This window comes from Thalassococcus sp. BH17M4-6, from assembly GCF_049323015.1.
In the GTDB taxonomy this organism is placed as follows: Bacteria; Pseudomonadota; Alphaproteobacteria; order Rhodobacterales; family Rhodobacteraceae; genus Puniceibacterium.
In genome coordinates, this window is record NZ_JBMPGU010000002.1 from 301065 (window position 1) to 509400 (window position 208336).

At 65.4% G+C, this 208336-nt stretch carries 178 protein-coding genes, 1 tRNA gene and 1 pseudogene (1 of these 180 running past the window's edge); 83 read left to right on the forward strand and 97 right to left on the reverse strand.

The features are described from left to right. Positions 1-1141: the 5' portion of an AMP-binding protein gene (locus ACOXXX_RS03905; protein WP_422825239.1), read on the reverse strand. The gene continues 488 nt to the left of window position 1, outside the view; 1141 of the gene's 1629 nt are visible here — the first part of the coding sequence; the start codon lies at positions 1139-1141; the stop codon falls past the left edge of the window. A gap of 119 nt (positions 1142-1260) precedes the next feature. Here ACOXXX_RS03905 and ACOXXX_RS03910 point away from each other — a divergent pair, with 119 nt between their 5' ends. After that, positions 1261-1911 carry a sulfotransferase family 2 domain-containing protein gene (locus ACOXXX_RS03910; RefSeq protein WP_422825240.1) on the forward strand — a complete coding sequence of 217 codons (651 nt, stop codon included), beginning with the start codon at positions 1261-1263 and terminating at the stop codon, positions 1909-1911. Positions 1912-2077: 166 nt separating this feature from the next. Here ACOXXX_RS03910 and ACOXXX_RS03915 read toward each other — a convergent pair whose 3' ends face one another. From ACOXXX_RS03915 to ACOXXX_RS03960, 10 genes are all read right to left on the reverse strand, one after another. Next, the gene (locus ACOXXX_RS03915; RefSeq protein WP_422825241.1) at positions 2078-4279 is read right to left on the reverse strand and encodes a 3-hydroxyacyl-CoA dehydrogenase NAD-binding domain-containing protein; all 2202 of its coding nucleotides are present in this window, start codon (positions 4277-4279) and stop codon (positions 2078-2080) included. A gap of 136 nt (positions 4280-4415) precedes the next feature. Then, a complete protein-coding gene (locus ACOXXX_RS03920) occupies positions 4416-4892 on the reverse strand; it encodes a cupin domain-containing protein (RefSeq protein ID WP_422825242.1) in 477 nt (158 codons plus the stop codon). A gap of 36 nt (positions 4893-4928) precedes the next feature. Continuing rightward, complete coding sequence (locus ACOXXX_RS03925) at positions 4929-5408, reverse strand: hypothetical protein (RefSeq protein WP_422825243.1); 480 nt, start codon at positions 5406-5408, stop codon at positions 4929-4931. Between the two features lie 4 nt (positions 5409-5412). Further along, positions 5413-6624 (reverse strand): acetyl-CoA C-acetyltransferase, encoded by a 1212-nt coding sequence (locus tag ACOXXX_RS03930; protein WP_422825244.1) that lies wholly within the window; start codon positions 6622-6624, stop codon positions 5413-5415. A gap of 11 nt (positions 6625-6635) precedes the next feature. Next, positions 6636-7274, reverse strand: coding sequence for a glutathione S-transferase family protein (locus ACOXXX_RS03935; protein WP_422825245.1), 639 nt, complete (start codon positions 7272-7274; stop codon positions 6636-6638). A gap of 333 nt (positions 7275-7607) precedes the next feature. Further along, on the reverse strand, positions 7608-8747 hold the full coding sequence (locus ACOXXX_RS03940; RefSeq protein ID WP_422825246.1) for an acyl-CoA dehydrogenase family protein: 1140 nt from the start codon (positions 8745-8747) through the stop codon (positions 7608-7610). 24 nt (positions 8748-8771) lie between these two features. Next, on the reverse strand, positions 8772-8984 hold the full coding sequence (locus ACOXXX_RS03945; RefSeq protein WP_422825247.1) for a hypothetical protein: 213 nt from the start codon (positions 8982-8984) through the stop codon (positions 8772-8774). Positions 8985-9035: 51 nt separating this feature from the next. Beyond that, the gene (locus ACOXXX_RS03950; protein WP_422825248.1) at positions 9036-10817 is read right to left on the reverse strand and encodes an acyl-CoA dehydrogenase C-terminal domain-containing protein; all 1782 of its coding nucleotides are present in this window, start codon (positions 10815-10817) and stop codon (positions 9036-9038) included. A gap of 27 nt (positions 10818-10844) precedes the next feature. Beyond that, a complete protein-coding gene (locus ACOXXX_RS03955; protein ID WP_422825249.1) occupies positions 10845-11249 on the reverse strand; it encodes a MerR family transcriptional regulator in 405 nt (134 codons plus the stop codon). Between the two features lie 220 nt (positions 11250-11469). Next, on the reverse strand, positions 11470-11838 hold the full coding sequence (locus tag ACOXXX_RS03960) for a MerR family transcriptional regulator (RefSeq protein WP_422825250.1): 369 nt from the start codon (positions 11836-11838) through the stop codon (positions 11470-11472). Between the two features lie 123 nt (positions 11839-11961). On the opposite strand from ACOXXX_RS03960, the gene ACOXXX_RS03965 reads away from it, so the two are divergent. The 4 genes from ACOXXX_RS03965 to trpB all read left to right on the forward strand — a co-directional run bounded on the left by ACOXXX_RS03965 (position 11962) and on the right by trpB (position 15707). Further along, the gene (locus tag ACOXXX_RS03965) at positions 11962-12387 is read left to right on the forward strand and encodes a PaaI family thioesterase (protein WP_422825251.1); all 426 of its coding nucleotides are present in this window, start codon (positions 11962-11964) and stop codon (positions 12385-12387) included. Positions 12388-12390: 3 nt separating this feature from the next. Continuing rightward, positions 12391-12900, forward strand: a complete 510-nt coding sequence (locus tag ACOXXX_RS03970; protein ID WP_422825252.1) for a PaaI family thioesterase — start codon at positions 12391-12393, stop codon at positions 12898-12900. A 102-nt stretch (positions 12901-13002) separates the two neighbouring features. Then, positions 13003-14331, forward strand: a complete 1329-nt coding sequence (locus ACOXXX_RS03975; protein WP_422825253.1) for an MATE family efflux transporter — start codon at positions 13003-13005, stop codon at positions 14329-14331. A gap of 158 nt (positions 14332-14489) precedes the next feature. After that, positions 14490-15707: a tryptophan synthase subunit beta gene (trpB, locus tag ACOXXX_RS03980; protein WP_422825254.1), complete on the forward strand. Its 1218-nt coding sequence runs from the start codon at positions 14490-14492 to the stop codon at positions 15705-15707. A gap of 39 nt (positions 15708-15746) precedes the next feature. Here trpB and ACOXXX_RS03985 read toward each other — a convergent pair whose 3' ends face one another. Then, entirely contained in the window at positions 15747-16550 is an 804-nt protein-coding gene (locus ACOXXX_RS03985; protein ID WP_422825255.1) for a class I SAM-dependent methyltransferase, read from the reverse strand. 277 nt (positions 16551-16827) lie between these two features. Here ACOXXX_RS03985 and ACOXXX_RS03990 point away from each other — a divergent pair, with 277 nt between their 5' ends. The 3 genes from ACOXXX_RS03990 to ACOXXX_RS04000 are packed head-to-tail and all read left to right on the forward strand — an operon-like array spanning position 16828 to position 18506. Next, positions 16828-17421, forward strand: a complete 594-nt coding sequence (locus ACOXXX_RS03990; protein WP_422825256.1) for a PepSY domain-containing protein — start codon at positions 16828-16830, stop codon at positions 17419-17421. Positions 17422-17481: 60 nt separating this feature from the next. Then, complete coding sequence (locus tag ACOXXX_RS03995; protein WP_422825257.1) at positions 17482-17964, forward strand: hypothetical protein; 483 nt, start codon at positions 17482-17484, stop codon at positions 17962-17964. 35 nt (positions 17965-17999) lie between these two features. Beyond that, positions 18000-18506: a helix-turn-helix transcriptional regulator gene (locus ACOXXX_RS04000; RefSeq protein ID WP_422825258.1), complete on the forward strand. Its 507-nt coding sequence runs from the start codon at positions 18000-18002 to the stop codon at positions 18504-18506. An 8-nt stretch (positions 18507-18514) separates the two neighbouring features. On the opposite strand, the gene ACOXXX_RS04005 is transcribed toward ACOXXX_RS04000, so the two are convergent. The 4 genes from ACOXXX_RS04005 to ACOXXX_RS04020 form a co-directional block, all read right to left on the reverse strand. After that, positions 18515-18883 carry a DUF2237 family protein gene (locus ACOXXX_RS04005; protein ID WP_422825259.1) on the reverse strand — a complete coding sequence of 123 codons (369 nt, stop codon included), beginning with the start codon at positions 18881-18883 and terminating at the stop codon, positions 18515-18517. 1 nt (position 18884) lies between these two features. Further along, a complete protein-coding gene (locus ACOXXX_RS04010) occupies positions 18885-20057 on the reverse strand; it encodes a serine hydrolase domain-containing protein (RefSeq protein ID WP_422825260.1) in 1173 nt (390 codons plus the stop codon). 62 nt (positions 20058-20119) lie between these two features. After that, entirely contained in the window at positions 20120-20830 is a 711-nt protein-coding gene (pth, locus tag ACOXXX_RS04015) for an aminoacyl-tRNA hydrolase (RefSeq protein ID WP_422825261.1), read from the reverse strand. Between the two features lie 120 nt (positions 20831-20950). After that, on the reverse strand, positions 20951-21607 hold the full coding sequence (locus ACOXXX_RS04020) for a 50S ribosomal protein L25/general stress protein Ctc (RefSeq protein WP_422825262.1): 657 nt from the start codon (positions 21605-21607) through the stop codon (positions 20951-20953). 157 nt (positions 21608-21764) lie between these two features. Here ACOXXX_RS04020 and ACOXXX_RS04025 point away from each other — a divergent pair, with 157 nt between their 5' ends. Continuing rightward, positions 21765-22916: an MFS transporter gene (locus tag ACOXXX_RS04025; RefSeq protein ID WP_422825263.1), complete on the forward strand. Its 1152-nt coding sequence runs from the start codon at positions 21765-21767 to the stop codon at positions 22914-22916. Between the two features lie 7 nt (positions 22917-22923). Here the strand turns inward: ACOXXX_RS04025 and ACOXXX_RS04030 are convergent, their stop codons facing one another. Beyond that, positions 22924-24090, reverse strand: a complete 1167-nt coding sequence (locus ACOXXX_RS04030) for an alpha-hydroxy acid oxidase (RefSeq protein WP_422825264.1) — start codon at positions 24088-24090, stop codon at positions 22924-22926. 140 nt (positions 24091-24230) lie between these two features. Between ACOXXX_RS04030 and ACOXXX_RS04035 the strand changes: the two genes are divergently transcribed. Beyond that, positions 24231-24665 (forward strand): MaoC family dehydratase, encoded by a 435-nt coding sequence (locus ACOXXX_RS04035; protein WP_422825265.1) that lies wholly within the window; start codon positions 24231-24233, stop codon positions 24663-24665. Between the two features lie 225 nt (positions 24666-24890). On the opposite strand, the gene ACOXXX_RS04040 is transcribed toward ACOXXX_RS04035, so the two are convergent. The 3 genes from ACOXXX_RS04040 to ACOXXX_RS04050 all read right to left on the reverse strand — a co-directional run bounded on the left by ACOXXX_RS04040 (position 24891) and on the right by ACOXXX_RS04050 (position 29464). Then, entirely contained in the window at positions 24891-26924 is a 2034-nt protein-coding gene (locus ACOXXX_RS04040; protein WP_422825266.1) for a capsular polysaccharide biosynthesis protein, read from the reverse strand. 5 nt (positions 26925-26929) lie between these two features. Then, positions 26930-28075 (reverse strand): polysaccharide biosynthesis/export family protein, encoded by a 1146-nt coding sequence (locus tag ACOXXX_RS04045; protein WP_422825267.1) that lies wholly within the window; start codon positions 28073-28075, stop codon positions 26930-26932. Between the two features lie 96 nt (positions 28076-28171). After that, positions 28172-29464, reverse strand: a complete 1293-nt coding sequence (locus ACOXXX_RS04050) for a capsule biosynthesis protein (protein WP_422825268.1) — start codon at positions 29462-29464, stop codon at positions 28172-28174. A gap of 97 nt (positions 29465-29561) precedes the next feature. On the opposite strand from ACOXXX_RS04050, the gene ACOXXX_RS04055 reads away from it, so the two are divergent. After that, positions 29562-30149 carry a riboflavin synthase gene (locus ACOXXX_RS04055; protein ID WP_422825269.1) on the forward strand — a complete coding sequence of 196 codons (588 nt, stop codon included), beginning with the start codon at positions 29562-29564 and terminating at the stop codon, positions 30147-30149. Between the two features lie 23 nt (positions 30150-30172). Here ACOXXX_RS04055 and xseA read toward each other — a convergent pair whose 3' ends face one another. After that, positions 30173-31708, reverse strand: coding sequence for an exodeoxyribonuclease VII large subunit (gene xseA / locus ACOXXX_RS04060; RefSeq protein ID WP_422825270.1), 1536 nt, complete (start codon positions 31706-31708; stop codon positions 30173-30175). Positions 31709-31868: 160 nt separating this feature from the next. On the opposite strand from xseA, the gene purD reads away from it, so the two are divergent. After that, entirely contained in the window at positions 31869-33131 is a 1263-nt protein-coding gene (gene purD / locus ACOXXX_RS04065; RefSeq protein ID WP_422825271.1) for a phosphoribosylamine--glycine ligase, read from the forward strand. Between the two features lie 12 nt (positions 33132-33143). Here purD and ACOXXX_RS04070 read toward each other — a convergent pair whose 3' ends face one another. From ACOXXX_RS04070 to ihfB, 4 genes are all read right to left on the reverse strand, one after another. After that, a complete protein-coding gene (locus tag ACOXXX_RS04070) occupies positions 33144-34199 on the reverse strand; it encodes a YeeE/YedE family protein (RefSeq protein WP_422825272.1) in 1056 nt (351 codons plus the stop codon). A gap of 82 nt (positions 34200-34281) precedes the next feature. Continuing rightward, entirely contained in the window at positions 34282-34947 is a 666-nt protein-coding gene (locus ACOXXX_RS04075) for a phosphoribosylanthranilate isomerase (RefSeq protein ID WP_422825273.1), read from the reverse strand. 94 nt (positions 34948-35041) lie between these two features. Beyond that, on the reverse strand, positions 35042-35392 hold the full coding sequence (locus ACOXXX_RS04080; RefSeq protein WP_422825274.1) for a lipopolysaccharide assembly protein LapA domain-containing protein: 351 nt from the start codon (positions 35390-35392) through the stop codon (positions 35042-35044). A 4-nt stretch (positions 35393-35396) separates the two neighbouring features. After that, on the reverse strand, positions 35397-35678 hold the full coding sequence (ihfB, locus tag ACOXXX_RS04085) for an integration host factor subunit beta (protein WP_422825275.1): 282 nt from the start codon (positions 35676-35678) through the stop codon (positions 35397-35399). Between the two features lie 381 nt (positions 35679-36059). Between ihfB and ACOXXX_RS04090 the strand changes: the two genes are divergently transcribed. Beyond that, positions 36060-36548: a DUF1203 domain-containing protein gene (locus ACOXXX_RS04090; protein ID WP_422825276.1), complete on the forward strand. Its 489-nt coding sequence runs from the start codon at positions 36060-36062 to the stop codon at positions 36546-36548. Between the two features lie 105 nt (positions 36549-36653). Here the strand turns inward: ACOXXX_RS04090 and rpsA are convergent, their stop codons facing one another. The 5 genes from rpsA to ACOXXX_RS04115 form a co-directional block, all read right to left on the reverse strand. Further along, positions 36654-38336: a 30S ribosomal protein S1 gene (gene rpsA / locus ACOXXX_RS04095; RefSeq protein ID WP_422825277.1), complete on the reverse strand. Its 1683-nt coding sequence runs from the start codon at positions 38334-38336 to the stop codon at positions 36654-36656. Positions 38337-38575: 239 nt separating this feature from the next. After that, complete coding sequence (locus ACOXXX_RS04100) at positions 38576-38785, reverse strand: hypothetical protein (protein WP_422825278.1); 210 nt, start codon at positions 38783-38785, stop codon at positions 38576-38578. A gap of 398 nt (positions 38786-39183) precedes the next feature. Further along, positions 39184-39543 carry an arsenate reductase (glutaredoxin) gene (arsC, locus tag ACOXXX_RS04105; RefSeq protein ID WP_422825279.1) on the reverse strand — a complete coding sequence of 120 codons (360 nt, stop codon included), beginning with the start codon at positions 39541-39543 and terminating at the stop codon, positions 39184-39186. After that, positions 39540-40610, reverse strand: coding sequence for a quinone-dependent dihydroorotate dehydrogenase (locus tag ACOXXX_RS04110; RefSeq protein WP_422825280.1), 1071 nt, complete (start codon positions 40608-40610; stop codon positions 39540-39542). Before ACOXXX_RS04110 ends, arsC begins: the two co-directional genes overlap by 4 nt. Further along, positions 40607-40948, reverse strand: coding sequence for a DUF952 domain-containing protein (locus ACOXXX_RS04115; RefSeq protein ID WP_422825281.1), 342 nt, complete (start codon positions 40946-40948; stop codon positions 40607-40609). The genes ACOXXX_RS04110 and ACOXXX_RS04115 overlap by 4 nt, the downstream gene beginning before the upstream one ends. Positions 40949-41103: 155 nt before the next feature. Here ACOXXX_RS04115 and ACOXXX_RS04120 point away from each other — a divergent pair, with 155 nt between their 5' ends. The 3 genes from ACOXXX_RS04120 (at position 41104) to ACOXXX_RS04130 (ending at position 44733) form a co-directional block, all read left to right on the forward strand. Then, positions 41104-42660 carry a bifunctional metallophosphatase/5'-nucleotidase gene (locus ACOXXX_RS04120; RefSeq protein ID WP_422825282.1) on the forward strand — a complete coding sequence of 519 codons (1557 nt, stop codon included), beginning with the start codon at positions 41104-41106 and terminating at the stop codon, positions 42658-42660. A gap of 216 nt (positions 42661-42876) precedes the next feature. Continuing rightward, positions 42877-44070: a class I SAM-dependent methyltransferase gene (locus tag ACOXXX_RS04125; RefSeq protein ID WP_422825283.1), complete on the forward strand. Its 1194-nt coding sequence runs from the start codon at positions 42877-42879 to the stop codon at positions 44068-44070. A 3-nt stretch (positions 44071-44073) separates the two neighbouring features. Next, entirely contained in the window at positions 44074-44733 is a 660-nt protein-coding gene (locus ACOXXX_RS04130) for an SOS response-associated peptidase (RefSeq protein ID WP_422825284.1), read from the forward strand. Positions 44734-44773: 40 nt separating this feature from the next. Here ACOXXX_RS04130 and ACOXXX_RS04135 read toward each other — a convergent pair. From ACOXXX_RS04135 to ACOXXX_RS04210, 16 genes are all read right to left on the reverse strand, one after another. Then, positions 44774-44850 (reverse strand) — tRNA-Met (locus ACOXXX_RS04135). A gap of 104 nt (positions 44851-44954) precedes the next feature. Next, complete coding sequence (locus ACOXXX_RS04140; protein WP_422825285.1) at positions 44955-46262, reverse strand: ATPase; 1308 nt, start codon at positions 46260-46262, stop codon at positions 44955-44957. 166 nt (positions 46263-46428) lie between these two features. Further along, on the reverse strand, positions 46429-46923 hold the full coding sequence (locus ACOXXX_RS04145) for a prepilin peptidase (protein WP_422825286.1): 495 nt from the start codon (positions 46921-46923) through the stop codon (positions 46429-46431). 3 nt (positions 46924-46926) lie between these two features. Next, a complete protein-coding gene (locus tag ACOXXX_RS04150; protein WP_422825287.1) occupies positions 46927-47790 on the reverse strand; it encodes a tetratricopeptide repeat protein in 864 nt (287 codons plus the stop codon). A 30-nt stretch (positions 47791-47820) separates the two neighbouring features. After that, on the reverse strand, positions 47821-48381 hold the full coding sequence (locus tag ACOXXX_RS04155; protein ID WP_422825288.1) for a tetratricopeptide repeat protein: 561 nt from the start codon (positions 48379-48381) through the stop codon (positions 47821-47823). Positions 48382-48383: 2 nt separating this feature from the next. Then, entirely contained in the window at positions 48384-49361 is a 978-nt protein-coding gene (locus ACOXXX_RS04160) for a type II secretion system F family protein (RefSeq protein ID WP_422825289.1), read from the reverse strand. A 15-nt stretch (positions 49362-49376) separates the two neighbouring features. Next, the gene (locus ACOXXX_RS04165) at positions 49377-50342 is read right to left on the reverse strand and encodes a type II secretion system F family protein (RefSeq protein WP_422825290.1); all 966 of its coding nucleotides are present in this window, start codon (positions 50340-50342) and stop codon (positions 49377-49379) included. Between the two features lie 6 nt (positions 50343-50348). Beyond that, positions 50349-51782 (reverse strand): CpaF family protein, encoded by a 1434-nt coding sequence (locus ACOXXX_RS04170; protein ID WP_422825291.1) that lies wholly within the window; start codon positions 51780-51782, stop codon positions 50349-50351. A gap of 12 nt (positions 51783-51794) precedes the next feature. Next, positions 51795-53024 (reverse strand): AAA family ATPase, encoded by a 1230-nt coding sequence (locus tag ACOXXX_RS04175; protein ID WP_422825292.1) that lies wholly within the window; start codon positions 53022-53024, stop codon positions 51795-51797. Positions 53025-53342: 318 nt separating this feature from the next. Beyond that, a complete protein-coding gene (locus ACOXXX_RS04180; RefSeq protein ID WP_422825293.1) occupies positions 53343-54008 on the reverse strand; it encodes an OmpA family protein in 666 nt (221 codons plus the stop codon). A gap of 16 nt (positions 54009-54024) precedes the next feature. Next, a complete protein-coding gene (locus ACOXXX_RS04185; protein WP_422825294.1) occupies positions 54025-55455 on the reverse strand; it encodes a type II and III secretion system protein family protein in 1431 nt (476 codons plus the stop codon). 204 nt (positions 55456-55659) lie between these two features. Continuing rightward, on the reverse strand, positions 55660-56517 hold the full coding sequence (gene cpaB / locus ACOXXX_RS04190) for a Flp pilus assembly protein CpaB (RefSeq protein ID WP_422825295.1): 858 nt from the start codon (positions 56515-56517) through the stop codon (positions 55660-55662). Positions 56518-56749: 232 nt separating this feature from the next. Beyond that, entirely contained in the window at positions 56750-56929 is a 180-nt protein-coding gene (locus tag ACOXXX_RS04195; RefSeq protein WP_422825296.1) for a Flp family type IVb pilin, read from the reverse strand. Positions 56930-57018: 89 nt separating this feature from the next. Next, positions 57019-57198: a Flp family type IVb pilin gene (locus ACOXXX_RS04200; RefSeq protein ID WP_422825297.1), complete on the reverse strand. Its 180-nt coding sequence runs from the start codon at positions 57196-57198 to the stop codon at positions 57019-57021. A 114-nt stretch (positions 57199-57312) separates the two neighbouring features. Further along, a complete protein-coding gene (locus tag ACOXXX_RS04205) occupies positions 57313-57492 on the reverse strand; it encodes a Flp family type IVb pilin (RefSeq protein WP_422825298.1) in 180 nt (59 codons plus the stop codon). 116 nt (positions 57493-57608) lie between these two features. Continuing rightward, positions 57609-57788, reverse strand: a complete 180-nt coding sequence (locus ACOXXX_RS04210) for a Flp family type IVb pilin (protein WP_422825298.1) — start codon at positions 57786-57788, stop codon at positions 57609-57611. Between the two features lie 346 nt (positions 57789-58134). On the opposite strand from ACOXXX_RS04210, the gene ACOXXX_RS04215 reads away from it, so the two are divergent. Next, positions 58135-58992 (forward strand): lytic transglycosylase domain-containing protein, encoded by an 858-nt coding sequence (locus ACOXXX_RS04215; RefSeq protein WP_422825299.1) that lies wholly within the window; start codon positions 58135-58137, stop codon positions 58990-58992. Positions 58993-59056: 64 nt separating this feature from the next. Here ACOXXX_RS04215 and ACOXXX_RS04220 read toward each other — a convergent pair whose 3' ends face one another. From ACOXXX_RS04220 to ACOXXX_RS04235, 4 genes are all read right to left on the reverse strand, one after another. Beyond that, the gene (locus ACOXXX_RS04220; RefSeq protein WP_422825300.1) at positions 59057-60493 is read right to left on the reverse strand and encodes an FAD-binding oxidoreductase; all 1437 of its coding nucleotides are present in this window, start codon (positions 60491-60493) and stop codon (positions 59057-59059) included. A gap of 77 nt (positions 60494-60570) precedes the next feature. Then, positions 60571-61326 (reverse strand): SDR family NAD(P)-dependent oxidoreductase, encoded by a 756-nt coding sequence (locus tag ACOXXX_RS04225; protein ID WP_422825301.1) that lies wholly within the window; start codon positions 61324-61326, stop codon positions 60571-60573. A gap of 18 nt (positions 61327-61344) precedes the next feature. Further along, positions 61345-62406 carry a transketolase family protein gene (locus ACOXXX_RS04230; RefSeq protein WP_422825302.1) on the reverse strand — a complete coding sequence of 354 codons (1062 nt, stop codon included), beginning with the start codon at positions 62404-62406 and terminating at the stop codon, positions 61345-61347. Further along, on the reverse strand, positions 62403-63254 hold the full coding sequence (locus tag ACOXXX_RS04235; protein WP_422825303.1) for a transketolase: 852 nt from the start codon (positions 63252-63254) through the stop codon (positions 62403-62405). Before ACOXXX_RS04235 ends, ACOXXX_RS04230 begins: the two co-directional genes overlap by 4 nt. Positions 63255-63433: 179 nt before the next feature. Here ACOXXX_RS04235 and ACOXXX_RS04240 point away from each other — a divergent pair, with 179 nt between their 5' ends. The 4 genes from ACOXXX_RS04240 (at position 63434) to ACOXXX_RS04255 (ending at position 68078) form a co-directional block, all read left to right on the forward strand. Further along, positions 63434-64774 (forward strand): NAD(P)H-dependent oxidoreductase, encoded by a 1341-nt coding sequence (locus ACOXXX_RS04240; RefSeq protein ID WP_422825304.1) that lies wholly within the window; start codon positions 63434-63436, stop codon positions 64772-64774. 153 nt (positions 64775-64927) lie between these two features. Further along, a complete protein-coding gene (locus ACOXXX_RS04245; protein ID WP_422825305.1) occupies positions 64928-66427 on the forward strand; it encodes a hypothetical protein in 1500 nt (499 codons plus the stop codon). Between the two features lie 139 nt (positions 66428-66566). After that, on the forward strand, positions 66567-67514 hold the full coding sequence (locus tag ACOXXX_RS04250) for an NAD(P)-dependent oxidoreductase (protein WP_422825306.1): 948 nt from the start codon (positions 66567-66569) through the stop codon (positions 67512-67514). Positions 67515-67598: 84 nt separating this feature from the next. Continuing rightward, positions 67599-68078 carry a hypothetical protein gene (locus ACOXXX_RS04255; protein ID WP_422825307.1) on the forward strand — a complete coding sequence of 160 codons (480 nt, stop codon included), beginning with the start codon at positions 67599-67601 and terminating at the stop codon, positions 68076-68078. Between the two features lie 3 nt (positions 68079-68081). On the opposite strand, the gene ACOXXX_RS04260 is transcribed toward ACOXXX_RS04255, so the two are convergent. The 3 genes from ACOXXX_RS04260 to ACOXXX_RS04270 are packed head-to-tail and all read right to left on the reverse strand — an operon-like array spanning position 68082 to position 70652. Next, a complete protein-coding gene (locus ACOXXX_RS04260) occupies positions 68082-68780 on the reverse strand; it encodes a TadE/TadG family type IV pilus assembly protein (protein ID WP_422825308.1) in 699 nt (232 codons plus the stop codon). Between the two features lie 10 nt (positions 68781-68790). Further along, positions 68791-69270: a TadE/TadG family type IV pilus assembly protein gene (locus ACOXXX_RS04265; protein WP_422825309.1), complete on the reverse strand. Its 480-nt coding sequence runs from the start codon at positions 69268-69270 to the stop codon at positions 68791-68793. Positions 69271-69326: 56 nt separating this feature from the next. Continuing rightward, the gene (locus tag ACOXXX_RS04270; RefSeq protein ID WP_422825310.1) at positions 69327-70652 is read right to left on the reverse strand and encodes a Tad domain-containing protein; all 1326 of its coding nucleotides are present in this window, start codon (positions 70650-70652) and stop codon (positions 69327-69329) included. Positions 70653-71076: 424 nt separating this feature from the next. Between ACOXXX_RS04270 and ACOXXX_RS04275 the strand changes: the two genes are divergently transcribed. The 13 genes from ACOXXX_RS04275 to ACOXXX_RS04335 all read left to right on the forward strand — a co-directional run bounded on the left by ACOXXX_RS04275 (position 71077) and on the right by ACOXXX_RS04335 (position 86208). Beyond that, positions 71077-72513 (forward strand): Glu/Leu/Phe/Val family dehydrogenase, encoded by a 1437-nt coding sequence (locus ACOXXX_RS04275; RefSeq protein WP_422825311.1) that lies wholly within the window; start codon positions 71077-71079, stop codon positions 72511-72513. Positions 72514-72704: 191 nt separating this feature from the next. Further along, complete coding sequence (locus tag ACOXXX_RS04280) at positions 72705-73106, forward strand: TadE/TadG family type IV pilus assembly protein (protein ID WP_422825312.1); 402 nt, start codon at positions 72705-72707, stop codon at positions 73104-73106. Between the two features lie 2 nt (positions 73107-73108). Further along, positions 73109-74410 carry a pilus assembly protein TadG-related protein gene (locus tag ACOXXX_RS04285; RefSeq protein WP_422825313.1) on the forward strand — a complete coding sequence of 434 codons (1302 nt, stop codon included), beginning with the start codon at positions 73109-73111 and terminating at the stop codon, positions 74408-74410. Between the two features lie 95 nt (positions 74411-74505). Continuing rightward, positions 74506-75096 (forward strand): DUF6151 family protein, encoded by a 591-nt coding sequence (locus ACOXXX_RS04290; RefSeq protein WP_422825314.1) that lies wholly within the window; start codon positions 74506-74508, stop codon positions 75094-75096. A gap of 85 nt (positions 75097-75181) precedes the next feature. Next, positions 75182-76435 (forward strand): sarcosine oxidase subunit beta family protein, encoded by a 1254-nt coding sequence (locus tag ACOXXX_RS04295; protein WP_422825315.1) that lies wholly within the window; start codon positions 75182-75184, stop codon positions 76433-76435. A gap of 122 nt (positions 76436-76557) precedes the next feature. Then, positions 76558-76827, forward strand: coding sequence for a sarcosine oxidase subunit delta (locus tag ACOXXX_RS04300; RefSeq protein WP_422825316.1), 270 nt, complete (start codon positions 76558-76560; stop codon positions 76825-76827). Next, positions 76817-79750, forward strand: a complete 2934-nt coding sequence (locus tag ACOXXX_RS04305) for a sarcosine oxidase subunit alpha family protein (protein ID WP_422825317.1) — start codon at positions 76817-76819, stop codon at positions 79748-79750. The genes ACOXXX_RS04300 and ACOXXX_RS04305 overlap by 11 nt, the downstream gene beginning before the upstream one ends. Continuing rightward, complete coding sequence (locus tag ACOXXX_RS04310; RefSeq protein ID WP_422825318.1) at positions 79743-80294, forward strand: sarcosine oxidase subunit gamma; 552 nt, start codon at positions 79743-79745, stop codon at positions 80292-80294. Before ACOXXX_RS04305 ends, ACOXXX_RS04310 begins: the two co-directional genes overlap by 8 nt. A gap of 57 nt (positions 80295-80351) precedes the next feature. After that, complete coding sequence (locus tag ACOXXX_RS04315; protein WP_422825319.1) at positions 80352-80657, forward strand: hypothetical protein; 306 nt, start codon at positions 80352-80354, stop codon at positions 80655-80657. A 57-nt stretch (positions 80658-80714) separates the two neighbouring features. Beyond that, a complete protein-coding gene (gene dnaG, locus ACOXXX_RS04320; RefSeq protein WP_422825320.1) occupies positions 80715-82652 on the forward strand; it encodes a DNA primase in 1938 nt (645 codons plus the stop codon). A gap of 131 nt (positions 82653-82783) precedes the next feature. After that, positions 82784-84775 (forward strand): RNA polymerase sigma factor RpoD, encoded by a 1992-nt coding sequence (gene rpoD, locus ACOXXX_RS04325; RefSeq protein WP_422825321.1) that lies wholly within the window; start codon positions 82784-82786, stop codon positions 84773-84775. 8 nt (positions 84776-84783) lie between these two features. After that, positions 84784-85065, forward strand: coding sequence for an HlyU family transcriptional regulator (locus ACOXXX_RS04330; RefSeq protein ID WP_422825322.1), 282 nt, complete (start codon positions 84784-84786; stop codon positions 85063-85065). Between the two features lie 198 nt (positions 85066-85263). Continuing rightward, the gene (locus ACOXXX_RS04335; protein WP_422825323.1) at positions 85264-86208 is read left to right on the forward strand and encodes a hypothetical protein; all 945 of its coding nucleotides are present in this window, start codon (positions 85264-85266) and stop codon (positions 86206-86208) included. A 77-nt stretch (positions 86209-86285) separates the two neighbouring features. Here ACOXXX_RS04335 and gspD read toward each other — a convergent pair whose 3' ends face one another. The 5 genes from gspD to gspG are packed head-to-tail and all read right to left on the reverse strand — an operon-like array spanning position 86286 to position 90421. Further along, positions 86286-88187 carry a type II secretion system secretin GspD gene (gspD, locus tag ACOXXX_RS04340; RefSeq protein WP_422825324.1) on the reverse strand — a complete coding sequence of 634 codons (1902 nt, stop codon included), beginning with the start codon at positions 88185-88187 and terminating at the stop codon, positions 86286-86288. Positions 88188-88210: 23 nt separating this feature from the next. Continuing rightward, positions 88211-89101: a type II secretion system protein N gene (locus ACOXXX_RS04345; RefSeq protein WP_422825325.1), complete on the reverse strand. Its 891-nt coding sequence runs from the start codon at positions 89099-89101 to the stop codon at positions 88211-88213. A 1-nt stretch (position 89102) separates the two neighbouring features. Further along, the gene (gene gspI / locus ACOXXX_RS04350; protein WP_422825326.1) at positions 89103-89471 is read right to left on the reverse strand and encodes a type II secretion system minor pseudopilin GspI; all 369 of its coding nucleotides are present in this window, start codon (positions 89469-89471) and stop codon (positions 89103-89105) included. Beyond that, positions 89468-89947, reverse strand: coding sequence for a prepilin-type N-terminal cleavage/methylation domain-containing protein (locus tag ACOXXX_RS04355; RefSeq protein WP_422825327.1), 480 nt, complete (start codon positions 89945-89947; stop codon positions 89468-89470). The genes gspI and ACOXXX_RS04355 overlap by 4 nt, the downstream gene beginning before the upstream one ends. Before the next feature lie 12 nt (positions 89948-89959). Further along, on the reverse strand, positions 89960-90421 hold the full coding sequence (gene gspG / locus ACOXXX_RS04360; protein ID WP_422825328.1) for a type II secretion system major pseudopilin GspG: 462 nt from the start codon (positions 90419-90421) through the stop codon (positions 89960-89962). A 135-nt stretch (positions 90422-90556) separates the two neighbouring features. On the opposite strand from gspG, the gene gspL reads away from it, so the two are divergent. The 7 genes from gspL (at position 90557) to ACOXXX_RS04395 (ending at position 97465) form a co-directional block, all read left to right on the forward strand. After that, positions 90557-91699: a type II secretion system protein GspL gene (gspL, locus tag ACOXXX_RS04365; RefSeq protein ID WP_422825329.1), complete on the forward strand. Its 1143-nt coding sequence runs from the start codon at positions 90557-90559 to the stop codon at positions 91697-91699. Then, positions 91696-92148 carry a type II secretion system protein GspM gene (gspM, locus tag ACOXXX_RS04370; RefSeq protein ID WP_422825330.1) on the forward strand — a complete coding sequence of 151 codons (453 nt, stop codon included), beginning with the start codon at positions 91696-91698 and terminating at the stop codon, positions 92146-92148. The genes gspL and gspM overlap by 4 nt, the downstream gene beginning before the upstream one ends. Further along, positions 92145-93644 carry a type II secretion system ATPase GspE gene (gspE, locus tag ACOXXX_RS04375; protein ID WP_422825331.1) on the forward strand — a complete coding sequence of 500 codons (1500 nt, stop codon included), beginning with the start codon at positions 92145-92147 and terminating at the stop codon, positions 93642-93644. The genes gspM and gspE overlap by 4 nt, the downstream gene beginning before the upstream one ends. Positions 93645-93647: 3 nt before the next feature. Beyond that, a complete protein-coding gene (locus tag ACOXXX_RS04380; RefSeq protein ID WP_422825332.1) occupies positions 93648-94871 on the forward strand; it encodes a type II secretion system F family protein in 1224 nt (407 codons plus the stop codon). Between the two features lie 91 nt (positions 94872-94962). After that, entirely contained in the window at positions 94963-96060 is a 1098-nt protein-coding gene (locus tag ACOXXX_RS04385; protein WP_422825333.1) for a hypothetical protein, read from the forward strand. Further along, positions 96057-96611, forward strand: coding sequence for a prepilin-type N-terminal cleavage/methylation domain-containing protein (locus tag ACOXXX_RS04390; protein ID WP_422825334.1), 555 nt, complete (start codon positions 96057-96059; stop codon positions 96609-96611). Before ACOXXX_RS04385 ends, ACOXXX_RS04390 begins: the two co-directional genes overlap by 4 nt. Beyond that, positions 96608-97465: a general secretion pathway protein GspK gene (locus ACOXXX_RS04395; RefSeq protein ID WP_422825335.1), complete on the forward strand. Its 858-nt coding sequence runs from the start codon at positions 96608-96610 to the stop codon at positions 97463-97465. Before ACOXXX_RS04390 ends, ACOXXX_RS04395 begins: the two co-directional genes overlap by 4 nt. A 100-nt stretch (positions 97466-97565) precedes the next feature. Here ACOXXX_RS04395 and ACOXXX_RS04400 read toward each other — a convergent pair whose 3' ends face one another. Together ACOXXX_RS04400 and ACOXXX_RS04405 are read right to left on the reverse strand one after the other, a co-directional pair. Then, positions 97566-97793, reverse strand: coding sequence for a hypothetical protein (locus ACOXXX_RS04400; RefSeq protein ID WP_422825336.1), 228 nt, complete (start codon positions 97791-97793; stop codon positions 97566-97568). Between the two features lie 32 nt (positions 97794-97825). Further along, positions 97826-99379, reverse strand: coding sequence for a DUF4331 domain-containing protein (locus tag ACOXXX_RS04405; RefSeq protein WP_422825337.1), 1554 nt, complete (start codon positions 99377-99379; stop codon positions 97826-97828). Here ACOXXX_RS04405 and ACOXXX_RS04410 point away from each other — a divergent pair. From ACOXXX_RS04410 to gph, 4 genes are all read left to right on the forward strand, one after another. Further along, positions 99378-99572 carry a hypothetical protein gene (locus ACOXXX_RS04410; RefSeq protein ID WP_422825338.1) on the forward strand — a complete coding sequence of 65 codons (195 nt, stop codon included), beginning with the start codon at positions 99378-99380 and terminating at the stop codon, positions 99570-99572. The genes ACOXXX_RS04405 and ACOXXX_RS04410 overlap by 2 nt on opposite strands. After that, positions 99569-100018 (forward strand): prepilin peptidase, encoded by a 450-nt coding sequence (locus tag ACOXXX_RS04415; protein ID WP_422825339.1) that lies wholly within the window; start codon positions 99569-99571, stop codon positions 100016-100018. Before ACOXXX_RS04410 ends, ACOXXX_RS04415 begins: the two co-directional genes overlap by 4 nt. A gap of 83 nt (positions 100019-100101) precedes the next feature. Further along, positions 100102-100794 carry a ribulose-phosphate 3-epimerase gene (gene rpe, locus ACOXXX_RS04420; protein WP_422825340.1) on the forward strand — a complete coding sequence of 231 codons (693 nt, stop codon included), beginning with the start codon at positions 100102-100104 and terminating at the stop codon, positions 100792-100794. Further along, positions 100791-101450, forward strand: a complete 660-nt coding sequence (gene gph / locus ACOXXX_RS04425; RefSeq protein ID WP_422825341.1) for a phosphoglycolate phosphatase — start codon at positions 100791-100793, stop codon at positions 101448-101450. Before rpe ends, gph begins: the two co-directional genes overlap by 4 nt. A gap of 10 nt (positions 101451-101460) precedes the next feature. On the opposite strand, the gene ACOXXX_RS04430 is transcribed toward gph, so the two are convergent. The 4 genes from ACOXXX_RS04430 to ACOXXX_RS04445 are packed head-to-tail and all read right to left on the reverse strand — an operon-like array spanning position 101461 to position 104652. After that, entirely contained in the window at positions 101461-102351 is an 891-nt protein-coding gene (locus ACOXXX_RS04430) for a substrate-binding domain-containing protein (protein ID WP_422825342.1), read from the reverse strand. Further along, a complete protein-coding gene (locus tag ACOXXX_RS04435; protein WP_422825343.1) occupies positions 102348-103160 on the reverse strand; it encodes a substrate-binding domain-containing protein in 813 nt (270 codons plus the stop codon). Before ACOXXX_RS04435 ends, ACOXXX_RS04430 begins: the two co-directional genes overlap by 4 nt. A gap of 24 nt (positions 103161-103184) precedes the next feature. Next, on the reverse strand, positions 103185-103922 hold the full coding sequence (locus tag ACOXXX_RS04440) for an ATP-binding cassette domain-containing protein (RefSeq protein ID WP_422825344.1): 738 nt from the start codon (positions 103920-103922) through the stop codon (positions 103185-103187). Positions 103923-103944: 22 nt separating this feature from the next. Continuing rightward, positions 103945-104652: an ABC transporter permease gene (locus tag ACOXXX_RS04445; protein WP_422825345.1), complete on the reverse strand. Its 708-nt coding sequence runs from the start codon at positions 104650-104652 to the stop codon at positions 103945-103947. 138 nt (positions 104653-104790) lie between these two features. Here ACOXXX_RS04445 and tsaA point away from each other — a divergent pair, with 138 nt between their 5' ends. The 10 genes from tsaA (at position 104791) to ureG (ending at position 111466) form a co-directional block, all read left to right on the forward strand. Continuing rightward, positions 104791-106260 carry a tRNA (N6-threonylcarbamoyladenosine(37)-N6)-methyltransferase TrmO gene (tsaA, locus tag ACOXXX_RS04450; RefSeq protein WP_422825346.1) on the forward strand — a complete coding sequence of 490 codons (1470 nt, stop codon included), beginning with the start codon at positions 104791-104793 and terminating at the stop codon, positions 106258-106260. Between the two features lies 1 nt (position 106261). Continuing rightward, complete coding sequence (locus ACOXXX_RS04455) at positions 106262-106564, forward strand: urease subunit gamma (RefSeq protein ID WP_422825347.1); 303 nt, start codon at positions 106262-106264, stop codon at positions 106562-106564. A gap of 21 nt (positions 106565-106585) precedes the next feature. Then, the gene (locus ACOXXX_RS04460; RefSeq protein WP_422825348.1) at positions 106586-106765 is read left to right on the forward strand and encodes a hypothetical protein; all 180 of its coding nucleotides are present in this window, start codon (positions 106586-106588) and stop codon (positions 106763-106765) included. Further along, entirely contained in the window at positions 106762-107070 is a 309-nt protein-coding gene (locus tag ACOXXX_RS04465; protein WP_422825349.1) for an urease subunit beta, read from the forward strand. Before ACOXXX_RS04460 ends, ACOXXX_RS04465 begins: the two co-directional genes overlap by 4 nt. A gap of 68 nt (positions 107071-107138) precedes the next feature. After that, positions 107139-107459, forward strand: coding sequence for an antifreeze protein (locus ACOXXX_RS04470; protein ID WP_422825350.1), 321 nt, complete (start codon positions 107139-107141; stop codon positions 107457-107459). An 11-nt stretch (positions 107460-107470) separates the two neighbouring features. Further along, a complete protein-coding gene (gene ureC, locus ACOXXX_RS04475; RefSeq protein ID WP_422825351.1) occupies positions 107471-109219 on the forward strand; it encodes an urease subunit alpha in 1749 nt (582 codons plus the stop codon). Between the two features lie 249 nt (positions 109220-109468). After that, complete coding sequence (locus ACOXXX_RS04480; RefSeq protein ID WP_422825352.1) at positions 109469-109690, forward strand: DUF1127 domain-containing protein; 222 nt, start codon at positions 109469-109471, stop codon at positions 109688-109690. A gap of 19 nt (positions 109691-109709) precedes the next feature. Further along, entirely contained in the window at positions 109710-110198 is a 489-nt protein-coding gene (ureE, locus tag ACOXXX_RS04485; protein ID WP_422825353.1) for an urease accessory protein UreE, read from the forward strand. Then, positions 110191-110820 carry an urease accessory protein UreF gene (locus tag ACOXXX_RS04490; RefSeq protein WP_422825354.1) on the forward strand — a complete coding sequence of 210 codons (630 nt, stop codon included), beginning with the start codon at positions 110191-110193 and terminating at the stop codon, positions 110818-110820. The genes ureE and ACOXXX_RS04490 overlap by 8 nt, the downstream gene beginning before the upstream one ends. Positions 110821-110830: 10 nt before the next feature. Further along, positions 110831-111466: an urease accessory protein UreG gene (ureG, locus tag ACOXXX_RS04495; protein WP_422825355.1), complete on the forward strand. Its 636-nt coding sequence runs from the start codon at positions 110831-110833 to the stop codon at positions 111464-111466. A 274-nt stretch (positions 111467-111740) separates the two neighbouring features. Here the strand turns inward: ureG and ACOXXX_RS04500 are convergent, their stop codons facing one another. The 7 genes from ACOXXX_RS04500 to ectA all read right to left on the reverse strand — a co-directional run bounded on the left by ACOXXX_RS04500 (position 111741) and on the right by ectA (position 118552). Then, positions 111741-112478, reverse strand: a complete 738-nt coding sequence (locus tag ACOXXX_RS04500; protein ID WP_422825356.1) for a maleate cis-trans isomerase family protein — start codon at positions 112476-112478, stop codon at positions 111741-111743. Beyond that, positions 112475-113617 carry a M24 family metallopeptidase gene (locus tag ACOXXX_RS04505; RefSeq protein WP_422825357.1) on the reverse strand — a complete coding sequence of 381 codons (1143 nt, stop codon included), beginning with the start codon at positions 113615-113617 and terminating at the stop codon, positions 112475-112477. The genes ACOXXX_RS04500 and ACOXXX_RS04505 overlap by 4 nt, the downstream gene beginning before the upstream one ends. Beyond that, positions 113614-114672 (reverse strand): pyridoxal-phosphate dependent enzyme, encoded by a 1059-nt coding sequence (locus tag ACOXXX_RS04510; RefSeq protein WP_422825358.1) that lies wholly within the window; start codon positions 114670-114672, stop codon positions 113614-113616. Before ACOXXX_RS04510 ends, ACOXXX_RS04505 begins: the two co-directional genes overlap by 4 nt. A 172-nt stretch (positions 114673-114844) precedes the next feature. Next, on the reverse strand, positions 114845-116221 hold the full coding sequence (locus ACOXXX_RS04515) for an aspartate kinase (protein ID WP_422825359.1): 1377 nt from the start codon (positions 116219-116221) through the stop codon (positions 114845-114847). Positions 116222-116280: 59 nt separating this feature from the next. Then, positions 116281-116673 carry an ectoine synthase gene (locus tag ACOXXX_RS04520; protein WP_422825360.1) on the reverse strand — a complete coding sequence of 131 codons (393 nt, stop codon included), beginning with the start codon at positions 116671-116673 and terminating at the stop codon, positions 116281-116283. Positions 116674-116679: 6 nt separating this feature from the next. Next, positions 116680-117978, reverse strand: coding sequence for a diaminobutyrate--2-oxoglutarate transaminase (gene ectB, locus ACOXXX_RS04525; protein WP_422825361.1), 1299 nt, complete (start codon positions 117976-117978; stop codon positions 116680-116682). A gap of 43 nt (positions 117979-118021) precedes the next feature. Then, complete coding sequence (ectA, locus tag ACOXXX_RS04530) at positions 118022-118552, reverse strand: diaminobutyrate acetyltransferase (RefSeq protein WP_422825362.1); 531 nt, start codon at positions 118550-118552, stop codon at positions 118022-118024. A gap of 290 nt (positions 118553-118842) precedes the next feature. On the opposite strand from ectA, the gene ACOXXX_RS04535 reads away from it, so the two are divergent. After that, positions 118843-119325: a MarR family winged helix-turn-helix transcriptional regulator gene (locus ACOXXX_RS04535; protein ID WP_422825363.1), complete on the forward strand. Its 483-nt coding sequence runs from the start codon at positions 118843-118845 to the stop codon at positions 119323-119325. A 3-nt stretch (positions 119326-119328) separates the two neighbouring features. On the opposite strand, the gene ACOXXX_RS04540 is transcribed toward ACOXXX_RS04535, so the two are convergent. The 7 genes from ACOXXX_RS04540 to dctP all read right to left on the reverse strand — a co-directional run bounded on the left by ACOXXX_RS04540 (position 119329) and on the right by dctP (position 132341). Continuing rightward, complete coding sequence (locus ACOXXX_RS04540; RefSeq protein WP_422825364.1) at positions 119329-124689, reverse strand: translocation/assembly module TamB domain-containing protein; 5361 nt, start codon at positions 124687-124689, stop codon at positions 119329-119331. Continuing rightward, positions 124686-126494, reverse strand: coding sequence for an autotransporter assembly complex protein TamA (locus tag ACOXXX_RS04545; protein ID WP_422825365.1), 1809 nt, complete (start codon positions 126492-126494; stop codon positions 124686-124688). Before ACOXXX_RS04545 ends, ACOXXX_RS04540 begins: the two co-directional genes overlap by 4 nt. Before the next feature lie 136 nt (positions 126495-126630). Further along, positions 126631-128145, reverse strand: a complete 1515-nt coding sequence (locus tag ACOXXX_RS04550; protein WP_422825366.1) for a malonate--CoA ligase — start codon at positions 128143-128145, stop codon at positions 126631-126633. An 11-nt stretch (positions 128146-128156) separates the two neighbouring features. Then, on the reverse strand, positions 128157-129398 hold the full coding sequence (locus tag ACOXXX_RS04555) for a malonyl-CoA decarboxylase (RefSeq protein ID WP_422825367.1): 1242 nt from the start codon (positions 129396-129398) through the stop codon (positions 128157-128159). Next, on the reverse strand, positions 129395-130711 hold the full coding sequence (locus tag ACOXXX_RS04560; RefSeq protein WP_422825368.1) for a TRAP transporter large permease: 1317 nt from the start codon (positions 130709-130711) through the stop codon (positions 129395-129397). Before ACOXXX_RS04560 ends, ACOXXX_RS04555 begins: the two co-directional genes overlap by 4 nt. Beyond that, positions 130711-131286: a TRAP transporter small permease gene (locus ACOXXX_RS04565; protein ID WP_422825369.1), complete on the reverse strand. Its 576-nt coding sequence runs from the start codon at positions 131284-131286 to the stop codon at positions 130711-130713. The genes ACOXXX_RS04560 and ACOXXX_RS04565 overlap by 1 nt, the downstream gene beginning before the upstream one ends. Positions 131287-131354: 68 nt before the next feature. After that, complete coding sequence (gene dctP / locus ACOXXX_RS04570) at positions 131355-132341, reverse strand: TRAP transporter substrate-binding protein DctP (protein ID WP_422825370.1); 987 nt, start codon at positions 132339-132341, stop codon at positions 131355-131357. Between the two features lie 138 nt (positions 132342-132479). On the opposite strand from dctP, the gene ACOXXX_RS04575 reads away from it, so the two are divergent. From ACOXXX_RS04575 to ACOXXX_RS04590, 4 genes are all read left to right on the forward strand, one after another. Then, the gene (locus ACOXXX_RS04575; RefSeq protein ID WP_422825371.1) at positions 132480-133136 is read left to right on the forward strand and encodes a GntR family transcriptional regulator; all 657 of its coding nucleotides are present in this window, start codon (positions 132480-132482) and stop codon (positions 133134-133136) included. A gap of 210 nt (positions 133137-133346) precedes the next feature. After that, complete coding sequence (locus ACOXXX_RS04580) at positions 133347-134336, forward strand: Bug family tripartite tricarboxylate transporter substrate binding protein (protein WP_422825372.1); 990 nt, start codon at positions 133347-133349, stop codon at positions 134334-134336. 135 nt (positions 134337-134471) lie between these two features. Next, on the forward strand, positions 134472-134903 hold the full coding sequence (locus tag ACOXXX_RS04585; RefSeq protein WP_422825373.1) for a tripartite tricarboxylate transporter TctB family protein: 432 nt from the start codon (positions 134472-134474) through the stop codon (positions 134901-134903). A 12-nt stretch (positions 134904-134915) separates the two neighbouring features. Next, a complete protein-coding gene (locus tag ACOXXX_RS04590; protein ID WP_422825374.1) occupies positions 134916-136454 on the forward strand; it encodes a tripartite tricarboxylate transporter permease in 1539 nt (512 codons plus the stop codon). A 164-nt stretch (positions 136455-136618) separates the two neighbouring features. On the opposite strand, the gene ACOXXX_RS04595 is transcribed toward ACOXXX_RS04590, so the two are convergent. Then, entirely contained in the window at positions 136619-138874 is a 2256-nt protein-coding gene (locus ACOXXX_RS04595) for a calcium-binding protein (RefSeq protein WP_422825375.1), read from the reverse strand. A gap of 190 nt (positions 138875-139064) precedes the next feature. After that, positions 139065-141713: a calcium-binding protein gene (locus ACOXXX_RS04600; RefSeq protein WP_422825376.1), complete on the reverse strand. Its 2649-nt coding sequence runs from the start codon at positions 141711-141713 to the stop codon at positions 139065-139067. 417 nt (positions 141714-142130) lie between these two features. Here ACOXXX_RS04600 and ACOXXX_RS04605 point away from each other — a divergent pair, with 417 nt between their 5' ends. Then, positions 142131-143201 carry a Hint domain-containing protein gene (locus ACOXXX_RS04605; RefSeq protein ID WP_422825377.1) on the forward strand — a complete coding sequence of 357 codons (1071 nt, stop codon included), beginning with the start codon at positions 142131-142133 and terminating at the stop codon, positions 143199-143201. Between the two features lie 90 nt (positions 143202-143291). Here ACOXXX_RS04605 and ACOXXX_RS04610 read toward each other — a convergent pair whose 3' ends face one another. Further along, positions 143292-143798 carry an SH3 domain-containing protein gene (locus ACOXXX_RS04610; protein ID WP_422825378.1) on the reverse strand — a complete coding sequence of 169 codons (507 nt, stop codon included), beginning with the start codon at positions 143796-143798 and terminating at the stop codon, positions 143292-143294. A gap of 105 nt (positions 143799-143903) precedes the next feature. Between ACOXXX_RS04610 and ACOXXX_RS04615 the strand changes: the two genes are divergently transcribed. Together ACOXXX_RS04615 and ggt are read left to right on the forward strand one after the other, a co-directional pair. Next, positions 143904-144890: a 2-hydroxyacid dehydrogenase gene (locus tag ACOXXX_RS04615; protein WP_422825379.1), complete on the forward strand. Its 987-nt coding sequence runs from the start codon at positions 143904-143906 to the stop codon at positions 144888-144890. 122 nt (positions 144891-145012) lie between these two features. After that, positions 145013-146797 carry a gamma-glutamyltransferase gene (gene ggt, locus ACOXXX_RS04620; RefSeq protein ID WP_422825380.1) on the forward strand — a complete coding sequence of 595 codons (1785 nt, stop codon included), beginning with the start codon at positions 145013-145015 and terminating at the stop codon, positions 146795-146797. 200 nt (positions 146798-146997) lie between these two features. Here ggt and ACOXXX_RS04625 read toward each other — a convergent pair whose 3' ends face one another. Continuing rightward, positions 146998-148575 carry a 2-isopropylmalate synthase gene (locus ACOXXX_RS04625; protein WP_422825381.1) on the reverse strand — a complete coding sequence of 526 codons (1578 nt, stop codon included), beginning with the start codon at positions 148573-148575 and terminating at the stop codon, positions 146998-147000. Positions 148576-148910: 335 nt separating this feature from the next. On the opposite strand from ACOXXX_RS04625, the gene ACOXXX_RS04630 reads away from it, so the two are divergent. Continuing rightward, positions 148911-149576, forward strand: a complete 666-nt coding sequence (locus ACOXXX_RS04630; protein ID WP_422825382.1) for an SDR family NAD(P)-dependent oxidoreductase — start codon at positions 148911-148913, stop codon at positions 149574-149576. After that, positions 149573-151099: a cryptochrome/photolyase family protein gene (locus ACOXXX_RS04635; protein WP_422825383.1), complete on the forward strand. Its 1527-nt coding sequence runs from the start codon at positions 149573-149575 to the stop codon at positions 151097-151099. Before ACOXXX_RS04630 ends, ACOXXX_RS04635 begins: the two co-directional genes overlap by 4 nt. A gap of 28 nt (positions 151100-151127) precedes the next feature. Here the strand turns inward: ACOXXX_RS04635 and ACOXXX_RS04640 are convergent, their stop codons facing one another. Further along, a complete protein-coding gene (locus ACOXXX_RS04640; protein ID WP_422825384.1) occupies positions 151128-153641 on the reverse strand; it encodes a M10 family metallopeptidase C-terminal domain-containing protein in 2514 nt (837 codons plus the stop codon). A gap of 85 nt (positions 153642-153726) precedes the next feature. Next, positions 153727-154692: a LysR substrate-binding domain-containing protein gene (locus ACOXXX_RS04645; RefSeq protein ID WP_422825385.1), complete on the reverse strand. Its 966-nt coding sequence runs from the start codon at positions 154690-154692 to the stop codon at positions 153727-153729. Positions 154693-154974: 282 nt separating this feature from the next. On the opposite strand from ACOXXX_RS04645, the gene katG reads away from it, so the two are divergent. The 4 genes from katG (at position 154975) to ACOXXX_RS04665 (ending at position 160049) form a co-directional block, all read left to right on the forward strand. Continuing rightward, a complete protein-coding gene (katG, locus tag ACOXXX_RS04650; RefSeq protein ID WP_422825386.1) occupies positions 154975-157188 on the forward strand; it encodes a catalase/peroxidase HPI in 2214 nt (737 codons plus the stop codon). 180 nt (positions 157189-157368) lie between these two features. Next, a complete protein-coding gene (locus tag ACOXXX_RS04655) occupies positions 157369-157764 on the forward strand; it encodes a RidA family protein (RefSeq protein WP_422825387.1) in 396 nt (131 codons plus the stop codon). 159 nt (positions 157765-157923) lie between these two features. Continuing rightward, positions 157924-158610, forward strand: a complete 687-nt coding sequence (locus ACOXXX_RS04660; RefSeq protein WP_422825388.1) for a helix-turn-helix transcriptional regulator — start codon at positions 157924-157926, stop codon at positions 158608-158610. Positions 158611-158765: 155 nt separating this feature from the next. Beyond that, a complete protein-coding gene (locus ACOXXX_RS04665; RefSeq protein ID WP_422825389.1) occupies positions 158766-160049 on the forward strand; it encodes an MFS transporter in 1284 nt (427 codons plus the stop codon). 321 nt (positions 160050-160370) lie between these two features. On the opposite strand, the gene ACOXXX_RS04670 is transcribed toward ACOXXX_RS04665, so the two are convergent. The 3 genes from ACOXXX_RS04670 to gabT all read right to left on the reverse strand — a co-directional run bounded on the left by ACOXXX_RS04670 (position 160371) and on the right by gabT (position 164969). After that, on the reverse strand, positions 160371-161972 hold the full coding sequence (locus ACOXXX_RS04670; protein ID WP_422825390.1) for an FMN-binding glutamate synthase family protein: 1602 nt from the start codon (positions 161970-161972) through the stop codon (positions 160371-160373). 22 nt (positions 161973-161994) lie between these two features. Next, positions 161995-163314: an aspartate aminotransferase family protein gene (locus ACOXXX_RS04675; RefSeq protein ID WP_422825391.1), complete on the reverse strand. Its 1320-nt coding sequence runs from the start codon at positions 163312-163314 to the stop codon at positions 161995-161997. 335 nt (positions 163315-163649) lie between these two features. After that, on the reverse strand, positions 163650-164969 hold the full coding sequence (gene gabT / locus ACOXXX_RS04680; protein WP_422825420.1) for a 4-aminobutyrate--2-oxoglutarate transaminase: 1320 nt from the start codon (positions 164967-164969) through the stop codon (positions 163650-163652). A 341-nt stretch (positions 164970-165310) separates the two neighbouring features. Here gabT and ACOXXX_RS04685 point away from each other — a divergent pair, with 341 nt between their 5' ends. The 8 genes and pseudogenes from ACOXXX_RS04685 (at position 165311) to ACOXXX_RS04720 (ending at position 191726) form a co-directional block, all read left to right on the forward strand. Continuing rightward, positions 165311-165880, forward strand: a complete 570-nt coding sequence (locus ACOXXX_RS04685) for a cupin domain-containing protein (protein ID WP_422825392.1) — start codon at positions 165311-165313, stop codon at positions 165878-165880. A gap of 198 nt (positions 165881-166078) precedes the next feature. Continuing rightward, positions 166079-167041, forward strand: a complete 963-nt coding sequence (locus tag ACOXXX_RS04690; protein ID WP_422825393.1) for a TAXI family TRAP transporter solute-binding subunit — start codon at positions 166079-166081, stop codon at positions 167039-167041. A 119-nt stretch (positions 167042-167160) separates the two neighbouring features. Further along, positions 167161-169935 (forward strand): TRAP transporter permease, encoded by a 2775-nt coding sequence (locus tag ACOXXX_RS04695; RefSeq protein ID WP_422825394.1) that lies wholly within the window; start codon positions 167161-167163, stop codon positions 169933-169935. A 168-nt stretch (positions 169936-170103) separates the two neighbouring features. Next, positions 170104-171078, forward strand: coding sequence for a carbon-nitrogen hydrolase family protein (locus ACOXXX_RS04700; protein ID WP_422825395.1), 975 nt, complete (start codon positions 170104-170106; stop codon positions 171076-171078). A gap of 52 nt (positions 171079-171130) precedes the next feature. After that, entirely contained in the window at positions 171131-173875 is a 2745-nt protein-coding gene (locus ACOXXX_RS04705; RefSeq protein WP_422825396.1) for an aminotransferase class I/II-fold pyridoxal phosphate-dependent enzyme, read from the forward strand. Between the two features lie 21 nt (positions 173876-173896). Continuing rightward, a pseudogene (locus ACOXXX_RS04710) lies at positions 173897-175351 on the forward strand (biotin carboxylase); the annotation flags it as partial. Between the two features lie 4 nt (positions 175352-175355). After that, a complete protein-coding gene (locus ACOXXX_RS04715) occupies positions 175356-176348 on the forward strand; it encodes a C45 family autoproteolytic acyltransferase/hydolase (protein WP_422825397.1) in 993 nt (330 codons plus the stop codon). A 354-nt stretch (positions 176349-176702) separates the two neighbouring features. Continuing rightward, positions 176703-191726 carry an autotransporter outer membrane beta-barrel domain-containing protein gene (locus ACOXXX_RS04720; RefSeq protein WP_422825398.1) on the forward strand — a complete coding sequence of 5008 codons (15024 nt, stop codon included), beginning with the start codon at positions 176703-176705 and terminating at the stop codon, positions 191724-191726. A gap of 446 nt (positions 191727-192172) precedes the next feature. Here ACOXXX_RS04720 and ACOXXX_RS04725 read toward each other — a convergent pair whose 3' ends face one another. The 6 genes from ACOXXX_RS04725 to cobT form a co-directional block, all read right to left on the reverse strand. Continuing rightward, a complete protein-coding gene (locus ACOXXX_RS04725; protein WP_422825399.1) occupies positions 192173-193573 on the reverse strand; it encodes an exonuclease domain-containing protein in 1401 nt (466 codons plus the stop codon). Positions 193574-193576: 3 nt separating this feature from the next. Beyond that, positions 193577-194074, reverse strand: a complete 498-nt coding sequence (locus ACOXXX_RS04730; protein ID WP_422825400.1) for a hypothetical protein — start codon at positions 194072-194074, stop codon at positions 193577-193579. A 31-nt stretch (positions 194075-194105) separates the two neighbouring features. Further along, entirely contained in the window at positions 194106-195929 is a 1824-nt protein-coding gene (locus ACOXXX_RS04735) for a DUF294 nucleotidyltransferase-like domain-containing protein (RefSeq protein WP_422825401.1), read from the reverse strand. A gap of 128 nt (positions 195930-196057) precedes the next feature. Continuing rightward, the gene (locus ACOXXX_RS04740) at positions 196058-196402 is read right to left on the reverse strand and encodes a DUF427 domain-containing protein (protein ID WP_422825402.1); all 345 of its coding nucleotides are present in this window, start codon (positions 196400-196402) and stop codon (positions 196058-196060) included. A 69-nt stretch (positions 196403-196471) separates the two neighbouring features. Further along, the gene (locus ACOXXX_RS04745) at positions 196472-198256 is read right to left on the reverse strand and encodes an aminopeptidase P family protein (RefSeq protein ID WP_422825403.1); all 1785 of its coding nucleotides are present in this window, start codon (positions 198254-198256) and stop codon (positions 196472-196474) included. Positions 198257-198446: 190 nt separating this feature from the next. Next, the gene (gene cobT / locus ACOXXX_RS04750; RefSeq protein ID WP_422825404.1) at positions 198447-200324 is read right to left on the reverse strand and encodes a cobaltochelatase subunit CobT; all 1878 of its coding nucleotides are present in this window, start codon (positions 200322-200324) and stop codon (positions 198447-198449) included. A gap of 102 nt (positions 200325-200426) precedes the next feature. On the opposite strand from cobT, the gene ACOXXX_RS04755 reads away from it, so the two are divergent. Beyond that, positions 200427-201239 (forward strand): alpha/beta fold hydrolase, encoded by an 813-nt coding sequence (locus ACOXXX_RS04755; RefSeq protein ID WP_422825405.1) that lies wholly within the window; start codon positions 200427-200429, stop codon positions 201237-201239. Positions 201240-201291: 52 nt separating this feature from the next. On the opposite strand, the gene ACOXXX_RS04760 is transcribed toward ACOXXX_RS04755, so the two are convergent. The 3 genes from ACOXXX_RS04760 to cobS form a co-directional block, all read right to left on the reverse strand. Then, positions 201292-201678: a hypothetical protein gene (locus ACOXXX_RS04760; RefSeq protein ID WP_422825406.1), complete on the reverse strand. Its 387-nt coding sequence runs from the start codon at positions 201676-201678 to the stop codon at positions 201292-201294. A gap of 116 nt (positions 201679-201794) precedes the next feature. Continuing rightward, entirely contained in the window at positions 201795-202091 is a 297-nt protein-coding gene (locus ACOXXX_RS04765; protein ID WP_422825407.1) for a hypothetical protein, read from the reverse strand. A 4-nt stretch (positions 202092-202095) separates the two neighbouring features. Next, on the reverse strand, positions 202096-203082 hold the full coding sequence (gene cobS / locus ACOXXX_RS04770; protein ID WP_422825408.1) for a cobaltochelatase subunit CobS: 987 nt from the start codon (positions 203080-203082) through the stop codon (positions 202096-202098). A gap of 286 nt (positions 203083-203368) precedes the next feature. On the opposite strand from cobS, the gene ACOXXX_RS04775 reads away from it, so the two are divergent. The 4 genes from ACOXXX_RS04775 to msrB all read left to right on the forward strand — a co-directional run bounded on the left by ACOXXX_RS04775 (position 203369) and on the right by msrB (position 205531). Beyond that, on the forward strand, positions 203369-203860 hold the full coding sequence (locus tag ACOXXX_RS04775; RefSeq protein WP_422825409.1) for a sigma factor: 492 nt from the start codon (positions 203369-203371) through the stop codon (positions 203858-203860). Next, a complete protein-coding gene (locus ACOXXX_RS04780) occupies positions 203857-204270 on the forward strand; it encodes a hypothetical protein (protein ID WP_422825410.1) in 414 nt (137 codons plus the stop codon). Before ACOXXX_RS04775 ends, ACOXXX_RS04780 begins: the two co-directional genes overlap by 4 nt. A 143-nt stretch (positions 204271-204413) precedes the next feature. Continuing rightward, the gene (locus ACOXXX_RS04785; RefSeq protein WP_422825411.1) at positions 204414-204980 is read left to right on the forward strand and encodes a fasciclin domain-containing protein; all 567 of its coding nucleotides are present in this window, start codon (positions 204414-204416) and stop codon (positions 204978-204980) included. Between the two features lie 89 nt (positions 204981-205069). Further along, the gene (gene msrB / locus ACOXXX_RS04790) at positions 205070-205531 is read left to right on the forward strand and encodes a peptide-methionine (R)-S-oxide reductase MsrB (RefSeq protein ID WP_422825412.1); all 462 of its coding nucleotides are present in this window, start codon (positions 205070-205072) and stop codon (positions 205529-205531) included. 296 nt (positions 205532-205827) lie between these two features. Here msrB and ACOXXX_RS04795 read toward each other — a convergent pair whose 3' ends face one another. After that, complete coding sequence (locus ACOXXX_RS04795; protein WP_422825413.1) at positions 205828-206439, reverse strand: hypothetical protein; 612 nt, start codon at positions 206437-206439, stop codon at positions 205828-205830. A 439-nt stretch (positions 206440-206878) separates the two neighbouring features. On the opposite strand from ACOXXX_RS04795, the gene ACOXXX_RS04800 reads away from it, so the two are divergent. Beyond that, positions 206879-208264, forward strand: a complete 1386-nt coding sequence (locus ACOXXX_RS04800; protein WP_422825414.1) for an IS1182 family transposase — start codon at positions 206879-206881, stop codon at positions 208262-208264. Positions 208265-208336 lie beyond the last annotated feature (72 nt).

The window sequence follows — 208336 nt, forward strand, 5'->3', positions numbered from 1 at the left end:
CCATCGCCTCGTCCACCACGGTGATATGCTCCATCGTGGGGATCGCCACGCCCTGCCGGGCCTTCACGGCGGCGCGGTCGTCGCCAGTTAGCGCGCCCCAGTCTTCCTCGCGCCACAGGCATTCGGTCACGTGGCCATAGGTTTCGGTCAGCCCGTAGACGTGAGTGACGTGAAAACCCATCGCCTCGATCTTGGCGAGCGTTGCGGGGGCGGGGGGCGCGCCCGCGGTAAAGACCTCGACCGTCTGGTCGAAGTCGCGGCGCTGATCCTTTGGGGCGTTGACCAGGGTGTTGAGCACGATGGGCGCGCCGCCGAAATGCGTCACGCCCTCGTCGGCGATGGCGTTGTAGATCGCGGGCGCGGTGATGTCGCGGCAACAGACCAGCGTGCCGCCCACGGCGGGCATCATCCAGGTGTGGTTCCAGCCGTTGCAGTGGAAAAGCGGCACGATGGTGAGGTAGATCGGATGCAGCACCATGCGCCAGGACACGATCGTGCCCATGCACATGAGGTAGGCGCCGCGATGGTGATAGACCACGCCCTTGGGCCGCCCGGTGGTGCCTGAGGTGTAGTTGAGCGCGAGGCTTTCCCATTCATCCTCTGGCATGATCCAGTCATAGGCCGGATCGCCCCGCTCCAGCAGCGCGTCATATGTCATGTGCCGACCGCTGGCGGGGTGGCCTGCGGCGTCATCCGGCACCTCGACGACCATCGGGGCGGGCCCGTAGAGTTCCGCGATCGCCTGCTCCGCAAGCTCCAGAAACTGCGAATCGACCAGCACGACCTTGGCGCCGCCATGGCTCAGGATGTAGCTGACCGTGCCGACGTCGAGCCGGGTGTTGATGGTGTTGAGCACCGCGCCACAGGCGGGCACGCCGAAATGCGCCTCGGCCTGGGCGGGGACATTGGGGATCAGCGTCGCGACCACGTCGCCGGGTGCGACCCCCTGCTGTGCCAGACCAGAGGCGAGCCGGGTCACACGTTCGGCATATTCGGAATAGGTCTTGCGGTGGTCGCCGTACGCCACGGCCAGGCGGCGGGCAAAGACATCAGCGGCGCGCCGCAGGAACGACAGCGGCGTCAGAGGCACGTAGTTCGCAGCGTTCCTGTCCAGTCCGGTTTCATCCGCAAGCCAGCCCATCCGCGTCTCCTCCCGCATGTGTGTCCGGACCCGACTATGCGCAGCTTTGCCGCCCAAGAAAAGGCCGACTTCGGTACGGCAGGGATTCCCCGTGGCGGGGCGGCGGGTTAGGGTTGGGCATGATCATCTCGCGCGGGCGGCGCTATATCTTCGTGCACATCCCCAAGACCGGCGGCACCTCCATGGCGCGGGCGCTGGAGGCGCGGGCGATGGCCGATGACATCTTGATCGGCGACACGCCGAAAGCGCGGCGGCGGCGGGGGCGGATCAAGGAGCTGTCGGCGCGGGGGCGGCTCTGGAAGCACAGTACGCTGAGCGATATCGACGGGGTACTGAGCATGGACGAGATCGCGGGCATGTTCACCTTTGCGCTGGTGCGCAACCCCTGGGACCGGCTGGTAAGCTATTATCACTGGCTGCGGGCGCAGCGGTTCGATCATCCGGCGGTGCATCTGGCCAAGGTGACCGGGTTCGACGGATTTTTGCGCCATCCCCACACCGCCGCCAGCATCGGCGGCAGCCCGTACGGCAGCTATCTGCGCTGCGCCGACGGGGTGGAGCGGGCCAGCGCCTGGCTGCGGCTGGAGCATCTGGCCGAGGATATCGCACCGCTGGCCGCGCATCTGGGCTTTGTGCCCGACGTGCCGCATGACAACCGGTCGGATCGTGGTGCGGATTACCGAACGTACTACTCGGACGGTCTGGCCGAGGTGGTGGGGGAAATTTGCGCGGAAGATATCGCGCGGTTCGGATATCGTTTTGATCCCTGAGGCCGGGCCACGTTTTCCTTGAGGAAAACGCCCCGGAATTCTCAAGAATTCCGGGGCTGCGGGCGACCCCGGTTGGGTTGGCGTTTTTCGGGAGAAAAACGGATCCGGAAATCCTGAGATTTCCGGGCGCGGAGCCGGCCCGGTCACGTCGGCCCCGCGCTGTGCCTCAGGCGGCCTTGTCAGCCTGCTGGCCGAAGCGGCCGTAGAAACTTTGCCCCTTGTCGGCCATCTCGCGCAGCAGGTCGGGGCAGGCGAAGCGGTCGCCGAACCTTTCGGTCAGCTGATCGCAGCGTTCCGCAGCGTAAGGCGCGCCGATGATGTCGAGCCACGAGAACGGGCCGCCCGACCAGGGCGCAAAGCCCCAGCCCAGGATCGCGCCGACGTCGCCTTCGCGGATGTCCATCAGCACGCCTTCCTCGAGCGCGCGCACCGCTTCGAGCACCTGTGCAAAAAGCAGACGGTGCTGGACGAGGGTCAGGTCGGGCTGGTCGTCGAGCGGCGGGAACTTCTCGGTCAGACCGGACCACAGGCCCTGCCGCTTGCCCTTGTCGTCGTAGCTGTAAAAGCCCGCCTTCGATTTGCGGCCCAACCGTTCCTCGCCTTCCATCCAGAAGATCACCTCGTCCACCGCGGCGTCGGGATAGGCATCGCCCATCGCGGCCTTGGTGGCGCGGGCGATCTTGGCACCGAGGTCGATGGAGGTTTCATCGACCAGCTGCAGCGGCCCGAGCGGCATGCCGACCTGACGCGCGGCGTTTTCGATCAGCGCCGGCGCCACGCCTTCGGCCAGCATGCGCATGCCTTCGTTGAGGTAGGGGATGATGCAGCGGTTGGCGTAGAAGAACCGCGCGTCGTTGACCACGATCGGCGTCTTGCGGATCTGGCGCACGAAATCCAGCGCCTTGGCCACGGCCCGATCGCCGGTTTCCTTGCCCTTGATGATCTCGACCAGCATCATTTTCTCGACCGGCGAGAAGAAGTGGATGCCGATGAACTGCTCGGGTCGCTCGGACGCCTTTGCGAGGTCGGTGATCGGCAGGGTCGAGGTGTTGGTGGCAAAGATGCAATCCTCGGGGATGACCTTCTCGACGTTCTGCGTCACCTCTGCCTTGATCTTGGGGTCTTCGAACACCGCCTCGACAATGAGGTCGCAGTCCTGAAGGGCGGCATAGTCGGTGGTGGCGTGGATGCGGCCCAGCAGCGCCTCTTTCGATTCCTCGGTGGCTTTCTTGCGCTGGATGCCCTTGTCCATGTAGCTCGCCGAATAGGCCTTGCCCTTGTCGGCGGCCTCCTGCTTCTGGTCCAGAAGCACCACGTCGATGCCGGCCTGCGCGCTGACCAGCGCGATGCCCGCGCCCATCATGCCGGCCCCGAGCACGCCGACCTTGCGCACGCGCTGGTCGGGCACATCCGCGGGCCGCACGGCGCCTTTCTCAAGCGCTTCCTTGTTGATGAAGAGCGACCGGATCATCGCGCCCGAGCTGGGGTTCATCAGGACGTTGGTGAACCAGCGCGCCTCGATCCGGAGCGCGGTGTCGAAGGGCACCAGCGCGCCTTCGTATACCGCCGACAGCAGCGCCTTGGCCGCCGGATAGACGCCCTGGGTCTTGCCATGCACCATGGCCGAGGCACCGACAAAGGTCATAAAGCCCGCTGGATGGTACGGCGCGCCGCCGGGCATCTTGTAGCCCTTGGCGTCCCAGGGTTTCACCAGATCGGCGTCCTTGGCATTCAGCACCCAGTCCTTCGCTGCCTCGAGCGGATCGGCGACAACCTCATCGACGATGCCCGCCTGCTTGGCCTTCATCGGATCCGACAGCTTGCCCTCGAGCAGGAAGGGAGAGGCCGCCATCGCACCCATCTTGCGCACCATCCGCGTGGTGCCGCCGGCACCTGGAAAGATGCCGACCATGATTTCCGGCAGGCCGATCTTGGCCTTGGGATTGACCGAACAGAAGATCCGATGGCAGGCCAGCGGGATTTCCAGGCCGATGCCAAGCGCCGTGCCGGGCAGGGCGGCGGCGACGGGTTTGCCGCCCTTCTGGGTCTTGGCATCCATGCCCGCAAGCTCGATCTTGCGCAGCACGCCGTGCATCTGCATGATCCCTTCGAAGACGCCGCGCGCCGGCTCGTCACCCGCGTCATCCTTCATCTTGGCGATCACGTTCAGATCCATCCCGGCGGCAAAGGTGTCCTTGCCGGAGGTGATGACGATGCCCTTGACGGCCTCGTCGGCCAGCGCGTCATCGACCAGCGCGTCCAGGTCACGCAGGCCCTGCATCGACAGCACGTTCATGCTTTTGCCGGGCACGTCCCAGCTGATGATCGCGACGCCGTCGTCGCCCTTTTCCATGGTGAAATCGGTCATGTGTTGTCTCCGCTCAGATTGGGGTGGGGCCGGTCCGCAGGGGACCCGGCGCAGTCGGTGAAGGACGCCCGCGCAGGGGCGTCGGTGTGTCTTGGTGCCCGTGCGGACGCACGGGGGGCGGGCGCGGCAGATGCGGTCATGACCCGCCCTCGCCATCGAAAGGTGTGCCGTCGCGACGGGTATAGCGAACGCCGTCCGCATCGGCGGTCACCTTGAGGTCGTGATCGGGATACCATCCGACCTCGGTGTCGGTCCCGGTGCCGATGATCAGAAAGCTGCCGGGCGCATCCGACAGGTTGACGTTCTGATGGCCGTTGGCATCGCCCGCCGGAAAGGCCAGGCAATCGCCCACCGACAGCGGCGTCTGGCCGTGATCGTCGACCAGCGTGAGGCGGCCCGACGTCACCATCGCGAATTCGTCCTGCCGTTCGTGCCAATGCCGGATCGAGGATTTCGCCCCCGGTTCCAGATGCACAAGATTTGCGCCGAACTGGGTGATCCCGCCAGCCTCGCCCAGGCGCTGTGACGACCGGCCCGCGACCTCTTGGTCATGCGGGGGCGGATAGGCCGACCCGTCGCGCCGGGGCACTGCGGATATGTCGATCTTCGGCATGATCTCAATGCCTCCCTTTGCGAAGGTGCTTCGGCGTCATGACGGCAATCCCCTTGTATCCCGGCCGGCCTGTCCCAGCCGCTGGCGCGCCGCCATTTCGGGGCTGACCGATGGGCAGTCCGACACCAGTGTCGCGGTTTCCAGCCGCACGCCCTTCCAGCGCCCGCCGATCAGCATCAGTGTCATCTGGTTGCTGACCGGTTCGATCAGATAGGTACCGCCGCGCAGGATATAGGTCGTGTGCCAGCCCAGAATCGTCTCGCGCTCGGGGCCCAGGAATTTCGCATCCTGGCAGATGCGGTGATACGATTCTGCCCGGATGCTTTCCAGATGATCGCGGAACCGGTTCATCGCCTCGGCCATCTCGTCGCGGGTGGAGATCACCACCTGCGCATCCATCGTCAGCATCATGTTCGGCAGCGCGATGTGATCCAGCATGCCGACCACATCGCGCTGCCACAGGAACTGCGACACCGCATCCAGATTGGATTGATAGATGTCCCTGGCGGTGCGCACGGGTTCAGATCCTTTCGATGATCGTGGCAGCCCCCATGCCGCTGGCGATGCACAGCGTCGCAAGACCCGTGCCCTTGCCGGTACGCTCCATCTCGTCCAGCAGAGTGCCGATGATGATCGCGCCGGTCGCCCCCAGCGGGTGCCCCATGGCGATCGATCCGCCGTTGACGTTGACCTTGTCGGCATCCACGTCGAACGCCTGCATGAAGCGCAGCACGACGCTGGCAAAGGCTTCGTTGACCTCGAAAAGGTCGATGTCGCCGATGGCCATGCCGTTGTCGGCCAAAATCTTTTCGGTCACCGGCACCGGACCGGTCAGCATGATCGTGGGATCGGTGCCGATCTTGGCCGTGGCCCGGATGCGCGCACGCGGTTTCAGCCCGTGCTTTTCACCGAATTCCTTCGACCCGATCAGCACGCCCGCGGCGCCATCGACGATGCCGGACGAGTTGCCCGCATGGTGGATGTGATTGATCCGCTCCAGATGCGGGTACTTCATCAGCGCGATCTTGTCGAAACCGGGCATCACCTCGCCCATGGCCTGAAAGCTGGGGCTGAGGCTGCCCAGGCTTTGCATATCGGTGCCCGGGCGCATGTATTCATCCGTTTCCAGGATCGGCAGGCCGTTCTGGTCACGCACGGTGATGATGGATTTCTCGAACCGGTTGTCGTCCCAGGCGGCCTTGGCGCGGCGCTGCGATTCCACCGCCAGGCTGTCAGCCTCGTCGCGGGAAAAGCCGTATTCGGTCGCGATGATATCGGCCGAGATGCCCTGCGGCACGAAATAGCTGTCCATCGCGACGCTGGGGTCGACGGCAATGGCGGCGCCGTCGCTGCCCATGGCCACGCGGCCCATCATCTCGACCCCGCCGGCGATATAGGCCTCGCCCGCGCCGCCGCGCACCTGATTGGCGGCCAGGTTCACCGCCTCCATGCCGCTGGCGCAAAAGCGGTTGATCGCCAGACCTGGGATCGACTGGTCAAGGTCCGAGGCCAGGACCGCGGTGCGCGCAAGGCAGCCGCCCTGTTCGCCCACCTGCGTGACGTTGCCCCAGATCACGTCCTCGACCGCATGGCCCTCAAGGTCGTTGCGCTCTTTCAGGGCATTGAGCACCTGTGCGGACAGGCGCACGCTGGTCACCTCGTGCAGGGCGCCGTCCTTGCGGCCCTTGCCGCGGGGGGTGCGCACGGTATCGTAGATATAAGCGTCGGTCATTGGTCTCTCCTTCAGGCCCGGTCGGATGGGTTGCCGGGCATCAGATCGTAGGGGTGTTTCCAGCCGGGCAGGGCGCTGAGCCGCGCCAGCCAGGCGTCGATACGGGGCCAGTCCTTGCGGTCGAAACCGAAAGGTTCGGGATAGTAAAGGTAGCCGCAGCAGCTGAGATCGGCATTCGTCGGCGCATCGCCGACGATCCAGTCGCGCCCCTCCAGATGACTGTCGAGCACCTGATACGCTGCCTTGAGGCGGCCTTGCATGAAGCCGATCACCTCGGCCGGGCGTTTGTCCTCGGGCAGAAAGTTCATGAGGAACCGCGTCATCCCGGCCTGGCTGCTGAGCTTGTGATTGTCCCAGAACATCCAGCGCATGACCTCGCGGGCCTCATCGGACGTGGTGCCGCCGAACTTGCCGGACTTCTCGGTGACATACATCTGGATCACGCCCGATTGCGTCAACCGCAGGTCGCCGTCGACCATTACCGGCGCCTCGCCCATGACGTTGACGTCGCGGCGGAATTCCGGGCTGCGCGTCGCGCCCGCGAAGAAATCCACGAACACCGGTTCCCAGTCGAGCCCCGAGAGCTGCAGCGCCAGCGCCGCCTTGTAGGCGTTGCCCGATTCACCGAAGCAGTGCAGTTGGATGGTCATGTCCTCAAATCCTTGCGGTTGCGCAGCGGGGAAAGGCCGCTTTGGAGTATTTTTGCCAAGAAGAAACCGAAAGAGCGCCCCTTCGATAACCTGCCCTTAACCAAGACTCGGGTTTTCTGGCCCCGTGGTACAGGCTGGAGAGCCGATGGCCATCCAAGGAGAAGCTCCGCCGCCGCGCCTGCGTTCCGTCTGACGGTCGGGCGCGTCGGCGGGGTGAACCGACTGCAGCCCGAACGGCGTGGGGCCCGATGTGCGGTTCGCTCCTTCTTCTTGGCAGAAATATCTCCCGCCGGAGGCATCCGGCATCGGCCACCTGTGGTGTCGCCAGAGGTTTCAAAGCGCCCTCGCAATCAGTTCCTTCATGATCTCGTTGGTGCCGCCATAGATGCGCTGCACCCGTGCGTCGGTCCACATTTCCGCCACCGCGTATTCCTGCATGTAGCCATAACCGCCGTGCAGTTGCAGACAGTCATCCAGCACCTCGCCCTGGGTATCGGTCAGCCAGTACTTTGCCATTGCCGCACGTTCGACGGTCAACGCGCCCGCTAGGTGCTCCGCCATGCACTGATCCAGGAACGCCCGCGCCACCGCGGTCTTGGTCTGGCATTCGGCCAGCTTGAACCGGGTGTTCTGGAACTGCGTGAGCGGTCCGCCAAAGGCCTCGCGTTCCTTGCAATAGGCGATCGTGCGCTCCACCGCGCCTTCCATCATCCCGACCGCGCCGCAGCCGATGATCAGCCGTTCCTGCGGAAGCTGCTGCATCATCTGGTAGAACCCTTGGCCCTCCTGCTGGCCCAGGATGTTTTCCGGCGGAATCTCAACGTTGTCGAAGAACAGCTCGGACGTGTCGGCGGCATGGCAGCCGATCTTGTCGAGGTTGCGGCCGCGCGAAAATCCTTCCGCCCCATCGGTTTCGACCACCACCAGCGACACGCCCTTGGCGCCTTCGGACGGGTCGGTCTTGGCGGCGACCACGATCAGGTTGGCGTGCTGGCCGTTGGTGATGAAGGTCTTCTGCCCCGAGAGCCGGTAGGCATTGCCGTCGCGCAGGGCGCGGGTCTTGATCCGCTGCACGTCCGACCCGCCCGAGGGTTCGGTCATCGCCAGCGCGCCGACCATCTCGCCCGAGACCATCTTGGGCAGCCAGCGCTTTTTCTGCTCTTCTGTGCCGTAGGCCAGGATGTAATGCGCGACGATGCCGGAGTGGATGCCGTGGCCCCAGCTGGCCAGGTTGGCGCGCCCGGCCTCGATCAGGATCACCGCCTCGTGGCCGAAATCCCCTCCCACGCCGCCGTATTCCTCGGGCACGGACGGGCAGAGCAGGCCGAGCGCGCCCGCCTGTGTCCAGGTCTTGGGGTCCATCTGGCCCTGCTTGCGCCATTTGTCATAGAGCGGCTGCCACTCGGTCTCGATGAACCTGGCGGTCATCTCGGACAGCATGGCGTGCTCGTCGGTCATCCATGTGGATCGCATTCAGGCTCCCCTCCTGACGGGCGGTTATTTCTTGCGTGCGTCCAGTTCCGAGTTGAAGAGGCGCAGCCGGTGGCTCAGCGCCTCGTCGTCGGTGATGCTTCCGAAGTTTTCGAACAGGAACGACAGCGCCTCCCCTTCGTCCAGCCCGGCCTCTGCCGCGAATTTCCTCAGCCCGCGGTAGCCGTCCTCGGTCATGGCGACCGGAAAGCGGCGGGTCAGGCGAAAGCGTTTGGGCATGGTCTCCTCCGGCGATTGAGAGTCGGGTGGGGGTCACCCCCCACCGTTGTCTCAAAAGTTGGCGGCGTCCAGTGCCATCACCGTGTCGGCGCCGGTCTGGATACGCGCCAGGTGCATCGCGGTGGCGGGCAACTGCCGCGCCATGTAGTAGCGCCCGGTCGCCAGCTTGGTCTCGTAGAACCGGGTGTCCGAAGCACCGCCCGCAAGGGCGTCGCGCGCGGCCAGACCCATGCGCGCCCACATGTAGCCCAGGCAGACATGTCCGAACATGTGCATGAAGTCATAGGACCCCGACAGCGCGTTGTTGGGATTCTTCATGCCGTTCTGCATGAAATACATCCCCGCGGTCTGCAGATCCTTCGACGCCGCCTTGAGCGGATCGAGGAAGTCCTTGTCGAACGCCGCGTCCTGCCCTGCATTGTCCTTGATGAAGGTCTTGATCATCTCGAAGAAGGCCATGACGTGCTTGCCGCCTTCCTGCGCCAGCTTGCGCCCCACCAGGTCCAGCGCCTGGATGCCGTTGGCACCTTCGTAGATCATCGCGATCCGGGCGTCGCGGGCGAACTGCGACATGCCCCATTCCTCGATATAGCCGTGGCCGCCATAGACCTGCTGGGCGTTCACCGCCATCTCGAAGCCCTTGTCGGTCAGGAAGCCCTTGATCACGGGGGTCATCAGCGAAATCAGCCCTTCGGCCGCGGCATCGTCGGTCTTGTGCGCGCGGTCGATCAGGTAGGCGCCCCAGTAGGTGAAGGCGCGCGCGCCTTCGACGAAGGATTTCTGATCCATCAGGTTGCGGCGGATATCGGGGTGCACGATGATCGGGTCGGCCGCCTTTTCAGGGTATTTCGCACCGGTCACGTCGCGGCCCTGCAACCGGTCATTGGCATAGGCCACGGCGTTCTGATAGGCCGCTTCGGCCTGGGCATAGCCCTGCAGACCGACGCCCAGCCGGGCCTCGTTCATCATGGTGAACATCGCGCGCATGCCCTTGTGCGCCTCGCCCACCAGATAGCCCGTGGCCTCGTCATAGTTCATCACGCAGGTCGAGTTGCCGTGGATGCCCATCTTCTCTTCGATCTTGCCGACCGAGACGCCGTTGCGCTCGCCCAAGGAGCCGTCCTCGTTCACCAGGAATTTCGGCACGATGAAGAGCGATACGCCCTTGATGCCGTCGGGGCCGCCCGGGATCTTGGCCAGTACCAGATGAATGATGTTCTCGGCCATGTCGTGATCGCCGGCCGAGATAAAGATCTTCTGGCCGCTGATCTGGTAGGTGCCGTCGTCCTGCGGCACGGCCTTGGTGCGCATGAGGCCCAGATCGGTGCCGCAATGCGGCTCCGTCAGGTTCATGGTGCCCGTCCATTCGCAGGTGGTCATCTTGGGCAGGTAGGTCTGCTTTTGCTGCTCGGATCCATGGATATGGATCGCCGTATAGGCGCCGTGGGTCAGGCCCTGGTACATGTTGAAGGCCATGTTGGCCGACACAAAGGGTTCCTGCGCCGCGGTGTGCATCAGGTAGGGCAGGCCCTGGCCGCCGTAGTCGGGATCGCAGTCCAGCGCGGTCCAGCCGCCATCGCGCATCTGGTCGAAGGCTTCCTTGAACCCGGTGGGCGTGCGCACCACGCCGTTTTCCAGCACGCAGCCTTCGGTGTCGCCGACGGTGTTCAGCGGCGCCAGCACCTCGGTGGCCAGCTTGCCCGATTCCTCAAGCACCGCGGCGGTGAAGTCGCGATCAAGCTCGTCATAGCCGGGAATGTCCTGCTCGCTCGCCTTGAGCACGTCGTGCATGACGAACTGCATGTCCTTGGTGGGGGCGTGGTAGATGGGCATCTGGATCCTCCGTCGGATGTCGGTGTTTTATTCGGCGGCGCGTTTCGGCTGACTGATCGAGGCGAGCATCTTTTCGCCCCAGGCCAGCTGTTCCTCGAGTTCGGCAATGGCCTGGTTGAGGTCGTCGCGCTGGCCGATCATGTCGCGCAGGCGCTGCTGTGCGATTTCATAGGTCTTGTGGATCTGGGTCTGCTGTTGGTCACCCATGTCGTAGAGGTCCAGAAGCTGGCGGATCTCCTCAAGCGAGAATCCGAAACGCTTGCCGCGCAGGATCAGCTTGAGCCGGGCGCGGTCGCGCCGCGTGAACAGCCGTTTCTGGCCTTCGCGGATCGGGAACAGCAGCTCCTTCGCCTCGTAAAAGCGCAGCGTGCGGGGCGTCACATCGAACGCTTCGCACATCGCGCGGATTGTCATTGTCCGGTCTTCGCTCATCGGTACTAACCTTTTTCATCAAGCGGGGTGCCGGACGAAATGCGTATCTGGAGCTCTTCATACAATGGGAATTTTGGGTGACGTAACTCAGACGCTGCGTCACTTTTCCGTTGACGTAAGATAAAGTCGCGTCAATCGGTCGTTTCCGAAATTTTATTGTTTGGTCAAATTTTTTCCGCGCCGGGCCGGGTCCGGAATTCCATACCCGGCGGGTCGCCGGTCAACCCTTGAGAGAATCGGCCGTATCGTCGCGCAGCCGCTGCAATTCGTCGATCGCCTCGTCCAGCTGGCGGCGCTGCTCGGCCAGTTCGGCCAGTTGCCCGTCGGCCAGATCGATCCAGGCTTTCATCTGCGCCTCGGTGCCTTCCTTTTCGTAGATCAGCAGCCACTGGCGGATGTCCTCAAGCTGAAAGCCGAACTTGCGCCCGCGCAGGATCAGCGTCATCCGCGCGCATTCGCGGGGCCCGTACCAGCGCGATCGTCCGTCGCGTTCAGGCTGCAAAAGTTCGATATATTCGTAATAGCGCAAGGTGCGCGGCGTCACGTCGTAGCGCGCGCACATTTCCTTGAAGCTCAGCCGTTCGGTCATTGCGGTTCTCCCATGACGGGAATGATAACGAACCTGCGGGCAAGGGCAACACACCCCAGCGCGTTGCAGCGGGTTGCACGCCGGGCGCGCCCGTGCACAGTAAGCCCAGCAAGGAGCCCCGCCATGACCACCCCCGAAAAGGCCCGCATCGCGCGTCAGTTCATCGAAACCATCCCGCACGCCCGGGCGCTGGGTCTGCAGATCACCGATATCGGTGACGGATCAGCGACGATGACCATGGGCTACGACGAACGGCTGATCGGGGACCCCAAGACCGGGGTGATCCATGGCGGTGCGGTGTCGGCACTGATGGACACCTGCGGCGGCGCCGCGGTGATGAGCCACCCGTCGGCCCCTGCGGGCACGGCAACCATCGACCTGCGGATCGACTACATGCGCGCCGCGACCCCCGGTCAGGCGATCACCGCGGTGGCCACCTGCTATCACATCACCCGGTCGGTGGCCTTTGTCCGCGCCACCGCCTGCGACGACGACACCGACCGCCCCGTCGCGACCGCCACCGGCGCTTTTACGGTCGAGGGGCGCTAGTCCATGGCGCGCCGTCCCCCCGAACCCGTCCAGGTGGTCAAGCAACGCCGCGATGCCGCCCTGCGCGCGCTCGCGGGCGGGGTGCCCTATATCCAGTTTCTGGGCATCACCTTCGACCGTCGCGGCGACGAATTGACGGCGATCCTGCCCTTCGACGACATGCTGATCGGCAACCCCTTCCTGCCCGCGATCCATGGCGGTGTGACGGCAGCGTTTCTCGAGGTGACGGCGATCATCTCGCTCAGCTGGGCCTGGCTGTGGGAGGATATCGAAAGCGGGGCGCTGACGTTCGATGCGCTCGAGGCCGGCGATCTGCCGCGCCTGCCCAAGACCATCGACTTCACCGTCGACTACCTGCGCTCGGGCCTGCCGCGCGACGCCTACGCGCGGGCCAAGATCACCCGCTCGGGCCGCCGCTACGCCAGCGTCCATGTCGAGGCCTGGCAGGACAACCGCGACCGTCCCTTCGCCCAGGCCTCGGCGCATTTCCTGATGCCCCGCAGCGATGGCTGATCCGATGCGCCGCACCCCCTGCTTCTCTGGTTCAAAAATACCTCGGGGGGGGCCGCGCCCCGGCGCGGACGGGGGCAGAGCCCCCGAAAAGGGTTGCACTCCATGACCGACGCGCTGGCCGATCCGCCGCGCGAGGTGACGCACGCCCGCGTGCTCAGGATAGCGATTCCCATCGTCATCTCGAACGCCACCGTGCCGATCCTGGGCGCGGTCGACACCGGCGTCGTGGGCCAGATCGGCCTCGCCGCGCCCATCGGGGCGGTGGGCATCGGCGCGATCATCCTGTCGGGCGTCTACTGGATCTTCGGCTTCCTGCGCATGGGCACAACCGGGCTGGCGGCGCAGGCGGCGGGGCAGGGCAACCGGGCTGAGGTCGCGGCGCTGCTCACCCGGGTGCTGATGATCGGGTTGGGCGCGGGTGCGCTGATGATCGTGGGGCAGGCCGCGATCTTCTGGGCGGCCTTCCAGCTCGCGCCCGCCAGCGCCGAGGTTGAAGGCCTGGCGCGCGGATACATGCAGATACGCATCTGGTCGGCGCCCGCCGCCATCGCGATCTACGGCATCTCGGGCTGGCTCATCGCGCAGGAACGCACCCGGGCGCTGCTGGTCCTGCAAGTCTGGATGAACCTGCTCAACATCGTGCTCGACCTTTGGTTCGTGCTGGGGCTGGGCTGGGGCGTCAACGGCGTGGCCTTTGCCACTTTCCTCGCGGAATGGTCGGGGCTGGCCATGGGCCTGTGGCTGTGCCGCGCGGCGTTCCGCGTGCCCGCCTGGCGCGACTGGGCGCGGGTCTTTGACCGGGCGAAACTCATCAATATGACCCGGGTCAATTCCGACATCCTGATCCGGTCCTTGCTGCTGCAGGCGATCTTCATGTCCTTCCTTTTCCTCGCCGCCGATTTCGGCGACGTGGTGCTGGCCGCCAACCAGGTACTGCTGCAGTTTCTGCAGATCACCGCCTATGCGCTCGACGGTTTCGCCTTCGCGGCCGAGGCGCTGGTGGGGCAGGCCATGGGCGCGCGCGCTGTGCAGACTCTTCGGCGCGGGGCGCTCCTGACCTCGGTCTGGGGGCTGATCTCCTGCGCGGCGCTGTCAGCCTTCTTCTGGCTGGCGGGCCCGGCGCTCATCGACCTCATGGCCGACGTGCCCCCCGTACAGGCCGCGGCGCGGGACTATCTGCCGTGGATGATCGCGGCGCCACTGGTGGGGCTAGGGTCCTGGATGCTCGACGGCATCTTCATCGGGGCCACGCGCACGGCGGACATGCGCAACATGATGCTGATCTCCGCGCTGGTCTATCTGGCCGCGGTGCTCACGCTCGTGCCGTGGACCGGCAACCACGGGCTCTGGGCGGCGCTTCTGATCTCTTTCGTGGCGCGAGGTGTGACGCTGGGCCTGCGCTATCCCGCCCTCGAACGGGCTGCCGTCTGAGCGCCCCCGGAAAGTTCGAATTTTCCGGGCCCGTTCTCCTCAAGGAAAACGCGCGCGGCGGTGCAGGCTGCGCGGCAGAATGGCACTGGAAATCCCTATCCCACGCGCCTACAACCAGCCCCTGACCCTCCAGCCGCCGACCCCAAGGGAGATGCGCGATGAACGACCTCTTTAACAGCTTCATGACCGGCCCCGACGAAAAGGGCCGCTTTGGCGATTTCGGCGGGCGGTTTGTGTCGGAAACGCTCATGCCGCTGATCCTTGAACTGGAAGAGCAGTACGAGCATTCCAAGAACGACCAGAGCTTCTGGGACGAGATGCACGATCTCTGGACCCATTACGTCGGCCGCCCCAGCCCGCTTTATCATGCCGAACGGCTGTCAGAGCATCTGGGCGGGGCAAAGGTCTATCTCAAACGGGACGAGCTGAACCATACCGGCGCGCACAAGATCAACAACGTGCTGGGCCAGATCATCCTCGCCCGCCGCATGGGCAAGAGCCGCATCATCGCCGAAACCGGCGCGGGCCAGCACGGCGTCGCCACGGCAACCGTCTGCGCCAAGTTCGGGCTGAAGTGCGTGGTCTACATGGGCGCGCATGATGTCGAACGCCAAGCGCCCAACGTCTTTCGCATGAAACTGCTGGGCGCCGAGGTGGTGCCGGTGACATCGGGTCGCGGCACGCTCAAGGATGCCATGAACGACGCGCTGCGCGACTGGGTCACCAACGTGCGCGACACCTTCTATTGCATCGGAACGGTCGCCGGTCCGCACCCCTATCCGGCGATGGTGCGGGATTTCCAGGCGATCATCGGCAAGGAAGCCAAGGAACAGATGATGGCCGCCGAGGGCCGTCTGCCCGACACGATCATTGCCGCCATCGGTGGCGGGTCGAACGCCATGGGCCTGTTCTATCCGTTCCTCGACGACAAGGATGTCCGCATCATCGGGGTCGAGGCCGGCGGCAAAGGCGTCAACGACAAGATGGAGCATTGCGCCTCGCTCACCGGTGGTCGGCCCGGCGTGCTGCACGGCAACCGCACCTACCTGCTGCAGGACGACGATGGCCAGATCCTCGAAGGCTTCTCGATCTCGGCCGGGCTTGACTACCCCGGCATCGGTCCGGAACACGCCTGGCTGCACGACATCGGCCGCGCCGAATATGTCGCGATCACCGACAAGGAGGCGCTGGAGGCGTTCCAGCTTTGCTGTGAGATGGAAGGCATCATTCCGGCGCTGGAGCCCAGCCACGCGCTGGCGCATGTGATGAAGATCGCGCCCGAGCTGCCCAAGGACCACATCATCTGCATGAACATGTGCGGGCGCGGCGACAAGGACATCTTTACCGTGGCCAAGCACCTGGGCTTTGACATGTAGGCTTTGATCCGGGGCGGCAGACCGCCGCCCGGGTCCTTACTAGCCGGGCTTCCGGGCGATCGCGGTCGCAAAGGCCTGATAGCCGTAAAGCACACCCGCCTCGGCCCGGCGTTCATGCTCTGCGATCAGCGCCTGCGCCAGGCCCGGCCCGATCTCGCCCCGCTCCTGCATGGCGTTGGCCGTCATTTCGACCCAGGGCCGCATTTGCTGCGGCGTGGTCACGACACGGCTTTGCACATCGAAGAACTCGAGCCCGAGCCCCGCCCCGGACAACAACCCGCGCAGCTTGCCGACCAGATAGGGGTCGGTGACGAAGGAGCGGACGAATTCGCGCGCGCAGGCATCCAGCGGATCGTTGGGGAAATGCGCGAAGGTCGCCTTTGAAAAATCGGCGTCGCAGGCGATGAGGGTCCCGCCGGAGCGCAGCACGCGCACCGCTTCGGTGATCAGCGCCCTGGGGTCGACCACATGGGTGAGGACGGTGTGCATGATCACCACGTCGGTCGAGGCGTCGTCGCGCGGCAGGGCGGCGCCGTCCGCCACTTCGAACCGCAGGTTGGCGTGATCCCTGGCACGGGCCTTGGCCTCTTCGATAAATCCGGCCGAAGGGTCATAGGCCACCACCTGCGCGGGGTCGGCATGGGCGGCGATCCGGCGCGCGACCGCCCCGGCCCCGGCGCCGACCTCGATCAGTGTGCTGTCGTCGCTGAGCGACAGCTTGCCAAGGTATGTGGCGACGATCTGCTCCATCGCCGGATCGGACTGCCGCACATCCATGGAGTCGGCAAAGATCTTGATGAATTCGGGGCCGGCGGCGTCCACGTTCTGAAAAGGGTCTGCCATCGCTGTCTCCGTGAAAAGGATCAATGAATGCGCCCAGTCTGTCAGCTTGGCGCGTTCGAGGCCAGTACCAACGCGACGGCGCGGGGCCAGAGCCTGCGGACCCTCGGCACGGTACAAAGGGTCAGAAGGCGCGCCTAAACCCAGGTTTAGGCTGCTGGACCTCAGGTTTATCGACCCCGGATTAAACCGCGTGCCAATATACCTGGCGCGTCGCCCCGCTTCAGTCTGACGCCGTTCAGAAACGCGGCCCAGCCGCATGACAGAAAAGGGACTGAAGATGACACGCATTATTTTCCTTACGACCGCCTCCGCGCTCCTTGTCGGGACCGTCGCCTTTGCGCAGTCGTTCACCGACAAGATCGTGAGCGACTTGCAGGCCAACGGGTTTGACCGGATCGAGATTAAGGTCGGTCCGACGCAGACCAAGGCCGAAGCGATCGATGGCGCCCGCAAGATCGAGGTGATCTACGACAATGCCACCGGCAGCATCGTCAAGCAGGAGGTCGAAAGCGCCGCGGGCGAGAGCATCAGCCCCGGCGTCCAGATCCGCAACGAGGATCGCGATTTTGTCGACGCGCGCCGCAGCGGTTCGGCCTCGGGCCCGCGCGACGACGATGACAATGATGACGAGGACGATGACGACGATGACCATCGGTCGGGACGCGATGATGACGATGATGACGGAACGGATGACAATGACGGCCGCGGCGGCGATGATGACCGCGACGACGACCGTGGCGATGACGACGACGACGACCGTGGCGGCCACCGGGGTCATGGCGGTGACGACCATGACGATGATGATGATCGGGGCGGCAGGGGCGGCCACGGTGGTGGAGACGATGACGGTGACGACGACGACGACGATTGAGACCATCTTTCACGGCGGAGCGGGGGGCGACCTTCGTTCCGCATTTGCCGGAGGTGCGCGATGAAGCGCCGGGCCTTTCTTGGCAGCCTGACCGCGGTCGGGCTGGTTGTTGCCATTCCCACGTGGGCCCAGACCGCCCAGGATCAGATCGTCCGGCAGCTCCAGCGGCAAGGCTACGGCCGCATCCGCATCAGCCGCACCTGGCTGGGACGGACGAGGATCGTAGCCACCGGCCGACAGGGAACCCGCGAGATCATTCTAAACCCCGCGACAGGCGCGATCCTGCGGGACTACCTCGACCGGGACGACCGGTCCGGGGGCGGCTCTTCGGATGACGACAGCTCCGACTCCCGTTCGAGATTCTCGGATGATGACGACCGTGACGACCGCGACGACGGGGATGACCGGGACGATGATCGCGGGGACGATGACGACGACGACGATAATGACAACAGCGGCTCTGGCAGCAGCAACTCGGGCCACGGGTCCGATAACAGCGGCTCGGGCCACGGAGGCGGCGGCGACGACGACGACGATGACTGACGCCCCGTGAGACGCCTTGTTCCAGGACCGGATTGGTGACCGATCGCATTGCCTTTTTTCTTCTTCTGCTTCTGCAGCTCACCTGCGCGCTGTTCTTCCTTTGGGATATCGGGTCCAGCGTCCTGGGGCTGCGCAGCGCCCCGCTGTCCTGGGCGCTGATCGAGCTGATCGAGATCGGCGCCGCCCTGGGCCTTGTCCTGGGGGTGGCGGTGACGGCGATGATGTTGTCGCGCAGCCTACGCGCCCGCGCCCACGCCGAGGAAAGCCTGCGATTGGCCTCGGGCGCGTTCATGGATGTTCTGGAAGAGCGGTTCGAGACCTGGGCGCTGACCCCGGCGGAACGCGATGTGGCGCTGTTCTCCATCAAGGGCCTGTCGACCGCCGAGATTGCCGCCTTGCGCAACACGTCCGAAGGCACGGTCAAGGCACAAACCAACGCGATCTATCGCAAGGCGGGGGTGTCAGGCCGGCCGCAGCTGCTGAGCCTCTTCATCGACGCGCTGATGGGCGACGCGCTGCCGGGGATCGAAAAACCGTCCTGAGCGCGGGCTCAGACCTTGTAGCTCTCGAGCACCTCCAGCGGCACGATATCCAGCGCGCGCTGATGTGTGGCGCGCAGGTTCACGCGGGGCGCGCAGCCTTCCTCATGCGCCTGCAGGAACCGCGCGGCGCAGAGGCACCACTGGTCGCCCGGGTTCAGCCCCGGGAACCGAAACTCCGGGCGCGGGGTGCTCAGATCGTTGCCGACGTATTTCGAAAAGGCGAGAAATTCGGCCGTCATCACCGCGCAGACCGTGTGGCTGCCGGTGTCGGCGGCGCAGGTGTTGCACTGGCCATCGCGGAAGAACCCGGTCAGCGGGTCGGTCGAACACATCTCAAGCGCGCCGCCCAAGGCGTTGACTTCGGGGTCTTTTTCCATGTCACTCCTCCTGTGCGATCGCTGTGAGCGTGCGAAACATCGACAGGCTGTCGTCGAATGCTCCGTCCGCGCGAAACTGTTTGTCGGCCCCGGTGGTGGCGATCACGACGCCCGAGGGCCGGTTGATATAGACATACTGGCCATAGACGCCACGCGCCAGGAATTCCCCCGGCGTGGCGTCCGCCGGGATCCACCATTGATAGCCGTACTGGATCTTCCCGGGTGCGGTCGGGGCGGTTGGCGCGGTGCTGTCGGCGACCCAGTCGGCGGGCACGATCTGGCGGCTGTTGTAACGCCCGCGCTGCAGGAACATCTGCCCCATCCGGGCATAGTCGCGGGTGGTCAGGTTGAGACCACCGAGCACAAAGGCGACGCCGTAGCCGTCGGTCACGTAGTAAGGTTCGGCCTCCAACCCCATGGGCCCTATGATCTTTTCCGACAGAAGCTCGGGAATGTCCCGGCCTGTGGCGCCGCGCAGCACCATGCTCAGCACATGGGTGTCGATGGAGACGTATTTGTATTGCTTGCCGGGTGTCGTGAAAGTCTCGGACAGATCGGCGGCAAAGCCGTCCATCGATCCGCCAAGCGCAAGAACGCGTCCCATCTTGTTGATGTCGCTCCAGAAATCCAGGTAGTCCTCGTCAAAGGTCACGCCCGACGCCATGTTGAGCACGTTGCGGATGGTGGCCCCGTCATAAGCGCCGCCGGTCAGCGACGGGGCGTATTTGGTGATCGGATCGTCAAGGCTGTCGATGGCGCCTTCGGCCAGAATCACTCCGAAGAGGGCCGAGAGATAGGATTTCGCCACCGACCAGGAAATCCGCAGATCGACCGGGCCGGTCCCCAGGTGGTAGCTCTCGTGCACCACGGTGCCATCCTTGAGCATCACCAGCGAGGTGACGGCGCGGCGCTGCAGCCAGGCGTCGAAGTCGTCGGGCAGGGCCAGCGGCGCGCCTTGCGGCAACGGCGTCACAGGCCCATCGCCGCGCGGCACGGGGCGGTGTTCAAAAAGCCGGTCCATGTGGCTGAAATTGCTGACGATACGGTCTTCGGCGAAAAGCGTGTTGACCGCCTGCAGGCGGATCAGCGCCTCGCGTTGCCAGACCGCGAGTGCGAGCAGCACGACGGCCAGGACCAGCAGTCCCCGCAGCGTCCATTTCCATGTCTTCGACATTCGCTCCCCCTCGGGCGTCACATGATCACGCGGGCAGGGGCGAAGGCAAACGAAACGCGGCGTTAGCGGAACCGGTCCGCGAGTTTCTGCAGCGCCGATCTGGTGTCCTGCCGCGGCTCGGGGTCGGGCTCTGGCTCGGGCGGCGGGGCGGCCTTCTCGGCCCTGTCGGGCGTCGTCGGCCCAGCCTTGCCGCCCGAACTGCGCGGGGGTGCCACGCGGAGCGCCACGGCGTTCATGAACCGGCCCGCGTCGCCTGCGGCCAGATCCGCCGCGCCGTCGCTGATCCCGCGCATCAGGTCATCGAGCCAGTCCGCATCGGCCTTGGCGAAATCGTGCAGCACGTAGGCCGCCACCAGCTCCTTGCGGCCGGGATGGCCGATGCCCAAACGCACCCTCTGGTAGGCTTCGCCGATATGCGCATGCAGCGACCGCAGGCCGTTGTGGCCCGCATGCCCGCCGCCGGTCTTGACCTTGAGCCTGCCGGGCGCGAGGTCCAGTTCGTCATGAAAGACCGTGACATCCTCAGGCGCGAGCTTGAAGAACCGCATCGCCTCGCCCACCGACTGGCCAGAGAGATTCATGAAGGTGGCAGGTTTCAGCAGCAGCACCTTGTCGGAACCAAGCCGCCCTTCGCTGGCCAGACCCTGAAACCGGGATTTCCACGGGCCGAAACCGTGATCGGCGGCGATCCGGTCCATCGCCATGAAGCCGATGTTGTGCCGGTTGCCTTCGTATTTCGCGCCCGGATTGCCAAGGCCCACAAAGATCTTCATCTGGCTCGCCCGTCTGGTTGCCGCCGTTGCCGCCCATGACATAGGCCGTCGCGCGCTGCGCCGCAACGCAAACGGCCCCGCCCTTTCGGGCGAGGCCGCGGATCGGTTCGGAATAGGGTCTTATCCTTCGGTGGTCTGCTCGGTCGCTTCGACCTCGTCCGCTGCGACCTCTTCGCCTTCATCTTCCTCTTCCTCGGCGGCGCGCAGGCCGGACGGAGCCGAGATGTTGGCGATCACGAAATCGCGGTCGATGGTCGGCTTGGCACCGGCCGGCAGATCGACGCTCGAGATGGTCACGGTGTCGCCGATTTCCAGACCGGCCAGATCGATGGTGATCTTTTCGGGGATATCGCCGGCGGTCACGATCAGTTCGACCTCGGGGCGGACCATGGTCAGCACGCCGCCCTTCTTGATGCCGGGGGCGGTTTCCTCGTTCAGGACCTCGACCGGGATGAAGAGGTTGATCTTGGACGTGCGGCGCAGGCGCATGAAATCGACATGCGTCGGCAGATCCTTGACGATGTCGCGCTGCACGTCGCGGCAGATCACGCGGACGTCTTCGTGCCCGTCTACCTTCATGTTGAACAGCGTCGACTTGAAACGGCCTTTCTTGAGGCGCGCCAGCAGGTTGTTGAAGGGCAGATTGATCGGCAGCGGATCGGCGTCGCCACCGAAAACAATGCCCGGAACCATGCCATCGCGGCGTGCCTGACGAGCGGCGCCCTTGCCTGTCCCCGTCCGTTCCGTAGCGTGAAGATCAGGAATCTCTCCAGCCATGTGTATTCTCCTAGATTTGGGCGAAGCTCCTCCAAGGCTGTAGCTTCGCGTGAAGCCCGCGCGATAGACAGTTTTGGCCCCCAAGGCAAGCCGGAATCTGCCTGCCCGCGCCATGGAATGTCTGGACGTGGGGCGCGCTGCGTGCGACAGGCGCGGCATGACCCTGTTGCGCGATCTTGTCCTGTCCCGTGGCCCGGCCCCATCGTTTGCGGCGATGGGGCTGTTCTGGGGGGCGTTCGCGGCGCTGGTGCCCGAGATCAAGCCGAAAGCCGGGCTGTCCGACGGCGGCTTCGGGCTGGCGATGCTGGTCGCGGCCTGCGGTGCGGTGATGGCCATGTGGCTTGCCCCGCTGGCCGAGGCGCGGATGGGCCGCCATGCGCTGCCGGTGGCGACGTTGGCGATGGCGGCGGCGTTTCTGCTGCCGGGGCTGACCACGGTCGGGGTGGCCTTTGCGCTGTCGATGACGCTGGCGTCGATGGCGTCGGGCACGCTCGACGTGGTGATGAACGCCCGTGTCGCCGCGGTCGAGGCGGGCGCGCGGCGGTCGCTCATGAACCTCAACCACGCGGTGTTTTCGGTGGGCTATGCCTTTGCCGCCATCACCGCGGGCCTGATGCGAGAGGCGCAGATTCCGCCCGCGCTGGTGCTGGCCTGCATGTCGGCGCTGACGGTGGGGCTGGTCTGGATCGGCCTTGGCGGATGGGTGCCCGACCCCGAGGCCGAGGACAGCACATCCGGTGCGCCGCCGCTGTCCTGGGCGCTGCTGCTGCCGGGCGGGGCGATCATCCTGATCGCGTTTTTGGTGGAACAGGCGACCGAAGGCTGGTCGGCGCTGCATCTGGAGCGCAACATGGGCGCGGGGGCCGCGCAAGGCGCGCTGGGGCCCGCGCTTCTGGGCATCACCATGGCCATCGGGCGGCTGTCCGGACAGGCTATGGCGCAGCGCTTTACCGAGGCCTCGGTGATCAGTTGCGCCGCGACGCTGTCGGCGGCGGGCGCGATCACCGCGGCGCTGGCGGATGGCCTGGCACTGGCCTATTCGGGCTTTGCGGTGTTGGGGCTGGGGGTGTCGGTCGTGGCGCCCATGGCCTTTGCCTGGATTGGCCGGCTGGTGCCCGCACGCCACCGCACCCATGCCATCGCGCGCATCTCGGTCGTGGGCTACGCGGGGTTCTTCATCGGCCCGCCGATGATGGGGTTCCTGTCCGAAGGGTTCGGCCTGCAGGCGTCTTTCAGCGCGGTGTCGCTGCTGCTGTTGGTCGTGCCGCTGGCGCTGGTGCCGCTGCTGGCCCGCAGAACCATGGCGTGATTGCGCCTCAGTCCGCCCAGCGGCCTTCGAAATCCTCCGGCACCAGCAGGATATCGCGGTCGAGCGTTTTCACATCCCGCCGCCCGCAAAGCGCCATGCTGGTGTCGAGCTCCTTGTGGATGACCTCGAGCGCGCGGGTCACGCCCTGCTGGCCCATGGCCCCCAGCCCGTAGACGTAGGCGCGGCCGATGTAGGTGCCCTTGGCCCCCAGCGCCAGGGCCTTGAGCACGTCCTGACCCGAGCGGATGCCGCTGTCGAAATGCACCTCGATCTTGTCGCCGACCGCGTCGACGATGGCGGGCAGGGCGCGGATCGCGCTGAGCGCACCGTCAAGCTGCCGCCCGCCGTGGTTTGACACGATGATCGCGTCTGCGCCAACGTTCAGCGCCTCTTTCGCGTCGCGCGGATCCAGGATGCCCTTGATGATCAGCGGACCCTTCCACATCTTGCGGAATTCGCGGATACGGTCCCAGTCGAGCGAGGGATCGAACGCCTGGTTGGTCCAGGTGCTCAGCGACGACGGGTCGCTTACGCCCTTGGCATGGCCCACGATATTGCCGAAGAACCGCCGCTTGGTCGACAGCATCCCCAGCCCCCACTGCACCTTGGTCATCATGTTGGCGACGCTCGCGGGCGTGAGCTTGGGCGGGGCGGACAGGCCGTTCTTGAGGTCCTTGTGACGCTGGCCGAGAAGTTGCAGATCGACGGTGATCACCGCCGCCGAACACTTGGCGTCGCGGGCGCGGTCAAAGAGCCGCTGCATGAAATCGTCGTCCTTGAGCGTATAGACCTGCATCCAGAAGGGTTTCGAGGTGTGGCTGGCCACATCCTCGATCGAACAGATCGACATGGTGCTGAGCGTATAGGGCACGCCGAACTTTTCCGCCGCGCGGGCGGCCATGATCTCGCCATCGTAGTGCTGCATGCCGGTCAGCCCGACCGGGGCCAGTGCCACCGGCATCGACACGTCCTGACCGATCATTTGGCTGGCCGTTGACCGGCCCGCCATGTCCACGGCGACACGCTGGCGCAGGTAGATCTTGTCGAAATCGGTGGTGTTCTCGCGGAAGGTCTGTTCGCTCCAGCTGCCGGATTCGGTGTAGTCGTAGAACATCTTGGGCACGCGGCGGCGATAGATGCGCTTGAGGTCCTCGATTTCGGTGATCACGGGCATGGGCGATCCTTCGCTTCGCATTGGTCATATCCTCTTACCAATGCCGCTGTCTGCGGGCAATCTCGGATTGCGGGTCTTGGGCTTGGCACCTACGCCGGGGCGCGGCAGACTGCGGGCGGGATCATGGAAAGGGTTGTCCAATGGCTTTCGAAGACCTGCCCGTCGGGGTGACGTTCACGACAGAGGCACAGGCCATCGGCCTGCAAGAGATCCTCGACTTCGCAAGGATCTGGGACCCGCAGCCGTTCCATATCGATGCCGAGGCCGCCGCCGCGTCGCCCTTCGGCGGGATCATCGCCTCGGGCTTTCACACCATGCTGGTGGCGTTCGTGCTGACGCTGCGCGCAGGCGTGTGGACCGATGCGTCGATGGGATCACCCGGCATGGACGAGATCCGCTGGCTTCAGCCGGTGCGACCCGACGACGTGCTGCATGTCCGGGCCGAGGTGGTGTCGTCCAAGGCCTCGACCTCGAAGCCGGACCGGGGATTTACGGTGATCCGCTATGACGTCCACCGGGCGGATGGGGTCAAGGTGATGACCTATAGCGCCACGCATATTCTGCGGCGTCGATAGATCAGGGAACGAAAGGGCGGGGGTCTGCTTCCGGCTGGCTTGGCTGCGGCGTCCGTGCGCGGACTCAAGGCGGCCAAGGGCCGCCGCCGCGCAGCGCCCGTCCGCACCCCGGCCGGGCGCTTTGCCGACGTCCATGCAGGGCTGCTCCGGCTTTCGGGGACGCGGGATAAAGCACCTTGTCCCTAGGTTTCTGCGCCCACCCGCGGACGCGCGCCGCGCAGCAGTTCACCGCCGCCAGAGATGCGCCTGGCTGGCGAAAAGGCCCTGCAGCTTGGACAGCGACCGGTTGAACGGCCCCGGGCGGGGGAGCTCTCCGCGTTCCAGACGGTCGGCCACGACCTCGACGGGGCAGGGCAGGCCGGTCACGGGATCGCGGTAGCGCGGATAGTCGATCAGCGTCGCGTGCACCAACCCTTCAAGACTGGGGCGCGGTCCGGCGCGGCGGGCAGGCACCGGCCCCAGATCGCGGGTCAGACCCCAGCCCGCGTAGAAAGGCACGCCCAGTGTCACCACCCGGCAGCCGCGCAACAGCGCCTCGAACCCCATGAGCGATGTCATGGTCCAGACCTCGTCCACCGCGTTCAGCAGCGCGCCCGCGCTCACCCGGCCCAGCGTCACGTCGGCATGCGCCTCGGGTGCCGCCACGTGGCCCTTGCGCAGCCCCGCCTGCACGTCCGGGTGCGGTTTCCACAGCAGCACCGCGTCCGGGTTGGCGGCGCGGGCGCGGGCCAGCAGTTCGGCATTGCTTTGCAGATCCGGGCTGCCCCGCAGGACAGACGCATCGTCTTCGACCTGGCCCGGCACCAGCACCCGGTGGCCGGGGGGCAGGGCGGGCACCGCGCCGGCCAGATTGTATTTGCTCAGATCACCCTTCACCAACCGGCGCATCAGCGCCGCTGCACGCGTTAGCTGATCGGGGCGCAGGTCGACCGACGCGGCGATCAGCTGTTCCAGCCGCGAGGGGCGCGCGGGATCGTAGTAGATCCCCAGATCGTCACAGACCAGCGACAGCGGCGGGATCAGTTCGGCCCCAAGCCCGCGCGAGCGCAGGAATCCGTCCTCGACGCGGGTGATATCCTGATCGGGGGCGGCCTTTCCGGCCCAGATCATCTGCGGGCAGGCAAGTTCCTCTGCCTTGGCGCGGGCCTTGTTGCCATCGTCCTCGAAGACCATTCGCTTTTGCACGCCGAAAAACTGCTGCAGCGGCCTGCGCTTCCACAGCCGCATGCCGCTGGCGACCCAGCCCTGCCGGTCCTGCCGCCAGGCCCGCGCGCGTGCGTCGAGGCCTGCCAGAACCTCCTCGATCTCGCAGCGGGCATCGGCATAGGGATCGTACCAGACCGGATGCAGAATCATTGCTGCGGCGAAAAGCTGGGCGCGGCTCAGCTTGCGGGTCCGGCGTGGCACCGGGGCCTCGTCCACCGTCAGTCCCCAGCCCGCATAGAACGGCTGGCCAAAGACGCGAGGTTTATGGCCAGCCAGGATCGCCTCGAACCCCATTTGCGACGACACGGTGTAGACCCCGACAGCCCCGTCGAACAGCGCCCAGGGTGACACCGGCGCGTCCAGCAGGGTGATCCGGTCATTGGCGTCGGCGGCGGTGAAATGGCCCGGACGCTGGCCCGCGGCGGTTTCGGGATGGGTCTTGATGACGACCCGCGCGCCGGGGTGTTCCTCCTGCGCGAAGACCAGCATTTCCAGGAACCGCGCGCGGTCCGCGCCGCTTGCCACGACCGAGGCGTCGCCGCGGGTCTGGTCGATCACGAGAACATAGCCCGGATCAGGCAGGGGCAGGGCGGGATCGAAGGCGGAATACTTGGACAGATGCGCCGCCTGCATCCAGGCCATGGCGGCGCGGGCGCGGTCCATCAGCGCGCTGTCATCCAGCGGGTGGGTCGCGAGAAGGGTGTCCAGGTCCGACGGGGTCGCAGGGTCGAAATGCACGCCTTCGTGGTCGATCATCAACCCCAGCGGCGGCTCGCCCGACCGGCCCGGATGCAGCGAGCGCAGGAAGGCATCCTCGATCCGCACCAGCGGCACGCCGTGGCGCGCGGCTATCGCGGCCCCCCGGTGCGCGGTGGGCGAATTGCCCCACACCCCCACCAGATCGCCCGCGCGCGGCAGGCCAAGGGACACGCGGTACCCGGCGAGCGACAGGATACGGCGCAGGCGCGGCTGGGTCAGGAAACCGCCGTTGTACACGCAAAGACGCCGGGGGTTTTGGCCCCCGGCGTCTGTCTGCGGCCCGCTGTCGGGCATATGGCTCAGATCTCGCCCAGCGTCGTGGCGGCGGTCGTCGCGGTTCCGACGGCGGTCAGCGATCCGGTCAGGGCCGAAATGGTCTTGTCCCACTGGGTGAACGGCGCTTCGGTGACGTAGAGCGTGTCGCCATCCCGCACGACGAAGTCGCGCGCCATGAACATGCCGTTGGGCTCTGTCAGGTCGAGCACGTAGACCAGGCGCTGCGCGCCGATCAGATCGGTACGGCCCATCACCTGGTTGGCGATCTCGGCAGGTTCGTTGCGGAAGATGAAGACGCCGGTGGGGTCGGCCGACGCTGTCAGCAGGCCGCCCACCTGGGCAATCGCCTCAACGGCCGACAGGGTCTGCGTCTCGAACGGGACGCGGGCTTGTGTGCCGGTTGCGCCAAGCGCGGTGAAGGCGCGGCTGTCTTCCTCGACCAGGATGCGATCACCGCCGCGCAGTGCGATGTCCATCGACGGATTTTCGTACAGATCCTGGAACCAGATCTTGCCCGACTGGCCACCGCGCAACACGGTCACCTGCGCAATCTCGGGCTGGATCGTCACGCCGCCTGCGCGGGCCAGCATGGCTGACAGCGTCCGGGTCGGGCGTTCGATGGCATAGACGCCCTGACCACCGACAGCGCCCACAAGGCTGACGGTCGATCCGTCGCCCGCGACGCGGCGCACCTGAACCTGCGGGTCGGGGGTCTGTTCTTCGAGCTTGTTGGTGATGATCCGGCGGATCGCCTCGGGCGAATTGCCAGCAGCCCGGATGCGGCCCGCGTAGGGCACGAAAATAAAGCCCGATCCGTCCACCTGCACCTCTTCGAGGATGGTGGAATTCGATGCCTCGCCCGACAGCAGCCCGTCATCGACGTTTTCCCAGATCGTCAGGCCCAGCGTATCGCCGGGGTTGATCACGTCCGACCCGACGACGCCGGCATTCTTGAACGATTCCGAAAAGCCCAGCGACGGCACCACGCCGGTGGCGCGGGTCACCCGGTCGTTCACCGACACGATAAAGGCATCGCCCTGGCGCTGGACCGATCCGGCAAAGATTTCGCGTTTGTTGGGGCCGACACGCGGAAGGCCGCAGGATGCCAGAATCGACACCGCGGCCAGTAGGGCGACGGATCTCGCCCAACGGGAGGGGGAGTTTTTCACTGCTCGGTCTCCTCGACCTGTTATTTTTCTGCCTCAGTCTTTTTTCTTAAGTTACGGGAATCCGGGCTCAAACGCCAGTGTGGAGTTCCGGGCAGATCAGCGGACGATGCGCAACTGTTGCCGAGGGGCCGCGGTGCCCATGAGCAGCGCATCATAGGGATCGTCCGCTGCCAGCATCATGTCGACCACCTGCCGCAGCAGTTGCCTGCGTCCGCGCGCCGAATAAAAACCGCCCGGCAGTTGCGAAGTTTCCAGAAGGTAGCGGCGGTAATCCTTGTAGGCGCGGTTGTCGGGCCGGGCCGGGGTGGCAAAGAAATCGGGCAGCGGCTGGTCGGACACGAATTCAGGCTTGGCATAGACGGCATCGCCAAAGACCTTGAGCGGTATGCCCCGCCAAAGTACCTGCTGCGCGGCGGTGGAATTGACCGTGACGGCGGTGCGCGCATCGTTCAGAAGCCGCGCCAGCTTGCCGCCGCGCACGTAATGCACCCGGTCAGCGACACCGTGCGCCAAGGCCATCCGCCGGATCGCGCGGCGCACCGGAACGCGCCCGTCCTCAAGCGGATGCGCCTTGAAGACAAGATGATGATGCCCCGGCGCCCCCTTGGCAAAGCCTTCTATCACCACGTCGAGAAAATCCGTCATGGTGTCGAAGGGCGAATGCATCTGGAAAGAACTGTCGTGTTCCAGCTGCAAAAGCGCCAAGTGATAGGGAAAGCCGCCCAGCCGGATGCGCGCGGTGGCGATGATCCGGTCCAGCGCGGTCAGCGGAAGGGTCAGCAAGCGTTTGACGTACAGCCGGAATTCCTGCGCCACCCCCAGACTGCGGTGCGGGCGGAAGTTGCGGTAATCGCCGTTCCGGAACATCACGAACCAATGATAAAGCGCGCCGTAGAAGATGTGATGCCGCATGTCGCCCCAGTGGGCGGGGGGCAAAGGCGCCTCCATATCCGATTGCTTGAGCGCCTCCTGCATGTCGGCGATCGACATCTGCATCAGCCGTGAATGGCCGTTCGACCCGCCGCGTTCGTAGGTCACCCAATAGGGACGCATGTAGCCTTCCTCGAACACATGCACGGTGATGCCGCGGGCCCGCGCCTCGGCCACGGCCTGTGCGTGGATCGGGCGGGTGTCGCCGTAAAGCACGATGTCGGTGACGTTCTTGGCGGTCAGAAGCTCGGCAAACCGCGCGGGCCAGTCATCGGCGCTGCCGCGATAGGGCAGGAAGCTGGCGCTGTGGAACCAGAACGCCCGGTCGCCCGCGTTGAACCCCACGCGCCAGACCTGCGCCCCGGTCTTGCGCAGCATCTTGCCCAGACGGGAAAAGAACGGTCCGTGCGGCCCCTGCAGGAACAGAAACACCCGCTGCTGTCCGGTTGCGTTGTTCATACCAACTCGATATCCCTCACTCGCGATCATATGTACCGCCCGAAACCGGCAAAAATAAGGCCCTATCGGTGCACCAGGGGGCCAGGGGAGTTCGTCGATGTTTACAGGGATCATCACCGATATCGGCGAGGTCAGGTCGCTCGAGCAGCGCGGCGATCTGAATGCGCGCATCGCCACCGGCTATGACACCGGCGGGATCGAGATCGGCGCCTCCATCGCCTGCGACGGCGTCTGCCTGACGGTCGTGGCGCTGGGGTCCGACTGGTTCGACGTTCAGATCAGCGCCGAAACCGTGGGCAAGACCAATATCGGCGCCTGGTCGGTGGGGTATCAGATCAACCTCGAACGCGCGCTCAAGGTCGGGGACGAGCTGGGCGGGCATATCGTGTCGGGCCATGTGGATGGCCTCGCGCAGGTCGTGCGCGTCGTGGACGAAGGCGACAGCACCCGCGTGACCCTGCGCGCGCCCGAAGCGCTGGCGCGGTTCATCGCGCCCAAAGGCTCTGTCGCGCTCAACGGCACATCGCTGACGGTGAACGAGGTCGAGGGCTGCGAATTCGGCATCAACTTCATCCCGCACACCAAGGTCGCGACGACCTGGGGTGCGGTGCAGGAAGGCGACCGCGTCAATCTCGAAATCGACACGCTGGCGCGCTACGTGGCGCGGCTGGCCGAGATGTCCTGACCGCGTCGCGCATGCCTTGACCCTCAGAAAAGCGAGCCCTGTTCGGGTGGCTTTTTCGCGGCCTTCCTGGGGGCGGTGCCGCCGATCTTGAACCGGCCGTCGGCAAACTCGATCTCGAGCCCCGAGGCCGCCGCCGCCGCCGCCTTGCCCGTCACAACCTGCCCGTCACCGCGCACGACCGCATAGCCGCGCCCCAGCGTCGCCTTGTAGCTGAGCGTTTCGCGCAGCCGGTCCAGCGCATCCAGCCGTTTGCGCAGATCGTCCACGCGGCCGCGCGCCGCCTCGTCGAAACGGCGTGACACCTCGCCCAACCGGTCGCGCTTGGCGCGCAGATCGGCCTGGATCGGGCGCGGGGTCAACCGGTCGGCGCGGCGCCCAAGCGCTTCGGACTTCACCGCGATCAGTCGCGCCAGCCCGGGGGCCAGCCGTTCGGCGCGGTCGTCCAGCCTGCGCCGCGCCTCCCTGATCCGCTGCGACAGGGCCGCGGGCCGCAGCGACCCGGCGGTGTCCGACAATTGCACCCGGCGCTGCTGCACGCCGCGGATCAGCGCCTGCGGCAACCGGTCCGACAGCGTGTCGAGGCGCTGGCGCGGCTGATCCAGCAGGCTGTCGGGCCGGGGCAGGGCGCGGGACAGATCGCGCAGCCGCTGCCCGCGCTGTTCCAGCGCCCACGTCAGCGCCCGGGTCAGCCGCGCATCCTGTTCGCCGACCCATCCCAGCAGGTCCAGCCGCACCGGCACCGCCAGTTCCGCCGCCGCGGTGGGTGTGGGCGCGCGCTTGTCCGACACAAAGTCGATCAGCGTGGTGTCCGTCTCGTGCCCCACGGCGGAAATCAGCGGGATATTAGAAGCCGCCGCCGCGCGGGCCACGATCTCTTCGTTGAACCCCCACAGATCCTCGATCGACCCGCCGCCGCGCGCCACGATCAGCAAATCCGGCCGGGGCAGCGCCCCGCCGGGGGTCATCGCGTTGAAGCCTTCGATGGCGCGCGCCACCTCGGGCGCGCATTTCGCACCCTGCACGGCCACTGGCCAGATCAGCACCTTGCGCGGAAACCGTTCGCGCAGCCGGTGCAGGATGTCGCGGATGACCGCGCCCGAGGGCGAGGTGACGACGCCGATGACCTCGGGCAGATAGGGCAGCGGCTGTTTGCGCTCCGGCGCAAAGAGGCCCTCGGCCTGCAGCGCCGCCTTGCGCTTTTCCAGCATCGCCATCAGCGCGCCCATGCCCGCAGGTCGAATCTCCTCGATCACGATCTGGTACTTGGACTGGCCGGGGAAGGTGGTCAGCCGACCGATGGCGACAACCTCCATTCCTTCCTCGGGTTGGGTCTGCTGGCGGCTGGCCACGCCTTTCCACATGACGCCCGAGATCACTGCGCGGTCGTCCTTCAGGTCAAGATAGACATGACCAGACCGCGGGCGGCTGACGCGCCCGACCTCGCCCTTCACGCGGACAAAACCGAATTCGCCCTCGATCACCCGTTTGACCGCGCCCGAAAGCTCGGAGACGGTGAATTCGGGCGCATTGCCTGCTTCGCCTTCGTCGATCAAGTCCATGGCCCGCACCGTCCTCGTCGCTTGCTCTTGCCCCGATCTCACCTTAGACGAGCGCAACATCCGGCGAAAGCGCCTCCCCCCGCTTCTTCGGTTTACAAATACCTCGGGGGTCCGGGGGCAGAGCCCCCGGTTCTTGCGACACTCATCGGGGGACAACCGCATGAACATCCTTATCCTCGGCAGTGGCGGGCGCGAACACAGCCTGGCCTGGGCCGCGATGCAGAACCCCAAATGCGACAAGCTGATCGTGGCGCCGGGCAATGCGGGCATCGCGCTGATCGCCGAATGCGCCAGGCTGGATATCGAGGATGGCGGCGCGGTCGCAGAATTCGCGGGCGAGAACAACATCGATCTGGTGATCATCGGGCCAGAGGCACCGCTGGCCGCAGGCGTGGCCGACCGCCTGCGCGAGGCGGGGTTCGCGGTTTTCGGCCCCTCGGCCGCCGCCGCGCGGCTTGAGGCGTCGAAAAGCTTCACCAAGGAGATTTGCGACGCGGCGGGCGCGCCAACCGCCGCCTATGGCCACTTCAGCACCGCCGAGGACGCCAAGGATTACCTGCGCACGCAAAGCCTGCCCATCGTGGTCAAGGCTGACGGTCTGGCCGCGGGCAAGGGTGTGATCATCGCCGAAACCCTGGCCGAGGCCGATGCCGCCATCGACGACATGTTCGGCGGCGCGTTCGGCGGGGCAGGGGCCGAGGTGGTGATCGAGGAATTCATGCAAGGCGAAGAGGCGTCGTTCTTCGTGCTTTGCGACGGGACCACGGTGCTGCCGATCGGCACGGCACAGGATCACAAGCGCGTCGGCGCTGGCGACACCGGCCCCAACACCGGTGGCATGGGCGCCTATTCCCCCGCCCCGGTGCTGACCGACGCCATCGCCGAAAAGGCGCTGAACGAGATCATCCGCCCGACCATGGACGAAATGACCCGGCGCGGGACACCCTATCAGGGGGTGCTTTACGCCGGTCTGATGATCGAAAACGGCGCGCCGCGGCTGGTGGAATACAACGTCCGTTTCGGCGATCCCGAATGTCAGGTGCTGATGCTGCGGCTCGGGGCGCAGGCGCTCGACCTCATCCACGCCTGCGCCGACGGGCGGCTGAACGGGGCGCAGGTGAACTGGGCCGACGATCACGCGATGACCGTGGTCATGGCGGCCAAGGGTTATCCCGGTGGCTATCACAAGGGCGATGCGATCCACGGGCTGAACGGCCTGCCCAACGACAGTTTCAGCGTGATGTTTCACGCAGGCACGGCGTCGAAGAACGGAAAGGTCGTGGCCAACGGCGGGCGGGTGCTGAACGCGACGGCGCGGGGGGCCACCCTGCAAGAGGCGCGCGACCGCGCCTACGGGCTTCTGGACCAGATCGACTGGCCCGGCGGGTTCTGCCGCCCCGACATCGGCTGGCGCGCGCTCTGACGCGCGGTGCCTTCAGACGATCCGTCGAAAGCCCTCGACCAGTTGCCGCAGGCCAAGCGCCGCCCCGGCAAAGATCGCGGCAAAGGTCACCGGCGCCGACAGCGCCAGCAGCGAAAAGGCGCTGATCCCCTGGCCGATGGTGCAGCCAAGCGCGATCACCGCGCCGGCCCCCATGAGACCCGCGCCAAAGATCTGGCGGCGCAGTTCGCGCGGGTCCTCGCAAGCCTCCCACCGGAAATGGCCCTTGATCAGCGACCCGGCAAAGGCCCCGATCCAGACCCCGGCCACCGATCCCACCGCAAAGGTCAGCGGGCGGGCCGACCCGGTCATGAACCATAGCACCGATTCCCCGAGCGGCGCGGCAAAGCTGTGCGAGACCGGGCGCAGGGCCTCGAACCCGGTGACGGCCACATAATGCGTGCCGGCCCAGCCGGTCAGCACCGCAACCCCCACCACCGTGCCCCAGGCGATGTGCGCGGGCTTGGCCCAAAGCGCCCTTGACGCCAGTGCCCAGACCAGCAGCGCCAGACCCAGCCCCATGCCCACCAGTGGCACCGACAGGCCCAGCATCGGCGCCAGCCGGTGCGCGATGCCTGGCACGGTGTCGGTGATCGGCGTGACCGGAAACAGCGCCGCGCGCAGCGGTGCCAGCGGGCCGCTGATCACCGTCAGCGCGGTCACACCCATGACCAGCACGATGACAAAGCTGCGCAAATCGCCGCCGCCCAGCCGCGCCAGCGCGCCAAAGCCGCAATTCCCAGCGAGCGCCATTCCATAGCCGAACATCAGTCCGCCCAGGACCGACGCCAGCGGCAACCATTCAAAGCTGAGGTAGATGGATTGCCCGGGATCGAGCGCGCCCGCTGCCATCAGGGCAAAGCTGCCCAGGATCGCGATGCCGATGGCCACGCCCCACATGCGCATGCGCAGGTCCGACCCGCCGTAAAGCAGATCCTCGATCGCGCCCAGAGTACAAAAACGACCCAGCCGGGCGGCAAGCCCCAGCAACACGCCCCCCACCAGCCCGACCAGTGTCGAGGCGAGGTGCTCTCCCATCAGATCCAGCAAACGCTCCGCCTCCCATCGGCACGTCAGGTCGGGGCAGTATGAAAATGTATTCGGATTTCCGCAAGTGTTTCCTGCGGGTGGCTCAGACCAGGCGCGGCACCGCTCGGTCGGCTCGCGCCGCCGCGACAAAGCGGCGGATCAGCCCGGCATCCTTTTGCCCCGGCGCGGATTCAACGCCCGAGGATACGTCGACCTGGCGCGCCCCGGTCATGCGGATCGCCTCGCCCACGGTGTCGGGGGTCAGCCCGCCCGCGAGCATCCAGGGCACCGGCCAGCGTCGCCCGGCCACCAGGCGCCAATCAAAGGCCAGCCCGTTGCCGCCCGGCAAGGCCGCGCCTTTCGGCGGTTTCGCATCGATCAGCAGCTGGTCGGCCACCTGCGCATAGCTTTGGACCTGCACCAGATCGGCCTCTGCGGCGACGCCGACGGCCTTCATCACCGGCAGGCCGTAGCGGGCGCGCACCTGCGCCACACGCTCGGGCGCTTCGCTTCCGTGGAGTTGCAGCATGTCCAGCGGCACCGTCGCGGTGATGGCGTCCAGCAGCGCGTCATCGGCATTGACCACCAGCGCGACCTTGGCCAGACCCGGCGGCGCCTCGAGCGCCAGCGCGCGGGCCGCGTCGGGTGTCACGTTGCGGGGCGATTTGGGAAAGAACACGAAGCCCGCATAGGCGGCCCCGGCCTGCGCGACGGCGGCCAGGTCCTCGGCCCGGGTCAGCCCGCAGATCTTGACCTTGATGTCAGACATCACCCAACCGCCCTTCGCATGCGGAGTTTGCTTGTGCCGAACAAATCCGGCAGACGCCCGCGTGGACGGCACCGGGCGCCCGGAAAAAACGGCCTCAGCTTGCCTCGTCCAGCAGCGCCAGAACCTCGTCCTTGTCCTTGTCCCGCTCGCCCTTGACGCGGCGCAGCTCGCGCTGCAGCTGCTTGACCTCGGACTGGCGCCGCGCGGCTTCGGCGCGGTGCTTGTGTTCACGCAGCCATTCCCAGATGAACCCGATGAGCAGCCCCGCCACGATGCCGCCGAAAATCACGATGAAAAGCGGCAGTTGGATGGTTTCCTGAAACCCCAGCAGGGTCGACACATCGGCAGGCAGAAGTTGCAGCGTCACGAACCCGCGATTGGCCAGGGCCACGCAGATCAGGATGATGGCCAGAAGGGCCAGGAAGGCATAGCGGATATAGCGCATGGGTTTACTTTCCGTTCAGGCGGTCGCGCAGCAGCTTGCCGGTCTTGAAGAACGGCACGTGCTTTTCCTCGACCTCGACGGATTCGCCGGTCCTGGGGTTGCGCCCGGTCCGGGCGTCCCGCTTCTTGACCGAGAATGCGCCAAAGCCGCGCAGCTCGACCCGGTCGCCCCGGGCCATGGCATCGGTGATCTCGTCGAAAATGGTGTTCACGATCCGCTCGACATCCCGCTGGTAGAGATGCGGATTGTCGTCGGCAATCTTCTGAATCAATTCGGACCTGATCATGGTCTCTTATCCCCCTGGGCGCGGCAGCACCTGATCTTGTTATGTGTCTGACTATAAGGCAGGTCGTGCGAAACGGAAACCGGATCGCATGTGAAAAATCCATTAATTGCAGGGGCTTTGGCGGAAATCCCCCATCGTGGTGCGGTTTCGTGGCGCTGTCACGGTGGGAATGCGGCCTTTTGCGGCGGGGCGCCCTGGCGCCGACTTTCATGATTCGGCGGTGACATTTGCCCGCTCGCGAGCGCGGCTGAGGCGGAGCGTCGGCTCTCTCAAGGGAACCGGGATTAGGTGGGCGACCCGGCTTTGCGCAGGGTTCGGGTCGCGGTCGGGCGGGGCGCGTGGCTATCCCTGAGGCCTCGTTACCCCAAATCGGAGACCCCAATGACCTTCCAGATACATGCCCTGCCGCAAGCCCCGTTCGCGGAGCTTTTCACCCTCGACGACGAAGCATTGCGCCAGCGCAACGCGGTGCGCGTCACCGCCGATGCGGCCACGGGCTTTCCCTGCCGCGTGAGCCTGCAGGAGGCTGAGGAGGGCGACACTCTGGTGCTTTGCAACTTCCGGCACCTTGACGCGCCAAGCCCCTATGCCGCCAGCCACGCCGTCTATGTGCTCCAGAACGCGGTGCAGGCGCGGCTTGCCCCGGGTGCGGTGCCCGATGTGCTGTCGCGTCGGTTCCTGTCGGTTCGCGGCTTCGATGCCGCGCGGATGATGATCGCGGGGGATGTGGTGCCGGGCGCGGAACTGGCCCAAAGGCTGGAGCGGATGCTGGCCGATCCGCTGGTGGAGCTGGTGCAAATCCACAGCGCACAGCGGGGCTGCTATCTGGCCGCCGCCGCAAGGGAAGAGGCAGTGTGGGACGCTGTCTGACGCTGCTTCGGAAGAGAGCTCGCAGCCCACAAATCAGAACGGCCCCGCGCGGGATGCGCGGGGCCGTCAGGCCGGGGCGGAAAGCCCCGGATGTTTTCAGAACGATCAGTCGTCGTCGCGCTTGAGTGCGGCGCCGAGGATATCGCCCAGCGATGCACCGGAGTCGGAGGAGCCGAACTGTTCCACGGCCTCTTTCTCTTCGGCGATCTCGCGCGCCTTGATCGACAGGCCCAGACGGCGGGTCTTGCTGTCAACGTTGGTCACGCGGACATCGACCTTGTTGCCGACCGAGAAACGCTCGGGGCGTTGTTCGGCACGGTCACGGCTGAGGTCCGAACGGCGGATGAAGGATTTCATGCCTTCGTACTCCACCTCGATGCCGCCATCCTCGATCGCCGTCACCTCGACGGTGATGATCGATCCGCGCTTCACGCCGCCGACGGCATCAGCGAACTTGTCGCCGCCCAGGTTCTTGATCGAGAGCGAGATACGCTCTTTCTCGATATCGACCTCGGACACCACGGCCTGAACCACGTCGCCCTTGCGGTAGTTCTGGATCGCATCTTCGCCGCGCTCGTCCCAGCTGAGGTCTGACAGGTGCACCATGCCGTCGATTTCGCCATCGAGACCGATGAAGAGACCGAATTCGGTGATGTTCTTGACCTCGCCCTCGACCTGCGTGCCCTCGGGGTGGGTTTCCGCGAACACCTCCCACGGGTTGCGCATGGTCTGCTTGAGACCCAGCGACACACGACGCTTGGCCTGGTCGATTTCCAGAACCATGACTTCGACTTCCTGAGAGGTCGACACGATCTTGCCCGGATGCACGTTCTTCTTGGTCCAGGACATTTCGCTGACGTGGACCAGACCTTCGACGCCCGGCTCAAGCTCAACAAACGCACCGTAATCGGTGATGTTGGTCACGCGACCCGCATGTACGGATTCCAGCGGGTACTTGGCAGCGACCAGATCCCAGGGATCTTCCTGCAGCTGCTTCATGCCCAGGCTGATGCGGTGGGTTTCCTTGTTGATCTTGATGACCTGAACCTTGACCGTCTCGCCGATCGACAGGATCTCGGACGGGTGGTTCACCCGGCGCCATGCCATGTCGGTGACGTGCAGCAGGCCGTCAACACCACCCAGATCGACGAAGGCGCCGTATTCGGTGATGTTCTTGACCACGCCGTCCACGGCCTGACCTTCGGTGAGGTTGCCGATGACTTCGGCGCGCTGTTCGGCGCGGCTTTCTTCGAGGATCGCACGGCGCGACACCACGATGTTGCCACGACGACGGTCCATCTTGAGGATCTGGAACGGCTGCTTGAGACCCATGAGCGGGCCAGCGTCGCGCACCGGGCGCACATCGACCTGAGAGCCGGGCAGGAAGGCCACGGCACCGCCGAGATCGACGGTAAAGCCGCCCTTGACGCGGCCAAAGATCGCGCCTTCGACGCGGGCGTCGTCGGCATAGGCCTTTTCGAGACGGTCCCAAGCTTCTTCGCGGCGGGCCATTTCACGGCTGATGACAGCTTCGCCACGGGCGTTTTCGACCTGGCGCAGGAACACCTCGACCTCGTCGCCGACATGGATGTCGGGCGCTTCGCCGGGGTTCGCAAATTCCTTGAGTTCGACACGGCCTTCCATCTTGTAGCCGACGTCGATGATGGCCTGGCCCGCTTCGATCGCGATCACCTTGCCTTTGACGACAGACCCTTCATCGGGCGTGTCCATTTCGAAGCTTTCGTTCAGGAGGGCTTCGAATTCCTCCATCGATGCTTTAGCGCACATGCGGTTCTGTTTTCCTATCTACTTCAGATTTCTGGCCGTGCGGTTGTCTCCGCCGGTCTTGGGTTGGTCCTGACGTTGCAGCAAAACGAAAGAGGGCCGGTGGTATTCCGACCCTGCCTGTCCTTGGTGTTCTGCGGCGTTGATCGCCTTGTCGACGGGTGCGCTATAGCGCGTGGCGCCCATGCTGGCAAGGGCGCTGTGCTGGGCGGGCGTCCAAAGGCCCGCCGCCCCGCGACGGTTCAACCGAACAGCGGATCCTCGAATCCGGGGATCACCGGATCGACATGCATCCCCTCAAGGTCGTTGGGGTCGACGCCGATGGTCAAGGCGGTGCCGTTGGTCCCCCAGATCGCGGTGGTGTCGGTGGTGGTGGGCAGGCGCTGGCTTTCCCCGGCGATGTCGCCGATCTTGAGATAGCTTTGCGTGGAGTTGAAAATGAACGTGTCCATGGAAGGCTCCTGAAATGGGTGTGCATCGCCCTGAATGCGGCGGGCGACGGTCAGAAGAATAGCGGTTCATCCCGCCGGGCGGCAGTCAGGTATTCCCAACCCGGGCCTGTGGCGGGGGTGGGGAATTCCCGACCTTTCAGGGACAGGAGGCAGACCTTCTGGCTTTGCGCCTCTGTCTTGGAACCAAGTCGCGCAATGCGCGACACCAAGACAGAGCGGCGGGCCGTCCCGCGGCCTGCCGCTTCGCCGCCGCTTGCGCACCGTGTCCGCATCTCACAGGGCTGAGGGATAAAGCGCGAGGCACGCACGTCAGAGCGGCAGACCCCGGCCCACCGCTCTGTCTTGGTGTTTTTTTAGTTGCACCGGGCATTCCCAACTTTTTACGGAGAGAGCAGAGGTTAGCCGCCGCCGGGATCGTCCAGCAGGCCCAGCACCGCCTCGGGCGGGCGGCCGATCACGGCGCGGTCGCCCAGGATCGCGATGGGCCGTTCGATGAGCTTCGGCACCTCTGCCATCGCTCGCAACAGCGTGTCGTCGTCGCTGTCGCTGCGCAGCTCCATCGCCTTGAACGCCGCCTCCCCGGTGCGGATCATCTGAAGAGCAGGGACCCCCAGCCGCGCCTGCACCGCGCGCAGGTCACCAAGGTCGGGCGCGTCGGCAAGGTAGCGGCGCACCGTCACCTCGGCGCCGTGGTCCTGTAGCAGGGTCAGCGCCTGTCGGGACTTCGAACAGCGCGGATTGTGCCAGAACGTGATCACAACCAGTCCTCGCGCCCGGTGCCCACCGCCTCGGACACGCTGTCGAACCCGTCGCGCGCCAGCAGCCGGTCAAGGCCCTGCGCGATCTCGGGGACCAGCGACAGCCCGCCATAGACCAGCGCCGAATAAAGCTGCACGGCAGATGCGCCTGCGCGGATCTTGGCATAGGCCTGTTCTGCCGATCCCACGCCGCCCACGCCGATGAGCGGCAGGCGGCCCCCGGTCAGTAGCGACAGCCGCGCCAGCACCCGGGTGGATTTTTCGAAAAGCGGCTGGCCCGACAGCCCTCCCGCCTCGGACGCCTGCGGCGAGGCAAGGCCGGTGCGGTCGAGCGTGGTGTTGGTGGCGATTATGCCCGCAACGCCGGTGGCGAGCGCCACCTCGGCAATATCCTTGAGCGCGCCCGCATCCAGATCCGGCGCGATCTTGAGGAAGACCAGAATGGGCCGGTCCAGCCCGTCGCGGGCGGCGATCACGCCGTTCAAAAGCGCGTTCAGCGCGTCCTTGCCCTGCAAATCGCGCAGTTTTTCGGTATTAGGCGAGGACACGTTGACGGTGGCGAAATCCAGATGTCTGCCGCAATGGGCCAGCACCTTGGCGAAGTCGCCCGCGCGGTCCGCGCTGTCCTTGTTGGCGCCAAGGTTCAGCCCGATCACCGCGTCGCGGGGGCGTGTTCGCAGCCGGTCGGCGATCGCCTCCATCCCGTCGTTGTTGAAGCCAAAGCGGTTAATCACCGCGCGGTCGCGCCGCAGCCGGAAAAGGCGCGGGCGCGGGTTGCCGGGCTGCGCGCGGGGGGTCGCCGCGCCCACTTCGATTAGGCCGAACCCGGCGCGCGACAAGCCCAGCAACGCCTCGGCGTTCTTGTCGAACCCGGCGGCCAGTCCGATGGGATTGGGCAGGTGCAGCCCCGCGACGGTGCAGCGCAGGCGTGGTGAGGTGATCAGCCCCGGCGCGGGCGCGATCCCCGCGCGCAGCGCCGCCAGCGCCAGGCCATGCGCGGTTTCCGGATCGAACCGGCGCAGCAGTGCAAGCCCCGCGCGTTCGACGATCGCCGGGGCGGCAATCACAGCGTCAGCCCGTCGAACCGGTGACGGCCGTCCTCGAACGGCAGGTCATGTACCCAGACCACATCATCGTGCCGCATCGGGCGGTACAGGTGCGGGAAAAGCGCGCCGCCGCGCGACACCTCCCACTTGAGGGCGGGGCCGAGCGTGTCGGCGTCGAGCGCCAGCAGTTTCAGCCCGTCCTCACACATGAAGTACTTCGAGGCGGTGACCGCCACCTGGTCGCCGGTCGAAAGATGCACATAGCCATCGGCGAGGTCGATGGGCGCGCCCTGGGTTTCGCCGGCGGCGGCGAAGGCTGCGTATTCATCGGCGCGAAAGATTTTGTAGATCAGAACCATGGTGGCGGTGTGCCGCGCCGCTCTCGCCACGTCAAGCGCGGTCCGCGTCTTTTGGGGATGCGTAGGCTTTGACTCGCGCTCCGCTGCGATGCAACATCCCGGCAATTGACCAAAGCCGGGCCGCAAACCCGGTCAACCGACAGAGAGGACTTTCCATGAGCTTGCGTCTTTTGACCAGCGCCGCCGCCCTGGCCCTGACCGCCGGTGCCGCCAGCGCCGACTATTCCCTGACCATCCTGCACACCAACGATTTCCATTCCCGGTTCGAACCGATCAGCAAGTACGATTCGGGCTGCTCGGCCGAGGACAACGACGCCGGTGAATGCTTTGGCGGCTCTGCCCGCTTGATGACCGCCATCGAAGAGGCCAAGGCGCGCAGCAACAACTGGGTTCTGGTGGATGGCGGCGACCAGTTCCAGGGCACGCTGTTCTACACCTATTACAAGGGCAAGCTGGCCGCCGAGATGATGAACAAGATGGGCTATACCGCGATGACCGTGGGCAACCACGAATTCGACGACGGCCCCGAGGTTCTGCGCGGCTTCATGGATGCGGTGGATTTCCCGGTGCTGATGTCCAATGCCGACGTGTCGGGTGAACCGCTGCTGGCGGACGTGCTGATGAAATCCACCGTGATCGAACAGGGCGGCGAAAAGCTGGGCTTTATCGGCCTTACCCCGCAGGACACGGACGAACTGGCCTCGCCCGGGCCCAACATCGTCTTCACCGATCCGTCCGACGCCGTGCAAGGCGAGGTGGACCGGCTGACCGAAGAGGGCGTGAACAAGATCATCGTGCTGTCGCATTCGTCCTACGGCGTCGACCAGCGCGTGGCGCAGAACACCACCGGCATCGACGTCATCGTCGGCGGCCATTCCAACACGCTGTTGGGCAATATGGACGGCGCTGAGGGACCCTATCCCACGGTGGTCAACGGCGTGCAGATCGTGCAGGCCTATGCCTATGGCAAGTTCCTGGGCGAGCTCAACGTGACCTTCGATGATGAGGGCAACGTGATCGAAGCCACCGGCGCGCCGATCCTGATGGATGCCGCCGTGGCCGAGGACGAGGCCACAAAGGCCCGCATCGCCGAAGCCGCCGCACCGCTGGACGAGATCCGCAACGAAGTCGTCGCCGAAGCCGCGGAACCGATCGAGGGCAACCGCGATGTCTGCCGCGCCATGGAATGTTCCATGGGTAACCTCGTGGCCGACGCGATGCTGGCCCGGGTGGCCGATCAGGGCGTTCAGATAGCCATCGCCAATTCCGGCGGACTGCGGGCGTCGATCGACGCGGGCGAGGTCACCATGGGCGAGGTGCTGACCGTGCTGCCGTTCCAGAACACCCTGTCGACCTTTACCGTCACCGGTGCCACGATGCTCGAGGCGCTGGAAAACGGCGTCAGCCAGATCGAGGAAGGGGCCGGCCGCTTCCCGCAGGTGGCGGGGCTTACCTTTACCGTCGATCCCGCGGCAGAGCCGGGATCGCGCGTGAGCGATGTCATGGTCGGCGACGCGCCGCTGGATCCCGAAGCGGAGTACGGCGTGGTATCCAACAACTACGTCCGCAATGGCGGCGACGGCTACAAGATGTTCGTGGATGCCAAGGATGCCTATGACTTCGGCCCCGACCTGGCGGATGTGACGGCGGAATACCTGGCCGAAAATGCTCCCTACCAGCCCTATACTGATGGTCGCATCACCATGAAGTAGGCCAGGGCCTCTTTTCAGATGTGTTGAACCGCCCCCGCAGGCAACTGCGGGGGCGCTGTCGTTTCGGCTAGGGTTTTTCGTTATGTGTGATCAACCCGGGCATTGGCTGCGATCCGGCTGGCCTGGCGGCCCAAAGACAAGGTGGAACCGACCGCGCAGGCCTTGGCATTGCCGAAACGACATGACAATCATTGAGCCGGTCAAGGATTGGACGGCATGGACAGGGTTGAGGAACAATACGAGGTCTATCCCTATCCCGAGCGTGACCCGGCGGACGAGAAAAAGCGCCTGATCACCGGATCGCCCTCGCATCCGCTAGAGATCGACCACATGCTGTTCGGGGGGCGGCGCGACTGGTCCCAGCCGCTGCGCGCACTGGTGGCCGGGGGCGGAACCGGCGACGGGCTCATACAGCTTGCGCAGGTGCTTGCATCCGCGGGGAAACCTTACGCGATCACCTATCTCGACATGTCCAAGGCGGCGCGCGCGGTGGCCGAGGCGCGGGCGCAGGTGCGCGGGCTTTCGGGCATCACCTTCGTCACCGGATCGCTGCTCGATGCGGCTGAGCATGGCCCCTTCGATTACATCGACTGCTGCGGCGTGCTGCACCATCTGCCCGAACCCGAGGCTGGTTTCCGCGCGTTGCGCGGCGCATTGGCCCCGAAGGGCGGGATGGGGTTCATGGTCTACGCGCCTTACGGGCGGTCCGGTGTCTATCCGCTGCAAGAGGCGTTCGGCACCTTGCTGGACGGGCTTGCCCCGAAGGACCGGCTGCAAAAGGCCAAGGCCATTGTTGCAGCGCTGCCGGACGGGCATCCGTTCAAGGGCAATCCCAATCTTGTGGATCACCGCGCCAGCGACGCCGGATTCTATGACCTCTTGCTGCATGCGCGGGACCGCGCCTACGACGTGACGACGCTTGATGCGGTGATGCGGGCGACCGGCTGGCGGCTTTTGTCATTTGCCACGCCCGCACTTTATGATCTGGCACGCATCACCGACGTGCCCCCGGGGCTGGACCCGGTGGCGCGCATGGCGGTGGCGGAAAAGCTGCGCGGCACGATCAAGACCCATGTGGCCTATGCGGTGCCCGAGGGCGACGACCGCACTCCGGCGGGCGGGGCGGGCGGCGCGCTGGTGCCGCATCTGCGCGGGGTGCAGGCCGGGCCGCTGGCCAAGGCGGTGGCGCAGGGCCGCCCGCTGCCCATCAGGCTGGGCGAGGCGCGGGCCGATCTGACCCTGCCGCGCGGCGCGGCCAAGGCGATTGCCGCCATCGACGGCCGCCGGAGCATCGCCGATCTGCGGGCGCTGTCGGGGCTGGACCCGATCCGCTTTGGCGCCGACTGGGGCCGGGTGGAACGCGATCTGGCCGACTGGGGGCTGATGATCTATTCCGGCCTGCGGCGTTAGGTCATGTGCGGGCGCTTCGTGCATACCCTGCCGAAAGAGGCGATGGTGCAGCTTTTCGACGCGGTGCCCGCGAACGATCTGCCGGAAGGCGACAATTACAATGTCTGCCCGACCAACCAAGTGCACGCGGTCCTGCAGACCGAAGGACAGCGCCGCCTGACCGCGATGCGTTGGGGGTTCCTGCCGCATTGGTACAAGGCCCCGAATGACGGGCCTCTGCTGATCAACGCGCGGGCCGAAACGGTTGCCGAAAAGCCAGCCTTTCGTGCGGCGGTGCGCGAACGCCGCTGCCTGATCCCGGCCACGGGGTTTTACGAATGGACCAAGGATGAAGAGGGCAACCGCCTGCCGTGGTATATCCATGCCACGGCAGGCGCGCCGCTGGTCTTTGCGGGCATCTGGCAGGACTGGGAACGGGACGGCGATGCGCTGCGCACCTGCGCGATCGTGACCACCGCCGCGAACAAGACCATGTCGGAGATCCACCACCGGATGCCGGTGATCCTGGCGCCCGAGGACTGGCCGCTGTGGCTGGGCGAGGCGGGACATGGCGCGGCGACCCTGATGACGGCAGGACCCGAGGGGTCGCTGACCTTTCACCGGGTCGACCGGGCGGTGAATTCCAACCGCGCCCGCGGGCCGGAACTGATCGAGCCGATCTGAGCGGCTGTTTCGAAGCGTCCGGACCTGCGCGAGGGAGGGATGGTGGCGTGGGGGAGACTCGAACTCCCGACCTAACGATTATGAGTCGTTCGCTCTAACCAACTGAGCTACCGCGCCGTACCGTGGGCGGTGGGTAAGGCAGAGGTCCGGGATCGTCAAGCGCAAAATCGTGCGGATTCCGGGGTCGTCGGGGCACCATTCGGGTGCCCCTGCCGGTGGCTCTATTTGACGATGACCTCGTCCTTGACGAACATGTTGGCCCAGGCCTTGTCGACCAGTTCCGGGCTCATCTTGTATGGCAGGCCTTCGAAATCGCAGACTGCGATCATCTGGTCGATCAGGAAGATCGGCTGATAGTTCGCATAGACGTTGTCGATGGTCGGATACTTGGACTTGAGCAGGTGGACGAGCGCCTTTTCACACAGCTGCATCTTGCGCTTGCGCGCGACCATGGCAAAGATCTTCAGGAAATTTTCCTGGTTCGGCCCGTCGATCTTGATCTTGAAGAAGATCCGGCGCAGCGCGGCCTGGTCGAAGATTTCATTCGGATGGAAGTTGGTGGAGAAGATCACCAGCGTGTCGAAGGGCACTTCGAACTTTTCACCCGACTGCAACGCGAGGATGTCCTTGCCTTCCTCGAGCGGGACGATCCAGCGGTTGACCAGCTTTTGCGGCGGTTCGGCCTGACGGCCAAGGTCGTCGACGATGAAGATGCCGCCGGTGGATTTCAGCTGCAGCGGCGCCTGGTAGGTGCGCGCGGTGGGGTTGTAGACCAGGTCCAGCATGTCGAGCGACAATTCCCCGCCGGTGATCACGGTAGGGCGTTCGCAGACGACGTAGCGGCTGTCGAAGGCGTTGTTGCGGCGCAGCCTGCTGGGATCATCCACCAGTTCCTCGGCCTTGGAATGCACGATGGGGTCGTAGACGGTGATGACCTGGCCGGAATATTCGATCGCACGGGGAACATAGATCTTGTCGCCCATGGCGTCGCGGATGCCGTTCGAGATCGAGGATTTGCCGTTTCCGGGGGGGCCGTACATCAGGATCGACCGGCCCGAGCCGACCGCGGGGCCGAGGTTGCCCAGAAGATCGTCGGGCAGGATCAGGTGGCCCATGGCCTTGGTCAACTGATCGCGGGTGATCTGTACATTGCGAATCGACTGCCGCTTGACCTGTTCGCGGTAGACGTCGAGCGGCACCGGCATCGCGCCGAAATATTCCGACTGCGCCAGCGCATCGAGGGCGCGCGCCTTGCCCGCATCGGTGAGCTGGTAGGACATTTCGTTGCCCGCACTGGCGCTGAGCGTGCCCATCGCCTCGAGCAGGGACTGCGCGCGGGCCATGTCGATCAGTTCCTGGGTGATCGGGATCGGCAGGCAGATGGCGCGGGCCAGGTCGGTGACCACGTTGGTGTTCTTGCGAAAAAGCGTCTTGAGCATGATGTCGCGCATCATCACCGGCGGCAGGAGCATATCCTCGATCCGCTTGGGCGGGGGCGGGGCCATCACATTGGCGGTCTGCATGTTCATGGGCGGGCCTGTGGTTACTGCTTTGGCGCGATAAGACAGGCGCATTGTGGCCATCTGAGGGCTCAGGCTTGGCTTTGCCGGGGCAGGGGATCGCCCGAGCCGGGCGATACGAGAGACGCTGTCTCTCGTGCTCTCTGGAGTTTCAGCCAAGAAGAAGGGGCGCGGGTCAGGCGCCCTGGAACACGCCCAGAAGCAGGTAGATCGCCAGCGTGCCGCCAAGTGCCATACCCATCGGGAATTTCGATCCGGACTGCCAGCTTTTCCAGCCCGGCGCGATGTGGCGCAGACCCGTGTGCTTGGCGATGCGGTGCGCCACATAGGCCGCCAGAAGCGTTGCGGCGAAGAGCACCATCACCAGGCGCAGATCGCCCAGCGGAATGAACGGCGCGGCGGCGGCGGCGAATTTCGCATCGCCCGCCCCCAGCGCCCCGCCCATGTTGAGCAGGATGCCCGCCAGCAGCACCACCACCAGCGAAAGATAGCGCCAGAGGTAGACGTCAAGCGGCAGGGCGATCAGCCCCACCACCGCGAAAACGCCGAAAAGCGCCACCACCGCGTGGTTCTTGATCCGCATCTCGGCCATGTCCGTGTAGACGGTATAAAGGCAGATCGGCACCACGAAGGGCAGGAACCACAACGCCGCGGAAGCGGTGATCTGCATGGGTCACCCCTGGGTCGAAATGTTGTCTTCGAGCGCGCGCAGCGACTGCACCGCGGCCTCGAAATGCTGGGGATGGGTGTCGATCGCGTCGCGGAAGAGGCCCTTGCCGGTTTCGATGTCGCCGCGCTTGACCGCCGCGAGGCCCAGCGTGTGCAGAAGTTGCGCCCGCTCGATCTGTTTCATCGGCACGACCGGCAGGACATAGTTGCCCTGCGCGCCGCGGGCCAGCACCAGGTTGTTCTTGGCGGTGAATAGATCGCCGTCCTGGCGGATCGCCTGCCCGAAGAGCCGCTCGGCTTCGGCGAAATCGCCGCGCGTGAGCTTGGAATAGCCCCAGTTGTTCATCACCGAAGCGGGCGTCGTCGTCAGGCCAAGGGCGGTTTCGTAGAAGGCGTCGGCCTTTTTCCAATCCTTCTTGCTGTCGGCGATCATCGCCTCGAGCCGGTAGCGCTTGAAGGTCTCGTAGGTCGGGGGGATGGTGTTGAGCACCGCCTCGGCGCCGGTCCAGTCGCCGTTGCGGATTTGTGCGTCGGCCAGTTCCACCCGGTCGCCGTTGGTGGCGTCCTCGTGATCCACCACCTTGCCCCAGGCCACGGCCCCTTCGGTGACGCGCTTGGCCCGGATGAGCGAGGCGCCCAGGCCCCGCAGCAGGTCGATGCGGTCGGGATTGTCGGCCAGCGCCCGCTGGAAATACGAGACACCTTCGTTGGGGTCCGCCGAGGTCAGCATCAGGTCGTTGAGATTGCTTTCATCCACGACGTTGACGTTCTGAAACGCGCGGTCGACCTCCGGATCGGTGGTGTTCTCGCAGGCCGATACCAAAACAGCCCCCGCGACGCAGAGGGAAACAAGGATGGGGTGGCGCATGTTGTGCGTCCTTTTACTGCTCTTGCCTCATCACGATGCGCGCCGGATCAGAAAGGTGCTCGTCCCGCGGCGCATCAGCTTATATTCTTGTTCTTCTTCCGCATCATAAAGCGAATTATCCAATTTTGCGAGCGCCAAGCGCAGATTGTCGCGAATTGAGTCACTTTGGCCATTGTCGAGCGCGAAGGCCTTGCGGAAGACCTCGGCCGCCTCGGCGGTCTTGCCGCGTTCGATCAGCACGACGCCAAGGTTGTTCCAGGCCTCGGGCCAGTCGGCTTCGGCCTTGACCGCGCGGCGCAAGAGATCCTCGGACTGGTTGAGCCGCCCCAGTGCCAAGTTGGCGCTGCCGAGTGCGGTCAGAATCTCGCCGGTGAGGCCGCGGCTGGCGGCGCCGCGCTGGAACGCCTCAAGCGCCAGTTCATACTGGCCCGCCTCCATCAGCCGGTGGCCGACCAGCAGGGCGTCGACCGCTTCGCCGTCGGGGTCGATCCGCGGCGCGAAAACCGGCGCGTCAGGCGCGGAAAGGCCGCCCGGTGAACAGGCGGCCAGTCCGATAAGGATTAGGGCGCAGCCAGGAAGCCGCAGGCGCATGATCAGTTTCCGATATTGCCCATCTCGGTGATGCCCACAGCCGACGGACCCACGAGTATGATCAGCAGCGGCGGCACCGTCAGCATCATAGTCGTCAGGGTCATCTTTGTCGGCAACTTGTTTGCCTTTTCTTCCGCACGCATGACCCTTTTGTCACGCATTTCGTCTGCATAGACCCGCAGCGCGTCGGAAATCGAGGTGCCGAAGCTTTGCGACTGGTTCAGCACCGTCACGAAAGAGCTTACATCCTGCACGCCGCAGCGTTCGGACATGTCGCCCAGCACCGCGGATTTGTCCTTGCCCGCCTTCATCTCGTGACTGACGATTTCGAATTCGTCGGCGAGGTTGGGATAGGAGGCGCGCAGTTCCCGGGCCACCCGCACGATCGCCTGGTCCATCGACTGGCCCGCCTCGACGCAGACAAGCATCATGTCGAGCGCGTCGGGAAAACCTGATTCGATTTCTTCCTGACGGGCGCCGACGCGGCGGGTGATCCAGTATTTCGGGAACATGTACCCGGCCGCTCCCGGGCCAAGGCAGTACATCAGCGTCTGCTGGGTGGTGGCCTGGTCCTTGCCGATGAACACCAGGAAATAGCTGACCCCGAGGATCAGAAGGCCGATGCCCAAGGCGAACTGCGCGAAGTAGTAGTAGCGCACTGCGTCCTTGGTCCGGTATCCGGCTTGCAACAGGCGCATGCGCACCGCCGACAGTTCCTGCGCGTCCTGAGGTTCCAGAAACTGCGCGTATTTGTTCAGCTTTTCGTTGCGGCGGTTGTCGCGCAGCACCGCCTTGGTGTTTTCCTCGAGCTTTTCGCGGCCCGACTTGGCCAGCTTTTCCATCGGATCGGGCTTCTGGCTCAGAAGCATAGGGATGGTGGCCAGGATCAGCAGCATGCCAAGGCCGCCGACGACGATCAGCGGCCCGGCGGGGCCCAGCAGATCGGTGATCATGGTGCCGATATTGTTGAAGATATCCATATCTCGGGTGGCCCCTCAGACTTTGATGTTAACGAGGATGCGCATCACGATCAGGTTCAGCACAAGGAAGATGCCGACGATGAAGCAGGCCGGGATAAACCACGGGTGATCGAGCACGTCGTCGTAATAATGCGGATCGGTCACCTGGATCACGATCAGCGCGCCCACCGGAAAGCCCGACAGGAACTTGCCCGACCACTGCGCCTCGGCGGTGATCGCCTTGACCCGGCGGAACAGGCGGAACCGGGCGCGGATCACCTTGGCCAGACCTTCGAGGATTTCGGCCAGGTTGCCGCCAGACTGCTGCTGGATCGCCACCGCCACGGCCAGAAAGCGCAGATCCTGCATGTCGAGCCGTTCGGCCATATGCTTGAGCGCCTCGCCGATGTCGCGGCCATAGGTTGCCTCGTCCGCGATGATGCCGAATTCGGTGGCCAGCGGATCCTGGATTTCCTTCGACACGATCGAGATGGCGGAGGAAAACGGATGGCCGACCCGCAAGGAGCGCACCATCAGTTCGACCGCGTCGGGCAGCTGTTCCTCGATCATCGCAAGGCGCTTCTTGGCCTTGCTGTTGACCCACATGAAGACACCGCCCACACCCATCATCAGTCCCATGACGATCCGCACCGGCAGGGTCGCCTCGGTCCCGAAGGTCAGGCCGAAGAACGCCATGATGCTGACGCCCACCATGATCATCATGAGTTGTTGCGGGGTAAAGGCGATGGCGGCCTTCTGTGCCCGGTCGGCCAGCAGCGAATAAAGCGGGATGGACCGCGAATTCATGTGCTGGTCCATCTCCTTGCGAAGCTTGGCCAGCACCTCCTGGCGCTGCGTGCCCTTGTCGAGCATCTGCAGGCGCCGGTTGACGCGGTTGTTCAGGCTGATCGACTTGCCGAAGACCAGAAGGTAGACACCTTCGACCAGCACAAGCACGCTGACGAAGATCAGCCCGTAGATGATTGGTTCCGCGGAAAGCATACCTTGTTACCCTTGCCCCATGGGCTCGTAGATTGAGGGCGGCAGATCGTAGCCCCACATCTTGAACCGTTCCGAATAATGGCTTCTCACGCCGGTGGCGGTGAAATGTCCGATGATCTTGTTGTCGGGGGTCAGCCCGACGCGCTGGTAGCGAAACAGTTCCTGCATGGAGATCACTTCGCCCTCCATGCCGGTGATTTCGGTGATCGACGTCATGCGGCGCGACCCGTCCTGCAGGCGGCTGGCCTGCACGATGAGGTTCACGGCCGATGAAATCTGGCTGCGCATCGCCTTGAGCGGCATTTCGATCCCCGCCATGGCGATCATGTTTTCCAGACGGCTGACGCCGTCGCGGGCGCTGTTGGCGTGGATCGTGGTCATCGACCCGTCGTGGCCGGTGTTCATGGCCTGCAGCATGTCGATGACTTCCTCGCCACGCGTTTCGCCGACGATGATGCGGTCGGGGCGCATCCGCAGCGCGTTCTTCAGACAGTCGCGCGGGCTGACCGCGCCCTTGCCTTCGACGTTGGCGGGGCGGCTTTCCATCCGCCCTACATGCGTCTGCTGAAGCTGAAGTTCCGCCGTATCCTCGATGGTCAGGATGCGTTCGCTGTCGTCGATGAAGGACGACAGCGCGTTGAGGGTGGTCGTCTTACCGGAACCGGTACCCCCCGACACGATGACGTTCAGCCGACAGGCGACGGCGGCCTGAAGGTAGACGGCCATTTCCTCGGTAAAGGCGCCGAACTGCACCAGATCGTCGATGCCCAGCTTGTCCTTCTTGAATTTCCGGATCGACACAAGCGATCCATCGACCGCAATCGGCGGCACCATGGCGTTGAAACGCGACCCATCCGCTAGGCGGGCGTCGACATAGGGATTGGATTCGTCGACCCGGCGGCCCACGGCGGACACGATCTTGTCGATGATCCGCATCAGGTGTTTTTCGTCCTTGAAGGTCACGTCCGACACCGACAGCTTGCCGTTCTGTTCGACAAAGATCTGGTGCGGGCCGTTGACCAGGATATCCGACACCGTGTCGTCCTTGAGCAGCGTCTCGAGCGGGCCAAGACCCTTGACCTCGTCATAAAGCTCCTGGTTCAGGGTCAACCGCTCGTCACGGTTGAGCACGATGCCCTTTTCCTGCAGCGCCTCGGTGGCGATGGCGCTGATCTCTTCGCGCAGGTCCTTGTCGCTTGCCTGATCGATGGCGGCAAGGTTGAGGTTGTCCAGCAGCGCCCGGTGCAGTTCCAGCTTGATCTCGCCCAGCCGTTCCTTGCGCTTTTTTTCCTTGTCCTGCGCCGACACCTCGGCCGGGCGCGTGGGCATGGGTTTGCGCATCGACAGCTTGTTGGCCTCGACCGACTGGGTGGCGGGCTTGAGCTCAAGGACGGGGGCGGGGGCCTCGGGGGCCGCGTTCTTCTTGTAGCGCGAAAACATGTTTCAGCTCCTTCAGGCGGCTTCGGCGTCGGACTGGCCGACCGCGTGCAGCGAGGCGGCCAGTTTGGCGATCTCTTTGCGCAGGGGGTTCTTGGCGGCCTGGCTGGCCAGGGGCAGCCCGTGATCGCAGGCCTGCGTCACGACGCGGCCGCCATCGGGCAGTTGCAGATCGATCGAGATGCCCAGGCTTTCGGCCATGCGCTTGGCGCGGCTCTTGCCCTGCAGATCGGTGAACTTGGGCGCGCGGTTCAGCACGAAGCGCAGCTTGTCGAAGGGCAGTTCCTCGGATTGCAGCGCGCGCTTGACCCGCAGCGTGTTCTGGGCCGAGCGCATGTCGAGTTCGACCATGGCGAAATAGATCTGCGCCGAGGTCAGCACGGTTTCGGACCACTGCACAAGGCAGGGCGGCATGTCCACGACGACAAAATCGAAATGTTCGCGCGCGATCTCCAGCAGCTTGCCGATATCCTGCGGCGTCAGCATGTCCAGCGGCAGGATCTCGGGCGGGGCGGACAGGACCTGAAGCTTGTCTTCGAAGGACACCAGCGCCTGGCCGAAACTGTCGCCATCGACGCTGTCGACATCCGACAGCAGCTCCAGCACCGAATCGCGGCGGGGCAGGTCAAGATAGGTGGCCACCGCGCCGAACTGCAGGCCGAAGTCGATCAGGCAGACGCGCGGTGGATTGGTCTTGTCGACGGTGGCCAGTTCCCAGGCCAGGTTGACAGCGAAGGTCGTGGCCCCCGATCCGCCCGCCATGCCCTGTACCGCGATCAGCACGCCGTCGCCGCCGCCGCGCAGCTGCACCGGCGCATCGGTGGCGCCCGCGGGCGGGTTGGTCACGCTTGGGGCGGGGCTGCGCAGGCGCACCACGGCGGCCTGCAATTCACCTTCGGGCAGCGGATAGGGTACGAATTCATCGGCCCCGGCGCGCAGCAGCTGGTGCAGCGACGCGGGCGTCACATCCTCGGCAATAAGCACGACCTTGATGTTGCGGGCCTTGGCGGTGGTGATGATGTCGGTCAGTTGGGCAAGGTCGCCTTCGTCCATCTCGTCGATGGCCATGGCAACGAATTCAAGGGTGTCTGCATCGGGCTGGCCCAGGAAGGTGCGCGCCTCGTCAAAGCCGAGATCGCCCCAGCTTTCGCCAAGGATCGTTTCCATGTCCTCGATCAAGAGATCGAAGTTCTGAACATCCCGGCTGATCGTGCAGGCCGCAAGGGGGCCTGGGTCTGTCGGCATGGAATTTGAACCTGTCATATGCCTCACGTCCTTTATTACTACAGCTCCGAACCGGCGAAAGGATTGGTTTTGCACGCAATTCCCGCCCCTGATCCGGACTTGGCAAAGCCGACTCACGCCGGACATGCCAATCCCATGGCGCCAAGATCACAGGTAAAGGGGGCAACATTGGGGCCAAAAAATCGTAATTGTACGGTTTTTCAGGATGGTAGGGCCGCGGGTTCCTCAGCAGCCCAAACGGGCGAGGCACCCGAATGCGGAACGCGGACCCGATGGTGCGGGTCCGCGTGCGCTGTCGTGAAAACGGGGCAGGGGGCCCTATTCGGTGGTGATGAATTCCGACCCTTCGATCCCGGTCAGGCCGGTCGGCGCCTCGGCGCTGCGGACGTAGTCGCGATAGATGATCTCGGCATAGCGGCCATCAAGCACGTTGGGATGGCCGGACACAAAGCCCGACACCTCGGTCACGGTGCGGCGGTTGCGGCGTTCCTTGCCTTCGGTCACGATCAGCGGCTGGGTTTCGCCGAAGGATACCACCGCTTCGAGCCGCGAGGTGCTGATGCCCTGGGTCGACAGGAAGTGCACGACCGCCTGTGCCCGCTTCAGTCCAAGCGCCTTGTTGTAGCTGTTGCCGCCGACCTTGTCGGTGTGGCCGTAGACCCGGAACCGGACCTCGGGGAACTGTCGGATCCAGGTGGCCTGTTCGCGCAGCGTATCGCGCGCCCCGGCATCCAGAACCGCCGAATTGAAAGCGAAATTCACCGTCGTCATCACTTCGGAGGCGAAGCGCTGCGACAGATCGTAGGTGTATTGCTTGTCGCCGTTCATGATCATCGTGTTGTTCATGGTGGCGTTGCCGAAATCGCCGGTATCCACGAGGGATCCCGCTTCGCGGTAGAAATGCCCATCAACATGGTCACCCCTGGGGGCACACCCGGCCATCATGGCCAGACATCCGAAGGTCAGTGAGATTCGTGTGATCATGGGACCCCGCATCGTCTTAATCCATTACATACCCATAAGAGCCGTTGAAGTCCTGCTTGGCAACTTCGCCGGCGGCGCCCTGGGTGGGGCGGTTGCCGCCGACCACGCGACCATTCAGGAAAAGGTCTTTTTCGGTGGGAATCCGGACCCGGTCCGTCGGCAGGGCCAGCGCCTCGCCCCGGGTGGGGGTCACAAGGTGCGGCGTCACGATGATCACCAGCTCGGACTGTTCGCGGCTGTATTCGGCCGACCGGAACAGCGCGCCCAGGATCGGAATGTCGCCGAGCCACGGCACCTGGCCGTTGAGATCGCGGAAATCGTCCTGCAGAAGCCCCGCGATGGCAAAGCTTTCGCCATCCCGCAGCTCCACGGTTGTGGAGGCTTCGCGGCGGCGGAAGGCGTCGATGCGGATGGTTTCGAGGTTGAAGCCGTTGTCTGGGTCGATCGACGACACCGCGGTTTCCATCTCGAGGTTGATCAGATCGCCGTCGATGACCCGCGGGATAAAGTTGAGCTCGACGCCGAAGGGTTTGAATTCGATCGAGATCGTGCCGCCATCCTGGGCCACCGGCACCGGATATTCACCACCGGCGAGGAACTTGGCCTCTTGCCCCGACAGCGCGATCAGGTTGGGTTCGGCCAGCGACCGCACCATGCCCTTGGCCTCGAGCGCTTCAAGCAGGATGCCGACCTCGAGCCCGCCCGCGTTGAACCCGAACAGCACCGCCCCTTCCGAAGCGTTGGAGCCGGATTGCGGGAAAAGCTTGTCGGCGACCGTGTCCACCGCCGCCCGCGACGAGGCGTTGCCGGTCCCGACCTCGAGCCCCAGATCGCCGTTGAGCACCGACCCGCCGGTGGCGAGCGAGGCGCGCAGGGATTTCGCGACAGAGCGCTGCATTTCCGCGAACCGGACTTTCAGCATGACCTGCTGGACACCGCCCACGGTCATCAGGTTCGACACCCGTTCCGGAGCATAGCGTTCGGCCAGATCAAGCGCGCGCTGCATCTTCTGGATGCCCGATACCTGGCCCGACAGCACGATGCCGTCGTTGGCGGTGCGCACTTCGATCTTTTCGCCGGGCAGGATCTGCCGCAGGCGTTCCTTGAATTCGGTGACATCCGCCGCGACGCGCACATCGACATTGGTGATCAGCTGGCCGTTGGCGTCGAGGATCGTCAGCGTCGTGGTGCCCGGCGCCTTGCCCAGCACATAGATTGTGCGATCCGACAGCGAAGAGATGTCGGCGATGGCGGGGTTGGCGATGCTGAGCTCGGCAAAGGGGATGTCGCTTTCAACCACAACCGCCCGGTTCATCGGCACGCTGAGCGCGGCATCCGTCGCGCCGCGCACCACCCGCAGCGTCTCCGCCTGGGCCGTCATGGCCAGCGGTGCAACGCTCAGGGTCAGCCCCAGCAGGGCTGCCTTCAGAAAACGATCATATTTCATGTGACCTGCCCTTTCGATCACGCCTCTGTCGCAGGTCTTGGTGCCTGCATTTCGAAAGAGACTGCGTCAGTTTCGGTTTTTTTGCAAGAATCAATGACTTCGCTACGGAAACTTATGTGGATAAGTGGCAACAGGGGGCCAGGTTGCGAGAATCACAAGGGGCGCCGACCGGGCGCCCCTTGATATCAAGCGATTGATTTTGCGTCAGTTTGTGCAGGGGATCGGGATTTCCAGGACCTCGGCGCCACGGCGGGTGCGGATGGTGCACACCTCGAGCGCCTTGGCTTCGGCCTTCTGTTCCTTCTTGGTGATCCCCAGCAGCGACCGCTGGTCGACCTCGATGGCTTCAGCGACGGTGTCGTCGTTCGCGGCCATCAGCGACAGCGACAGACGGCCCGTCGATTGCGCCTGCGCCAGGGACGCCACCACCTGCGGGCTGGCCGCCACGGTCACGGTCTGCGCGATGTTCACATCCGACCCGTCGGCATTCGCCTCCTGGTCGATGGCGATCAGCTGCACACCGGTCTGGATCAGTTTGGTCACGTCGCCCTGCGGCAGGTTCGGATCGTTGCCGGGGATGCGCCCGGTCCAGTAGATATCCACACGGTCACCGGGGCGCAGGAAGCCCGACACGCCCGAGGCCACGTCGACCTTGATCGCGAACGCCCGCTGGCCACGATCCAGCCGCGAGGTCAGGCCCGCGTCGCCGCCCGGTTCGCTGACCTTGGTGCCGGCGATGGCTTCGTTCTTGTCGATGGCGCGCACCGCGATGCGCGGGGCGTCGCCCGGCACCAGCAACGGGTTTTCCTCGTCGAAGTAGACTTCGGGCAGGGTGGATTTGGTCCAGTGCGCCAGCCGCACGTCCTCTTCCGTGATCGGCTCGCCATAGCCGATTGCGCGTTCTGCGACGTAAATCTGCACGGTCGGAACCGACTGCACCGACTTGGCGCGTTCCTGTTCCAGCGCGCTTTGATAGGCGCCGATATAGTTCTGTGCCATATAGACGGCGAAACCGGCCAATCCCAGACCGGCCACAAGCACAAGTCCAAATACCAGTCGCATGATGTATCCTCTCGCGTAGATGCCTCTGTGCGCGTGACCCGGCTGCGGCGGGTCTTTGCGCGATCACACCGGGGTATCGCACCCGAATGTGTCAAAAGCGGGCCATGGGCGGGGTGCTTCTTGGGCAGGGTGGACGGTGGCCAGGCTACGGCGGCCAGAACTGTGCGGCCCTAAAACGAAAAAAGGGCCGGGCCCGTTCTGGGCGCGGCCTTTGACAGAGATGTGCGAGCGATCAGAAGTCGTTTTCAGCCGCGACAGCGCCACCAGCGGCGTCCATCAATGCGAAAGAGGCATCTTCCACGGTGAAAAAGGCAACTGCAGACATACCGACGACGGCGGCGGTGATCACGATCCAGTCGACCGAAACGGCACCGTCTTCGTCTTTGCGGAACGTATCGAAGAATTTCAGCATCTGAGGGATCCTTCAGCAGGATTGGAGGGGAGCCTGAACCCGGGCGGCGCCGTGACGCCACCCGGAGTGATCTGTGATCCTGGTTCGGATCAGAAGTCGTTTTCAGCGGCCACGGCACCACCAGCGGCGGTGATCAGGGTGGTCGCGTTGGTTTCGATGACCGAATAGGCCGCGATGGCCAGACCCACGACAGCAGCGGTCAGAACGACCCAGTCAACAGTCACGGCGCCGTCTTCGTCCTTGCGGAAGGTCTTGATGAAGTTCAGCATTGGAATTCTCCAGTTTGCCCCGTCAAGGGCGTTTCAGGTCGCCGGGTAAACCGCGCCCGATCACAAGTGACGGGCCGCGGCGGGGTCGATTACTCGGTCTCAGAGAGCGCCTTCTTAGAAGTCGTTCTCGGCAGCCACGGCACCACCGGCAGCGGTGATCAGCGTGGTCGCGTTGGTTTCGATGGTCGAATAGGCCGCGATGGCCAGACCAACGACGGCAGCGGTCAGCACGACCCAGTCGACAGTCACGGCACCGTCTTCGTCGCGGCGGAAGTTCTTGATGAAGTTAAGCATGGGGTCTCTCCGATGTTGCCCGGGACGGGCTGTTGCTGTTGAAGAAGAGGACCGACCCGTCAGACCTTTCGGGCCAGGGCCGGTCCCCTGAAATGCGGTTGCCCGCGAAAGTGGTCTTAGAAGTCGTTCTCGGCAGCCACGGCACCACCGGCGGCGGTGATCAGGGTGGTCGCGTTGGTTTCGATGGTCGAATAGGCCGCGATGGCCAGACCAACGACGGCAGCGGTCAGCACGACCCAGTCGACAGTCACGGCACCGTCTTCGTCGCGGCGGAAGTTCTTGATGAAGTTAAGCATGGGTTCTCTCCGTAGGTATGTTTGCTCTGATCGTACCGTCCGGGTGTGCTCAGGATGTCTCTCACACACCCTGTCCCGCTCGGCATGCAGCGATATAGCCCTCGGATTGGGGCAGCATTTTGGCTGCATTGTTCGGATTCTGAGATTTAAGTGTGAATTCCAAAGTTTTTGATTAAGGTGTTGAATTTTAGGGAAATAAAAACAGTACACCAACGGCTTTTCCCGCCGTTTGGGATCTGCGCGCCCGATTTGGCACAGTTTGCGTTTCGATCGCCGCCACGATCTTGGTCAAATGCCTTCTTTGTGCCAGACTGCGTCAAAACAAGAATGAGGCAGCAGGTCCCCGATGCACCATCTACCGCTTTTGGCGGCCCTTCTGGCCGCGCTCGCCTGTCAGGGCGCAAAGGCCGATGCGCCGTTGGTGCTGGCCGAAATCTCGGCCAAGCGCATCAAGGTGCCCCAACCAGGCACCAAGAAACGCATCACCGTGCAGATCGCGCCGCGCGCCAACCCGGCCGTGCCGCCCTTGCCCGACACGCCCGCAAAACGCCCCGCCACGCCGGGGGGCACCGATACGGCCAAGGCCACGCCGGGCCGGGCCAGGGGGGCGGGCAGCTATGACTGGTTCTGGCAGGCGGTGTCGCCCCGGCTCGACGCGACCGGGCCGGGCCGTCTGGAACCGGCGCTGGTCAGCCTGAAGAACCCGCCGCAGGGCAAGACCGTCGCGGCCCCGCGCCTCCAGCACCTGCAGGACATCGCCGCCGCGCAAGGGATCGAGATTCTCAAGGCCACCATCGGCACGCGCGTCTCCCCGGCCTTCGTGCTGTCGGTCATGGCGGTGGAATCCGGTGGCCGCGTCGACGCGGTCAGCAAAGCTGGCGCGCAGGGCCTGATGCAGCTGATGCCCGCCACGGCGGAACGTTTCGGCGTCACCGACAGCCTCAACCCCGCGCAGAACATCAAGGGCGGCGTCGCCTTCCTGGATTTCCTGATGGAGAAGTTCGACGGCGACCCGATCCTCGTGCTGGCCGGGTACAATGCGGGCGAAAACGCCATCGCTCCCGCGGGCGGCGTGCCGGATTACGCCGAAACCCGCGACTACGTGCCCAAGGTGCTCGCGGCCTTCGACACTGCAAAAGGCCTTTGTCTGACCCCGCCGCAACTGATCTCGGACGGCTGCGTCTTCCGCGTCTCGAAACGCTGACCCGCCCCTTCTTCTTGGCCGAAACTCCAGAGAGCGCGAGAGACAGCGTCTCTCGCATCGCCCGTCAGGGCGATTGCTCCGTGGCCGGTGGCACGACCGCACCAGGGTTCATGATGCCCAAAGGGTCCAGCGCCGCCTTGATCGCGCGCATCGCGCTCAGCTTCGCGGGATCGCCATAGCGCCCCAGATCCCCGACCTTGAGCCGCCCGATCCCGTGTTCGGCGCTCACCGAACCGCCCATCTCGTGCACCAGGTCATGCAGCGCGCGCTTGACCGCCTCGCGCTGGTTTTCGTGATCCGCACGCGACCGGCCCGGTTCGGGAAAGATGTTGTAATGCAGGTTGCCGTCGCCCAGATGGCCGAAGCAGTTGATCCGGAATTGGCCGATCTCGGCAATCACGGCATCCCCGCGTGCGATGAACTCCGGCACCGCCCCGAGGGGGAGCGAGATGTCCTGGCTCGACACCGCTCCGATCCTCCGGTTCGCTTCCGGGATCTGTTCGCGCACCGCCCAGAAGTCATCGCGCTGCGCCGCGCTCTGCGCGATCAGCCCGTCCTGCACCAATCCCGCCTCCAGCCCCGCCTCGAACAGCCGCTCCAGCGCCCCGGCGGGGTCGAGCCCCTGCGCCAGCCCGACCTCGACCAGCACCATCCATTCGGGCGGGGCGTCGAAGGGCTGGCGGACCTCGGGCAGCATCTCGGCCAGAAAGTCCAGGCCCTGGCGATGGATAAGCTCGAACGCCGACACGCCTTCGCCAAGCTGGCCCCGCGCCACGGACAGCAGTTTCAGCGCCGCGGCGGGGCTCTCGACCACCATCAGCGCCGTGCCGCTGCCTGCGGGAATGGGCGACAGGCGCAGGCTGGCGGCGGTGATCAGCCCCAGCGTGCCTTCGGCGCCGATCAGCAGGTGGCGCAGGTCATAGCCGGTGTTGTCCTTGCGCAGCCGCTTGGTGCCGTGCCAGATCTGCCCGTCGGGCAACACAGCCTCCAATCCCAGACACAGGTCGCGCGCATTGCCGTAGCGCAGCACGTTGACGCCCCCGGCATTGGTCGCGAGCAATCCGCCGATCCGCGCCGACCCCTCGCTCGCCAGCGACAGCGGGAACAGCCGGTCCGCCTCGGCCGCTGCCACCTGCACATCGGCCAGCACCGCGCCCGCTTCGGCGATGAGCACATTTTCGTCCGGATAAACCGCGCGAATCGCGGTCATCCGTTCCAGCGACAGGATCAGCGGCTGACCGTCCCCCTGTGGCGCGATCTGCCCGCCCACCAGGCCGGTGCCGCCGCCATAAGGCACGATCCCGACGCAGGCGGCGGCGCAGGCTTTGACGATCTGCGCCACCTCCTGCGTGCTGCGCGGCGCGGCGACCCAGCCTTGGGCCCCCTGCCAACGCCCGCGCGGTTCTTCCAGGTATCGTGGTTCGGCCCGGCGCAGGGTGCCGTCGGGCAGGGCGGCGGCGAGACCTTGGGCAAAGGCGTCGTCGGCGGGGGACAGGGGCATGACACTCTCCGGATCAAGCTATCGCCTCCGGGACCTAGCGCAGTTCGGGGCGGAACCAAAGGGCCCACGCCTGCCGATCAGTGAATGAGCGACCCGCCGTTCACATCGACCTCGGACCCGGTGACATAGGCGGAAAGCTCCGACGCCAGGAACAGCGCGCAACCCGCCACATCCGACGCCTCACCGGCGCGGCCCATGGGAATGCCCGCGAGGACCTGCGCGCGCATTTCGTCGGTCAGCTTGCCCGCGGTGATGTCCGTGGCGATAAAGCCCGGGCAGATCGCATTGGCGCGCACCCCGTCGGGGGCCAGTTCGCGGGCCATCGCCTTGGTCAGGCCCAGAATACCCGCCTTGGCCGCCGAATAATGCGGCCCGCCGAAGATGCCGCCGCCGCGCTGGGCCGACACCGAGGACATGTTGACGATGGCCCCGGCCTTTGCGGCGCGCATCAGCGGAATCACCGCCTGGCTCATGTAAAGCGTGCCGCGCAGGTTCACGTCGAGCACGGCGTCGTAGTTGTCCGGCGCGATGTCCATCAATTTGAGCGGCTGGGTGATGCCCGCGTTGTTCACCAGCACGTCGATGCGTCCAAAGAGTTCCTCTATTACCTGCACGGCATCGCGGCATTGCTGCAGGTCGGTGACGTCGCAGGCCAGCCCCATGTGCCCGTCGCCGGGCAGGTCTTTCGCCGCGTCGATCGCGTCATGCGCCTGCAGGTCCAGGATCGCCACCCGCGCGCCGTGCTGCGCGAAAAGCTGTGCCGTGGCCTTGCCCAGCCCGCGCGGGCTGGCGGCACCTGTGATCATCGCGGTCTTGCCGTCGAGAAGTTTCATCGTCGTTGTGTCCCTTGTTCAGCCATCCAGCCAGGTCTTGACCTGCGCGGTGACGGCATCGACCGACAGGCCGTATTGATCGTGCAGGGTGGGCAGGGCGCCCGCGTCCAGGAATTCGTCCGGCAGGCCGATCTGTCGGAACGGCACGTGCACACCCGCACGCATCAGGCCCGCCGCGACAGCCTCGCCCAGCCCGCCGACGACGCTGTGATTTTCCGCCGTCACGACCAGCCGACCCTTGCGCGCCGCTTCGGCCCGGATGGTGTCCAGATCCAGCGGCTTGATCGTCGGGCAGTGCAGCACGGCGCACTCCACGCCATCGGCGCGCAGCCGCTTGGCGGCGTCGAGCGCCCGCATGGTCATCAACCCGGTCGAGATGAAAAGCACGTCCGATCCGTCGTGCAGCAACTTGGCCTTGCCCAGTTCGAAACGGTAGTCATATTCGCCCAGCACATTCGCCACCTTGCCACGCAAAAGCCGCATGTAGACCGGGCCGGGATGATCGGCGATGGCGGCGGTGGCCTGGGTGATGTCGGTGGCATCGCAGGGATCGACGATAGTCAGGTTCGGCAGTCCGCGAAAGATCGCCAGATCCTCGGTCGCCTGATGGCTGGGGCCGTATCCCGTGGTCAGGCCGGGCAGGGCGCAGACGATCTTGACAGGAAGATGTTCCTCGGCAATCGCCATGCAGATGAAATCATAGGCGCGGCGCGAGGCGAAGACCGCATAGGTCGTTGCGAAGGGCGTGAACCCTTCGCGCGCCATCCCGGCGGCGGCGGACAGCATCACCTGTTCGGCCATGCCCATCTGGTAGAAGCGGTCAGGGTACGCCTTGGCAAAGACATGCAGGTCGGTGTATTTCGACAGGTCCGCGGTCAGCCCGACGATATCCTCGCGGTTTTTTGCCAGATCGCAAAGCGCATGGCCAAAGGGCGCGTCCACCGTCGCGCGGCCTTCGGCATCGAGCGACGCGATCATCGCTGAGGTGGCGACACGGTCACCGCCGGGCCGGGCGCGCGGGGTGAATTTCGATTTTCGGCGCGACTGCGCACCGACCGGGGCCTCGGGCGTCTGGGTCATTGCGGCATCTCCTCGTCCAGTATCGCCAGCGCCTTTTGCCACTCATCCGGCTCCACCCGGATGAAGTGCGTGATCTCGCGCTCTTCCAGAAACGGGATGCCCTTGCACATCTTGGTGTTGCAGATGATCACCCGGGGCCTTGAATCGGTAAGTGCGCGGGCCGCGTCAAAGGCGGCGACCACGGCGTCGAGGTCATTGCCGTCAACCTCTTGCGCATACCAGCCGAAGGCCTGCCACTTGGCGGCCTCGGGCACCTGCGCCAGCGCCGCCCGGGTCGGACCATCGGCCTGCTGGTTGTTGAAATCCACGATGGCGATGAGGTTGTCGAGCTTCCATTGCACGGCGGACATCACCGCCTCCCAGGTTGAGCCTTCGCCCAGTTCACCATCGGACAGCATGTTGTAGACGAAGGCGGGGTTGCCCTTGCGCTTGAGCCCCAGCGCCGCCCCGACCGCGATACCAAGGCCATGGCCAAGCGATCCGCCGGTGATTTCCATCCCCGGGGTATAGGCGGCCATGCCCGACATCGGCATGCGGCTGTCGTCCATCCCGTAGGTCTCGATCTCGTCCTCGGGCAGGATGCCGGCCTCGATCAGGGCGGCGTATAGGGCGATGGCGTAGTGTCCGATGGAAAGATAGAACCGGTCGCGCCCGTCCCAGTCGGGCTGGTCGGGGCGGTGGTTGAGCGCGTGAAAATAGGACACCGCCAGCACGTCTGCGACGCCAAGCGCCTGACCGATGTAACCCTGGCCCTGTACCTCGCCCATGCGCAGCGCGTGGCGCCTGATCTGCCAGGCCCGGCGCGCAAGGCTGACATTGGACAGCGATCCCTCTGATCCCGTTGGCACGCGCATCCCTCCGCATGTGTCGTGAAAGGCCAAAATCAGCACGGGCAACCGAGCATGACAATGACGAAAACTTAAAGTCGTTGTTAGATTTGCTTAATCTTCAAGGCGCGAAAGCGATTGGTGCCAAAGCCCGGCGTCCCCTAGGTTGGTCGCGACCCATTGCAGCCGGAGTGACCGCCATGAACCTTGCAGCCTTGCTTGCCGCCCGCGCCGACGCGGGCAGACCTGTCCGGATCGGCCTGATCGGGGCGGGCAAGTTCGGGTCGATGATCCTGGCGCAGGCGCAGCATATCGCGGGCTATCACGTGGTGGGCATCGCCGATCTGGACCCCGCAAAGGCGCGCGCGGCGCTGAACCGCGTGGGCTGGGCAGAGGAACGCCATGCCGCGACGTCGCTGCAAACCGCCTTTGACGACGGAACGACTTTCGTGACTGACGATGCCGCGGCGCTCTTCGCTCATGACGGCATCGAATGCATCATCGAGGCGACGGGCCATCCGCTGGCTGGGCTGCGCCACGCGTCGGCGGCCATCGATGCGGGCAAGCACGTGATCATGGTCAATGTCGAGGCGGATGTGCTGTGTGGGCCGCTGCTGGCGGCGCGGGCGCAAAAGCAGGGCGTGGTCTATTCCATGGCTTACGGCGATCAGCCGGCGGCGATGTGCGAACTGGTGGACTGGGTCAACAGCTGCGGGTTCGAGCTGGTGGCGGCGGGCAAGGGCATGAACTTCTGCCCGGGCTACCGCTACTCCACCCCCGATACGGTCTGGGATTATTTCGATTTCACGCCCGAACAGGTGGCTTCGGGCGACTTCAATCCGAAAATGTACAACTCCTTCACCGACGGCACCAAGGCCGCGATCGAAATGGCGGCGGTGGCCAATGCCACCGGGCTCGACTGTCCCGGCGACGGTCTGGCCTTTCATCCCGCGGGCCTGCAGGATCTGGCAACCGTGTTCCGCCCCCGCGACGAAGGCGGCCAGCTTGAACGGACGGGTCTTGTCGACATCGCCGCCAGCCGCGAACCCGACGGGCGGGTGGTGCTCAACAACATCCAGTACGGGATGTTCGTGACCTTTCGCGCCCCCAACGCCTATACCCGCGACTGTTTCCAGCAATACGGCCTGCTGACCGATCCGTCGGGCTGGTATGGGTCGATGTGGCGGCCGTTTCACCTGATCGGGCTGGAAACCAGCGTGTCGGTCCTGTCCGCCGTGCTGCGGGGGGAGGCGACAGGCGCCTCGACCCGTTACCGCGCCGATGCGGTGGCCACCGCCAAGGGCGATTTCGCCGCCGGTGACATGCTGGATGGCGAAGGCGGCTTTAAGGTCTGGGCCAAGGCGATCCCGGCAGCGGATGCGGCGGCGATGGACGCGCTGCCCATCGGGCTGGCGCATCACATCCGGCTGAAGACTTCGGTGAAACGGGATCAGGTGGTGACGCTGGCGGATGTCGAAGTCACGGAAGACCTTGATATCTTTGAGATGCGCGAGGCGCAAAAGGCGATGCTGTCCGAATAGGGCGGGCCCGGCAGCGGCGTCGCGCGCGCTGTTCACGCTGCGGGACAAAACGCATGACGACCGTCGGACGGGGCAGTTTTCTGTTGCGATATCCGCGGACATGGCTCTACTTATAGGTGCATTTCCGCATCTGATTTCCAGCAGGAGTTTTCCATGACCCGCATGATTTTGTTCGGCGCTGCCGCCGCAACTCTGGCAAGTACCGCCTGTCTTGAGGCGCAGGACGCGCAGGGCTATCCGCAGGACGGGCTGTGCTACACCCAAAGCGGCGAACTTTGCCCGGATCTGCCGGTCGATCTGACCGGGCTGACGGTCGTGAACGGCTATTCCCCCAACACCGACGTCGAATCGCCGGACACAACCACGGTGCAGCAGCAGAACTTCGACTATTTCGCCTGGCAGATGTTCGTGGCGCTCAACTGGCCGTCGGACGGGTCGGGCAACCCCAGCGGCTCGATCACCGACGAACTCACCCTTGACGCGCCGCGCGTCTGGGAATCCTACCCCGGCATCGCCGACGTCTTTGGCGCGGGCCCGCAAGTGCCGGGCGGTTGCAACGGCGGACGGCTGGCGCTGGGCGAAACCTCGAAAATGACGGATTCGGGGATCGAAAGCTCAAGCTTTACCGAACCTTTCACCAGTTCGCCGCTGATCGACGTGGATGGCAACTATGTTCTTTATGATATCCGTCTGAACGAGACCGAGGCGAAATACCTGACCGACAACGGCCTGACCACCAAGTCCGGACAAGAGGCGTTCAAGGCCTCACATCCCGACGGCTGGGACCTGCCGCGCGGCGTGGTCCAGGACGGTACGCCGATCCCCGGCGCGATGGAGATCAAGACCTCTTGGCGGATCGTCACCGACCCCAGCAACCCGATGGGGTATTACACCGTGCCGGGCGTCGTGCATGTGGAGGGCAAGAACAGCGCCACCGGCGATCCGCTGTGCCTTGACGTGACATTCGGCCTTGTCGGCATGCACATCATGCAAAAGATCACAACGCCCGAGGACTTCTCCAACTTCTGGGTCTGGGGCACCTTCGAACACGTGAAGAACGCACCCAACGCGGCCGATGCGCCGGTGAGCCAGAGCAACCGGAATTCCACCGTGTCGGGCAACGATCCCGTGGCGTCCTGCCCGGTGCCTGACAATGCCGGGTCCGACTGGGCGTTTTTCAACCCCGATTGCACCAGCGGCGGCAACGCTTGCGCGCCCAACCAGGAACCCGCCATCGTGGGCGAGGTGATCTGGCAGTCCAAGCCGCCCTATGCCAAGTCGGCGCTGAGCGACGGCCAGTATGGCACGCAGGTGACCCGCTGCTGGGACGTGTACGAAAGCGCGCGCAACGTCGATGACGTGTTTCAGACCGCGCTGGAGGGTAGCCCGTGGGCGAACTACCAGTTGATCGGCGCGCAATGGGCGCAGGCGCAGGTGGTGGAATATCCCGATCCGCTCAAGCCCTTCCCGGCGCCGATCTACCTGGTGAACTCCACCCTGGAAACCTACCTGCAGAACGACCCGGTGATCGACCCGTCTACCGGCGCGCCCAACAAGAACGCGTCGGGGTCCTGCATCATCTGCCATGACATCGGCACCGACACAGCGGGCAACAAGACCGATTTCAGCTTTCTGGGCTTTTACGCCCAGTAGGGACGACCCTGGTCCCTGACTGCGGGCGCGCGGACATGCCGTGCGCCCGCCTTTTTGCGCAAAGCGTCGTTTTCGGAACGGACACCGGTGCCGCCCGCGCGCCAGCCTGCGGGCATTCGTATGAAAAGGGGCGGCGAACATGCAGGTTGGATTCATCGGATTGGGTGCGGTCGGCGCCAAGCTGGCAGGCAGTCTGCTGCGCAACGGCATCGCCTTGCATGTCTTCGACCTCGATCCTGCGCCGGTGGCGGATTTCGTCGCGCGCGGGGCGCAGGCGGCGGAAAGCCCCGCGGCGATGATGCAGACCTGCGACGTGGTGATCACCAGCCTACCCAGCCCCGCGGCGTCCGAGGCAGTGCTGACAGAGCTTTTGCCGCAGATGGGTCCAGGGAAGATCTGGATGGAGATGTCGACGACCGACCCCGACCAGATCGTCGAACAGGCGGCGCGGGTCGCCGCAACCGGCGCGCTGGCGATCGAATGCCCGGTCTCGGGCGGGTGTCACCGCGCGGCGACCGGCAACATTTCGATCTTCGCGGGCTGCGACCGCGCCGCCTTTGACCGGGTGCTGCCGCTGCTCACGCTGCTGGGGCGGCGGGTGCTGCACACCGGCGCGGTCGGTACGGCCTCAAAGCTCAAGGTGATGACAAACTATCTGGCCACCGCGAATCTGCTGACCCTGTGCGAGGCGCTGGTCACGATGCAGGCGCAGGGGCTGGACATGGCCACAACCTACGAGGCGATCAAGATATCCTCGGGCACGTCCTTCGTGCATGAAACCGAAAGCCAGCTGATCCTGTCGGGGTCGCGCGATGTCGATTTCACCATGGACCTGATCCTCAAGGACATCGGGCTTTTTCAGGGACTTGCCGACGCGGCGGGGGTGCCGCTCGAACTGTCGCCCCTGGTGATCGAGATCATGCGCGACGGCCAGCGCCGCTATGGCACCCGCGCGCAGTCCGACCGCATCATCGAACGGCTGGAAGAGGCGACCGGCCTGTCGGTGCGCGCCGACGGCTTTCCGGCCGAACTGGTGGACGACGAACCCGAAGAACGGGGATACGAGGTGCATCCGACCCGCGGCTGATCGCGGGGGCGCGACGAAAGGCGGTTTCCGATCCGCTGCGCTGCGGCTATGCACGAGGCCGCAGATATCGGAAAAGGGCGCGACATGACAGACGACCAGGTTATTGCAACCATCACGGCCTCGGCGCCGCGGCGGGTGATCGGGGTCAGCGCGCTGACCTTTCTGGGGGCGCTGCTGATCTACATGGCCTTTGCCGCGCCGCCCGCGCTGATCTGGCAACTCTTTCTGATCGCGATGGGGGCGGGGGCGCTGTGGTTGGCCAGCTTCATGTGGCAGGCGACGGCGGCGTCGCTTGAGCTGACGGAAACCGAACTGCGCGATACCAGCGGCATGGTCCTGGCCCGGATCGCCGATGTCGAAAGCGTCAGCCGCGGGGCCTTTGCGATGAAGCCGTCGAACGGGTTCACCCTGAAAACGAACCGGCCGCAAGCGCGATGCTGGCGGCCGGGTCTTTGGTGGCGTACCGGGCGGATGGTGGCCATCGGCGGCGTCACATCCGGGGCGGCGACCAAACCTGTGGCGGATATGATCGCCGCGATGGTGGCCGAGCGTCAGGCGGACTGACGATCAGGCACCCTTGTCCTGGCTGGGTTCCACGTTCTCTTCGCCGTCGGCGTTTTCGCAGTCGGTGGCATTCTCGGCTTCGTTGTTGCAGAGCGATCCGCCAGGTGCGGTCTGATCGCCATTTCCCCAGCCGTTGTTTTCGTCTTTGACGCTCGAATACAAGATCTGCGGGGCAAAGCGCGGACGGGTGAAGGAATAGGTCGTGATGTCAAAGGCATCCAGACCCACGCCGCGGAAGTCGGGCAGATAGTCATCCCAGGTTTCCACCACGATCACCTGATCGTTGTTCGCCATGATCGGCAGACGGTCCTCGTAGTGGCGCATCGAGTTGTTGGCAAGCGGCTCGGGGACCCCGCGAGCGGCTGACCAGACGACCTGGTACTTGCGGTTCTTGGCGTTGTAGCGCACCACGGTGATCCGCAAATCGGTCTTCGCGGCCTCAGACTTGTTGAGGTTCAGCAACAATTTGTAGGCGTTGTCGATGTATTCGTCGGTGATTGGATCGGTCTCACGGCTCAGCATGTCGCCGATCGTGTAGTTGGCCTTCTGGTTGATCGACTGTTCGCGAAACACATCGAAGTAGACCCAGGATGCCGCAAAGAGCCAGATCAGCCCGGGCAGGATGATCATCGCTTCGATCGTCACATAACCGTCGGTGTCTTTGCCAAAGCGACGCAGGCGGGATTTGAGTTGTGTCAACATGTCCCTCTCCTTAGCTCGGTTCCTGCACGAATGCAGAGGTTGAGGTGATGGCAGTGTAGCCTTCGCTGTCCGTGGTCAGGGCTTGGCCCAAACCGGTCGTCGGCGAGAACGGCTTGAACTTGAAGCAGGCGCGCAGGAACATCAGTTCGTTGTCGCGGCCGTATTCGAAGGTCACAACCGGGGCGACCGGTTCGGAGTGGTCGACGCAGTCCACGGCATCCGGCGGCTCCTGCCAGTTGCGCAGGTCAAGCTTGACCATCTCGAGGCGCAGGTTCTCCGAACAGTTGGGCAGGATGCCGGCGTTGTCGCAGATCTTGGTCTTGATCGACCCGTGATCGTAGATGGTGCCGGTGCCCAGCCGGATTTCCCGGACGGTCTGGTCAAGGGCGCGTTCCAGAACCGTCGCCCGCAGCGTCACCGTGCCCATTTCCATGCCCGAGATGACAAGCCCGAGGAACAGTGTCACCCACAGAGCGAAGGGGACGAGCATGAAGGCGCCATCTTCTTCATCGCGGAAGCGACGGATTTCTTTTAGCAAACGATAGGTCATTGGGTCAGCCTCAACTGGTTGATGGCACGGGCGATGGAGTAGAAGGCATCCTGGATCTCGGACCCCTGCACCCGGAAGAAGTGCGAGGGCGACGAGGCACAGTTGGCCATCACGCTCGCGCCGTGGTCGGTGACCTCGAAGCCGATGGACCAGATCACGATGCCATTTGCCTTGGCGGCATCGCAGATATCGTCAAGCAGCGCGTCACCGGTCTGGGCGTTGTACTTCTGCTGGTAGAAATAGCCCCGGTTCCGCGAGGACACTTCCCGCACGAGGTAGTACCAAAGGTTGTAGCGGTCCCAGTGCGACACCTCGCTGGCCGAATTGTAGGCCCAGTCCTGGATGCGGAACGACCTGTCGTGCTGGCCGTCGGTCATCAGGACCACGGTCTTGAGCGTTTCGACATCGTCGAATTCCGCGGGCCGTCCGGCAAAGGCGCCGTCCATGTTGCCCGACCCCTGCAGCGCGGTCGCGATGCCGCGGGTCGACGGATCCAGCAGGGCGGTGCCCCACTTCATCCCCAGAAAGATCGAGGTCCCGGCGCGCGGCTGAAGCTGGGCAACCTGAGCCTTGAGCGCGCTTGCATCCTGGCTGAACGGGGTGATCCGCTCGTATGCAAAACGCGGGCAGACGGTGTCGTCGCGGTCGTTGTTGCCGAAATAGTTCCACTGGAAGTGCTGCATCTGTTCATAGGTCATGTCCAGATCCAGCGCGGTCGAGCTGAACTCGGAGTTCGGGAACTCCAGACAGTGCGAATAGCCATGGCGCCAGTTCACCCGCATTTCGTTGGTGATCAGCGGCCCCGCGTTCACGTGCTCGGAATAGGGCACCAGCGAGATCGAGATCAGATCCTGCGTTTTCTCGCCCAGCACCGTGTCGATGAAGGTGTTGGAGGCGTTGCGCATATTCCTGAGCTTGTTGTTGTCGGCCATGGAACCCGAAATATCGAGGACCATGGAAATCTCGACCTTGGCGATCTTTTCCTCGGCCGCGGCGGTGGCGTTGGCCTGAAGGTTTTCGACCCCGAGCGCCTTCATGAAGTTCGCCGACGACACGACGTGCGCGTCGCCGGAAACGGTCTTGTAATTCAAGCCCGTCTGCACCGACACCGATGCAAGCGCATCGCCCAGGTCCATCTTGTCCATGTAGTCGTTCACGACCAGGGTCGGATCGAGTATCTGTTCCAGGTCAGCCGCGGCCAGAACGGCCCGGTCGAGCGTGTTTTGCAGCTTGGTGCGTTTGAGCTCGTTGCCGATGAGATCGACACCGATGCCTGCAAAGGCCATGAGCAGCAATGAGCACACGATGCCCATTTCGGACATGGCACCGGATTCACTCTTTAGAAAGCGCGCAAGCCGTTTCCTGGGCAGCGTTTCACACACGCAACCCCTGGGATCCGGCCTGACATTCAGCGCAGGTTTGATATTTGACATCCCGTTACCTTCCTCCTGAACGTTTCAGGAATGCGTCCCCCAACGCACAGTTTGATAGCCAGCTTATGACCGGCCAAAGTGGCCAAAATTGGGCAAATCAGATCAAATTAATTAAGGATTGTCTTTGAATTTTAGGATATTAGCGGGTTCGGCGACGGTCTGTTTCACCGCCCGCAACAATGGCCGCGAACCGGTGGATTTGGGGTCTGACAAATAGGTCAAAAAATCCGTGGCCATTCTTTGCCTGCACGTCATACGCTGAGTGCACAGATATTGATCATCCGAGTCGGTGAGAAAACAACAGGAGCCCCCCATGTCCAGCACCCCTGCCAACGAACCAAGTTTCCGCGAAAGCGTCGATCTGATGTTCAACCGAGCTGTGGCGCTGATGGACCTCAGCCCCGGGCTGGAGGAAAAGATCAGGGTCTGCAACGCCACCTACACGGTGCGTTTCGGCGTGCGCCTGCGCGGGCAGATCCAGACCTTTACCGGCTACCGATCGGTGCATTCCGAACATATGGAGCCGGTCAAGGGCGGCATCCGATATGCCATGGCGGTGAACCAGGACGAGGTCGAGGCGCTGGCGGCGCTGATGACTTACAAATGCGCGCTGGTCGAGGCGCCGTTCGGCGGATCCAAGGGCGGTCTGTGCATCGACCCGCGCGAATACGACGAACACGAGCTTGAGCTGATCACCCGCCGCTTTGCCTACGAGCTAGCCAAGCGCGACCTGATCAACCCCAGCCAGAACGTGCCCGCCCCCGACATGGGCACCGGCGAACGCGAAATGGCCTGGATCGCCGACCAATACCGGCGCATGAACACCACCGACATCAACTCGGCCGCCTGTGTCACCGGCAAGCCGATCAACGCCGGGGGCATCCAGGGTCGGACCGAAGCCACGGGCCGCGGCGTGCAATACGCGTTGCAGGAATTCTTCCGCCACCCCGAGGATGTGAAGATCGCAAAGCTGTCGGGCAGCCTCGATGGCAAGCGGGTGATCGTGCAGGGGCTTGGCAACGTGGGCTATCACGCCGCGAAGTTCCTGCAGGAGGAAGACGGCTGCGTCATCACCGGCATCATCGAACGCGACGGCGCGCTTCACAACGAAAGCGGCATCGACGTCGAAGCGGTCAAGGCCTGGATCGCCAAGCACGGCGGCGTCACCGGCTATCCCGACGCGAACCACTTGGCCGAGGGTGCCTCCGTGCTCGAAGAGGAATGCGACATCCTGATCCCCGCCGCGCTCGAGGGGGTGATCAACCTGAGCAATGCCGCCCGGATCAAGGCCAACCTGATCATCGAGGCCGCAAATGGCCCGGTCACCGCCGGGGCAGACGATATCCTGCGCGAAAAGGGGGTGGTGATCATCCCCGACATGTACGCCAACGCGGGTGGCGTGACGGTATCCTATTTCGAATGGGTCAAGAACCTGAGCCACATCCGCTTTGGCCGGATGCAGCGTCGGCAAGAGGAGACCCGCCACCAGCTTGTGGTCGACGAGCTGGAGCGGCTGAGCGCCGACAAGGGGCTGGGCTGGCAGCTGAGCCCGGGGTTCAAGGAAAAGTATCTGCGCGGCGCGGGCGAGCTGGAGCTGGTCCGCTCGGGCCTCGATGACACGATGCGCGCGGCCTACCAGTCCATGCGCGAGGTCTGGCACAGCCGCGACGATGTCGAGGATCTGCGGACCGCAGCCTATCTGGTCGCGATCAACAAGGTGGCCACAAGCTACCGCGCCAAGGGCCTCTGAGCCGCGCCTTACAGGCATAATTACGCTTGAGACAAAGTCGTCAGGACTTTGTGAAAACTCCTAAGGGAAAGCCACGGTTTCGCCGTGGCTTTGCCGTGTCTGGCCACGTTCGGCCACGGAGCGGCCACGATCTCGGCCAATGGTCTAACAAATGCTTCCCCCGATCGTGACGCCCCTACAGGAGTTGAAACATGAAAAGCCCGTTCAAACGAACCCGCTGCTTCTGCCGTGACGAAGATGGCGCACAGACCATCGAGGCGGTGATCTGGCTGCCGGTCTTCGTGATGTTCATTGTCCTGATCATCGACGTGTCGTCGGTGTTCAACCGCCAGTCGGAAATGCTGCGCATCGTTCAGGACGCCAACCGCAGCTTCGCCACCGGGCGGCTGTCCTCTTCCGACGCGGCCGAAGCCTTCGTGCAGACCGCGCTGGGATCCTTGGCCGCCAGCACCACGGTGACCACCACCCTGATCGACGGCATCATCTCGACCCGCCTGACGATCCCGGCGACCGCGCTCATGCCGATCAACAGCATCCCGATCTTCCGCGACAAGGATGTCGTGGTCGCCAACCAGCAACTGGCGGAGTTCTGATCATGCGTGCCCTGATCCGGCGTCTGTCGCGCGAAGACGGCAGCATGACCATCCTGTCGGTCTATTTCGTGGTGATCGCCATGATCATGGGTGGTCTGGCGATCGATTTCACCAACCGCGCGGCCAAGCAGACAAAGCTGCAAACGGCCACCGATGCCGTCGCGCACGCCGCCCTGCTGTCGCGCATCACCATGCCTGCCGAAGATGCGCGCGACCGCGCCGTCGCCATCGGCCGCTTGAACCTGCCCCAAGAGCTGCACGGTCAGGCCATCACCGCCGCGGACATCGAATTCGGCACCTGGGACGACACCAGCGCCAGCTTCACCCCGGACGACGCCGCGCGCGGCGCCGTACGCGTCACCGCCCGCCGCACAGAGGCACGCGCGAATTTTGTCCCCAACCTGATGCTGCAGGCTGTCGGCTACGCCGGGTTCGACGTCGAAACCGCCGCCGTCTTCCGGCTCTGGGAACCGCCGTGCTTCCTCAACGGCTTCATGGCCCGCAACATCGTCGACACCCAAAGCAACAACGTCTTCGGCTCCTACTTCTGCATGCACGGCAACGACAATGTCAGCCTCAACAACAACTCGTTGTTCGAGGACGGCGCCGTCGTCTCCATGCCCGACCTCGCCAATCTCGACATCCCGGCCTCGGGCCTCGATTCGAACCAGGGTCTGGCCGAGGCGCTGCGCGCCGCGTGGTATCCCTTCACCTTGCTGGAGCGGGTGGACGATGTCGTCGCCGACCTGCTCACCGGCGGCGATATGTTCGCCCCGGGCCAGATTTCCGGCCTTGCTCCGATCACGATCAGCGCCAAGAAGCTGTCGCCGCTCAGCTTTGCGCCGTCGCGGCTGCACACCGCGCTGGGCTGCTCGGGCAACCAGATGATCACGCTGGAGGGCGGCATCTACGAAGGGTTCGTCCTGGTCACAAACTGCAAGGTCAAGTTCGCCCAGGGGGTGGAGCTGCGCGACGTCATCATCGCCTCCACCAGCACTGACGAAAAGGCGTTCAACTCGCCCTCCAGTCTGGTCCTGGGACTGGATGACAACTGCGCCCCCGGTGGCGGCGCGGTTCTGCTGACCTACGGTGGTTTCAGCGTCGCGGCAGAGCTTGCGGTGCACGGCTCTCAGGTCATCGCGCTCAAGGATATCGACTTTGCCGCGCAGGCCCAGGGGATCAAGGGCGTTTCGATGATCGCCGGGAACAACGTCAACACCACCTCCAACGTCCAGATGAACGGCTGCCCGCCCAGTGGCGTCGATCATGTCCTTACCGAGACCGTGGTGCGCATGGTCGATTGAGCCGCTGCGCGCTTTCCTTCCCGTCTGAAATCGGCCAGTCTTGAGGCATCCAAACCGCGACCTCACCTGACCTGCCTGATCAGAAGGGGCCATCGATGCCACAGGATCTGACCTTTGCCTGCCGTTGTGGCGCGCTGAGCGGCGTGCTGCATGACGTGACCCCCAACAGCGGCTGCCACCTGGTCTGCTATTGTCGGGATTGCCGCGCATTTGCCCGCCACATGGGGCGGATGGATCAGCTGGAACCCGGCGGCGGCAGCCCGTTGGTGCAGGTGCTGCCCGCCCGGATCGAGATCACCAGCGGGTCCGAGCACCTCGCCTGCAAGCGCCTGTCGGAAAAGGGGCTGCACCGCTGGTACGCCGCCTGTTGCGACACGCCGCTGGCCAACACCGTCGGCACCTCGAAGGTACCGCTGGCGGGCCTGTGGCGGCCCAATTTTGCCGATCTGGCGCCGTTTGGCCCGGTGGTGACGCAGGGCTTTGTCAAATCCGCGCACCCGCGCGGCGCCGCCCCGGCCAGAGACAAGGGGCTGCTCCGGATGCTGGGCGGGCTGCTCAAGCGCGGCGCGGCGGCCTATCTGAACGGCACCGCCCGCAAATCCCCGTTTTTCGATGCCAACGGCAAGCCGGTCGTCACCCCCACCGTGCTGAGCGCCGAGGAGCGCAAGGCGGCCTATGCCGAATGACCGATCCCGACATCCGATGTCGGAATCCGCCAAGGACGCCGCCGGACGCTGTTGCTAGGGTGGGACCGGTAACACAGAGGGTCCGATGACATTTTCCGCGCTGCGCATCCTTCGTGAGGGGCTGACCGGCAACAAGGGCTGGACCCCGCACTGGCGCGACCCGGCGCCCAAGTCCGACTACGACATCGTGATCATCGGCGGCGGCGGGCACGGGCTGTCGACCGCCTATTACCTGGCCAAGGAACACGGCCTGCGCAACATCGCGGTGCTGGAAAAGGGCTATCTTGGCGGCGGCAATGTCGGGCGCAACACCACCATCGTGCGGGCCAATTACTTCCTGCCGGGCAATTCAGAATTCTATTCGCATTCGCTCAAGCTTTGGGAAGGGCTCGAGGAGGAGCTGAACTACAACGTGATGCATTCGCAGCGCGGGTTGATCAACCTGTTCCATTCCGACGGCCAGCGCGATGCCTTTGCCCGGCGCGGCAATGCGATGATCAACCAGGGCGACGACGCGATCCTGCTGGACCGCGCAGGCGTGCGCAAACATCTGCCGTACCTCGATTTCGACAATCTGCGCTTTCCGGTCTATGGCGGCCTCTTGCATCCGCGCGGCGGCACGGCGCGGCACGACGCCGTGGCCTGGGGCTATGCCCGCGGGGCGGACCAGCGCGGCGTCGACCTGATCCAGAACTGCGAAGTCACCGGCATCGACATCGATGGCGGGCGCGTCACCGGCGTGCAGACCACGCGCGGGGCGATCCGCGCCAGGAAGGTCGGCATCGTCGTCGCGGGCCGGTCGGGGCAGGTGGCGGCGATGGCGGGGATGCGCCTGCCCATCGAAAGCCACGTGTTGCAGGCCTTCGTCACCGAGGGGCTGAAACCCTGCATCGACCATGTGGTGAGCTTCGGCATGGGGCATTTCTATATCAGCCAGTCCGACAAGGGCGGGCTGGTCTTCGGCGGGGACCTTGATTTCTACGCCTCTTATGCGGCGCGCGGCAACCTGCCGATGAAGGAGCATGTCATGGAGGCGGCGATGACGTTGATGCCGATGATCGGCAAGGCGCGTGTGCTGCGGTCCTGGGGCGGCATCATGGACATGACGCCCGACGGATCGCCGATCATCGACAAGACCGGGATCGACGGGCTCTATATCGATTGCGGCTGGTGTTACGGCGGGTTCAAGGCGGTGCCGGGGTCGGGGTTCAGCTTTGCGCATCTGATCGCGCAGGACCGCCATCACGCACCGGCGGCAAAGTTCCGGCTGGATCGGTTCCGCACTGGCGCGGGGCTCATGGATGAAGAGGGCACCGGTGCCCAGCACAATCTGCACTAGGAGCGGACCGAGATGACAGGCGCCTATCCTCTTGGTGGCGCGGCCACCTGCCGCCGAAAGGATTTGAGTATTTTTGCCAAGAAGAAGCCAGGCGGGTCGGCCCGGGGCCGGAGGGAGGCGCAATGAGGCTGCCCTGTCCGCTCTGTGGAGAGCGGGATCTCCGCGAGTTCTATTACATGGGCGACGCCGTGCGGTTGGCGCGGCCCGCGCCCGATGCGGGCGAGGCGGCCTGGGACAGCTACCTGCATCTGCGCGACAACCCGGCGGGCGAAACCCGCGACCTGTGGCAGCACGAGGCCGGCTGCGGCGCCTGGATCGTGGTGACGCGCGACACCGTCAGCCATGCGGTGCTGGGGTCGGTTCTGGCGGTGGAGGCACACGATGCGCATTGACGGGCGCGGACGCATCGAACGGACGAAACCGCTGTCCTTCCGGTTTGACGGGCGGCAGATGCAGGGGTTTGCTGGGGACACGCTCGCCTCGGCGCTGATGGCCAATGACGTGCATCTGCTGGCGCGGTCGTTCAAATATCACCGCCCGCGCGGCGTGCTGACCGCCGGATCGGAGGAACCCAACGCGCTCGTTACGGTGGGGTCCGGCGCGCGGAACGATCCCAACGTGCGCGCCACGGTGCAGGAGCTTTACGACGGGCTGGAGGCGCGCAGCCAGAACCGCTGGCCGTCGCTCGACTGGGATCTGCTGTCGGTCAACGATCTGGCCGCGCCGTTCCTGGGCGCGGGGTTCTACTACAAGACCTTCATGTGGCCACGGGCGTTCTGGGAAAAGCTCTATGAACCCGCGATCCGCCGCGCGGCGGGGCTGGGCGGGCTGTCGGGGTGCAGCAACGCGGATCGGTACGAAAAGGCCTTTGCCTTTTGCGACCTGCTGGTCGTCGGGGGCGGGCCCACCGGGCTGATGGCGGCCCTGATCGCGGGGCGCGCCGGGGCGGATGTGATCCTGTGCGACGAGGGCACGGGGTTCGGTGGGCGGTTGCTGGCCGAGGACGAGCAGGTTGACGCTCTGCCTGGGTCGGACTGGGCGGCGCAGGTTGTGGACGAACTTGCGAGCCTGCCGAACGTGCGGCTGATGACCCGGACCACGGTGACGGGCGCGTACGATCAGGGCACCTATGGCGCGCTGGAACGCGTGGCGCGGTACCGCGCCGATCGCACCGGCCTGCCGCTGGAATGCTTCTGGCGCATCGTCGCGCGACGCACCGTGCTGGCGGCGGGCGCGCTGGAACGTCCCGTCGCGTTTCGCAACAACGACCGGCCGGGCATCCTGACCGCCAGCGCCATGCGTGCCTATCTGCACCGCTGGGGCGTGGTGCCGGGGCGGCGTGTCGCGGTCTTTGGAAACAATGACGACGCGCACCGCACCGCGCGCGATCTGGCGGCGGCTGGTGTGCATGTGACCGCCCTGATCGACAGCCGCACGGATGCGAAACCGCAGGGCGATTTTCCCGTGCATACCGGCGCGCTGGTCTGCAACGCAGCGGGCGGGCGACATGGGATCGAGGCGGTGCGCCTGCGCACGCCGCGGGGCGAGGAGACGCTGCAGGTCGATGCGCTGGCGGTGTCGGGCGGCTGGAACCCGTCTGTGCATCTCACCTGCCACATGAACGGGCGCCCGGTCTGGCGCGACGACATTGCGGCCTTCGTGCCGCAGCTTGGCGCGGTGCCGGGGCTGATTGCGGCGGGTGCGTGCAACGGCACGTTTTCGACACACGGCTGCTTGGGCGAAGGCCTGCGCGCGGCGAAAGAGGTGCTGGCCGATCTGGGCCGCACCGCGCCTGACATGCCACTGCCCGTGGCCGACGATGCGTCCTACCGACTGAAACAGCTGTGGCAGGTGCCGGGCAGGGGCCGCGCCTGGCTCGATTTCCAGAACGACGTCACCGTCAAGGATGTGACCCAGGCGGTGCAGGAAAACTTCCGCTCGGTCGAGCATATGAAGCGCTATACGACGCAAGGCATGGCCCCGGACCAGGGCAAGAATTCCAACGTCGCGGCGCTGGCCGTGCTGGCGGATGCGACCGGGCGCGACATCCCCGGCACCGGCACCACGACCTTCCGCCCGCCTTATGTGCCGGTCAGCATCGCCGCCATGGGGGCGGGGGCGCAGGGCAAGGGGTTTGCGCCGGAACGGCGCACCACCTCCGACACCGCGAGCCGTGCCATGGGCGCGCCGATGATCGAGGCCGGTCTGTGGTACCGGCCCAGCTATTTCCCCCGCGCCGGAGAGACGACCTGGCGGCAGTCCTGCGACCGTGAGGTGGCGATGGTGCGCGATCATGTGGGCGTCTGCGATGTGTCGACCCTGGGCAAGATCGACGTGCAGGGGCCGGATGCCGCTGCCTTGCTGGATTTCGTCTATACCAACACGATGTCGACGCTGAAGGAGGGCCGCGTGCGCTATGGCCTGATGTTGCGCGAGGACGGGCACGTGATGGACGACGGGACCTGCGCGCGACTGGGGCCGCAGCACTACGTCATCACAACGACGACGGCGGCGGCAGGTCCGGTGATGAAACACCTGGAATTCGTGCACCAGTGCCTGCGGCCTGAACTCGATGTGGCGATGATCTCGGTGACGGAACAATGGGCGCAGTTCGCCGTGGCGGGGCCGAAGTCGCGCGATCTGCTCAACACCCTGCTGGACGCGCCGCTGGACGACGCGACCTGGCCCTTCATGGCCTGCGGCGCGGTGCGGGTGGGCGGCGTTTCGGGGCGGCTCTTCCGGATCTCGTTTTCGGGTGAACACGCCTATGAGGTCGCGGTCCCCGCGCGCTATGGCGACGGCCTGTTCCGCGCGCTGGTGGCACGGGCCGAGGTGCTGGAAGGCGGCGCCTACGGGATGGAGGCGCTGAACGTGCTGCGGATCGAAAAGGGGCACATCACCCATTCGGAAATTCACGGGCGCACCACCGCGCGCGATATCGGCATGGATCGGATGATCAGCCGCAAGAAGGACTGCATCGGCCAGACCATGGCGGCCCGCCCCGGGTTGATGGCCAGAGGGCGCGAGGAATTGGTGGGCCTGCGCCCGCTGGATGAGGGCGAGAGCCTGACCGCCGGAGCGCATCTTTTCGACAAGGGCGCGCGGGCCGAGCGCGAGAACGATCAGGGCTATGTCACCTCGGTCGGGTATTCGCCGACGCTGGGGCGGATGCTGGGGCTGGGCTTTCTGCAGGGCGGGCGGTCGCGGCACGGCGACACGGTGCGGCTGGTCGATCATCTGCGCGGGGTCGATATCCTGTGCGAAGTGACCGATCCCGTGAGCTTCGATCCGGAAGGAGGACGTCTGCTTGGTTGATCTGGTCGCTCTTTCCCCCTGTCACGGCCTTCTGCCGATCACCCGCGGCGATGTCACGCTGAGCGAGGTCGATGCGGGCGTGATCACGTCGGTCATGCCGTTCAAGGGCGAGGCTGACGCGCTGTCAGCGGCGCTGGAGGCCGCTCATGAAGTTGCGTTTCCCGAGCCGAACCGCGCGACCGGCACTGATGGGGCGCGCTGTGTCTGGACCGGGCGCGGGCAGGCGATGCTGTTGGGGCCTGCGCCGGATGCGCGCCTGTCCGACCATGCGGCGCTGACCGATCAGTCGGACGCCTGGGCGGTGGTGCGGATCGACGGGCCGAGGGCCGAGGCGGTGCTGGCGCGGCTGGTGCCGCTGGACCTGCGCAAGCCGGTGTTCGGCGAAGGCCATACCGCGCGCAGTCTCTTGCAGCACATGACCGTATCGATCACGCGGGTCGGGGAGAACGCGTTTCAGATCATGGCCTTCCGGTCGATGGCGGGCACGCTGGTGCATGATCTGGACACGGCAATGTCATCCGTGGCGGCACGCGCCGGGGCGTGACACCGCCCGTCCGCTGGGCTAAGGACACGCAAAATCAGCCAGACAGGATCGCCCGTGATGACCCGTATCGCCCTGATGTCCGCCGTTCTTTTCCTGACCGCCGCGCCGATGGCGCAGGCGGCGATCGATGACGCTGAATGTAAGCTTCAGATCGAGGTGGTGATGGCGCTGGCCGAGGCGCGCAAGGGCGGTGCCAAGCTGCAGGCCGCGACCAAGGATGTCAGCACGTCGCTTTCGGGTGAGGCCGACAAATACGCCCCCATCGTGCCGGACATCGCCGCGTGGATCTACACGCTGCCCGCCGACCAGCTGAGCGGCGATCTGGGTCAAAGCTGGCAGGATCAGGTTTGCGCCGCCGGATAACGGGGCCGCTGTTGGGGGCTGCTGGACTCTGGCGCGGGCGCGTCGGATAATGTCGGCATGAGTCTGCCCCCTGGATTTCTGGACGAACTGCGCACCCGCACGAGCCTGACACAGGTCGTCGGGCGCAAGGTGCTGTGGGACAACCGCAAATCCAATCAGGGCAAGGGCGACATGTGGGCGCCGTGCCCCTTCCATCAGGAAAAAAGCGCGTCTTTCCATGTGGATGACCGCAAGGGGTTCTATTACTGCTTTGGCTGCCATGCCAAAGGCGATGCAATCAATTTTGTGCAGGAAACCGAAAACGTCGGTTTCATGGAGGCGGTCGAGATTCTCGCCGGTGAGGCGGGCATGACGATGCCCAAGCGCGATCCGCAGGCACAGCAGAAGGCTGACCGTCGCACGCAGCTGGCCGAGGTCATGGAGATGGCCAGTGCCTATTTTCGCCTGCAGCTCAAGACCGCGCAGGCGGGTCCGGCGCGTGAGTATTTGGACCGGCGCGGCCTGTCGGCAGCCACGCAGGACAGGTTTGGCATCGGCTTTGCGCCCGACGGCTGGCAGAACCTCTGCGACCATCTGCAGGCCAAGGGCGTCGCGGCGGACCTCATTCACGGGGCGGGGCTGGCCAAACCCTCCAAGAACGGCGGCAAGCCCTACGATGTCTTCCGCAACCGCATCATGTTCCCGATCCATGACGCGCGCGGTCGCTGCATCGCCTTTGGCGGGCGCGCGATGGACCCGGGCGACAACGCCAAGTACCTCAATTCGCCCGAGACCGAGCTTTTCGACAAGGGTCGCAACCTTTACAACCACGGCCCCGCGCGCGAGGCGGCCGGAAAGGGCCAGCCGCTGATCGTCGCCGAAGGCTACATGGACGTGATCGCGCTGGTCGAGGCCGGGTTCGCAGCCGCCGTCGCACCGCTTGGCACCGCTGTCACCGACACGCAGCTGCAACTGCTCTGGCGTATCTCGGATGAGCCGATCATCGCGCTTGATGGCGACACCGCCGGTCTGCGTGCCGCGCATCGCGTGATTGACCTGGCGCTGCCGCTGCTCGAGGCGGGCAAGGGCCTGCGCTTTGCGCTGATGCCCGAAGGCAAGGACCCCGACGATCTGATCCGCGCCGAAGGGGCGGCGGGGGTCGACAAGGTGCTGGCCCAGGCAATGCCCATGGTACGCCTGCTCTGGAGCCGCGAAACCGACGGCAAGGTCTTCGACAGCCCTGAACGCAAGGCCGCGCTGGACAAGGCGCTGCGCGAAAAGATCATGCTGATCAAGGACCCGTCCCTGCGCAGCCACTACGGCCAGGAAATCAAGGACTTGCGTTGGCAGCTTTTTCGCGCGCGCCCGCAGGCCACCAGGGCCCGGCGCGACTGGAAGGCGCCGCCGCCCCCCGCCAGCACGACGCGGCAATCGTTGCTTGTCGCAGGCGGAGCCGAGGGCGAAGAGCACATGCGCGAGGCGGTGATCCTGGCGGCGCTTCTCTGCGCGCCCGAGATCGTCGAGGCGTTCGACACCCGGATCGAGGCGATGCGCTGCACCGATCCCACCCACGCGGCGCTGCGCGATCTGCTTTTGCGCACGACCGAGACCGACCCGCAGGCGCTGCGCGCGCAGGCCGAGGCGGCAATCGGGCCCGGCGCCCTTGAATCCTTGTTCGCGGCACGCCATGTCGCCATCGCGCCCTGTCTGCGCAATCCCGGCGATGTCGATCTGGCCCGTATCACAGTGGCCGAGGAACTGGCCAAACTCGAGGCGCGCCGCGGCCTGATGGCCGAGATCGCCGAGGCGAGCGCGGACATGGAGGGGCTGGCCGACGAGGCGCTGACCTGGCGGCTGGCGCAGGCCAAGCAGGCGCGCGATATGGCGGACCGCTCGCAGAGCGACGAGACCGGAGAGTATGACACTGGGCCCAACGGCGCCCGAATCGACCGCGATGAACGCAGCGCCTTCGCGGCGCTGATGGAGAAGATAAGCTTTTCAAAACCGGGGCGTTAGAGGCGCATTGGTGAGGAATAGGTAAACAAATCAGGGTACACGGGTGTGCGAATCACTATATCGCGCTATTGATTCGTATTATCCGAATCGGATGACGGTCGCGAATCACCGCCCCCTGGCAGGAGCAAGACATGGCAGCCAAAGACAATGACGACGCCAAGCCCGAAGTTCAGGACGACGAGGCCTCTCTCGACATGAGCCAGACGGCGGTCAAGAAGATGATCGCCGAAGCGCGCGAGAAGGGGTACATCACCTACGATCAGCTCAACGAGGTCTTGCCGCCCGATCAGGTGTCTTCCGACCAGATCGAGGACGTGATGTCGATGCTTTCGGAAATGGGCATCCAGGTCACCGAAGAGGATGAAGAGGCCGAGGAAGAGGACAAGGGATCGACCGATCTGGTCGAAACCACCTCGAACAAGGAAGTGGCGCTGTCCTCGGGCACCAGCGAAAAGCTGGACCGCACCGACGACCCGGTGCGCATGTATCTGCGCGAGATGGGATCGGTGGAGCTGCTGAGCCGCGAGGGCGAAATTGCCATCGCCAAGCGGATCGAGGCCGGCCGCAACACCATGATCGCGGGGCTTTGCGAAAGCCCGCTGACCTTCCAGGCGATCACGATCTGGCGCGAGGAATTGCTGTCCGAGGACATTCTTCTGCGCGATGTCATCGACCTTGAAACCACTTTCGGCAACCAGATGGACGAGGACGGAGAGCTTGCCTCGCCCGTGGTCGACACCGCGGCGGCGGTCTCCGAAAAGCCCAAGTCCGAAAGCGACGACGCGCAGGAACTTGATGCCGACGGCAACCCGATCAGCAAGGAAGACGACGAGGACGAGGACGAACAGGCCAACATGAGCCTCGCGGCGATGGAAACCGCGCTCAAGCCCCGCGTGCTCGAGACGCTGGACATCATCGCGCGCGACTATGAAGAGCTGGCCGAAATGCAGGACAGCCGGATTTCGGCCACCCTGAACGAGGACGGCAGCTTCAGCACCGGGGACGAGGAGCGGTATCAGAAACTGCGCTCCGAAATCGTGCTGCTGGTCAACGAACTGCACCTGCACAATAACCGGATCGAAGCGCTGATCGACCAGCTTTACGGCATCAACAAGCGCATCATGTCGATCGACAGCGCCATGGTGAAGCTGGCAGATCAGGCCCGCATCAACCGGCGCGAATTCATCGACGAATACCGTGGGCGCGAGCTTGATCCCGGCTGGATGGAGCGGATGGCCGAAAAGCCCGGGCGCGGCTGGCAGATGTTCATCGAACGCTCGGCCGACAAGGTCGAGGAACTGCGCGCCGACATGGCGCAGGTCGGCACCTATGTGGGCCTTGATATCAGCGAATTCCGCCGCATCGTTCAGCAGGTCCAGAAGGGCGAAAAGGAGGCGCGTCAGGCCAAGAAGGAAATGGTCGAGGCGAACCTGCGTCTGGTGATCTCGATCGCCAAGAAATACACCAACCGCGGCCTGCAGTTCCTTGATCTCATTCAGGAAGGCAACATCGGCCTGATGAAGGCGGTGGACAAGTTCGAATACCGCCGCGGCTATAAGTTTTCGACCTATGCGACTTGGTGGATCCGCCAGGCGATCACCCGCTCCATCGCCGATCAGGCGCGCACCATCCGTATCCCGGTGCACATGATCGAGACGATCAACAAGCTGGTCCGCACCGGGCGTCAGATGCTGCACGAGATCGGCCGCGAACCGACGCCGGAAGAACTGGCGGAAAAGCTGCAGATGCCGCTGGAGAAGGTTCGCAAGGTGATGAAGATCGCCAAGGAACCGATTTCGCTGGAAACGCCGATTGGTGACGAGGAAGACAGCCAGCTTGGCGATTTCATCGAGGACAAGAACGCCGTCCTGCCGCTGGATTCCGCCATTCAGGAGAACCTTAAAGAGACAACGACCCGGGTGTTGTCGTCGCTGACCCCGCGCGAAGAACGCGTGTTGCGCATGCGCTTTGGCATCGGCATGAACACCGATCACACGCTCGAAGAGGTCGGCCAGCAGTTCAGCGTCACCCGCGAACGGATTCGTCAGATCGAGGCGAAGGCGCTGCGCAAGCTCAAGCATCCCAGCCGGTCGCGCAAGCTGCGGTCGTTCCTGGATCAGTAGGGCGAAGAATGTCGCTCTTCCGCAAACTCTTTGGCGGCGGGTCACGGCCCGACGCCAGCCCGGCAGCGCCGCCCGAAGAGTACGAGGGCTTTCGCATCTATCCCGAACCTCAGTCGGTCGACGGCCAGTTCCGCATCGGTGCCCGCATCGAACGGGACGAGGATGGCGAGACCAGGACCCACCAGCTGATCCGCGCCGACCTGCTGCGCGACCGCGACGACGCGGTCGAGGCGTCGCTTCGCAAGGCGCGGCAGGTGATCGACGAACAGGGGTCGCGTCTTTTCGGCTGAGTCGAGCCGATTTCATCTTGGCTGAATACATCTATTTGGACGGCCGATGAGCTCGATTTTACGTCGTCATCCCACCCGGTTCGGGTACCCTGACCTCTGGGCAGATTGCTGCGAAGGTCTCGCAAGAGCGCAGGTTGAATCCCCGCTGCGATACGGCCAATATCGGCTTTGGATCGCACCGTTCACGAGCCCTCACATATGCGCCTGATCCTCTGTCCTGAAATTTTCGACCTGCCAAAATCTCATGAGTTTCCCGATGATGCAGTCGCTTTTTTCTGTTTCGAGGATTTTTCCGTTGGCCCACTCGGCAACTGGCGCAATCCTTCAGAGTTCAAGAAAAGCAGAGCAGCCTTCTGGCAGAATTCGACGATCTTCGACCTGCCAGACGGCAGCAAGATGCCCTATTCCGCCTGGATGCAATTCCTGCCGAGATACGATCTGGTCGAAATGATCAGGAGCGGTGTTTATACCGACGACGTGCCCGTGTCCCGTGATTTCGAAGAGGTTGCCGCACAAGCGACAACGATAGAGATCTGGCGTGACCGAACCGCAAGTGGGGAAGTGCTCCAGTGGTACCTGAGCGCCATGCTCCCAATACTGGGGGTTGATCTGGGACGGGTTTCTGTCTGTCTGTTCACACATCCCATCTCGAGGAAGCAGCCGAACGCGTTCTGGTCGGACATGCTTTCAGATGCGCCGGATCGCGGGGTTCCCGCCCTGCGGCCAAGCCCGTCAGATTGGCAGCACATGTCGATGTGCTGGGACGCCATTACACATCTGCCCGATCCGATTGACGCATTCTTGCTCGAGACACCGGATGATCATGCTCTCCACGCCCTTGAAATGATGAAAGGCCGTTTTCCAGACGTCGTGACCGGATTGACGAACATACAGGCACGTCTCTTGCGCGCAGCAGCTGATGACTGGAGGAAAATGATCAGAACGTTGAGCGACGCGATGATCGCGGGGGATGACGCCCATGACGCCATTCGGCTTTATTCGCTGGAAGCTAGTTTGAACGAGATGGTGCAGATGCCCGACCCGCTGATCGAGAAGAGAGGCGAAGGCCCAATACGTAATTGTGAGGTTCGGTTGACCTCGCTTGGGCAACGCAAACTCAGCCTGATTGGCGACAGACTTTGAATTGAAGCGAGCGCGCGCACCTTATCCGAAATGCTGACGCCCGTATTCGCGCCGCTGCACCGAATGCCGCGATCCGCTCAATAAAGCCCGTTGATCTCCAGCGGCAGCTTTTTCACCTTGCGTTCCTTGAGCAGGCTGCGGGGCGGTTCGGCCGCGTCGGCCTGGCGCAGTTTCTGGAACTTGCGCTTTGCCACGGACTGCGCCTTGTGATCGCTGTCGATGATCGTCGGGCGCATAAAGACAAAGAGCGTGCGGCGGGTGCCGTCGCGGCTGCGCGACTTGAAAAGCTCGCCCAGGATCGGCACGTCGCCCAGCCCCGGCACCTTGGAATCGGTGGCCAGCTGGTCGTCGGTGATCAGCCCGCCCAGCACGACCGTGCCGCCGTCCTGCGCCTGCACCGTGGTTTCGATCACCCGGCGGTTGGTGATCAGGTCCGCGGCCCCGGCGACGTTGGCATTGACCAGCGCCGATACCTCTTGCGCGATCTCGAGCCGCACGATGCCGTTCGAGGTGACGCGCGGCAGCACCTGCATGGTGATGCCCACGTCGCGCCGCTCGATGGTGGTAAAGGGGGTGAGGGTGTTGCCGTCGGTGGCAAAGCTGCCGGTGCGGAAGGGCACGTTCTGGCCAACGACGATCGTGGCGGATTTGTTGTCCATTGTGGTGATCGACGGGGTCGACAGCAGGTTGGCGGCGGTCGATTGCGACAGCGCCTGCACCAGGATGCCGAAATTGTCCTGCGCGCCGCCCACGGTCAGTCCAGTGGCCAGCGCCCCCGCCTGGCTGACGCCGAGCGCGGCCAGCACGTTGCCAAGCGACGCACCGGCGTTGCTGAACGAGGTGGCGGCGATGCCCTGGTTGGGCAGGTTGTCGCCCAGGCCCAGCTGAACGCCCAGCCGTTCCGCCACTTCGCCCGACACCTCGACGATGGCGGCCTCGATCATCACCTGCGCACGGCGCTGGTCGAGCGCGCCCACGAGGTGGCTGACCTCTTCGATCTGGCGCGAGGTGCCGCGGATCACGATGGAGTTCGTTTCGGTCGAGGCCTGAACCGACACTTCGGGCGCGGGGCCTGCGGGTGCGGCCACCGCCTCGCCCTCGGCCTGCGCGACGGGGTTGGTGAGGTCGGTGCCACCTTGAAGCGTGTTGCGGATGATCTCGGCCACAACCTCGGCATCGCCGAATTTCAGCCGGTAGATCGAGGTGCGCAATTCCTCGCGCGGGTTGTCGCGCGGCGGCACGTCCATGTCCTGCGCCAGATCGCGTATCTGGTTGATGTCCCGTTCGGTCCCGCGCACCAGCAGCGTGTTTGATCCGGGATCGACCGACAGGCGCGCACCGGTGCCGGAATTGCCCAGCACCTCGCGGATGGCGGCGATGACTGCCGGCGCTTCGGCGTAGCGAAAGCGCAGGACCTCGGTGCGCAGGTCGGTCGGCCCGTCGAAGGTGCGGGCAATCTCGGCGATCCGCGCGACATTGGCGGCGGTGTCGGTGATGATGATGGCGTTGGGGTCGGGCAGCGCCTCGATATAGCCCGCGTCGGCCACCAGCGGGCGCAGCACGCGCACCGCTTCTTCGGCGGGAAGCCGGTCGAGCGGCAGCATCTGGGTGACGACATCCTGGCTGCCTGGGGTGCCCCGCACCGGGGTCGACCCCTTGGAGCGCGCCTCGGCCTCGCTCACGATTTCCCAGACCACGCCGCTCTCCACGGCGACAAAGCCGCGGACCCGCAGGATCGACTGGAAGAGCGACCAGACCCCGTCGCGGTCAAGCGGTTGCGCCGAGACGACCGTGACCTCGCCCACCAGCTGCGGATCGAGCACGAGCGTGCGGCCGGTGATTTCGGATACCTGTTCGGCCAGGACCGAGATTTCGGTATTGCGCAGGTTGATGGTGAACGGCCCGCCGGTCTGTGCCAGCACGGGGTGACCCAGCCCGGTCAGCAAGGCCAGCCCGATCAGGCAGACGACGCGTCTCATGCCAAATGGCATTTCCGTCCCTTTCACCGCAGCGGAAACGACATCATCAGCGTGCTGCCATCCCGGACCACCTCAAGGCGGGCAATGCCAGAGGCGGCGATTTCATCGTAAAGCGTCCTGTCACGTGTGGGATCCCCCACCTGCTGCCCATTGACCCGGGTGACAAGATCGCCGGTCTTCAGGCCGGCAAGCGTGACCCCGATGTTCGGATTGTCCCGAATGGTATAGCCATTTCCGGTCGCCTCCAAGCCGATCGTCTCCATCACCTCAGCTGGATTGCGATTGATGCGTTCCCGCCACATGTTTATGTGCCCGTCGATGCTGCCGTCATTGGGGGTTTCGCGCAGGTCGAGCGATCCGCGCCCGGGCCGGATCGCGGCGCGCAGCCGGTCCATCGGGTCCTCTTTCGGTGTGGCATCGGCCAGGGCCTCGGGGGTGGGGGCATCGACCGGGGTGGCCCCGCGGAAATAAAGCTTTTGCAGCGCGCCGTTCTGGTCGAGCGTGATGTGGGTGTCGGTGATCTCCTGCAGAGTGACCTGATCCGCGACCTCTGCGCCGATGCGGTAGACGGCGGTCTTGCCAGAGCGCGCGATAAAGGCCTTGGACCGTGCCGGATCGCGGTCAACGAAGACGCCACGCAGTTCAAGCCCCAGCGCCGACAGCGGCTGCGCCGTGGCCTGCGGGGCGGCGGTGGTGACCTCTGCGCTGCCGAAGGGGGCCAGCGCCTGGATCGCTTCGGCGCCCGGGCCGGATGTCGCCCGCGCAGGGCGCGCGGCAGCGACCGGCGTATCAGGCAGCGTGACGCTTGTGCGCCCGGCCAGGTGCCAGCCCAGCCGTGCCCCGGCCTGCGCCAGCGTGACGGCGAGGCTCGCGAATACCAGCGCGGTGAGCATCCACAGATGTATGGCTTTCATGTCAAAGTCCCCCTTGCAGGTTCATATATCCGGTCAGCGTCACAAGCGTGCCGGGTGTGGGCGTGTCCGCGGGGCCCACGGCGACACGCACGGCGCTCAGGCCGCTGCTTTCCAGCGGGCGCGCCTCTTGCGTTACGGTCCAGTCGCGGCCCAGCATGCGCCGCCATTGCGGCTGTGCGGGCAGGCGCAGCGCCAGTGCCGACAGTTCGTTTTCCGCCACCCAGCGCGCCGCGATGCGGTCGGCCAGCGCGGCGGTCTGCGCCGCGTGGCGTTCGACCGCGGTCAAGAGGCCGATGCCGCCCACGGCCAGCACCGCCATGGCGACCAGCGTTTCGATCAGGGTGAGTCCGGCATCTGGCGTGCGGGTCACGGGCGATCCTCCATTTGGGCCGAGAGGCCATCGAACCGCAGGTCCACCTGTTCATCGCCGGTTGCGATGCGCAGCACCAGCGGGCCGTCCCCGGCGGGCAATCCGTCCGACCTCAACGGCACGACGCCGCGCGGCGTCCCATCCGCCGCGATCAGCCGCAGCCCGCCTTGCAGGTCGTGGCGCTGGCCCAGCGGGGCGGCGGTATGGGAGTGCCAGTCGCTGCCATCCCAGCTTTCGAAAACATATCCCGCGCCATCCCAGTCCAGCCGCGCAGGGGTGCCCGCGATCAGCGCATGTTCCACCGCGATGTCGAGCCGCGCGGCCAGGAGCGCCGCCTCTTGCCGGGCATCGCGCGCGTCGCCCGTGGCGCGCAGCGACAGGGCCGCACCCCCGGCCAGCACACCGATCACCACGAGGACGATCAGGGTTTCCAGCAGGGTCACGCCTGCCTCTCCATCGCGAGGGTTCTGGGGCACGCGGCGCATGGCCTAGTTCTGCGCCGTGCGGCGGTCGTCCAGCATGATGTCGCCGTTCACGCCATCGCCGCCGGGCCGTCCGTCTGCGCCCAGGCTGACCAGATCGAAGGCGCCGGTCTGACCGGGGGACCGATAGATATAGTCGTTGCCCCAGGGGTCCTGCGGCATCGCGCCCAGATATCCGTCCGCCGCCCAGTTCTCGGGCACCGGCGGCGCGCTGGGGGCGCTGACCAGCGCGGCAAGGCCCTGCGCCGTAGTGGGGTAGGTGCGGTTGTCGAGCCGGTAGAGCTCCAGCGCGCTCGCGATCGAGCGCAGGTCCGATTCCGCGACCGTCGCGCGCGCCTCGTCCGGGCGGCCGATGACATTGGGCACCACCATCGCCGCGATCACGGCGATGATCACCAGCACCACCATCATCTCGATGAGGGTTACACCGGCCTCGCCATCGCGGCGCACCTGTTTTTTCCGTGCCATGAAACTATTTCCTCCGAAATCCGTGTATACCAGTATCAACACCGCAGACAGGTTTTCGAAGTCACAAGGATCATACCACGAAAACGCCCTTTGAAAAGGGGAAAAGTATTGAAAAATTGGGTATTTAGCCGAAATTTGGCCCCCGCTGCGGCGGCCCCTTCGGTGACGCCGTCAGGGGGCGATGGGGCCCAGGTGGCGGGGGCCGCCGCGGGCGGCGGTGGCGCGCTGCGCGACCGGCTTTCCGGGCTGCTCGGCGCGGCAGAGGCGGCGCGGATCGCGCTTGTCCCTGCCGAAAGGTTCAGCCTGCACCGGGTCGATCTGCCCCTGCGCGGCGAACGCCAGCGCCGCGCCGCCTTGCCCTTCGCGCTCGAGGATGACCTCGCGCAACCCATCGACACCCTGCACTTCGCCCTGTGCACGGGCGGCGGCGGCGGCACGCTGGCCGCGGTGCTGTCACACGACGCGATGACCGAGGTGGCAGAGGCGCATCCCGGCCTCAGGCTCTTGCCCGAACTGCTGCTGATCGCAGCGCCCGATCCGGATGTCGCGGGGCGCGCTCGTTGGGCGGTCTGGCGGCAGGGGGCGCGGGCGCTTGTGCGCGTGTCGGACGGTACCGGTTTCGTGGCGCGCAGCGACATGCTGGCCACCCTCTGGACCCACGCCGGGCGGCCCGAGGTCCTGCGCCTTGGTGCGCCGCTGGACGGCATCCCGGCGCAGGATCTGTCGGATGATCCGCCCGCCCCCGATCCCAAATCTTTGCGCACCGACCTGCGGCAGGGTGCGTTTGCCCCGTCGCGGGGTCTGGGCCGCCCGATGAAGGTGCTGGCCGCCGGGATCGTCGTCGCGGCGCTGGCGCATCTGGGTCTGGCCTATGCCGACCTGCGCGCGCAACGGACTCTGGCGGCCGACCTCAAGACCCAGGCGCAGGCCCTGCTGGCGCAGAAGATCCCCGAGGCGACGGTCTTTGACGACCCCGCGCTGCTTCTGGCCGGACTGTCGCGCACGGGCGGCGGCGCGGAGCCTGGGGTGTTGCAGGTTTTCGGCCAGGTTTCCGACGCGGTTCTGGGCGCGGGGGCCGAGCTCAACCTGCGCCGCCTGCTCTGGTCGGACCGGTCCGGCACGCTGACCCTGCAGGTCGAGGCGCCGGGGCTCGAGGATATCCAGCGCATCGAACAGGCGCTGCGCGGCGCGGGGCTGTCGGTGCGCAGCGGGGCGGTGACTGCAGGGCAGGGCGCGGCACAGGCCGAACTGATCGTGCAACAGGGGGCAACACGATGAACGCCTTTTCCAAACTCAGCCGCCGCGAACAGATCATGCTTCTGGGTGGTGGTGCGTTGCTGCTGGCGCTGGCGCTCTGGCGCTTTGGCTGGCAGCCGATCCAGACCGAACAGGCGCTGCTGCAAGAGGACATGGCCCGCTACATGACCTTGATGCGGGTCGCAGATCAGGCGGGGCAAGGCCCCGACGACACCGCCGCGGCCGATCCCCGGCCCATCGCTTTGCGCATCACCCAGACGGCCGAGGCGCAGGGTCTGTCGCTGACCCGGCTGGAGCCTGAGGGTGCAGGCATGCGGGTGGCGATGGACGTGGCGGATTTTGCCCGCATCATCGACTGGATCGCGGTGCTGGAGGCCAATGCGAACCTGCGCGCCACGACCGTCGAACTGGATCGCCGACCCACCCCCGGCGAGGTGTCGGCCCGCCTCACGCTGGAGCCTGCAACATGACAGCAACGCCCGACATCCCCCGGCTGGGCTATGGCTTTGCCAAGACGCATGGCGTGCTGTTGCAAACCGCCGACGATGGCCTGCTGACCTGCCGACACCGGCCCGATGCACCACTGGCGGCCTTGACCGAAGCGCAGCGGGTTGCGCAATCGCTGCTGGCGTTCCAGGCGGTGGATGCCGCCACATTCGATGCGGCCCTGTCGCAGATCTACCGCGACAGCGCGTCCGAGGCCGCGCAGATCGCGGCGGGCGGCGAGGAAGACCTGTCGGCGCTGGCCGAAACCGCTGCATCGGTGGACGACCTGCTGGATCAGAAGGACGACGCTCCGGTCGTGCGCCTGATCAACGCGCTGCTGCTTGAGGCGGTGAAGGAAAGCGCGTCCGACGTGCATATCGAGGTCGAGGAAAAGCGCCTTGTCGTGCGCTTCCGCGTCGACGGCGTGCTGCGCGACGTGATCGAACCGAAGCGTGCTTTGGCACCCTTGCTGGCAAGTCGGCTCAAGGTCATGGGCAAGCTAGACATCGCGGAAAAACGGCATCCTCAGGATGGCCGCGTCAGCCTGCGCGTGGGCGGGTACGAGCTTGACGTCCGGATCTCGACCCTGCCGTCGCAATTCGGCGAACGGGTGGTGCTGCGCTTGCTGGACCGCGGCCAGACCAAGCTGGGGCTGCCGCATCTGGGCATGTCCGAGCGCGATCTCGCTGCCTTCGAACATGTGATCTCTGCCCCCGAGGGTCTGGTGCTGGTGACCGGTCCCACCGGGTCGGGCAAGACGACCTCGCTTTACGCGGCGCTGCATCACCTCAATGATCGCAAGCGCAATATCCTGACGGTCGAGGATCCGATCGAATACTCCATGGACGGGGTGGGGCAGATGCAGGTCAATGCCAAGACCGACCTGACCTTTGCCCGCGGGCTGCGCGCCATCCTGCGGCAAGACCCGGACGTGATCATGGTGGGCGAGATCCGCGATGCCGAAACCGCCAAGATCGCGGTGGAATCGGCGATGACCGGGCATCTGGTGCTGTCAACGCTGCACACCAACACCGCCATCGGCGCGGTGTCACGGCTGATTGACATGGGGGTCGAACGCTTTCTGCTGGCGCCGATGATCCGGGGGCTGATCGCGCAGCGTCTGGTGCGCCGCCTGTGCCCCGATTGCCGCCAGCCGCACAGCCTGACCCCGGCCGAGGCGGCGATGCTGTCGCATGCGCTGCCCGAAGGCACGCAGGTCTTCCGGCCCGGGGGATGCGACAGCTGCGGCCAGCAGGGCTATCGCGGACGGTTGCCGATCTATGAGATCGTCACTGGCGACCGTAGTCTGGAAACGATGATCCATAAGGGCGCGTCCGAGGCAGAGCTGACCGCGGCCGCCCGTGCCGCCGGTCCGGGCATTCTGCAGGATGGTATCGCCAAGGTTCGGGGCGGGCTGACCAGTGTGGACGAGGTGATCCGCGCGGTGCGCGAGGATCTGCAAGCCACCGGGGGCACCTGATCCATGGCCGCCTTTCTTTATCGCGCCATTGATCCCAAGGGGCGCCGCAGCAAGGGCCTGTTGGATGCCAGCAGCGAAGCCGCCGCCCGCGCCGCCCTGCGCCAGCGCAACCTGCTGCCCATCGCGGTTGAGCCGACGCGCGGCTCGGCCCTGACAGGTGGCGCGTCTCGCGATCTGACGCTGGGGCGTCAGCGCCTGCCGCTCAAACGGCTGGCGCTGGTGACGCGGCAGCTGTCGACCCTGATCGGATCGGACGTGCGGATCGAGGATGCGTTGAAGATCGTCGCCGATCAAAGCACCGCCTCGGGCGCGGCGTCGCTGCTTTTGAATCTGCGCAGCGCCATTCTGGACGGGCGCAGCTTTGCCGCAGCACTCGACGACTATCCCGGAACCTTCGGGCAGTATTACCGCGCCTCGGTCCGGGCCGGGGAAAGCGCCGGGCGGATGGCCAGCGTGATGGAGCATCTGGCCCAGCATATCGAGGATCAGTCGCGAAACCGCCAAAGCCTGCAATTGGCGCTGATCTATCCGGCGCTGCTGGCGCTGGTGTCGCTGGGGGTGATCGTGGCGCTCTTGACCTTTGTGGTGCCCGACATCGTGCGCGTCTTCACCAGCCGGGGGGCGGAACTGCCGTGGCTCACCAAGGGGCTGATCACGCTGTCGGACCTCGTCACCCGCTACGGGCTGGCGGCGCTGACGGTGCTGGCTTTGGCGGGGGTCCTCACCACGCTCGCGCTCCGGCGGCCTGCCGTCCGGCTGGGCTGGCACAGGTTCCTGCTGCGCGCGGCGCCGACGCGCGGCATCGTGCGCAAGATCAACGCGGCGCAGTTCTCGGGCACGCTGGCGACGCTGGTGCAAAGCGGCGTGCCCCTGGCCGAGGCGTTGCGCGCCGCCTCCGACACCGTTCCGAACCTGGCCTTCCGCGCCCGCGCCACGGCACTGACCGCCCGGGTCAACGATGGCGCCGCACTGTCCAAGGCGGTGGAGGAGGCAGGTATCCTGCCGCCGATGCTGGTCGCGATGATCGCGAGCGGCGAGGCCGGCGGCACACTGGGCCGCAGTCTGGAACGCGGTGCGCAGGATCTGGCGCGCGACCTGCGCACCATGGTGGCCACGATCGTGGCGCTGGTCGAACCGGCGGTGCTGCTGATCATGGGCGGCATCGTGATGCTGCTGGTGCTGGCGATCCTGATGCCGATTGTCGGCTTGAATTCGCTGGCCGGCTAGGGTGGCGGCGTGCGCACCCCATGGCGGCGGGCGCGTCGGCGTGTTTAAACTGCGGGACCGAACTCGCCCGACGTGCAGCAGCAGGTGACCCATGCCAAACGACCTTCGATTCCAGCCCGTGCCCGCCGCACCCGTTTCGCGCCGCGGGGTTTTGCGGGGCCTTGCGGCGACGACCGTCCTTACCGGCTGCGGCGCGGTCGACAGCCTGCGCGCGCCCGCGACCGGATCGGGCCCGGGGCAGGCGGCGCTGCTTTTGCCGCTGTCGGGCCAATCCGCGGCATTGGGCGAGCGATTGCAACAGGCGGTGCGGCTGGGCGGCGGCCCGGGCATCGGCATCGACATCTTCGACAGCGGCAGCACGCCCGAGGCGGCAGCCGCGGCCGCGCAAACCGCCGTGGCAGGCGGTGCGCGGATGATCGTCGGCCCGGTCTTTGGCGCGCAGGCGGGCGCGGTGGCGCGCGCCGTGGGCGCCCGGGTGCCGGTGGTGACGCTGTCGAACGACGCGTCGCTCGCGGGGCGCGGGCTGTTTGTCTTTGGCGTGACGCCCGCGCATTCGGCGCAGGCGGTGATGGCGCTGGCCGCGCAGCGCAACCTGCGCGACATCGCCATCGTCGTGCCGCCGGGGCCTTTCGGCGAACAGTCGGTCGCGGCGGTGCGCGGCGTCGCCCCCGCCCTTGGCATCGCGCTGCGCGCGCCGCTGGTGCGCGGCGATGCGGGCGGCCTGGTCGATGCGCTGTCGGCGGGGGGCAAGGGGCTGCCGCAGGCGGTCTATCTGCCCGCTGCGGACGCCAGCCTGCGCCCCTTTGCCAGCGCCCTGCAGGGGCGCGGCGTGCAGCTTATCGGCTCCACGCAATGGGCGGCGCTTGATCTTGAGCAGGATCGCGCCTTTCGCGACGCCTGGTTCGCAGCCCCCGATCCCCTGCGCTTTGCCCCGTTCCGCGACGCCTATGAAGAGGCGACCGGCGCGCCCGGCGGCATCGTCACCGGCCTTGCTTATGACGGCACAGAGCTCTTGCGGGTGCTGGGCCAGCGCGGCGAACAGACCCGCGCGGGCCTGCTGCGCGAAGACGGATTCTCCGGCGTTCTGGGCCCCTACCGGTTCCTCAAATCCGGGCTGTGCCAGCGCGGTCTGGCGGTGCTCAAGGTCGGGGCGGGGGATTTCAGCCTGATCGGGGCCACCTCCGTATGAGGCCAGCCGCCGCACGATCGCGCGATGCGGGCGTGACGCTGGTGGAATTGCTGGTCGCCATGGCAATCTTTGCGGTGATCGGCGTCGCCGGGCTGACGATCCTCGACACCGTGCTGAAGGTCAACGCGCGTACCGAGGGGCGTCTGGAACGGCTGGCCGAGATCGACCGCGCGCTGCTGGTGATCCGGCGCGACCTGGCGCAGACCCGCGCCGGTGCCCTGACCCTGGATGCCGACGGCCTGCGCCTGAGGCGCGAGGCCGATCCCGATCCGGTCGGCATCCGCTATGCGCTGACCGAGGGGCAAATGCTGCGCGAGATCGACAGCGGCGGGGCGGCGCCGGTCGCGCAGGTGCTGCTGGGGGATGTGACCGACGCGGCGTGGCGCGTGACCGGCGGCGGGCAGGGCTGGCTGACCGGCTGGCCGCCGCAGGACGGCGCGCCGGGCCTGCCGCTGGCGGCAGAGTTGTCGCTGACCGTGATCCTGCCGTCCGAGGCTACGCCCACCACGCTGACCCGGCTCATGCCGCTGCCTGCGGGCGTGCGGCAATGAGGGCGCGCGACCCGCAGTCGGGTGTGGTGCTGGTCAACGTGCTGGTGATCCTGGCCATCGCCGCCAGCGTCGTGCTGCTGATGCTGGGCAGCCGCGACGCGGCACTCGACCGCGTGGCGCGGCAGTCCGATGCGGTGCAGGCGGAATGGCTGGCGCTGGGGGCCGAGGCATCGGTCGTCGACGCGCTGCGCCGCGATCTGGAAACCGCGCCCGACAGCGACCACTACGCCGAGCCCTGGACCCGCGTGAACCAGGACGAGGTGACGCTGGCGGGTGGGCAATTCTCCGTCACCGTGACCGATGCGCAGGCGCGGTTCGACATCAACAGGCTGGCGGCGCAGGGATTCGCGGCCGTGGAGTTCTTTGCCCGGCTTCTGGCGCTGCTCGACCTGCCGCCCGAACGGGCGGGCGACGTGGCCGCGGCGCTTCAGCGGCTTGGCCCGGTGGGCGATCTGCGCGATCTGGAACGGCTGGGCCTGCCCGGCGACATGCTGGACAAGCTTGCGCCTTATGTCACCGCCCTGCCGGTCGAGGGGACGATCAACCTCAACACCGCGCCGCCGCTGCTGTTGCAGGCGATGTTTAACAATCGCGCCATCGCCGCGCGGGTCCAGCGGCTGCGCGATACGGACGGCATGCTCACGCGGGCGGGGCTGGAAGGGATCGGCGCGTTGCGGCCCGAAAACAGCGGCTTTACCTCGAATGTCTTCGACCTCGAGGTGCTGGCCGAAGTCGGAGCGGCGCGGGTCCGGCTGCAAAGCCGGATTGTACGGACGAACGACCTTCAGGGCCGGTCGGTGACGGTCTATGCCCGGCGCCTGCTGCCGGTCGGAGACCTGCCGCCAGAGGAGTGAGGACCCGAGGGTCGGCGGCTGATGCACGCCTTTCCAAAGCAGAACGGCCCCCGGAACAAATCCGGGGGCCGTCTGTTCGATGAAAGAGCCTGTGAGTGGTTCAGGGGTTGAACGGCTCTTCCGTCGGTGTCAGCACCAGATCGACGCTTTGCGCATCGACAGGTTCATCGTTGGGGCCAAGGTTGAAGGCGTTGACGAAGGCCTGGCCAAGGGTCGCGATGCCCTGGACCACGCCGCCGCCGCCACCGCCGCCGCCGCCACCGCCGTCACAGGCGGCCAGCAGAAGCCCGGAGGTCAGCAGGACGGCTGTCCTGTGACGAAGGCTCATGGGGGTTTTGCGTTCGGTCATCATCATTCCCCTCAGTTGCCTGCACCAGCGAGCGGCGTGTTGAGGTAGGGGAAGCTGTTGCCCAGTTCGGCGGCCGAAATCGGGGCACCATCGGTGAAGGGCGCGGTGCCCACCGGTGCATCTTCGGGCGCGCAGAGGCCGAGGTTGATCAGGTCGCTTTCGGTATCTTCGACGGCACCTTCAACTCCAAGCTCCGCACCCAGCGGGACGGGATGGCAAAGCGCCCCCATCACCACACGCAGGGCGATGTCGACGGTGTCGTCACCCGGACGGCGGCCATTCGGGAAACCGGCCAGATCTTCGGCCACGACGCCAAACGGGTTCTGTGCGTCTCGCGGGGTCGGCGGCACGGCGGTGTTGAGCCGCATCATCTCGGACCCGGTCACGGTCGCCTGCTGGTTGAAGCCCGGAAAGCCGGTCAGGAACGCGGTGACAAGATCCTGCCGCGGCAGGTTCGACGGTGCGATGTTGCCGTCAGCACCCAGCGGACCGCGGAACAGCGCATCCAGCAAGAAGGGCAGCGTCGGGTTGGTCACGTAATCCGCCAGGGCGCTGTCCTGCGTCGGCTCGGCCGCGTTGAACAGGTCCTTGTCGGGCAGGCCGATGACCACTTCGTTCACCAGCGGGTTGGACAGGCGCGATTGCTGCACCCAGGCGCCGCCGTAGACCGATGTGCCCTCGTAGGTGGGCGACGGGTCTTCGATTTCGGCCTGCGGCAGGCTCGCGGTGGTCCAGGCGCCGATGACGCCGTTGCCGTCACCGGTCACGCAGTCGATCGGCACTTCGATGGCCAGCGAGGTCACGTTGAACTTGCCGACCAGATCGTCATTGTCGCGCGACTGTTCGATGGATCCTTCGAGCGGCACCAGGTTCACAAGGTCGAAGATCTCGCCCAGGTTCACCGCAAAGGCCTCGGCGCGCTGACCGACGAACACACGGCCCGGCCCGTCACAGTTGGGCACGTCGATGTCGTACATGAACCGTCCCGCGTAGTCTTCGTAGTTGGGGATCGTCTTGCTGCCAATATTGTCCACGGGCTTGCCGAAGTTCGGACCGGCGCCGGGGCGGTTGATCGGAGAAATGTCGCCGGTGCGGCGGTCGCCGGTGATCATGTTGAGCTGGTAGGTCTCGATCTCGTTCAGAGTGCCGGTGTCGGTGCGCGAAATCGGCCCGGCGGCCTTGAGCGGGATCGCGACATCGATGTCGCCGACCGGCACCGCGATGCCACGGCCGTTCATCGCCAGCTTGTTTTCGAAATCGAACTGAAAGGTGATGTCTTCGATCGCGTCGCCATCGTTGTCGATGTGAATCTCGTAGATCGCATCGCTGTCCATGGTGAAATAGTTCGGGCCACCGTAAGGGGCCTGAAGCGGCTGGTAGTTCGCGATGAACGTCACATAATCTTCGCGCCCGGGTTCATAGCTGCGGAACATGTAGAAATCTGTTGCGTCGACCTTGGGCGATTTGGTGATGCCCGGCGCTTCGCGGTGCGAAGACGCCAGCGCCCCCGTGGCCGTGACAGCCAGCACACTGACCATCAACCCGGCCTTGGCTGTTCTTTTCATGGAATTCATTGTCTTCTCCCTGAACGAGATCTTTGAACCGACACATGTCGGCAAATGGCACCGCCTTCGGAGCGCGATCCGAAAGCGGTATGGGGAAGGCACGGAAGAATTGGTCGCAGAGTTTCAACAGCGCGCAGAAAAAGTTCGCGACGCCTGCATTTTGACGCAATTCCTTGCATGGGCCCGGTCGTGAGCCTTGCTGATATGGCTCTGAGCCTTGCGCTGGCGGGTGTGCTTGCGGCGCTGGCAATCGTGGATCTGCGTCAGAAACGGCTGCCCGATGCGCTGACCCTGCCACTTATCGCCGCCGGTCTGGTGTTCGCCTGGGCCGAGGGGCGGCTGGCCGACGGGCTGATCGGGGCGGCACTGGGCTACGGCGTTTTCTGGCTGATCGGAGAGCTGCATTTCCGCCGCCACGGGACCGAGGGGCTGGGGCTCGGCGATGCCAAGCTCTTTGCCGCCGCGGGGGCCTGGCTGGGCTGGGCGGCGCTGCCCTTCGTGCTGCTGATCGCGGCAATGGGCGGTCTGGGTGCGGCGGCCCTGCGCGGTACGGGGCGCGGCACAGCGCTGGCGTTTGGTCCGTGGCTGGCGCTGGGGTTCGCGGTGGTCTGGGTGGCGACGCGGCTGGGCCTTTTCTAGGCGTCACAATCACAAGCTGAGTCTTGACATGGCGCGCCCCGCGTCCGATGCCACGGCCAGCCCTTTCAACGCAGGACAGCGCCATGACCATTGACCGCAGCATCAAGATCGCCCCCTCCATCCTTTCCGCCGATTTCGCCAATTTCGGCCAGGAAATTCAGGCGATCGAGGCGCAGGGCGCCGACTGGGTGCATGTGGACGTGATGGACGGGCATTTCGTGCCGAACCTGACCTTTGGCCCGGCGCTGTGCGCCGCGATCCGCCCGCATATCAAGACCGTGATGGACGTGCACCTGATGATCGCGCCGGTGGATCCCTACATCGACGCCTATGCCCAGGCGGGCGCCGACATTCTGACCGCGCATCTTGAGGCAGGGCCGCACACCCACCGCACGCTGCAGGCGATCCGGGCGGCGGGGTGCAAGGCGGGGCTCGCGCTCAACCCCGGCACGCCGGTCGAGGCGGCTGTTCCGTTGCTCGACCTGTGCGATCTGGTCTGCGTGATGACCGTGAACCCCGGTTTCGGCGGGCAATCCTTCATCCAGAGCCAGGTCGAACAGGTGCGCCGCCTGCGCGCGCTGATCGGCGACCGGCCGGTGCATATCGAAATCGACGGCGGCGTCGATCCCAAGACGGCCCAGGCGGTGATCGACGCGGGCGCCGATGTGCTGGTCGCCGGATCGGCGGTGTTCCGGGGCGGGTCGGTCGACAATCCGTCGGTCTACGGCGACAACATGCGCGCCATCCGCGACGCCTGCACCGTGGTCTGGGCGTGACCCCCACGGGCGGCGCCGTCGTCTTTGACCTCGACGGTACGCTGATCGACAGCGCCCCCGACATCCGCGTCGTCGCCAACCGGCTGCTGGCCGAACGTGGCCTGGCGGAGTTGTCTCTGGCAGAGACCAAGCGTTTCATCGGCAGCGGAACGTCTGTCTTCATTGCCCGCCTGCGCGCCGCCCGGGATCTGCCCGAGGCCGAGCAGGACCCGCTGCACGCGGCCTTTGTCGGCGCTTACGACACGGCGGTCGATCTGACGGTGATCTATCCCGGCGTCGTGCCCGCGCTTCGGGCTTTGGCGGGGCAGGGATATGCGCTTGGCATCTGCACCAACAAGCCGCTGCGCCCGGCGCAGTCGGTGCTGCGGCATCTGGGTCTGGATCGCCATTTCAGCGCGGTTCTGGGCGGCGACAGCCTGCCGCAGCGCAAGCCCGACCCGGCGCCTTTGCAGGCCTGCTTTGAAAAGCTCGGCGCTGAGGGGCCGCGCATCTATGTGGGCGACAGCGAGGTCGATGCCGACACCGCGCAGGCTGCGGGCGTGCCGTTCCTGCTTTATACCCTCGGCTATCGCAAGACCGAGGTGGGGCAGATCACCTGCGCGGCCGCGTTCGACGATTTTGCCGATCTGCCGGGCTTGGTGGCGGCCTTGGCCTAAGCCCCCGCGCTCAGGCGTTCCAGCGCACCTGACCCAGGTCCGACAGGTCATAGCCCGCAAGCGTCGCGGCGTGGCTGGCAAAGCTGTCGCTTTGGACGAACTCCTGGAACCGCTGCAGCGGCGGATCGAACCAGGCCTTGCGGTCCACCAGCAGGTCAAAGCGTTCGGTCACCAGCGGCACGAAGGCCAGACCATAGGGGACCGCCAGCGCCGCGAGGCCAAAGGCGACATCCGCCGCCCCGGTCTGCACCGCCAGCACCGCATCGGTTTCGCTGCGCGCGGGTTCGGTGAGGGTCAGCGCCGCCTCGGTCAGGCCCGACTCTGCGCAGAGATGGGCGAAGAGCGCGTGCGAGCCGGATTCGCGCTGGCGCGGCACGCATCGGCGTCCGGGCAGATCGCCGATCCCCCGGATCGCCGCGGCATCCCCGGGGCGCAGGATCAGTCCGCGCTGGCGGGTGGCAAAGCCCAGCAGCACCACATTCTGCCCGGCCAGCCGGTCCTTTGCCGCGGCGATGTTCCAGCTGTCGCTGTCGGCGTCGTGGATGTGCAGGCCGGTGGCCATCGCCTCGCCCGCGGCAAACCGGTCCAACCCGTCGAAAGATCCGTCGAAATAGGACGGGATCCCGCAGCGCGATTGCCGCAGCGCCCAGTCCAGCAGAGGGTCGTGGCTGCCGGCAAAGATCGCCGCGCGCGCGGTTTGCGCTCCCGTGCCGGGGCTGGCCGCGGCGGCGATCCAGGCGCGCACCTCGTTCTCGGGGAAAAGCAGTTTGCCCGTGACCTTGGAACAGGGCACCGCGCCGCTGGCCGCCAGATCGTAGACCTTTCGCTCCTTGATCCGCAGCAAGGCGGCCAATTCCGGCACGGTCAGAAATTCGGGCGTCTCGCGCGCGGTGCCGGTCATTTCGCGGCGTTGGGAAAGAACAGCTGCTGACCGTCTAGCGTGTAGGCGGCAATCGCCTGCTGGCCGGTGTCGGACAGCAGCCAGTCGACAAAGGCCTGGCCCGCCTCGGCCTGCACGCTGGGGCAGCGTTCGGGGTTCACGAGGATCACGCCGTACTGGTTGAACAGATCCTCGTCCCCTTCGACCGCGACGCGGAAATCGGCCTTGTTGCCAAAGCTGATCCAGGTCGCACGGTCGGTCAGGGTATAGGCCTGCATCCCCACGGCGGCGTTCAGCGTGGCGCCCATGCCCGACCCGGTTTCGCGGTACCAGCCGCCCGAGGCGTCGCTGACGTCGATCCCGGCCGCCGACCAGAGCGCGCGTTCCTTCTTGTGCGTGCCGCTGTCGTCTCCGCGCGAGGCAAAGAGCGCGCCGGCCTCGGCAATCCTGCTCAGCGCGGCCTCGGCATCCGACATCCCCGCGATCTGCGCCGGGTCGTCTGCGGGCCCCACGATGACGAAGTCGTTGTACATGAGGTCCTGCCTTGCAACGCCGTACCCTTCGGCCACAAACGCCTCTTCCGCTGCCTTGGCATGTACGAGCAGCACGTCCGCGTCACAGTTCTGCGCATTGCGGATCGCCTGGCCGGTGCCCACGGCCACAACGTTTACCGTGACGCCGCTTGCGTCGGTAAAGTCGGGCAGGATCGCATCGTAAAGGCCCGAATTCGCGGTCGAGGTGGTGGATTGCACCAGAATGGCGCGGTCCTGGGCCAGGGCCGGTGTCAGACTGCAAAGGGAAAGGCAAAGGGCAAGGGCGGCAGATCGCATGGCGGATCCTTCTGCTGGGGGGGGTCATGTTTGATCGGACAGCAGCTTGCCCGACAGGTAGTCGCGCGCGGGCTGGCTGGCGGGGGCGTTGAAAAAGGCACCGGCACCGCGATGTTCGGTCAGCCGGCCGCGGTGCAGAAAGGCGATGTCGTCGGCCAGCCTGCGGGCCTGGGCGATATCATGGGTCACAAGCACGATCTTGGTGCCGCGCGCCACTTCTGAGCGCAGAATATCCTCGATCATCTGCGCCGACGCGGGATCGAGGCTCGCGGTGGGTTCATCCAGAAACAGCAGGTCCGGCGCTGATGCCAGCGCGCGTGCCAGCGCCAGCCGCTGCTGTTCGCCGCCCGACAACCGCCGTGCGGGCTGGCCGCCACGCTCTGCAAGGCCGACACGGGCCAGCAGGGTGTCGCGCAGCGCGTTGTCCTTGCGGCCCCTCGCGCGCAGCACGAAATCAACGTTGCGCGCCACCGACCGACGCAGCAGCACGGGTTTCTGGAACACCATGGCCTGACGGTCGCGCGCGGCCCCGTCCAGGGGCGCACCCTGCCACAGCACGTGGCCCAAGGTGGGCGCGGCCAGCCCGTGCAGCAGCCGCAGCAGCACACTCTTGCCCGCGCCGTTGGGCCCCATGACCACGGTGATGCCGCGCGCGGGCAGGGACAGCGTCACGTCGTGCAAAAGCCGCTGGCCGTCGGTGTCAAAGCACAGATCGCGACAGGCCAGCGGGCCGGGGCGCAGCGGGCTGATGGGCGTGGCCAAGGCGGGGCCGGGAAGCGCGCGTTCAAGCATAGGCCTGCCGCAGCGCGGACATCCGCAGCCCTTGCACCAGCGCATTGACGCCAAGCGCGATCACCATCAGCACCAGACCAAGCGCCAGAGCCAGCCCCAGATCCCCCTTCGAGGTTTCCAGCGCGATGGCCGTCGTCATCACCCGGGTTAGATGGTCAATGTTGCCGCCAACGATGATCACCGCGCCGACCTCGGCCACCGCGCGGCCGAAACCGGCCAGCGCCACGGTCAGCAGGGCATAGCGCGCATCCCAGATCAGCGCCTCGATCATGTGCCAGCGGCCCAGATTGAAGGATCGGAACTGGTCGGCATATTCGTCGTGCAGATCCTCGAGCACCTGCCGTGACAGCGCGGCGACGATGGGCGTGATCAGGATCGTCTGGGCGATGATCATTGCGGTGGGGGTATAAAGCAGCCCCAGAAATCCCAGCGGCCCGGCGCGCGAGAGGTAGAGGTAGACCAGCAGCCCCACGACCACCGGCGGCAGACCCATCAGGGCGTTGAGCAGAACCAGAACGGCTCCGCGCCCGGGAAAACGGCTGATCGCCAGCAGGGCGCCGAGCGGCAGGCCGATCAGGCAGGCCGCCAGCAGCGCGGTCAGGCTGACCCGCAGCGACAGGCCGACAATCTCGATCAGGTCACTGTCCGCAGACAGGACCAGATCAAGCGCCAGCCAGACAGCCTCTGTAATACTTTGCAAAATTTCCCGCCATTGCAAAATTTCCCGATGATCCGAGTTTGCCGGAAGAATCTGCAGTCCGCAAGCGGTTTGCATGGCTGGCAGCGGCGGCAGAATGCGGTAGGATTCGCCAACTCCTTCGGCAAAGGCACCGCAGCCATGACCCACGACCCCGCCACCCTGCGCGACGGCGAACAGCGCATCGACCTGTCGCCGCCCGCCGATGCCACGCTGCGCTTCATCGGGCATATCGAAACGCCCTTTACTTCGCGCGATCTATGCCCCCGGCAGGGGCGGGCCGACGGGCCGATCTGCACGCTGCATCTGGCCCCCGACTGGACGCCCGCGCTGGCGGGGCTGGAGGCGTTTGAGAGCATCGAGGTGCTCTATTGGCTGCACGAATCGCGCCGTGACCTGGTGCTGCAAAGTCCCAAGTCAGACGGGCAGACGCGTGGCACGTTTTCCCTGCGGTCCCCGGTGCGGCCCAACCCCATCGGCACCTCGATGGTCCGGCTTCTGGGCATCGACGGGCCACGCGTGCATGTGCGCGGCCTCGACTGTCTGAACGGAACGCCGCTTCTTGATATCAAGCCCAACCGCTGCGATTTCGCGCCCGAGGCCCCGCAGAAGGCGGCGGATGCGCAATGGTTCAAGTCTGCCCTAAAATTGGGCGAATGGGGTGATGCGGGGCGATTTCTGCGCGCGAATTGTGCATCCGAATGGCTGTGCGCCGGGCAAGGGCGCTGCCGTCTTGTCTGCCGCGACCGGCGTGGTTCAACCGTTGTGACCGTCTGCAAGGAGCCTGCCATTCCCTTTGATCGCACCCCCGACACGTCTGCCCTGAACCGCGCCCGTGGGCGCGGGCTGGTGCGGGCGGCCCTGCGCGACGGGCGCACGGTGCTGCGCGATCTGGCGCAATCCGGTTCGGGCAAGCTGCTGTTTCCGCGCAGCCGGTCGGCGCGGCTGGAGGCGGTCTGGCTCAACACCGCGGGCGGGATCACCGGCGGCGACCGTTTTGACCTTTCGGCGCAGGCCGAGACCGGTGCCGCGCTCACGCTCACCACGCAGGCGGCAGAGCGGGTGTATCGCGCCAGCCCCGGCGCGCCGGGCCGCGTGTTCACCGACCTGACGGCGGGACCGGGCGCGCGCATCGACTGGCTGCCGCAGGAAACCATCCTGTTCGAGGCCGCGGCACTGGACCGTCGCCTGCGCATCGACATGGCGGCGGATGCCCGCGTGCTGGCCTGCGAGGCGCTGCTGTTCGGGCGCGCGGCCATGGGAGAGGCGGTGCACACCCTGTTTCTGCGCGACCATGTCGATCTGCGGATCGACGGGCACCTGCGCTTTGCCGACCGGCTGCGGCTGGATGGGGATGCCGCAGCACATCTGGCACGGACAGCATCGGGCGCGCGGGCAATGGCCAGCGTGATCCTGGCCGCACCCGAGGCGGCCCGCCACCTTGAGGCCCTGCGTGCCCTGCTGCCTGCGACGGCGGGGGTCAGCGCGCCTGACCCCGACGTTCTTTTCCTGCGGCTGCTGGCCCCCGACGGGTTCGAGCTGCGCCGCCATCTGATCCCGGTCCTGCGCCATCTGTCCGGCGCCGACCTTCCCCGACCCTGGATGCTTTGACATGCAACTGACCCCCCGCGAGAAAGACAAACTGATGGTCGCCATGGCCGCCGAGGTCGCCCGCCGCCGGCTGGCGCGGGGCGTCAAGCTGAACCACCCCGAAGCCATCGCGCTGATCACCGACGCGGTGGTCGAGGGCGCGCGCGACGGGCGGTCGGTGTCCGAGATGATGCGGGCAGGCGCGCAGGTCATCACCCGCGACCAGTGCATGCCCGGCGTGCCCGAGATGATCCACGAAGTGCAGGTCGAGGCGACGTTTCCCGACGGCACCAAGCTTGTCACCGTTCACAACCCGATCCGCTGAGGCCTTAAAGGAGACTGCCCCATGTTCCGCACCGCCATTCCCGCCCTCCTGCTGCTTTCTGGCCCGGTGGCCGCGCATCCCGGCGCGCATCTGCACCCGCATGACAGCGGCAGCTGGCTGGCCGTGGGTCTGGGCCTTGCCCTGATCGCCAGCGCCGCCGGCCTGGCGCTGCTGCGCGCCCCGTCAAAGGCGCGCAAATGATCCCCGGAGAGCTTTTCCCGGCCGAGGGCGACATCACGCTCAATGCCGACCGCACGCCGATCACGCTGATGGTCGCAAATACCGGTGACCGGCCGGTGCAGGTGGGCTCGCACTACCATTTCGCCGAAGCCAACCCGGCGCTCGACTTCGACCGAAGTGCGGCCCGTGGCCACAGGCTCGACATCGCGGCGGGCACCGCTGTCCGGTTCGAGCCGGGCCAGCGGCGCGAGGTGGCGCTGATCCCGGTGTCGGGCGCGCGCAAGATCTACGGCTTCAACCAGAGCGTGATGGGGGCGCTCGACTGACATGAGGCTCAATGACCCCGGTGACTTTGACACATTCCGCGGACCGTTCCGCTTTTGATTGGTGCAACATGAAAAAGACCACATATGCCACGCCGTTCGACCTTTTGGGCGCATCGCTTCAGATGGGATACCTTGCTGCGGAAACGCAGTCGGTCATGGCGATGCGCCTTTGGGGCATGGCCGGCCTCTGGAACGTGACGACGTCCGAAAACAACCGGATGGTGGATGAAAAGACCCCGGCGCTGACCCAGTCGGCGATGAATGCGATGTTCGCGGCGATGCGCGGCGAACGGCCCGACCAGATCGTCGTGTCGGCGATCAAGCCCTTGCGCGCAAGGACCCGCAGCAATTCCCGCCGACTGGCCAAGCGCGGATTGAAACTGAAGTAAGGAGGCGCGTCATGCCCGCTGTCATTTCCCGTGCCGATTATGCCGCGATGTTCGGCCCCACAACGGGCGACAGGCTGCGGCTGGCAGATACCGACCTGATCATCGAAGTCGAGCGTGACCTGACCGCCGAACGGGTGGGGCAGGCCGCGGGCGGCAACGCGCCCGTCTACGGCGAAGAGGTGAAGTTCGGCGGCGGCAAGGTGATCCGCGACGGCATGGGCCAGTCGCAGGCCACCCGCGCCGACGGGGCGGTGGACACGGTGATCACGAACGCGCTGATCGTCGACGCGAGCGGCATCTACAAGGCCGATGTCGGCCTGCGCGACGGGCGCATCCACAAGATCGGCAAGGCCGGCAACCCCGACACGCAACCGGGCGTCGACATCATCGTCGGCCCGGGAACCGAGGCCATCGCGGGCGAGGGGCGGATCCTGACAGCGGGCGGGTTCGACAGCCATATCCACTTCATCTGCCCGCAGCAGATCGAGGATGCGCTGCATTCGGGTCTGACCACGATGCTGGGCGGCGGCACTGGCCCCGCGCATGGCACGCTGGCCACAACCTGCACGCCGGGGCCCTGGCATATCGGGCGAATGCTGCAGGCGGCGGATGCCTTTCCGATGAACCTGGCCTTTGCGGGCAAGGGCAACGCGGCGCAGCCCGCGGCGCTGGTCGAACAGATCCTGGGCGGGGCCTGCGCGCTCAAGCTGCACGAGGATTGGGGCACCACCCCCGGCGCGATCGACTGCTGTCTGGGCGTGGCCGATGACTACGACGTGCAGGTGATGATCCACACCGACACGCTGAACGAAAGCGGCTTTGTCGAGAATACCGTGAAGGCCATGAAGGGCCGCACGATCCACGCCTTTCACACCGAGGGCGCGGGCGGCGGTCACGCGCCGGACATCATCAAGATCTGCGGCGAAGAACATGTGCTGCCGTCGTCGACCAACCCGACGCGGCCCTACACGGTCAACACGCTGGAAGAGCATCTCGATATGCTCATGGTCTGTCACCACCTTGACAAATCCATCCCCGAGGACGTGGCCTTTGCCGAAAGCCGCATCCGCAAGGAGACCATCGCCGCCGAGGATATCCTGCACGACATGGGCGCGTTTTCGATCATCGCGTCCGACAGTCAGGCCATGGGCCGGGTGGGCGAGGTCATCATCCGCACCTGGCAGACCGCCGACAAGATGAAGAAACAGCGCGGCAAACTGCCCGAGGAGACAGGCGACAACGACAACATGCGCGTGCGCCGATATATCGCCAAGTACACCATCAACCCTGCCATCGCCCATGGCATCAGTCACGAGATCGGCAGCATCGCCGAAGGCAAGCGTGCCGATCTGGTGCTGTGGTCGCCTGCCTTCTTCGGCGTCAAGCCCGAGATGGTGCTGATGGGCGGCACCATCGTCTGCGCGCAGATGGGCGACCCCAACGCCTCGATCCCGACGCCGCAGCCGGTCTATACCCGGCCCATGTTCGGCGCCTACGGCCGGTCGGTCGAACACTCGGCCGTGACCTTCGTGTCCGAGGCGGCGCTGTCGGCAGATATCCGTGGCACGCTGGGCCTCGCGAAAGAGACGCTGGCGGTGCAGGGCACACGCGGCATCGGCAAGTCCGATCTGGTGCTGAACACCGCCACGCCCAGGATGGAGGTCAATCCCGAAACTTACGAGGTGCGCGCCGACGGCGAGCTGCTGACCTGCGAACCGGCGCACGAACTTCCGATGGCGCAACGGTATTTCCTGTTTTGAGGCGACGGACGAAAGCAATACGAACGGTGAGCAAGGTGATCACGCATATCGATAGTGCCGGAGCACTCCGCCAGGCTGCCGTGCAGCCTTTGCGCCCTGGGTCAAAACCGGGAATGACCAGCGAAACACCGCCTGCAGCCATGCGGTTGCTGCATTGCGGCATTGACCAGCTAGGGGTGTTGGGCCGTTCACAAACTGCCTATTTCATGTGCAAGCGAAGCAACGGAGCAATCAAAAGGACAGCTTCAAATGGCACATGCCGCATCCCATCACGACGTCTACCCCAAGGCGGGCGTCTTTACCCGACTGACCGCCTGGTTTCACGACACCATCGAACACATGGCCGAAAATCACCCGCGTCTGCGCCGTGTGCGCGCGCTGGAAGCCATGAGCGACGCGCAACTCGATGCGCTGCGGATCAAGCGCAGCGAGATCGTGGATCACGTTTTCCGCGACTGCTACTACCGCTGATCCCGGTCCGGGGGCGCGCATGAGCGCCCCCGACCACATCGCGCGCGGCTATCATGGCCATGCGCACAAGGAACCGCTGGGCCGGGCCGTGCTGGACTACGAGGCACGGTTCCTGCGCCGCAAGGTTCTGACGCTGGAAGACGGCCAGACCGTTCTGGCCGATCTCGCGCAGACCACATCGCTCGACCACGGCGGGGTTCTGATCACCGAAACCGGCGAGGAAATCGCCATCGCTGCGGCACCCGAGCCACTGCTCGAGGTGCGCGGCGACGCGCTGCCCCGGATCGCCTGGCACATCGGCAACCGCCACACCCCCTGCCAGATCGAAGACGACCGGCTGCTCATCCAGCGCGATCACGTGATCGCCGACATGCTGGCGCGCATCGGCGCGCAGGTGACGGAAGTGATTGAGCCCTTCACCCCCGAAGGCGGGGCTTACGGCCACGGGCGCACCCATGGCCACGACCATTCGCATGCCCATGGTCCGGACACCCATACCCATGACTGATCCGCATCTGACCCTGCATCAGCTCTTTTCTCCGGCCTTTCCGGTCGGGGCCTTCGCCTATTCGCACGGGCTGGAAACGGCGGTGCAGGCGGGCGAGGTCACGACGCCCGCCGCCTTGCAGGATTGGCTGGCCGTGGTGCTGGAGCATGGGGCGGGCTGGACCGACGCGGTGCTGATTTCACAGGCTGTGACTGGGGATGCCGAAGACCTCTCGGCGCTGGCCCTCGCGCTGTCGCCTTCATCCGAACGGCGGCAGGAAACCCTGCTGCAGGGCGCGGCCTTTGCCCGGACGGTGGCGGATGTCTGGCGGGTGGACCTTCCGGAATACGCCTATCCGGTGGCCGCGGGGCGTGCGGTGGCGCTGCTGGACCTGCCGGTCGGTGCGGCCATCCGCATCTACCTGCAGTCCTTTGCCGCGAACCTTGCCAGCGCGGGCGTCCGGCTCATCCCGCTGGGCCAGACCGACGGCCAGCGCATCGTTCAGGCGCTGGCGCCGCTCAGCCAGTCGCTCGCGGCCCGTGCCATGACCGCCGATCTGGACGACATCGGCGGCTTTGCCCCGCTGGTGGATATCGCCAGCATGCGCCACGAGATCTTGTATTCCCGGCTTTTCCGATCCTGAGGAGGCACTGATGACATCCCCGAACGGACCCTTGCGCGTGGGCCTGGGCGGCCCGGTGGGCGCAGGCAAGACGACCCTCACCGCAGAGCTGTGCCGCGCCCTGCGCGACCGCGTATCGATGGCGGTGGTGACCAACGACATCTACACGCAAGAGGATGCAGAGGCGCTGATGCGCCTGCAGGTGCTGCCGCTGGAGCGCATTCGCGGGGTCGAGACGGGGGGTTGTCCGCACACGGCGATCCGCGAGGATGCGTCGATCAACCTGGCCGCCATCGCAGAGCTGAACGCGGCCATCCCCGACCTGGACCTGATCCTGATCGAATCGGGCGGCGACAACCTGTCGGCCACCTTCAGCCCGGAACTGGCGGATGTGACGATCTATGTGATCGACGTGGCGGCGGGCGAGGAAATTCCGCGCAAGGGCGGCCCGGCGATCACCCGGTCGGACATCCTGGTGATCTACAAGACCGACCTTGCCCCGCATGTGGGCGCATCACTCGAGGTGATGGAGCGGGACGCGACCCGGATGCGGGCCGGTCGGCCCTTCGTCTTTGCGGCCCTGCGTCATGGCGAAGGAGTGGATCGGATCGTCGAGTTGCTGGCGGGGATCGGCGGGCTGGCACTGGAACGCCCGGCTGCAGAGTAAAGCGTGATGTGATCGGCTTGAGACGGCCTTGAACGGACCATACGCAACCGAATGAGGAGCCGCGCCATTGCAGCCGCGTGGGGGCGCGACTGCGATGGCGCGGCGGCCTTCGGCCTCGATTCCGCGCCGGATGCCTGACTCGTACGTCCGCTTCTGGCTGCTCGCGCGCGTTCAATCTGTCTGGATCCCGCTCCAGCGCGCGTGCCGCGCGCTGCGAGAGGCCGGCCTCTCGCGCTCTCCGAGGTTATTTGAAACCGAAGAAGGGGGCGGGCGGTCAGTGCCTGAGCAGTCGACCGAAGCCCTCGAGCGGCTCGGTCACGCCCGCCAGTCGCAGCATGTGCCAGCCGATCACCTGGTTGCTGGACAGCACTGGCAGCCCCAGCCGCGCCTCGAGCGGGGCGATGAGATCGAGCGTGCGCAGGTTGGTGCAGGAGAGGAAGATCCCGTCGACGCCGCCCTTGGCGGCCAGTTTCACCACCGCCGCGATGATCGACGCGGGCGCGATGCGCACGACGCGCTGTTCCTCGGCCTCGTTGAAGCTGCCGAAGACGGGGGTGGCGACGCCGTTGTGTTCCAGCACCCTGCGCAGATGTGCCGACACCTCGGCCACATAGGGCGACAGGATCGCCAGCCGGTTGATCCCAAGCGCGGCGGTGGCGGCAATGAGCGCGGTGACCGGATCGGTCACGTTTTGCGTAGGGGTGGTGGAGCGGATGAGATCGGCCACCTTGTCGCGGCCGATCACCGCCGCGCCGGAGGTGCAGCCATAGCCTACGGCGGCATAGGGGTGCATCTGCGGCAGGAGCGATGCGGCGGCGGGCAGATCGTGGGCCATGCGCGCCAGCGTTTCCTGGCTGACTTCGGTGGCGCTGGGGACCCGGCTGACCAGCAGGTTGATTCCGGGGGGGACTAGCTGGCGCAGGTCACGCTCCAGGCTTTCGTCGGCCTGCAGCACCACCAGGCCCAATCGCATTTCGTCAAGCGTGACAAGGTCGTAGGTGAAATCCGTCATGTCAGCACCGTCATTTCGGGGCCCGCGGGGGGCGACAGCCAGTGCGCGCCGTCCTCGCGGATCACGATGTTTTCCTCGTGGACCAGCAGCTTGCCGGGCGATACCTCAATCCCCGGTTCCAGCGTCAGCACCATGCCGGGGGCCAGAACCGTGTGATCGGTGGGGATCAGCGACGGCCATTCGGTGAGCTGCATGCCCAGCCCGTGCCCCAGCCGACCCGCCCCAGCCACGTCGCCGCCCGGATTGACGATGCAGTTCATTGCGGAAAAGAGCTCGGCGGCGGTGGCTCCGGGCTTCGCCGCCTCGAACCCGACGCGGGTCGCGTCGATCAGCCGGGCATGGGCCTCGCGCACCGGGGGTGCCGGCGGGCCGACGGAATAATTGCGGTCGAAGTCGCAGAAATATCCGGCGTGCACCAGGCCGGTGTCGAGCATCAGCACATCGCCCGGTGCCAGCGGCGCCTCTGTCGCGGGCGAGATCACATCCGCATAGCCGCCCGGATCCGACGCGCCGGCCAGGTAGGGCACCCAGTCGGCGCCTTCTTCGAGGCAGAGCACCTGGAACCGGCGGAAGACCTGCGCCAGCGGCACACCGGGCTGCGCCACCTCGGGCACGCGGGCAAAGGCGCGCCCGGCGATGTCGCAGGCGGCGGCGATGCGCGCGATCTCGGCCTCGGATTTGACCATGCGCAGCTGCCGCAGGATGCCGTGGTCGCTGACCAGCCGCTGCGGGGCCAGCAGTCGGGTCAGCCGGTGATAGTCGGCCAGCGGCATGCGCAGATGGCTTTCGGGGCCGAAGGGCAGGCCGATATCGCCCTGCGCCACCTCTTGCAGAGTTTGGGCCAGAAGGGTGACGCCGTCGTCGTCGAGGTCCGGGGAAATCCAGGTGCGGATGTCGCTGATCCAGGTGGTTAGCATCAGCGCCGCACCGATCTCCGGGATGACGGCAATCGGGTCGCCGCTGGCCGGGACGATGACGAACCAGGGCCGTGTCGGGCTTTCCCAGAACCGGGTCAGGAAGCCGGTGAAATACCGCACCTCGGGTTCGGTGGTCAGCAGCAGCGCCGCCAGGTCGTGCTGCGCCATCAGCGCCTGAGCGCGGCGGGTTCGGGCGGCACATTCGGCGGCGGGCAGGGTCATGGCTCTTCCGTGACGAAGGTCAGGACGCGCGCGCCGTCGTCCAGCCCCAGGGCTTCGCGGTCCTGCGCGGTGGTGCAGATGAGCGCGGCGAGGCTGGCACCACCCGACGGGGTGGTGGCCATACCAAGGTCGGCCAGCGGCGGCAGGTGATCCTCGACCGCGCGGTCGGTCAGGGTGAAGACGTGATCGGCGTCGCGCGCAAGCCCACGCAGCGCGATCAGCGACGCCTCCTTGCAGTCAAGCCGCCCCATGCTGGACACCGGGCCGCGCGCGAGCGTCGGTTGCCCTTGCGAGAGGGAGTCCGCGATGCAGGCGGCGGCGGTGGGTTCCACCACGACGATGCAGGGCGCGTCCCCCCAGGCCGCGCGGGCGGCGGCGGCCACGGCGGCGGCCAGCCCGCCGACCCCGGCCTGCACGAAGATATGCGTGGGCGGCTGCGCCATCGCCTCCGTCACCTCGGCCATGAGCGCGAGGTAGCCCTGCATGAGCACGCGAGGGCTGTCGGTATAGCCGGGCCAGGAGCTGTCAGACAGCAGGGTCCAGCCGTTTTCGTCTGCGGCCATGGCGGCGGCGTCCATGCTCGCCTCGTAGGTCTGGCCTGCGCGCACGACCTCGGCCCCCTTCGCCTCGAGCCGTTGGGCAAAGCTGTCGGGCACGGTGTCCGACAGGTACACGACCGCCCGCGCGCCAAAGACCCGCGCGCCCGCCGCGACCGAAAGGCCGTGGTTGCCGGCCGAGGCGGTGACGTATGTGCGGCCTTCGAGCGCGCCTTGCGGGGCGTCCGGGTTGGCGGCGGCGGCGTCAGCCGCGATCACATAGGCCGCGCCAAGCGCCTTGAAGGAGCCGAGCCCCATGCGGGCGCGTTCGTCCTTTGCCCAGACCTCGGCCACGCCGACCTCTTGTGCGATGGCGGGCAGGGCGGTCAGCGGCGTGGCCCCGGCGGCGGGGCAGCGCGCCAGCAGCGCCTGAACCGGGGCGGCGTCGTCGAAGGGCAGGGGGATGTCGGGCAGGTCCAGCCCATCCTGGCTGCGGTAGGGATTGGGGATCAGGGGCATGGCAAGCCTTTGTGCTGCGTTTCCCCGATAGGACGCGGGCCGGCGGAGCCTGTCAAACGTTTATCCCTGCCGGGAACGAGCGCGGCGCCTGATGCCAACCGGTTGGGCATGAAAAAAACCTGCCGCGGGGCCCCGCGGCAGGTTTCATTAATTGGTCCGGTCTGGCGACGGATCAGGCGGCCAGCTTGCCATTATCGGCCACGCCGAAGAACGTGTCGTGCAGGACCTTGACCGAGCGGTCAAGCCCGTCGCGGGACACCACAAACTGTGCATCGACCGTGCGGGTGGTCTGGTGTGCGCTGATCACGTCCACATCGGCCTCGCGCAACGCGCCAAGACCGCGTTCCAGCACGTGCAGACCGCGCAGATCGCGTCCGATCACCGACACGATGGCGGCGGCGGTCACGGTGATTTCCGCGCCCGGATAGGCTTCGGCCAGATCGGCCTCGACCAGCTTCACGGTGCTGAGCGGCGCCTCGACATAATGTGTGATCGTGTTGGCGTTCGACGCCTTCGACACGATGCGACAGCCCCGGCGGGTCAGCCGTTCGAGCGTTTTCGCGTCATAACCTTTGACGCCGACCATGTCCTGCTCAAAAAGCTCCAGCGCGTAGATTTCCAGCCCGGTGACGATCTCGGCCACGCCCTGTTCGGCTTCGGCCTCGTCGATCAGCGTGCCGGGGTCGTGCGCCTCGAACGCGTTGGTCACGCGCAGTGGCACGGCCTGACGGCGCAGGGCCTTCGCGGCGGTCGGATGGATCGCCTCCATCCCCATGTTGCTAAGCTGATCGGCCACGTCATAGTTGGTGTGGCCCAGCTTACGCACGTTTTCCGGCCCGACCAACTTGGGATCGGCGGAGCTGAGGTGAAACTCCTTGTGGATGATCGCCTCGCGCGCCTGGCTCAGGGCGGCGATCTGGCTGAACGTCACCTCCGAATAGCCCCGGTCGAAGCGGTTCATCAGACCTTCAGCGCATTGCGCATAGCCAGTCACGATCGGCATTTCGCTGTCGAGGTCGATACCGGTCAGCCCGTCCTCGATCCGCTCTTCCAGCGACATTTCGCGCTCGTCCCGCCAACCGGACAGGTCGACAAAGCGGGCGTTGATGCCGTTGCGGCGCAGCAGCAGGGTGGTGACGTAGGCGGAATGCGCCTCGCCCAGACCCGAGAGCAATTCGCGGGTAATGGCCATATGCGCGGACAGCCGGAAATGCCCGTAGGAACACAGCCGGTGCAGGTCGATCAGGCAAGACCGCGCGCCTTCGATCCGGTCGCGGACGAAATCGTTGGCATCCGACCGGTCGCCCGCGTGATCCAGCACCGCCTCGTGCGCCTCGCGCATGGCGGCCTGCACGCGGCTGAGCGAGGTCAGCCAGCCGTGTTCTTCGGTCTCGTTGGCGAAATGCGCATAAACACCCGGCTCACCGGTTTTCTTGTGTTCCAGCAACAGGTTGGTGATGCCGCCAAAGGCAGACACCACGAAAATGCGCCCGTATTCCGGGTCATCGGCATGGAACAGCGGCTTCAGCAGCTCGCCCAGGCGGGACATGGATGTCCCGCCGATCTTTTCGACCGTGTGATTGCTAAAGTTCAAAGTCATAAGTCCTCTCAGGCCGCCTCATCGGGCGCGGCGTAAGATCCGTCTTCGCGGTGCACTTCGGTGCCGGTCACCGGCGGGTTGAAGCAGCAGGCCATCACCAGCTCTTCTTCGGCGCGCAGGATATGCTTGTCGTGCAGGTTCAGCGCGTACATCACGCCGGGCGTGATCTCGTGCGTCTCACCGGTGCCAAGGTCGGTGATCGACCCCTTGCCGGACATGCAGTAGACCGATTCAAAGTGGTTCTTGTAGTGGAACGTGTGTTCCGATCCGGCCTTGAGCGTCGTGATATGGAACGAAAAGCCCATCTTGTCGTCGGCCAGCAGCATCCGAACGGATGTCCACTGTGCGTCGGACACGGCGCGGTCGGTATCTTGCAGTTTGTTGAAATCGCGTACGATCATGATGAGTTACTCCGCTGCGAGTTGCGTTGTTCCAACGGCGTCCTGCGTGGCCTCAAGCAGGATGGCGAGACCTTTGCGGAACGTGTCCGTCGGGGTGGTGAGGGGGGCGAGCACCTTGACGACTTCGTCATGGGCACCCGAGGTTTCGATGATCAGGCCTTTTTCAAAGCAGCGCGCGCAGATGTCGCCCGCCAGGTCGCCCGACCCGACATCGACACCCTGCATCATGCCGCGACCCTTTAGCTTGGCCCCCGGCACGGCGTCGGCGACGGCTTGCAGACCGGCGGTCAGCATCACGGCCTTTTCCTGCACCTGCTGCTGAAAATCCTCGGTTTTCCAGAACTTCTCCAGCGCCACACGACCGGTGACGAAGGCGTGGGTGTTGCCACGGAAGGTGCCGTTGTGCTCGGCCGGTTTCCAGATGTCGTGTTCGGGTTTGATCAGCAGCGCCGCTAAAGGCAGCCCGAACCCGGAAAGCGATTTCGCCTGGGTGATCATGTCGGGGTCGAGGTCCATGCCCTCGAAGCCGAAGTAAGTGCCCGACCGGCCGCAGCCGGATTGGATGTCGTCCACGATGATCAGCGCGCCGATTTCCTTGGCGAGTTTGCCAACGCCTTCGATCCATTCCTGCGACGCGGCGTTCAGGCCGCCCTCGCCCTGAATGGGCTCGAAGATGAATGCGGCGGGCTTGTCGACGCCCGACGACGGGTTGTTCACCATCATGCGGATCTGTTCGAGCGTGTCGACACCCTCACCGAAGGCACCGTCGTAGGGCAGGTGGGTCACACCGCAGAGGCCGCCGCAGGAATTGCCCGCACCGGCTCGCTTGCCCGCGTTGCCGGTCAACGCCAAGGCACCCATGGTCATGCCGTGAAAGCCGTTGGTGAAGGACACCACGTTGCGGCGACCGGTGACCTTGCGCGCCAGCTTGATCGCAGCCTCGACGGCGTTGGTGCCGGTCGGGCCGGTCATCATGACCTTGTGGTCCATACCACGCGGCTTGAGGATGATGTCTTCGTAGGCGCGCAGGAACGCGGCCTTCTGTTCGGTATACATGTCGAGACCATGCGCGATGCCGTCGGCACTGATGTGATCGACAAGCGCCTGCTTCATGTCCGGGTCGTTGTGCCCGTAGTTGAGCGACGAACAGCCCGCCAGAAAGTCGATATAGGTCTTGCCGACGGTGTCGGTCATGTGGCTGCCGCTGGCCGAGGCAAAAACGGTGTCGAAGCTGCGGCAATAGCTGCGCGCTTCGGATTCGCGGCGGTCAAATACGGATTTATCGGCTGAATGATCAGTCGTCATAGCGGTTTCCTTTGATTTTGGGAAAGGCGCGCGATGGGGCCGCTCAGGCGGCCCGCGTCATCGCGCTACGAAAGGTGATAGTGACCATGTGTTCGGTCGCGTGTTCACCCTGAAAGTGCGTATCACGGGTAAAGTGCGCTTCGGAGTTCAGATCCGCGCCACTGCCCTTGGCAAACTTACGGAAGAGCGCCCAGGATGCATCATTGTCGAGGGTGATGGTAGTTTGCATACGCTTGGCACCCTGCACATCGTCGCGCAGCATGAGTGCGTCAAGCATGCGTGTTCCAAGGCCAATGCCGCGCGCCTTGGGCGACACGGCCACCTGCCAGACAAACACCGTGTCGGCATCGGTCGGCATCAGATAAGCCGACACCCAGCCCACGATGTCCCCGTCCATTTCGGCAACCACACAGGTGTCGCGGAAATGGTCGGATTGCAGCAGGTTGGCGTACATCGAGTTTTCGTCAAGCGGCTTGCATGCCCGGATCAGTTCCCAGATCTCGGCCCCGTCTTCACGGACGGGCTTGCGGAACGTGACGGTTCCCTTCGGTTTTACGCTTTGCAGTCTCTGCACGGTTCATTAGCCCCTGGCTGTTTACTTTGAAATGCTAACTAGTCGACTTCGAGATATATTTCAACATTCAAAGTAATAATCTTCCCCGGATCGATTGGTTCCCTTCGTTTCTGTCATTTTTACGCAAAAAATTCCACCCTGACACTGTCAGAGACGAAAAATTTGAATAATCTGGCTAAGCACCCTATGTTTGCCGGATGTTAGATCAAGCAAGAACACAAGTGGTCGCAGGCAGTTGCGCGATTGCGCGGCAACCGGATAGTCTGTCTCCGGATGATATCGGGGATGCCGTGGACCGCACTGACCTGAGCCTTATCGCGCTGCGGCGCATCCTTCGCGCGACCGAACTTTACGGCCGGTCGCTGGCGCACGAGGCCGGTTTGACGGCCGTTCAACTGCGCGTGTTGCAAATCGTAGCCGAAACGGGCGACTGCCATCCGTCTGACATCGCGACGCGAATGGGCGTGAGCCAGGCGACGATTTCGGTGCTGATCAAGAAGCTCGAAGGCTTCGGTCTGCTTGAGCGCAGCAAGAGCGAGACGGACCGCCGCCAGACCGACCTGCGCATCACCCAGGCCGGGCAGGCCAAGGTGCAGACCGCTCCCGACGCGCTGCAGCAACGGTATGTTGCGCAGTTCGAGGCGCTGCCGGATTGGGAGCAGGCGATGATCGTCGCGGTGCTGGAACGGGTGTCGGGCATGCTCGACGCCACCGACCTTGACGTAGCGCCGGTCTTGGACAGCGGCGACATCCTGCGGCCCGATCAGCGATAACGCTCAGTAATCCTTTTCAAAGAACACGCCGAGGCTGGTGTTCCCGTCGCTTCCGACGCTGCCCCGCGCGGTGATGTTCGGGGTCACATCCAGGTTCAGGTTGATCTCGGTGCTGCCGCCGGAATCCACCGTCACGTCCGTATACAGGTTCTCGCCGATATATTTGCCGAAGCGCAGTTCGGTGGTGCCGTCGGCGGCTGTCTGCACGTCGAAATCGTCCAGACCGAAGCCCATGCGCAACCGGTCGACAATGCCCGTGCCGCCCCGGCCCACCAGCGTGTTGACCGCCGACGCGATGCGCACGGCCTGAAAGGCCGAAATCTCGGTCACGTCGCGCCCGAACAGGAGCAGCGCCAGCACCTCTTCCTCGGGGCGGTCAGGGCTCGAGGTTATATCGACCTCGGGGTCCGACACCGGCCCCTGGATGAGGATAAAGATGTTGGTGTCGGCCCGTTCGGTTTCGGCGCGCACGTCGATCACCGGCACGAAACTGCCCTCAAGCTGGATCGCCGCCTGCGTCAGGTCCAGCCGCTGGCCCAGAATGTCCAGACGCCCGCGTATCAGGTCGAACCGTCCCTGCGGAATCATGTTCGTGGTGGTGCCGCGCAGCCGTAGCTGCCCGCCCAGTTCCGCATCAAGGCCGCGACCGCGCACAAAGATGCGCGCCGGTGCGTTGATCAGCACATCCAGCGGATAGGACACCTGCGGCCCGCTGCTGGCGCTTTCCGACGCGATCAGCCCGGCGCGTTCGCGGGTCCGGCGCACGTCGACGGGTTCGTTGACGTGGCGCAGTTCAAAGTCGATCCCGGTCGAGCCCAGCCCGGTGTCGGGAATGCGCACCTCGGTGTTGAGGACGTTGATCGTGCCGGTGATCCGTGCGTTCTGGGCCAGCGCGCCCTGCATCGCCAGCTGGCCCTCAAGTTCGGTTTCGACAAGGCCGGGATCGGAATACTGCACCTCGCGTAGTTCGATCGCCAGATCGCCGTTGAAAGGTGGCTCAAGCGTCACCGGCCCGGTCACGCGGACCGATCCGCCGGTCGATACATCCGTCAGCACGTCGAGCTGCGCGCGCCCGCCCGACAGGCCCACGTCGGCGCGAATATTAAGCAGATCGAAGCGCAGGTTTGGCAGGATCACCTGGCCGTCGGTGCTGCTGATCGTGCCCGACAGCGACTCGAGCGCGGGCGGGCCGTTGAGGCGCAGGTTGAACCCCGCCGTGCCCGACAGGATGCGCGGCGCGGTAAAGGTGTTGGCCAGCGCCAGCGGCGCGTTGCCGTTGATCGCAAGGTTCGCGCGGCTGGCATCCGGCGCGACGGTGCCCGCGACAGTGGCTCGGGTGCCGCCCGGGCCGGTCAGGTCCGCGTCGATCCGGTAATCCCCGCCTGCCGAGGACGCCGTCCCCCGTGCCGTGGCCGGGCCGTCAAAGCCGGGTGCGAAAAGGCCAAGATTGTTGAGCCGCAGATCGTAGTTCAGGTTACCGGCGCCTTGCGGGTTCAGCCGTCCGCTGGCCGAGGCGACGACCTGCGGGTTCGACAGCTCGAAAACCTCGATCACGATGGTCTGGTCAGGGGTGCGGCGGGCGTCCACGGCCAGCGTGGTGGTGCCGACGGCCAGCTGATCGACCTGTGCGATGCCGCTGCGCAGGTTCGTGGCTGTCCCGTCAAGCTTGGCATCAAAGGTGGCGTTGTCGGGGTTGAAACTGCCCGACCCGGTCAGATCGAACGCCCCGCCAAGCTGCCGCCCGGCGACGCCGGAAAAGGCGCCAAGGTTGCTTGCGCGTACCGTGCCCTGGCCCGAGATCGGGCCAAGTGCGCCGTCGGCATAGGCAAACTGCCCCGATCCATCCAGCGACAGCCCGCCTGGGCCGGAACCGGTCACGTCAAAGGCGAAATCGTCCCCGGTCTGATCGACGCTGCCGGACACCCGCGCGCCGCCCGCACCTGACATTTGGGGCAGGACATCGGCCAGGTTTTCCAGCACCACGTCGAACCGTGCGGCACTGCTTTGATCGCGCAGGATGCCCTCGCCGGTGGCGGTGATCCGGGGGCCGTCGATGCGCAGGTTGCGCACCAGCAGCCCGTCCGCGTCCTGGCCTGCATCCACGGCAAAGGTGGTCTGGCCCTCCAGCAGGTTGTCGGCCTGCGCGATCCCGGTCTTGAGGTCGCGGGTGCTGCCGGTGACATCGGCTTCGAAATACATGGTGTCGGGATCGTAAGAGCCGTTGCCGGTCACCGAAAACGCGCCGCCCAGGTCGCGCCCGGCCAGTTCGGCATAAGGCGCGAGGGTATCGGCGCTGACCGTGCCCTCGCCGCTGACGGGGCCCAGAGTGCCTTGCGCGATGCTGTTCAGATCGTCGTAGCTGTAGGTGACATTCGCCATCGCATCGAGCATCAGGCGGCCCGGCCCGGTGCCTTCGGCATCGATGGTCCACTGATCGCCCGACTGCGAGGCCGTCCCTTCAAGCGACACCGGCCCCGACAGCGACGGCAGAGCGTCGCCCGCGTCCTGCAGTGTGAGGTCGAACCGCGCGCGGCTGTTGTCGTCCAGCAAGGCACCACCGGCGGCCAGGCTGATCCGCGGCGCGGTCAGGTTCAGGGTGCGCAGGGTGATGCCCGTGGCATCGCGCGTCGCGTCGAGCGCAAAGGTCGCATCGCCCTGCATCAGCCCGTCGACCTGCGGGACATCGGCGCGCAGATCGGTCGAGGTGCCCGTGACATCGGCGGCAAAGCTCTGGTCGGCGGGATCGAACCGCCCGCTGCCCTGCAGGCTGATCGCGCCGCCCAGATCCCGGCCGGCAATATCGGAATAGGGGGCGAGGCTGCCCGCGCTGACCGTGCCTTCGCCGCGGATCGGGCCAAGCGTGCCTGCCGCGATGCTGTTGAGATCCGTGTAGGTGTAGGTGACGCGCGCCAGCGCATCCAGGGCCAGTTCGCCCGGTCCGGTGCCTTCGGCGTCGATCTCCCATTCGTCGGCGGCCTGAGTGATCGTGCCCTCCAGGTCGAGGGGCCCGGAGAGCGACGGCAGGACATCGGCGGTATCCACCAGCGACACGTCGAACCGCGCGCGGCTGTTGGCATCGCGCAGGATGCCGTCGGCCTCGATCGACACGCGCGTTCCGGACAGATCCAGCGTGCGCAGGGTGATCCCGGTCGCGTCGCGCGTGGCGTCCAGCGTCAGGGTCGTGCGCCCCTGAAGCAGGTTGTCCACCTGCGGGATATCGGCGCGCAGATTGGTGGTGGTGCCGGTGACATCGGCGTCAAAGCTTTGATCCGCCGGATCATAGCGGCCGGTGCCGCGCAGGTTGAGCGAGCCGCCCAGATCGCGCCGCGCCAGTTCGGAATAAAGCGACAGGTCGTCGGCGTTCAGCGTGCCGTTGCCGCTGATCTGGCCCAGCACCCCCTCGACCAGCGCCAGCGACGCGGTGCCGTCGAAGACCACCCCGCCCGGGGCGGTGGCGCGGGCGTCGAACGCCCAGGAGTCGCCTGTCTGGCGGGCGGTGCCGGTCACTTGGGTCTGGCCCTGCAATTCGGGGCGCACCAGCGATGTGTCGGGGATGGTCACGTCGAACCGCGCCTGGCTGCCGGCACTCGCCAGCGTGCCATTGGCGGTGATGCTGGCGCCGGGCGCCTGCAGGTCGAATTCGCGCAGCTGGATGCCGTCGGCGCCACGATCCGCGTCGATGGACAGCGTGCTGGTGCCGTCAAGCAGCGGATCAAGCTCGGCCACGCCGGTTACGATGTCGGTGGCGGTGCCAGACACGGTGCCATCGAACGCGCCGTCGAGCGGAATGACCGATCCGATGATCCGCAGGTCCACGTCACCGCCCAGTTCGCGCCCCGCAAGGCCGGAAAAGCGCGAAATGTCGTCGGCGGTGATCTGCAGATCGGCGATGATATCGGGGCTGGGGTCGTCTTCCAGACCGCCCACCGACATCGTGCCATCAAGGCGGAAGCTGTCGCCGCTCAGTTGCACCTGCGGCAGGTTGAGCGGCCGCCCTTCGGTCCAGTTGAAGGTGATCAGCCCGGTGATCTCGCGCCCCAGCGCCTCGGCCAGACCCGCGTCGGTCGGCACCAGATCGGTGGCGGTGATGTCGAACCGGCCCTCCGCCGCGCCGACGGTGCTGCCGGTGCCGCGGGTCAGCGTGCCGCTGCCGTCGATCCGTGCCTGATCCATGCTGATGTCGGCGCGCTGCAGATCGTCGACGGCGATACGCGCGGTCCAGCTGTCGCCGGTGGCGGCATCGTATTGCACGTCAAGGTCCACACCCTGCACGCGTGTGTCGGCGCCGGGCAGCGCCAGCAGCACCGGGGTACCGTCCGGCCCGGCGATGCGGCCGGTGAGGTCAAAAGCTTCGGGCCATTTGTCGGGCCCCAGCGCCAGTTGCCCGCTCAGCGTCAGCGCCTCGGCGCTCAGTTCCAGCGTGTCGAGCCGCAGGCGGCCGTCGTCCAGCTGTCGGCCGACGACGTCCAGCACCAGCTCGGGGCCGAAAAAGGCGCGGTGTTCGGGCTGTAGAAGCGGCCGGATATCACCGTCAAGATCGGCCGAGAAACCGGTGCCGGGACCTTCGCCCTGCGGCAGGGCGGCCAGGGTCACGTTGCCGGTCAGACGGTCGGTGCCGTCGGTGGCCACGGTGATGTCTGCGGCAAAGTCGTCCAGCGGGCCGTCGCCCTGGATGGTCACGACCATGGCCGGGCTGTTGGGCAGGCCCAGCAGCGTCGCGGCGATGCCACCCGGCGATTCATCGAGTGTAAGATCCAGAGACAGGTTGCGGGTTTCATTGGAAAAACTGCCCGTCAACGACAGCTCGTCCGAAGCCGCGTCCAACCGCTCGACATTCAGCGTCGCAGTGCCTTCGCCGCCCGCAAGCTCTGCGCTGCCGGTCACGGAAAGCTCTGCCGCGACACCCATGACCGCCTCGCCCAGCTCGACCCGGTCGATGGCCAGTTCGCCCAGTCGGATCGACACCGGCAGTTCCGGCAGGCTGAAGGGCGTGGCCTCGGGTTCGGGCAGGTCCTCGGTCGTGGTCGCGGCAGAGGGCAGGCGGGGCAGGATGATTTCTTCGGCGCTGAAGCGGTTGACCTCGACCCGGCCGCGCAGAAGGGCTGCGCGCGACCAGTCAAGTTCGATCCCGCGGACGGTGATCCAGACGCCCGCGTCGTCGGCGATGGTCAGTTCCTCGATCGTGGCGACGCTGCTGAGTGCCCCGGCAAAGCCCACGATGCGGACATCGCGCCCCGCGCCCGACAGGTTGTCCTCAAGCAGGCCCTGAAGATAGCCGCGATCCTCGTCTTCGCTTTGCGCGAGGCCAGCCTGCGGCAGCACAAGGGCCAGCAGCAGGGCGCACAGAATTGCCAGATGTCTCAAAACGCTTGCCCGATCCCGATGTAGATTTGCACGCCGTCGCCGGTTTCACCGCCGACCGGTCCCGCCACGTCAAAGCGGATGGGGCCGATGCCGGTGTTGTAGCGCAGGCCCAGCCCGGCGCCGGAGTGCCATTCGCCGGTGCCGTCGTAAAAGCTTTCCGCGCCGATATAGCCGGTGTCGGCAAAGGCCACGATGCCCAGCGTGTCGGTGATCGCGCGGCGGAATTCGGCGGAAAAGCCCACAAAACTGCGCCCGCCGGTGCTGTCGCCGCCGCCCAGGTCGATGTCGAGCGATTTGTAGGGCTGCCCGCGCACGGTGCCGCCCCCGCCCGAGGTGAAGAGGTATTCTGGATAGGTCTCTGCCAGGTCCGATCCCATGATCGACCCCAGCTGGAACCGCCCGGCCAGCACGTTTTCACCGGTCTGGCCCAGGTCAAGATAGCCGCGCAGGTCGGCGTAGAGCCGTGCGCCGCTTTGGCTGCCGTCGAGACCCGCGTAGGGCGTCAGCCGGGCCTGGGCATAGTAGCCCGAGGTCGGGTTCAGCTCGTTGTTGCGGCGGTCGTAGGTGGCGGTGACCGGAAACTGCAGCAGGGTGAACTCGCGGTCGCCCAAGTCATCCTCTGTCTCCGAGTAGAGAAATGAAATCGACGCCTCGACGGTCAGGTATTCGTTGAACCGCCGGGTCGCGCCGATGCCCAGCTCGATCTTCTGCGACAGGTACGTCGGTTCGTCCTCGTAGGAAATCGTGCCGAAGACAAAACCCAGCGTTTCGGGGCCGTAGATCGCCGGCACCTCGAGCCGCGCGCCCAGCGAATAGTCCATGCCGTTGTCGCCGGAACTGCCGATGTTCGACACCTCGCCGTCGATGCGCAGGCGTTCGGCCCCGCCCAGGAAATTCCGGTGCAGCCAGAAGGACGAGACCGACAACCCCTCGAGCGACGAGATCTCGGCGCCAAAGCCGAAGCGTCGGGGCTTCTGATCAACAAGGTTGGCGTTGATGTCCATGGTGTTGTTGGGGCCCGTCACCTCGCCTTCCTGCAGGTTGACCGACGCGAAGGTCCCGGTGCGGCGCAGGCGCTGCGCGGCGGTTTCGAGCGTTGCGGGCGAAAACACCTCGCCCTCGGGCAGGCCCGCGATGCGCCGGATCGATCCGTGCTTGACCGCCGTGTCCGAGGTGATCTTGAGCTTGCCGAACTGCACGCGCGGTCCCGGCGCCACGCGAATGTCCACATCGAGCTTTCGGTCGATGTGGCGCGCGGTAACGCTCGTGTCGGTCGTGCGGGCCTTGGCGAATCCCTGATCGCGCCAGCCCGTGACGGCGGCATCGACCGCTTCGCCCACCACGCCGCTGCGGGCGCGCTCTCCGGTTCGGAACCCTTCGGGCAGGGCGGTTTCGGGGGCCAGCGGTTCGACCACCGCCTGCCCGAACTTGAACCGCGGGCCCGGGTCGACCACCACGGTGACATCGGAGATCTGCTGCGGCAGTTGCAGCAGCGAAATCTCGGACGCCTGGCGCCCGTCGATGAATACGTCGACCGTGCCGCCGTAATAGCCGTTGGCATAAAGCGTTTCGGTCATCCGCCCGTATTCGGCCAGTGCGGCGGCAAAGACCTCGTTCGGGGTGGTCTGATCCTCGGCCTGCGCCGCCTTGACGGTCGATGCGGCCTTCAGCAGTTCGCGCAGTTCCTCGGATCGTTCGGTGACACGGATTTCAACCGACTCGAGTGCCGCGGCGGGAAGGGCGGGCAGACCCGCCCCCATGGAAAGAACCGCGACCGTGCTGGCGGCCCTGAAACGCGAACCCATACTGCTGACTGTCCCCATTGGATTATATCCCTTTTGGAAACACTATCGCCAAGCCGGCCGCGCTGCCACATGGATTCAATCACAATCCGGAGCGTAGCGGCAATTTGCCAAGCCGGGCCGCCGATCCGGGGTCTGATCAGCCGGTAAAGAGGTCGCCGAACCTGTCGCGAAGGATGTTTTTCTGCACCTTGCCCATGGTATTGCGGGGCAGTTCGTCCAGCACCACCAGCTTGCGCGGGTGTTTGAACCGCGCCAGCGCCTCGGTGATCTGTTGCGCAATGGCATCAAGATCGGGGCCGGACGTGCCGTCGGGCACCAGCACGCCCACGACCGTTTCGCCGAAATCCGGGTGCGGCACACCGATCACGGCGGATTCGAGCACCCCCGGCTGGTCGTCCAGCAGCACCTCGATTTCCTTGGGATAGATGTTGTACCCGCCCGAAATGATCAGGTCCTTGTTGCGTCCGACGATGCTGACATAGCCATCTTCGTCGATCTGGCCCAGATCACCGGTGATGAAGAACCCGTCTTCGCGCAGCTCCTCTGCGGTCTTTTCCGGCATCTTCCAATAGCCCTTGAAGACGTTTGGCCCGCGCACCTCGATCTGGCCGATCTCGCCCTGGGGCAGGGTGTCGCCCGTCGCGGGATCGGTGATCTTGAGTTCGACCCCCGGCAGCGGAAAGCCCACGGTGCCCGCGCGCCGTTCGCCATCATAGGGGTTCGAGGTGTTCATGTTGGTTTCGGTCATGCCATAGCGTTCGAGGATCCGGTGACCGGTGCGCTTTTCGAACTGCACATGCGTTTCAGCCAGCAGCGGGGCAGAGCCCGACACGAACAGCCGCATGTCGCGGGTCAGGTCCGCCGTGAACCGGTCGTCCGACAGAAGCCGCGTGTAGAAGGTCGGCACCCCCATCATCGCCGTGGCCCGGGGCATCTGCGCGATCATCTGGTCAAGATCGAACTTTGGCAGAAAGATCATCGACCCGCCCGCAATCAGCGTGATGTTCGTCGCCACGAAGAGCCCGTGGGTATGAAAGATCGGAAGCGCGTGCAGCAACACGTCTTCCGCCGTGAAACGCCAGTGCTCTGCCAGCGTCTGCGCATTGGACAGCAGGTTGGTCTGCGTCAGCATCGCGCCCTTGGATCGGCCCGTCGTGCCCGAGGTGTAGAGGAAGGCGGCCAGATCGCTTTCCTCACGCGCCACGGTGTCGAAGGATGTCGCCTTGTCCGCAGCCCCGTCCGCGAAGGACCCGCTGCCATCGGCGTTCAGCGTCGCGATGCCCGCGCCGCTATCCTTGGCCACGGGGGTCAGGGCCGTCGTCTTGGCGCCGTCGCAGATCAGCAGTTTGGCGCCGGAGTTTTCCACGAAATACCGCACCTCGTCCCCGGTGTAGCCGGTGTTGAGCGGCAGAAACACCACGCCCGCCTGGGCGCAGGCGGCATAGATCGCCAGCGCCTGGGGCGATTTTTCCACCTGCAGCGCCAGCCGGTCGCCGGGGGCCAGCCCAAGTGCGGTCAGCTGATGCGCAAAGCGCGCGGTCATCTGCAAAAAGGCGTCGTGGGTCAGGGTGGCGCCGTCGGGCAGGTGCAGAAACGGCGTGTCGCGGCCCCGGTGGCGACCGAACAGCGTATCGTAAAGCGGGTTGGCCATGGCGCGATCCTTCAAGCGTCTTCAAATGCAGCGGCGGCGGCAAGGCTGCGCACCGTGGACGATGCGGCGACGGTGCCGGAGGCCGCGAATTTTTCGTGGTTCTGGGTGATCCGGTCGCGGTCGTAAAGGTAATTGACCATGACCCCTCCCGATTGGCGCCTGCCGTTTTCAGAGGTGTCGGCATCGGCATGTACCGCCTCGACCCGGGCCCCGTTGCCAAGATGAAAGCGCGCCACCGGATCGATCGGCAGGCCGTCGCCGCGCTTGGCCTGTGTCAGATAGTGGGCGGCCAGTTGACGCGCGCGGGTGGCGTCGGCGCCTTCCAGCGTCTCGTTCCGGTCGGCCAGCCAGCGCGCGAGCCCCGGGATCGGGGACAGGGTGACAAAGGTCGAAAGGTTCGGCAGCGCCTGCGACAGGTCGGCGACCACCTGCTTGATCAGCGAATTGCCGAAGGAAATGCCCGCAAGCCCCGCCTGACAGTTCGAGATCGAATAGAACGTTGCGGTCCGGGCATCCTGTTCGGGCAGGATGTCGCGCCCGCTTTCCAGCAGGCCTTGCACCGATCCCGGGATCGCGGATGTCAGTGCCACCTCGACAAAGATCAGCGGTTCGCTCGGCATCGCCGGGTGGAAGAAGGCAAAGCAGCGCCGGTCCTCTGGCTGGACCCGGCGGCGCAGATCGTCCCAGCTGTCGATGGCGTGCACGGCCTCGTAGGCGATGATCTTTTCCAGAATCTCTGCCGGGCTTTCCCAGTCGATGGGGCGCAGCACCAGGAATCCGCGGTTGAACCACGACATGAAGAGATGCCGCAAGTCCAGGTCCAGCATGGCGAATTCCGGGTTGTCGGGGATCATCCGCAGAAGATCCGCCCGCATGCGCACCAGCTGTCCAGTGGCCCCCGGCACCCGGTTGAGCCGCCGGGCCAGTTCCTGCCGCGGCGGCTCTGCCGCGGCCATCAGCGTGCGGTAGCTGGCCTTGTCCGGCTGCGCCTCGTAAGCATCCAGCGCAGCGCGCACGGCGCCCGGATCCACCCCCTGATGATCCGTCAGAAACGCGAAGAAGGCGCGTTTTTCATCCCAGCTCAGGTCGGCATAGCGGTCGAGGATCAGCCGCGCCAGCAGGCCGCCCGACATCTCGCCGGGGTTGCCCAGCAGATCGGTGCACAGTTCGGTCATCGACCGGCTGTCCTGCGCGCCCGACCGTCGGTAGCGCCGTTCGAAGACGGTGCTCAGGATATCGGCCAGAATGCTCAAAACCCTGGCCCCATCACCGCGTCGGGCAGCCACGTGGCCAGCCCCGGGAACATGCACAGCAGCACGATGGCGACGATCATGCAGGCCACGTAGGGCAGTGACCCGGTCAGGATCGTGCGCAGCGAAATGTCGGGCGCGATGCCGTTGATGACGTAAAGGTTCAGGCCGACAGGGGGCGAGATCAGGCCGATTTCCATGTTGATCGTCAGCACCACGGCGAACCAGATCGGATCAAAGCCCGCCGTCGTGATGATTGGCAGCAGGATAGGGGCCGCCATCAGGATGACCGCGACGGGGGGCAGGAAAAAGCCCGCGATGATCAGAAAGACGTTGATCGCCCCCATCAGCACCCAGCGGTTGACGTCAAGCGTGCCGATCCATTCCGCGATGCTCTGCGTGATGAAGAGCGAGCTCAGCATGTAGCTGAAGACCCCGGCGGCGGCGATGATGAAAAGGATCATCACCGATTCGCGCGTGCTGTCGCGCAGCACAGTCCAAAGCGCCGCGGGATGCCACATACGGTAGATCAGCACCGCAATCACCAGACACAGAAGCGCGCCTACGGCGGCGGTTTCCGACGGCGTCGCGATGCCGCCGTACATGGCGTAAAGCACGCCCAGGATGATCAGCAGGAAGGGCAGGACGCGGGGCAGGATCTCGAACTTCTGCTTCCAGGAATAGTTTGTCGCGGTCAGCACCTGCGCGTCGCCAGACCGCCAGGTGGCGTAGATCGACCAGGCCATGAACAGACCCACCAGCATCAGCCCCGGAAACACACCCGCCAGGAACAGCCGCCCGATCGAGGTTTCGGTGGCGATTCCGTAGACGATCATCGTGACCGACGGCGGAATGAGGATGCCCAGCGTCCCGCCCGCCGCGATCGACCCGGCGGCGACGCCGTCGGGGTAGCCGCGCTTGCGCATCTCGGGGATGCCCATCTTGCCGATGGCTGCACAGGTGGCCGGACTGGAGCCGGACATCGCCGCAAAAAGCGCGCAGGCCCCGAGGTTCGAGATCACCAGCCCGCCCGGCACCCGGGTCAGCCAGCGTTCCAGCGCCTCGTAAAGGTCGGCCCCCGCCCGGGTCGAGGCGATGCTCGACCCCATGATGATGAACATCGGAATGGACAGCAGGGCAAAGTTGTCGAGCTTGCCGAAAAGGATCTCCGGCATCAGCTCGAGCGAGCGCATGCCGTCGAATATGATCAAGAAACCGGCCGACACGATCAGCAGCCCGATGGCCACCGAAACGCCGGAAAAGAGCACGAGGATGGTCGTGACCGCGACCAGCGCGCCCAGAAGCAGCGGATCCATCAGACATCCCCCACGCGGGCGGCAAGGCCCTCTTGTTCGATGCCGAAGGGCTTTTCGATGCCGGCCACGACGGCATAAAGATCGGCCACCAATTGCAGCAGCAACAGCGCCAGCCCGATGGGCAGCGACAGGTAGGGCTTCCACAGCATCACACCCCAGACCGTGTCAGAGCGCCAGCCGCGTTCCCAGGCGAAGTGCCAGAATTCATAGGCATAAAACAGCATCACCGCGATGATCAGCGCCGAAAGGCCGAGCGTGAAGATGCAAAGCACCTTGCGCGCCTTCAGCGGCAGGGCGAGCGGCACCAGATCCACGTTCACATGCCCGCGCAGGCGCTGCACGTACGGCAGCCCGATCAGCGTCGCGGCGATCATCAGGTAGATCACCGCTTCGGTCTGCCACACGGTCGACCCGTTCAGCACGAAGCGGATAAAGATCATCTGGCAGACGATAAAGACCGCTACGACGATCATCCCTGCGGAGATCCAGCCCGCGAGCGTCGAGATCGCGGCAACGGCTTTCAGGAACGGGTTGTCACCGGTGCGCGCGGCACCTTGAGGGCTTGGGCCGGACATCTGGCCTCCTGTCGGACTGGGGATTGCAGCGGGGTGGGCGCGCCTGATCCGGCGCGCCCGGGCAGGGGTCAGTCGACCGCAAGCGCCATATCAAGAAGCTTTTGACCGTCGGGTGTTTCCTCGACAAACGCCTTGTACGAGGTCTCGGCCGCGATGTCGCGCCAGGCGTTGAACTCTTCCTCGGTCATCTCGGCGATCTCGACGCCGTTCTCGGCAAAGACGTCACGGGCATTGGCGTCCTGCTTCTTGGCTTCATCGAGGTAGAAGGCCTGCGCCTTTTCGGCCCCCGCCATCAGCGCGGCCTGCTGCTCTTCGGTCAGCCCGTCGAAGGTGGTCTTGTTCATCAGAAGCGGCTGATACATGAACCAGAGCGCATAATCGCCCGCGGGCGTGAAGCAGTTGACCTGCTCGTAGATGCGGTAGCTGACGAAGGACGAGGACGAGGTGTTGGCCGCATCCAGAACGCCGGTCTGCATGGCGTTGTAGATTTCCGCCGAGGACATCGACGCGATCGACGCACCTGCGCCTGCCAGCATCTGCTCGAACGCCTTGCCGGCGGCGCGGGTCTGTTTGCCCTGCACGTCGTCGGGCGCGGTGATGCAGCCTTCCTTGCCGGCGAAACCGCCCGCGAGGTAGCCGTGCACGAGCACCATGACGTCGTCTTCGGCCATCTTTTCTTCCAACGCGGCCATGAAGTCGCTTTCGACGAGGCGCGCGGCGTGGTCGTGGTTTTTCACCAATCCCGGCATCAGGGTCAGGTTGTAGCTAGGCTGCTGACCGCCCGCATAGCTGAGCGGCAGGACCGTCATGTCAAGCTGCCCGCGGCTGAGCGGCGTGTACTGTTCGCGCGCCTTGAAGAGCGACTGCGAGCCGAAGATCTTGATGTCCAGGTCGACATCCGCGGCGGCGACTTCGTCGGCGACGATCTGCGCCACCTGGTGGCGCACGTCGGAATTGGACCACTGGTGCGACAGCCGCAGATCAGCGGCGACGGCGGCGGTGCCGAGGGTGACCGCGCAAGCGGCGGCCAAGGCGGTGGTTGTCAGATAGTTCATGTCATTCCTCCCAGAATGCCCGTTCCCCTCCGGACGGGCTTGGGCAGAGGGTGGGGCAACGCGCATGCGGAGTCAAACAAATTGTATACAAGAAAATTGATCTTGCCGACAAAAGCCTGCGCACGCTAGGATATCGTCATGACCGGCCAGCGCCAGATCACCATCGCCGAAGAGCTTGAGGAACTGGTGTTCTCGGGCGAATACCGCGATGGCGACCGTCTGGACGAAATCACCCTGGCCGCGCGGTTCGGTGTGTCGCGCACTCCGGTGCGCGAGGCGCTGCAGCGGCTGGTGGCCTCGGGCCTGGCCGAACAGAAACCCCGGCGTGGTGTCTTTGTCCGTCAGCCCGGCCCGGTGGCTTTGATGGAGATGTTCGAAACCATGGCCGAGATCGAGGCGGCCTGCGGGCGCCTGGCCGCCAGCCGTATCTCGGATGCCGCACTGCGCGACCTCGCGGCGACGAACATCCGTTGCAGCAAGGCGGTCGAGGCGGGCGATGCCGATGGCTATTATCGCGAGAACGAACATTTCCATCACGTGATCTATCGCGAAGCGGGCAACAGCTTTCTTGAAGGCGAGGCGCTGCGCCTGCATCGCAGGCTCAAGCCCTTTCGCCGGGTGCAGCTGCGCTGGCGTGGGCGCATGGCGCAGTCCATGTCGGAACACGAAACCATCGTGCGCGCCCTGACCGACGGTGACGCGGCGCTGGCCGCTGACACCCTGCGCAGCCACGTCGCTGTTCAGGGCGAGAAATTTCACCAGCTCATGGCGTCGCTGCGCACCGCCGCGCAGTAGCGCGCCGGGCTTTCGTTCCGCCTTGAATCCCACCGGCGACCGCGATTGACAATTTTTGCGACGTTGATCCTTTGAAAGGTTCGTGACAGGTTGACGCACTATGAGCAATGCTCAGGCCATGCGCGGCTGAGGAGGCTGGGATCGTTCCCGGACAGCGCGGATGGCGCGGTTGCCGGGATGCCCGGTAGACCCACCACATGGAGGAAAGACATGATACCGAAGACAACTCGCCTGGCGTTGGCCGCGGCATTTCTGGGCCTGTCGGCCTTTGGCGCCAGCGCGCAGGGTTTCACCCCCGAAAACCCCGAATGCATCGCCCCCGCCAACCCCGGTGGTGGCTGGGATTTCACCTGCCGCCAGGTCGGCAAATCGCTGCAGGACGAAGGCCTCCTGGACAGCACCATGCAGGTCGTCAACCTGGCCGGTGGCGGCGGTGGCGTGGCCTTTGCCGAAGTCGTCAACAAGCGCGGCGATGACAACGATCTGATCGTTGCGGCCTCGACCGCCACGGCGACCCGACTGGCGCAGGGCGCCTATCCGGGCAACACCATGGATCAGGTGCGCTGGCTGGCCACCATCGGTGCCGATTACGGTGTCATTGCCGTGTCCGCAGACAGCGAGATCGAGACGCTGCCGCAGCTTCTGGATCAGATCAAGGCCGACCCCAGCAGCATCTCTGTGTCGGGCGGGTCGGCCGTGGGCGGCTGGGATCACCTCAAGGTTCTGATTGCCGCCAATGCCTATGGCATCGAGGACGTGCGCACGATCAAGTACATCGCCTTTGACGGCGGCGGCGAGGCCGTGACCCAGCTTCTGGCCGGATCGGTGCAGGCCTTCACCGGCGACATCTCAGAAGCGAAGGGCTTTGTCGACAGCGGCGACATCAAAGTGCTGGCGGTGCTGTCGCCCGAGCGTCTGGACGGCGAATTCGCCGACTTCCCGACCGCGAAAGAGCAGGGCGTGGACGCCATCGGCGCCAACTGGCGCGGGTTCTATGCCCCCGGCGGCATGTCGGACGAGGCTTATGATGCCTGGGTGTCGAAGATCGCCGACCTTTATGCCTCTGACGCGTGGAAAGACGTGATGGCCGCCAATGGTCTGGCACCGCTCGACCTGCAGGGCGACGAATTCCAGTCCTTCGTGTCGGATTCGGTGGCGCAGATCGAAAGCATCTCGCGCGAGATCGGCATCATCCAGTAAGGCTCCGGCCCTGAAATCACAGGGGTCGGCGCAATGCTTGTGCCGGCCCGTCCTCGATCAGGCAAGACGGCGGCCCGGTCTGCCGCCCGCCCTGACCGGCATCCCTGCACACATCACCCGTTGAAGGAGACCGCCATGAGCGACCGTATCTTCGGTGTCATCGGCCTGTTGCTGGCCATGGGCTTTGCCTATGCCGCGCTGCAGATCCAGGAAAGCTTTCTGTCCGACGCGGTGGGGCCCAAAGCCTTTCCGCTGATCCTTGCCACGCTGCTGGGGCTGTCGTCGCTGGCGATCATCCTCAAGCCCGATCCCGATCCGCTCTGGCCCGCGCTGCCGCGGCTGCTCGAGATCCTGTTCTCGGTCCTCGTGATGGTGCTTTACGCGATCTACCTGCCCGAACTGGGCTTTGTCGTCGCGACGGCCATCGCCGCAAGCTATCTGACCTGGCGGCTGGGCACCGCGCCGCTGTGGTCGCTGGTGGTGGGCGTGTCCACCTCGGTCGGCATCTACGTCGTCTTTCACCTGATCCTCGGGCTGAGCCTTGCGCGCGGCCCCTGGGGATTCTGAGGAGCATCCGCAATGGACACCCTTTCGAACCTTGCCGACGGTTTCGCCATCGCGCTGACCTGGCAGAACCTGCTGCTGGCCTTTCTGGGCTGTTTTCTGGGCACGATCATGGGCGCGTTGCCGGGTCTGGGCCCGTCCAACGGCGTGGCGATCCTGATCCCGCTCGCGTTTACGCTGGGTCTGGGCGCCACGCCTGCGCTGATCCTGCTGACCTCGGTCTATTACGGGGCGATGTATGGCGGGCGCATCTCGTCGATCCTGCTCAACATTCCGGGCGACGAACCCGCGATGATGACCTGCCTTGACGGCTACCCGATGGCCCAGCAGGGCCGCGCGGGCGAGGCGCTGTCGCTGTCGGGCATTGCGTCCTTCGTCGGTGCGTTCTTCGCAACCTGGGGCCTGATCTTTCTGGCGCCGCAGCTGGTCAAGATCGCGCTTTTGTTCGGACCGGCGGAATACTTCGCCCTTTTCGCGCTGGCCTTTGCCACGCTGGGCGGCGTGAGCTCCACCAACCAGGCGAAATCGGCTTTTGCCGCCGCGCTGGGCATCGGGCTTGCGATGATCGGCGTCGATACCCAGACCGGCGTGCCGCGGTTCACCTTCGGCGAAGTGCACCTTTATGACGGCATCGACTTCCTGGTCGCCATCGTCGGCCTTTTCGCCCTGTCCGAGGTCTTCATCTTCCTTGAGAACCGGCATGGCGAGGCCGAGGGCGCAGGCAAGAAGGTCGAGATCGGGCGGCTGACCCCGTCGTGGAAAGTGCTCAAGGACTGCACGCCGACGATGCTGCGCACCTCGGGGCTGGGCTTTATCGCGGGCGTGCTGCCCGGGGCAGGGGCCTCGCTTGGGTCGTTCATCAGCTACTCGATGGAGAAGAAGCTGGTCGACAAGGAGGGCACCTTTGGCAAGGGCGATCCGCGCGGCGTCGCCGCGCCCGAGGCCGGCAACAACGCCGCTGCGGGCGGCGCGCTGGTGCCGATGCTGGCGCTGGGGGTGCCGGGGTCGGGCACCACGGCGGTGCTGCTGGCGGTATTGCTGGCGCTCAACATCACGCCGGGGCCGCTGCTCTTCACGCAGAACCCCGACGTGGTCTGGGGTCTGATCGCCGCGCTTTTCATCGCGAACTTTATGCTGCTGGCGATGAACATCCCGATGGTCGGCATGTTCACTCGGGTGCTGATGGTGCCGCCGCGCATCCTGATGCCGATCGTGGCCATGGTCAGTTTTGTCGGGATCTACGGCATTTCGGGGTCAAGCTTCGATCTGCTGGTTATGGTCGGCTTCGGCGTCATGGGCTGGGTGCTGCGCAAGCTCGACGTGCCGCTGGTGCCGATCATCCTGGGAACGCTGCTGGGCAATGCGATGGAGAACAACCTGCGCCGCGCCGTGACCATCGACAACGGCAACTGGTGGACGCTGGTCGACACGCCACTGGCTGCGGGCCTGTGGATCGTGGCGATCGTCGGGTTCATCCTGCCGCTGATCTTCGGCAAGATGGTCAAGTCGAAGATGCGCCGCCAGGGCGATGAGGAAGGATCGCTGCGCGACTGATCCCGTGCGCGGACAGGTATCTTCAACTGCGGTCTGCCCATGGCGCGGTCTGGCGATCGCGCGGCAGCTTGCGACTGCTGTTCGCGCCGGGCGCGCCGCCGCGTGAACATGAAAACGGCGGCCCCGCGGGGCCGCCGTTTCGCGTTTCAAACAATCGTTCCCGATCAGGTGAACAGAAAATCCGCTTCCGAGAAATCGGATTCCCGGGCGTCGAGCACGATGATCGTGTGATCGCCATAGGTCATCTCGACCGCCTGCTGGCCGTCATAGGTGATGTTGGTGATGCCAAGGCGCCCCAGCTCATCATTCGCGGCGCGCAGGCCGGTCACGCGAATCTCGTCCACGCCATCCTCGAAATCCTCGATCACCGTGGTGCCGCCACCCAGCAGCGCGTTGAAGACGAACTGATCCGCGCCGGACCCGCCGATGACCGTGTCCTCGCCGTAGCCCGAGATGATCGTGTCGTCGCCGGCCCCACCATTGATGGAGTCGTTGCCGTCGGCGCCGCCAAGATAGTCGTTGCCGCCGCCGCCGTTCATCGTGTCGTTGCCGAAGCTTCCGCCCGAGGTGTCGTTGCCCGAACCAAGGTCGATCTCGTCCCGGCCGTAGCCGCCGTTGAACCGATCGTTGCCGCTGCCGCCGATCACGGTGTCGTTGCCCGGTCCCGCGCCGCCGCCGTCGTTGCCCGCGCCGCCGTCCATGCGGTCGTTGCCGTCGCCGCCGCCCAGCCGGTCATTGCCGTCGCCGCCCAGCACCGTGTCATTGCCCGCGCCGCCCGGCAGGCGGTCGTCGCCGTCATCGCCGCTCAGAAGGTCATCACCGTCGCCGCCCTTGAGCCCGTCGTCGCCCGCGCCGCCATTGATGGTGTCGTTGCCGTCACCGCCATCGAACCGGTTGTCGCCGATGTCGCCGGTCAGCAGGTCGTTGAACCCGGATTCCACGTAGCTGAGCGTCGTGGCCAGCAGCGCGTCGACCGTGACCACCTGGCCCAGGAAATCGTAAAGCTCCACGCCGAAGGCCAGGTCGGTACCCAGGTTGGTCTGGATCGACACCGACCCGTCGGCGTTCAGTTCCGCACTGACGAAATCCGACAGCGCCGCACCGATCTGCACCAGGTCAAAGCCAAGCTGGCCCTCAAAGATGTCGTCGCCGGGGGTACCCACGAGCGTGTCGTTGCCATTGGTGCCGGCGACGGTGTTCGGTGTGCCACCACCGCCGCCATTGCCGCCGCCACCGTTACCGCCGCCGCCGCCATTGCCCGCGCCCAGCACGTTGATCATGCCGTACCAGTCCAGCAGCACACCGCTGCCGTCGGGGGCGATATAGCCGTAGCCGGTGCCCGTCCCGGTGCCGATCCCGACCTCGAGCACATCGCCCACGGGCGTGCCGTCGGCGCTGTATTCCTGCACGAACCCACCGGCCTGCGTGGCGAAGTTGAGGTTCCAGGTGATCGCGAAACCGCCCCCCGCGAGCGCGTGGACATTGCCGTGGTACTGCTCGCCCGCCTCGTAAGTGCCTGTGTTGACCTGAAATTCGGGGATGTCGATGCTGCCGTCGGGGTTGATCACGCTGGCGTAGATGTTGATGTCGCCATCCTCGGACAGGGCATAGGCCACCAGCACGCGGCCATCGGTGAGCACCGTCGCCTCAAGCTCTCCGTCCAGGAACACGGCGGCAAAGCTGCCTTCGCCCTTGTCGCCGGTCGAGATGCGGAATTCTTCGCTGTCGGACACGCCGTCCAAGGTGAAGAACTGGCCGTAGACCTCGTCGGTGAAGCTGTCCACATGCAGGGCCAGAAGCCGCCCGTCGACCTCGACGATATCCAGCCCGCCGACAACCTGGTAGAACACGCTTTCGTTCTCGAAGGTGCCAAAGGTGCCTTCGACCACCGTGGTGGACTGCAGATCGCCCGCCTCGTCATAGATGTCGATGCGGATCTCGGCTGCGAGAAGGACGCGGTAGATCAGGGCATAGCCGCCATCCTCAAGCTCGACGCTGGACGAGCTTTCCCAGTTCACGAAGGTTCGGTCATAGGTGTTCGTGGACACAACGTTGCCCGACGCATCGTAGCTGATGACCTGGCGCTCCTCCCGGGCGGGGACAAAGACGCCATTGTCGGAGTAGCCGTTGACGAAATGCGACACATGGAACTGGTAATTGCCATCCGCATCGGTGCCCACGTGGATCACGCTGTCGGAAAAGTTGGTGGGCAGATCGCCCGCGCCGGTGTCGATGAGCGTTTCGGGGATCAGAACCGTGCCGTCGGGGGCCACCACCGTGAAATAGGCATCATCGCTGAAATTGCTGGTCTGCGAGGTCCAGGTCACGACAAGGTTGCCGTTCACGACGTAACTGTGCAGGCGCAACGTCGGAGAGGAATTGGCGACGTCGATCGTTTCGCCGGTGAGGGTAATCGTCATCTGTGTACTCCCTGGGTACAGTTTATCGAATACTATTTCCGTGGTCTTGAATGCATCCCGGGCCGCGCTCGGGTGAAAAATCGTTAGTCCAAGTCGACAGGCGGCGGGATGTCATAGATTAATTGGCGGTGAAAAACGGGCGGCGGCATATAGAAAATGGCCGCCGCCCGTCGTCGATCTGCGGAATCCTTTAGGTAAACAGGAAATCCGCCTCGCTGAAGTCGCTTTCGCGCGCGTCGAGCACGATGATCGTGTGATCGCCATAGGTCATCTCGACCGCCTGCTGGCCGTCATAGGTGATGTTGGTGATGTCCAGACGCCCGACGGGATCGGCCGGATTGCGCAGGCCGGTGACGCGGATGATATCGGTGCCGTCCTCGAAATCCTCGATCACGGTGGTGCCGCCGCCGAAGAGCGAATTGAAGATGAAAAGATCCGCCCCCTCGCCGCCGTTGACGGTATCTTCGCCCAGGCCCGAGGTGATGGTGTCATCGCCCGCGCCGCCATAGATTTCGTCATTGCCGTTGCCGCCGGTCAGCAGGTCATTGCCCGCGCCGCCATACATCGTGTCGTTCCCGAAGCTGGCCCCCGACCGGTCGTCGCCGTCGCCGAGGTCGATGAAGTCGCGGCCGTAACCGCCGTTGAACACATCGTCCCCGTCGCCGCCGTAGACGGTATCGTTGCCGGGACCCGCGCCGCCGCCATCGTTGCCGTTGCCGCCGATCATCAGGTCGTTGTCGTCACCGCCACCCAGCCGGTCGTTGCCGTCGTTGCCGATGATCGTGTCGTTGCCGCCTTCGCCCGGCAGCCGGTCATTGCCCGGGCCGCCGACCAGCAGGTCGTCGCCGTCGCGGCCCTTGAGCCCGTCGTCACCGTCACCGCCGTTGATCGTGTCGTTACCCTCGCCGCCGTCGATGCGGTCGGGACCGTCGCCGCCGGTGATCAGGTCGTCGCCCGGGCTCTCTTCGGTGCTGATCGGTCCGTCGGCCAGCAGCGCGGTCGGGGTCACCACCGTGCCGTTGAACTCGAAGAACTCAACCGAGGTGAAGACATCCGTCCCTTCGGACGACACCACGGTGATATCGCCGTTGGCGCCCTGCACGGCCGAGATGATGTCATCAAGGTCGATGCCCAGCACGGCGGTGTCGTTGCCCGGCCCGCCATCAACGGTATCATTGCCGCCTGCCGGTGTGATCGTGTCATCGCCGCCCAGGGCGTTGATCTCTTCGCCGGTGTCGTCGCCGGTCAGGTCGTCATCGCCGTCTGTCGGCGTGTCGCTGGGCCCGGGCTCGGTCACGCCGACGGCATCGATCAGCTGCTGCTGGGTATAGGTGGTGCCGTCGATCTGGAACCGTTCGATACCGAAATAGCTGCTGATCCCGAGATCGGAAAAGATCACCAGCGCGCCGTTCGCGTCGATTTCAAGCTTGCTGATCTGCGCCAGCGTCGTGCCGATGATCGCGGTGTCGGTGCCGCCGAAATCCTCGATCGTGTCATTGCCGCCGCCACCGTCGATGGTGTCGTTGCCAGCATAGGTGCGCAGCCGTTCGTCGGCGCCCGACCCGGTGAGCCTGTCGGTCCCGTCACGGGTGCCGCGGATGTATTCGATATCGCTCAGCGACTGAACGAAGGACTGGCCTTCCCAGTTGCCCGTGGCGACCCCGGTGGCAAGGTTGACCTCGAGGTTCGACACGCCGTTGCGGTCGTACCGCACCAGGTCGAAGCCGCCCGCGCCGTCGATGTCGTCGCTGCCTGCGAAGGGGGTGTAGACGTCGTCGCCCGCGCCACCCAGATAGGTGTCGTCACCATAGCTGCCGCGGATTTCGTTCACCTGGCCCACGATGCTGTCGGTGAAGACGGTGTAGCTGACCGTGTTGGCACCAAGGTCCACATTGATCGGGTCGGGGGAGTTGCGGTAATCCAGCCGCACATATCCCAGGTTGCCGTTCTCGACGGTGATCGTGTCGTCGCCCAGGCCCGGGCGGACGGCCAGGAAATCGTCTTCATCCAGCTGCACGACGAATGTATCGCCGAAATCCGTGCCGTCGACCCGCATGCCGTCACCGCTTACGGCGTCGGCGACATCGACCAGGGTGGTAAAGCCCAGGCCATACTTGTCCACGAAGCCGGTATTGGCGATGGCGTCGATCTCGACCCCGATAGACCCGCTCAGATCGTCATGGTTGAGGATGAAGAAATCCGCCGGGTTCGATTGCGGGCTGAGGATCACCGTGTCGTTGCCCGGACCCGCCTGAACGGTGTCCGTGCCTGCGCCGGGGTTGATTGTGTCGTCGCCCGGACCGGCCAGGATCACGTCGTCGCCGATCCCGCCGTTGAGCGATTCATTCTCGTCGAAGCCGATGATCAGATCGTCCTGCGTCACCGACGCGGTCGGGATCTGGGTCAGGTCAATCGGCGTGTTGGGGGCGTAGGGGCCGGACTGGACGTTCGAAACACCGTTGATCATGTCGTTGAAGGCCGCGAATTCCGCCGCGTTGGTCGCCGGGATCGGATCGCCGGCCAGCCGGACGACATAGTTGCCGGACGTGCCTTCGATCAGCATGACCGTCGTCGCGTTGCCCGCGCCCCAGGTCACTTCGGCGAAATAGACCGCCTCGTCCAGGTCGCCCCGGCCTTCGATCAGCAGCGTGTAAATGTCTTCGGGGGCAGTCGGCACGATCGGCAACAGGCCGTCTTCGTTGGCTGGCGCCCCGTAGGTATAGGTCAGAAAGCCAAGGTTCGGCGCGGTGACAAGCGCCACTTCGGTCAGGCGGAACTCCTCGACAGCGTCATCGTCGTCGAACTCGAAATAAAATGCATCGTAGGTATAGGTGGTCATTGTCGCCTCTGGTTGGTCAGTTTCTTCGTGCCATGCGCGCAGGACTTCGGCGTCGCAGGGCACGCCTGCGATGGACCCAGATCAAGGAGAAGGGGGGAGGAGCGCGCACGCGCCGGATACTCTTTGATCACACGCGTCGGCAGATTTGCAGATGGTATTTCGCGGGTCAAGGATAGACCCGGGGCGATTAGGAAAGACTTTCAATAACCCGCGACCGCCTCCTGATTTCCGGCGCTGTCGGGTGGCTCGCGATGGCCGCCCGCCCCACAAATTTGCAAGACCGACGTTGCGTTTTTGCAACCAATGGTGGCGTTGACACAAACCAGAGCATTATTAAGGCCTTGGCGGGCTTTGCAGACGAGTCTCGGTCTGCTAGCGTCTGCCCAATAAGAATAAAAGAGCAGGCATACAGGCAAAATGAGAACGGGCTTTCGTGGTACGTTCGTCATCTCCTGGTCGCAAACGGAAGTGGACGGTCTTGAAACGGCACCGGTGTCGTCGCTGACAATCGGCGCGGCATGGTCCTGGCGGGGGGACGCCGTCCGGGTGGATGGGCCCAATACGCTTCTGCGGCTCGATCAGGCGGAAGGCGAAGCCAATCTTCGCAAACGCGCGGCGCGCATGGTGCGCCGCCTGGTCGGTGCGGCCGTCGCCGACACCACGGCGCTGGACACGGTCGAGGTGGAGCATCCGCTGACCGACAGTTCCTTCGTGGTCACCGACGGCACCCGCAGCTACACCATCACCTTGATCGAGATTGGCAACGGCAGCCGCCCGCTGCTGATGTTCCTGGATGAAATTCCGCCCCGCGACACCGATCTGTGGATCGTGCATCACACGCTTGAGCCGCGCCTGACCGAGTCTCACGGCACCGGCGACAGCGCGGCGGGCGTGATCTGCTTTACCCCCGGCACCCGCATCAGCACGCCCGACGGCGGGCTGCGGGTCGAGGATCTGCGCGTCGGCGACTGGGTCCAGACCAAGGACAGCGGCGCGCAGCAGGTGCAGTGGATCGGCAGCCGCCGGATGACCGGCGCACGGCTTTTCGCGATGCCGCGCCTGCGGCCCATCCGCATTCGGGCAGGGGCCTTCGGCATCGAACGCCCGGACGAGGAATTCCTGGTCTCGCCGGAACACCGGATGCTGATCCAGGGCAAGGTCGCGCAGGCGCTCTTCAACACGCCCGAGGTACTGGTCGCCGCAAAGGATCTGATCAACGATCACACCGTGACCGTCGACACCCAGGCGCGCGAGGTGACGTATGTGCATCTGCTTCTGCCCCGGCACGAGGTCGTTTTTGCCAATGGCGTGGCCACAGAAAGCTTTCATCCCGCCAATGCCGCCCTCACCACCCTGGCCGAGGCGGACCGCCTGCGGCTGCAGCAGCATCTGCCGGGCGTGGCGGAAAATCCGCATGGCTACGGCGGTTTTGCCCGGCGCAACCTGACCTCGTCCGAAGCGGCGATCCTGCTGCACGAGGCGGCCTGAGGCGCGGCGGCCTGCGCCGCGCACTGTCTTCGATTGCTAGAAAATGCCCGAAGGGCGCTGCCGACCCGCGACAGGGCGCGCGCCGTGGTCTCAGTCGTGGGCTTGTTCGACGGGGGCCACACCCCAAAGCGCCGATTTGCGCGCCCAGCCGCTGTAGCCGCCCGCCTGCACCTCGCACCAGTCCGCCTCGCACTGGCCCAGCCGCGCGATCACCCCGACCTTGAGCTTTGCCTCGACCGGCGACGACAGGGCGGGGCGGGCGTGGATGTCCAGCATGTCCTCTTCGACGATCACCGTCCGCACGCCGGAAAGCAGCGAGTAATGCACCCAGCCGCCCGCACCGTCGCGGTCGCGCACCCGGCGCCAGTGGCCGAATTCGGCGGTGATCTCGAGCGGCATGTCGCGGCGCGTATAGACCCAGTCGATCCGGTGCGTCAGCGACGGGCCGCGCCGCACGTTGCCTTCGGAGGCTTTCATCGACACGTAGCGCGGCAGCGGCAGGTTCGTCACCGGTCCGCGATCCTCGCCCGCGCGTGCCTGCGGCGCCGCCCCCATCAGGGCCACGCACAGCCCCAGTCCCCATAGTTTTGCGATCATGGTTCGTCCTGCCCAGAGTTTTTCCGGCGGAGTTCTTGTGCCCCGTCCTGACTTGCGACACTGTGCCCAAAGCCAGGTCAAAGGGAAAGTCCGAGGAGACACGGGATGCCATCAAAACGTCTGAGTGTTGTCGTGACGCGACGCTTGCCCGAGGCGGTCGAGACGCGGCTCAGGGAACTCTTCGACGCGCGGCTGCGCGACGACGACACGCCGATGACACGGGGCGAGCTGATCGACGCGGTGCAAAGCGCCGACGTGCTGGTGCCGACGGTCACCGATGTCATTGACGCGGGCCTGATCGGGCAGGCAGGCGACCGGCTGCGGCTTATCGCGAATTACGGCGCGGGCGTCGATCATATCGACATCGACACCGCGCGCAGCCGCGGCATCATCGTGTCCAACACGCCCGGCGTGGTGACCGACGACACCGCCGACATGGCGCTGGCGCTGATGCTGGCGGTGACGCGCCGCATTCCCGAAGGTCTGGCAAAGATGCAGGCCGGGAACTGGACCGGCTGGGCGCCCACGGCATTTCTGGGCGGCAGGCTCGCGGGGCGGCGGCTGGGCATCCTCGGGATGGGCCGCATCGGACTGGCGGTGGCGCGGCGCGCCCGCGCCTTCGGCATGCAGATCCATTATCACAACCGCCGCCGCCTGCGGCCCGAGGTCGAAGAACCGCTCGAGGCGACCTATTGGGAAAGCCTCGACCAGATGGTCGCGCGCATGGACGTGGTTTCGGTCAATTGCCCGCACACGCCGTCGACCTTTCACCTGCTCAACGCCCGGCGGCTCAAGCTGATGAAACCCTCGGCGGTGATCGTGAACACCAGCCGGGGCGAGGTGATCGACGAAAACGCGCTGGCACGGATGCTCAAGGGCGGCGAACTGGCGGGCGCCGGGCTCGACGTCTACGAAAAGGGCGTCGAGGTGAACCCCGATCTGCGCGCCCAGCCCAATGTGGTGCTGCTGCCGCACATGGGGTCCGCGACGCTCGAAGGGCGGCTCGAGATGGGCGAAAAGGTCCTGATCAACGTCAAGACCTTTGCAGACGGCCACCGCCCGCCGGACCGCATCGTTCCGGCGATGCTCTAGCCACTGCGGCGACGGCGGCTGCCTTCCGTCGGATACGCTTTGAAGCGACATGAAAAATCCGTCCGGCCCCGGCAGATTTCGTGCTAGGGTTGCCTTCAAGTGATCGCGAAGGAGGCGCCGCCATGATCCGTAACAGTCTGTTGACCGGGCTTTTTCTGTCTTTGGCGGTGCCGCTTGCCGCGCAGCAGGCCGCCGATGCCGTAGCCCCCGAAGCGGGCACCGACGGCAGCTTTACCGCGGTCTCCGAAGCCGCTGCTGCGGCGCTTGCGGCGAAAGAGGCCGGCACGCCGGTCGCGGCGCAGAACTGGATGGTCGCGGCCGCCAATCCCCACGCGGTCGAGGCTGGCGCCCGCGTGCTGCGCGACGGCGGCACGGCGGCGGATGCGATGGTCGCGGTGCAGGCGGTTCTGGGGCTGGTCGAGCCGCAATCCTCGGGGCTTGGGGGCGGTGCGTTTCTGGTCTGGCACGATGGCGAAACCGGTGAGATCACGACGCTCGATGGCCGCGAAACCGCGCCGCTCGCCGCCACGCCGCGGCTCTTCCAGACCGACGACGGGGAACCGATGGGCTTTTTCGACGGGGTCGTCGGCGGCCGCTCCGTCGGCGTGCCGGGCACGCCCGCGCTGATGCAGGCGGCGCATGACAAGTGGGGCCGGTCCGACTGGGCGGGCCTCTTTGACGAGGCGATCAGGCTCGCGGAGGGCGGATTTTCCGTGTCGCCCCGGCTTGCCGAACTGGTGGCGGGCGACGCCGAGCGGCTGTCGCGCTTTCCCGACACCGCCGCCTATTTCCTGCCCGGTGGCATGCCGCTTGCCGAGGGCGACAGGCTGGTCAACACCGCCTATGCCGAGGTGCTGCGCCGCATCGCGACCGATGGTGCGGATGTCTTCTATACCTCCGACATCGCGCTGGACCTGGTTCGCCGTGTCCAGGGGGCAGAGGGCAATCCGGGGGTGATGGAGCCCATCGATATGGCCATCTACCGCGTCAAGGAACGGCCCGCGGTCTGCGTGCCTTATCGCGAACACGAGGTTTGCGGCATGGGGCCGCCGTCGTCCGGCGCGCTGACCGTGGGGCAGATCCTGGGGATGCTGGACGGGTTCGATCTGCCCGGCCCGGCAGATGCCGAAGCCTGGCGGCTGATCGGGGACGCGTCGCGGCTGGCCTTTGCCGACCGTGGCCGCTACATGGCCGACAGCGATTTCGTGCCGGTGCCGGTCGAGGGGCTGGTCGATACCGATTACCTGGCCAGCCGCGCCGAGCTGTTGCAAGGCGACGATGCCCTGCCCGAGGTCAGCGCCGGTGAGCCCGAGTTCGACCACGCGCTGAACTGGGCCGACGATCAGAGCCTCGAGTTCCCGTCAACCTCGCATATCTCAATCGTCGATTCGTACGGCAACGCCCTGTCGATGACCACGACCATCGAAAACGGGTTCGGCTCGCGGCTGATGGTGCACGGGTTCCTACTCAACAACGAACTCACGGATTTCTCCTTCCGCTCGCATGAGGGGGGCGTGCCGGTGGCCAACCGGGTGGAGCCGGGCAAGCGGCCTCGGTCGTCCATGTCGCCCACCATCGTGCGCCGCGACGGCGCGCCGGTTCTGGTGGTCGGAAGCCCCGGCGGCAGCCGCATCATCGGGTATGTGACGCAGGCGATCATCGGCGTGCTCGATTGGGGGCTGGACGTGCAGCAGGCGGTGAGCATCGGCCATGCGGTCAACCGGTTCGGCACCTTCGATCTGGAGATCGGCACACCGCTCGAAACCCTTGGCCCGGACCTCGAGGCGCTGGGCTACGAGGTCAACCTGCGCGATCTCAACTCAGGCCTGCACGCGATCGCGATCACCGAGGATGGTCTGCTCGGAGGTGCCGACCCGCGCCGCGAAGGGATCGCATTGGGGGACTAGGGGAAAGTGGGTTGAAAACCCACTCTACGCGGGAGGGTGAGAATCGGAGATCATCTGCAGGGCGGGCGGCCCGTGCACTGACCTGGCGCGGGGAACGGGCATCAGCTTCGGTCCTAAGACCGCTCCACCGCACATGCGGTGGAGATCCCGCAGGGGTGGGGTAAGGCGTAGGGTGGGTTTGCAACCCACCCAGGCAGCGGTCAGCTCACATCCTTGTAGCTGATTTCCTTGACGTCCTTGCCGACCTTGTCGCGCCGCACCAGCAGGCGGTTGAGGGCGTTCACATAGGCCTTGGCCGACGCCACGACCGTGTCGGTATCGGCCGACTGGCCGGTGGCGATCATGCCGTCCTCTTCGAGCCGGACGGACACGGTGGCCTGGGCGTCCGTGCCCTCGGTCACCGCGTTGACCTGGTAGAGTTGCAGGCGCGCGGCGTTGGGATGAAGCTCGCGCACCGCCTTGAAGCTGGCGTCCACCGGCCCGTCGCCCTGCGCCGTGGCGCTGACCTCCTTGCCGTCGATCTCCATCTCGAGCTGCGCCTCGGCCGGGCCGCCGGTGCCGCAGACGACGCGCAGGTTGACGATCTGAAGCCGGTCGGCGGCGCCTTCGGTCGTTGCCGTCACAAGCGCCAGGATGTCGTCGTCATAGACCTCCTTCTTGCGATCGGCCAATTCCTTGAACCGCACGAAGATATCCTTGAGTTGGTTGTCCCCGACCTCGACCCCCATCTGGCGCAGCTTGTCGCGCAGGGCGGCGCGGCCCGAATGCTTGCCCATGACGAGGTTGGTGGCCGACAGGCCCACATCCTCTGGGCGCATGATCTCGAACGTCTCGGCGTTCTTGAGCATGCCGTCCTGGTGGATGCCGCTTTCATGCGCAAAGGCGTTCTTGCCGACGATGGCCTTGTTGAACTGCACTGCGAACCCGCTGACGGTCGCGACACGGCGCGAGATGTGCATGATCTTCTTGGTATCCACCCGCGTGTGCCAGGGCATGATGTCCGACCGGACCTTGAGCGCCATCACCACCTCTTCGAGCGCGGTGTTGCCCGCGCGTTCGCCAAGCCCGTTGATCGTGCATTCGATCTGCCGCGCGCCGCCTTCAACGGCGGCGAGGCTGTTGGCGGTCGCCATGCCCAGATCGTTGTGGCAATGGGTGGCGAAAACCACCTCGTCCGCGCCGGGCACCTCTGCGATAAGCCGCCGGATCAGGTCTGCCGACTCCACCGGCGCGGTGTAGCCCACGGTGTCGGGGATGTTGATCGTGGTGGCCCCGGCCTTGATCGCGATTTCCACGACGCGGGCCAGGTAATCCCATTCGGTCCGGGTGGCATCCATCGGCGACCACTGCACGTTGTCGCAAAGGTTGCGGGCATGGCTGACCGTGTCGTGAATGCGCTCGGCCATTTCGTCCTGGGTGAGGTTCGGGATGGCGCGATGCAGGGGTGAGGTGCCGATGAACGTGTGGATGCGGGGTTGGGCGGCGTGTTTCACAGCCTCCCAGCAACGGTCGATATCGCCGAATTGCGCCCGGGCCAGACCACAGATCACCGCGTCCTTGGACCGCTGGGCGATCTCGCTCACGGCACGGAAATCGCCTTCGGAGGCGATGGGAAACCCGGCTTCGATGATGTCGACGCCCATGTCATCCAGCAACTCGGCAATCTCGAGCTTTTCGGCATGGGTCATGGTGGCGCCTGGGGATTGTTCGCCGTCGCGCAGGGTGGTGTCGAAAATCACCACGCGGTCGTTCGCGGGGGATGTGTCGGTATCGGTCATGTCTGAATTCTCTCTCGATCTTCTCCTGGTGGTCCGGCGCGGACAAAGCCTCCTCTGAGCGGTCGCGCCGAGACGGCACGCTCAGAGGCGGATTAGGAGAAGCAGGCCACGCAGCAGCGCCGCGCGGGAGGCGCGGTCGGTCTGAGCGATATGGGCCGGTGTCATCATGCGGCGCAGTCTAGGAGCGTGTGTCGGAAATGAAAAGCCTGAATCTTGGAACGCGCGTGCCGCGCGTGTGGGGGCGCTGCCCCCAAAAAAACCCGAGGTATTTGTAAACCGAAGAAGGAGGGTGGTTGCGAGCTTGATCCGGCGCCTGGCGCGGCTAGGTCCGGGGCATGGACAAGGCATTGATCATTGGCAGCAGCGGCGGCATCGGGTCTGCGGTCGCAGAGGCGCTGGAGGCGCGCGGCGTTGAGGTCACGGGGCTGTCGCGTTCGGGCGACGGGTTGGACGTGACGGACGAGGCGTCGGTCCAGAAACATCTGGGCGCGCTGGAGGGGCCGTTCGACCTAATATTCGTGGCCACAGGTGCGTTGGTCATCGACGGGGCACAGCCGGAAAAGGCGCTCAAGGCGCTGACGGCCAAGGCGATGGTGGATCAGTTCACGCTCAACACCGTGGGGCCGGCGCTGGTGCTGAAACACAGCGTCCGGCTTTTGCCGCGCCGCGCGCCGGCGGTCTTTGCGGCGCTGTCGGCACGGGTGGGCAGCATCGGCGACAACCGGCTGGGCGGATGGTATTCCTACCGCAGCGCAAAGGCGGCGGTGAATCAGGTGCTGCATGGCGCCTCGGTCGAGCTGGGGCGCACCCATAAGCAGCTTTGCGTCGCGGCCCTGCATCCCGGCACGGTCGAGACACGGTTCACCGAAGGCTATCAGGATCACAACCCGACCGTGACGGCGGCAGAGGCGGCGCAGAACCTGCTGGCGGTGATCGACGGGCTGGGGACGGAAGACACCGGCAGGTTCTTTGACTGGCAAGGCGCAGAGGTGCCGTGGTGACCCGGCTGGTTCTGGTGCTGGGCGACCAGCTGAGCGACACGTTGTCGGCGCTGCGAAAGGCGGACAAGGCCAATGACGTCGTGGTCATGGCCGAAGTCATGGCCGAGGCCGAATATGTCGAACATCACCCCAAGAAGATCGCGCTGATCTTTGCCGCGATGCGCAAGTTCGCCGCGCGGTTGCGTGACGATGGCTGGCATGTGCGGTATTCGGAACTGGACGATACGGACAACGCCGGCTCCATCCCCGGAGAGCTGCTGCGGCGGGCCGAGGAGACCGGTGCCGAGGAAGTGCTGGCGACCCGGCCCGGCGAATGGCGGCTGATCGAGGCGCTGGAGGACATGCCGCTCAAGCTTCGGATGCTGGGCGACGACCGGTTCGTCGCCTCGCTCGAGGAATTCGAGGACTGGGCCAAGGGGCGCAAGGCGCTGCGGATGGAGTATTTCTACCGCGAGATGCGGCGCAAGACCGGGTTCCTGATGGACGGCGACGACCCGGCAGGCGGGCAGTGGAACTTCGACCACGACAACCGCAAGCCCGCGCCGGACGAGGTCGATTTTGGCGGGCCGATGCAGTTCACGCCCGACGACACGGTCGAGGCGGTACTGGACCTGGTCGAGGCACGGTTTGGCGACAGTTTCGGCACCCTGCGCCCCTTTCATTTCGCCACCGATCAGGGCCAGGCGCGGCGGGCGCTGGCACATTTCATCAAGCACGCCCTGCCCAGGTTCGGGGATTTTCAGGATGCGATGCTGCGCGACAACAGGTTTCTGTATCACGCGCTGATTTCGCCCTACCTCAACATCGGGTTGCTTTCGCCGATGGAGGTTTGCGAGGCGGCGGAGGCGGCCTATCGCGATGGCCACGCGCCGATCAACGCGGTCGAGGGGTTCATCCGCCAGATCATCGGCTGGCGCGAATATGTGCGCGGCATCTATTTCCACGAAGGCCCGGACTATCCGCGCCGCAACGCGCTCAACCACCAGCGCAAGCTGCCGTGGCTCTATTGGGGCGGCGAGACCAGGATGCTGTGTCTGTCGAAGGCGGTCGAGCAGACGCGGGAGGAAGGCTATGCCCACCACATCCAGCGGCTGATGGTGACGGGCAATTTCGCGCTACTGGCCGGGGTGAATCCGACGGAGGTGCACGACTGGTACCTGCGGGTCTATGTCGATGCCTTTGAATGGGTCGAGGCGCCGAACACCGTGGGGATGAGCCAGTTCGCCGACGGCGGGGTGATCGCATCAAAACCCTATGTATCGTCAGGGGCCTATATCAACCGCATGTCGGATTACTGCAAGGGCTGCCACTATTCGGTGAGCAAGAAGACGGGCGACGGCGCGTGCCCCTTCAACCTGCTGTACTGGCATTTCCTCGACCGGCACCGCGACCGGTTCGAAGGCAACCCCCGGATGGGCAACATGTACCGCACCTGGGACCGGATGGATGCCGAAAAACGCGGGACGGTGCTGGCCGAGGCGGAGACTTTTCTGGATCGGCTGAGCGCGGGCGAAACGGTCTGACGCCCGCGCGGGTCTGTCCCTCGCGGGATCAGACGCTGGCGTAATGCGCCTCGATCTCGGCCACGGTCACATCCTCAAGAATGAGGCTGTCGCCGGTGGACAGGGTGATCGTCGTATCCGGCCCGCCGCCATCGGTCATCGAAACGAAGGTCGAAGAGGCATAGAACGCATCCTCGCTTTGGCCGTTGACGGTCAGCACATCGGTGCCCAGGTCGAAATCGGTGATCGTGGCGGTCTGCGCCGTGCCGCCGCTGGCAAAGTCGAAGATGAACTCGTCGACACCGCCCCGTCCGGTGAGCACGTCGCTTCCGTCACCGCCGCGCAGCACGTTGTTGCCGTCGTCGCCGGCCAGCCAGTCGTCGAAGTCGGTGCCGGTGACGTTCTCGATATCCTCCAGATCGGCGATTTCGCGCCAGGGGCCGACGCCAGGCAGGGCGCTGCCGGTGTCGCGGGTCCACGCCTCGAGCCCTGCGGTATAGGCAAGATCGACCCAGACCGCGGCGTTGAAATCCGAGAAATCGGCGGTGTCAGTATCCGCGCCGCCATCCAGCGTGTCGATTGCGCCGACATTGGCCTCGGCAAGCGCCAGCACATCGTCGCCTGCCAGACCCCGGATCACGTTGGAGCCGCCATTGCCGATCAGCCAGTCGTTATAGGCGGTGCCGGTGAGGTTCTCGATATTCTTCAGATCCGCGATCACCCGCCAGGGACCGATGCCCGGAGCCGCGTCGGCGGTGTCGCGAGTCCAGACCTCGGGCGAGGTGCCATAATCGAGGTCTATCCAGACGGCGGAGCCGAAGCCGGAGAAATCCGCCGTGTCGGTATCGGCGCCGCCGTCCAAAATATCGACGGGAGAGAAATCCGCATCGGTTGGAGCCTCGGAAAGCGCCAGCACGTCGTCGCCGGCCAGGCCCCGGATCAAGTTGGACTCGCCGTCGCCTTTCAGCCAGTCGTCAAAGGCGGAGCCGGTGACGTTCTCGATGCTTTCCAGAGCGGCGATCTCGCGCCAGGGGCCGACGCCGGGCAGGGCGCTGGTGGTGTCACGGGTCCAGGCCTCCAACCCAGCGGTATAGGCGAGATCGACCCAGACTGCCGCGCCGAACCGGGAAAAGTCGACGGTGTCGGTGTCCTCGCCGCCGTCCAGCGTGTCGACCGCACCGGCATCCGCCTCGGTCAGCAGGATCAGGTCGTTGCCGCCCAGACCACGCAGTACGTTGGATCCACCGTCACCGATCAGCATGTCATCGAAACCGGTGGCGGTGACATTCTCGATATTCGCAAGATCCGCGATCTCGCGCCAGGTGCCGGGCTGGCCGGGCCGGGCGCTGCCGGTGTCGCGGGTCCAGGCCTCTAACCCAACGGTATAGGCGAGATCGACCCAGACCGCCGAATTGAAGCCGGAAAAATCGGCCGTGTCGGTGTCGCCTTCACCGTCCAGAAAATCGATGTCGCCTGCGACCGACATCGAAAGCCGCAAGGTATCGTCATTCGCGCCGCCCATCAGCGTGTCGTCGCCTGCGCGGCCGTCCAGCACATTGGCCGCGTCGTTGCCGGTGATGGTGTCGTCGCCCAGACCGCCGGTGGCGTTCTCGATCACCACGCCGTTGGCGATGGTAAAGCCGCCGTAGATGCCCGGCACGCGGCTGAGCATGCCGCCCGCCAGCATCCCGTCTGCCAGATCCAGCGTCGCGGCGCGCAGGTCGATGATCGCGCCCGCCGTGCCGTCATGGCGAATCTCGTCTATGCCGCCCGCATCCCAGAGCGCCTGAAAGAACGTTCCGGTGGTGTTGACCGTAGGCAGGACATAGACGTCATCGCCGGTCGCGGTCGACATGTTCGCGCCGTACAGTGTCTGCAGCATCGCGATGTCGAAGGCCCCCATCGTGGTAAAGCCGTGATCGCGCGTCGCGTCGGTCAGATTGTTGCTGGTGGTCGGCACGCCGTTGGCATCGACCTGGTTGATGTCGCTGTAGCTCATCACCGTGTAGACGTTCTGGTTCAGCGCGAAATCGCCGGTATCTGCAGAATTGTCCACGCCGGGAAAGCTGGCATAGCGGTCGAATGGGTGGGAAAGACCCATGTTGTGCAGCAACTCGTGAATCACGGTGATGTAGTCATAGCCGCCGGGCTCAAGCCCGTTTGACGAGCCGGGGCCGTCGACGCGGACGAAGCGTTCGTTGATGTAGACGCCGCTGCCGCCGACACCGTAGGAATAGCCCAGGTAGGACGATGAATTGTAATACCAGTAATCGATATCGGCCCCGTCGGTGCCGTTCACGGCATCCGGCACTTCGGTGAAGGTGACGTTCGAGACCGCCTCGATATGCGCATGGGCATAGTTGATCGCGTCGGTCAGTGCCGTTGTCCAGGTCCCCACGGGGTTGCCGTTGGGATCATTGTCGCCCACATTCATCGTGAACGTCAGGCTGGTGCTGTTCCAGGTTTCGAAACCGCTTCCGTACAGAAAGGCCAGTCCCGACAGGAACGGATTGTTCTGAATTTCGGTAGTGGTGGCTGTGTCGGTGGCGCCAATCCCGGCCATGAGTGCTCCGATCTAGAAATTATGCCTCTGCGAATGGCGAAACGTTAACGCAGGCGATTCTCGAAAGCGAGCCCTTAGTGGCCTGTCACGGCATCAAAGGTGAGCGGTTAGCGCGTTGCCCGGATGGCAGGCCCCGAGCCTCTGCCGCGTGCCGGTCCTGCATGGCTGTGGCGGCGCGGCGCACGATGTCCGCGATATGGGTCAGTTGGCCGGTCAGAGGGCTGGACCGGCGCCAGATCATGCCGATGGTGCGCTGCGGTTGGGGCGCCCCGAAATGCGCCACGCAGACCGGTGCCGATCCGGTTTCCACCGGCACCGCCATTTCCGGGATCAGCGTGACGCCGATGCCCGCACCTACCATCTGCACCAGCGTCGACAGCGAACTGCCGTCCAGCCCGTCGCGGGGCAGGGTGCTGGGGGTGTGGCAGAAGGCCAGCGCCTGATCGCGAAAGCAATGCCCCTCTTCCAGCAGCAGCAGGCGCATGCGGCGCAGCGCCTCGCCACTGGGAACAGGGTCGCCCGCCTCGGCCACCGGGCGGACCAGAACGAAGGCTTCGTCGAAAAGCGGCGTTTCGACGAAGGCGGGTTCCGACACGGGCAGGGCGACGATGGCGGTGTCGATGCGCCCGTCGCCCAACTCTTCGATCAGGCGCGGCGTCAGGGTTTCGCGAACCTGAAGGTCAAGCCGGGGGTTGTCGTCGGTCAGATGGCCGATCAGGCTGGGCAGCAGGTAGGGGGCGATGGTCGGAATCACCCCGATCCGCAGCCGCCCGACAAGCCGGTCGTTCGCGGCACGGGCCAGGTCATCAAGCTCGTCCACGCTGCGCAGGATGTCGCGCACCCGCAGCGCGAATTCGGTGCCGAACCCGGTCAGCCGCACCTGCCGGGCGCCGCGCTCGAACAGCGTGACGCCAAGCCCGGCCTCAAGCTCCTTGATCTGCACCGACAGGGCGGGTTGCGAAATCGCGCAATCCGCCGCCGCGCGGCCGAAATGACCGTGCCGGGCCAGCGCCTCGAAATACCGCAGCTGCTTGAGGGTAAGATTGCTCATAACTTCACGTTATGAAAGTGATTGGAAAATGCAACTTAAACCAATCGCCGGGATTTGCTAAGGATTGGCGCATCGACAATGGGGGGAGTCGCCGACGCAGTCTTTCACGCCAGTCTGACCCGCAGCATGGGGCGTTCCTTGGATCACTTCAAGGGGTGGACCGTGATCCGGCAATGACTAGATTGCAATGCAAGGCGTGACGGGACATCCCCAAGCCATTTTCCGGCTCCGGCAGCGCGTCCGGACCGGCCCGTAAGACACTCACTTGAACTGGAGACGATCATGGACGGAAACGATATCGCCAACACCGGAAAATGCCCTGTCATGCATGGCGCGGTCACGGTGGGTGCACGCTCCAACAGCGACTGGTGGCCCAACCAGCTCAACATCAAGATGCTGCACCAGAATACCCCGGAATCGAGCCCCATGGTCCCCGGCTTCGATTACGCCAAGGCGTTCAAGACGCTTGACCTAAAGGCGCTGAAGGCCGATCTCGCGGCGCTGATGACCGACAGCCAGGACTGGTGGCCCGCCGATTACGGACATTATGGCCCGTTCTTCATCCGCATGGCGTGGCACTCGGCCGGTACCTACCGCACCGCTGATGGCCGCGGCGGCTCGTCCTCGGGCACGCAGCGGTTCGCGCCGCTCAACTCATGGCCCGACAACGGCAACCTCGACAAGGCACGCCGCCTGCTGTGGCCGGTCAAGCAGAAGTACGGCAACAAGATTTCCTGGGCCGACCTGATGATCCTCGCGGGTAACGTCGCGCTGGAAACCATGGGCTTCAAGACCTTCGGCTTTGGCGGCGGTCGCGAAGATCAGTACGAGCCCGAGATGGACATCTACTGGGGCCGCGAAGACGAATGGCTGGCCACCAGCGACAAGCCCAACAGCCGCTATTCCGGCGACCGGGCGTTGGAAAACCCGCTGGCCGCGGTGCAGATGGGCCTGATCTACGTCAATCCCGAAGGCCCCGACGGCAACCCCGATCCTGCCGCGTCGGCATTCGACATCCGCGACACCTTTGCGCGCATGGCGATGAATGACGAGGAAACCGTGGCGCTGGTCGCGGGCGGGCACACCTTCGGCAAGGCGCATGGCGCGGGCGATGCGGCCCTTGTCGGCCCCGAACCCGAAGCCGCCCCGATGGAGGCGCTGGGCTTTGGCTGGACCAGCACTCACAAGTCGGGCAAGGGCGTGGACGCGATCACCAGCGGCATCGAAGGCCCTTGGACCCCCACGCCGACAAGCTGGGACATGAGCTATTTCGACGTGCTTTTCGGCTATGACTGGGAACTGACCAAAAGCCCTGCGGGCGCTAACCAGTGGCAGCCCAAGGGTCTCAAGGACAGCGACAAGGCCCCGCAGGTCGATGGCAACGGCACCGTGCCGATCATGATGACCACCGCCGATATGGCGCTGCGCACCGACCCCGAATACATCAAGATTTCCAAGCGCTTCCATGCCAATCCTGATGAATTCGCCGATGCGTTCGCGCGTGCCTGGTACAAGCTGACGCACCGCGACATGGGACCGGTCAGCCGCTACCTGGGCGACGAGGTGCCGCAAGAGGAACTGCTGTGGCAGGATCCCGTCCCGGCAGTCGATCACCCGCTGATCGACGCGCAGGACATCCAGGCTCTCAAGGACAAGGTGCTGGCCTCGGACCTGAGCATCGCCGAACTGGTGACAACCGCCTGGGCCTCGGCCTCGACCTTCCGCGGATCGGACAAGCGCGGCGGCGCCAACGGCGCGCGCATCCGCCTGGCCCCGCAGAAGGATTGGGAGGTCAACGAGCCGCAGAAGCTGTCGGCGGTTCTGGGCGTGCTCGAAGGCATCCAGGCCGATTTCAACGGCGCTGCCTCGGGTGGCAAGAAGGTGTCACTGGCGGACCTGATCGTGCTGGCGGGCTGCGCGGCGGTGGAGAAGGCCGCCAAGCAGGGCGGTTATGACGTCGAGGTGCCGTTCACCCCGGGCCGCACCGATGCCACGCAGGAACAGACCGATGTCGAAAGCTTCGAAGTGCTGGAACCGGTGGCCGACGGCTTCCGCAACTACCTCAAGGAGCCGCTCAAGGTCTCGACCGAGGAACTGCTGGTTGACAAGGCGCAGCTGCTGACCCTGACCGCGCCGGAAATGGCCGTTCTGGTCGGTGGTCTGCGGGTACTGGGCGCCAATCACGGCGGCACGGCGCACGGCGTCTTTACCGACCGTCCGGGCGTGCTGACCAACGATTTCTTCAGCAACCTCATGGACATGGGCGTTGTCTGGTCGGCGACCGACGACAGCGAGCTCGAGTTCGAAGGCAAGGACCGCAAGACCGGCGAGGTCAAGTGGACGGCGACCCGCGCCGACCTGGTCTTTGGCTCAAACTCGCAGCTGCGCGCCCTGTCCGAGGTCTATGCCAGCGACGATTCCTCGGAAACCTTCGTGCAGAGCTTCGTCGCCGCCTGGACCAAGGTGATGGAACTGGACCGTTTCGACATCGCCTGAGGGTGCGAGAGACTGAACCGAGAAGGGGCGTCCCGCAGCGGGGCGCCCTTTTTCGTCTGTGCCCGACCCGAAATGGGAGCGAAAGTTTTTTGCAGGTCTCCTATCACTCCTCTCACCACGGTGAGAGGAGGGGGGTGCTTAAAGGGGTGTATCGAACACCCCAGACAGAAAGCCCCTCTCATGAACAGAACTGCCGTCAATCCCTGGTCCTGGTCGCTGCCGCTTGGCTACAATCAGGCGGAAATCCACACCGGTGCCAGCCGCCAGGTCGTCGTCGCGGGCCAGACCGCCGTTGATGCCGATGGCGCGCCACAGCACCCCGGCGACATGCGTGCGCAGATGACCCTTGCGCTCGATAACCTCGAGGCGGTGCTGAGTGCGGCGGACATGGACCTGTCGAAGATCACCCGGCTGGGCATCTACGCCACCGACGTGGACGAGGCGCTCAGGAATTTCGATCTGCTGGGCATGCGCTTCGGGCCCCTGGGCGCGCGGCCGCCGATGACCCTGCTGGGCGTCACGCGGCTTGCGATCGCGCCTCTGATGTTCGAGATTGAGGCCACGGCAGCCGATTAAAGCGTTTCGCGATTAAATTGAAACATCAGGCATCGCCTGATGCGTTGAAATCGAAGATTTCAGGCAGCGTCAGGCGATTCATGTTTATCGCGAAATGCTCTAGGCTTCAGGTCAAGCGCCGTGTGGGCGGATCGGACCCCGGGAAAAAGGACCGCAACGATGCGACGCGCCGAAAGACTGTTTCGCATCGTCAACGAGATGCGCACCCGCGACGTGATCCGCGCCAGCGAATTGGCCAGCCGGTTCGAGATCAGCATCAGCACGGTCTACCGCGACATCGCGCATCTGCAGGCCTCGGGCCTGCCCATCGAAGGGGAGGCCGGGGTGGGCTATTTGCTGCGCCCCGGTTTCGACCTGCCCAACGTCGCCTTCACCCACGACCAGATCGACGCGCTGGCGGTGGGGCTGTCCTTCGTGGAACGCGCAGGCGATCCGGCCCTGGCCCAGGCCGCCCGCGAGGCGCGCGCCAAGATCCAGGCCGGCATGCCCGACCCGCAGGACCGCAAGTTGGCCGATGCGCCCTATTTCAGCCTGCAAGGCCGCAACAGCGCCCCGCCCACAGTCGGTCTGGTGCGCGAAGCGATTCGCCAAAGGCTGGTGACCGACATCGACTATGCCGACGGCGCGGGGCAGGCCACGACCCGGCGGGTGCATCCGCTGGTGATCTGGAACATGACCGACGGCTGGATGTTCTCGGCCTGGTGCCGACTGCGCCAGGGCTTCCGCACCTTCCGGTTCGACCGGATCGCCACGCTCAGCGTGACCAACGAGGTGTTCGAGGAGGACGAGACCACCGGCCTGCGCGCCTTCATGGCGCTGGAAAGCTGCGACGGGCACGATGCCTAGCGGGCAGGGACCTGCGCCCGCACTTGCGCGCAGAAAAACGGCGTTATGCCCGAAATTCCGGTATCCGGTGCGGTTTTGGCCGTCACAAGGTCGCGCCCGGGCCTTGGCCCGTGCTAGCCGTGCGTTAGGCACACAGCCAAAGGTCAGGAGCGCCAATGATTTCCGTGCTGACAAGCGTCTGGGCCCTACTTCTGGGGATCGTGCTGATCATGCTGGGCAACGGCATGCACTTTACCCTGATCGGCCTGCGCGGCGGGATCGAAGGCTTTACCTCGGCAGAACTGGCCGTCGTCACCTCGGGCTATTTCCTGGGCTTTCTGTCCGGCGCGCGGCTGACACCGCTGATGATCCAGCGGGTCGGGCACGTCAGGGTCTTTGCGGCGCTTGGCAGCTTCATGTCCGCGGGGCTGATCGCGCTGCCGCTTCTGACCGAACCCTGGGCCTGGACCGTGCTGCGGATCATTGTCGGTTTCTGCATGTCGGGTATCTACGTGGCCGCCGAAAGCTGGCTCAACGCCGCGGCCACGAACGAGACCCGCGGCAAGGTGCTGTCGGCCTACATGATCGCGCAGACGCTGGGCATCATCGGCGCGCAGGCGCTGCTGACGCTCGGGGATGCGGCAACCTCGGCGCTGTTCATCGGCGCGTCGATCCTGGTGTCGATCTCCTTCGCGCCGATTCTGCTGTCCGCCGCACAGGTGCCGGTGGTGCAGGTGGCCAGGCCGATGTCGCTGCGTGCGCTCTTCAAAGGCTCGCCACTGGGCACCGTAGGCATCTTTCTGCTTGGCAGCGTTTATGCCACGCAATCGGGCATGGGCGCTGTCTATGGCACGCAGATCGGTCTGAGTGCGGCGCAGATCTCGCTTTTCGTGGCGATGCTGTTCGCGGGCGCGCTGGCGCTGCAATATCCCATCGGCTGGCTGTCCGACCGGATCGACCGGCGCGGGCTGATCTTCGGCTCGGCCGTGGTGGGGGCGGTGGCCTGCGCGGTGGGCTGGCTGCTGGGCGGGCTTTGGCCGCTGATGGCGGCAGCCTTTGTGGCGGGCGGAGTGACAACGCCGCTTTACGCGCTGTTTCTGGCCTATACCAACGACATGCTGTCGTCGGACGACATGCCCGCGGCGTCTGGCGGGCTGGTCTTTACCTTCGGTCTTGGCGCGATCATCGGCCCGCTGGTCACTGGCTGGGCGATGAAGGCGCTGCAGCCGGGTGCCTTCTGGCTGGTGCTGGGCGTCACCTTTGCCGCCATTGCGCTTTATGCGCTGTACCGCATGACCCAGCGCGCGACGTTGCCCGCGGACGAGACCGACAGCTACCTCGCGGTTCTTCCCACCACCTCTGCCGTCGCGGTCGAGGCGGCGGCGGAATGGGCCGCCGACAATGCCGAGGCTCAGGCAGAGGCCGAGGCGGAGGCGCAGAAACAGGACAACGCCGGTTAGGGCTGGACGAGATTGGCTTGAAACGGCCTTGAGCGGACGGACGAGCCAAACACCCGGCGCGGAATCAAGGCCGCAGGCCGCCGCGCCATCCGCTGCCCGGCAGGCGACTTGGCTTTGCCAAGTCTGCCGAGAGGGGCAGTCGCGCCACCACGCGGCTGCGATTTGGCTGAGCTTGGTGCATCGCGGGGGTGGCGTGCGCATTTGGCTGGCATAAAGCGCGCAGCGGAAAGACTTGACCGCATCCGCGCGCGACTGCAATGACGCGGCTCCTTTGCCCGTTTCAGGCTGCTCGCGCGCGTCTCAAACTTTCTGCATCACGCTCTACGGGCCGACGTCAAAGGGGTCGAAGTCATTCGCCCGGGCGCGGTTCCAGCGATTGAGATAGCCGAACCGGTCCTGTTCGTCGCGCAAGAGGAATCCGTTCGGCAGGTAGGGATAGATCTCTTCCCCGGTGACCATGTCGCGGTCGCCCTCGCGCATCAGCAGGTGATGCGGCAGGAATTCACCGGGATGTGACAACCCGGCGGCCCCGGTCATTTCTGCCAGCGCCTTGAGCGTGTTGCGGTGAAAGCGGTAGACCCGTTCGGCCTTGTCCACGACATTCAGCGCGCGCTGGCGCAACGGGTCCTGTGTGGCCACGCCCACCGGGCAGTGATTGGTGTGGCAGGCCTGCGCCTGGATGCAGCCCACGGCAAACATGAAGCCACGCGCCGAATTGGCCCAGTCCGCCCCCAGCGCTAGCGCCTTGGCGATGTCGAAGGAGGTGACCAGCTTGCCGGATGCGCCGATCCTGATCCGGTCGCGCAGGCCCGCGCCGCGCAGGGTGTTGTGGGCAAAGGTCAGCCCCTCGACCAGCGGCATGCCGATATGATTGGCAAACTCCAGCGGTGCCGCCCCGGTGCCGCCTTCCTTGCCATCGATGACGATGAAATCGGGCACGATGCCCGTCTCCAGCATCGCCTTCACGATGCACATGAATTCCCGCCTGTGGCCGATGCACAGCTTGAACCCGATGGGCTTGCCGCCCGCGCATTCGCGCATCCGGCCCAGAAAGCGGACCAGCTCCAGCGGGGTGGAAAACTCGGGGTTGGCGGCGGGCGACACGCAATCCTGTCCCATCGGGATGCCGCGCGCCTCAGCGATCTCGGGCGAGATTTTGGAGGCGGGCAGCATGCCGCCGTGGCCGGGTTTGGCCCCCTGGCTCAGCTTCAGCTCGATCAGCTTGACCTGATCGTCGGCGGCCAGTGCGGCGAACTTGTCGTCGTCAAACCGTCCGTCATTGGTGCGGCAGCCGAAAAAGCCCGATCCGATCTCGTAGATCAGGTCGCCGCCGCCCTCGCGGTGATAGCGGCTGATCCCGCCTTCGCCGGTGTCATGGGCGAAATTGCCCTTCCTGGCACCCTTGTTCAGGGCCGAGATGGCGTTGGCCGACAGCGCGCCAAAGCTCATGGCCGAGATATTGTAGATCGACGCGTCGTAAGGCTTTGCGCAGTCCGGACCGCCGATGCAAACGCGGAAATCGTGGTCTGCGATATGCTTGGGCACCACCGAATGGGTGATCCACTGATAGCCCGCGTCATAGACCCGCTGGCGGGTGCCGAAGGGCCGCTTGTCCTCGACGCCCTTGGCCCGCTGATAGATGATCGACCGCTTGTCGCGGGAAAACGGCTCTTCGTCCTGGTCCGATTCAATCAGGTACTGGCGGATTTCCGGCCGGATGCCTTCGAACAGGAACCGCATGTGGCCGATCACCGGATAGTTGCGCAGGATCGCGTGCCGGTTCTGCGTGACATCGTAAATCCCAAGCGCAGTCAGAAAGCCAAAGACCGCCAGCGGAATCAGGAACCACACGCTCCAGATCAGGCCCATAAGCGACACGGCGGCAAGAACGGCCGAGGCCGCGAAGATGGCAAATCTGGCCATGGATCAGGGTCCCTCTGGTGGTTCAGATCACCGCGTTTATCGCGGATTCAAGCTTGTCGGTCAGTTCGTCCAGCTGATCGTCGGTGATGATGAAGGGCGGGGCCAGCAAAATGTGATCACCGCGATGCCCGTCGATGGTGCCCGCCATGGGATAACACACGAGGCCCGCCTCGAACGCCGCCTTCTTGAGGGACGGGGCGACCTTGCGCGACGGATCGAAGGGGGCCTTGGTCCCGCGATCCTCGACGATCTCGATCCCGCGGAAGAGGCCGCGCCCACGGATATCGCCGATATGCCGATGCTGGCCGAACCGATCGGTCAGGCGCTGTTGCAGCTTTTCGCCCTGTTCGCGGACCCGCGCCAGCAGCCCGCGGTTCAGGATGGCCGACACGACGGCGTGCCCGGCAGCGGCGGCGACCGGATGGCCAATATAGGTGTGCCCGTGCTGGAAAAAGCCGCTGCCGTTGGCGATGGTGTCATAGATGTCTGCCGTGCACAGCATCGCGCCGATGGGCTGATACCCGGCGCCCAGCCCCTTGGCGATGCACAGGATATCAGGGGCGATCCCGTCTTCCTCGCAGGCGTAAAGGTGCCCCGTCCGGCCCATGCCGCACATGACCTCGTCCAGGATCAGCAGCACGCCGTATTTGTCGCAAATCTCGCGGATGCGTTTGAAATAGCCCGGGGCAGGGGCCAGCGCACCGGCCGTCGCACCAACCACCGGTTCGGCCATGAAGGCCATGACGGTGTCGGGGCCCAGCCGCAGGATCTCATCCTCGAGCGCTTGCGCGGCGCGCTGGCCGTACGCCTCAAGGCTCTCGTCGTCGCGCTTCAGCCGGTAGGGATAGCAGGGGGCGATGTGGCTCACGTCCAGCAGCAGCGGGCCAAACTGCGCGCGCCGCCATTCGTTGCCGCCTGCCGACAGCGCGCCGATGGTATTGCCGTGATAGCTTTGCTTGCGGGCGATGATCTTGCCGCGCTGCGGTTCGCCCTTTTCCACGTAATACTGGCGCGCGAGCTTGATCGCGGCCTCTGTCGCCTCGGACCCGCCCGAGACGAAATAGACCCGGTCGAGCGTGCCCGGCGCGTGTTCGATCAGCAGATCGGCCAACTTTTCCGCAGGTTCCGAGGTGAAGAAACCGGTATGGGCAAAGGCCAGCTGGTCAAGCTGCGCCTTGATCGCTGCGGTGACTTCGGGGTCACCGTGTCCCAGACAGGACACCGCAGCGCCCCCCGACCCGTCAAGGTAGCGTTTGCCGCTGGCGTCGATGTGATAGATGCCTTCGCCGCCGACAGCGACGGGCGCGTTGAGCTTGGAGTGGCGGGGAAAGACGTGGGTCATCGGGTGTCCTTTTCGGCTACGGGTACCGGGTGCGGCGAGGTTAGCCGGAGTTGCGCGGCTTGCCCACCACCATGACGGAACGCGGGGTTGCTCTCTTTCCCGCGCGGAATCGAGGCGGCCTTTGGCCGCCGCCGCGCAGCGCCCGTCCGCCCCCCCGGCCGGGCGCTTTGTGACCGCTGGCGCCAGGATCGAACGCTCTTCGGGGACGAGGCATAAAGCGCGCAGGTCATAATAGGGCGCGTCCACCCGCCGACGGGCGCCGCACGGCACCGCAAAAACGAAACCCCGCAGCGCGGCAGGCGCTGCGGGGCAATGTGTTGGCCGTCGTCAACCGATCACTCGGCGGCAAGGCTCGCGGAATGCTCGGCCACCGCATCGGCCAGCGCCGCTTCGAAGATGGCAAGGCCTTCCTCGACGATGGCGTCGGATGCGGTCAGTGGCACCATGATGCGCAGCGCGTTGCCGTGCATGCCGCAGGCCAGCAGGATCAGCCCGCGCTTGAGGGCATGGGCGACGACCGACTTGGTAAAGGCGGCATCCTCTTTCGCTGTGTCGAAGTCGGTGACGAACTCGACCGCCAGCATCGCGCCCAGGCCGCGAATGTCCCACATGCGGTAAGGGGCGGTGCGGGCGCCGATCTCGGCAAAGCGGGCGCGGAAATGTTCGCCCATGGCTGTGGAGCGGGCCAGCAGCCCTTCGGACTCGATCGCCTCGATCGCGGCCAGAGCGGCGGCGCAGGCCACCGGGTTGCCGCCATAGGTGCCGCCCAGGCCGCCGGGGGCCATCGCGTCCATCACATCGGCCCGGCCGATGACGCCTGCGATGGGATAGCCACCCGCCATGGATTTCGCCACGGTGATCAGGTCCGGAACGACGCCGGAATGCTCGATCGCGAACCAGGTGCCGGTGCGGCCGAAGCCTGCCTGAATTTCATCGGCGATCAGCAGGATGCCGTGCTTGTCGCAGATCGCGCGCAGCGCCTGCCACATCTCGGTCGGGACGGGCACATAGCCGCCTTCGCCCAGAACCGGCTCAAGAATGATCGCGGCGACGCGGCTGGGGTCGGCATCGGTCAGGAACAGCGTTTCAAGCCCCTGGATCGCATCCTCTACCGTGATGCCGTGGCGGGCATCGGGGAAGGGGGCGCGGAAGATGTCGGCGGGGAAGGGGCCTACGTCCTTCTTGTAGGGCGACACCTTGCCGGTCATGCTAAGCGTCAGCAGCGTGCGGCCATGATAGCCGCCGGTAAAGGCGATGACGCCGGGGCGGCCGGTTGCGGCACGGGCGATCTTGACGGCGTTTTCAACGGCTTCGGCGCCGGTGGTGACCAGCAGCGTTTTCTTGGCGTGATCGCCGGGCGCCAGCGCGTTCAGCTTTTCCGCCAGGGCCACGTAGGGCTCGTAAGGCACCACCTGGAACGAGGTGTGGGTATAAAGGTCTTCCTGCGCCTTGGCGGCGGCGATGACCGACGGATGGCGGTGGCCGGTGTTCAGCACCGCGATGCCGCCTGCAAAGTCGATGTAGCGGTTGCCTTCGACGTCCCACAGCTCGGCATTCTCGGCCTTGGCGGCAAAGACGGGCGCGGCAGAGGCGACACCGCGCGGGACGGCGGCTTCGCGCCGGGCCAACAGGGCGGCATTGCTTTGACCGGTCATCGCATCGGCGACGCCACGGCTGGTCTCGATCACCGAATCGGCGGTCTTGGCGCGCGTGGCGGTCTTGCTGCGGGGGCTTTTCGCCTTGGCAGTGGTGGTTTTCTTGGCTCTGGTCTGCGAGGTCATGGTCGCGCTCCATCTGGCATTCTTGTGGTTAGAATTCTCTCTTTCCGTTTAATATTATTGTCAACGGTTTTCGCCAGACACTTTGGCATTCTTTTGCTGCCCAATCGGCAGGCATTGCGTCAAGCGCATGATCTGCCTGTGTTTTAAGTCATTGACCTTTGCCCCGATCCGGCGCTTAATATTTCAAACATGTGATGTGGGTGAGGCAATCAAGCGTGGAAATCGGCCACAGATTGAGGGAAGTGCGCGAAACCCGGGGGCTTTCGCAGCGCGATCTGGCCGGGCGTGCGGGCCTGACGAACGGGGCGATCTCGCTCATCGAGCAGAACAAGAGCAGCCCGTCTGTCGCCTCTCTCAAACGGCTGCTGGATGCGATCCCGATGACCATGTCAGAGTTCTTTTCGGAGTTCGAAGAGACCGGCACGCCCAAGTATTTCTACACGCCCGATGAGTTCACCGAACTGTCGCCCGCCGACGCCGACATGGGCGCACAGGCGGCGCGGGTGTCGCTGCGCCAGGTCGGCGATGCGTCGCGGCACGCGCTGCAGATGCTGCACGAAACCTATCCGCCCGGCGCCGACACCGGCCCCGACATGCTGACCCACGAAGGCGAGGAATCGGGCGTCATCGTCGAGGGCATCATGGAGATCACGGTGGCCGACCAGATTCGCGTGCTCAACCCCGGCGACGGGTATCTTTTCGACAGCCGGTTGCCGCACCGGTTTCGCAATATCGGCACCGAGCGCTGCGTGATCATCAGCGCCTGTACGCCGCCATCCTTCTAGGTCCGCGCATGAGAGATGTGCGGGAATTTGAAGCAATAACAATGCGTAAAACGACAAACCTGATGCGCTATGGGAAGGACAACCAGGGGATCGGGTTTTCGTGTTGAGGTTCGCAAGAGCCGTGTTAACGTGACTTATCCGTGCAAGTCCGGACTCTGCGTGCCGGGCATGCATGATAACAAACCAAGGGAGATACTCATGAAATTCGTCAAAGCCACTGCCTTTGCCGCCGCGGCGACATTGCTGGCCCAGGGCGCTGCCGCCCAGGAGCGGTTCATCACCATCGGCACCGGCGGTCAGACCGGCGTTTACTTCGTGGTCGGTCAGTCGATTTGCCGCTTGGTGAACCGCGGCACCGCGGAACACAACCTCAAGTGCACGGCGCCGTCCACCGGCGGGTCGATTGCCAACATCAACGCGATCAAGGCAGGCGACATGGACATGGGCGTGGCCCAGTCCGACTGGCAGTACCACGCCTACAACGGCTCGTCGCAGTTCGAAGGCGACGCCTTTGACAAGCTGCGCGCCGTCTTCTCGGTGCATGGTGAGCCCTTTACCGTCGTCGCCCGCGCCGATGCGGGGATCGAGAATTTCGAGGATCTCTTCGGCAAGCGCGTCAACGTCGGCAACCCCGGTTCCGGTCAGCGTGCCACGATGGATGTCGTGCTGAACGCCATGGACAAATCCGAAGACGACTTTGCGCTGGCGTCCGAGCTCAAGCCCGCGGAACAGTCCGCCGCGCTGGGTGACAACAAGGTCGATGCGATCGTCTACACCGTGGGCCACCCCAACGGCTCGATCCAGGAAGCGACCTCGACCGTGGATGCCAAGCTGGTGAACGTGACCGGCGACGCGATCGACACGCTGATCAACGACAATCCCTACTATGCCAAGGCGGTTATTCCGGGCGGCCTTTACAAGGGCAATGACGAAGACACCACGACCTTCGGCGTGAAGGCGACCTTCGTGACGTCGTCGGACGTGCCGGATGACGTGGTCTACACCGTCGTCAGCGCGGTCTTCGACAACTTCGACCGCTTCAAGGGCCTGCACCCCGCCTTTGCCAACCTCACGGAAGAGGACATGATCTCTGCCGGGTTGAGCGCGCCGCTGCACCCGGGTGCGGAAAAGTACTACAAAGAGCGTGGCTGGATCGAGTGATCGTCTGAGCGACATGCATGATGACGGCGGTCCCGCTTTGGGCGGGGCCGCCACCCTTACCGGTCGAAAATACGCGCAACAGACGCACCGGCTGGCCTGACAACAACGGGGATGATGTGATGAGCGACGACGACAAGCAGTTTCAAGCCTCTGCCGTAGAGAACGAAGCCTCCGGCAAGGGCGGGCTCAGCCAGGCCGAACTCGACGAACTGGTCGCCTCCACCGACACCGGGGGCCGCTCTCCGGTCGGGCCGGTTGGCACTTTCATGCTGCTTGTGGCGCTCGCGTGGTCGCTGTTCCAGCTCTGGATCGCCTCGCCCATCCCCTTCATCGTCGGCTGGGGCGTGTTCAACGACACCGAAGCCCGGTCGATCCACCTGGCCTTTGCGCTGTTCCTGGCCTTCGCGGCCTATCCCGCCGCACGCACGCCACCGCAGATGGCGCTGGCGCTGATCGTGCCGGCGCTGCTGACGTGTCTCTTCATGTACGGCGCCAAGGAAGGCGTGCCGATCTGGTGGATCCCGATCCCCGGCGTCGCCATGATCGCAGCCATTTTGCTGGGGTCGCCCAAGGACCGCATTCCGGTCTGGGAATGGGCGCTGGCCATCATCGGGGCGGCATCGGCGCTTTATCTTTATGTCTTCTACGACGGCATTTCGCAGCGTGTCGGTGCGCCGATCCTGCAGGATTATGTCGTCGCCGTCATCGGCCTGCTGATCCTGCTCGAGGCGACGCGCCGCGCGCTTGGACCGGCGCTGATGATCGTGGCCACGGTGTTCCTGGCCTATACGTTCCTGGGCCAGTGGATGCCCAGCATCATCGCCCACAAGGGCAACAACCTGTCCGAAGTGGTGAACCACCAGTGGATCACCACCGAAGGTGTGTTCGGCATCGCGCTGGGTGTGTCGACGTCCTTCGTCTTTCTCTTCGTCTTATTCGGGTCGCTGCTGGATAAGGCGGGGGCCGGCAATTACTTCATCCAGGTGGCGTTTTCGCTGATGGGCCACATGCGCGGCGGCCCGGCCAAGGCGGCTGTGGTCAGCTCGGCCATGACGGGCCTGATCTCGGGGTCGTCCATCGCCAACGTGGTGACCACCGGCACCTTCACCATCCCGCTGATGAAGAAGGTGGGCTTCAGTTCCGAAAAGGCGGGCGCGGTCGAGGTGGCCAGTTCCGTCAACGGCCAGATCATGCCACCGGTGATGGGGGCCGCGGCCTTCCTCATGGTGGAATACGTGGGCATCCCGTATTTCGACGTGGTCAAGCACGCCTTCGTGCCGGCCGTCATCTCCTACATCGCGCTGGTGTATATCGTGCATCTCGAAGCTTCGAAGGCCGGGATGGAGGGTCTGCCGCGTGCCTATGAGCCCAAGCCCTGGGTGCCGTGGCTGATGAGCCTCGCGTTCACCATCGCGGTGATCTGCGCGCTGAGCTTTGCGGTCTACTACGGTATGGGCTGGATCCGTCCTGCGTTTGGTGCGGCAGCAGGCTACGTGGTCTTTGCCTTCCTGACCGCCGTCTACATCGGTCTGCTGTATATCGCGTCCAAGGAAACCCCGCCGGTGATGAGCGACCCGAACGAGCCGGTGACCTCGCTGCCGCTGCCGGGTCCGACGATCCGGTCCGGTCTGCACTTCCTCCTGCCGGTGGTGGTGCTGGTCTGGGCGCTGATGGTCGACCGTCTGTCGCCGGGGCTCTCGGCGTTCTGGGCGGCGTGCTTCATGATCTTCATCCTGCTGACCCAGCGCCCGATCCTTGCGATCATGCGCGGGGCGGGCGACATGGCCGCAGCCACCCGCGCGGGCGTCATCGATCTGCTCGAAGGGCTGGTCGCGGGCGCGCGCAACATGATCGGCATCGGCATCGCCACGGCGACCGCCGGTATCATCGTGGGCGCGGTCAGCCAGACCGGTGTCGGTTCGGCGCTGGCGGATGTGGTCGAGGTGCTGTCGGGTGGCAACATCCTGGCGATCCTGTTCCTGACCGCGATCCTGTCGCTGATCCTGGGCATGGGCCTGCCCACCACGGCGAACTACATCGTCGTGTCGGCCCTGCTGGCGCCGGTCATCGTGACCCTGGGCCAGCAGAACGGCCTGATCGTGCCGCTGATCGCGGTGCACCTGTTCGTCTTCTACTTCGGCATCATGGCGGATGTGACCCCGCCGGTGGGGCTGGCGTCCTTCGCGGCCGCCGCCGTGTCGGGGGGCGATCCGATCAAGACCGGGGTCGTGGCGTTCTTCTACAGCTTGCGGACCGCGGCGCTGCCCTTCCTCTTCATCTTCAACACCGATCTCTTGCTGATCGACGTGGGATGGGTGCAGGGCATATTCGTCTTCGTGGTCTCGACCGTGGCGATGCTGCTCTTTGCGGCGGCGACACAGGGCTGGTTCCTGACCCGCAACAACATCATCGAAACCGTGGCGCTGCTGCTTATCGCCTTCACACTCTTCCGTCCGGGCTTCTGGATGGACATGGTGGCACCGCCTTTCGAGGACGTGCCGCCGACCGAGATCGCGCAGGCCGCCGAAGAGGTGGACGTGGGCAGCGATCTGCGGCTTCAGGTCAGTGGCCTCAACGCCATCGGGGAGCCGGTCAGCTTTACCGCGCTGCTGCCGGTGGGCGAGGGCGAGACCGGTGAAGAGCGGCTGCTGTCCTCGGGCATCGAGTACATCAACAACGGCGACAGTGTGGTGATCGACAACGTGACCTTCGGCAGCCCCGCCGCCGAGGCCGGGTTCGACTGGGATCAGACCGTCGACCGGGTGCTGCGGCCCGTCGCGCAGCCGCCCAAGGAACTGATGTACATCCCGGCTCTGATCCTGCTGGCGCTGATCGTCATGTGGCAGCGCAGCCGGGCGCGCAAGACGCCGCGGCCCAAGACCGCGACCGCCTGATGTGACAATCCCGCCGCGATGACCCTGCACCTGTGTCCGGGCCGTCGCGGCACCCCTTGCGCTTCGCCGCTCAGGTGCAGACGTAGGGGCCACTGGCCAGCCGGAAGACCGGCGGCCCAAAAACAAAAACGACCGGGAGGGTGACACACCCATGGAGACTAATTCCCAATGACCCCCTTTGCGATTGCAGGCGTGCAGATGCACGTCGGCGCCCTTCACTCCAACGTCGAAGCGATGCGCCACCGGATCGAAATCCTGATGGCCCGCTTCCCGTGGACCCAGATGGTCCTGTTCTCGGAGCTTGCCCCCTACGGCCCGCTGGACCGCTTTGCCCAGCCTGTCCCGAATGACGCGATCAGCCAGTTCCAGGAAGATGCCAAGCGCTTTGGCATCTGGCTGATTCCCGGCTCGATGTTCGAAAAGATGCCCGACGGGCGGATTTTCAACACCTCTGTCGTGATCAACCCGCAGGGCGAGATCGTCAGCAAGTATTCCAAGATGTTCCCGTTCCGGCCCTACGAACAGGGCATCAGCGCAGGCACCGAATTCTGCGTCTTCGACGTGCCCGAGGTGGGCCGTTTCGGCCTGTCGATCTGCTATGACATCTGGTTCCCCGAAACCACGCGCCACCTGACCAGCCAGGGCGTCGAGGTGCTGTTGCATCCGGTCCTGACCGGCACCACCGACCGCGACGCAGAGCTTGCCATCGCGCGCGCCACCGCCGCGCAGTTCCAGTGCTACGTCTTCGACGTCAACGGCCTGGGGGCCGGCGGGGTGGGGCGGTCTCTGGTCGTCGATCCGGCGGCCACGGTGCTGCACCAGTCGGCCGGGCAGGAGGACATGTTCCCGATCGAGGTCGACCTCGACATGGTGCGCCGCCAGCGCGAGACCGGCATGAAGGGGCTGGGCCAGGTGCTCAAGTCCTTCCGCGACCGCGACGCCGAATTCCCGGTCTATGACCGCGCCAGCGGGGCGGATGCCTATCTGCACACCCTTGGGCCGCTTCAGACCCCGCAGCAGGGATCGCGCGCAGGCGTGCACACCGCCGACCCGCGCAGCGCGCTCTCGCATGACCCCGCAGCGCCCGGAGCGCCGGACGTCAACACCATCCCGATTTTCAAAGGGCGCACAGGCACCGACTGATGCGCCCCGATCACCTGCACCCCTGATCGCCAGGGGACGAAAGGACCGACCCATGAACGTGCAAGCCAAAGACTCCAAACTGTCGACGATCGGTGACTACTACAGCGCCACACAGTTGCGGGCAGACCGCTGGAGTGCCTTGCGCGAAACGGTCGAGGCCTTGCAGGTCGGCGGGATCGAAGGGCGCCAGGGCAAGAAGCATCTGGCCGAGGCCGAGATGCTTTTCGACGCGCTGGCGCCGATCGAATGCTACTGGGCCTTTCCCGGGGCGCATGCCTTCGACAGCATGAGCCGGATGCTCGCCTCGCGCAACATCCAGGAACTGTCGCACGCGGTGCGGCGGGTGTCGCGGGCGCTGACCTCGGGTGCCTATCGCCGCCGGTCGATCCCGATCATCGGTGAAGACAGCGATGCCGATGATTTCGAGGATGAAAGCACCCTGCCGCCCGAGGCCCGCGCGCTGGGGCGGCCCTATTTCGAGGTGCTGATCGTCGACAGCGTCAACGAGCACCAGGAGCGGTTTCTGCGCAACAACCTGCACCGGGTCCGCCGGGCCGAAGACCCGTTCATCTACGAACCGGTGGTGGTGTCGAGCCTCGAGGATGCGCTGATCGGCATCCTGTTCAATCACAACGTGCAGGCGGTGGTGGTGCGCCCCGGCCTCACGCTCAAGTCCAAGAACGCGCTGCCGATCCTGAACCAGTACCTGAGCCACATGACCGGCAACGAGGACGTGGACGGGTTGCAGCCCAGCGACTACGGCCCCGAAACCTGCCGCCTGATCGCCAAGGTCCGGCCCGAGCTGGATGCCTACCTGATCACCGACCGGTCGGCCGAGGACATTGCCGGGCACGATCTGGGAAAATGCCGCCGGGTCTTCTACAATCAGGAGGATTTCCTCGAACTGCACCTCAACATCCTGCGCGGGGTGCAGCGCCGCTACAAGACGCCGTTCTTTTCGGCGCTGGTGGAGTACTCCAAGCAGCCGACGGGCGTTTTCCACGCCATGCCGATCAGCCGCGGCAAGTCGATCAGCCGCTCGCACTGGATCCAGGACATGGGCGCCTTTTACGGCCCCAATATCTTTCTCGCCGAAACCTCGGCCACCAGCGGCGGGCTCGACAGCCTGCTGGAGCCGCGCGGCCCCATCAAGGAAGCACAGGAATACGCCAGTCGCGCCTTCGGATCGAAACAGACCTTCTTTGCCACCAACGGCACCTCGACCTGCAACAAGATCGTCGTGCAGGCGCTGGTCAGGCCGGGCGATATCGTGCTGGTCGACCGCGACTGTCACAAGTCGCACCATTACGGTATGGTGCTGGCCGGGGCCAACGTGGTCTACATGGACAGCTACCCGTTGCATGAATATTCGATGTACGGCGCGGTGCCCACGAACGAGATCAAGCATCACCTGCTCAAGCTCAAGGCCGCCGGAAAGCTGGACCGCGTGCGCATGGTGCTGCTGACCAACTGCACCTTCGACGGGCTGGTCTACAACGTCCAGCGGGTGATGGAGGAATGCCTCGCCATCAAGAAGGACCTGGTGTTCCTCTGGGACGAGGCGTGGTTCGCCTTTGCCGCCTTCGGCCCCACATACCGCCAGCGCACCGCCATGGGCGTTGCCAACGAAATGCGCGTGCGCCTGCGCAGCCCCGAGCACGTCAAGGCATACGAGGCGCAAAAGAAAAAGCTTGAAGGCGCGGATGACGACAAGCTGCTCAAGACCCGGCTCTTGCCGCCGCCCGATGCGCGGGTCCGGGTCTATGCCACGCAATCGACGCACAAGACGCTGACGTCGCTGCGGCAAGGCTCGATGATCCACGTCAACGATCAGGACTTCAAGGGCGAGGTCGAACAGGCCTTCCACGAAGCCTACATGACCCACACCTCGACCAGCCCGAACTACCAGATCATCGCATCGCTCGACGTTGGGCGCAGGCAGGTCGAGCTTGAAGGGTTCGAATTCGTGCAGCGCCAGGTCGAAAGCGCCATGGCCATCCGCCGCGCGGTGGCCAGCCATCCGCTGCTGCAGAAGTATTTCAAGGTGCTGACCGCGGGCGACATGATCCCCGAGGAATTCCGCGAAAGCGGCATCGAAAGCTACTACAACCCCGAAAAGGGCTGGTCGGACATCTGGGACATCTGGACCAGCGACGAATTCGTGCTCGATCCCACGCGAGTGACGCTGGCGGTTGGCGGGACGGGCTGGGACGGCGACACCTTCAAGACCAAGATCCTGATGGACAAGTACGGCATCCAGATCAACAAGACCTCGCGCAACACCGTGCTGTTCATGACCAACATCGGCACCACGCGCAGTTCGGTCGCCTATCTGATCGAGGTTCTGGTCGAAATCGCGCACGAGCTGGACGACCTTTTGGACGACGCCAGCAAGATGGAAAAGCGGTCGTTCGAAAACCGCGTGTCGGCGCTGGTCGAACACGTGCCGCCGCTGCCCGATTTCAGCCGCTTCCACGATGCTTTCCGCGATGGCGAGGACACGCCCGAGGGCGATATCCGCAAGGCGTTCTTCCTGGCTTATGACGAGAACCAGTGCGACTACCTCAACCTGGACGACAAGCTGATGCAGCGGCTCGAGGCGGGAGAGGAACTGGTGTCGGCCAGCTTCATCATTCCCTATCCGCCGGGCTTTCCGATCCTGGTGCCGGGGCAGGTGATCAGCCCCGAGATCCTCGCCTTCATGCGGGCGCTGGATGTCAGCGAAATCCACGGCTACCGGCCCGATCTGGGTCTTCGGGTCTTTACCAAAGCGGCGCTCAAGGCGCTGATCAAATAACACGAGACAACCAGGGAAGAGACTATGGCTAAGAAAACACTCAGCAATATTTCCGAGATCCGGCGCTATTTCCACACCAACAGCGACCCGGTCTATTTCGTCTCGGCCACCAATTTCAACCTGCTGGGGCTGGATGAATGGGTGAAGAATTTCAAGTATATCTGTTACATGGATTGCTTTGACGGGCGCCACCCGAACGTCTTTGTGCCGCGCGAACTGCCGCACGAGGAATTCCAGTCGATCGAGGACATCAACAACTACCTGCTCCAGCACAAGGACGTGGTGGACATGGTCAAGGCGCGCGGCGGCAAGCCCAAGTTCGTCTTCCTGATGTTCGACGAAAAGACCGAAAAGCTGGCCAAGGAACTGGGCGGCGAGGTCTGGTTCCCCAAGGCCAAGTTGCGCCAGAGCATGGACAACAAGATCGAAACCGTGCGCATCGGCAACAAGGCGGGGGTGCCGTCGGTGCCCAACGTCCTGGCTGAGGTCAAATCCTACGAGGATCTGCAGAAGACCTGCGAAAAGGCCGGGATCGGCCATGACCTGGTCCTGCAATCGGCCTTTGGCGACTCGGGCCACACCACGTTCTTCATCAAGTCCGAGGCCGATTTCCGCAAGCACGAGAGCGAGATCGTCGGCGAGGGCGAGATCAAGATCATGAAGCGCATCGACTGCCGCGGCTCGGCGATCGAGGGGTGCTGCACCAGCCAGGGCACCATCGTCGGCCCGCTGATGACCGAGCTTGTGGGCTTCAACGAACTCACGCCCTATCGCGGCGGCTGGTGCGGAAACGAGATCTTCTCGACCGCCTTCCCGCCCAAGGCCCGGCAGAAGGCGCGCGAACTGACCTTCAAGTTTGGCGAACAGCTGCGCAAGGAGGGGTATAGGGGGTATTTCGAGCTCGATTTCCTGATCGAGAAGAAATCCGGCGACATCTGGCTGGGCGAGCTCAACCCGCGCATCACCGGCGCGTCGTCGATGACCAACCACGCGGCCTTTGCCCATGCGGACGCGCCTCTCTTCCTTTTCCATCTGCTGGAATTCAGCAAGAAACCCTTCAAGCTGGATGTCGAAGAGCTCAACGCCCGCTGGTCGAACCCCGACATGATCGACAGCTGGTCGCAGATGGTGATCAAGCATACCGACGACAACGTCGATATCATCACCCACGCGCCGCAGTCAGGCATCTACAAGATGCTGCCCGACGGGTCGGTGGTGTTCGACCGTTTCGACTATCACCGCCGCGCGGTGGAGTCCGAGGACGAGGCGTTCTTCCTGCGAATCTCCAACGCGGGGGATTACCGCTATGAAGGGGCCGATCTGGGCATCCTCGTGACCCGGGGCCGGTCGATGACGCAAAGCTTCAAGCTGACCGAAAAGTCCAAGCGCTGGATCGCGGGCATCAAGAATGCCTATTCCGCCCGGCCGCTGCCGTCGGCGCAGGCCTTGCAGGAGCCTGCGTTCAAGATCATGTAGCGGCATGGCTCTGACGTTCCGCGCGATACACGAAGACCAGCCCGGCCCCAAATGGGCCGGGCTCTTTGCCGAATACTGGCCGTCCTACCGCAAGTGGTGGTCGCGCGAAGGTTTGGCGGGGCGTCCGACCTATCTGGAATGCCGCCGTGCCCTGCGCACCCACATGCCCGAGCTTGTCCCGATCTACGAGGAACTGTGCGAACGGGCAGGGGGCGGCGATCTCGAGGCGCGGTTCCTGAGCTTCTATTGCCCGCCGCGGTACCTGTCGGGCTGCAGTCAGGCGGTCTGGCAGGGGGATGAACCGCTGCTGGTGCGCAACTACGACTACAGCGCCCAGGCGTTCGATGCGGTGGTGCTGCGCACCCACTGGCAGGGGCGGGGCGTGATCGGCACCAGCGACGGACTGTTCGGGCTGGTCGACGGCATCAACGACGCGGGTCTCGCGGTGTCGCTGACCTTTGGCGGGCGGCGCGAGGTCGGCGACGGGTTCGGCGTGCCGCTGATCCTGCGCTATGTGCTGCAAACCTGCACCACGACGCAAGAGGCGGGCGAGGTGCTGGCCCGCGTGCCCTGCCACATGAGCTACAACGTCACTGTTCTGGACGCGCAGCGGCAGTACCTGACCGCCTACCTGGCCCCCGACCGGCCGCCGGTTATGACCAACGCGGCGGTGGCGACGAACCATCAGGAGCGGGTGGAATGGTCCAGCCACGCGCGCTTTACCGCCACGGTCGAACGCCAGCGCTTTCTGCTGCAGCGGCTGACGCTGCACCCCGAAACGCAGGACAAGTTCATCCGGTCGTTCCTGCAGCCGCCGCTTTATTCGACGGCGTTTTCCTCGGGCTTCGGCACGCTTTACACCGCCGCCTACAGGCCCCGGCACGCATCGCTGCAGATCAACTGGCCGGGCCGCGTCTGGACGAAAAGTTTCGAGGTCTTCGACGAGGACATGATGCACATCACCCTGCCGGACACCGCGGGCGTCGCCTTCCTCTGACCCGACGACGTTGGGGCTGATCACCAAAAGGTTGCGATATCGTCAAGCCGGTCGCGGTTTTCAGACCTGACCCCAGACGAAGACCCCGACAGGTTGCGCCCGTGCAACGATTGCAGGGCTTTGACCGCAGCCCAGCTGTGTGTCTGCCCGCTGGACTGTCGCATTTTTGCAAGCTCTCACCTGAATGTGAGCGGAAATCCGCGAACTGCTTCGCGCGAACCCCACGTCATGCAATGTCTTCGCCGAGACTCTTTTGTGCAGGGTGCTGCTTTTTTGGGGCATGACGGATCACGCCGGCGACAGATCGGCCAATCCGAGACGGACAATAAAAAGAACTCTATCGGGGATAGTGCAATGAAGTTCTGGTCGATGTCGGTTCCGGCTTTCATCAAAGGGGCCGTGATCGCGGCGATCGGTTCTGTCGCATTTGCAGACACAGCGCAGGCGCAGGTCCCGCCTGTCTTCGATGCGACGATCGAACCGAGCACGATCAGCGCCGGCGGCGTGGCCGAGATCACCTACACGATCGAAAATTTAGGCGAACCGGCGACCGGACTTGCCTTTACCCACAACCTGCCCAACGGCATGACCTTCGCGTCGCCCGCGAACCCGCAAACCGATTGCCGCGATCCCCGCGTGACGACCGATCTGACCATCAGCGGCACGCAGCTTTCCCTGTCGAACGGGGCCGTCGGCGCGAACACCGAATGTAGCGTCACGGTCAACGTCACCGCCAATGTCAGTGTGCCGTCGCACCTGACGGGACAGCTGACATCGTCACTAGGCAACAGCGGATCGACAACGGTTCCCGCGCTGAACGTGTCGACCACATTGCCGCTGTTCTCGATGGCGTTTTCGCCGGACGCCCTGCCTGTGGGCGATGTCACCACGCTGACCTATCTGATCGAAAATACCAGCCAGACCAGCCAGGCCACTCTTTCGTTCAATCATTCTCTGCCGTCGTCGCTGCGCTTTGCTGACACGCCAAACGCCAGCAGCACCTGTGAATCGTCTCTCGGACCGGCCAACCTTACCGTCGATCCCGGCGGGTCTTTGCTCACTTTTTTCGCCAACGGCTTTTCCGCGCCCGGATTCGAAATTCTGCTTCCTGGCGAAAGCTGCACAGTCAGCGTTGACGTTCAGGCCCTACAGGTTGGGTCGGCTGTCACGACAACCAGTAGCCTTTCCACCAGCAGCGGAACGGTCGGCCCCGCGACGGCCGGCCTGACGTCTCGTCAGCCCGCGGCACAGCTGTCGATCAGCAAGGACTTTGCGACAAACCCGGTGACGGCAGGCGGCTCGAGTGAGCTGACCTTCACGCTGCGCAACGTCAGCCGCACCGAATCCGCGACCGGTCTGGAATTTTCCGACGATCTTGATGCCATGCTGAGCGGGGCAGTCGCGACCAATCTGGTCTCGACCGGCTGCGGCGGCAGCGCTTTCGGTCTGGGCACGGGCAATTTTTCCTTTGCAGGCGGAAGTCTTGGCCCGGACAGCAGCTGCGAGGTCGTCATCAACGTCGCGATTCCGGCGGCGGCTGCGGCAGGAACGTATACCAACACCGTCAGCGGCCTGAGCGGCACCTTTCCGGCAGGGGCGGTGACCGGCGATCCGGCGACCACCAGCCTGCAGGTGCGCACCGGTTTTCCGTCGCTGTCCTTCACCATCTCGGATGCCGATATCGGCGGTGTCGCATCAATCGACTTTACCCTGACCAATGCCGGCACAGCAGCGGCGACCACCGACGCCGGCTTTGAGTTCAATTTCGGCACGGCACTTCCTGGCACGACGACGGCAAACACGATTCCCAGCAGCCCCTGCGGCACCGGCACCCTGAGCTTTGTGACCTTTGGTTTCAGCTCCTCGCCCGGACCCGAAGAGGTTGGGTTCATATTGTCTGGCGCGTCACTTGCGGCCAGCGGGCAGACCGGCGACACCTGCACGTTTTCCGCAAGCATCAACATCCCGGCCGATGCATCGCCCGGACCGGTGACGCTGACCTCCGGTCCGGCGACCGCGTCTTACGGCGGTTTGACAGTGACCGGAGAGGGGGGCAGCGACACCTTTGTCATCGGTGGCGGAATCGCGATCGAGCTGTCCAAGAGCTTTGACCAGTCGATTGCTCAGGAGGGCGATCAGGTCGGGCTGCGCTTTGAACTGTCGCCCTCGGCGGAATCGACCGCGGCGGCCAGCAACCTGTCGTTCTCGGACGATCTTGCGGCGTTCCTGACCGGAACGGTTCTGGCCAGCGTGGACAGCAACGATTGCGGCGGATCGGTCACCGGCGTGGGGACCACGCAGATCGACGTGTCGGGTGTCGGCCTTGCCCTGGGCGCGTCCTGCGCCATCGAAACCACCGTTACCCTGGGCACGGGCAACAGCGGCATTTTCACGAACACCGCCGGCCCCGTGTTTGAAAACCCCGGATCGCTGCAGGTCAGCGCCCCCGCGACCGACACGCTGCAGATCCTGCCGACCGAAACCGTGCTGTTCAGCAAGGAATTCGTGGGCTCGCCGACCGCCCCCGGGGCGCAGATATCGCTGCGGTACACGCTTGAAAACACATCTGCGACAAGCGCGGCCACGATCAATTTCTTTAGCGACAACCTGAGCGGCGCCCTGCCGGGCTTGCAAAGGTCGGGGGCGCCGCTCTCCGACACCTGCGGCGGCACTGCCAGCGGGACGACGTCCCTAACTTATACCGGCGGGTCGATTCCGGCGGCGGGCAGCTGTGTGATCGACATTCCCCTCAGCGTTCCCGCAAATGCGCCCGACGGCATCTATTCGAGCACCAGTACGATCCTTGCGGTGAGCGTTGGCGGTAGCTCGCAAAACGTGCCGGGCGCGTTTGACCGGCTCGTGGTGAATGCATCGCCGCTGGTATTCAGCAAGGCCTTCGCCGCCGACGCCGTCAATCCGGACAGTGAGGTCGGGCTGGTCTTCACCATCGAAAATCCGGGTGCCCTGCCGGTGACGGATATCGCATTCACCGACGACCTCTCCTCCATGTTGACGGGCGCGGTCTTCGGTCCGAACCTTATCATCAACGGCAGTTGCGGAACGCCCACATCTTCGGGCCTGAACACCACGGCCCTGTTCCTGGGCAACATCGCCGTGGCGGCAGGCAGCACCTGCCAGATCACCGCCTTTGTCAGAACGCCCGCAAATGCGTCGGCAGGGACCAAAACCAACGTGACCTCTGCATTGACCGGGAGGATCGGCACCGGGACCGTCGGGGCAGAACCCGCCCGTGCCGAGGTGCGCGTGGCCGACCCCACCGCGCTGCGGTTTTTCCAGAGCTTCACCGGCCCCAGCACCGCCACCGGCACCGTCGGGCTGGAGGTCTCCATCATCAATCCGTCCACTGTCGATGTGACCGACCTCGCGTTCACCCAGGATCTGGATGCGGCGCTGTCTGGTCTTGTGCTGATCTCGGTCGATGCAAACCCATGCGGCGCATCGTCGAGCTTGACCGGCACCTCGTTCCTGACCTTCACGGGCGGGTCGGTAGCCCCGGGCGGAACCTGTACCTTCGTGGCAACGCTCGGAGTGCCCGCGGGTGCCGCGGCCGGCACCTATCCGGTCATCTCGAGCCCCTTGACCCAGGGCGGCCTGGAACGCTCTGCCGCGGCCAGCGCCAATCTGGTGATCGAACCCGCGCCAACCTTCACCCAGGTCTTTGCCCCGGCCACGATCGTGCAGGGCGGGGTATCGACGCTGACCTATACCATCGACAACACGGCCTCTGCCTTGCCCGCCACCGGGCTGAGTTTCCTCAACAATCTGCCCGCAAACGTGGTCATCGCAGCGCCGACCAACGGGTCCACCACCTGTACCGGCGGTACGGGCAGTTTCCCGGTCGGCAGCGGCTCCGTCGGCTATAGCGGCGGCAGCGTCGCGGCGGGCAGCCTGTGCACCGTGCAGGTCGATGTCACCTCGGCGGTGCAGGGCAGCTTTGTCAACACCACCGCCGATCTGACCTCGTCCTCGGGCAATTCCGGCACCTCGAGCGCCACGCTCGCCGTCGATCCCGCGCCGGCGCCGGTGATTTCGCTGGCCGCCAATCCGGCCTCGGTCGAGATCGGCACCCCCACGACCGTCACGCTGACCATCAACAACTCTGGCGCGCTCGTCCCGGCTGAAAACATCTCGATCCGCATTCCGAACGATTTCGGCGTTGATGCCGTTCCGGCGCAGCCCTTCGGCTTTACCACCACCTGCGTCGGGGCCCCCGGGACCGTAAGCGGCGGCACCGGCGGCGCGGCCTACACATTCTCGGGGTATTCCGTGCCTGCGGGGCAAAGCTGTACCTTCAGCACGGACATCGTTCCGCTCTTGATCGGCAACCGCACCGTGCAGGTCGCGGACGTCAGTTCGACGCTCGGCTCCTCCGGCAGTGCCGCAACGCAGCTTGTCGCGACAGCGCCGCCCGCGCCGGGTTACGACCTGTCGGCGTCGCCCGCGACGATTGCCCAAGGCGGCACCAGCGATCTGGTGTTCGAGATCACCAACACGGCCAGCGCCGTCGACATGGCGTTCGAGATCAACGAGGTGCTGCATCCGTCCCTGGAACTGACAACGCCTTTCGCGTCCAGCAGCACTTGCGGCGCGTCGGTGACCTCGCCCTCGGTGGGCAATGTCGACATCACCGGCACCTTGGCCGCCGGGGACAGCTGCGAGGTGCGGTTCAATGTCACCGCGCCATCGGACGGCACCTACCAGGCCCCGTCGCGGCCTCTGAACTACGTCTACACCGGTGCGAACGCTGAATTCCTGGCCGCGCCATTGTCGCAACTGATCGTGGAGCCCGCGCCGACACCCGGCTTTGCCAAGGCCTTTGCGGCCACCAGTATCGTGCAGGGCGACACCACGGACCTGACCTTTACCATCGACAATTCCGGGTCGCTGGTCCCCGCCACAGCCATGCAGTTTACCGACGTTCTGCCCTCGGGCATGACCGTCGCGGCCACCGGCACGCCGTCACAGACCTGTGACGCCGGCACGCTGAGCGCGACCCCGGGCGGAAACTTCATCAGCTTCAGCGCGGGCGAAATCGCCGCCGGTGCCACCTGCGAAATCGCGGTCACGGTCACGGCCGTCGAAGTGGGCACCGCGCTCAACGAATCCTCGCAGCTTCAGACGTCGCTGGGCAATGCGCCGCTGGCCTCGGCCTCTCTCGAGGTGACGCGCGCCCCGGCGCCGGGCTTCAGCAAGGCCTTTGCCGATGCCGCCATCCCGCAGGGCGGGGTCACGACGCTGACCTTCACCATCGACAACAGCCAGGCGTTGATCGCGGCCACGAACCTCAACTTCGCGGACAATTTCCCCGACGGCCTGGTCATTGCGTCCGTCCCGAATGCGACCTCTACCTGCACCGGCGGAACGGTCGTCGCGCCGCCGGATGATTTCGGCGTGGCCTTTGTGGGCGGCGGGGCTGTCGCGGCAGGAGCGACCTGCACCATCGCGGTCGATGTGACGAGCACGCAGGTCGGGACCTATGACAACGTCAGCTTGAACCTGCAAAGCTCTTTGGGCACCAGCGATCCGGCGACCGCCACCTTGCAGGTCAACGCGGCGCCGCTGCCGCTCTTTACCAAGGTCTTCGACGACGCATCGGTACCGCAGGGCGTGGTGACGACGTTGATCTTCACCATCGACAATTCGGCGGCGCTGATCGGGACCGGGGCGCTGTTCTTCGAGGACCGGTTTCCGGCGGGCATGACCCTTGCCGACGACCCGGACCCGCAGACCGATTGTACCGGGGGCAGCTTCGCGATTCCGACCACGAGCAACACCTTCTTCCAGTTCCGCGCCCCGGATCTGGCGGCAGGGGAGTCCTGCCAGGTCGGCATCGACGTGGTGTCGACCCGGGCCGGGATCGCCAACAATGTCACCTCCGATCTTCAGGCCAGCCGGATCGGCGACAGCCCGCCCGCAACCGCGTCGATCGAGATCACCCCGGCGCCGATCCCGGGTTTCTCCAAGGTCTTTGGCGCCGGCAGCATCGTGCAGGGCGAGGTCACGACGCTGACCTTCACCATCGACAACTCGGCCGCCGCGATCCCGGCGACGAGCCTGTCGTTCATCGATTCCTTCCCCGCGGGCATGACCGTCGCGGCCAACCCGGGCCTCACGACCGACTGTACGCAGACCAACATCTCTGCGCCAACGGGCGCGGCAGCGATCCAGATGTCGGACGGCCAGGTCGCGGCGGGCACGGTCTGTACCGTGCAGGTCAACGTCGCCTCGACGGTCGTGGGCACGGCCGACAACGTTTCGGGACCGCTGCAAAGCTCGCTGGGTCAAAGCGGGACGGCAAGCGCGTCGGTCGTGGTGACCGCGGCGCCCGCGCCGACGCTGAGCAAATCCTTCGGCGTCCCGAGCATGGTGCAGGGTGACATCACGCAACTGACCCTGACCATCGACAACAGCGGCGCGCTGGTTCCGGCCACCAACATCTCCCTCACCGATATCTTCCCGGCGGGCATGGTTGTGGCTACGGCGGCGACCGGCGCGGGGTCTGGCGCCGAGGGTAGGACCGGCACGACCTGTGTCGGCGGCAGCCTGACAGCCAACCTGGGCGACGGCGGCATTCTCTACTCTGGCGGCACCGTTCCGGCGGGGGGAGTCTGTGAAATCACGGTCGATGTAACCTCGGATGTCGTGGGCCTGGCGCAGAACCAGACCGAAGCGATGCCGACGTCGCTGGGCCTCGTGCCCGCGGCCTCTGCGTCGATCACCATCCTCGATGCGCCGACACCGGGCTTCACCAAGGCGTTCGATCCCGTGCAGATCGCACAGGGCGAGGTGTCGACCCTGACCTTCACCATCGACAACGGCGGGGCGCTGATCGCCGCCGAAGAGATGCGCCTGAACGACACGTTCCCCGCGGGCCTCGTGATCGCGGCCGATCCCAACACCGCGACGACCTGCACGGGGGGCACCTTCGTCGCCGATCCGGCGGGAACCAGCTTTGCCTATACCGACGGGTCCGTCGCCGCGGGGCAGACCTGCACCGTGTCGGTCGATGTCACATCGGTCCAGGTGGGGCAGGCCGACAACCTGTCCGAACCTTTGCAAAGCACGCTGCGCGACAGCGCGCCTGCCGCCGCATCGCTGACCGTGACGGCAGCGCCGTCGCCGGTCCTGACGAAATCGCTGGGTGACAGCGAATTTGTCGATCAGGGCGGCGTCAGCACGCTGACGCTGACCATCGACAACACCGGCTCTGCGCTTCCGGCCGAGGACGTGCAACTGTCCGATACCTTCCCGTCGGGGGTGTCCGTCGCACCGGGCGCGGTGGCCAATACCACCTGTACCGGCGGCACGCTGACCGCCCCGGTCGGGGCGGGCAGCCTGTCATACGTGGGTGGCACGGTGCCGGCCTTGTCGAGCTGTGAGGTCACGGTCGGTCTGCGCTACGTGGAGGCAGGCCTGTCCGAGAACACCACCGATCCCCTGGTCACGAGCCTTGGCGCCTCGGGCACGGCCAGCGACACGATCTCGGTCGTGAATGCGCCTCTGCCGTTCCTGACCAAACGCTTCGATGTGTCCAACGTCGTGCAGGGCCAGACGGCCCGGGTGATCGTCGCCATCAACAACGAAAACGCACTCGTCGATGCCGAGGCTGCGACGTTCGAGGACAATCTGCCCGCGGGCATGATCGTCGCCGATCCGGCCAATGCCGAAACCACCTGTGCGGCGGGCACCATCGACGCAGTCCCTGGCGGCAGCCTTGTCACCTTCAGCGACGGTGTCGTTCCCGATAGCGAAACCTGCGAGGTCCGCTTTGACGTGCGGGCGACGCAGTCGGGCACCATTGACAACATCATCTACGGGCTGTCGACATCGCTGGGCGACAACGAAGGCGCGCTTGCGACGCTGAACGTCACGCCGGGCGATACGCTGGTCTTCAACAAGGCGTTCGACCAGCAAACCGCCCTCCCGGGCGAGGTGGTCGGCCTGACCATCACCATCGAGAACCCGAACACCTTCCTCGAAGCGACCGACGTCGTGCTGACCGACATGCTCCCTGCGGGCATGTCCCAGGCCTCCGACACCGTGGCGGATGCGGGCTGCGGCAGCCCCACGCTCAGCGGTGACACGGGCGGCAGCGTGTTCGGACTGACCGGTGGCCGGATCGAGCCGGGCGCGACCTGCACCGTGACGACCAGCGTGAGCCTCACCGGCTCTCCCTTCGGCGAGTTGACGAATACGACCACGCAACAGACATCGTCCCTGGGCGACAGCGCCCCCGCGACCGCGACGATCAACGTGGCGCAGGCCCTGCCGCTGCAGGCGTCCAAGAGCTTTGACCCCGCCGTGGCCGAGCAGGGGCAGACCGTGCAGCTGCAGATCGCCGTGCTGAACCCCAACACCGTCCTCGTGGCCGGCAACGCGCAGATCCGCGACGACCTTCCCGACGGGATGGAGCTTGTCGGCACGCCTGTGTTTGATGACGCCTGCGGCTTGACCGATACGCGCGCACCCGAGCCGACCGACATCGTGCTCGAAGGAAGCTCTATGCAGCCGGGGGCGACCTGCCGGATCACCGCGAACGTCCTGCTGAGTGGGTCCGGTACGCTGGTCAACACCACGACCGCGCCCACGGGCTTCAACGTGCCGACGGGCGAACCCGCCAGCGCCAGCATCGAGGTCAGCCCGACCGTGCCGCTGACCGTGGCCCAGACGTTCGACACAGACACCGCCTTGCAAGGGCAGGTGATCGGCCTGACGATCACGCTGGAAAACCCCAACGGCTTTGTGCCCGCCACCGCGGCGGCCTTTGACGACGTGCTGCCCGCGGGCATGGAACTGGCGTCTGTGCCGGTGGCGGATGCCGCCTGCGGCGCGCCCGTGCTCACCGGCGCAGTGGGCGACGGCGCGCTCGGCTTTGCCGGTGGCACGATTGCCCCCGGCGCGCTGTGCACCGTCACCGCGTCCGTGCTGCTGACCGGCACCGATGTGCTGGTGAATGAAACCAGCAACCAGACCTCGTCGCTGGGCGACAGCGCTGCGGCCTCGGCCAGCGTGACGGTCACACCGGCGGATCCGATGATCGTCACCAAGACCTTTGCCGCCACATCGGCGGTGCAGGGTCAGAGCGTCGGCCTGACCATCACGCTCGAGAACCCCAACGCCTTCCAGGCCGCCAGCGACGTGACGGTGACCGACCTTCTGCCCGATGGCATGACCCTTGCCACCCTGGCCGAAGGCGATGCCGCTTGCGGACCCGCAGTCATCGACCCGCTGGCCGGAGAGGGGGGCTTTGTCCTCAGCGGCGGGACGCTGGCGCCGGGCGCGGTCTGCACCGTGACGGCCGAGGTGCTGCTGACCGGATCGGGCACGCTGACCAACACCACCCGTGATCAGGCGTCGTCGCTGGGCATCAGCGCCCCGGCCAGCGCCACCATTTCGGTCACCCCGGCGGGCACCCTGCTGCTGACGAAAAGCTTTGCGTCCGACACCGCCGATCAGGGCGAGACCATCGGTCTGACCATCACGGTCGCGAACCCCAACACTTTCCAGGCCGCGAGTGATGTCGCTTTTGACGACGCGTTCCCGGCGGGCATGATCCTGGCGTCGGACCCCGTGGCCGACGCGGCCTGCGGCAGCGCCGTGCTGACGGCGGCGCCGGATGGCAGCGGCTTCGGCTTTGCCGACGGCGTGATCGCGGCCGGCGGCACCTGTACCGTGACTGCGCAGGTCACCCTGACCGGATCGGGCGAACTGACCAACGTGACCAGCAATCAGACCTCGTCGCTGGGCGCCAGCGCGCCGGGTCGCGCCACCGTGGCCGTCACCCCTGCGGCGGCGCTGCAACTGACCAAGACCTTTGCCACCGACAGCGCCGTGCAGGGCCAGACGATCGGGCTGAGCATCACGCTCACCAACCCCAACACCCTGGTCGATGCGACCGCCGTGGCCTTCGACGATGTCTTCCCCGCGGGCATGGTCCTTGCCTCGGCCCCCGCGGCTGACCCGGCCTGTGGCAGCCCGGCCCTGACCGGCGCTGCGGGCGATGCGGGCTTTGGCTTTGCCGGTGGCGTGATCGCCGCGGGCGCGGTCTGTACCGTCACGGCGGATGTGCGCCTGACCGGCTCGGGTGAGCTGACCAACGTCACCAGCAACCAGACCTCGTCGCTGGGCGACAGTGCGGCGGCCAGCGACGCGGTCAGCGTGACCGCGTCCAATGTCCTGCTGCTGTCGAAGTCGTTTGACGCGACCGAAGCCGCGCAAGAGGCCGTGGTCGGCCTGACCATCACGCTGCAGAACCCCAACGCGTTCGAGACGGCGACGGATGTGGTCTTTGACGATGCCTTCCCCGAAGGCATGGTTTTGGCCTCGGTCCCGTCCGCAGACGCGGCCTGCGGCAGCCCCGCGCTGACCGGTGCTGCGGGCGATGCGGGCTTTGGCTTTGTCGGCGGGTCCATCGCGCCGGGCGATCTCTGCACCGTATCGGCCGAGGTGCGGCTGGTCGGGACCGGCACGCTCACCAACACCACCAGCAACCAGTCGTCGTCCCTGGGTGACAGCCTCGCCGCCACGGCGCAGATCACCGTCGCGGAAAACCAGACGCTGATCCTGTCCAAGAGCTTTGCGACGGACGAGGCGGATCAGGGCGCGGTCATCGGCCTGACGATCACCGTTGAGAACCCCAACCCCTTCGCCGCGGCCAGCGATGTGGCCTTTGACGACAACTTCCCGGCCGACATGGTCCTGGCGTCGGTGCCGCAGGCCACCGCGGCCTGTGGCAGCCCGACGCTGACCGGCGCGACCGGCGATGCGGGCTTTGGCTTTGCGGGGGGCGCAGTGGCGCCCGGCGGGCTTTGCACGGTCATCGCGAATGTCGAACTGACGGGCGCGGGCCAGCTCACCAACGTCACCAGCAACCAGACCTCGTCGCTGGGCGCGAGCGCGCCTGCCTCGGCCTCTATCGCGGTGACGGGAGGCGAGGTGCTGCGCGTGACCAAGCTCTTTGCCGCAGAGACCGCCGTGCAGGGCGAAATCGTCGAACTGGTGATCACGCTGGAGAACCCGAACACCTTTGCCACCGCCACCGACGTGACCCTGACCGATGCCTTCCCCGACGGCATGGTGCTGGGCTCCATCCCCGCGGCGGACGAGGATTGCGGACCCGTCCGGATCGACGGGGCGCTCGGCGATGCCGCCTTCAGCCTGTCCGGCGGCACGATTGCGCCCGGCGCGCTCTGCCTCGTGCGGGCGGATGTCGTGGTGACCGGCGCGGGTGAGCTGACCAACACGACCAGCGATCAGGGCTCGTCCCTGGGCGCGAGCGCCCCGGCCTCGGCCTCGATCCGCGTCAGCCCCACCGATGTGCTGCTGCTGAGCAAGGCGTTCGACGTCGATACCGCAGAGCAGGGCCAGATCATCGGGATGAGCATCGCGGTCCAGAACCTCAACACCTTCGAGACCGCGACCGGCGTGGCCTTTGACGATGTGTTCCCCGGGGGCATGGTTCTGGCCAGCGCTCCGCAGGCCGATGCCGCCTGTGGCGGCGCGGTTCTGACCGGCGCGGAGGGCGCGGCGGGGCTGAGCCTTTCGGGTGGCAGCATCGCCCCGGAAACCACCTGTACAGTGACGGCGACGGTGCGGCTGACGGGGTCGGGCACGCTGACCAACGTCACCAGCAACCAGACCTCGTCCTTCGGCGACAGTCTGGCGGCCAGCGCGACCGTCACCGTGACGCCGATCGCGCCGCTGACCCTGACCAAATCGTTCGACACCGAAGCCGCGGCGCAGGGGCAGACCATCGGCCTGACCATAACGCTGAACAACGGCAACAGCTTTGCCACCGCGACGGATGTGGGCTTTGACGATGCCTTCCCCGACGGCATGGTCCTGGTCTCGGCCCCCGTGGCCGACGCCGCCTGTGGCGAGCCGGTCCTGACCGGTGCGCAGGGCGACGCGGGCTTCGGCTTTGCCGACGGCGCGATCATTGCCGGCGCGACCTGTCAGGTCACGGCGGATGTGCTGCTGACCGCGGCGGGCGAGCTGACCAATGTCACCAGCAACCAGACCTCGTCGCTGGGTGATAGCCTGGCCGCCAGTGCCAGCGTGACCGTCGCCGCATCGCAGGTGCTGCTGCTGACCAAGGCCTTTGACGTCGACACCGCCGTGCAGGGTCAGACCATCGGGATGAGCATCGCGTTCGAGAACCCCAACAGCTTTGTCGGGGCCACGGACGTGACGCTCGAGGATGTGTTCCCGAACGGCATGGTCCTGGCCACCGCCCCCGAGGCGGATGCCGCCTGCGGCAACCCCGTGCTGGGCGGTGAGCCCGGCGATCAGGCGATCACCCTGGCCGACGGCAGCGTCGCCCCCGGGGCGGTCTGTACCCTGTCGGCCACGGTCCTGCTCACCGGTTCGGGCCTGCTGGTCAATGAAACGCTCAGCCAGTCTTCGTCGCTGGGCGACAGCGAAGCGGCGCGGGCGCAGGTCGATGTGGCCGCCGCGAACGTGCTGCTGCTGACCAAGGCGTTCGACGTGGAAACCGCCCTTGCGGGCCAGACCGTGGGCCTGAGCATCACCCTGCGCAATCCCAACGACGAGGGCACCGCGACCGATGTGACGGTCGAGGATGTGTTCCCGGTCGGCATGATCCTCGCCGCAGCACCGCAGGCCGATGCCGCCTGCGGCACGCCGGCCCTGACCGGCACGGCGGGGGATGCATCCTTTGCCCTGGCTGGCGGGACCATCGCGCCGGATGCGGTCTGTACCGTCACCGCCCAGGTGCAGCTGACCCAGCCGGGTGAGCTGACCAACGTGACCAGCAACCAGACCTCGTCGCTGGGCGACAGCATTGCCGCCACCGCGACGATCACCGTGGCAGAGCCCGAGGTGCTGACCGTGACCAAGGCCTTTGGTGTCGCCTCTGCGACGCAGGGCGAAACCGTCGGGCTGACGATCACCCTGGCCAACCCCAACCCGTTCCAGCCCGCGACCGACGTGGTCATCGACGACGTCTTCCCCGCGGGCATGGTTCTGGGCGCGGCCCCCGTGGCCACCGAGGCCTGCGGTGACGCGGTGCTGACCGGTGCGGCGGGCGAGGGCGGCCTTGCCCTCAGCGCGGGCAGCATCGCGCCTGACGCGGTCTGCGAAGTGACCGCCGACGTGGTCCTGACCGGGGTCGGAGAGCTGGTGAACACCACCAGCAACCAGACCTCGTCGCTGGGGGCCAGCGCGCCTGCGAGCGCCACCGTCACGGTCGAAGCCGCGGTGCCGCTGGTCTTTGGCAAGGCGTTCGACACCTCGACGGCGGTGCAGGGCGAAACCATCGGCCTGGCGATCACCATCGAGAACCCCAACACCTTCCAGAGCGCGACCGGCGTAACCTTCGAGGATCCGTTCCCCGCGGGGATGGAGCTGGCCGGCGCGCCGGTGGCCGATGCCGCCTGCGGCAGCCCGGTCTTGACGGGCGGGGTGGGTGACACGCTGCTGACCTTTGCGGGCGGCACGGTCGAGCCGGGGGCTATTTGTACGGTCAGTGCCGAAGTGCTGATCACCGGATCGGTCAGCGCCACTAACGTCACGGTCAACCAGGGCTCGACCCTGGGCGTGTCGGATGCGGCCAGCCCGCCCGCCGAGGCGCCGCTGATCATCGTGCCGTCCGATCCGCTCAACGTCGCGCTGGCCTTCAGCCCGGCGGAGATCGAGCAGACCCAGACCTCGCTGCTGAGCATCACGCTCAGCAACCCGGCCGGGGTCGAGGCGACGGATATCGGTATCCGCGACACGCTGCCCGAGGGGGTGACGCTGGCGACACCAGCCAACGTGACCACGACCTGCCCGATGGGCATCGTCGGCGGCGCGGACGGCGGGTCCGAGCTGAGCCTTGAGGACGCGACCCTGGCCGCGGGCGACAGCTGCCGCCTGAGCGCGCAGGTCACCTCGTCCATTGTTGGGACCTATGACAACACCGTCGAGGTGCAGAGCTCGTCGCTGGGCACCAGCGGCACGGCGCGCGGCGCGCTCGAGGTGGTTCCGGCCACCACCGGGAACGTCACCATCGTGCAGGACACCGATTTCGACGGCGAGTATGCCTACAGCTCTTCGGTGCCCGCGCTCAACTTCGTCATCACCACCGCGGGCGGAAAGGGCCGGCGGGGGCCGATCAAGGTGCCGGTGGGCTCGCACCTGCTGAGCCTCGTCGCGCCCGACGGCGTCGGCAACATCAAGATCACCTGCAACGACGACGACAGCGTGGGCGACGCCCGAAACGGCGAGATCACGCTGAACATCGATCCGCTGGAAACGGTCGTCTGTACCGTGACATCGGTGGAATCGCGGCAGCGCACGGTGGATGCGATCAACCGCTTCCTGACGAAGCGGGCGGACCTGATCCTGTCCTCCGAACCCTCGCCCAACCGGCGCTTTGCGCGGCTCAACCGGGGCTTCGGCGGATCGCGGGTGCTGAACTTCAGCAACGGCGACCTGGGGTCGATGCTGCCCTTCACGCTCAAGGCGTCGGGCGGGCAGAACTTCCAGTTCTCCACCTCGCTTGTGCAGATGCAGGAGGCGCATGCCAACTTCCTGATGGCGCATGACGGCGTGGATGCGTCGCGCAGGGTCGACAACCACCGGTTCGACGTCTGGTTCGAGGCGCAGTACAAGCGCTTTGACGCGGGATCGGATGGCAAGGGCCATTTCGGCATCGCCTATCTGGGCGCCGATTATCTGCTGACCGAGAATGTACTGGTGGGCGCGCTGGTGCAGCTCGACGATATGGAGGATGCCGGAAGCGGCACTACGGTCGAGGGCCGGGGTTGGATGGCCGGGCCCTATGTCACGGCGCGGATCGCCCCGAACCTCTATTTCGACGGGCGCATCGCCGCCGGTCGGTCCAGCAACGAGATCAGCCCGTTCAACACCTACACGGATGATCTCGACACCACCCGCTGGATGGCCATGGCGTCGTTGACCGGCGAATTCGAGAAAGGCAACTGGACCATCCGGCCCTCTGCCAGCTTCTCGTATTTCGAGGAAACGCAGGACAGCTATGTCGACAGCCTGGGTGTCAGCATCCCCAGCCAGACCGTGTCGCTGGGGCAGATCAAGCTGGGGCCGACCTTCACCGGCGAATTCGAAAGCGCCAGCGGCATCCCCTATTCGCCGTATTTCAGCCTCGATGCGATCTACAACATGGGCGACACCGACGGGGTCACGCTGACCGAGCCGGACACGGCCGCGACCGAAGGCTGGCGCGGCCGGATCAAGGCCGGGGTCGACTGGACGTCGGAAGGGGGATCGCGGTTCAGCTTTGGCGGCACCTACGACGGGATCGGGCGCAAGGATTTCGGAGCCTGGGGTCTGACCTTCGACGTGACCATCCCGCTGCACAAGGCGATGGCGCGGTAGGGGCGACAAGGGTTGCGACAAGCGAAAGGGCGGTCCCGCGGGGCCGACCTTTGCATCACAGGAGGGCCGGGTACCGCAGTGCCAGCGCCGGGCAGGGGTATGGCGCGTCCGCCCGTTCAGCGAATGCGCTTGGAACGCGATCACCTCGCCGAACCAAGCGAACGGCAGATTCTTTCCATGGCAAGGAATCAAGGCCGCCACTGGCGGCCGCCTTGCCAGCGCCGGTCCGGCCCCATGGGCCGGCGCTTTGGCTGCCGCTGTTACTCAGCGTCGAGCGCAGATGTACATGGCAACCATAAAGCGCCCAGGCTCAAAGGCCGGATGCGCCGCCCCCCGGCCCGGCGCTGGCAAGGTGCGCGATCTATGGACAGCCCACCGATTTGAGGGCCCGTGTGTCAGGTCGCGGCAACGCCCGACCAGCAAAGCCACGACCGGCCACCACTGCCTCAGTTCAGGTCTTCCAGCAGCCGCCCGTGGCGGCGCGTCTCTTCCAGCACCTTGCCGAAGGTCTCCAGCCCGCGCGCCTCGAGCATCGGCAGCATCCGCAGCAGCACCGCCGCCGTGGCCCGGGCATCCCCCAGCGCGGTGTGGCGGTCGCGGGCGGGCAGGGTCACGTCCAGCCGCTGACAAAGCGCATCGAGCGTATGTTCGGCGCTGGCGCCGAACAGCACCGCCGACAGCAGCACGGTGTCGAGGATCGGATGGTCCCAGCTCAGCCCGCCCGCCGCCGCGTGACGGCGCAGAAAGGCCATGTCGAACGGCGCATTATGGGCGACGATCACCGCGTCCTCGCAGAAGTGGTGAAAGCGGCGCGCGGCCTCCTGCACGTCGGGTTTCCCGGCGACCATATGATCGGTGATGCCATGCACCTTGGTGGCCCCGGCAGGGATCGGGCGGCCGGGATCGACCAGCATGTCCAGCACCTCGCCCTCGACCAGCCGCCCGCCCAGGATGCGCAGCGCGCCGATCTGCACGATCTCGTCCTTGTGGGGCAGAAGCCCGGTAGTTTCGGTGTCGAAGACGGCAAAACACAGCTCCCTCAGCGGCGTTTCCGCGATGTCCGACGCCGCCGGGCGGTCCAGCAGCGTGAAATCGTAGACCAGCGGGCGGTCGGCCTGCGGGGCGATGCGGGCGGTGGCGGCGTCGATGATCAAGAGGTAACCACCGCCGTCCATGTACTTCATCTTCATCTCGAAACTTTGCGCGCCGTCAATGCCTTGGGCGGCAAAGTTCACATCCATGCCCGAGCGTGCCAGCTTGCCCTTCGCGGCCTGCATCGCGCGCGGATCGAAATAGGCGCTGATGCGCGCGCCAAGCCGCGGCACGGCGATCTGCGCCAGCACGCCTGCCGCCTGACCGTCGTAGAGCACGATCCGGTCCTCGGCGCTGACCAGGATGGTGGCCACCGGAATTTCCGTCAGCAGGGCGGTCAGCCGCGCGGTTTCGGAACTCAGCCGCGCGGTTTCCGCGGCCACCTGCCGGGCGGTGGCGACGGTGCTTTCGCTCAGGGCCTTGGTGATTGCATCGGCGGCGGGGGCGAGGTCGCCCAGATGCCGCGCCAGATCCGCGTCGATGGGCCGGTCAAGCCCGGCATGCGCGCGGCTGCGCAGGTCGGCGGCGATGCGCTCCACCGGCTTGGCCAGGGTTTCGTCGAGCATCAGCCACACGCCCGCGATCAGACCCACAAGGCCGAAACCGCCCAGGATGAACGCGAAGAGATAGCCGTTGGTCCCGGTTTCGGCCCGGTTCTGCCCGCCCCAGAGCGCCAGCGCCAGGATCGCCAGCGCGCCCGCAGCCAGCCCCAGAAAGGTCAGGAAGACGCGCAGCCGCAGACCGACGCGGGGCATGGCTCAGACCCCTTCGCAGACGGTGCGCACGATGGGATCGTCGGGCCCGACATCGCGCCAGACCGGATCGGACCCGTCGCCCAGGGCCGGATCGGCCCGCCGCCCCGCCGGGCAGTCGATCATCATCTGCACCGACCGGACCGGGCGCCAGCGGCCAAAGAAGTAGAGATCGGCCATGTAGAGCCCGTCCTGCTCGTTCGGGCGCAGGTTGCCGGTATCGACGGCCACGAACCGGTCGGTCAGCGGCACCACATAGGTCCATGGCCGATAGAACGCGGTGGAACTGACGCTGCTTGCAACCTCCAACCCCTCGGGCAGGGCCTGGGACGTGCGGCTGAACCAGGCGTATTCGCTGCTGATGGTCGCGGCGAGCATGGCGAGCCCTGCGCCCACGGGAATGAGCCAGCGCGGCAGCGCGCCGCCGGTCGCCAGCCGCAGCGCCATGATGCCACCCGCCCCGGCAAACCCCGCCACCGCCACGGCAATCAGTTCCAGAAACATCGCTCCCCCTTCGGGCCGCCGGGGCCCGCCTTCAACTCAGAGTGCCGCGCCCCTGTCCCAGCGACGCCTGCAGCGCCTTCACCACGACGAAGGCATTGCGCAGATGGGACCGTTCAAAGTCGGAAAGTGCGGTCGGTGCAAGGAAATTATCCGGCTTCTCGCCCGCTTTGATGCGCGTGCACTGATGATCCAGCCGCGCCTCGGCGATGACGTCATAGGCATCCAGCAGGTCCTGCCCGCCGCTGGGGCTGAGCAACTGCGCCTCGAGCGCTGCGCGGATGCGGGCACGGGTGTTGACCGGGGTCAACCGGCCCTGCAGCGCATAGATGCGCGCCAGATCGGTCACCGGTACCACGCCATTGTGCTTGAGGTCGAGCGTGTTCTTGTGCTCGCCGCTGCGGATCGTGGCGATCCCGCGCAAGAGCCCCAGCGGCGGCGTGTGCTTGAGCGCGTTGCTGACCATATGCGCGACGAAGATCGAATTGCGCGACGCCAGCGCCAGCGTGTCGCTGTGCAACCCATCGAAAAGCGTGGCGTCCCCGCCGATGGGCCGCAGGTCGAACATGACCGATGCGAGCATCTGCGCCTCGGGGTTGGGGGTTCTGATCCATTTGTTGAAATAGCTGCGCCAGACGCGCAGCGGCTGGCACCAGCGCGGGTTCGTGGCCATCATGTCGCCCGGGCAGTAAACATAGCCGCAGGCGTGCAGCCCGTCGCTGACAATGCGGGCGAGGTCGTGGAAATACGGCATCTGATCGGGCGTCACCGTATCGTCCAGCATCAGGCAATTGTCCTGATCGCTGACACCCGTCTGTTCCTGTCGCCCCTGGCTGCCGCAGGCAAGCCAGAGGTAGCGCACCGGCGGCGGCCCCAGCTTTTCCTCGGCCAGCGTCAGCAGGCGGCGCGTCACCGCGTCGGCGATGTCGGTGATCAGCCGCGTCGTCACCTCGTGCCGGGTGCCGGCGGCGGTCAGCTGTACCAGCAGGGTCGGGATCTGAGCCGTGGCGGCGGCCATGCTTTCCACGTCGCTGGCCTTGGCGATATCGTGGATCAGATGCCCCGAGGACAGCGCCTGGAACCGGGTGAGGTCGGTCTGGGTGACGATCCCGCGCAGCGCGCCGCCCTCGGTTACCGGGATATGGCCGATCCGGTGCTCCATCATCGTGTGCAGCACGTCCGATCCCAGCGCGTCGGGCGGCAGGCTGAGCGGGTTTTCGGTCATCACCCGGCGCACGGGGGTGTCGGGCGCCAGCGCCTCGGCCAGCACCTTGGAGCCGAGGTCGCGCAAGGTGAGGATCCCCAGAAGCCGCGTGCCATCGGTCACGCAGATCGACGACACGTGGCGGTCACGCATCTGCTGCGCCGCCTGTTGCACGGGGGTGTCAGGCCCGCAGGTCAGCGGTTCGCGAGACATCAACGCGTCGATGCGGCTGTTGGCCAGGTCGTCGCGCTGCGCCTTGGCGGGGCGCGACCGGTCAAAGAACCGCGCCGCGACCTCCTGCGTTTCGATGAGCCGCAGGAAATCCGCGCGCGGCAGCACCAGCAGGCGAGTGTCGGCGCTGGCATGGGCGGTCGTGGCGGCCAGCCCGTCGCGGGTGAGGCCCCGTTCGCCAAAGGTGTTGCGCGCCGACAGCAGCGACACGGTGTTGCCGCGCTCATCGGTGATTTCGACCGCGCCCTCGCGAATGAGGTACAGCCCGGCCAGCGGTTCGCCGAAGGTGTAGATCGCCTCGCCCCCGGCATAGTCCTGCGCGCGGAAGGCCGACAAGAGCCCGTCCAGCACGTCCCCGGGCAGAGCGTTGTAGGGATGGACCGATGTCAGAAAGGCACGCAGGTCGTCGCTTGGGTCGGACATGGGGCGGTCGGTCCTTCGGTCGTTGCGGATCTGCGCCGTTTATAGCCGCGTCAGCGCCGCAGCAAAGAGGGCACCCCGCCGCAGTCTACACGACTGGGCCGCGACCGGCCCGCGCCGACAGAGGGCAGTCAGACCTGTTCGACCGTCACGCCGTCCTGCACGTAAAACGCCAGATGGTCCTTGATCGCCGCCACGGCCTCTTTCGGGTTCTCGTAGGACCAGACCGCGTTTTCGTAGGTCCGGCTGCGCGAGGCGATGGTGAAATAGGTGGCCGTGCCCTTGTGCGGGCACTCGGTGGTGTGATCGGTCCGGTCAAGCAGCGCCATGGCGATGTCGCTGCGCGGGAAATAGATGACATAGGGATAATCGCCCTCGGTCAGTTCCAGCGCGTCGTTGGATTCGCCCAAAACGGCGCCCCCGGCGCGGACGACCCAGGTGCCTTCGGCGTTCCGTATCTTGATGTGATCAGCCATTATGCTCTCCCCTTGTTTCGTCTTCTAACATTCCCTTGCCGCTTGTAACAGGGGTGTGTCCTTCGCCCGTCAAACCGGCTCGGTCGCGCGGATCAGCCAGTCGTGCACCGCGCCTTCAACCAGCGGGCCAAGCTTTTCGCGGCAGGTGGCGTGATAGGCGTTGAGCCAGCCGCGTTCAGCTTCGGTCAGCAACTCGGGCAGGATCAGCCGCCGGTCGATGGGGACATAGGTCAGCGTCTCGAAGGACAAGAGCTTGGCTATGGTCTGGCCGGGCAGAGGCGGGGCCTCCTGCACGACGATCAGGTTCTCGATCCGGATGCCGTAAGCGCCTTCGCGGTAAAAGCCGGGCTCGTTGCTCAGGATCATCCCCGGCTCGAAGGGCACGGTGCCGGTCCTGGCCAGCCGCTGCGGCCCCTCGTGCACGCTGAGGTAACTGCCGACGCCATGGCCGGTGCCGTGGCCATAGTCCAGCCCCGCCTCCCACAGCGCCACCCGCGCCAAGGCGTCGAGGTCGCGGCCCGCCAGCCCGGCGGGCCAGCGCACGCGGCTGATCGCGATCATGCCCCGCAGCACGCGGGTGAAATTCTGCTTTTCCTCATCTCCCACCGCGCCGATCGCCACGGTACGGGTGATGTCGGTGGTGCCGTCCACGTACTGCCCGCCCGAATCGACCAGCAGAAGCTGGCCGTCCTCGACGGCGGCGTTGGTGTCCTCGGTCACGCGGTAATGCACGATGGCGCCATGCGCGCCCGCGCCGCTGATCGTCTCGAACGAGATGTCGCGCAGCGCGTTGGTGGCGCGCCGCTCGGCCTCCAGCGCCCGGACGACGTCGATTTCGGTAAGGCTGCCGGGCGGCTGCGCGTCCAGCCAGGCCAGGAACCGCACCATCGCCGCGCCGTCGCGCAGATGCGCGGCACGCGCGCCCGCGATCTCGACCTCGTTCTTGCGCGCCTTGGGCAGCAGGCAGGGGTCGGTCTGCTCGACGATCTCGGCCCCGCCCGCGCGCAGCGCATTGGCCACCGCCACCGGCGCGGTTTCGGGATCAAGCGCGACGTGGCCTGTAAGACCCTGCAGGGCTTCCAGGAACTCGGCGGGCGGGCGCACGGTCACCAAGGGACCCAGGTGATCACCCAGGTCGGCCAGCTTTTCCGCTGCCATGAAAAGCGTCACCTTTGCATCGGCGTGCAGCAGCGCAAAGCCATGCGGCACAGGATTGCGCGGGATGTCCGATCCGCGCAGGTTCAACAGCCAGGCGATGCTGTCGGGCAGGGTGATCACCGCCACCTCTGCGGCTTTCAGCCCCTTGGCAAGCCGCGCGATCTTGTCGCCATGCGCCTCTCCGGCCAGGTCCACCGGCTGGGCAAAGACCGCCCCCATCGGCGGGGCGGGCTGGTCGGGCCAGATCCGGTCGATCAGGTTGTCGCTGCGCACCAGCGTGACGGTCTCCAGCGCCTCCTGCATCCGCCGCAGGCCCGCGACGCTGTGCAGCCAGGGATCGAATGCCACCTTGCCGCCCCCGGGCAGCTTGGCCGCGATCCAGTCCGACAGGCTCGTCTCGGGCCAGTTCACGGGGGTGAAGTCCGGCGCCACCTGGGCGCGCACCTGCACGCGGTAGCGCCCGTCGATAAAGACCCCGGCAGTGTCCCGCAGGGCGACGCAATGCCCCGCCGACCCGGTAAAGCCGGTGAGCCAGGCCAGCCGGTCATCGCGCGGCGCCACGTATTCGCCTTGATGCGCATCGGCGCGCGGCACGATGAAACCGTCCAGCGCCTCGTCGCGCAGAACCGCGCGCAAGGCCGCCAGACGCGGCGGTCCCTGATCCGGTGATGCGGTGTCTTCAAAGCTCTGGAACATGCGGCCTCTCGATTTTCGAACTGCACAATACCGGTTTTCCCGCCCCCTGCCAGTGGCGACAGCGGCGCCGCGCACAGCCGAAGATACGCCCCCTCGGCCCTTCTTCTTGGCGCAAGTACTCCGGGGGAGTCGCCGCAGCGACGGGGGGCCGCGCCCCCGCACGGCCCGCAGGGCCGTCAGTTTCGGCCCGTCAGGAGGCCTTGCGCATCCCCAGCACCCGCGCCCGTTTGCGCGGATCGGAATCGAAGAGCGACGCCAGCTGTTCGGTCATGGCCCCGGCCAGTTGTTCGACATCCGTGATCGTCACAGCGCGGTTGTAATAGCGCGTCACGTCATGGCCGATGCCGATGGCCAGCAGTTCCACCTGGCGCTTGCGTTCGACCATTGCGATGACGTCGCGCAGATGCTTTTCCAGGAAATTCGCCGGGTTCACGCTGAGCGTCGAATCGTCCACCGGCGCGCCGTCCGAGATCACCATGAGGATCTTGCGCGCCTCGGGCCGCCCGGCCATGCGCCGGTGCGCCCATTCCAGCGCCTCGCCGTCGATATTTTCCTTGAGCAGGCCCTCTTTCATCATCAGGCCCAGGTTGGCCCGGGTCCGCCGCCAGGGCGCATCGGCACCCTTGTAGATGATGTGGCGCAGATCATTCAGCCGCCCGGGCTGCTGTTCGCGCCCCTCGTTCAGCCACTTCTCGCGCGCCATGCCGCCTTTCCACGCCTTGGTGGTAAAGCCCAGGATCTCGACCTTGACGTTGCACCGCTCCAGCGTGCGCGCCAGCACGTCGGCGCAGATCGCGGCGATGGAAATCGGCCGCCCGCGCATCGACCCGGAGTTGTCCAGCAGCAGCGTCACCACGGTGTCGCGGAACTCGGTGTCCTTTTCGACCTTGAAGGACAGCGGCGTCGTGGGGCTGACCACGACCCGCGCCAGCCGCCCGGCATCCAGGATGCCCTCTTCTCGGTCAAACTCCCAAGAGCGGTTCTGCTGCGCCTGCAGGCGGCGCTGCAGCTTGTTGGCCAGACGGCTCACCGCGCCCTTGAGCGGTTCAAGCTGCTGGTCGAGATAGGCGCGCAGGCGCTCAAGCTCGACCGGTTCGGCCAGTTCCTCGGCCCTGATCTCTTCGTCATGCTCGGTGTTGTAGACGGTGTAATTGGGATCGGCGTCGGAAATCGGGGCCGGGGCGGGCGGCTCCATCGGGGCCTCGCCCTCGGGCATCTCGGTCTCGTCGCCCAGCTCCTGATCGGCCATCTCGTCCATGGAGACCTGCGCCTGAGAACTGTCCTGGGTTTCGTCCTGGCTTTGCTCGGGGCTGGCTTCGCTGTCTTCCTCGCCCTCGTCGTCCTGACCGGTGCTGTCGGGATCCTGCTCCTCTTCGCCGTCGTCCTGGCCCTGATCGTCACTCTCATCGTCATAGTCGTCGGGATCGTCGCCCAGCTGGTCGCCATAGCCCAGATCGTTGATCACCTGCCGGGTGAACTTGGCAAATTCGGTCTGATCGGCCAGCTTGTCCTGCAACCCTTCAAGCGTGCCACCGGCCTGCTCCTCGATGAAACCGCGCCACAACTCCATGACATTGCCGGCCCCTTCGGGGAGGTCGCGGCCCGTGGCCAGATGCCGGACAAGGTAGCCTGCGGCGACGGGCAGCGGCGCCTCAGAGGCTTCCTTGATCTGGGCATAGCCGCGGCGGGTCGCCTCGTGGCCGATCTTGGCATCGATGTTGCCCGCGGTGCCGGGCATGTCGCGCGCGCCCATGGCCTCGCAGCGGGCGGTTTCCATCGCTTCGTAGATTTCGCGCGCCATGTCCCCCGGGGGGGCATAGCGGGCATGACAGCCCGCGTCGTGATAGCGCCGGTGCATCGCCAAGGCATCCGCCGTGCCACGCGCCAGCAGCACCTCGTCCCGGGTCATCCGGCGGCTGACCTGCGGCAGCCGCATCGCGTCGCCCGACACGCCCGACGGATCGACGGTGTAGCTGACGGTCAGGTCGGGGTCGTCGGCCATGACCTTGGTCGCCTCGGCCAAGGCCTTCTTGAACGGATCTGCGGGGTTGTCGGACTGCTGTGCCATGTCCGACTAATTGGCCATCGGGCGCGCTTTGACAAGGGCCGAAGTGGCTTGCCCGCGCCGCCAACGGTGCCTAGCATTCCCTTGACGCAAGGGACGAAGGCCATGCAGGGACTGCATCTGGACGACATGGACGCGCTCCTGCGCTGGCATGATCTGCCGGGGCAGGGGCCTGCGCTGGTCTGTCTTCCGGCGCTGAGCTTTGCCGCCGCGCCGAACTTTCTGCCGCTTGTCACCCAACCGGTCTTGAACGGAGTGCGCCGCATCCTGCCCGACTACCCCGGTTCCGGCATCAGCCCGCCGATTCCCGGCTTTTCCTGCAGCCCGCGCGATCACGCAGGGCTGATCGCGCGGCTGCTGGACCATCTGGAGCTTGGGCCCGCGGTGATCTTCGGCCATTCCATGGGCGGGACGGTGGCGATGTACCTGGCGCTCGACCGGCCAGACCTTGTGGCGCATGTGCTGGTGGCCGAGGGCAACCTGACCCCCGGCGGCGGCCCAGCCTCCAGCGGCATCGCTCGGCAAGAATGCGATGCCTTCGTGCGGTCGGGGTTTGCCGAGCGTCAGGCCAAGCTGCTCCGCGCTGCGCTTTGCGGCAATGCGACAGCCGGTCGGGTCCATGCCGCGCGCATCGGGGCGGACCCGGCGACGTTGCATGGCACCGCGACCGGGCTGGTCGACCTTGATCCGGGGCTGAAGGCGGCATTCCTGTCATCGCCCGTACCACGCACATTCGTCTATGGCGCGCAAAGCCTCGCCGACAGTATCGGCGCGCCCGATGTGCCCGATCCGGAGGCGCTGCGTACGCATGGCGTGGGAACAGAGGTGATCGACGGGGCAGGCCACCTGATGACCCATGACAACCCGGCGGCCGTCGCGGACCTTCTGGTTCGGGTGCTGCGAGAGGTCGCGACGTGACCGGCAGAGAGAATGCGGATTGCGTCTTGGATCTGCCAGCGCGAATCCGGGCTCAGCCCAGCAACAGGTTTTCACACTCCGCCAGATAGAGATCGGCACGCCGCCGGGCTTGTCGGACGATGCGGGCGTCGTCGCTGAAGGTCGCCAGTTGCAGGAGCCGCGCCTGCGCCATTTTCGCGTCGATCCGCCAGTTGAGCGCATCGCGCCCGGTGACACCCTGGCCCACCGATGCCTCGACAAGGGCCACAAAACCCGCCCGTACCTTCTTGGTCCGGTCAGAGGCGGCGCCGTCGAACATCCATTGATGCTCCATCAGCGCCGACATCCGGCCCGCGCATCCGGCAAAGAGCCTGGCCCTGTCGCGCGTGTCGGATGGCAGCGCGCTGACCGCGCCGGACAGCAGGGCCGTGACCAGCCCGGCGTGAAGACATGTTTTCAAACCGCCCATCATGCGAACATTGAAGCATGAAAGTTGACCAAAAATGAGGCGGAATGAGAATTTTTCCGAAAAGTTGTCAGGACATCACAGGTCGCAAGGTTGCCCCCGGATGCAGATCAGTCGTCACGCAAGGCGTCGCAGTCCTGCATCTGTCGTTCAAAGAGGTCGCGGCTCATCCTGTCGCCTTCGATGGCCGCGCGCACAAGCAGATACATGCCCGGGCGCTGATCGGCCACGGAGGCGGGCAGCCCTGCGCGACGGGCAAAGGCCTCTGCCGTCTGGCGCGCTTCGTCCTCGCCGTCCAGATAGGCAGAGACTCGCGCGAAATCGGCATAGCCGTGCCAAAGCGCGGCACAGGTGGCCAGCTCTTCAGCAGAGCCCAGCGACACCAGAACCAGCGCCGCCGCGATCATGGGATCAGATCACGCTCATTGACGCGGCGCTTTCGGGCAGTTCCTCGTCAAAGCAGCGCTGATAGAACTCGGCCACGGTCTGCCGCTCGAGCTCGTCGCATTTGTTGAGGAAGGACACCCGGAAGGAATAGCCCAGATCGCGGAAGATCTCGGCATTCTGCGCCCATGCGATCACTGTCCGCGGCGACATCACCGTCGACAGATCGCCGTTCATGAAGGCCGTCCGCGTGAGGTCCGCAACGGTCACCATCTGCCGCACGGTCTTGCGGCCCTTTTCGGTGTTGTAATGCGGCGCCTTCGACAGAACGATCGAGGTTTCGGCGTCGATGCTGAGATAGTTCAGTGTGGCCACCAGGCTCCACCGGTCCATCTGGCCCTGGTTGATCTGCTGCGTGCCGTGATAGAGGCCCGTGGTGTCGCCAAGCCCGACGGTGTTCGACGTGGCGAAGATGCGGAAATACTTGTGCGGCGTCAGCACCTGGTTCTGATCCAGCAGCGTCAGCTTGCCATCGGTTTCCAGCACCCGCTGGATCACGAACATCACGTCGGCCCGCCCCGCGTCGTATTCGTCGAACACGATGGCGCAGGGGTTGCGCAGCGCCCAGGGCAGGATGCCTTCCTGAAACTGGGTGGTCTGCTTGCCATCGACCAGCTTGATCGCGTCCTTGCCGATGAGGTCGATCCGGCTGATGTGGCTGTCAAGGTTCACCCGCACCGCAGGCCAGTTCAGCCGCGCCGCCACCTGTTCGATATGCGTCGACTTGCCGGTGCCGTGATATCCCTGGATCATCACCCGGCGGTTGTTGCGAAAGCCTGCAAGGATCGCCAGCGTCGTGTCGGGATCGAACTTGTAGGTGCTGTCCATGTCCGGCACGCGGTCGGTGCGGTCGGCAAATCCGTGCACCACCATGTCGGTATCGATGCCGAACACCTCGCGGACAGAGATCTCCTCGGTGGGTTTTGCCGTGATGTCGATCGTGCCGTCCGCCATGATATCCTCGTCTCGTGTCCCGGGGTCTTTGCCGCGCCCGTGGTGCAACATATCGCGGCAAGGGGCAAGGGGAAGTGCGCGCCATTGCCGCTGCGGCGGGGCGCGGCGAAATCAACCTGTCGATGTCACCTATGCGCGACGGCGCGGCCGGGGCATCGCCCATGACGTGTCGCCCCGGGGCGTTTGGCGAAATATGCGCATGGCTGCGGCGTTTGTTCCCTTGTCACCGGACCCTTGCATGGCACTCTGCCCCCAGAGCGGCAGCGCGTCGGGAAGGATCGCGACAATGCAGGACGACGCAGACATCGAAGAACGGTTGGAGCGGGTGGCCATGGGCAACCGCGACGCGTTTCGCGCGCTGTACGCCGATCAGGCGCCGCGCCTCTTCGGCATCTGCCTGCGCATCCTGCGCGACCGCAGCGCGGCAGAGGATGTGCTGCAAGAGGTCTTTCAAACCGTCTGGACCCAGGCCGACAATCGGCTGGCCAGCGGGCTCGCCCCGCAGGTCTGGCTGATCACCCTGGCCCGCGACACGGCGCTTGCGCATCGCGCGCGGTCCAGGGCTGGCGCGGATCAGCCGTGCGTGGACGATCGAGATGGTGGCGAGGACGCTTTTCCCGCGACGGCAGAGGCCGAGCGCCACATGATGCTGCGCCGCGCCTATCTGGACGGCGAAGGCTACGCCGCCCTTTCGCGCCGCGCCGGCGTATCGGCCGAGGCCTTCCGCCCCTGGTTTCGCCGTTGCCTGACCCAGCTGCGCCAGGAGTCCGATCAATGACCCGCGGCGAAGATTTCGGGGCCGGGCCGCGCGACGATCTGCCCGGCGGTGACGCGGCGCTCTGCGCGGAATATGTGCTGGGCCTCCTGTCGGATGCGGAACGGGTCGCGTTCGAGGACCGGCTGGCGACAGAGCCGCATCTGCAGGCCGAGGTGGCCTACTGGGCCGAAAATCTCGCCGACCTTGCCGGTGCGATCCCCGAGGTGCCGCCGTCCCCCGCCGTGCTGCGGCGGATCGAGCTGGCCACTTTCGGGCCCGCGCCGCCGTCGGTCTGGCGGCAGCTGCGGCCCTACCTGCTGGGCGCGCTGGCCGCCGCAGGCCTTGCCTGGGTCGCGAGCCTGTCGGGGCTTCTCGACACCGGCGCGGTGCCGCCCGACACGTCAGGGCAAGGCGCGGAGACGCAAGACTGACGGGGTCGTCTGGCCTGCGAGGCCCGCTGTAGTGGCCCGCCCGCAAACTTTTTGCACGCCCCCTGAAACTCCGCCCCGGATGCTTGCGTGGCTTCCCGTGATCCCGCCGAAAAAGGGTAGGGGAAACAGGAGGAGATATCCGAATGACCATCAAGACCAAACTGACCGCCGCCGCACTGGCCGTGATCGCCAGCGGTGCCATCGCTGGCAGCCACAGCGACACCGGCAACCCGATGGTCGGCGGTGCCGCCATGTTCCCCGACAAGAACATCGTCGAAAACGCCGTGAACTCGGCCGACCACACCACGCTGGTCGCCGCCGTCAAGCAGGCCGACCTTGTCGACACGCTGATGGGGCCGGGGCCGTTCACCGTCTTCGCACCGACCAATGCCGCCTTCGACCGCATCACCGACGAGTCGCTGAACCAGTTGATGATGGACCAGCACAAGAAACAGCTTGCCCAGATCCTGACCTGCCACGTGGTCGCGGCCAATGCCATGTCCGACGCCATCGCCGGCATGATCGCCGATGACGGCGGCACCCATCCCGTGCCCACCGTCGGCGGCTGCACGCTGCAGGCGAAAATGTCGGGCGGTACCATCACCCTGACCGATGAACAGGGCCGCACCGCGAACGTCACCGTGGCAGACGTGAAGCAATCAAATGGCGTGATCCACGTCATCGACCGGGTTCTTTTGCCGGCCATGTAATCCCCGATGGTCACGCAAAAGTGCAGGTCTCGCCCTTGTTCCGGCAAGGGCGGGCCGCCCACATAAAGTGGGATCGAACGGAGGATAAGATGAACAGACGCCTATTTCTCACCGCCAGCGCCGCCGCCTTCGGGCTGGGCCGCGGGGCCGGGGCCGCACAGAACTTCGAAGTCACACGCAGCAAGGCCGAATGGCAGGCCATGCTGACCGACCTCGAATACAAGGTCATGCGCGAAGAGGGGACGGAACGCGCCTTCACCTCGCCGCTCAACGACGAGAAACGCGCGGGCATGTTCCACTGCAAGGGCTGCGATCTCGCGCTCTACAGCTCCGAGCACAAGTACGACAGCGGCACCGGCTGGCCGTCCTTCTGGCAGGCCCAGGCGGACGCCATCGAAACCAAGCCCGACCGCTCGCTCTTCGGTGTGCGCACCGAATGCCACTGCCGCCGCTGCGGATCGCACATGGGCCACATCTTCGACGACGGCCCGCGTCCCACCGGCAAACGCCACTGCATCAACGGCGTCTCGCTGACCTTCAAGGCCGCCTGACCCGTTCCCCCCTCCGGCTGCCGGAGATTTCCCTCGTGTGTTGACGAGTACGCCGGACCTTCGGGTCCGGCTTTTTTTTTGAAACGGGCGGATTTCGGACTTTCTCTTCACCTGCGAACGAGACCTTGGCTGGACGTTGGAAACGGACATCCCGCCAAGGTCATGCCGATGCCCCCGGAGATCCTACACAGAGGATGGTGAGACGACATTCGCTACATTTCTTTGTCGCAAACTACTGCCCAAAGAACGTTCGGGAGATGGTCAATCAAACAAGTTTATTGTACGCATTTAGCTCGCTAAGTATCCTGGAAACACTGAATGAACTCAGCTATCAAAACGAGATCTGATGGACGATCCAACTCAAAATTTACGTTCATGAATTTCAAATCGATACCATTCAATGTGGCGATCAATCCTTCTCGTGACAGTTTGATCACCGAGTCATTTCCGAATTGACCAGTTGCAAGTGCTGTTTGGGCAAGTTTCGGATCATCCCAGACCATGACACTTCTGACACCATCCAGATTTTGGATCGCCAAATCACCCGCCGGCGCCCCTACCAGGTAGTACTCTTCGCTCGCCACATAGTCGGGGTACTCGTCCAGTAAGCTATCTGGCGTCAGACACAAAGGGGCGTCGATTTCGCTCGCAGAACTGTCTTCGAACGATTCAAATAGCCATGCTTCGCCCTTGAGAAAAGTGGAACATGACATCGGTAATTGGCCCGCAATCACTGATAGTTCCGGGCCAAGATGATCCGGATGACGCAAGACTGTCGTACCTGGGGCGCGTAAGTCGCCAAAGTGGGATTCTCGACCGCAATCCGCATAATGGTGCCCACCGAGATTGGAAATCCGCCCGACGGTCGCACCTTCGATACAGTGTGTGCAAATCCAGACAGGCTGCATTTTATCTCGCTGACTTTGGTTTCAGTTTCTTGGGCCTATTACCCATTCGCGAATTGCATTTCGCGCGAGTCGCCCGACAGTCAGCATGACATGATCGGCCTTGCTGCACAAATGAGTTAAGGGATTCAAGTCGCGAATCCAGTATGTTCCCCATGACCTTGAGTGTATCAGCCGCCAAACGACACGCTACCTGCAAAGTCTGCTTTTGGGACCTTTCATCGCGGCGCAGGCGCCTTCGTTGGCGTCCGCTTTGTCCGCGTTGCGGTCGTCTGGCCGTATCAAAGTGCTGCGCGATGCATGAACGACCGCTTTGGCGGGCCGCGCCGCAGCATCTGGGAAGGTTGGTCGACGGCAGCTTTGGGCCTATTATGTTGAAAAACTCTTCCTTGATCGAGTGGCAAGTCGCTGATTCAATTCGTCCTATAGGGAGGGATTGGCGATGATGGGACCGAGGCAGGAAGCGCAGGCGGCTCTGTTCTACGAGTTCTCGCTAGAGGATCATGTTCCCCAAGACCACCTGCTGCGGTCGATTGATCGGTTCGTCGATCTGAACGGCATCCGGGCCCATCTGGCGGATTTCTACAGCCACACCGGCCGCCCGTCCGTCGATCCTGAACTGCTGATCCGGATGCTGCTGGTCGGGTATTGCTTTGGCATCCGGTCGGAACGGCGGCTCTGTGAGGAGGTACATCTCAACCTCGCATATCGCTGGTTCTGCCGTCTCGATCTCGGCGACCGCGTTCCCGATCATTCCACCTTTTCAAAGAACCGGCATGGGCGGTTCCGCGAGAGCGAACTGTTGCGCCACTTGTTCGAGACGACGGTGGCGCGATGCATCGAAGAAGGCCTGGTCAGCGGACAGCGCATGGCCATCGATGCCAGCCTGATCGAGGCGGACGCCAACAAGCAGAACTCGACGCCCAAGGAAGAATGGAATGTGTCGACCATCGATCCGGCAGATGCGCCCCGCGCAGTGCGCGAGTACCTCGATACGCTGGACGAGGCGGCCTTTGGTGCAGCGTCCCCGGTTCAGCCCAAGTTCACGTCCCATTCCGATCCGGCCAGCCAATGGACGGCTGCGCGCAAAGGCCCAGCATTCTTTGCCTATTCCGACAATTACCTGATCGATACGGACCACGGCGTCATCGTCGATGTTGAAGCCACCAGATCAATCCGTCAGGCCGAGGTCGGATCGACCAAGACCATGCTGAGACGGGTGAAGGATCGGTTCGATCTGCATCCCGAACGGCTGATCGCCGATACCGCCTACGGAACTGGGCCTATGCTTGGCTGGTTGGTCGAGCAGAAGATCGCTCCACATATTCCGGTGTTCGACAAGGCTGGCCGATCCGATGGCACATGGTCCCGTGCCGACTTCGAATGGGATGCCGAGAACGATCAGTACATCTGCCCCGAAGGTCACGCCCTCAAACAGTTCCGCCGCAACTACTCGGACCCGAACCGAGGACCGACAGGCAAGGGCACCGCCCGTTATCGGGCACTGAAAGAGGTCTGCCAGGCCTGCCCATCCAAAGCCAGGTGCTGCCCCAACACCGACGCGCGCAAGATCACCCGCGAGGAACACGAAGACGCCCGTCAGGTCGCGCGCGACATTGCCAAGACCCGCCAATACGACATCTCGATGAAGCTCCGAAAGAAGGTCGAGATGCTCTTCGCCCATCTCAAACGCATCCTCGGCCTGGGCCGGCTTCGATTACGAGGTCCATGTGGCGCCAACGACGAATTCCTCCTCGCAGCCACCGCTCAAAACCTCCGCAAACTGGCCAAGATCTTCCCTGCACCGCAGAAACCATCCAAAGCCTGATCAGAGAGGCGCTTGCGCCCCGTTCCGGCCGCTACTTTCTGCATCCGCAACACGTTGTTTTTCAACAGAATC

Bases quoted from the DNA above. Each gene is read 5' to 3' on its own strand.
- ACOXXX_RS03910 (WP_422825240.1), top strand. From the start codon at position 1,261: ATGATCATCTCGCGCGGGCGGCGCTATATCTTCGTGCACATCCCCAAG.
- ACOXXX_RS03915 (WP_422825241.1), bottom strand. From the start codon at position 4,279: ATGACCGATTTCACCATGGAAAAGGGCGACGACGGCGTCGCGATCATC.
- ACOXXX_RS03920 (WP_422825242.1), bottom strand. From the start codon at position 4,892: ATGCCGAAGATCGACATATCCGCAGTGCCCCGGCGCGACGGGTCGGCC.
- ACOXXX_RS03930 (WP_422825244.1), bottom strand. From the start codon at position 6,624: ATGACCGACGCTTATATCTACGATACCGTGCGCACCCCCCGCGGCAAG.
- ACOXXX_RS03935 (WP_422825245.1), bottom strand. From the start codon at position 7,274: ATGACCATCCAACTGCACTGCTTCGGTGAATCGGGCAACGCCTACAAG.
- ACOXXX_RS03940 (WP_422825246.1), bottom strand. From the start codon at position 8,747: ATGCGATCCACATGGATGACCGACGAGCACGCCATGCTGTCCGAGATG.
- ACOXXX_RS03945 (WP_422825247.1), bottom strand. From the start codon at position 8,984: ATGCCCAAACGCTTTCGCCTGACCCGCCGCTTTCCGGTCGCCATGACC.
- ACOXXX_RS03950 (WP_422825248.1), bottom strand. From the start codon at position 10,817: ATGCCCATCTACCACGCCCCCACCAAGGACATGCAGTTCGTCATGCAC.
- ACOXXX_RS03955 (WP_422825249.1), bottom strand. From the start codon at position 11,249: ATGAGCGAAGACCGGACAATGACAATCCGCGCGATGTGCGAAGCGTTC.
- ACOXXX_RS03960 (WP_422825250.1), bottom strand. From the start codon at position 11,838: ATGACCGAACGGCTGAGCTTCAAGGAAATGTGCGCGCGCTACGACGTG.
- ACOXXX_RS03965 (WP_422825251.1), top strand. From the start codon at position 11,962: ATGACCACCCCCGAAAAGGCCCGCATCGCGCGTCAGTTCATCGAAACC.
- ACOXXX_RS03970 (WP_422825252.1), top strand. From the start codon at position 12,391: ATGGCGCGCCGTCCCCCCGAACCCGTCCAGGTGGTCAAGCAACGCCGC.
- ACOXXX_RS03975 (WP_422825253.1), top strand. From the start codon at position 13,003: ATGACCGACGCGCTGGCCGATCCGCCGCGCGAGGTGACGCACGCCCGC.
- trpB (WP_422825254.1), top strand. From the start codon at position 14,490: ATGAACGACCTCTTTAACAGCTTCATGACCGGCCCCGACGAAAAGGGC.
- ACOXXX_RS03985 (WP_422825255.1), bottom strand. From the start codon at position 16,550: ATGGCAGACCCTTTTCAGAACGTGGACGCCGCCGGCCCCGAATTCATC.
- ACOXXX_RS03990 (WP_422825256.1), top strand. From the start codon at position 16,828: ATGACACGCATTATTTTCCTTACGACCGCCTCCGCGCTCCTTGTCGGG.
- ACOXXX_RS03995 (WP_422825257.1), top strand. From the start codon at position 17,482: ATGAAGCGCCGGGCCTTTCTTGGCAGCCTGACCGCGGTCGGGCTGGTT.
- ACOXXX_RS04005 (WP_422825259.1), bottom strand. From the start codon at position 18,883: ATGGAAAAAGACCCCGAAGTCAACGCCTTGGGCGGCGCGCTTGAGATG.
- ACOXXX_RS04010 (WP_422825260.1), bottom strand. From the start codon at position 20,057: ATGTCGAAGACATGGAAATGGACGCTGCGGGGACTGCTGGTCCTGGCC.
- pth (WP_422825261.1), bottom strand. From the start codon at position 20,830: ATGAAGATCTTTGTGGGCCTTGGCAATCCGGGCGCGAAATACGAAGGC.
- ACOXXX_RS04020 (WP_422825262.1), bottom strand. From the start codon at position 21,607: ATGGCTGGAGAGATTCCTGATCTTCACGCTACGGAACGGACGGGGACA.
- ACOXXX_RS04025 (WP_422825263.1), top strand. From the start codon at position 21,765: ATGACCCTGTTGCGCGATCTTGTCCTGTCCCGTGGCCCGGCCCCATCG.
- ACOXXX_RS04030 (WP_422825264.1), bottom strand. From the start codon at position 24,090: ATGCCCGTGATCACCGAAATCGAGGACCTCAAGCGCATCTATCGCCGC.
- ACOXXX_RS04035 (WP_422825265.1), top strand. From the start codon at position 24,231: ATGGCTTTCGAAGACCTGCCCGTCGGGGTGACGTTCACGACAGAGGCA.
- ACOXXX_RS04040 (WP_422825266.1), bottom strand. From the start codon at position 26,924: ATGCCCGACAGCGGGCCGCAGACAGACGCCGGGGGCCAAAACCCCCGG.
- ACOXXX_RS04050 (WP_422825268.1), bottom strand. From the start codon at position 29,464: ATGAACAACGCAACCGGACAGCAGCGGGTGTTTCTGTTCCTGCAGGGG.
- ACOXXX_RS04055 (WP_422825269.1), top strand. From the start codon at position 29,562: ATGTTTACAGGGATCATCACCGATATCGGCGAGGTCAGGTCGCTCGAG.
- xseA (WP_422825270.1), bottom strand. From the start codon at position 31,708: ATGGACTTGATCGACGAAGGCGAAGCAGGCAATGCGCCCGAATTCACC.
- purD (WP_422825271.1), top strand. From the start codon at position 31,869: ATGAACATCCTTATCCTCGGCAGTGGCGGGCGCGAACACAGCCTGGCC.
- ACOXXX_RS04075 (WP_422825273.1), bottom strand. From the start codon at position 34,947: ATGTCTGACATCAAGGTCAAGATCTGCGGGCTGACCCGGGCCGAGGAC.
- ACOXXX_RS04080 (WP_422825274.1), bottom strand. From the start codon at position 35,392: ATGCGCTATATCCGCTATGCCTTCCTGGCCCTTCTGGCCATCATCCTG.
- ihfB (WP_422825275.1), bottom strand. From the start codon at position 35,678: ATGATCAGGTCCGAATTGATTCAGAAGATTGCCGACGACAATCCGCAT.
- ACOXXX_RS04090 (WP_422825276.1), top strand. From the start codon at position 36,060: ATGACCTTCCAGATACATGCCCTGCCGCAAGCCCCGTTCGCGGAGCTT.
- rpsA (WP_422825277.1), bottom strand. From the start codon at position 38,336: ATGTGCGCTAAAGCATCGATGGAGGAATTCGAAGCCCTCCTGAACGAA.
- ACOXXX_RS04100 (WP_422825278.1), bottom strand. From the start codon at position 38,785: ATGGACACGTTCATTTTCAACTCCACGCAAAGCTATCTCAAGATCGGC.
- ACOXXX_RS04115 (WP_422825281.1), bottom strand. From the start codon at position 40,948: ATGGTTCTGATCTACAAAATCTTTCGCGCCGATGAATACGCAGCCTTC.
- ACOXXX_RS04120 (WP_422825282.1), top strand. From the start codon at position 41,104: ATGAGCTTGCGTCTTTTGACCAGCGCCGCCGCCCTGGCCCTGACCGCC.
- ACOXXX_RS04125 (WP_422825283.1), top strand. From the start codon at position 42,877: ATGGACAGGGTTGAGGAACAATACGAGGTCTATCCCTATCCCGAGCGT.
- ACOXXX_RS04130 (WP_422825284.1), top strand. From the start codon at position 44,074: ATGTGCGGGCGCTTCGTGCATACCCTGCCGAAAGAGGCGATGGTGCAG.
- ACOXXX_RS04140 (WP_422825285.1), bottom strand. From the start codon at position 46,262: ATGAACATGCAGACCGCCAATGTGATGGCCCCGCCCCCGCCCAAGCGG.
- ACOXXX_RS04145 (WP_422825286.1), bottom strand. From the start codon at position 46,923: ATGCAGATCACCGCTTCCGCGGCGTTGTGGTTCCTGCCCTTCGTGGTG.
- ACOXXX_RS04150 (WP_422825287.1), bottom strand. From the start codon at position 47,790: ATGCGCCACCCCATCCTTGTTTCCCTCTGCGTCGCGGGGGCTGTTTTG.
- ACOXXX_RS04155 (WP_422825288.1), bottom strand. From the start codon at position 48,381: ATGCGCCTGCGGCTTCCTGGCTGCGCCCTAATCCTTATCGGACTGGCC.
- ACOXXX_RS04160 (WP_422825289.1), bottom strand. From the start codon at position 49,361: ATGGATATCTTCAACAATATCGGCACCATGATCACCGATCTGCTGGGC.
- ACOXXX_RS04165 (WP_422825290.1), bottom strand. From the start codon at position 50,342: ATGCTTTCCGCGGAACCAATCATCTACGGGCTGATCTTCGTCAGCGTG.
- ACOXXX_RS04170 (WP_422825291.1), bottom strand. From the start codon at position 51,782: ATGTTTTCGCGCTACAAGAAGAACGCGGCCCCCGAGGCCCCCGCCCCC.
- ACOXXX_RS04175 (WP_422825292.1), bottom strand. From the start codon at position 53,024: ATGCCGACAGACCCAGGCCCCCTTGCGGCCTGCACGATCAGCCGGGAT.
- ACOXXX_RS04180 (WP_422825293.1), bottom strand. From the start codon at position 54,008: ATGATCACACGAATCTCACTGACCTTCGGATGTCTGGCCATGATGGCC.
- ACOXXX_RS04185 (WP_422825294.1), bottom strand. From the start codon at position 55,455: ATGAAATATGATCGTTTTCTGAAGGCAGCCCTGCTGGGGCTGACCCTG.
- cpaB (WP_422825295.1), bottom strand. From the start codon at position 56,517: ATGCGACTGGTATTTGGACTTGTGCTTGTGGCCGGTCTGGGATTGGCC.
- ACOXXX_RS04195 (WP_422825296.1), bottom strand. From the start codon at position 56,929: ATGCTGAAATTCTTCGATACGTTCCGCAAAGACGAAGACGGTGCCGTT.
- ACOXXX_RS04200 (WP_422825297.1), bottom strand. From the start codon at position 57,198: ATGCTGAACTTCATCAAGACCTTCCGCAAGGACGAAGACGGCGCCGTG.
- ACOXXX_RS04205 (WP_422825298.1), bottom strand. From the start codon at position 57,492: ATGCTTAACTTCATCAAGAACTTCCGCCGCGACGAAGACGGTGCCGTG.
- ACOXXX_RS04210 (WP_422825298.1), bottom strand. From the start codon at position 57,788: ATGCTTAACTTCATCAAGAACTTCCGCCGCGACGAAGACGGTGCCGTG.
- ACOXXX_RS04215 (WP_422825299.1), top strand. From the start codon at position 58,135: ATGCACCATCTACCGCTTTTGGCGGCCCTTCTGGCCGCGCTCGCCTGT.
- ACOXXX_RS04220 (WP_422825300.1), bottom strand. From the start codon at position 60,493: ATGCCCCTGTCCCCCGCCGACGACGCCTTTGCCCAAGGTCTCGCCGCC.
- ACOXXX_RS04225 (WP_422825301.1), bottom strand. From the start codon at position 61,326: ATGAAACTTCTCGACGGCAAGACCGCGATGATCACAGGTGCCGCCAGC.
- ACOXXX_RS04230 (WP_422825302.1), bottom strand. From the start codon at position 62,406: ATGACCCAGACGCCCGAGGCCCCGGTCGGTGCGCAGTCGCGCCGAAAA.
- ACOXXX_RS04240 (WP_422825304.1), top strand. From the start codon at position 63,434: ATGAACCTTGCAGCCTTGCTTGCCGCCCGCGCCGACGCGGGCAGACCT.
- ACOXXX_RS04245 (WP_422825305.1), top strand. From the start codon at position 64,928: ATGACCCGCATGATTTTGTTCGGCGCTGCCGCCGCAACTCTGGCAAGT.
- ACOXXX_RS04250 (WP_422825306.1), top strand. From the start codon at position 66,567: ATGCAGGTTGGATTCATCGGATTGGGTGCGGTCGGCGCCAAGCTGGCA.
- ACOXXX_RS04255 (WP_422825307.1), top strand. From the start codon at position 67,599: ATGACAGACGACCAGGTTATTGCAACCATCACGGCCTCGGCGCCGCGG.
- ACOXXX_RS04260 (WP_422825308.1), bottom strand. From the start codon at position 68,780: ATGTTGACACAACTCAAATCCCGCCTGCGTCGCTTTGGCAAAGACACC.
- ACOXXX_RS04265 (WP_422825309.1), bottom strand. From the start codon at position 69,270: ATGCTCGTCCCCTTCGCTCTGTGGGTGACACTGTTCCTCGGGCTTGTC.
- ACOXXX_RS04270 (WP_422825310.1), bottom strand. From the start codon at position 70,652: ATGTCCGAAATGGGCATCGTGTGCTCATTGCTGCTCATGGCCTTTGCA.
- ACOXXX_RS04275 (WP_422825311.1), top strand. From the start codon at position 71,077: ATGTCCAGCACCCCTGCCAACGAACCAAGTTTCCGCGAAAGCGTCGAT.
- ACOXXX_RS04280 (WP_422825312.1), top strand. From the start codon at position 72,705: ATGAAAAGCCCGTTCAAACGAACCCGCTGCTTCTGCCGTGACGAAGAT.
- ACOXXX_RS04285 (WP_422825313.1), top strand. From the start codon at position 73,109: ATGCGTGCCCTGATCCGGCGTCTGTCGCGCGAAGACGGCAGCATGACC.
- ACOXXX_RS04290 (WP_422825314.1), top strand. From the start codon at position 74,506: ATGCCACAGGATCTGACCTTTGCCTGCCGTTGTGGCGCGCTGAGCGGC.
- ACOXXX_RS04295 (WP_422825315.1), top strand. From the start codon at position 75,182: ATGACATTTTCCGCGCTGCGCATCCTTCGTGAGGGGCTGACCGGCAAC.
- ACOXXX_RS04300 (WP_422825316.1), top strand. From the start codon at position 76,558: ATGAGGCTGCCCTGTCCGCTCTGTGGAGAGCGGGATCTCCGCGAGTTC.
- ACOXXX_RS04305 (WP_422825317.1), top strand. From the start codon at position 76,817: ATGCGCATTGACGGGCGCGGACGCATCGAACGGACGAAACCGCTGTCC.
- ACOXXX_RS04315 (WP_422825319.1), top strand. From the start codon at position 80,352: ATGACCCGTATCGCCCTGATGTCCGCCGTTCTTTTCCTGACCGCCGCG.
- dnaG (WP_422825320.1), top strand. From the start codon at position 80,715: ATGAGTCTGCCCCCTGGATTTCTGGACGAACTGCGCACCCGCACGAGC.
- rpoD (WP_422825321.1), top strand. From the start codon at position 82,784: ATGGCAGCCAAAGACAATGACGACGCCAAGCCCGAAGTTCAGGACGAC.
- ACOXXX_RS04330 (WP_422825322.1), top strand. From the start codon at position 84,784: ATGTCGCTCTTCCGCAAACTCTTTGGCGGCGGGTCACGGCCCGACGCC.
- ACOXXX_RS04335 (WP_422825323.1), top strand. From the start codon at position 85,264: ATGCGCCTGATCCTCTGTCCTGAAATTTTCGACCTGCCAAAATCTCAT.
- gspD (WP_422825324.1), bottom strand. From the start codon at position 88,187: ATGAGACGCGTCGTCTGCCTGATCGGGCTGGCCTTGCTGACCGGGCTG.
- ACOXXX_RS04345 (WP_422825325.1), bottom strand. From the start codon at position 89,101: ATGAAAGCCATACATCTGTGGATGCTCACCGCGCTGGTATTCGCGAGC.
- gspG (WP_422825328.1), bottom strand. From the start codon at position 90,421: ATGGCACGGAAAAAACAGGTGCGCCGCGATGGCGAGGCCGGTGTAACC.
- gspM (WP_422825330.1), top strand. From the start codon at position 91,696: ATGAACGCCTTTTCCAAACTCAGCCGCCGCGAACAGATCATGCTTCTG.
- gspE (WP_422825331.1), top strand. From the start codon at position 92,145: ATGACAGCAACGCCCGACATCCCCCGGCTGGGCTATGGCTTTGCCAAG.
- ACOXXX_RS04380 (WP_422825332.1), top strand. From the start codon at position 93,648: ATGGCCGCCTTTCTTTATCGCGCCATTGATCCCAAGGGGCGCCGCAGC.
- ACOXXX_RS04385 (WP_422825333.1), top strand. From the start codon at position 94,963: ATGCCAAACGACCTTCGATTCCAGCCCGTGCCCGCCGCACCCGTTTCG.
- ACOXXX_RS04390 (WP_422825334.1), top strand. From the start codon at position 96,057: ATGAGGCCAGCCGCCGCACGATCGCGCGATGCGGGCGTGACGCTGGTG.
- ACOXXX_RS04395 (WP_422825335.1), top strand. From the start codon at position 96,608: ATGAGGGCGCGCGACCCGCAGTCGGGTGTGGTGCTGGTCAACGTGCTG.
- ACOXXX_RS04400 (WP_422825336.1), bottom strand. From the start codon at position 97,793: ATGAGCCTTCGTCACAGGACAGCCGTCCTGCTGACCTCCGGGCTTCTG.
- ACOXXX_RS04410 (WP_422825338.1), top strand. From the start codon at position 99,378: ATGGAATTCATTGTCTTCTCCCTGAACGAGATCTTTGAACCGACACAT.
- ACOXXX_RS04405 (WP_422825337.1), bottom strand. From the start codon at position 99,379: ATGAAAAGAACAGCCAAGGCCGGGTTGATGGTCAGTGTGCTGGCTGTC.
- rpe (WP_422825340.1), top strand. From the start codon at position 100,102: ATGACCATTGACCGCAGCATCAAGATCGCCCCCTCCATCCTTTCCGCC.
- ACOXXX_RS04430 (WP_422825342.1), bottom strand. From the start codon at position 102,351: ATGACCGGCACCGCGCGCGAGACGCCCGAATTTCTGACCGTGCCGGAA.
- ACOXXX_RS04435 (WP_422825343.1), bottom strand. From the start codon at position 103,160: ATGCGATCTGCCGCCCTTGCCCTTTGCCTTTCCCTTTGCAGTCTGACA.
- tsaA (WP_422825346.1), top strand. From the start codon at position 104,791: ATGACCCACGACCCCGCCACCCTGCGCGACGGCGAACAGCGCATCGAC.
- ACOXXX_RS04455 (WP_422825347.1), top strand. From the start codon at position 106,262: ATGCAACTGACCCCCCGCGAGAAAGACAAACTGATGGTCGCCATGGCC.
- ACOXXX_RS04460 (WP_422825348.1), top strand. From the start codon at position 106,586: ATGTTCCGCACCGCCATTCCCGCCCTCCTGCTGCTTTCTGGCCCGGTG.
- ACOXXX_RS04465 (WP_422825349.1), top strand. From the start codon at position 106,762: ATGATCCCCGGAGAGCTTTTCCCGGCCGAGGGCGACATCACGCTCAAT.
- ACOXXX_RS04470 (WP_422825350.1), top strand. From the start codon at position 107,139: ATGAAAAAGACCACATATGCCACGCCGTTCGACCTTTTGGGCGCATCG.
- ureC (WP_422825351.1), top strand. From the start codon at position 107,471: ATGCCCGCTGTCATTTCCCGTGCCGATTATGCCGCGATGTTCGGCCCC.
- ACOXXX_RS04480 (WP_422825352.1), top strand. From the start codon at position 109,469: ATGGCACATGCCGCATCCCATCACGACGTCTACCCCAAGGCGGGCGTC.
- ureE (WP_422825353.1), top strand. From the start codon at position 109,710: ATGAGCGCCCCCGACCACATCGCGCGCGGCTATCATGGCCATGCGCAC.
- ACOXXX_RS04490 (WP_422825354.1), top strand. From the start codon at position 110,191: ATGACTGATCCGCATCTGACCCTGCATCAGCTCTTTTCTCCGGCCTTT.
- ureG (WP_422825355.1), top strand. From the start codon at position 110,831: ATGACATCCCCGAACGGACCCTTGCGCGTGGGCCTGGGCGGCCCGGTG.
- ACOXXX_RS04500 (WP_422825356.1), bottom strand. From the start codon at position 112,478: ATGACGGATTTCACCTACGACCTTGTCACGCTTGACGAAATGCGATTG.
- ACOXXX_RS04505 (WP_422825357.1), bottom strand. From the start codon at position 113,617: ATGACCCTGCCCGCCGCCGAATGTGCCGCCCGAACCCGCCGCGCTCAG.
- ACOXXX_RS04510 (WP_422825358.1), bottom strand. From the start codon at position 114,672: ATGCCCCTGATCCCCAATCCCTACCGCAGCCAGGATGGGCTGGACCTG.
- ACOXXX_RS04515 (WP_422825359.1), bottom strand. From the start codon at position 116,221: ATGTCCCGCCTGGGCGAGCTGCTGAAGCCGCTGTTCCATGCCGATGAC.
- ACOXXX_RS04520 (WP_422825360.1), bottom strand. From the start codon at position 116,673: ATGATCGTACGCGATTTCAACAAACTGCAAGATACCGACCGCGCCGTG.
- ectB (WP_422825361.1), bottom strand. From the start codon at position 117,978: ATGACGACTGATCATTCAGCCGATAAATCCGTATTTGACCGCCGCGAA.
- ACOXXX_RS04545 (WP_422825365.1), bottom strand. From the start codon at position 126,494: ATGGGTTCGCGTTTCAGGGCCGCCAGCACGGTCGCGGTTCTTTCCATG.
- ACOXXX_RS04550 (WP_422825366.1), bottom strand. From the start codon at position 128,145: ATGGCCAACCCGCTTTACGATACGCTGTTCGGTCGCCACCGGGGCCGC.
- ACOXXX_RS04560 (WP_422825368.1), bottom strand. From the start codon at position 130,711: ATGGATCCGCTGCTTCTGGGCGCGCTGGTCGCGGTCACGACCATCCTC.
- ACOXXX_RS04565 (WP_422825369.1), bottom strand. From the start codon at position 131,286: ATGTCCGGCCCAAGCCCTCAAGGTGCCGCGCGCACCGGTGACAACCCG.
- dctP (WP_422825370.1), bottom strand. From the start codon at position 132,341: ATGAACTATCTGACAACCACCGCCTTGGCCGCCGCTTGCGCGGTCACC.
- ACOXXX_RS04575 (WP_422825371.1), top strand. From the start codon at position 132,480: ATGACCGGCCAGCGCCAGATCACCATCGCCGAAGAGCTTGAGGAACTG.
- ACOXXX_RS04580 (WP_422825372.1), top strand. From the start codon at position 133,347: ATGATACCGAAGACAACTCGCCTGGCGTTGGCCGCGGCATTTCTGGGC.
- ACOXXX_RS04585 (WP_422825373.1), top strand. From the start codon at position 134,472: ATGAGCGACCGTATCTTCGGTGTCATCGGCCTGTTGCTGGCCATGGGC.
- ACOXXX_RS04590 (WP_422825374.1), top strand. From the start codon at position 134,916: ATGGACACCCTTTCGAACCTTGCCGACGGTTTCGCCATCGCGCTGACC.
- ACOXXX_RS04595 (WP_422825375.1), bottom strand. From the start codon at position 138,874: ATGACGATTACCCTCACCGGCGAAACGATCGACGTCGCCAATTCCTCT.
- ACOXXX_RS04600 (WP_422825376.1), bottom strand. From the start codon at position 141,713: ATGACCACCTATACCTACGATGCATTTTATTTCGAGTTCGACGACGAT.
- ACOXXX_RS04605 (WP_422825377.1), top strand. From the start codon at position 142,131: ATGAGAACGGGCTTTCGTGGTACGTTCGTCATCTCCTGGTCGCAAACG.
- ACOXXX_RS04610 (WP_422825378.1), bottom strand. From the start codon at position 143,798: ATGATCGCAAAACTATGGGGACTGGGGCTGTGCGTGGCCCTGATGGGG.
- ACOXXX_RS04615 (WP_422825379.1), top strand. From the start codon at position 143,904: ATGCCATCAAAACGTCTGAGTGTTGTCGTGACGCGACGCTTGCCCGAG.
- ggt (WP_422825380.1), top strand. From the start codon at position 145,013: ATGATCCGTAACAGTCTGTTGACCGGGCTTTTTCTGTCTTTGGCGGTG.
- ACOXXX_RS04625 (WP_422825381.1), bottom strand. From the start codon at position 148,575: ATGACCGATACCGACACATCCCCCGCGAACGACCGCGTGGTGATTTTC.
- ACOXXX_RS04630 (WP_422825382.1), top strand. From the start codon at position 148,911: ATGGACAAGGCATTGATCATTGGCAGCAGCGGCGGCATCGGGTCTGCG.
- ACOXXX_RS04640 (WP_422825384.1), bottom strand. From the start codon at position 153,641: ATGGCCGGGATTGGCGCCACCGACACAGCCACCACTACCGAAATTCAG.
- ACOXXX_RS04645 (WP_422825385.1), bottom strand. From the start codon at position 154,692: ATGAGCAATCTTACCCTCAAGCAGCTGCGGTATTTCGAGGCGCTGGCC.
- katG (WP_422825386.1), top strand. From the start codon at position 154,975: ATGGACGGAAACGATATCGCCAACACCGGAAAATGCCCTGTCATGCAT.
- ACOXXX_RS04655 (WP_422825387.1), top strand. From the start codon at position 157,369: ATGAACAGAACTGCCGTCAATCCCTGGTCCTGGTCGCTGCCGCTTGGC.
- ACOXXX_RS04660 (WP_422825388.1), top strand. From the start codon at position 157,924: ATGCGACGCGCCGAAAGACTGTTTCGCATCGTCAACGAGATGCGCACC.
- ACOXXX_RS04665 (WP_422825389.1), top strand. From the start codon at position 158,766: ATGATTTCCGTGCTGACAAGCGTCTGGGCCCTACTTCTGGGGATCGTG.
- ACOXXX_RS04670 (WP_422825390.1), bottom strand. From the start codon at position 161,972: ATGGCCAGATTTGCCATCTTCGCGGCCTCGGCCGTTCTTGCCGCCGTG.
- ACOXXX_RS04675 (WP_422825391.1), bottom strand. From the start codon at position 163,314: ATGACCCACGTCTTTCCCCGCCACTCCAAGCTCAACGCGCCCGTCGCT.
- gabT (WP_422825420.1), bottom strand. From the start codon at position 164,969: ATGACCGGTCAAAGCAATGCCGCCCTGTTGGCCCGGCGCGAAGCCGCC.
- ACOXXX_RS04690 (WP_422825393.1), top strand. From the start codon at position 166,079: ATGAAATTCGTCAAAGCCACTGCCTTTGCCGCCGCGGCGACATTGCTG.
- ACOXXX_RS04695 (WP_422825394.1), top strand. From the start codon at position 167,161: ATGAGCGACGACGACAAGCAGTTTCAAGCCTCTGCCGTAGAGAACGAA.
- ACOXXX_RS04700 (WP_422825395.1), top strand. From the start codon at position 170,104: ATGACCCCCTTTGCGATTGCAGGCGTGCAGATGCACGTCGGCGCCCTT.
- ACOXXX_RS04705 (WP_422825396.1), top strand. From the start codon at position 171,131: ATGAACGTGCAAGCCAAAGACTCCAAACTGTCGACGATCGGTGACTAC.
- ACOXXX_RS04715 (WP_422825397.1), top strand. From the start codon at position 175,356: ATGGCTCTGACGTTCCGCGCGATACACGAAGACCAGCCCGGCCCCAAA.
- ACOXXX_RS04720 (WP_422825398.1), top strand. From the start codon at position 176,703: ATGAAGTTCTGGTCGATGTCGGTTCCGGCTTTCATCAAAGGGGCCGTG.
- ACOXXX_RS04725 (WP_422825399.1), bottom strand. From the start codon at position 193,573: ATGCCCCGCGTCGGTCTGCGGCTGCGCGTCTTCCTGACCTTTCTGGGG.
- ACOXXX_RS04730 (WP_422825400.1), bottom strand. From the start codon at position 194,074: ATGTTTCTGGAACTGATTGCCGTGGCGGTGGCGGGGTTTGCCGGGGCG.
- ACOXXX_RS04735 (WP_422825401.1), bottom strand. From the start codon at position 195,929: ATGTCCGACCCAAGCGACGACCTGCGTGCCTTTCTGACATCGGTCCAT.
- ACOXXX_RS04740 (WP_422825402.1), bottom strand. From the start codon at position 196,402: ATGGCTGATCACATCAAGATACGGAACGCCGAAGGCACCTGGGTCGTC.
- ACOXXX_RS04745 (WP_422825403.1), bottom strand. From the start codon at position 198,256: ATGTTCCAGAGCTTTGAAGACACCGCATCACCGGATCAGGGACCGCCG.
- cobT (WP_422825404.1), bottom strand. From the start codon at position 200,324: ATGGCACAGCAGTCCGACAACCCCGCAGATCCGTTCAAGAAGGCCTTG.
- ACOXXX_RS04755 (WP_422825405.1), top strand. From the start codon at position 200,427: ATGCAGGGACTGCATCTGGACGACATGGACGCGCTCCTGCGCTGGCAT.
- ACOXXX_RS04765 (WP_422825407.1), bottom strand. From the start codon at position 202,091: ATGATCGCGGCGGCGCTGGTTCTGGTGTCGCTGGGCTCTGCTGAAGAG.
- cobS (WP_422825408.1), bottom strand. From the start codon at position 203,082: ATGGCGGACGGCACGATCGACATCACGGCAAAACCCACCGAGGAGATC.
- ACOXXX_RS04775 (WP_422825409.1), top strand. From the start codon at position 203,369: ATGCAGGACGACGCAGACATCGAAGAACGGTTGGAGCGGGTGGCCATG.
- ACOXXX_RS04780 (WP_422825410.1), top strand. From the start codon at position 203,857: ATGACCCGCGGCGAAGATTTCGGGGCCGGGCCGCGCGACGATCTGCCC.
- ACOXXX_RS04785 (WP_422825411.1), top strand. From the start codon at position 204,414: ATGACCATCAAGACCAAACTGACCGCCGCCGCACTGGCCGTGATCGCC.
- msrB (WP_422825412.1), top strand. From the start codon at position 205,070: ATGAACAGACGCCTATTTCTCACCGCCAGCGCCGCCGCCTTCGGGCTG.
- ACOXXX_RS04795 (WP_422825413.1), bottom strand. From the start codon at position 206,439: ATGCAGCCTGTCTGGATTTGCACACACTGTATCGAAGGTGCGACCGTC.
- ACOXXX_RS04800 (WP_422825414.1), top strand. From the start codon at position 206,879: ATGATGGGACCGAGGCAGGAAGCGCAGGCGGCTCTGTTCTACGAGTTC.